This is a genomic window from Demequina zhanjiangensis, assembly GCF_030418315.1.
Lineage (GTDB): Bacteria > Actinomycetota > Actinomycetes > Actinomycetales > Demequinaceae > Demequina > Demequina zhanjiangensis.
Genome location: NZ_JAUHPV010000001.1, coordinates 225,108 through 454,637 on the forward strand (window position 1 = coordinate 225,108; position 229,530 = coordinate 454,637).

The 229,530-nt window shown below is 70.3% G+C and carries 205 protein-coding genes, 2 tRNA genes and 1 riboswitch (2 of these 208 running past the window's edge); of the genes, 134 read left to right on the plus strand and 73 right to left on the minus strand.

Annotation, left to right across the window (positions count from 1 at the left end):
• Window positions 1–407: the final stretch of a glutamine-hydrolyzing GMP synthase gene (guaA, locus tag QQX04_RS01095; protein ID WP_301125351.1), read on the plus strand. Its footprint begins 1,174 nt before the window's first position; only the last 407 of its 1,581 coding nucleotides appear in the window; the start codon falls outside the window, past its left edge; the stop codon is at window positions 405–407.
• Between the two features lie 72 nt (window positions 408–479).
• Here the strand turns inward: guaA and QQX04_RS01100 are convergent, their stop codons facing one another.
• Genes QQX04_RS01100 through QQX04_RS01110 form a run of 3 tightly spaced genes read right to left on the minus strand, consistent with a single transcriptional unit; the run spans window position 480 to window position 3,056 of the window.
• The gene (locus tag QQX04_RS01100; RefSeq protein WP_301125353.1) at window positions 480–1,055 is read right to left on the minus strand and encodes a sugar O-acetyltransferase; all 576 of its coding nucleotides are present in this window, start codon (window positions 1,053–1,055) and stop codon (window positions 480–482) included.
• A gap of 46 nt (window positions 1,056–1,101) precedes the next feature.
• Window positions 1,102–1,383 carry a hypothetical protein gene (locus QQX04_RS01105; protein ID WP_301125355.1) on the minus strand — a complete coding sequence of 94 codons (282 nt, stop codon included), beginning with the start codon at window positions 1,381–1,383 and terminating at the stop codon, window positions 1,102–1,104.
• Complete coding sequence (locus QQX04_RS01110; protein WP_301125357.1) at window positions 1,380–3,056, minus strand: PspC domain-containing protein; 1,677 nt, start codon at window positions 3,054–3,056, stop codon at window positions 1,380–1,382. Before QQX04_RS01110 ends, QQX04_RS01105 begins: the two co-directional genes overlap by 4 nt.
• Before the next feature lie 167 nt (window positions 3,057–3,223).
• On the opposite strand from QQX04_RS01110, the gene QQX04_RS01115 reads away from it, so the two are divergent.
• The 6 genes from QQX04_RS01115 to QQX04_RS01140 all read left to right on the plus strand — a co-directional run bounded on the left by QQX04_RS01115 (window position 3,224) and on the right by QQX04_RS01140 (window position 10,911).
• Window positions 3,224–4,237, plus strand: coding sequence for a sensor histidine kinase (locus QQX04_RS01115; RefSeq protein WP_301125359.1), 1,014 nt, complete (start codon window positions 3,224–3,226; stop codon window positions 4,235–4,237).
• Window positions 4,234–4,887 (plus strand): response regulator, encoded by a 654-nt coding sequence (locus QQX04_RS01120; RefSeq protein WP_301125361.1) that lies wholly within the window; start codon window positions 4,234–4,236, stop codon window positions 4,885–4,887. The genes QQX04_RS01115 and QQX04_RS01120 overlap by 4 nt, the downstream gene beginning before the upstream one ends.
• 133 nt (window positions 4,888–5,020) lie before the next feature.
• Window positions 5,021–6,133, plus strand: coding sequence for a GGDEF domain-containing protein (locus QQX04_RS01125; RefSeq protein ID WP_301125363.1), 1,113 nt, complete (start codon window positions 5,021–5,023; stop codon window positions 6,131–6,133).
• Window positions 6,134–6,229: 96 nt separating this feature from the next.
• Window positions 6,230–7,426, plus strand: coding sequence for a GGDEF domain-containing protein (locus QQX04_RS01130; RefSeq protein WP_301125365.1), 1,197 nt, complete (start codon window positions 6,230–6,232; stop codon window positions 7,424–7,426).
• Between the two features lie 79 nt (window positions 7,427–7,505).
• Window positions 7,506–9,869, plus strand: a complete 2,364-nt coding sequence (gene pcrA / locus QQX04_RS01135; RefSeq protein WP_301125367.1) for a DNA helicase PcrA — start codon at window positions 7,506–7,508, stop codon at window positions 9,867–9,869.
• 88 nt (window positions 9,870–9,957) lie between these two features.
• Window positions 9,958–10,911 (plus strand): L-lactate dehydrogenase, encoded by a 954-nt coding sequence (locus tag QQX04_RS01140; RefSeq protein WP_367312893.1) that lies wholly within the window; start codon window positions 9,958–9,960, stop codon window positions 10,909–10,911.
• Window positions 10,912–10,960: 49 nt separating this feature from the next.
• Here the strand turns inward: QQX04_RS01140 and QQX04_RS01145 are convergent, their stop codons facing one another.
• Entirely contained in the window at window positions 10,961–13,108 is a 2,148-nt protein-coding gene (locus QQX04_RS01145) for an MMPL family transporter (RefSeq protein WP_301125371.1), read from the minus strand.
• Between the two features lie 230 nt (window positions 13,109–13,338).
• Between QQX04_RS01145 and QQX04_RS01150 the strand changes: the two genes are divergently transcribed.
• The 5 genes from QQX04_RS01150 to QQX04_RS01170 all read left to right on the plus strand — a co-directional run bounded on the left by QQX04_RS01150 (window position 13,339) and on the right by QQX04_RS01170 (window position 18,884).
• Entirely contained in the window at window positions 13,339–14,691 is a 1,353-nt protein-coding gene (locus QQX04_RS01150) for a sensor histidine kinase (protein WP_301125373.1), read from the plus strand.
• A complete protein-coding gene (locus QQX04_RS01155; RefSeq protein ID WP_301125375.1) occupies window positions 14,688–15,335 on the plus strand; it encodes a response regulator transcription factor in 648 nt (215 codons plus the stop codon). Before QQX04_RS01150 ends, QQX04_RS01155 begins: the two co-directional genes overlap by 4 nt.
• Window positions 15,336–15,466: 131 nt before the next feature.
• The gene (sucC, locus tag QQX04_RS01160; RefSeq protein ID WP_301125377.1) at window positions 15,467–16,639 is read left to right on the plus strand and encodes an ADP-forming succinate--CoA ligase subunit beta; all 1,173 of its coding nucleotides are present in this window, start codon (window positions 15,467–15,469) and stop codon (window positions 16,637–16,639) included.
• A 13-nt stretch (window positions 16,640–16,652) separates the two neighbouring features.
• Window positions 16,653–17,531, plus strand: coding sequence for a succinate--CoA ligase subunit alpha (gene sucD / locus QQX04_RS01165; RefSeq protein WP_301125379.1), 879 nt, complete (start codon window positions 16,653–16,655; stop codon window positions 17,529–17,531).
• Window positions 17,532–17,669: 138 nt separating this feature from the next.
• Window positions 17,670–18,884 (plus strand): cell division protein PerM, encoded by a 1,215-nt coding sequence (locus QQX04_RS01170; protein ID WP_301125381.1) that lies wholly within the window; start codon window positions 17,670–17,672, stop codon window positions 18,882–18,884.
• Here QQX04_RS01170 and QQX04_RS01175 read toward each other — a convergent pair.
• Window positions 18,854–19,276, minus strand: a complete 423-nt coding sequence (locus QQX04_RS01175; RefSeq protein ID WP_301125383.1) for a hypothetical protein — start codon at window positions 19,274–19,276, stop codon at window positions 18,854–18,856. The genes QQX04_RS01170 and QQX04_RS01175 overlap by 31 nt on opposite strands.
• A gap of 51 nt (window positions 19,277–19,327) precedes the next feature.
• On the opposite strand from QQX04_RS01175, the gene purN reads away from it, so the two are divergent.
• From purN to QQX04_RS01190, 3 genes are read left to right on the plus strand one after another with little or no spacing between them, the layout of a single operon-like run.
• A complete protein-coding gene (purN, locus tag QQX04_RS01180) occupies window positions 19,328–19,978 on the plus strand; it encodes a phosphoribosylglycinamide formyltransferase (protein ID WP_301125384.1) in 651 nt (216 codons plus the stop codon).
• On the plus strand, window positions 19,978–21,537 hold the full coding sequence (gene purH / locus QQX04_RS01185; RefSeq protein WP_301125386.1) for a bifunctional phosphoribosylaminoimidazolecarboxamide formyltransferase/IMP cyclohydrolase: 1,560 nt from the start codon (window positions 19,978–19,980) through the stop codon (window positions 21,535–21,537). Before purN ends, purH begins: the two co-directional genes overlap by 1 nt.
• 11 nt (window positions 21,538–21,548) lie before the next feature.
• A complete protein-coding gene (locus tag QQX04_RS01190; RefSeq protein WP_301125388.1) occupies window positions 21,549–21,815 on the plus strand; it encodes a hypothetical protein in 267 nt (88 codons plus the stop codon).
• Between the two features lie 11 nt (window positions 21,816–21,826).
• Here QQX04_RS01190 and QQX04_RS01195 read toward each other — a convergent pair whose 3' ends face one another.
• Entirely contained in the window at window positions 21,827–22,660 is an 834-nt protein-coding gene (locus QQX04_RS01195) for an aquaporin (RefSeq protein ID WP_301125390.1), read from the minus strand.
• A gap of 201 nt (window positions 22,661–22,861) precedes the next feature.
• Here QQX04_RS01195 and QQX04_RS01200 point away from each other — a divergent pair, with 201 nt between their 5' ends.
• From QQX04_RS01200 to QQX04_RS01245, 10 genes are all read left to right on the plus strand, one after another.
• Window positions 22,862–24,079 carry an NADP-dependent isocitrate dehydrogenase gene (locus tag QQX04_RS01200; protein ID WP_301125392.1) on the plus strand — a complete coding sequence of 406 codons (1,218 nt, stop codon included), beginning with the start codon at window positions 22,862–22,864 and terminating at the stop codon, window positions 24,077–24,079.
• A gap of 51 nt (window positions 24,080–24,130) precedes the next feature.
• The gene (locus tag QQX04_RS01205) at window positions 24,131–25,135 is read left to right on the plus strand and encodes a malate dehydrogenase (RefSeq protein ID WP_301125394.1); all 1,005 of its coding nucleotides are present in this window, start codon (window positions 24,131–24,133) and stop codon (window positions 25,133–25,135) included.
• A 279-nt stretch (window positions 25,136–25,414) separates the two neighbouring features.
• Complete coding sequence (locus QQX04_RS01210) at window positions 25,415–26,605, plus strand: ROK family transcriptional regulator (protein WP_301125396.1); 1,191 nt, start codon at window positions 25,415–25,417, stop codon at window positions 26,603–26,605.
• Window positions 26,606–26,667: 62 nt separating this feature from the next.
• Complete coding sequence (locus QQX04_RS01215) at window positions 26,668–27,981, plus strand: extracellular solute-binding protein (protein WP_301125398.1); 1,314 nt, start codon at window positions 26,668–26,670, stop codon at window positions 27,979–27,981.
• 91 nt (window positions 27,982–28,072) lie between these two features.
• Window positions 28,073–29,047: a carbohydrate ABC transporter permease gene (locus tag QQX04_RS01220; protein WP_301125399.1), complete on the plus strand. Its 975-nt coding sequence runs from the start codon at window positions 28,073–28,075 to the stop codon at window positions 29,045–29,047.
• The gene (locus tag QQX04_RS01225; RefSeq protein ID WP_301125401.1) at window positions 29,044–29,880 is read left to right on the plus strand and encodes a carbohydrate ABC transporter permease; all 837 of its coding nucleotides are present in this window, start codon (window positions 29,044–29,046) and stop codon (window positions 29,878–29,880) included. The genes QQX04_RS01220 and QQX04_RS01225 overlap by 4 nt, the downstream gene beginning before the upstream one ends.
• Window positions 29,877–31,319 (plus strand): glycoside hydrolase family 3 protein, encoded by a 1,443-nt coding sequence (locus QQX04_RS01230; RefSeq protein WP_301125403.1) that lies wholly within the window; start codon window positions 29,877–29,879, stop codon window positions 31,317–31,319. Before QQX04_RS01225 ends, QQX04_RS01230 begins: the two co-directional genes overlap by 4 nt.
• Window positions 31,316–32,209 (plus strand): ROK family protein, encoded by an 894-nt coding sequence (locus tag QQX04_RS01235; protein ID WP_301125405.1) that lies wholly within the window; start codon window positions 31,316–31,318, stop codon window positions 32,207–32,209. Before QQX04_RS01230 ends, QQX04_RS01235 begins: the two co-directional genes overlap by 4 nt.
• On the plus strand, window positions 32,202–32,984 hold the full coding sequence (gene nagB, locus QQX04_RS01240; protein WP_301125407.1) for a glucosamine-6-phosphate deaminase: 783 nt from the start codon (window positions 32,202–32,204) through the stop codon (window positions 32,982–32,984). The genes QQX04_RS01235 and nagB overlap by 8 nt, the downstream gene beginning before the upstream one ends.
• A gap of 2 nt (window positions 32,985–32,986) precedes the next feature.
• Complete coding sequence (locus tag QQX04_RS01245) at window positions 32,987–33,871, plus strand: N-acetylglucosamine-6-phosphate deacetylase (RefSeq protein WP_301125409.1); 885 nt, start codon at window positions 32,987–32,989, stop codon at window positions 33,869–33,871.
• Between the two features lie 189 nt (window positions 33,872–34,060).
• Here the strand turns inward: QQX04_RS01245 and purU are convergent, their stop codons facing one another.
• A complete protein-coding gene (purU, locus tag QQX04_RS01250) occupies window positions 34,061–34,921 on the minus strand; it encodes a formyltetrahydrofolate deformylase (protein WP_301125411.1) in 861 nt (286 codons plus the stop codon).
• A gap of 87 nt (window positions 34,922–35,008) precedes the next feature.
• Between purU and QQX04_RS01255 the strand changes: the two genes are divergently transcribed.
• The 4 genes from QQX04_RS01255 to QQX04_RS01270 all read left to right on the plus strand — a co-directional run bounded on the left by QQX04_RS01255 (window position 35,009) and on the right by QQX04_RS01270 (window position 38,808).
• On the plus strand, window positions 35,009–35,521 hold the full coding sequence (locus QQX04_RS01255) for a GNAT family N-acetyltransferase (RefSeq protein WP_301125412.1): 513 nt from the start codon (window positions 35,009–35,011) through the stop codon (window positions 35,519–35,521).
• Between the two features lie 87 nt (window positions 35,522–35,608).
• Window positions 35,609–36,469, plus strand: a complete 861-nt coding sequence (locus tag QQX04_RS01260; RefSeq protein ID WP_301125413.1) for a hypothetical protein — start codon at window positions 35,609–35,611, stop codon at window positions 36,467–36,469.
• Window positions 36,470–36,494: 25 nt separating this feature from the next.
• Window positions 36,495–36,580: riboswitch (ZMP/ZTP riboswitch) on the plus strand.
• 45 nt (window positions 36,581–36,625) lie between these two features.
• Complete coding sequence (glyA, locus tag QQX04_RS01265) at window positions 36,626–37,921, plus strand: serine hydroxymethyltransferase (protein WP_301125414.1); 1,296 nt, start codon at window positions 36,626–36,628, stop codon at window positions 37,919–37,921.
• Entirely contained in the window at window positions 37,921–38,808 is an 888-nt protein-coding gene (locus QQX04_RS01270) for a bifunctional methylenetetrahydrofolate dehydrogenase/methenyltetrahydrofolate cyclohydrolase (RefSeq protein WP_301125416.1), read from the plus strand. Before glyA ends, QQX04_RS01270 begins: the two co-directional genes overlap by 1 nt.
• Before the next feature lie 49 nt (window positions 38,809–38,857).
• Here the strand turns inward: QQX04_RS01270 and QQX04_RS01275 are convergent, their stop codons facing one another.
• Window positions 38,858–39,622: an IclR family transcriptional regulator gene (locus QQX04_RS01275; protein WP_301125418.1), complete on the minus strand. Its 765-nt coding sequence runs from the start codon at window positions 39,620–39,622 to the stop codon at window positions 38,858–38,860.
• Window positions 39,623–39,792: 170 nt separating this feature from the next.
• Between QQX04_RS01275 and QQX04_RS01280 the strand changes: the two genes are divergently transcribed.
• From QQX04_RS01280 to QQX04_RS01310, 6 genes are all read left to right on the plus strand, one after another.
• The gene (locus QQX04_RS01280) at window positions 39,793–40,527 is read left to right on the plus strand and encodes an MIP/aquaporin family protein (protein WP_301125420.1); all 735 of its coding nucleotides are present in this window, start codon (window positions 39,793–39,795) and stop codon (window positions 40,525–40,527) included.
• Between the two features lie 11 nt (window positions 40,528–40,538).
• Window positions 40,539–41,537 (plus strand): dihydroxyacetone kinase subunit DhaK, encoded by a 999-nt coding sequence (gene dhaK, locus QQX04_RS01285; protein WP_301125422.1) that lies wholly within the window; start codon window positions 40,539–40,541, stop codon window positions 41,535–41,537.
• A 22-nt stretch (window positions 41,538–41,559) separates the two neighbouring features.
• Window positions 41,560–42,195: a dihydroxyacetone kinase subunit DhaL gene (gene dhaL / locus QQX04_RS01290; RefSeq protein ID WP_301125424.1), complete on the plus strand. Its 636-nt coding sequence runs from the start codon at window positions 41,560–41,562 to the stop codon at window positions 42,193–42,195.
• On the plus strand, window positions 42,192–44,630 hold the full coding sequence (gene ptsP / locus QQX04_RS01300) for a phosphoenolpyruvate--protein phosphotransferase (protein ID WP_367312899.1): 2,439 nt from the start codon (window positions 42,192–42,194) through the stop codon (window positions 44,628–44,630). The genes dhaL and ptsP overlap by 4 nt, the downstream gene beginning before the upstream one ends.
• A 31-nt stretch (window positions 44,631–44,661) precedes the next feature.
• Complete coding sequence (locus QQX04_RS01305; RefSeq protein WP_301125426.1) at window positions 44,662–45,462, plus strand: exodeoxyribonuclease III; 801 nt, start codon at window positions 44,662–44,664, stop codon at window positions 45,460–45,462.
• Between the two features lie 109 nt (window positions 45,463–45,571).
• On the plus strand, window positions 45,572–46,525 hold the full coding sequence (locus tag QQX04_RS01310) for a quinone oxidoreductase family protein (RefSeq protein ID WP_301125428.1): 954 nt from the start codon (window positions 45,572–45,574) through the stop codon (window positions 46,523–46,525).
• A gap of 42 nt (window positions 46,526–46,567) precedes the next feature.
• Here the strand turns inward: QQX04_RS01310 and QQX04_RS01315 are convergent, their stop codons facing one another.
• Complete coding sequence (locus QQX04_RS01315; protein ID WP_301125430.1) at window positions 46,568–47,791, minus strand: galactokinase; 1,224 nt, start codon at window positions 47,789–47,791, stop codon at window positions 46,568–46,570.
• A gap of 85 nt (window positions 47,792–47,876) precedes the next feature.
• Here QQX04_RS01315 and QQX04_RS01320 point away from each other — a divergent pair, with 85 nt between their 5' ends.
• Window positions 47,877–48,416: a hypothetical protein gene (locus QQX04_RS01320; protein WP_301125431.1), complete on the plus strand. Its 540-nt coding sequence runs from the start codon at window positions 47,877–47,879 to the stop codon at window positions 48,414–48,416.
• A 68-nt stretch (window positions 48,417–48,484) separates the two neighbouring features.
• Here the strand turns inward: QQX04_RS01320 and QQX04_RS01325 are convergent, their stop codons facing one another.
• Complete coding sequence (locus QQX04_RS01325) at window positions 48,485–49,612, minus strand: Mrp/NBP35 family ATP-binding protein (RefSeq protein WP_301125433.1); 1,128 nt, start codon at window positions 49,610–49,612, stop codon at window positions 48,485–48,487.
• Window positions 49,613–49,795: 183 nt separating this feature from the next.
• Here QQX04_RS01325 and QQX04_RS01330 point away from each other — a divergent pair, with 183 nt between their 5' ends.
• Window positions 49,796–50,347: a hypothetical protein gene (locus tag QQX04_RS01330; protein ID WP_301125439.1), complete on the plus strand. Its 552-nt coding sequence runs from the start codon at window positions 49,796–49,798 to the stop codon at window positions 50,345–50,347.
• A gap of 70 nt (window positions 50,348–50,417) precedes the next feature.
• Here QQX04_RS01330 and QQX04_RS01335 read toward each other — a convergent pair whose 3' ends face one another.
• Together QQX04_RS01335 and QQX04_RS01340 are read right to left on the minus strand one after the other, a co-directional pair.
• Window positions 50,418–50,948, minus strand: coding sequence for a DUF1003 domain-containing protein (locus tag QQX04_RS01335; RefSeq protein ID WP_436968445.1), 531 nt, complete (start codon window positions 50,946–50,948; stop codon window positions 50,418–50,420).
• Window positions 50,941–52,230 carry a magnesium transporter MgtE N-terminal domain-containing protein gene (locus tag QQX04_RS01340; RefSeq protein ID WP_301125452.1) on the minus strand — a complete coding sequence of 430 codons (1,290 nt, stop codon included), beginning with the start codon at window positions 52,228–52,230 and terminating at the stop codon, window positions 50,941–50,943. The genes QQX04_RS01335 and QQX04_RS01340 overlap by 8 nt, the downstream gene beginning before the upstream one ends.
• Window positions 52,231–52,390: 160 nt before the next feature.
• Here QQX04_RS01340 and QQX04_RS01345 point away from each other — a divergent pair, with 160 nt between their 5' ends.
• Together QQX04_RS01345 and QQX04_RS01350 are read left to right on the plus strand one after the other, a co-directional pair.
• Window positions 52,391–53,791, plus strand: coding sequence for an aminotransferase-like domain-containing protein (locus QQX04_RS01345; protein ID WP_301125454.1), 1,401 nt, complete (start codon window positions 52,391–52,393; stop codon window positions 53,789–53,791).
• Between the two features lie 63 nt (window positions 53,792–53,854).
• Complete coding sequence (locus QQX04_RS01350; protein ID WP_301125456.1) at window positions 53,855–54,724, plus strand: DUF3800 domain-containing protein; 870 nt, start codon at window positions 53,855–53,857, stop codon at window positions 54,722–54,724.
• Here the strand turns inward: QQX04_RS01350 and QQX04_RS01355 are convergent.
• The 5 genes from QQX04_RS01355 to QQX04_RS01375 form a co-directional block, all read right to left on the minus strand.
• Window positions 54,721–55,716: an LLM class flavin-dependent oxidoreductase gene (locus tag QQX04_RS01355; RefSeq protein WP_301125458.1), complete on the minus strand. Its 996-nt coding sequence runs from the start codon at window positions 55,714–55,716 to the stop codon at window positions 54,721–54,723. The two genes, QQX04_RS01350 and QQX04_RS01355, sit on opposite strands and share 4 nt — an antisense overlap.
• 65 nt (window positions 55,717–55,781) lie before the next feature.
• On the minus strand, window positions 55,782–57,125 hold the full coding sequence (locus QQX04_RS01360) for a thioredoxin domain-containing protein (RefSeq protein ID WP_301125460.1): 1,344 nt from the start codon (window positions 57,123–57,125) through the stop codon (window positions 55,782–55,784).
• 111 nt (window positions 57,126–57,236) lie between these two features.
• Window positions 57,237–58,607: an aminopeptidase P family protein gene (locus QQX04_RS01365; protein WP_301125462.1), complete on the minus strand. Its 1,371-nt coding sequence runs from the start codon at window positions 58,605–58,607 to the stop codon at window positions 57,237–57,239.
• A gap of 212 nt (window positions 58,608–58,819) precedes the next feature.
• Window positions 58,820–59,803, minus strand: a complete 984-nt coding sequence (locus QQX04_RS01370) for a GlxA family transcriptional regulator (protein ID WP_301125464.1) — start codon at window positions 59,801–59,803, stop codon at window positions 58,820–58,822.
• Window positions 59,804–59,847: 44 nt separating this feature from the next.
• Window positions 59,848–60,543 (minus strand): DUF4386 family protein, encoded by a 696-nt coding sequence (locus tag QQX04_RS01375; RefSeq protein WP_301125466.1) that lies wholly within the window; start codon window positions 60,541–60,543, stop codon window positions 59,848–59,850.
• A gap of 151 nt (window positions 60,544–60,694) precedes the next feature.
• On the opposite strand from QQX04_RS01375, the gene QQX04_RS01380 reads away from it, so the two are divergent.
• Window positions 60,695–61,519 carry a PHP domain-containing protein gene (locus QQX04_RS01380; RefSeq protein WP_301125468.1) on the plus strand — a complete coding sequence of 275 codons (825 nt, stop codon included), beginning with the start codon at window positions 60,695–60,697 and terminating at the stop codon, window positions 61,517–61,519.
• Window positions 61,520–61,628: 109 nt separating this feature from the next.
• Complete coding sequence (locus QQX04_RS01385; RefSeq protein ID WP_301125470.1) at window positions 61,629–63,707, plus strand: acyltransferase family protein; 2,079 nt, start codon at window positions 61,629–61,631, stop codon at window positions 63,705–63,707.
• Window positions 63,708–63,779: 72 nt separating this feature from the next.
• Here the strand turns inward: QQX04_RS01385 and QQX04_RS01390 are convergent, their stop codons facing one another.
• A complete protein-coding gene (locus QQX04_RS01390) occupies window positions 63,780–65,396 on the minus strand; it encodes a DEAD/DEAH box helicase (RefSeq protein ID WP_301125472.1) in 1,617 nt (538 codons plus the stop codon).
• 189 nt (window positions 65,397–65,585) lie between these two features.
• Between QQX04_RS01390 and QQX04_RS01395 the strand changes: the two genes are divergently transcribed.
• Window positions 65,586–66,077 carry a gluconokinase gene (locus QQX04_RS01395; RefSeq protein WP_301125474.1) on the plus strand — a complete coding sequence of 164 codons (492 nt, stop codon included), beginning with the start codon at window positions 65,586–65,588 and terminating at the stop codon, window positions 66,075–66,077.
• A 43-nt stretch (window positions 66,078–66,120) separates the two neighbouring features.
• Here QQX04_RS01395 and QQX04_RS01400 read toward each other — a convergent pair whose 3' ends face one another.
• A complete protein-coding gene (locus tag QQX04_RS01400) occupies window positions 66,121–66,339 on the minus strand; it encodes a DUF3107 domain-containing protein (RefSeq protein ID WP_301125476.1) in 219 nt (72 codons plus the stop codon).
• A gap of 50 nt (window positions 66,340–66,389) precedes the next feature.
• Here QQX04_RS01400 and QQX04_RS01405 point away from each other — a divergent pair, with 50 nt between their 5' ends.
• From QQX04_RS01405 to QQX04_RS01415, 3 genes are read left to right on the plus strand one after another with little or no spacing between them, the layout of a single operon-like run.
• Entirely contained in the window at window positions 66,390–67,313 is a 924-nt protein-coding gene (locus QQX04_RS01405; RefSeq protein WP_301125478.1) for a DUF3152 domain-containing protein, read from the plus strand.
• A gap of 49 nt (window positions 67,314–67,362) precedes the next feature.
• Complete coding sequence (locus tag QQX04_RS01410) at window positions 67,363–70,569, plus strand: ATP-dependent DNA helicase (RefSeq protein ID WP_301125480.1); 3,207 nt, start codon at window positions 67,363–67,365, stop codon at window positions 70,567–70,569.
• The gene (locus QQX04_RS01415; protein ID WP_301125481.1) at window positions 70,566–73,868 is read left to right on the plus strand and encodes an ATP-dependent DNA helicase; all 3,303 of its coding nucleotides are present in this window, start codon (window positions 70,566–70,568) and stop codon (window positions 73,866–73,868) included. The genes QQX04_RS01410 and QQX04_RS01415 overlap by 4 nt, the downstream gene beginning before the upstream one ends.
• A 7-nt stretch (window positions 73,869–73,875) precedes the next feature.
• Here QQX04_RS01415 and QQX04_RS01420 read toward each other — a convergent pair whose 3' ends face one another.
• Window positions 73,876–74,820, minus strand: a complete 945-nt coding sequence (locus tag QQX04_RS01420; protein WP_301125483.1) for a macrolide 2'-phosphotransferase — start codon at window positions 74,818–74,820, stop codon at window positions 73,876–73,878.
• Between the two features lie 117 nt (window positions 74,821–74,937).
• Between QQX04_RS01420 and nudC the strand changes: the two genes are divergently transcribed.
• Entirely contained in the window at window positions 74,938–75,861 is a 924-nt protein-coding gene (nudC, locus tag QQX04_RS01425; RefSeq protein ID WP_301125485.1) for an NAD(+) diphosphatase, read from the plus strand.
• A 95-nt stretch (window positions 75,862–75,956) separates the two neighbouring features.
• Window positions 75,957–77,939 (plus strand): ATP-dependent helicase, encoded by a 1,983-nt coding sequence (locus QQX04_RS01430; protein ID WP_301125487.1) that lies wholly within the window; start codon window positions 75,957–75,959, stop codon window positions 77,937–77,939.
• A 43-nt stretch (window positions 77,940–77,982) separates the two neighbouring features.
• Here the strand turns inward: QQX04_RS01430 and QQX04_RS01435 are convergent, their stop codons facing one another.
• The 3 genes from QQX04_RS01435 to QQX04_RS01445 all read right to left on the minus strand — a co-directional run bounded on the left by QQX04_RS01435 (window position 77,983) and on the right by QQX04_RS01445 (window position 80,861).
• A complete protein-coding gene (locus QQX04_RS01435) occupies window positions 77,983–78,906 on the minus strand; it encodes a hypothetical protein (RefSeq protein ID WP_301125488.1) in 924 nt (307 codons plus the stop codon).
• Between the two features lie 187 nt (window positions 78,907–79,093).
• Window positions 79,094–79,249 (minus strand): DUF5679 domain-containing protein, encoded by a 156-nt coding sequence (locus QQX04_RS01440; RefSeq protein WP_144016067.1) that lies wholly within the window; start codon window positions 79,247–79,249, stop codon window positions 79,094–79,096.
• Between the two features lie 223 nt (window positions 79,250–79,472).
• On the minus strand, window positions 79,473–80,861 hold the full coding sequence (locus QQX04_RS01445; protein ID WP_301125490.1) for a zinc-dependent metalloprotease: 1,389 nt from the start codon (window positions 80,859–80,861) through the stop codon (window positions 79,473–79,475).
• 108 nt (window positions 80,862–80,969) lie between these two features.
• Here QQX04_RS01445 and QQX04_RS01450 point away from each other — a divergent pair, with 108 nt between their 5' ends.
• The 6 genes from QQX04_RS01450 (at window position 80,970) to QQX04_RS01475 (ending at window position 89,651) form a co-directional block, all read left to right on the plus strand.
• Window positions 80,970–82,142, plus strand: a complete 1,173-nt coding sequence (locus QQX04_RS01450; RefSeq protein ID WP_301125491.1) for a YlbL family protein — start codon at window positions 80,970–80,972, stop codon at window positions 82,140–82,142.
• Between the two features lie 60 nt (window positions 82,143–82,202).
• Complete coding sequence (locus tag QQX04_RS01455) at window positions 82,203–85,199, plus strand: UPF0182 family membrane protein (protein ID WP_301125492.1); 2,997 nt, start codon at window positions 82,203–82,205, stop codon at window positions 85,197–85,199.
• 117 nt (window positions 85,200–85,316) lie between these two features.
• Window positions 85,317–85,393: transfer RNA gene (locus tag QQX04_RS01460), tRNA-Met, on the plus strand.
• A 233-nt stretch (window positions 85,394–85,626) separates the two neighbouring features.
• Window positions 85,627–86,514: a fructose bisphosphate aldolase gene (locus QQX04_RS01465; protein ID WP_301125493.1), complete on the plus strand. Its 888-nt coding sequence runs from the start codon at window positions 85,627–85,629 to the stop codon at window positions 86,512–86,514.
• 180 nt (window positions 86,515–86,694) lie between these two features.
• Window positions 86,695–88,209: an amino acid permease gene (locus QQX04_RS01470; RefSeq protein WP_301125494.1), complete on the plus strand. Its 1,515-nt coding sequence runs from the start codon at window positions 86,695–86,697 to the stop codon at window positions 88,207–88,209.
• Between the two features lie 89 nt (window positions 88,210–88,298).
• On the plus strand, window positions 88,299–89,651 hold the full coding sequence (locus tag QQX04_RS01475; protein ID WP_301125495.1) for an APC family permease: 1,353 nt from the start codon (window positions 88,299–88,301) through the stop codon (window positions 89,649–89,651).
• A gap of 121 nt (window positions 89,652–89,772) precedes the next feature.
• On the opposite strand, the gene QQX04_RS01480 is transcribed toward QQX04_RS01475, so the two are convergent.
• Window positions 89,773–90,270: a DUF2505 domain-containing protein gene (locus tag QQX04_RS01480; RefSeq protein WP_301125496.1), complete on the minus strand. Its 498-nt coding sequence runs from the start codon at window positions 90,268–90,270 to the stop codon at window positions 89,773–89,775.
• A gap of 115 nt (window positions 90,271–90,385) precedes the next feature.
• Here QQX04_RS01480 and QQX04_RS01485 point away from each other — a divergent pair, with 115 nt between their 5' ends.
• Window positions 90,386–91,861, plus strand: coding sequence for a sensor histidine kinase (locus tag QQX04_RS01485; protein WP_301125497.1), 1,476 nt, complete (start codon window positions 90,386–90,388; stop codon window positions 91,859–91,861).
• A gap of 99 nt (window positions 91,862–91,960) precedes the next feature.
• Here the strand turns inward: QQX04_RS01485 and QQX04_RS01490 are convergent, their stop codons facing one another.
• On the minus strand, window positions 91,961–92,215 hold the full coding sequence (locus tag QQX04_RS01490) for a WhiB family transcriptional regulator (protein WP_301126013.1): 255 nt from the start codon (window positions 92,213–92,215) through the stop codon (window positions 91,961–91,963).
• A 177-nt stretch (window positions 92,216–92,392) separates the two neighbouring features.
• Here QQX04_RS01490 and QQX04_RS01495 point away from each other — a divergent pair, with 177 nt between their 5' ends.
• Complete coding sequence (locus tag QQX04_RS01495) at window positions 92,393–92,785, plus strand: hypothetical protein (protein ID WP_301125499.1); 393 nt, start codon at window positions 92,393–92,395, stop codon at window positions 92,783–92,785.
• 44 nt (window positions 92,786–92,829) lie between these two features.
• Here QQX04_RS01495 and QQX04_RS01500 read toward each other — a convergent pair whose 3' ends face one another.
• Window positions 92,830–94,998 (minus strand): hypothetical protein, encoded by a 2,169-nt coding sequence (locus QQX04_RS01500; protein ID WP_301125500.1) that lies wholly within the window; start codon window positions 94,996–94,998, stop codon window positions 92,830–92,832.
• Between the two features lie 84 nt (window positions 94,999–95,082).
• Here QQX04_RS01500 and QQX04_RS01505 point away from each other — a divergent pair, with 84 nt between their 5' ends.
• The gene (locus QQX04_RS01505) at window positions 95,083–95,760 is read left to right on the plus strand and encodes a response regulator transcription factor (protein ID WP_301125501.1); all 678 of its coding nucleotides are present in this window, start codon (window positions 95,083–95,085) and stop codon (window positions 95,758–95,760) included.
• A gap of 9 nt (window positions 95,761–95,769) precedes the next feature.
• Entirely contained in the window at window positions 95,770–97,089 is a 1,320-nt protein-coding gene (locus QQX04_RS01510) for an ATP-binding protein (protein ID WP_301125502.1), read from the plus strand.
• On the opposite strand, the gene QQX04_RS01515 is transcribed toward QQX04_RS01510, so the two are convergent.
• Window positions 97,086–97,580 carry a GtrA family protein gene (locus QQX04_RS01515; RefSeq protein ID WP_301125503.1) on the minus strand — a complete coding sequence of 165 codons (495 nt, stop codon included), beginning with the start codon at window positions 97,578–97,580 and terminating at the stop codon, window positions 97,086–97,088. The two genes, QQX04_RS01510 and QQX04_RS01515, sit on opposite strands and share 4 nt — an antisense overlap.
• 32 nt (window positions 97,581–97,612) lie before the next feature.
• Here QQX04_RS01515 and QQX04_RS01520 point away from each other — a divergent pair, with 32 nt between their 5' ends.
• Window positions 97,613–98,758, plus strand: coding sequence for a 5-(carboxyamino)imidazole ribonucleotide synthase (locus tag QQX04_RS01520; RefSeq protein ID WP_301125504.1), 1,146 nt, complete (start codon window positions 97,613–97,615; stop codon window positions 98,756–98,758).
• On the plus strand, window positions 98,755–99,261 hold the full coding sequence (purE, locus tag QQX04_RS01525; RefSeq protein ID WP_301125505.1) for a 5-(carboxyamino)imidazole ribonucleotide mutase: 507 nt from the start codon (window positions 98,755–98,757) through the stop codon (window positions 99,259–99,261). The genes QQX04_RS01520 and purE overlap by 4 nt, the downstream gene beginning before the upstream one ends.
• A gap of 95 nt (window positions 99,262–99,356) precedes the next feature.
• On the opposite strand, the gene QQX04_RS01530 is transcribed toward purE, so the two are convergent.
• On the minus strand, window positions 99,357–100,628 hold the full coding sequence (locus QQX04_RS01530) for an LCP family protein (protein WP_301125507.1): 1,272 nt from the start codon (window positions 100,626–100,628) through the stop codon (window positions 99,357–99,359).
• 13 nt (window positions 100,629–100,641) lie between these two features.
• On the minus strand, window positions 100,642–101,892 hold the full coding sequence (locus QQX04_RS01535; protein WP_301125509.1) for an LCP family protein: 1,251 nt from the start codon (window positions 101,890–101,892) through the stop codon (window positions 100,642–100,644).
• Between the two features lie 80 nt (window positions 101,893–101,972).
• Here QQX04_RS01535 and QQX04_RS01540 point away from each other — a divergent pair, with 80 nt between their 5' ends.
• The 4 genes from QQX04_RS01540 to QQX04_RS01555 all read left to right on the plus strand — a co-directional run bounded on the left by QQX04_RS01540 (window position 101,973) and on the right by QQX04_RS01555 (window position 107,867).
• Window positions 101,973–102,995 (plus strand): glycosyltransferase family 2 protein, encoded by a 1,023-nt coding sequence (locus tag QQX04_RS01540; protein WP_301125511.1) that lies wholly within the window; start codon window positions 101,973–101,975, stop codon window positions 102,993–102,995.
• Between the two features lie 61 nt (window positions 102,996–103,056).
• Entirely contained in the window at window positions 103,057–103,377 is a 321-nt protein-coding gene (locus QQX04_RS01545) for a WhiB family transcriptional regulator (RefSeq protein WP_301125513.1), read from the plus strand.
• A gap of 24 nt (window positions 103,378–103,401) precedes the next feature.
• Complete coding sequence (locus QQX04_RS01550; protein ID WP_301125515.1) at window positions 103,402–106,536, plus strand: glycosyltransferase family 2 protein; 3,135 nt, start codon at window positions 103,402–103,404, stop codon at window positions 106,534–106,536.
• Window positions 106,533–107,867: a DUF5719 family protein gene (locus QQX04_RS01555; RefSeq protein ID WP_301125517.1), complete on the plus strand. Its 1,335-nt coding sequence runs from the start codon at window positions 106,533–106,535 to the stop codon at window positions 107,865–107,867. Before QQX04_RS01550 ends, QQX04_RS01555 begins: the two co-directional genes overlap by 4 nt.
• A 13-nt stretch (window positions 107,868–107,880) precedes the next feature.
• Here QQX04_RS01555 and QQX04_RS01560 read toward each other — a convergent pair whose 3' ends face one another.
• Window positions 107,881–108,279, minus strand: a complete 399-nt coding sequence (locus QQX04_RS01560) for a metallopeptidase family protein (protein WP_301125523.1) — start codon at window positions 108,277–108,279, stop codon at window positions 107,881–107,883.
• A 114-nt stretch (window positions 108,280–108,393) separates the two neighbouring features.
• On the opposite strand from QQX04_RS01560, the gene QQX04_RS01565 reads away from it, so the two are divergent.
• From QQX04_RS01565 to QQX04_RS01575, 3 genes are all read left to right on the plus strand, one after another.
• A complete protein-coding gene (locus QQX04_RS01565) occupies window positions 108,394–108,750 on the plus strand; it encodes a DUF3499 domain-containing protein (RefSeq protein WP_436968452.1) in 357 nt (118 codons plus the stop codon).
• A gap of 75 nt (window positions 108,751–108,825) precedes the next feature.
• Window positions 108,826–110,238, plus strand: coding sequence for a phosphomannomutase/phosphoglucomutase (locus tag QQX04_RS01570; RefSeq protein ID WP_301125527.1), 1,413 nt, complete (start codon window positions 108,826–108,828; stop codon window positions 110,236–110,238).
• On the plus strand, window positions 110,238–111,164 hold the full coding sequence (locus QQX04_RS01575; RefSeq protein ID WP_301125529.1) for a cation diffusion facilitator family transporter: 927 nt from the start codon (window positions 110,238–110,240) through the stop codon (window positions 111,162–111,164). The genes QQX04_RS01570 and QQX04_RS01575 overlap by 1 nt, the downstream gene beginning before the upstream one ends.
• 39 nt (window positions 111,165–111,203) lie before the next feature.
• On the opposite strand, the gene QQX04_RS01580 is transcribed toward QQX04_RS01575, so the two are convergent.
• Window positions 111,204–111,569 carry a response regulator transcription factor gene (locus QQX04_RS01580; RefSeq protein ID WP_301125531.1) on the minus strand — a complete coding sequence of 122 codons (366 nt, stop codon included), beginning with the start codon at window positions 111,567–111,569 and terminating at the stop codon, window positions 111,204–111,206.
• A gap of 100 nt (window positions 111,570–111,669) precedes the next feature.
• Between QQX04_RS01580 and QQX04_RS01585 the strand changes: the two genes are divergently transcribed.
• On the plus strand, window positions 111,670–113,706 hold the full coding sequence (locus QQX04_RS01585; protein WP_301125533.1) for a sensor histidine kinase: 2,037 nt from the start codon (window positions 111,670–111,672) through the stop codon (window positions 113,704–113,706).
• Window positions 113,707–113,713: 7 nt separating this feature from the next.
• Here the strand turns inward: QQX04_RS01585 and QQX04_RS01590 are convergent, their stop codons facing one another.
• Entirely contained in the window at window positions 113,714–114,535 is an 822-nt protein-coding gene (locus tag QQX04_RS01590; protein WP_301125535.1) for an RDD family protein, read from the minus strand.
• Window positions 114,536–114,590: 55 nt separating this feature from the next.
• On the opposite strand from QQX04_RS01590, the gene QQX04_RS01595 reads away from it, so the two are divergent.
• Complete coding sequence (locus tag QQX04_RS01595) at window positions 114,591–115,586, plus strand: stage II sporulation protein M (RefSeq protein ID WP_301125537.1); 996 nt, start codon at window positions 114,591–114,593, stop codon at window positions 115,584–115,586.
• A 42-nt stretch (window positions 115,587–115,628) separates the two neighbouring features.
• Here the strand turns inward: QQX04_RS01595 and QQX04_RS01600 are convergent, their stop codons facing one another.
• From QQX04_RS01600 to QQX04_RS01620, 5 genes are read right to left on the minus strand one after another with little or no spacing between them, the layout of a single operon-like run.
• Window positions 115,629–116,921 carry a DUF58 domain-containing protein gene (locus tag QQX04_RS01600; RefSeq protein WP_301125539.1) on the minus strand — a complete coding sequence of 431 codons (1,293 nt, stop codon included), beginning with the start codon at window positions 116,919–116,921 and terminating at the stop codon, window positions 115,629–115,631.
• A complete protein-coding gene (locus tag QQX04_RS01605) occupies window positions 116,921–117,889 on the minus strand; it encodes an AAA family ATPase (RefSeq protein ID WP_301125541.1) in 969 nt (322 codons plus the stop codon). Before QQX04_RS01605 ends, QQX04_RS01600 begins: the two co-directional genes overlap by 1 nt.
• A complete protein-coding gene (locus QQX04_RS01610; protein WP_301125544.1) occupies window positions 117,886–119,091 on the minus strand; it encodes a DUF4350 domain-containing protein in 1,206 nt (401 codons plus the stop codon). Before QQX04_RS01610 ends, QQX04_RS01605 begins: the two co-directional genes overlap by 4 nt.
• A complete protein-coding gene (locus QQX04_RS01615; RefSeq protein WP_301125546.1) occupies window positions 119,088–119,744 on the minus strand; it encodes a DUF4129 domain-containing protein in 657 nt (218 codons plus the stop codon). The genes QQX04_RS01610 and QQX04_RS01615 overlap by 4 nt, the downstream gene beginning before the upstream one ends.
• Window positions 119,741–120,928, minus strand: coding sequence for a DUF7847 domain-containing protein (locus QQX04_RS01620; RefSeq protein ID WP_301125548.1), 1,188 nt, complete (start codon window positions 120,926–120,928; stop codon window positions 119,741–119,743). The genes QQX04_RS01615 and QQX04_RS01620 overlap by 4 nt, the downstream gene beginning before the upstream one ends.
• A gap of 126 nt (window positions 120,929–121,054) precedes the next feature.
• Here QQX04_RS01620 and mtrA point away from each other — a divergent pair, with 126 nt between their 5' ends.
• The 6 genes from mtrA (at window position 121,055) to secA (ending at window position 129,778) form a co-directional block, all read left to right on the plus strand.
• Complete coding sequence (mtrA, locus tag QQX04_RS01625; RefSeq protein ID WP_301125550.1) at window positions 121,055–121,738, plus strand: MtrAB system response regulator MtrA; 684 nt, start codon at window positions 121,055–121,057, stop codon at window positions 121,736–121,738.
• The gene (gene mtrB / locus QQX04_RS01630) at window positions 121,735–123,393 is read left to right on the plus strand and encodes an MtrAB system histidine kinase MtrB (protein ID WP_301125552.1); all 1,659 of its coding nucleotides are present in this window, start codon (window positions 121,735–121,737) and stop codon (window positions 123,391–123,393) included. The genes mtrA and mtrB overlap by 4 nt, the downstream gene beginning before the upstream one ends.
• A complete protein-coding gene (locus QQX04_RS01635; RefSeq protein ID WP_301125554.1) occupies window positions 123,390–125,120 on the plus strand; it encodes an LpqB family beta-propeller domain-containing protein in 1,731 nt (576 codons plus the stop codon). Before mtrB ends, QQX04_RS01635 begins: the two co-directional genes overlap by 4 nt.
• 100 nt (window positions 125,121–125,220) lie before the next feature.
• A complete protein-coding gene (locus QQX04_RS01640; protein WP_301125558.1) occupies window positions 125,221–125,940 on the plus strand; it encodes a ComF family protein in 720 nt (239 codons plus the stop codon).
• A 125-nt stretch (window positions 125,941–126,065) separates the two neighbouring features.
• Complete coding sequence (hpf, locus tag QQX04_RS01645; RefSeq protein WP_301125560.1) at window positions 126,066–126,728, plus strand: ribosome hibernation-promoting factor, HPF/YfiA family; 663 nt, start codon at window positions 126,066–126,068, stop codon at window positions 126,726–126,728.
• A gap of 188 nt (window positions 126,729–126,916) precedes the next feature.
• Complete coding sequence (gene secA / locus QQX04_RS01650; protein WP_301125562.1) at window positions 126,917–129,778, plus strand: preprotein translocase subunit SecA; 2,862 nt, start codon at window positions 126,917–126,919, stop codon at window positions 129,776–129,778.
• Between the two features lie 112 nt (window positions 129,779–129,890).
• Here secA and QQX04_RS01655 read toward each other — a convergent pair whose 3' ends face one another.
• Window positions 129,891–130,358 carry an Rv3235 family protein gene (locus QQX04_RS01655; RefSeq protein ID WP_301125564.1) on the minus strand — a complete coding sequence of 156 codons (468 nt, stop codon included), beginning with the start codon at window positions 130,356–130,358 and terminating at the stop codon, window positions 129,891–129,893.
• Window positions 130,355–131,038, minus strand: coding sequence for a LysM peptidoglycan-binding domain-containing protein (locus QQX04_RS01660; protein WP_301125566.1), 684 nt, complete (start codon window positions 131,036–131,038; stop codon window positions 130,355–130,357). The genes QQX04_RS01655 and QQX04_RS01660 overlap by 4 nt, the downstream gene beginning before the upstream one ends.
• A 264-nt stretch (window positions 131,039–131,302) precedes the next feature.
• Here QQX04_RS01660 and QQX04_RS01665 point away from each other — a divergent pair, with 264 nt between their 5' ends.
• On the plus strand, window positions 131,303–131,818 hold the full coding sequence (locus QQX04_RS01665; RefSeq protein ID WP_301125568.1) for a hypothetical protein: 516 nt from the start codon (window positions 131,303–131,305) through the stop codon (window positions 131,816–131,818).
• A gap of 20 nt (window positions 131,819–131,838) precedes the next feature.
• On the opposite strand, the gene QQX04_RS01670 is transcribed toward QQX04_RS01665, so the two are convergent.
• The gene (locus QQX04_RS01670; protein WP_301125570.1) at window positions 131,839–132,048 is read right to left on the minus strand and encodes a helix-turn-helix transcriptional regulator; all 210 of its coding nucleotides are present in this window, start codon (window positions 132,046–132,048) and stop codon (window positions 131,839–131,841) included.
• 57 nt (window positions 132,049–132,105) lie between these two features.
• Here QQX04_RS01670 and QQX04_RS01675 point away from each other — a divergent pair, with 57 nt between their 5' ends.
• From QQX04_RS01675 to QQX04_RS01685, 3 genes are read left to right on the plus strand one after another with little or no spacing between them, the layout of a single operon-like run.
• Window positions 132,106–132,777, plus strand: coding sequence for an SAF domain-containing protein (locus QQX04_RS01675; protein WP_301125572.1), 672 nt, complete (start codon window positions 132,106–132,108; stop codon window positions 132,775–132,777).
• On the plus strand, window positions 132,774–134,036 hold the full coding sequence (locus QQX04_RS01680; RefSeq protein WP_301125573.1) for a CpaE/TadZ family protein: 1,263 nt from the start codon (window positions 132,774–132,776) through the stop codon (window positions 134,034–134,036). Before QQX04_RS01675 ends, QQX04_RS01680 begins: the two co-directional genes overlap by 4 nt.
• A gap of 16 nt (window positions 134,037–134,052) precedes the next feature.
• Window positions 134,053–134,499: a DUF6912 family protein gene (locus tag QQX04_RS01685; RefSeq protein WP_301125575.1), complete on the plus strand. Its 447-nt coding sequence runs from the start codon at window positions 134,053–134,055 to the stop codon at window positions 134,497–134,499.
• A 43-nt stretch (window positions 134,500–134,542) separates the two neighbouring features.
• On the opposite strand, the gene QQX04_RS01690 is transcribed toward QQX04_RS01685, so the two are convergent.
• The 4 genes from QQX04_RS01690 to QQX04_RS01705 are packed head-to-tail and all read right to left on the minus strand — an operon-like array spanning window position 134,543 to window position 138,274.
• Window positions 134,543–135,334: an inositol monophosphatase family protein gene (locus QQX04_RS01690; protein ID WP_301125577.1), complete on the minus strand. Its 792-nt coding sequence runs from the start codon at window positions 135,332–135,334 to the stop codon at window positions 134,543–134,545.
• Window positions 135,335–135,380: 46 nt separating this feature from the next.
• A complete protein-coding gene (gene rsgA, locus QQX04_RS01695) occupies window positions 135,381–136,418 on the minus strand; it encodes a ribosome small subunit-dependent GTPase A (protein WP_301125579.1) in 1,038 nt (345 codons plus the stop codon).
• Window positions 136,419–136,424: 6 nt separating this feature from the next.
• The gene (gene aroA, locus QQX04_RS01700) at window positions 136,425–137,750 is read right to left on the minus strand and encodes a 3-phosphoshikimate 1-carboxyvinyltransferase (protein ID WP_301125581.1); all 1,326 of its coding nucleotides are present in this window, start codon (window positions 137,748–137,750) and stop codon (window positions 136,425–136,427) included.
• Window positions 137,747–138,274, minus strand: coding sequence for a DoxX family membrane protein (locus QQX04_RS01705; RefSeq protein ID WP_301125583.1), 528 nt, complete (start codon window positions 138,272–138,274; stop codon window positions 137,747–137,749). Before QQX04_RS01705 ends, aroA begins: the two co-directional genes overlap by 4 nt.
• Before the next feature lie 83 nt (window positions 138,275–138,357).
• Between QQX04_RS01705 and QQX04_RS01710 the strand changes: the two genes are divergently transcribed.
• Both QQX04_RS01710 and rsrA read left to right on the plus strand, forming a co-directional pair.
• On the plus strand, window positions 138,358–139,044 hold the full coding sequence (locus QQX04_RS01710; RefSeq protein WP_436968446.1) for a sigma-70 family RNA polymerase sigma factor: 687 nt from the start codon (window positions 138,358–138,360) through the stop codon (window positions 139,042–139,044).
• On the plus strand, window positions 139,034–139,279 hold the full coding sequence (rsrA, locus tag QQX04_RS01715) for a mycothiol system anti-sigma-R factor (protein ID WP_301125587.1): 246 nt from the start codon (window positions 139,034–139,036) through the stop codon (window positions 139,277–139,279). The genes QQX04_RS01710 and rsrA overlap by 11 nt, the downstream gene beginning before the upstream one ends.
• 72 nt (window positions 139,280–139,351) lie before the next feature.
• Here rsrA and QQX04_RS14660 read toward each other — a convergent pair whose 3' ends face one another.
• The gene (locus QQX04_RS14660) at window positions 139,352–139,426 is read right to left on the minus strand and encodes a 50S ribosomal protein bL37 (protein WP_436968453.1); all 75 of its coding nucleotides are present in this window, start codon (window positions 139,424–139,426) and stop codon (window positions 139,352–139,354) included.
• A 236-nt stretch (window positions 139,427–139,662) separates the two neighbouring features.
• On the opposite strand from QQX04_RS14660, the gene QQX04_RS01720 reads away from it, so the two are divergent.
• Window positions 139,663–140,754, plus strand: a complete 1,092-nt coding sequence (locus tag QQX04_RS01720) for a type IV pilus twitching motility protein PilT (protein WP_301125589.1) — start codon at window positions 139,663–139,665, stop codon at window positions 140,752–140,754.
• 57 nt (window positions 140,755–140,811) lie between these two features.
• On the opposite strand, the gene QQX04_RS01725 is transcribed toward QQX04_RS01720, so the two are convergent.
• From QQX04_RS01725 to QQX04_RS01740, 4 genes are all read right to left on the minus strand, one after another.
• A complete protein-coding gene (locus QQX04_RS01725; protein ID WP_301125591.1) occupies window positions 140,812–141,417 on the minus strand; it encodes a GDSL-type esterase/lipase family protein in 606 nt (201 codons plus the stop codon).
• Entirely contained in the window at window positions 141,414–145,250 is a 3,837-nt protein-coding gene (locus QQX04_RS01730; RefSeq protein ID WP_436968447.1) for a multifunctional oxoglutarate decarboxylase/oxoglutarate dehydrogenase thiamine pyrophosphate-binding subunit/dihydrolipoyllysine-residue succinyltransferase subunit, read from the minus strand. Before QQX04_RS01730 ends, QQX04_RS01725 begins: the two co-directional genes overlap by 4 nt.
• 111 nt (window positions 145,251–145,361) lie before the next feature.
• Window positions 145,362–146,168 carry an ABC transporter permease gene (locus QQX04_RS01735; protein ID WP_301125595.1) on the minus strand — a complete coding sequence of 269 codons (807 nt, stop codon included), beginning with the start codon at window positions 146,166–146,168 and terminating at the stop codon, window positions 145,362–145,364.
• Window positions 146,165–147,055 carry an ABC transporter ATP-binding protein gene (locus QQX04_RS01740; protein WP_301125597.1) on the minus strand — a complete coding sequence of 297 codons (891 nt, stop codon included), beginning with the start codon at window positions 147,053–147,055 and terminating at the stop codon, window positions 146,165–146,167. The genes QQX04_RS01735 and QQX04_RS01740 overlap by 4 nt, the downstream gene beginning before the upstream one ends.
• A 111-nt stretch (window positions 147,056–147,166) precedes the next feature.
• Between QQX04_RS01740 and QQX04_RS01745 the strand changes: the two genes are divergently transcribed.
• The 3 genes from QQX04_RS01745 to QQX04_RS01755 all read left to right on the plus strand — a co-directional run bounded on the left by QQX04_RS01745 (window position 147,167) and on the right by QQX04_RS01755 (window position 150,495).
• Complete coding sequence (locus QQX04_RS01745; RefSeq protein ID WP_301125600.1) at window positions 147,167–148,477, plus strand: hemolysin family protein; 1,311 nt, start codon at window positions 147,167–147,169, stop codon at window positions 148,475–148,477.
• Complete coding sequence (locus QQX04_RS01750) at window positions 148,474–149,508, plus strand: hemolysin family protein (RefSeq protein WP_301125602.1); 1,035 nt, start codon at window positions 148,474–148,476, stop codon at window positions 149,506–149,508. The genes QQX04_RS01745 and QQX04_RS01750 overlap by 4 nt, the downstream gene beginning before the upstream one ends.
• Before the next feature lie 135 nt (window positions 149,509–149,643).
• On the plus strand, window positions 149,644–150,495 hold the full coding sequence (locus QQX04_RS01755; RefSeq protein WP_301125604.1) for a M15 family metallopeptidase: 852 nt from the start codon (window positions 149,644–149,646) through the stop codon (window positions 150,493–150,495).
• A 72-nt stretch (window positions 150,496–150,567) separates the two neighbouring features.
• Here the strand turns inward: QQX04_RS01755 and QQX04_RS01760 are convergent, their stop codons facing one another.
• Complete coding sequence (locus QQX04_RS01760; RefSeq protein ID WP_301125606.1) at window positions 150,568–151,545, minus strand: patatin-like phospholipase family protein; 978 nt, start codon at window positions 151,543–151,545, stop codon at window positions 150,568–150,570.
• Between the two features lie 151 nt (window positions 151,546–151,696).
• Complete coding sequence (locus QQX04_RS01765) at window positions 151,697–152,524, minus strand: class II aldolase/adducin family protein (protein WP_301125608.1); 828 nt, start codon at window positions 152,522–152,524, stop codon at window positions 151,697–151,699.
• Window positions 152,525–152,809: 285 nt separating this feature from the next.
• On the opposite strand from QQX04_RS01765, the gene pgmB reads away from it, so the two are divergent.
• The 8 genes from pgmB (at window position 152,810) to QQX04_RS01805 (ending at window position 162,349) form a co-directional block, all read left to right on the plus strand.
• The gene (gene pgmB / locus QQX04_RS01770) at window positions 152,810–153,478 is read left to right on the plus strand and encodes a beta-phosphoglucomutase (protein ID WP_301125610.1); all 669 of its coding nucleotides are present in this window, start codon (window positions 152,810–152,812) and stop codon (window positions 153,476–153,478) included.
• Window positions 153,479–153,920: 442 nt separating this feature from the next.
• Entirely contained in the window at window positions 153,921–155,264 is a 1,344-nt protein-coding gene (locus QQX04_RS01775) for an ABC transporter substrate-binding protein (RefSeq protein ID WP_301125612.1), read from the plus strand.
• Between the two features lie 93 nt (window positions 155,265–155,357).
• On the plus strand, window positions 155,358–156,239 hold the full coding sequence (locus tag QQX04_RS01780; protein ID WP_301125614.1) for a carbohydrate ABC transporter permease: 882 nt from the start codon (window positions 155,358–155,360) through the stop codon (window positions 156,237–156,239).
• Window positions 156,236–157,117 (plus strand): carbohydrate ABC transporter permease, encoded by an 882-nt coding sequence (locus QQX04_RS01785; protein WP_301125616.1) that lies wholly within the window; start codon window positions 156,236–156,238, stop codon window positions 157,115–157,117. The genes QQX04_RS01780 and QQX04_RS01785 overlap by 4 nt, the downstream gene beginning before the upstream one ends.
• Window positions 157,114–159,696, plus strand: a complete 2,583-nt coding sequence (locus QQX04_RS01790; protein ID WP_301125618.1) for a family 78 glycoside hydrolase catalytic domain — start codon at window positions 157,114–157,116, stop codon at window positions 159,694–159,696. Before QQX04_RS01785 ends, QQX04_RS01790 begins: the two co-directional genes overlap by 4 nt.
• Window positions 159,693–160,745 carry a family 43 glycosylhydrolase gene (locus QQX04_RS01795; protein WP_301125620.1) on the plus strand — a complete coding sequence of 351 codons (1,053 nt, stop codon included), beginning with the start codon at window positions 159,693–159,695 and terminating at the stop codon, window positions 160,743–160,745. Before QQX04_RS01790 ends, QQX04_RS01795 begins: the two co-directional genes overlap by 4 nt.
• 52 nt (window positions 160,746–160,797) lie before the next feature.
• A complete protein-coding gene (locus tag QQX04_RS01800) occupies window positions 160,798–161,835 on the plus strand; it encodes a LacI family DNA-binding transcriptional regulator (protein ID WP_301125622.1) in 1,038 nt (345 codons plus the stop codon).
• 94 nt (window positions 161,836–161,929) lie between these two features.
• On the plus strand, window positions 161,930–162,349 hold the full coding sequence (locus QQX04_RS01805) for a DoxX family protein (RefSeq protein ID WP_301125625.1): 420 nt from the start codon (window positions 161,930–161,932) through the stop codon (window positions 162,347–162,349).
• Between the two features lie 137 nt (window positions 162,350–162,486).
• Here QQX04_RS01805 and QQX04_RS01810 read toward each other — a convergent pair whose 3' ends face one another.
• From QQX04_RS01810 to QQX04_RS01865, 12 genes are all read right to left on the minus strand, one after another.
• On the minus strand, window positions 162,487–163,107 hold the full coding sequence (locus tag QQX04_RS01810; protein ID WP_301125627.1) for a sugar O-acetyltransferase: 621 nt from the start codon (window positions 163,105–163,107) through the stop codon (window positions 162,487–162,489).
• A 209-nt stretch (window positions 163,108–163,316) separates the two neighbouring features.
• Window positions 163,317–163,389 (minus strand) — tRNA-Arg (locus tag QQX04_RS01815).
• A gap of 30 nt (window positions 163,390–163,419) precedes the next feature.
• Window positions 163,420–164,661, minus strand: a complete 1,242-nt coding sequence (locus tag QQX04_RS01820; RefSeq protein WP_301126015.1) for an alpha-hydroxy acid oxidase — start codon at window positions 164,659–164,661, stop codon at window positions 163,420–163,422.
• 11 nt (window positions 164,662–164,672) lie between these two features.
• Window positions 164,673–166,094: a rhamnulokinase gene (locus tag QQX04_RS01825; protein WP_301125629.1), complete on the minus strand. Its 1,422-nt coding sequence runs from the start codon at window positions 166,092–166,094 to the stop codon at window positions 164,673–164,675.
• Window positions 166,091–168,130, minus strand: coding sequence for a bifunctional aldolase/short-chain dehydrogenase (locus QQX04_RS01830; RefSeq protein WP_301125631.1), 2,040 nt, complete (start codon window positions 168,128–168,130; stop codon window positions 166,091–166,093). The genes QQX04_RS01825 and QQX04_RS01830 overlap by 4 nt, the downstream gene beginning before the upstream one ends.
• Window positions 168,131–168,173: 43 nt before the next feature.
• Window positions 168,174–169,016 carry an alpha/beta hydrolase fold domain-containing protein gene (locus QQX04_RS01835; protein ID WP_301125633.1) on the minus strand — a complete coding sequence of 281 codons (843 nt, stop codon included), beginning with the start codon at window positions 169,014–169,016 and terminating at the stop codon, window positions 168,174–168,176.
• Between the two features lie 5 nt (window positions 169,017–169,021).
• A complete protein-coding gene (gene rhaI, locus QQX04_RS01840; protein WP_301125636.1) occupies window positions 169,022–170,188 on the minus strand; it encodes an L-rhamnose isomerase in 1,167 nt (388 codons plus the stop codon).
• A 159-nt stretch (window positions 170,189–170,347) separates the two neighbouring features.
• On the minus strand, window positions 170,348–171,409 hold the full coding sequence (rhaS, locus tag QQX04_RS01845) for a rhamnose ABC transporter substrate-binding protein (protein ID WP_301125637.1): 1,062 nt from the start codon (window positions 171,407–171,409) through the stop codon (window positions 170,348–170,350).
• Between the two features lie 45 nt (window positions 171,410–171,454).
• Window positions 171,455–172,540 carry an ABC transporter permease gene (locus QQX04_RS01850; protein WP_301125638.1) on the minus strand — a complete coding sequence of 362 codons (1,086 nt, stop codon included), beginning with the start codon at window positions 172,538–172,540 and terminating at the stop codon, window positions 171,455–171,457.
• Window positions 172,533–173,567 (minus strand): ABC transporter permease, encoded by a 1,035-nt coding sequence (locus QQX04_RS01855; RefSeq protein WP_301125639.1) that lies wholly within the window; start codon window positions 173,565–173,567, stop codon window positions 172,533–172,535. Before QQX04_RS01855 ends, QQX04_RS01850 begins: the two co-directional genes overlap by 8 nt.
• A complete protein-coding gene (locus QQX04_RS01860; protein WP_301125641.1) occupies window positions 173,564–175,090 on the minus strand; it encodes a sugar ABC transporter ATP-binding protein in 1,527 nt (508 codons plus the stop codon). Before QQX04_RS01860 ends, QQX04_RS01855 begins: the two co-directional genes overlap by 4 nt.
• A 136-nt stretch (window positions 175,091–175,226) precedes the next feature.
• Complete coding sequence (locus tag QQX04_RS01865) at window positions 175,227–175,571, minus strand: L-rhamnose mutarotase (protein ID WP_301125643.1); 345 nt, start codon at window positions 175,569–175,571, stop codon at window positions 175,227–175,229.
• 84 nt (window positions 175,572–175,655) lie between these two features.
• Here QQX04_RS01865 and QQX04_RS01870 point away from each other — a divergent pair, with 84 nt between their 5' ends.
• From QQX04_RS01870 to QQX04_RS01895, 6 genes are all read left to right on the plus strand, one after another.
• On the plus strand, window positions 175,656–176,672 hold the full coding sequence (locus QQX04_RS01870) for a LacI family DNA-binding transcriptional regulator (RefSeq protein WP_301125646.1): 1,017 nt from the start codon (window positions 175,656–175,658) through the stop codon (window positions 176,670–176,672).
• 50 nt (window positions 176,673–176,722) lie between these two features.
• A complete protein-coding gene (locus QQX04_RS01875) occupies window positions 176,723–177,082 on the plus strand; it encodes a hypothetical protein (protein WP_301125648.1) in 360 nt (119 codons plus the stop codon).
• Window positions 177,083–177,176: 94 nt separating this feature from the next.
• Window positions 177,177–177,557, plus strand: coding sequence for an MmcQ/YjbR family DNA-binding protein (locus tag QQX04_RS01880; protein WP_301125650.1), 381 nt, complete (start codon window positions 177,177–177,179; stop codon window positions 177,555–177,557).
• A gap of 43 nt (window positions 177,558–177,600) precedes the next feature.
• A complete protein-coding gene (gene argS / locus QQX04_RS01885; RefSeq protein ID WP_301125652.1) occupies window positions 177,601–179,277 on the plus strand; it encodes an arginine--tRNA ligase in 1,677 nt (558 codons plus the stop codon).
• Between the two features lie 2 nt (window positions 179,278–179,279).
• Entirely contained in the window at window positions 179,280–180,617 is a 1,338-nt protein-coding gene (gene lysA / locus QQX04_RS01890) for a diaminopimelate decarboxylase (RefSeq protein ID WP_301125654.1), read from the plus strand.
• A gap of 39 nt (window positions 180,618–180,656) precedes the next feature.
• Entirely contained in the window at window positions 180,657–181,253 is a 597-nt protein-coding gene (locus QQX04_RS01895; RefSeq protein ID WP_301125656.1) for a TetR family transcriptional regulator, read from the plus strand.
• Window positions 181,254–181,369: 116 nt separating this feature from the next.
• Here the strand turns inward: QQX04_RS01895 and QQX04_RS01900 are convergent, their stop codons facing one another.
• Entirely contained in the window at window positions 181,370–182,221 is an 852-nt protein-coding gene (locus tag QQX04_RS01900; protein WP_301125662.1) for an NmrA family NAD(P)-binding protein, read from the minus strand.
• A 148-nt stretch (window positions 182,222–182,369) separates the two neighbouring features.
• On the opposite strand from QQX04_RS01900, the gene QQX04_RS01905 reads away from it, so the two are divergent.
• A complete protein-coding gene (locus QQX04_RS01905; RefSeq protein ID WP_301125664.1) occupies window positions 182,370–182,765 on the plus strand; it encodes a winged helix-turn-helix transcriptional regulator in 396 nt (131 codons plus the stop codon).
• A gap of 65 nt (window positions 182,766–182,830) precedes the next feature.
• Here the strand turns inward: QQX04_RS01905 and QQX04_RS01910 are convergent, their stop codons facing one another.
• The gene (locus QQX04_RS01910) at window positions 182,831–183,379 is read right to left on the minus strand and encodes an arsenate reductase/protein-tyrosine-phosphatase family protein (protein ID WP_301125666.1); all 549 of its coding nucleotides are present in this window, start codon (window positions 183,377–183,379) and stop codon (window positions 182,831–182,833) included.
• Window positions 183,376–184,320, minus strand: a complete 945-nt coding sequence (locus QQX04_RS01915; protein ID WP_301125668.1) for a DUF817 domain-containing protein — start codon at window positions 184,318–184,320, stop codon at window positions 183,376–183,378. The genes QQX04_RS01910 and QQX04_RS01915 overlap by 4 nt, the downstream gene beginning before the upstream one ends.
• A gap of 60 nt (window positions 184,321–184,380) precedes the next feature.
• Between QQX04_RS01915 and QQX04_RS01920 the strand changes: the two genes are divergently transcribed.
• The 8 genes from QQX04_RS01920 (at window position 184,381) to QQX04_RS01955 (ending at window position 193,325) form a co-directional block, all read left to right on the plus strand.
• Window positions 184,381–185,676, plus strand: coding sequence for a homoserine dehydrogenase (locus tag QQX04_RS01920; RefSeq protein WP_301125670.1), 1,296 nt, complete (start codon window positions 184,381–184,383; stop codon window positions 185,674–185,676).
• On the plus strand, window positions 185,676–186,734 hold the full coding sequence (gene thrC / locus QQX04_RS01925; RefSeq protein WP_301125672.1) for a threonine synthase: 1,059 nt from the start codon (window positions 185,676–185,678) through the stop codon (window positions 186,732–186,734). The genes QQX04_RS01920 and thrC overlap by 1 nt, the downstream gene beginning before the upstream one ends.
• A gap of 2 nt (window positions 186,735–186,736) precedes the next feature.
• Complete coding sequence (gene thrB / locus QQX04_RS01930) at window positions 186,737–187,669, plus strand: homoserine kinase (protein WP_301125674.1); 933 nt, start codon at window positions 186,737–186,739, stop codon at window positions 187,667–187,669.
• Window positions 187,670–187,740: 71 nt separating this feature from the next.
• Window positions 187,741–188,361, plus strand: coding sequence for a GNAT family N-acetyltransferase (locus QQX04_RS01935; RefSeq protein WP_301125675.1), 621 nt, complete (start codon window positions 187,741–187,743; stop codon window positions 188,359–188,361).
• 42 nt (window positions 188,362–188,403) lie between these two features.
• Window positions 188,404–189,000, plus strand: coding sequence for a TetR/AcrR family transcriptional regulator (locus QQX04_RS01940; protein WP_301125677.1), 597 nt, complete (start codon window positions 188,404–188,406; stop codon window positions 188,998–189,000).
• Window positions 189,001–190,731 carry an ABC transporter ATP-binding protein gene (locus QQX04_RS01945; RefSeq protein WP_301125680.1) on the plus strand — a complete coding sequence of 577 codons (1,731 nt, stop codon included), beginning with the start codon at window positions 189,001–189,003 and terminating at the stop codon, window positions 190,729–190,731. It abuts the gene before it with no gap.
• Window positions 190,728–192,716: an ABC transporter ATP-binding protein gene (locus QQX04_RS01950; RefSeq protein WP_436968448.1), complete on the plus strand. Its 1,989-nt coding sequence runs from the start codon at window positions 190,728–190,730 to the stop codon at window positions 192,714–192,716. The genes QQX04_RS01945 and QQX04_RS01950 overlap by 4 nt, the downstream gene beginning before the upstream one ends.
• A gap of 141 nt (window positions 192,717–192,857) precedes the next feature.
• A complete protein-coding gene (locus QQX04_RS01955) occupies window positions 192,858–193,325 on the plus strand; it encodes a GyrI-like domain-containing protein (protein ID WP_301125682.1) in 468 nt (155 codons plus the stop codon).
• Window positions 193,326–193,332: 7 nt separating this feature from the next.
• Here QQX04_RS01955 and QQX04_RS01960 read toward each other — a convergent pair whose 3' ends face one another.
• The 3 genes from QQX04_RS01960 to QQX04_RS01970 form a co-directional block, all read right to left on the minus strand.
• Window positions 193,333–194,379 carry a TIGR00341 family protein gene (locus QQX04_RS01960; protein WP_301125684.1) on the minus strand — a complete coding sequence of 349 codons (1,047 nt, stop codon included), beginning with the start codon at window positions 194,377–194,379 and terminating at the stop codon, window positions 193,333–193,335.
• A 105-nt stretch (window positions 194,380–194,484) separates the two neighbouring features.
• Window positions 194,485–194,808 carry an SHOCT domain-containing protein gene (locus QQX04_RS01965; protein WP_301125687.1) on the minus strand — a complete coding sequence of 108 codons (324 nt, stop codon included), beginning with the start codon at window positions 194,806–194,808 and terminating at the stop codon, window positions 194,485–194,487.
• A 28-nt stretch (window positions 194,809–194,836) separates the two neighbouring features.
• Window positions 194,837–195,271 (minus strand): DUF6325 family protein, encoded by a 435-nt coding sequence (locus QQX04_RS01970; RefSeq protein WP_301125689.1) that lies wholly within the window; start codon window positions 195,269–195,271, stop codon window positions 194,837–194,839.
• Between the two features lie 291 nt (window positions 195,272–195,562).
• Between QQX04_RS01970 and rho the strand changes: the two genes are divergently transcribed.
• The 24 genes from rho to QQX04_RS02090 all read left to right on the plus strand — a co-directional run bounded on the left by rho (window position 195,563) and on the right by QQX04_RS02090 (window position 218,874).
• A complete protein-coding gene (gene rho / locus QQX04_RS01975) occupies window positions 195,563–197,374 on the plus strand; it encodes a transcription termination factor Rho (protein ID WP_301125691.1) in 1,812 nt (603 codons plus the stop codon).
• Window positions 197,375–197,810: 436 nt separating this feature from the next.
• Window positions 197,811–198,020 carry a 50S ribosomal protein L31 gene (gene rpmE, locus QQX04_RS01980; protein WP_301125693.1) on the plus strand — a complete coding sequence of 70 codons (210 nt, stop codon included), beginning with the start codon at window positions 197,811–197,813 and terminating at the stop codon, window positions 198,018–198,020.
• Between the two features lie 21 nt (window positions 198,021–198,041).
• Window positions 198,042–199,127, plus strand: coding sequence for a peptide chain release factor 1 (gene prfA / locus QQX04_RS01985; protein WP_301125695.1), 1,086 nt, complete (start codon window positions 198,042–198,044; stop codon window positions 199,125–199,127).
• 2 nt (window positions 199,128–199,129) lie between these two features.
• The gene (gene prmC, locus QQX04_RS01990) at window positions 199,130–200,026 is read left to right on the plus strand and encodes a peptide chain release factor N(5)-glutamine methyltransferase (protein ID WP_301125697.1); all 897 of its coding nucleotides are present in this window, start codon (window positions 199,130–199,132) and stop codon (window positions 200,024–200,026) included.
• A 29-nt stretch (window positions 200,027–200,055) separates the two neighbouring features.
• Window positions 200,056–200,721 carry an L-threonylcarbamoyladenylate synthase gene (locus QQX04_RS01995; protein ID WP_301125699.1) on the plus strand — a complete coding sequence of 222 codons (666 nt, stop codon included), beginning with the start codon at window positions 200,056–200,058 and terminating at the stop codon, window positions 200,719–200,721.
• Window positions 200,718–201,983: an MraY family glycosyltransferase gene (locus tag QQX04_RS02000; RefSeq protein WP_301125701.1), complete on the plus strand. Its 1,266-nt coding sequence runs from the start codon at window positions 200,718–200,720 to the stop codon at window positions 201,981–201,983. Before QQX04_RS01995 ends, QQX04_RS02000 begins: the two co-directional genes overlap by 4 nt.
• Window positions 201,980–202,426, plus strand: a complete 447-nt coding sequence (locus tag QQX04_RS02005) for a Cg1360 family ATP-synthase-associated protein (RefSeq protein ID WP_301125703.1) — start codon at window positions 201,980–201,982, stop codon at window positions 202,424–202,426. Before QQX04_RS02000 ends, QQX04_RS02005 begins: the two co-directional genes overlap by 4 nt.
• 77 nt (window positions 202,427–202,503) lie before the next feature.
• Window positions 202,504–203,364 (plus strand): F0F1 ATP synthase subunit A, encoded by an 861-nt coding sequence (atpB, locus tag QQX04_RS02010; RefSeq protein WP_301125705.1) that lies wholly within the window; start codon window positions 202,504–202,506, stop codon window positions 203,362–203,364.
• A 51-nt stretch (window positions 203,365–203,415) separates the two neighbouring features.
• Window positions 203,416–203,649: an ATP synthase F0 subunit C gene (locus QQX04_RS02015; protein WP_301125706.1), complete on the plus strand. Its 234-nt coding sequence runs from the start codon at window positions 203,416–203,418 to the stop codon at window positions 203,647–203,649.
• Window positions 203,649–204,218, plus strand: a complete 570-nt coding sequence (locus tag QQX04_RS02020; protein ID WP_301125708.1) for a F0F1 ATP synthase subunit B — start codon at window positions 203,649–203,651, stop codon at window positions 204,216–204,218. The genes QQX04_RS02015 and QQX04_RS02020 overlap by 1 nt, the downstream gene beginning before the upstream one ends.
• 3 nt (window positions 204,219–204,221) lie before the next feature.
• Window positions 204,222–205,034: a F0F1 ATP synthase subunit delta gene (locus QQX04_RS02025; RefSeq protein WP_301125710.1), complete on the plus strand. Its 813-nt coding sequence runs from the start codon at window positions 204,222–204,224 to the stop codon at window positions 205,032–205,034.
• 51 nt (window positions 205,035–205,085) lie between these two features.
• Window positions 205,086–206,720 (plus strand): F0F1 ATP synthase subunit alpha, encoded by a 1,635-nt coding sequence (atpA, locus tag QQX04_RS02030; RefSeq protein WP_301125712.1) that lies wholly within the window; start codon window positions 205,086–205,088, stop codon window positions 206,718–206,720.
• A gap of 5 nt (window positions 206,721–206,725) precedes the next feature.
• Window positions 206,726–207,622 (plus strand): F0F1 ATP synthase subunit gamma, encoded by an 897-nt coding sequence (locus QQX04_RS02035; protein ID WP_301125714.1) that lies wholly within the window; start codon window positions 206,726–206,728, stop codon window positions 207,620–207,622.
• Window positions 207,623–207,639: 17 nt separating this feature from the next.
• Window positions 207,640–209,145 carry a F0F1 ATP synthase subunit beta gene (gene atpD, locus QQX04_RS02040; protein ID WP_301125716.1) on the plus strand — a complete coding sequence of 502 codons (1,506 nt, stop codon included), beginning with the start codon at window positions 207,640–207,642 and terminating at the stop codon, window positions 209,143–209,145.
• Between the two features lie 3 nt (window positions 209,146–209,148).
• Entirely contained in the window at window positions 209,149–209,424 is a 276-nt protein-coding gene (locus tag QQX04_RS02045; RefSeq protein ID WP_301125718.1) for a F0F1 ATP synthase subunit epsilon, read from the plus strand.
• A 6-nt stretch (window positions 209,425–209,430) separates the two neighbouring features.
• Window positions 209,431–210,126 carry an endonuclease NucS gene (gene nucS, locus QQX04_RS02050; RefSeq protein WP_301125722.1) on the plus strand — a complete coding sequence of 232 codons (696 nt, stop codon included), beginning with the start codon at window positions 209,431–209,433 and terminating at the stop codon, window positions 210,124–210,126.
• A gap of 413 nt (window positions 210,127–210,539) precedes the next feature.
• A complete protein-coding gene (locus QQX04_RS02055; protein ID WP_301125726.1) occupies window positions 210,540–211,964 on the plus strand; it encodes a PTS transporter subunit EIIC in 1,425 nt (474 codons plus the stop codon).
• A gap of 76 nt (window positions 211,965–212,040) precedes the next feature.
• Complete coding sequence (locus QQX04_RS02060) at window positions 212,041–213,933, plus strand: oxidoreductase (protein WP_301125732.1); 1,893 nt, start codon at window positions 212,041–212,043, stop codon at window positions 213,931–213,933.
• A gap of 27 nt (window positions 213,934–213,960) precedes the next feature.
• Window positions 213,961–214,440 carry a PTS sugar transporter subunit IIA gene (locus QQX04_RS02065; protein ID WP_301125737.1) on the plus strand — a complete coding sequence of 160 codons (480 nt, stop codon included), beginning with the start codon at window positions 213,961–213,963 and terminating at the stop codon, window positions 214,438–214,440.
• Window positions 214,437–215,288: a PRD domain-containing protein gene (locus QQX04_RS02070; RefSeq protein ID WP_301125740.1), complete on the plus strand. Its 852-nt coding sequence runs from the start codon at window positions 214,437–214,439 to the stop codon at window positions 215,286–215,288. The genes QQX04_RS02065 and QQX04_RS02070 overlap by 4 nt, the downstream gene beginning before the upstream one ends.
• 106 nt (window positions 215,289–215,394) lie before the next feature.
• The gene (locus QQX04_RS02075; protein ID WP_301125743.1) at window positions 215,395–216,843 is read left to right on the plus strand and encodes a glycoside hydrolase family 1 protein; all 1,449 of its coding nucleotides are present in this window, start codon (window positions 215,395–215,397) and stop codon (window positions 216,841–216,843) included.
• A 165-nt stretch (window positions 216,844–217,008) separates the two neighbouring features.
• Window positions 217,009–217,320, plus strand: coding sequence for an Rv1322 family protein (locus QQX04_RS02080; RefSeq protein ID WP_301125749.1), 312 nt, complete (start codon window positions 217,009–217,011; stop codon window positions 217,318–217,320).
• Window positions 217,321–217,330: 10 nt separating this feature from the next.
• Complete coding sequence (locus tag QQX04_RS02085; RefSeq protein ID WP_301126019.1) at window positions 217,331–218,056, plus strand: alpha/beta hydrolase; 726 nt, start codon at window positions 217,331–217,333, stop codon at window positions 218,054–218,056.
• Window positions 218,057–218,112: 56 nt separating this feature from the next.
• On the plus strand, window positions 218,113–218,874 hold the full coding sequence (locus QQX04_RS02090; RefSeq protein ID WP_301125755.1) for an alpha/beta fold hydrolase: 762 nt from the start codon (window positions 218,113–218,115) through the stop codon (window positions 218,872–218,874).
• A gap of 147 nt (window positions 218,875–219,021) precedes the next feature.
• On the opposite strand, the gene QQX04_RS02095 is transcribed toward QQX04_RS02090, so the two are convergent.
• Together QQX04_RS02095 and QQX04_RS02100 are read right to left on the minus strand one after the other, a co-directional pair.
• Window positions 219,022–219,429 (minus strand): hypothetical protein, encoded by a 408-nt coding sequence (locus tag QQX04_RS02095; RefSeq protein WP_301125759.1) that lies wholly within the window; start codon window positions 219,427–219,429, stop codon window positions 219,022–219,024.
• Window position 219,430: 1 nt separating this feature from the next.
• Window positions 219,431–222,169, minus strand: a complete 2,739-nt coding sequence (locus QQX04_RS02100) for an SPFH domain-containing protein (RefSeq protein WP_301125764.1) — start codon at window positions 222,167–222,169, stop codon at window positions 219,431–219,433.
• A gap of 172 nt (window positions 222,170–222,341) precedes the next feature.
• Between QQX04_RS02100 and QQX04_RS02105 the strand changes: the two genes are divergently transcribed.
• From QQX04_RS02105 to QQX04_RS02115, 3 genes are read left to right on the plus strand one after another with little or no spacing between them, the layout of a single operon-like run.
• The gene (locus QQX04_RS02105) at window positions 222,342–223,559 is read left to right on the plus strand and encodes a hypothetical protein (RefSeq protein ID WP_301125766.1); all 1,218 of its coding nucleotides are present in this window, start codon (window positions 222,342–222,344) and stop codon (window positions 223,557–223,559) included.
• Window positions 223,556–224,533, plus strand: a complete 978-nt coding sequence (locus QQX04_RS02110) for a DUF8094 domain-containing protein (RefSeq protein ID WP_301125769.1) — start codon at window positions 223,556–223,558, stop codon at window positions 224,531–224,533. The genes QQX04_RS02105 and QQX04_RS02110 overlap by 4 nt, the downstream gene beginning before the upstream one ends.
• Window positions 224,534–224,553: 20 nt before the next feature.
• Window positions 224,554–225,483, plus strand: a complete 930-nt coding sequence (locus QQX04_RS02115) for a co-chaperone YbbN (protein WP_301125771.1) — start codon at window positions 224,554–224,556, stop codon at window positions 225,481–225,483.
• 60 nt (window positions 225,484–225,543) lie between these two features.
• On the opposite strand, the gene glgB is transcribed toward QQX04_RS02115, so the two are convergent.
• Complete coding sequence (gene glgB / locus QQX04_RS02120) at window positions 225,544–227,709, minus strand: 1,4-alpha-glucan branching protein GlgB (protein WP_301125773.1); 2,166 nt, start codon at window positions 227,707–227,709, stop codon at window positions 225,544–225,546.
• 147 nt (window positions 227,710–227,856) lie between these two features.
• Window positions 227,857–229,530, minus strand: partial view of an alpha-1,4-glucan--maltose-1-phosphate maltosyltransferase gene (locus QQX04_RS02125; protein WP_301125775.1) — the 3' portion only. 327 nt of this gene lie beyond the right edge of the window; 1,674 of the gene's 2,001 nt are visible here — the last part of the coding sequence; its start codon lies beyond the right edge, outside the window; its stop codon occupies window positions 227,857–227,859.

The window sequence follows — 229,530 nt, forward strand, 5'->3', positions numbered from 1 at the left end:
GCATCCCCGAGGAGATCGTCGGCCGTCAGCCGTTCCCCGGCCCCGGGCTGGGCATCCGCATCATCGGCGAGGTGACGTGGGAGCGCCTGGAGATCCTCCGTGCTGCGGACGCGATCGCCCGCGAGGAGCTCACCAAGGCGGACCTGGACGGTGACATCTGGCAGTGCCCGGTGGTCCTGCTCGCCGACGTCCGCTCGGTCGGTGTCCAGGGCGATGGTCGCACCTACGGCCACCCGATCGTCCTGCGTCCCGTGTCCTCCGAGGACGCGATGACCGCCGACTGGAGCCGGGTGCCCTACGAGGTGCTCGCGCACATCTCCAACCGCATCACCAACGAGGTGGCGGAGGTCAACCGTGTGGTGCTCGACGTGACGAGCAAGCCGCCGGGCACCATCGAGTGGGAGTAGACGCTTCGAAGGGGCGCCGTCCGCTGGGGATCCAGCAGGCGGCGCCCCTTCTGCGTCTGCAGTGTGTGCCCGTCAGTCGTCGATGCTGCGGATGACGCGAGCGGGGGATCCGGCGACGATGGTGCGCGCAGGGACGTCCTTCGTGACGACGGAGGCGGCGCCGATGACGGCGTGGTCGCCCACGGTGACGCCGGGCAGGATCGTGGCGTTCGAGCCGACCCAGACGCCCTTGCCGAGAGTCACGGGGGCGGGGTAGAGGTCCCCGCGACGCTCGGGCGCGAGGTCGTGGTTCTGGGTGACGATGGTGACGTGGTGGCCCAGGAAGGAGTCGTCGCCGATGGTGACGCCGCCCTGGTCCTGGAACGTGCAACCGATGTTGAGGAACACTCGCTTGCCGATCCGCGTGTTCGGACCGAACTCGGTGTGGAACGGCGGCAGAAGTGTGACGCTCTCGTCCACGTCGTAGTGGAACAGCTCGCTCAGGATCGCGCGCACGTCGGCCGGCTCGTGATAGCCGGAGTTGAGGCGTCCGGTGAGGCGGAGCGCAGCCTGGCTGGTCTGGCTCATCACGGCCTGGAGGTCGGAGCTGAAGGGGATCATCTCTCCGGCGCGCAAGGCGGCGAGGAGGTCGTCGAGCGTGGCGGTCATCCCGACACCCTATGCCGAGACGACCGCCACCCGGGTCGTGGAGTGGTCAGCCCTGACGAGGTCCCGAGTCCGACGTCTCGACGGGGGTGGTGGCGCTCTCGCCGGCGGGCGTCATGCCGACGGTCCGCTCGCGTCGACCCGCGAGTGCGGCGGTGATGAGGAACCACACGCCGAGCGCCGCGAGGGCGATGATCGCGATCAGCTCGAGGTCGATCTCGTAGCCGGACAGCCGGTACGCGACCAGCACTCCGACGGTGGACGAGGCGGCGCCGACGGTCGCCCATCCCAGTCGCTGGGCGGGGCTGCGGCGTGCAAGCGTGGTGCTCATTCCTGGACCTCCGTGGTGGGCGACGCCACGACGGGCGTCTCTCGGATGAGGATGGTGTTGGCGTAGGCGTCGTCCTCGACGACGAGGGTGACGGTCGGTGCGTCGGGGTCGGCGACGAGGTCCACGTAGGTGGTGTCGCCGGCGAGGAAGTCGCAGGCGAGCCCGCGGTCGAGCCATGCGACGGTGGCCCAGGCGTCCCCGTCGGCCTCGACCGTGAGGTGGGTGCCTGCGGGGACGGTGAGCGAGGTCGTCTCCGCGGTGACGACGATGCGCTGGTCGGAGGGGATCGCGCTGAAGGCGAGCGTCTCGTCGGCCGTGGGCCAGTCCGCCGCCTCGTCCGTGTAGCACGAGCCGCGCAGCTGCACCGTCGCGTAGTCGGCGAAGAAGCTCGCGGGGTCGGTGACCGTGTTGTCGTCGGCCTCCGCGATCCCGTCGGACTCGACCACGTCGCTACCGCTTCCGTCCTCGAAGGTGAACTCGGGGTCGATGTTCTCGCGGATCCAGTCCTCGACGGACTGGGCGACCTCATCGCCATCGGGTCCCGCAGGGAGAGCGGCGCCGGTCTCGTGCCATGCGTCGCGCAGGTCGTCCGCGCCGGCGCCGATGATCAGGGCTGGCAGGATGCTCGCGACTGTGAGGAAGCCGAGGAAGCCGAGGCGTCGGCCGAGCAGGCTGACCACGATGAGGATCGCGCCCCAGCCGATCAGCACGGCGACGGGCCAGGCGACGAGCGGGTGCACGGCCAGCACGTCGTTCCGGGCCGCGACCCACACTCCGACGCCGGACAGGATGAACCAGGCGAGCGCGGTGAGGTAGCCGGCAGCGCCAGGGCCGGGCACGCGGGGCGGACGGTTGGCCGCTGCCGCACGGGCGCGCTGCTCGGCCTCCCATGCGCGCTGCTGCGCCTGCTGCTGGGCCTGCCAGGCCTGCTGCTGCGCGGCGGCCTGCGCCTGGGCCGAGGCCTGGGCGGCCGGGTCGTGGGCGTCCGCCTGGGGCTGCGCCTGCGGCATGGTCTGCGAGGCGGGCGGGGTCGCTGCAGCGGCGTTCCAGCCGGGTGCTCCAGGGCCGGCCTCGCCGGGCAGCGCGGCGTAGACGGGAGGGGCGGCCGGGGTGGTGGTCGTGCTGCCGACGGGAGGGGTCGGTGCGCCGGGGGCGGGCGGGACCGCCTGGCCGGAGCCGTCGGCGCGGTTCTTCTGGATGAGGTGGATCACGAGCCACGCGATCCCACCCGCGACGACGAACCACCACACGAGCGCGATGGTGTTGCGGAATCCCCAACCCTGCTCCCACGGCCACCCTCCGGCCCAGTTCCATGGCGCGAGGGTGCTGACGCCGTCGGAGAACCCGCCGAGGCCGATCAGGGTGAGAAGCGCGATGCCCAGGAGCGCGCCCACATTGGTGACGCCGCGTCCGAAGTTCTGGATGATGATGTTTCCGCGCCTGTCGGGCAGGAGGCCCCACCCGGCGGCGTAGGCGAGGGCGGCGAGGCCGCTCGTGAAGATCGCGATCAGGAGGAACAGGAGTCGAGCGGGCACCCGGGCGAGGCCGATGCGCTCGCCGACGCCTTCGATGACGCCGCCGACGAGGCCGTTGTCACCGCGCATGAGGCCCCAGGACCTGATCGTGGCGAAGAACGCGGCCTCGTGGGCCGGCTGCTCCTGTGGCTGGGTCATGGCTTCTCCTCGGGTCGATGTCCTGCATCCATCGTCCCGCTGCGGTCGTGTGCGCCGCTATTGGGTATCCCCCTGACTCGTCCCCTGATTCATGGGCGCCGTGAGGCGCCGTCGCCTCCGTCTCAGGAGGGACGACGCGTCGGGGTGCCCTCTGCCACGATGGTCGGGTGACCGATCAGCGCCTCGCCACCCCTTTGCGTCGCCGCGCGCCGCAATCGCGCTGGTGGCTCGTGACGCTCGGTGGTCTGCTCCTCGCGATGTCGCTGACGATGCTCGCGCGGCGGTGGGGCATCGTAGGCGCAGCGTCGTGGCTGGTGCCGGCCTTCGCGTTCTCCGCGGCGCTCGTGCTGGTGTGGAGCCCGCTGGAGAGCGCGGTGCAGTCCGACGCGCGCAGGCCCGATGTGGTGGCCCTGTTCTCGCGCGACGCGTGGGCCCGCGTGGTGCTGGGGATCGTGCTGGCGATCCTCACGCTCGTGTGGTTCTCCCAGCAGCACTTCACTGATGATCCGATCCTCCGTGCGGTCGTGGTGCCGGTGGTCGCGGTCGTGGCGCTCGCGCTCGTCCTGGCGCCATGGTGGCTTCGGCTGATCCGGCAGGTGGGGGTGGAGAGGGAGCGACGTGTCCGCGAGTTCGAGCGCGCGGAGATCGCCGCCCACCTTCACGACTCCGTGCTGCAGACGCTCACGCTGATCCGCGCGAAGGCCGACGACCCGGACGCGGTGGCCCGCCTTGCGAGGGCGCAGGAGCGCGACCTTCGCAGCTATCTCTACCAGGATCGACGGAGCGAGGCGGACTCCGTCGCCACGGCTCTGCAGCGGGCGGTCTCCGAGGTGGAGGACGCGTACGGCGTGGCGATCGACGTGGTGAGCGTGGGCGATGCCCCCACCACTGACGCGATGCGTGCGGGCGTGGACGCGGCGAAGGAGGCGGCGCAGAACGCCGCCCGCCATGGAAGCGAGCCGATCAGCGTGTACGCCGAGCTGACGGCGGACCGCTACGAGCTGTTCGTGCGCGACTCCGGACCCGGCTTCGACCCGTCGGCCGTCCCGGAGGACCGTGCCGGAATCCGGAACTCGATCCTCGGCCGCTCGCGTCGGCATGGTGGTGACGCGAGCATCGCGTCCACGCCGGGTGGACGCACCGAGGTCACGATCACCATCCCGCGCCAGGAGGAGAGATGAGCCAGACCACAGTCGTCATCGTGGACGACCATGACGTGATCCGTGTGGGCGTGCGAGAGTCGCTCGACCCCGACATCGAGGTGGTGGGCGAGGGGCGCGACGTCGAGTCCGCCATCGCGGCGATCCGCGAGCACCGCCCGCAGGTGGTGATCCTGGATGTGCATCTTCCGGGAGGGACGGGAGGCGGCGCGCTCGACGTGCTCGCGGAGGTCCTCGCCGATGAGGTGCCGCCACGCGTGCTCGCGCTGTCCGTGTCCGACGCGGCCGAGGACGTCGTGGCGGTGGTCCGGGCGGGCGCTCGCGGCTACGTGACCAAGTCGATCTCGGGTCCGGAACTGTCCGACGCGGTGCGTCGGGTCGCGACAGGTGATGCCGTGTTCTCTCCTCGTCTCGCCGGCTTCGTGCTCGACGCGTTCAACGCCGCGGGAGGCGAGGTCGCGCAGGCCGACGAGGACCTCGACAAGCTCACCGCGCGTGAGCAGGAGGTGATGCGGCTGATCGCGCGCGGCTACACCTACCGCGAGGTGGGGGAGAAGCTGTTCATCTCCATCAAGACGGTCGAGACGCATGTGGGCAAGGTGTTGCACAAGCTTCAGCTCACGAGCAGGCATGAGCTCGCGCATTGGGCGGCGCAGCGGCGCATCGTCTGAGTGATCCCTGTCTCATCGGTTCGCATTTTCCCTCGTGCGGACGATGATGTGACGAGAGGGCGCCCATTGCGGACGCCCCGGCTGAGGGAGTGACGCGATGCGTGGTGGTCTGAGGCGGCGTGTGGCGCCGCCTGTGCCGCTGTCTCCCGAACAGGCGACGCGGCGCCAGGCTGCCGTCGCCGCGGTGCTGGGTCGAGTCATCGTCACGTACATGGTCTCGGTGGTGCTGGCGACGCTCACGATCCTCGTGTTCGTGACGCATCTTCGCGACGGTCCGGGACGTGGAGAGCTCGTCGCGGGGACGATCGCGCTGCTCGCGGCCAACGTCGCGCTCACCGTTGCCGCGGTGCGCGGCCGCTACCTCCTTGCGAGCGTCGGGGTGTTCCTCGTGGGCACGCTGGCGGTCGTCGGGTACGCCCAGGCGGTCTTCCTCGACGCGCAGGTGCACCTGCTGATCATCGGGCTGCTGTTCTCCACGTTCGTGTTCCTGGGCCCGGAGCAGGATGGCGCGAGGCTCGTCACGGGCATGTTCGGGCTTGCGGCGTTCCTGTACGTCGAGTTCGGCATCTCCCCGGACGATGTGCTGTTCCCCCTGGATCCTGACTCGGTGGAGCCGGCGCAGACCTTCGTGCGTCTTGGCATGGCGGTGCATGTCGCCACGGATGTGGCGCTCATGCAGTACCGCTTCGCGGCGAGCCGGCAGACCCTGCTGGGGGTCGCGCGATTCGCGGAACTGCGCGCGACGACCGACGAGATGACGGGGCTCAGCAACCGTCGTCCGGTGATGGATCGGCTCACCGAGTGGTTCGAGGGAGGCGAGGGCGGCTACACGGTCGCGCTCGTGGATGTGGATCAGTTCAAGGCGGTCAACGACGATCTGGGACACGACTGCGGCGATGCGCTGATTCGGGACGTGGCGGAGACCATGCGGCGGGTGTTCCGCGAGTCGGACCTGGTGAGCCGTTGGGGCGGTGACGAGTTCCTGGTGCTCATGCCCGGGCTGCGGCGCGAGGATGCCTCGGAGGTGCTCGAGCGTCTGAGGCGCGAGGTCCGGGGCGCCGAGCGCGCGTGCGAGGGGCGGCAGATGGTCGCGACAGTGTCGATCGGGGCTGCGATCTGCGTGCCTGGTCAGACGCCTGACGAGGTGATCACGGCCGCCGACAAGGCGCTGTATCGGGCGAAGGAGTCGGGCCGCGATCGCGTGGTCGTGCTCGAGGGAGAGGCGTTCGTCGATGCTTCTCACTGACATTCGCAATATTGGTAACGTGCACCGATGGGCAAGCCGGACATCCGGCTCAGAACAGGCCTACCCCCTTGCGTCCACCGGCCATACCTTGGTGTGATGGAGAGTCGCCCCTTCCCCGAGCTGCGCTCGTGGCGTGCGCTGGACCGTCGCCGCGACGGCGCGCACGAGCCCGTCGCGCTCTCTCCCGCGCAGGCGCGCTCGCTCGAGCGGCTCGACAGCCACAGGACCCTCCTGTTCGCGCGCGGCTACATCGTCTACTCGATCCTCACCGCGCTTGCCGCCGTGATCCTGGGGATCGCCACCGGCGCCGACGCCGTCGTCGCCGTGCTCTCCTGCGCAGCGGTGCTGCTGGTCGCCGCCCTCGTGGCCACGTTCAGGCTTCCCCTCCCCTACGGCGGAGTCGCCGTCGTCGTGATCAACGTGATCGGCGTCGTCACCCTCGACCTCGCCTACTCGGGGGCCGCGTCCTTCGATCTGCAGCTGTTCGCCGTCGGCCTGTCGGTCTTCGTGCTCATGTTCGGCGCCACGCGTGGTCTCAGGCTCGCGCTCACGCTGGTCATCTCCGGGATCTTCGTGCTGCTCCAGTTCGTCGGCGTCGACGGCTTCCTGGAGCCGGCGCTCTCGGACGAGCGCCTCAACCGCATCTCGGTCGCGAACAACCTCCTGACCGTGTCCGCCGTGCTCGTGACCGTGCTCGTCCTGCAGCTGCGCTTCGCCGCCGCACGGCACATCCTCGAGGGCTCAGCGCGCTACGGCGAGATGCAGGCGACCACCGACCCTCTCACCGGACTCGTCAACCGTCGCCCGGTGATCGAACGCCTCACCGAGCTCGAGCGCGACGAGAGGTACGACTACGCGATCGCCGTGCTCGACCTCGACAACTTCAAGGACGTCAACGACGCCTTCGGCCACGACTGCGGTGACGCCGCCATCGCCTCCGTCGCCGACGTGCTCGCCGACTCGTTCCGGGACCTCGACGTCGTGAGCCGGTGGGGCGGCGACGAGTTCGTCGTCGTCATCGCGCGCATCCTCCCTTCGGAGCTCGAGGGTCTCCTCGAGCGGGTCCGCCGCCGGATCGAGAACACCTGGTTCGGGTGCGCAGGCAAGGAGACCTCCGTCACCGTGTCCATCGGTGCCGCCCGCGCGCGCCCCGCGCGCACCCCCCACGACTGTCTCGCGGCCGCGGACGACGCGCTCTACCAGGCCAAGGAGAAGGGGCGGAACAGGGTCGTCACGATCCAGCACTACGAGCGTTCCTCCTCGAGCAGGCTGCCCGACGATCCGCTGCTCTGACGGCCCGCGCGTGAGCCCCGCGGCCGGACCGCCGTGGCCGGTCCCGAGCGTCGGTCGCTGCACCTAGACTGGCCCGGTCATGGATGCGCTCTTCGATCTCACAGACCCCGCCGAGCCGACTCCGCCTCCTGCCGAGTCAGCCCCGTCGCCGCTCGTCGAGGGGCTCAACCCGCCCCAGGCGGAAGCCGTCCTTCACGAAGGTCACGCGCTTCTGATCATCGCGGGCGCGGGCTCGGGCAAGACCCGCGTCCTCACGCACCGCATCGCGCACCTGCTCGAGTCGGGTCGTGCGCGTCCGCACCAGATCCTCGCGATCACCTTCACCAACAAGGCCGCAGGCGAGATGCGGGAGCGCGTGGCCGCGCTCGTCGGTCCCGAGGCGCGCCACATGTGGGTGTCCACCTTCCACTCCGCGTGCGTGCGGATCCTCCGCCAGCACCATGAGGCCGCGGGCCTGCGGTCGTCGTTCTCGATCTACGACACCGCCGACTCGGTCAACCTCATGAAGCTCGTCATGAAGGAGCTGGACCTCGACCCCAAGAAGTTCACGCCCAAGGCGATCCTGGGTCGGATCGGCACGTTCAAGGACGAGCTCGTCTCACCGGAGCAGGCGCTCGCGGCCGCCGAGGGCGTGAGCCGCTTCAGCATCGACCACGCCGCGGCGACCGCCTACGGTCCCTATCAGCGCCGCCTCGAGGCGGCCCACGCCGTCGACTTCGACGACATCATCGTGAAGACCGTCCACCTCATGCAGGACCACCCGGAGATCGCCGGCGAGTACAGGGCGCGGTTCCGCCACGTGCTCGTGGACGAGTACCAGGACACCAACCACGCGCAGTACGTGCTGGTCCGAGAGCTCGTCGGGGAGAGCGGCGAGCTCACCGTCGTCGGTGACGCCGACCAGTCCATCTACGCGTTCCGCGGCGCCACGATCCGCAACATCCTGGAGTTCGAGAAGGACTACCCGCAGGCGCACATCGTGCACCTCGAGCAGAACTACCGCTCCACGCAGACCATCCTCTCCGCGGCCAACTCGGTCATCGCCAACAACGAGGGCCGACGCCCCAAGAACCTGTGGACCGATGCAGGCGAGGGCGCGAAGATCATCGGCTTCTCCGCGGACTCCGAGCAGGACGAGGCGCAGTTCGTGGCCGGCGAGATCACGCGTCTCATGCGCGAGGACGAGGTCCAGCCGTCGGACGTGGCGATCATGTACCGCGCGAACGCGCAGTCCCGCGCGCTCGAGGAGCGCTTCATGCGCGCCGACATCCCCTACAAGGTGATCGGTGGCACGCGCTTCTACGAGCGCAAGGAGATCAAGGACATGCTCGCCTACCTGGCGGCGGTGGTGAACGAGGACGACGACATCGCGACGCGTCGGATCATCAACACCCCCAAGCGAGGCATCGGCGACGCGGCGGTCGACTCGATCGCCACCCTCCAGCGCGCCAACGCGGTCGCGCCGACCAGCTTCGGCGCCGCGCTGCGCAAGGCCGACCAGGCAGGCCTCGCGACGCGGTCGCTGAACGCGATCAACGACTTCGTCGCGATGATGGACGACCTGCGCTCGCTTGCGGAGGACAACGGCCCCGCGGGAGCGCTCGATGCGATCGCCGACCGCAGCGGGATGCTGACCACCCTGCGGGCCTCCGACGACCCGCAGGACCAGAGCCGCATCGAGAACATCATGGAGCTCGTGGCCGTCGGCCGAGAGTTCTCCGAGGAGAACCCGGAGGGCACGCTCACCGACTTCCTCGAGAAGGTCGCGCTCGTCGCCGACGCCGACCAGCTTCCTGACGCCGAGGGCACCGGCGGAGTGGTCACGCTCATGACGCTCCACACCGCGAAGGGCCTCGAGTTCCCGGTCGTCTTCCTGACAGGCATGGAGGACGGCACCTTCCCGCACATGCGGTCGATCGAGTCGGGGAACCTGAAGGACATGGAGGAGGAGCGCAGGCTCGCGTATGTGGGCCTGACCCGAGCCCGCCAGCGCCTCTATCTCACGCGCGCCGAGGTGCGCTCGAGCTGGGGCGCTCCGCAGTACTTCGGTGCCTCCCGGTTCGTCGAGGAGATCCCCGCGGAGCTCATGGAGTGGAAGAGGTCTGAGGCGTCCATGGCGTCGCTCCGGGCGCGCTCCGACCGCAAGTCGTCCCGCTCGGGCTCGTGGTCGGGCATGGGCTACGGCGGCAGCCAGGACCGCGAGGACGGCAACTCCTACTCGCGCGCAGGCGCGGTCACCACGCGTCGTGTCCCGCCCAGCCCGCCCGGCTCGGGCTCCGGCGACATCGGCTTCGAGGTCGGCGACCGTGTGATCCACGACAAGTTCGGCATGGGCAAGGTCGTCGGCACCGAGGGTGTCGGCCGCAACGCCGTGGTGAAGGTCGACTTCGGCTCCGAGGTGAAGCGCCTCGTGCTCCGGTTCAACGCGCTCGACAAGCTCTAGCGGCGTGCCCTCGTGCCGGCCGGCGCGCGGGACCTAGGGCCCGGGCGACCGGTAGGCTCGTCGCAGACGCCGAATCTGCGGAGGAATGATGGAATCCAAGACGTCCAAGGTCTCGATCGTCGGAGCGGGAGCGGTGGGCTCAACCCTCGCCTACGCAGGGCTGATGCGAGGTTTCGCCCGCACCGTCGCGCTCTACGACATCAACAAGGCCAAGGTCGAGGCTGAGGCGCTCGACCTCGCCCAGGGCATCCAGTTCATGCCCGAGGCGACGGTGCTCGGCTCGAACGAGGTGGAGGTCGTCGAGGGGTCCGACGTGGTCGTCATCACGGCGGGCGCCAAGCAGCAGCCCGGCCAGTCCCGCATGGAGCTCGCGGGCGCCACGATCTCGCTCATGGACAAGGTGCTGCCGCCGCTGTTGAAGGCCGCGCCCGACGCGATCTACATCCTCGTGACCAACCCGGTGGACGTCGTCACGTTCGCGGCGCTCAAGAAGTCGGGCATGGACCCCGCGCAGATGTTCGGCTCCGGCACGGCGCTCGACACGTCTCGCCTGCGCCACCAGATCGCGCACGAGTGCGACGTGGCGGTGGGCAACGTGCACGCGTACATCGCGGGAGAGCACGGGGACTCCGAGGTCGCGCTGTGGTCCTCCGCCACCATCGGCGGCCAGCTCCTCACGGAGTGGACGGGTCGCGATGGCGAGATCGTGATGACCCCTGAGGCGCGCGAGCGTATCCACCACGACGTGATGCGCTCCGCGTACACGATCATCGAGGGCAAGGGCGCGACGAACTACGCCGTGGGCGCCGCCGGTGCTCGCATCGTCGAGGCGGTGCTCGGCGACCAGCGTCGCATCATGCCCGTGTCCACCCTCATCGACTACCCGGGCGTGGGCGAGGTCTGCATGTCGCTGCCCGCCGTGATCGGCCGCAACGGCATCGAGCACCACGCGTCGGTGCCCATGGACGATGCGGAGCGCGCCGGGCTCGAGGCCTCCGCACGCTCGATCAGGGAGACCGCGGAGAAGTTCGGCGTCGCCTGATCTGACGCGGACGGGGCCCCGGGGAGCGATCCCCGGGGCCCCTCGCGTGTCAGCGGGTTGCAGGCACGAGCGCGGGCTCTCGCTCCTGCGGAGCGGCCGTCGGCTCGGCCTCGATGCGCATCGCGGGCAGCCACTGGAGCGCGCGCGGCAGGTACCAGTTGCGCTTGCCCAGCAGCGTCATGAGCGACGGCACCAGGATCGTGCGGACGACGGTCGCGTCGATGATCACGGCGGCGGCGAGGCCGAAGCCCATCTGCGCGAACTCGGCCAGGTCTCCGAGCGCGAAGCCCGCGAACACGGCGACCATGATGAGCGCCGCTCCAGTGATGAGCGAGCCGGTGCGGCTGAGCCCGTGGATCACCGCGACCTTGGTCGTGTCCCCGGCGTCGTGCCGCTCCTTGATGCGGGTCAGCAGGAACACGTGGTAGTCCATGGACAGCCCGAACAGGACGGCGAAGAGGAACAGCGGGATCCACGGCGCGATCGCGTCGGTCTGCGGCATGCCGAGCAGGTCGTTGCCCACGCCCCACTGGAACACCATCACCATGAGCCCGTAGGCCGCTGCGGCGCTGAGCAGGTTGAGCACGATCGCGGTCGCGGGGATCACGACCGAACGGAAGGCGAGCAGCAGCAGCACGAAGGACGCGCCGAGCACCGCGAGCAGCACCCACGGCGTCGCGTCGGTGATCAGGCTCGCGAAGTCGAGCGACTCCGCCTGGTCCCCGCCGACGTAGGCGTCGAGCCCAGTCGACTCGACGTGCGCGCGCAGGTCGAGCATCGCCTCCTCGGCGCGCTCGTCGGCTCCGCCGTATACGTCCTTCGTGTCGATGAAGACGGTGTCTCCGCGCCAGTCCACCGTCGTCTCGGCGTAGGCCGGGGAGTCCTCCACCCAGGCGGCGAGCTCGTCGACAGTAGCCGCGTCGTCCGCGGCGTCCTCGATCGCGATCACTGTGGACTGCGAGCCGTAGCCGAAGTCCCCGACGAGCACCTCCGAGGCGACCCTGAACTCGTTGTCGGCTGGCAGCGCCTCCAGGCCGGGGAACGCGAGCCGCATCGAGGCGAAGGGGACGGCGAGCGCGAGGAGCACCGCCAGTCCGGACACGAGAGCCACCACCGGCCGTCCGGTCACGGTGTGCGCGATCCCGCGCCAGGCCCGCGGCTCGCGGCCCGCCCGGCTGAGCGGCACGCGGCCCTTGTTGACGCGGTGGCCCAGCAGGCGCAGCACTGCGGGCAGCAGCGTGAGCGCGGTGACGACGGCCATGATCGCGGAGAGCATCGCGCCCGCGCCCAGGCTGCGCATGATGGTGCTCGGCACGAGCAGCATCCCGGCGAGCGAGACCAGCACGGTCAGGCCGGAGAACAGCACTGCACGGTTCGCGGTGGTGCCGGCGATACCGACCGCCTCGAGCGGGGTGCGGCCGTGCGAGAGCTCCTCCCGGAACCGCTGGACGATCACGAGCGTGTAGTCCACGCCGAGCGCCAGGCCCATCATCGTGATCATGTTCACGATGAAGAAGGACAGGTCGAAGGCCGCCCCGACCACGGCGGTCGCGCCGATCGCGGTGGTGATCGACACGAGGCTGACCAGGAGAGGGATGCCTGCTGCGACGAGCGCGCCGAAGACGCCGATGAGGATGAGGATCGCGACGCCTACGCCGATCGCCTCTCCGCGCATCAGCGTGTCCTCCGCGAGGCCGTCGAACATCGCCTCCCCTGTCAGCTGACCGAAGCTGAGGAACTCGACGCCGTCCGTCGTGAGCGCGTCGGTCGCGGCGAGGAGCTCCTCTCCTGCGGCGTCAGGATGGTCGGCCGCGACGGTCACCTGGACGAGCAGGCTCGTGCCGGACGCGGAGACCGCGGGCGAGACCGCCGCGCTCTCGACGCCGTCGACCGTCAGCGCTGCCGCGACCGCCGCGTCGGCCGCTTCCGCGAGCCCTGACGCCGACAACGAAGGCTCGCCGTGGACGACGATGGTCTCCGAGATGGGCGCCTCGGCGTCGCCGCGCTCCCGCGCGTCGATCTCGGCGGCAGCGTCGCTCTCGGTCGCGACGAGGTTGCGGTCATCCTGGACGAGCGCGTCGCCGAGGCTGCCGGAGAGCGCGACGGCTGCCGCGACGAGAAGCGTCCACACGGCGATGGTCAGCCATGGCCGTGCAGCGGAGGTGCGGGCGAGGCGCCCTGTGAGTCCGGTGGTCATGATGAGGTCCCCTTCGAACCATGCGGCGCGCCGGGCGGGCCCCGCTGACACCACGGTCGTCCTCACACGCGCCTCCCCGCAGCCCGCGACAGAGCGATCACACACCCCCGCACGGGGGTTTCGATGCGCCCCGGAGTCAGGGATGTCCCGGGGGGATCCCCCGGACGGGGGAGGGCGGTCCAGCCTCGTGGGCGTGGCGGATGCATGCCCCTGCCGGGCACGATGGACGCATGAGCCTCCTTCGCTACCTCGCCGCGCCCTACTCGGCGCGTACCGCGGGCGAGCTCGCCTTCCTGCTTCTCGGCCTTCCGATGGGGGTCGTGTGGTTCACCTACGCGATCACGATGTATGCGGTGTCGCTGAGCCTGCTGATCGTCTGGGTCGGCTTCGTGACGTTCGCAGCGACCCAGGTGTCGATGCGTGGTGTCAGCGCGATCGAGCGGGCGCAGGTGAACTGGCTGCTGCGCGAGAGGGTCGTCGCGCCTGGCCGTCGTCCCGCTCCCGAGGGCGGTGGCTCCCCGTGGAGGCATCCCGCCCGGTGGACGCTCGCGCTCGCGCACGACGGCGCCGCCTGGCGTGCGCTCGCATGGGTGGCGGTGCGGGTCGTCACCGGGCCCGTGGGTTTCGCGCTCGCGCTCGTCGCGATCGTCGTGCCGCTGTCCCTGGTGACAGCCACCGCGGCGACGGTCGGATACGAGCTCGGGTGGATGGACATCGGTTGGACCGGGGCTCCGCACTACTGGGACGCCGGGGGATGGCGATGGGGCTATGCCGGACTCCCGCTCGCGCTCCTCCTCGCGCCGGCGCTGACCCTGTCCGCCCGCGGGTTCGCGACACTTCACCGCTCGCTCGCGCGCTGGGCGCTCGGCCCCTGCCGCTCCGACCAGGTGGCCGAGGCGACGGAGCGCGCCGAACTGGCCGAGGCGCAGTTGCGGATCGACCAGGAGCTGCACGACAGCATCGGGCACATGATCACCATGAACATCGTCCAGGCGGGTGCCGGCGCGCACGTCTTCGACTCAGACCCGGAGTTCGCGCGGCAGGCACTGCGCAACATCGAGGAGCGCGGACGCGCCGCGATGGGCGAGCTGGATCGGATCATCGCGCACCTGCGAGGGGACGAGGCGGCGGCGCGCGCACCGCTGCCCACGCTCGACGACATCGAGGGACTCGTCGAGACGTCTCGGCGGGGCGGCGCCCGGGTCGCCTTCTCGCTCGAGGCCGACGGCGTGCCGCCCGCCGTCGGCCGGACAGCCTTCGGCATCGTCAGAGAGGCCCTCACCAACGCCGCGAAGCACGCACCTGGCGCGAGCATCGACGTGCAGGTCGCGCTCGATGACGACGCTCTCGGCATCGCGGTGGTCAACGGCAGACCCGCCGCGCCAGCTGCCCCTGCCCACTCGACCGGTCGCGGCGTCGACGGGATGCGGGACCGGATCACCCTCCTGGGCGGGCGCTCGCTGATCGGGCCGAGGGAGGGTGGCTTCCAAGTCCTCGCGCTGCTCCCCCTGGGTGCAGGGCTGGCGAGGACCGGCGACCCCACCCGCCCCTGGGCCTCGCTGCGTGAGAAGGTGTCGGCATGAGGATCGCGATCGTCGATGACGACCCGCTCGTGCGGATGGGCCTGCGGGCGATCCTCGGATCCGAGGCAGGCTGGGACGTCGTGGGCGAGGCGGGCGACGGAGAGGCCGCGGTCGCGCTCGCTGCCCGCGAGCGGCCCGACGTGGTGCTCATGGACATCCGCATGCCCGGCGTCGACGGTCTCGAGGCGACCAGGCGCATCGTGTCCGCCGCGCTGCCCACGGCCGTGCTGGTCCTGACCACGTTCGAGCTGGACGAGTACGTCTTCGACGCGATGCGGGCAGGAGCGTCGGGCTTCGTCCTCAAGCGTGTGCCGCCCGCCGAGCTCATCGAGGCGGTGAGGGTCGTGGCGGCAGGGGAGTCCCTCCTGTTCCCGGCGTCGACGCGCACTGTCATCGAGCGCTTCGTGGCGCGTGAGCCGGGCGTGACCCTGCCTGAGCTGACGGAGCGTGAGCAGGAGGTGCTGCGTCAGCTCGCCCGAGGCAGGTCCAATGGTGAGATCGCTTCGGAGCTGTTCCTCGCGGTGGAGACCGTGAAGTCGCATGTCGCCTCGATTCTCATGAAGCTCGACGTGCGGGACAGGACGCAGGCCGTGATCGCCGCATACGAGAGCGGGTTCGTCGCGCCCGGGTCGCCTTCCGACTAGGCCCGCGGCCGGTCGCCCTGTGGCGTGCGACTCGACCCCGCGCCTTGCGAATCCTCGCGCACGCCGGACTAGGCTGGCCCCGTCGAACCCAATGCCGCCTCAGCGGCGTCCCCGACCGCAAAGGACCAACGATGGACCTGTACGAGTACCAGGCTCGTGATGTCTTCGAGAAGCATGGGGTTCCCGTGCTTCCGGGCATCGTGGCCTCCACCCCCGACGAGGCGAAGGCCGCGGCAGAGCAGCTGGGAGGCGGCGTGGTCGTCGTCAAGGCCCAGGTGAAGACCGGAGGCCGAGGCAAGGCAGGCGGCGTCAAGCTGGCCCGCTCCCCGGAGGAGGCCGAGGCCGCCGCGCAGGCGATCCTGGGCATGGACATCAAGGGGCACACCGTCCACAAGGTGATGGTCGCCGCCGGCGCGGCGATCGCCGAGGAGTTCTACTTCTCCGTCCTGCTCGACCGTGCGGAGCGCCGCTACCTGGCGATGTGCTCGTACGAGGGCGGCATGGAGATCGAGGAGCTCGCCGTCGAGCGTCCCGAGGCGCTGGCGAAGGTCGCGATCGACCCGCTCGAGGGCATCGACAAGGCGAAGGCGATGGAGATCGTCGCCGCCGCGTCCTTCCCGCAGGAGCTCCACTCGAAGGTGGCGGACGTGATCGTCCGCCTGTGGCACGTCTACAAGAACGAGGATGCGACGCTCGTCGAGGTCAACCCGCTGGTGCGGACCGAGGATGACGAGATCATCGCGCTCGACGGCAAGGTCACGCTCGACGAGAACGCGGAGTTCCGCCACGAGGACCATGCCGCGCTCGAGGACAAGGCTGCGGCCGATCCGCTCGAGGCCAAGGCGAAGCACATGAACCTCAACTACGTGAAGCTTGACGGCTCCGTGGGCATCATCGGCAACGGCGCGGGCCTCGTGATGTCGACGCTCGACGTGGTCGCCTACGCGGGCGAGCAGTTCGGCGGGGTCAAGCCTGCGAACTTCCTCGACATCGGCGGCGGCGCGTCGGCCGAGGTGATGGCCAACGGCCTGGACGTGATCCTCCACGACCCGCAGGTGAAGTCGGTGTTCGTCAACGTCTTCGGCGGGATCACGTCGTGCGTCGCCGTGGCCGACGGCATCGTCGGCGCGCTGCAGACGCTCGGGGATGAGGCGAGCAAGCCTCTCGTCGTCCGGCTCGACGGCAACGCCGTGGAGGAGGGCCGCGCGATCCTCGCCGCCGCGAACCACCCGCTCGTGACCATCGAAGAGACCATGGACGGCGCCGCGGCCAAGGCCGCCGAGCTCGCCGCCGCGGCAGCGTAAGGAGACAACGGCTATGGCGATCTTCCTCACCAAGGACTCCAAGGTCATCGTCCAGGGCATGACGGGCTCGGAGGGCATGAAGCACACGCAGCGCATGCTCGCCTCGGGCACGCAGATCGTGGGCGGCGTCAACCCGCGCAAGGCGGGCACCGAGGTCGAGTTCCCCGGCGACGTGACGGTGCCCGTCTTCGGCTCGGTCGCCGAGGCGATGGCAGAGACCGGGGCCGACGTGTCGGTGCTCTTCGTGCCACCGGCCTTCACGAAGAGCGCGGTCATCGAGGCCGTCGACGCGGGCATGCCGCTCGCCGTCATCATCACCGAAGGCGTGCCCGTGGCCGACACGGCCGAGTTCTTCGCGTACGCGCAATCCAAGGGCACCCGCCTCATCGGTCCGAACTGCCCGGGCCTCATCACCCCCGGCCAGTCGAACGTCGGCATCACGCCCGCGACGATCACCGGTCCCGGCAAGATCGGTCTCGTCTCCAAGTCCGGCACGCTCACGTACCAGATGCTGTTCGAGCTGCGCGAGATCGGCTTCTCGACCGCGGTCGGCATCGGCGGCGACCCGATCGTCGGCACCACGCACATCGACTGCCTCGAGGCGTTCGAGAACGACCCCGACACCGCGGCCATCGTGATGATCGGCGAGATCGGCGGAGACGCCGAGGAGCGCGCCGCGGCGTACATCAAGGAGCACGTCACGAAGCCCGTGGTCGGCTACGTCGCGGGCTTCGAGGCGCCTGAGGGCAAGACGATGGGCCACGCCGGAGCGATCGTCTCAGGCTCCGCGGGCACCGCACAGGCCAAGAAGGAGGCGCTCGAGGCCGCAGGCGTCAAGGTCGGCAAGACACCGTCCGAGACCGCGCAGCTCATGAGGGACATCCTCGGCTAGCGCCTCCCCGCGTCGCGACGGCCCGCTCCCGAGATGGGGGCGGGCCGTCGTCGTGCACGGTGACCGGCAGGGCCGCGGACGGAGGCCGACGCGCGTCGGTGCCTCGGAACTGTGCCGGCGCGGGCGACCATGGATGCCATGACCGCGCCGACAGCCACCGCACCCTCCGCTCGCGGGCTCGCGGGTGCGCTGCCCGCATGGGCGAGCGGCATCGTCACCGGTGCTATCGCGGCGGCCGCCTCCCTCATCGTGGTGCTCGCCCCCGCCCTGGCCGCGCTTGCCTCGGCCCCACAGACCGGGGAGTCCGCGGACTGGGGCGCAGGGGTCTCGGTCGCGACGCGCCTGTGGCTGCTCGGCCTCGGCGTCCCCTTCGACACCTCGGCCGGGGCTTTCGATCTCATCCCGCTCGGACTGACGGTGGTGATCCTCGCGATCCTCGTGGCCACCGCGCAGCGCTTCCTGCTCAGCGCATGGTCGGCCTCCGTCCTCGCGATCGTCACGTTCGCGGCCCTCGTCGGCGTCGCCGCCTCGCTCGCCTCGGGCGGCCTCGACGGATCCTCGCTGACCACGCGCGCGGTGCTCGGGGCCACGCTCGTGGGCGTGCCTGGCATCGTGCTCGGTCGCGTCCGCGCGCATGGCCTGACGATCGACGTGATCGACCGGCTCCCACCTGAGGTGCGCACGGGTGTCCGCGCCGGGGTCGCGTCTCTCGCGCTCGTCCTGCTCGTCGCAGCGGCCGCCGGTCTCGTCTCGGCCGTGCGCGGGGCGCTGCCCATGGCGGACACGCTCACCGCGCTCGACGCCGATGCGGTGGGCGCGGCAGTGCTCGCGGTCGCTCAGCTGCTCTACGTGCCCACGCTCGTGGTCTGGATGGTCTCCTGGGTCGCGGGACCCGGCTTCAGCGTCGGCGCGGGGTCCGTCTACTCGCCGACGGAGGTCGTCACGGGCGAGCTACCGGATCTCCCCCTGCTCGGAGCGCTGCCGCACGGGGCAGGCGGCCTGCTCGTGTGGGCGCCGCTCCTGCTCGTGTGCGTGGGTGCGGTGGTCCGCGTGGCGCTGCGCCGGCGTGTGCGTTCGTGGCGCGCCGAGGCGACGGTGACGGTCGTCCTCGCGGCCGTGCTCGCGACGTCGGTGGCCATGCTCATGGTCCTCGGGTCCGGCGCCGCTGGGCCCGGTCGCCTCGCGTCGGTCGGCCCGTCAGCAGGCGAGGCCACCGCCGCCGTCGTCGGACTGGTGCTTGCCGGGGACCTCGCGGTCGCTGCGGTCGCAGGTTTGAGGAGGCGCCAGCGCGCTGCGTCGGCGGCACCTCGTTCCGAGCAGCCTCAGCCGGCCGGGTTCAGCCCGCCCAGGTAGCCGTCGAGGATCTCCTGGTAGGCCTCGTCGAACTCGGCCTGGCAGGCTTCCTCCGCGGAGGTGGTGATCGCGCGCGACTGGCACTCGGCGAGATCGTTCAGCGGGCCCATCAGGAACAGCATCCCCGCCGCGGACATCGTGGAGAAGACGCCCAGGACGATCGCGACGATCGCATTCACACGTGCCCACGAGGTGAGCTCGCTCGACCCGCGGGACGCGAGCACGACGATTCCCGCGATCGCGGTCAGCGGTCCGAGCAGGAGCGCGCCCAGGGTCCATGGGAAGCCCAGCAGCAGGAGCAGGGCGAGCCCGACCACGAGAACCGCGAGCGACCGCGTCCAACGCTGCGCAGGGGTGGGGGGAGTCTCGGTACGAGGCGTGGGCGCGGGCACGGTGCTCCTTGACGATCGGTGGAGACTCCAGCATGCCGATAGGCTCGGCCTGTGACAAACCGTACGTCCCCCCAGCGGCTCGTCGTGCTCGTCTCAGGCACGGGCACCGTCATGCAGGCGCTGCTCGACGCGGCCCAGGACGAGCTGTTCGGCGCGCGCGTGGTGGCCGTGATCTCGGACAGGCCGGGAGTGCGGGCGCTAGAGATCGCCGAGGAGGCCGGCCTCGCGACGGCGACGGTCGCACCGGGTGAGTTCCCGGACCGCGCCACGTGGGACGAGGCGCTCGCTCGCACCATCGGCTCGTTCGACCCCGACCTCATCGTGTGCGCGGGGTTCATGCGTCTGCTGGGCATGCCGACCCTGAGCCGGTGGCCGGGACGGATCGTGAACACGCATCCCGCGCTCCTGCCCGCCTATCCGGGCGCGCACGCGGTGCGCGACGCGCTCGCCGGAGGCGCCAAGGTCACCGGCTGCACTGTGATGCTGGTGGACGAGGGCGTCGATACGGGCCCGATCCTGGCGCAGGCGGCGGTCGACGTGCGGGACAATGACACGCAGGAGTCGCTGCACACCAGGATCAAGGCGATCGAGCGCGGACTGATCGTGAACACGGTCGGCCGGATGGTGCGTGACGGATGGACGGTCGAGGGCCGGGTGGTGACGCTCGGACGCAGGCCAGACGACGACGCCGAGGAGGCATGATGACGGACCGCCAGGACGTGCGCAGGGCGCTGATCTCGGTCTACGACAAGACCGGGCTCGTGGAGCTCGCGCAGGCGCTGGTCACGGCGGGCGTGGAGATCGTGTCGACGGGCTCCACCGCCAAGCGGATCGCCGACGCCGGGCTCGCCGTCACCCCGGTGGATCAGGTCACTGGCTTCCCCGAGTGCCTGGACGGTCGCGTCAAGACCCTGCACCCGCGCATTCACGCGGGCATCCTCGCCGACCGCAGGCTCGAGGATCACCGCGCGCAGCTCGAGGAGCTCGACATCGCGCCGTTCGACCTGGTCGTGGTGAACCTCTACCCGTTCGTGCAGACCGTCGCGTCGGGCGCGTCCCAGGACGACACCATCGAGCAGATCGACATCGGTGGGCCGTCGATGGTGCGTGCCGCGGCGAAGAACCACGCCTCCGTCGCCGTGGTCGTGGACCCGGCCGACTACGCATCGGTCACCGACGCGGTGGCCGACGGCGGCTTCACCCTCGCGCAGCGTCAGCGGCTCGCCGCGAAGGCCTTCCGCCACACCGCCGAGTACGACATCCACGTGGCGTCCTGGATGGGAAACGTGGTCGCCTCGGACGCTGACGAGGCAGGCAACCCCGGATGGCTCGCGGCGTCGTTCGAGCGGATCGGCTCGCTTCGCTACGGCGAGAACCCGCACCAGGCGGCAGCCGTGTATCGCGACCCGCTGTCGCGAGGGGGGCTCGCGCAGGCCGAGCAACTCCACGGCAAGGAGATGAGCTTCAACAACTACGTGGACGCCGACGCCGCCGTGCGCGCCGCCTACGACCACGACGGCATCGCCGTCGCCGTCATCAAGCACGCGAACCCGTGCGGCATCGCCGTCGGGTCGGACATCGCCCAGGCGCACCGTCGTGCCCACGCCACCGACCCCGTGTCCGCCTTCGGCGGCGTGATCGCCGCGAACGACACCATCACTGTCGAGGCGGCACGTCAGATCGCGGAGATCTTCACCGAGGTGGTCGTCGCGCCGGACTTCGAGCCCGAGGCGCTAGAGATCCTGTCGCAGAAGAAGAACATCCGGCTGCTCAAGCTCGCCGCCGCCCCGATGGCGAGCGAGTGGCGCCGCATCACGGGCGGCCTCCTGGTCCAGGCCGCCGACCGCATCGACGCGCCCGGAGACGACGCTGCCTCGTGGCAGCAGGTCGCGGGGGGTCCCCAGTCGGCGCAGCAGCTCGCCGACCTCGAGTTCGCGTGGCGCGCATGCCGTGCGGTGAAGTCCAACGCGATCCTCCTGGCCAAGGACGGTGCCGCCGTCGGCATCGGCATGGGTCAGGTCAACCGCGTCGACTCGTGCCGCCTCGCCGTCGAGCGTGCGGGCGAGGACCGCGTCCGTGGCGCAGTCGCCGCCTCGGACGCCTTCTTCCCGTTCGCGGACGGCCTTCAGGTCCTGATCGACGCGGGCGTCACCGCAGTCGTCTCGCCCGGCGGCTCCGTGCGCGACGCCGAGGTGATCGCCGCCGCCGAGTCGGCAGGCATCGCCCTGTTCCACACCGGCACCCGGCACTTCTTCCACTGAGAGGCACGCGGATGAGCCACGACACCCCGCAGACGTCCGAGCGGATCGCGGTGCTGACGCTGATCGGCATGGCGATCGTGGTGGCGTCGTCGCTGCTCGTCGGGTCGATGGTCGCGGTGCTGCTCATGGCCGCGGCGTGCGCCGGAGGCGCGATCGCGAGGATCGTGCTGCCGGTCGAGTCGGCCTTCGCCGTTCGCCGTCGGGCGGTGGACGTCGCGGTGATGGTGACGTTCGCGGCCGCGCTCGGGTTCCTGGGGCTGACCGCGCCTCTCAGCTGACGCGGCCCCCGTCAGTCCTCGACGATCTCGATCGTCTCGACCACGGTGAAGGACAGCATGTCCTCGCGCGGTCCGAAGGCGCGGAAGAGGACCCCCGCGATGGCGGCACCCAGGAGCGGAGCGAACCAGAACACCCACAGCTGCTCGATCGCCCACGAGTCCGCCCAGACGGCCGTGCCGGTCGCGCGCGCAGGGTTCAGCGCACCGTTGGTGAACGGGATCGCCACGAGCACCAGGAAGCCCACCGTGAGCCCGATCGCGAACGGAGCGGCCGCCGCGCCAGCCTTCGCCGTCACGGACGTCACCGAGAGGACGACGCTCACCAGCAGCGCGGCGATGAGGATCTCGATGAGCGCCCCGGCAGCCAGCCCGAACTGGGTGGGGGAGTGCTCGCCGAAGCCGTTCGACGCGCTTCCCAGGAACTCGCGGGTCGTGCCCAGCTGGTCGTAGAGCGGGTTGGAGGCGACGAGCACGGAGAACATGCCGGCCGCGGCGATCGCGCCGACGATCTGGCCCGCCACGTACGGGCCCACGTCCCGTCCGGGGAAGCGGCCCGCGATCCACAGCCCGAAGGTGACGGCCGGATTGAGGTGGGCGCCCGAGATCCCGCCGAAGATGAGCGCCGCGATCATGACTCCGAGCGCGAACCCGAACGCGACGCCGAGCGCTCCCCAGTCCCCGATGGGGGAGAAGAGCGCCGCTCCCACGCCCATGAACACCAGGATGAACGTTCCGGCGGCCTCGGCGACCGTGCGCGCCACGAGCGACGGTCCACGCGCCTCCTCGACCACCATGGCGTCGTCCCCGCCCTCGTCGTGCATGACACCGTTCTCGGACTCGCTCATGGCGGCTCCCCCTTGTGGTCCCCGGATACCCCGTTAGCGGGCGCGGCGCGCCCGTCGCCTTCGATCTTGGCAGGCGCAGGCGCCTTGTGCGCGTCGACGGGACGCAGGTCCCTGGACAGCGGCGGCTCCCGAGGTGTGCGGTTCGGGAGTCGTGGACTAGCCTGGGGTCACCGTTTTCGAAGAACCCCGTGAGGACTACGCATGGCGAAGATCAAGGTCGAAGGCAAGGTCGTCGAGCTCGACGGCGACGAGATGACGAGGATCATCTGGCAGTTCATCAAGGACCGCCTGATCCACCCGTACCTCGACGTCGATCTGGAGTACTACGACCTGGGCATCGAGTCGCGTGACGCGACCGACGACCAGATCACGATCGACGCGGCGAACGCCATCAAGAAGCACGGCGTCGGCGTGAAGTGCGCGACGATCACGCCAGACGAGGCGCGCGTCGAGGAGTTCGGCCTCAAGCGCATGTACGTGAGCCCCAACGGCACGATCCGCAACATCCTTGGCGGCGTCGTGTTCCGCGAGCCGATCATCATCTCGAACATCCCCCGCCTGGTTCCGGGCTGGACCAAGCCGATCGTGATCGGCCGTCACGCGCACGGCGACCAGTACAAGGCGACCAACTTCAAGGTCCCGGGCGCGGGCAAGCTCACCGTCACCTTCACGCCCGAGGACGGCTCCGAGCCGATCGAGCACGTCGTCGCCAACTACGGCGAGGACGGCGGCGTCGCGATGGGCATGTACAACTTCAACAAGTCCATCGAGGACTTCGCGCGCGCGTCCTTCGCGTACGGACTGCAGCGTGGCTACCCGGTGTACCTGTCCACCAAGAACACGATCCTCAAGGCGTACGACGGCCAGTTCAAGGACATCTTCGCCGACGTGTTCGAGAAGGAGTACAAGGCGCAGTTCGACGCTGCCGGCATCACCTACGAGCACCGCCTGATCGACGACATGGTCGCCGCAGCGATGAAGTGGGAGGGCGGCTACGTCTGGGCCTGCAAGAACTACGACGGCGACGTCCAGTCGGACACGGTCGCGCAGGGCTTCGGTTCGCTCGGCCTCATGACGTCGGTGCTCATGACCCCGGACGGCAAGACCGTCGAGGCGGAGGCCGCGCACGGCACCGTGACCCGTCACTTCCGTCAGCACCAGGAGGGCAAGCCCACGTCGACCAACCCGATCGCGTCGATCTTCGCGTGGACGGGCGGTCTCAAGCACCGTGGCAAGCTCGACGGCACTCCCGAGGTCACCGGCTTCGCCGAGACGCTCGAGGACGTCATCGTCAAGTCCGTCGAGGGTGGTGCGATGACCAAGGACCTCGCGCTGCTCGTCGGTCCGGACCAGGAGTGGCAGACCACCGAGGAGTTCCTCGCCACGCTCGACCAGAATCTCGCAGCGCGCCTGGCGTAGGCTCGCAGCACAGTCCCCACCCAGTCCCCGTCCCCAAGGAGTCACAGAGTCGTGAGCACCCTTCCTGTCAACGTCACCGTCACCGGCGCCGCCGGCCAGATCGGCTACGCGCTGCTGTTCCGCATCGCGTCCGGCCAGATGCTCGGCCCCGACGTTCCGGTCAGGCTGAAGATGCTGGAGATCCCTCAGGGGGTGAAGGCAGCGGAAGGCACGGCCATGGAGCTCGAGGACTGCGCGTTCCCGCTGCTCGCGGGGATCGACATCTACGACGACCCGAAGGTCGCGTTCGACGGCGTCAACGTCGGGCTCCTCGTGGGTGCGCGGCCCCGCGGGGCGGGGATGGAGCGGGGTGACCTGCTTGCGGCGAACGGTGGGATCTTCGGTCCGCAGGGTGCGGCGATCAACGCGGGTGCGGCGGATGACGTGCGCATCCTCGTGGTCGGCAACCCCGCGAATACGAACGCGCTGATCGCCTCGGCGCATGCGCCGGACGTGCCGGCGGATCGCTTCAACGCGATGATGCGGCTCGACCACAACCGCGCCCTGGCGCAGGTGGCGGCCAAGACGTCGACCCCGGTCGGCGACATCACGAAGGTCACCATCTGGGGCAACCACTCCGCGAAGCAGCACCCCGACCTCACGCAGGCGGTCATCGCAGGCCGTCCCGCCACCGAGGTGATCGGTGACGACGCGTGGATCAAGGACGACTTCGTCCCCACGGTGGCCAAGCGCGGTGCGGCGATCATCGATGCTCGCGGTGCGTCCTCGGCGGCATCCGCGGCGAACGCGGCGATCGCGCACGTGCACGACTGGGTGAACGGGACGCCTGAGGGCGACTGGACGTCGGTTGCGATGCCGTCGGACGGCTCGTACGGCGTGCCCGCAGGCCTCGTGTCGTCGTTCCCTGCGGTGTCGAAGGGCGGCGCGTGGGAGATCGTCCAGGGCCTTGAGCTCGACGACTACACCCGCGCGGGCATCGACACCTCGGTCGCCGAGCTCGTGGAGGAGCGTGACGCGGTGCAGGAGCTGGGGCTGCTGTCCGCGGCGAACGCCTGACGCCTTCTCTTCACACCTCTTCACACGAGCGCCTCGGACCGTCAGGCCCGGGGCGCTCGTGCGTGTGCGGGCATGCGCGGGCCCGGCCGCGTGGCGCGCCTGAGGTGCACCCTGGCATCGCAGGAGTGCCGAGACCGGGGTCGAGATCGGCACTGGTGCGATGCCAGCGCGCGTGGGCCGCGTCCGCGGCCTCGTTCTCGGTCACGGAACTGTAACGGTTCCCTCACATCTGCGACTGAGGTCTTGCGCAACATTCGTTAGTAACCTTTACTAACAAACATGACCACGGCGGACATGACCCCCACGGGGACCCAGGCGGGCGGCGACAAGGAGGCGCGTCGCACCGCGCTCGCGTCGATGGTCCGCCCCGGCGCCCGCGTCCGCCCCGAGCACGCTCGCCGTCACAACCGTGCGCTCGTCCTCCAGGCGCTCTACCGCGCCGAGGGCCTCAGCCGCGCCGACCTCGCACGCGAGGTCGGCCTCACCCGCGTCACCATCTCCGACCTGGTCGCCGACCTGATCTCCGAGGACCTCGTCGTCGAGCTCGGGATCCGTGCCGACTCCCGGCCAGGCAAGCCCGCGACGCTTCTCGACATCAACCGCGCCGGCTTCGCGATCCTCGCCATGGACCTGTCCAAGGACGCGGTGTTCCGCGGAGTCATCGCCGACCTCGACGGCACCGTCGTCCACCGCGAGGAGCTCGACGTCACCGGACTGACCGGGGACGCCGCCGTCGAGGCTGCCGCGTCCGTCCTGGATCGGCTCGTCGCCGCAGCCGCGGCGCCCGTGCTCGGCGTCGGCGTCGGATCCCCGGGAATCGTCGACGCGCACGGCACCGTCCTCCGCGCCCCCAACCTCGGCTGGCAGGACCTTCCGCTCCAGAGGATCCTCGCCGAGCGCACCGGCCTTCCCGTGCTCGTGGCCAACGACGCCAACACGGCGGCGCTCGCCGAGCGCACCTTCGGGGGAGCGGACGAGAACATGATGCTCGTCCGTGTCGGCCGAGGCGTCGGCGCCGGCCTCGTCGTCGGCGGCGCCCTCATCCACGGGGCCTCCTCCGCCGCAGGCGAGATCGGCCACGTCGTGGTCGGCACCGACGGCGGCGAGCAGTGCGCGTGCGGCAAGCACGGATGCCTCGAGACCTGGCTCGCCATCCCGAGGCTCACCGAGCGGCTCGACGCCGCCGCGGACCCCACCGCCCACGAGGCGGTGCTCGTCGAGGCGGGCGAACGCCTTGGCATCTCCCTCGCGCCCGTCGTGGGCGCGCTCGACTTGGGGGAGGTCGTGCTGAGCGGCCCCCTCGATGTGCTGGACGGACCGCTGCTGGACAGCGCCGTGCAGACGCTCCGCAACCGGACGATGGCCAGTGTCCACGGCCACCTGTCGGTGCGGATGACCGGGCTGGGGCGCGACATCGTCGTGCTCGGCGCGGCCGTCATGGTCCTCACGGACCAGTTGGGGGTCTCGTGACCCCTCCATCCACGGGTCGTAGCCGCTTCGGCTACGGACGGAACACAGAGAAGGAACAGGCAATGAAGAAGACCACGCTCTCCGCGGCCGCGTTCGTGGCCGTCGGGGCCTTGGCCCTCGCCGGATGCTCGTCGGCTGACGGCGACTCCGAGCCCACGACCTCGGCGTCCGACGCCGCGCCCGTGGCTGAGGACATCACGCTCTGGCTCGCAGGCACCGACACCCCCGACACGCTCATCGACTACCTCAAGACCGAGTACACCGCGGTCAACGGCGGTGCGCTGACCGTCGAGCAGATCGGCTGGGGCGACCTCATCTCGTCGCTCACCACCGCGCTGCCCGACTCAGAGAACACGCCCGACGTGTTCGAGGTGGGCAACACGCAGGCGGCGACCTTCACCACCGTCGGCGCCTTCGCGGACCTCACCGACCACTACGAGGACCTCGGCGGCGACTCGCTGCTTCCCGGCTTCGTCGAGGCCGGCTCGATCGGCGACCAGATCTACGCGCTGCCCTACTACTTCGGCTCGCGCGCCGTGTTCTACCGCCAGGACATCTACGAGGCTGCAGGCGTCGAGGTGCCGACCACGCTCGCCGAGTACACCGAGGTCAACAAGGCGATGTACGACGAGGGCGTCGGCGGTGCCTACCTGGCCGGCCGCGACTGGCGTTCGGGCATCTCCTGGATCTTCGCCAACGGCGGAGACATCGCCACCTTCGACGGCTCCACCTGGACCGCGTCGCTGTCCTCGCCCGAGTCGCTCGCCGGCATGGAGCAGTGGCAGGAGCTCTTCGAGACCGCGAACGTCGCTCAGCCGACCGACGACGACACCACCACCTACTCGGCCATCAACGACGAGTTCCTCGCGGGCACCCCCGCGTCGTCCACCATGGCGCCCTCGTGGGCCACCTGGACGCTCGGTGACTACGACGAGGAGTCGGAGTCGTACGTGTGGAACCCCGAGACCTTCGGCGTCTACGCCCTCCCCGGCGTCGACGGCGGCACCGCCCCGGTCTTCGCCGGCGGCTCGAACATCGGCATCTCGGCGGCATCGACCCACCAGGACGGCGCGATGGACCTCATGGAGATCCTCTTCTCCGACGAGTACCAGACCATGCTCGCCGAGAACGGCATGGGCCCGGCGAACCTGGACTTCGCCGACATCTACGCCGAGAACAGCTACTTCCCGGGCGTCAACGCGATCGCCCTCGAGGCCGCCTCCAACGCGAAGCTCACCCCCGCCGCCGCAGGCTGGGCCAGCATCGAGGAGGCCGGGATCATGGAGGACTACTTCCAGGCCGTGGCCGAGGGAGGCGATGTCGCGACGCTCGCCGCTGAGGCCGACGCCAAGATCAACGAGCTGATCAACGGCTAGCAGCACACCCCTCCGGGTGGCCCGGCGCGCACACCTCCTCCCGCGCGCGTCGGGCCACCCAGGGACCCACTCCCGAGAGGCAGTCGTGACCATGACCACCCCTGCGCCCGTGGCGGATCCTGCAGGCAGCACGCCGCAGTCCGAGCCCCCGGCCGCCACCCGCCGCCCGCGTCGACCGCGGCGCACGAAGCTTCCCTACTGGCTGATCATCCCGGCCGTCAGCACGCTGCTGATCGGCCTCGGATACCCCGTCACCTGGCAGATCATCAACTCCTTCAAGGAGTACGGGCTCGCCCAGCAGTTCGGCCAGCCTGCCGAGTTCATCGGCCTGCAGAACTACGCGAGCCTTCTCACCGACACCGTCTTCTGGACCATCGCCGCGCGCTCCGTCGCGTTCATGGCGCTCACCGCGCTCATCACCATGGCGATCGGCATCGCGTTCGCGCTGCTCATGAAGGCCATCCCCACCTGGTCGCGCATCGTCCTCCAGGTCGCGATGCTGCTGGCCTGGTCCATGCCGATCGTCGCGCAGATGACGGTCGCGAACTGGCTGATCGACGACCGCAACGGCGTCTTCAACTACATGCTCAGCTGGATCCCCGGCCTCGACATGGTGGGGCACAACTGGCTCGTCGAGCCCCTCAGCTTCTTCGGCGTCGCGATGACGATCATCGTGTGGGCCTCGGTGCCCTTCGTCGCCTTCTCCGTCTACGCGGGTCTGACGCAGGTGTCGGACGAGGTCCTCGAGGCCGCGCAGCTCGACGGGGCGGGGCGCTTCCAGACGCTGCGGCTCATCATCATGCCGATCATCCGGCCCGTGCTCGTCATCCTGCTGCTCCTCCAGCTCATCTGGGATCTCCGCGTGTTCGCGCAGATCCAGCTGCTGCAGGACTTCGGCGCCGCAGGCGAGCGCTACGACCTGCTCGGCACCTACATCTACGGTCTCGGCATCGGCCAGGGCCAGTTCGGCATGGCCTCCGCCGCGGCGATGGTCGTGCTCGTGCTCACCCTTGCCGTCAGCTGGGGCTACGTCCGCAGCATGCTCAAGGAGGACAAGGAGTCATGAGCCGTTCCCTGCTCCGAGGCGGAGGGGCCACCCTCGCCGTCGTCCTGGCCGCCGTGTGGGCGTTCCCCGTGTACTGGATGATCAACACGTCGTTCCAGACCCCTGCGTCCATCAACCGGCTGACGCCCACGTTCTTCCCGACCAGCGGCACCCTGTCCAACTACCAGTCGGTGCTCGCGGACAACGGCTTCCTCGCCGGGCTCGGGATGTCGCTCACGGTCACCGCGATCGTGCTCGTGCTCTGTGTCATCTACGCGGTGCTCGCCTCGTTCGCGATCGCCAGGTTCCGCTTCCGCGGCCGAACGTCGTTCGTGCTCGCGGTCATCATCGTGCAGATGCTTCCCGCCGAGGCGATGTTCATCGCGCAGTACAAGATGCTCGCGTCCGTGAACCTGCTGAACTCGATCATCGGCGTGTCGGTGATCTACCTGGCGATGGTCGTCCCCTTCACCACCTGGATGCTGCGCGGCTTCGTCGCGGGCGTGCCCGTGGACCTCGAGGAGGCGGCGATGATCGACGGCTGCACCCGCATGGGCGCCTTCCGCCGCGTCACCTTCCCGCTGCTCGCTCCCGGCATCGTCGCCTCCGGCGTGTTCGCGTTCGTGCAGGTGTGGAACGAGTTCGCGCTCGCGTCGATCATCCTGACCGAGAACGACAAGGCGACCCTGCCGCTGTGGCTGCGCGACTTCGCACAGACCTCCAACCTCGGCGTCACCGAGTGGGGCCAGGTCATGGCCGGCTCCGTGCTCGTCGCGATCCCGGTGATCATCTTCTTCATGATCGTGCAGGGACGCATGGCGCAGGGCCTCGTCGGGGGAGCGGTGAAGGGATGAACGCGCTCACCGTGCTCATGCCGGGCTTCGACGGCACCACTCTGCCGTCGTGGCTCGAGCAGCGCCTCCGCGACGGGCTGGGCGGAGTGTGCCTGTTCGGCACGAACGTGTCCTCGCCCGAGCAGCTGCGCGAGCTCACGCAAGCGATCCACGCCGCCAACCCGCACGCGATCATCGCGATCGACGAGGAGGGCGGCGACGTCTCACGGCTCTACCAGGCCGAGGGCTCGCCCTTCCCGGGCAACGCGGTGCTGGGTCGCCTCGACGACCTCGCGCTGACCGAGCGCGTGGGCGCACAGGTGGGCTGGGAGCTCAGGGCGGCCGGCGTCGACCTGACGATGGCACCCGACGTGGACGTCAACTCCAACCCCCTCAACCCCGTGATCGGGGTCCGAAGCTTCGGCGTGGACGCGGGCAAGGTCGGCGAGCATGGTGCCGCCTGGATCCGTGGAGTGCAGAGCACGGGCGTGGCCGCGTGCGCGAAGCACTTCCCGGGACACGGCGACACCGCGCAGGACAGCCACGTCTCCCTGCCGACGGTCACCGCCGATGCCGACACCGTGCGCACCCGAGAGCTCGCGCCGTTCGCGGCCGCGATCGACGCGGGCTCGGCGACGCTGATGTCCTCGCACATCCTGGTGCCGGCGCTCGACGCGACGGCGCCCACCACCTTCAGCCGTCCTATCCTGCGCGACCTGCTGCGCGACGCGATGGGCTTCGACGGGGTCGTCATCTCCGATGCCCTCGACATGGCCGGGGCGAGCGGTGGGCGTGGGATCGCCGCGGCAGCGGTGCTGGCGATCCATGGCGGCTGCGACTTCCTGTGCTTCGGCACCCGGAACAGCGACGCGCAGGTCGAGGAGATCCTCACCGCATTCGAGGAGGCCATCGCTGACGGCGAGCTCGCCGCGGAGGACCTCGAGAAGGCGGCGGAACGCGTCAGCGCGCTGGGGGCGTCCCTCGCTGCCGTGCGCGCCGGACGCCCCGTGCCGGGCGACATGGTCTCGGGCGAGGTGCCCGGGCTCGACGCCGCGCTCGCCTCCCGCGCGGTGGAGGTCTCCGACGAGGCCGTAGCCGCGTTGCGGTCCTCGCGACAGGTCGTGTGGGTGCAGCTCGAGCCGTCCGCCAACATCGCCGTCGGGGTCAGCCCGTGGGGGCCGTTCGCGGTGGGCGTGTCCCCGGTGGCCGTCCTGGGTCCCGAAGGCGACCCGGCCGACGCGCTCGCGGCCGTCCCGGAGGGCGCACTCGTGCTCGTCGTGGGCAAGGACAACCACCGTCACGCCTTCGCGCGCGCCGCCATCGATGCGTTCAGGGCGTCCGGTCCCACGATCGCGGTCGACATGGGCTGGCCCGACCCGGACGCGGGCTATGCGGACGTCTCGACCGTCGGCGCCTCGCGACTCATGGGCTCAGCGCTCGTCCAGGCGGTGACGCCATGACGCTCCACGTGGGCATGGACATCGGCGGCACCAAGACCGATGCCGTCGTGGTCGACGCCGAGGGACGTGTGCTTCACAGGCACGTGCTGCCCTCCGGTCATGGGGACGACGCGGTGGTCGCGAAGGCCGTCGCTGCGGTCGCGCATGTGTGCGAGGCGGCAGGCATCGCCCCGTCCGAGGCGGCATCCATCGGCGTCGGCATCCCGGGACTCGTGCTCGACGGCGTCGTGAGCCACGCGCAGAACCTCGGCATCACCCGCCTGGACCTGGCGTCCGCGCTCGAGAAGGCGTGGGGCGTGCGTCCCGTCGTCGACAACGACGTGAACGCGGGTGCCGTGGGCGCCTGGGTCGCCGCCGACGGAGGACTTCGCTCGATCGCGTACCTCAACCTGGGCACGGGCCTCGCCGCCGGCCTCGTCCTCGACGGCAAGGTGTGGCGCGGCGCGCGCGGCGCCGCCGGCGAGATCGGACACGTGTCCGTCGACCCGCACGGGCCTCTCGGGCCCGACGATCTGCCCGGCGGTCTCGAGACCTATGCCTCGGGCAGCGGGATCGCGCTGCAGGCGGGAGGCGAGGCGGCAACGGACGTCCTCGCGCGTGCCGATTCAGACCCCGACGCCGCCGCGATCCGCGATGGACTGTTCTACGGCGTCGCCACCGCGGTGCGCCTGCTCGTCCTGACGCTTGACGTGGAGGAGGTGATCCTCGGAGGGGGCCTCACCCGCATGGGCGAGCCGCTGCTCGAGGGCGCCCGTCGCGTCATTCGAGGATGGGAGCGCACCAGCCGCGTCCTCGCCTCCGTCGACCTGACCGCACGCATCCGCGTGCTCGACCCTGAGACCCCGGTCGCAGCCCTGGGCGCGGCCATGAGAGGAGCCGGACGTGGCTGAGATCATCGTCGCCCGGGACAAGGCCGCGGCGGGAGAGATCGTCGCCGACCACATCGCGGAGCTCGTCCGCAGCAACCCTGAGACCGTGCTCGGCGTGGCCACGGGCTCGACGCCGCTGCCCGTCTACGAAGCGCTCGGCGCGCGAGCCGACGCGGGCCTCGACTTCTCGCAGGTGCGCGCCTACGCGCTCGACGAGTACGTCGGCCTCCCCGTGGAGCACCCGGAGAGCTACCGGTCCGTGATCACCAAGGAGTTCGTCGAGCGCGTGGGCGCGGACCCGTCTCGGGTGCATGTGCCCGACGGCTCGCTCGACCGCATCGAGACGGCGGGGGAGCGGTACGAGTCGCTGCTCGCGGAGTCGGGCGGCGTGGACCTGCAGATCCTCGGCATCGGCACCACGGGCCACATCGGCTTCAACGAGCCCGGATCGTCGTTCGGATCGCTCACCCGCGTCAAGACGCTCACCGAGCAGACACGGATCGACAACGCGCGTTTCTTCGACTCGCTCGACCAGGTGCCGATCCACTGCGTCACGCAGGGCCTCGGCACCATCCTGCGTGCCAGGCACCTGGTGCTGCTCGCGTTCGGCGCGGGCAAGGCGGAGGCTCTCGCCGCGTCGGTCGAGGGGCCCGTGTCGTCGTCGATGCCGGGGTCAGCGATCCAGCTCCATCAGCACGTGACGGTCGTCGTCGACGAGGAGGCCGCCGCCCGCCTGGAGAACCTCGACTACTACCGTTGGGCGGCGGCGCACAAGCCGGCGTGGCAGGGTCTGTAGGCATGGAGCTCGTCGACATCCACTGCCACGGAGGTGGTGGGAACGCCTTCGGCGACACGGTCGACGGGACGCTCGCCGCGCTCGCCGCGCATCAGGCCGCCGGCACCTCCCGAGTGGTCGCCTCACTCGTCACCGAGCCGCTCGACGCGATGGTCGCGAAGCTTGCCGTCGTTCGCGAGGCGATGGCCCAGGCGCCCGCGCTGCTCGGCGTGCACCTCGAGGGCCCGTTCCTCGCGCCTTCGCGCAAGGGTGCGCACCCGCCGCACGCGCTCATCGATCCGACGCCGGACGCCGTGTCCAGGCTGCTCGACGCTGGCGAAGGGATCCTGCGCCAGATCACGATGGCGCCCGAGCTGCCCGGCGCGCTCGACGCGATCGCGCGATTCGCCGACGCGGGCGTCGTCGTCGCCGTCGGGCACACCGAGTGCACTGCGGCGCAGGCGACGGAGGCCTTCGACGCGGGAGCGCGTCTGGTCACGCACGCCTTCAACGCGATGCCTCCGATCGCTGGTCGCGCGCCGGGCCCGCTGGGCGCCGCGCTCGCGGACGAGCGGGTCTTCATCGAGGTCATCGCCGACGGCTTCCACGTGGCGCCGGAGCCGCTCGCGCTGCTGTTCGCCGCTGCGCCGGGACGCGCCGTCCTGATGACCGACGCCATGGCCGCGGCTGCGTCGGCCGAGGGAACCTACATGCTGGGCGAGCTGGAGGTCACCGTCGCCGGTGGGAAGGCCGTGCTGACCGGAACCGACACGTTGGCAGGCTCCACGCTCGTGCTGTCCCGTGCCCTGGACGTGTGCGAGGCGGCTGGAGTGCCGCGGGACGTGGCCATCGAGGCCGCCACCGCGACCCCGCTCAGGGCGCTCGAGGCCTGCGGCTGGATGTCCTGAGTCCGACAGGCCTGAGCCGCACCCCGTCGCCGCCGGACGGTGTGAACCACTCCGAAGCCCGACACCCCGCCGGCATGCCGCATCCTCCCGCGACACGCTGGCGCGTCGCGGTGGAGAGTGGTGCGAACTGTCGGGGCGGTCAGGCGCGCAGACGGCGCAACACCAGAGGGACGACGCGCCCGCCGGGGCCTACTTGAAGACGATCGTCCGGTGGCCGTCGAGCAGCACGCGGTGCTCCGCATGCCAACGGACTGCGCGGGCGAGCGCACGACGCTCCACGTCCGCACCCGTCGCGGTGAGGGTCTCCGGCGTGTAGGTGTGGTCCACCCGGTCCACGTCCTGCTCGATGATCGGGCCCTCGTCGAGGTCCGCGGTCACGTAGTGCGCGGTCGCGCCGATCAGCTTCACGCCACGGTCGTGCGCCTGGAAGTAGGGGCGGGCGCCCTTGAAGCTCGGCAGGAACGAGTGGTGGATGTTGATGGCGCGGCCCTTGAGTGCGCCGCACATCTCGGGGGAGAGGATCTGCATGTAGCGGGCCAGCACCACGAGCTCCGCGTCGGTCTCGTCCACGAGCGCGAGCACCTGCTGCTCGGCCTCCGCCTTGGTGTCGGCGGTCACGGGGATGTGGTGGAACGGCTTGCCGTAGAACTCGGCGAGCGGCTTCAGCGTGGGGTGGTTGCCCACCACGGCGACGATGTCGACAGGCAGGGTCCCCGCGCGCTCGCGGAACAGCAGGTCGTTCACGCAGTGCGCTGCCTTGGACACCATGACGACGGTACGCATGCGGCGTCCGGCGACGTCGAGCCGCCACGTCATGTCGAAGCGGTCCGCCAGCGCGGTGAACGCCGCCTCGAGCTCGGCCTGCGGCGCGGGGCTCTCCACCTCGACGCGCATGAAGAACAGACCGGTGTCCGCGTCGCCGAACTGCTGCGACTCGGTGATGTTGCCCTCATGCTCGGCGAGGGTTCCGGAGACCGCGTGCACGATCCCGGGACGGTCGGGGCAGGAGAGGCTGAGCACGAAGCGGCTCGTGGACGGGGCGTCGTTCATGCCTCAAGCGTAGTGATTCGGCGAAGCGCTGACGGACCGGGACCACAGGAGTGGTCCGAGAGGCCTGTGACCTGTCACCATAGGCGTATGAGCGAGGATGCAGAGGTCAGGATCGACGTCGTCGGCGCGGATCACGCCGGCGAGGTGCTCACGCTGCGACGCGCGGCGTTCGTGGTCGAGGCGCAGCTGTACAACGATCCGCACATCCCGGCGCTCACGCAGACGCTCGACGAGCTCATCGAGGACATGGAGTCCGGCGCGACCGTCACGCTCGGCGCATGGATCGGTCCGCGGCTCGTGGGCACCATCCGGGTCGGTATCGAGGGCACGAAGGCCACGATCGGACGGCTCGCAGTCGCGCCTGACGTCCAGGGCGTCGGCATCGGCGCGCAGCTCGTGTTCGCGGTGCTCGGCTACCTGCCGGAGGACACCTCGGAGGTGTGGGCCTTCACCGGCCAGAACTCCAAGCACAACATCGCGCTCTACAACAAGGCCGGCTACGAGCACCAGTTCGACCAGGTGTCAGGCGACCTCACGTACGCCTACCTGCGCAAGATCCTCGAGTCCGGCGCGATCGTCGACGACGCGGCGAAGGGCTGAGCCGAGCCACCGTCGGGCCGTTGACCGCGCGCGGCCGCGTCGCGTGGGCCACGATGGTCGTGGGTCACGCACCGAGGGAGGCCGCCCATGTCCTGGTACGAGCAGGCGTTCGTCGAGACCGGCCGCTCGCCCACGCTGTGGCTGCTCGTCGGCTTCGTCCTCACATTCGCCGCTACCAGGTGGGTGACGCGCCGCATCCGCGCAGCTGAGGCCGAGAGGGAGCGCACCGGGGCGCCCGAGCCGGAGGAGTCGGGCGGTCTGCTCTCCAACATCCACATCGGGGGCGTCCACGTCCACCACCAGGTGTGGGGCATCCTCCTGGTCCTCACGACCGGGGTGCTGAACTTCCGATTCACCCCCGATTCGCCGTGGATCGAGGTGCTCGCCCTGTTCTTCGGGGTCGGTGCCGCGCTCGCGCTCGACGAGTTCGCGCTGTGGCTCCACCTGGAGGACGTCTACTGGTCAGAGGAGGGCCGCAAGTCGATCGACGCGATCCTCGTCGCCACCGTCATCGGCGTGGCGCTGCTCTTCCAGGTCAGCCCGATCGGCCTGAGCCCGGAGGAGGCCGGCAACGGCTGGTTGTTCGCTGCGGCCGTGATCGCGCACTTCGTGTGGGTCGTGATCGCGTTCCTCAAAGGGAAACGCCACCTGGGCCTCGTCGGGATCGTCGTGCCTGCGGTCGCGACGATCTGTGGTCTGCGGCTCGCCAAGCCGACGTCGTTCTGGGCGCACCGGTTCTATTCGCCGGCCAAGAAGGAGAAGGCACGACGCCGCTTCTCGGACCAGTACCAGGCGCGATGGGATCGTCTCAGAGACAGCATCGGCGGTGACCACGGGCAGCGGCTGCCGCGCGCGATCGACAAGCTGGTGAAGGAGGAGATCCAGCACGCGACCGTCGACGAGCCCGTGCCGGAACCCGAGAAGGGCCCCGACGCGAACCGCCCGTGACGCGGGGCACACCCGTTGCTAGACTGGCGCGCGTCGTGACTGGCGCAGTGGGTCACCACGAGGGAGCGACACCTTTCTCGAGACTGTTGGTCGTACGCCTGGGCCAAGGTCACCGGACATACCGGCGACCCCCGGTCGCCTTCAGAGAGGAAAGCCATGAGCACCGACTCCAGCGCCACCGCAGCGGTGATGAACGCCACGCTGCAGGACTTCGACCCCGAGATCGCGCAGGTCCTCGACCGCGAGCTCGCCCGCCAGCAGACCTACCTCGAGATGATCGCGTCGGAGAACTTCGTGCCGCGCTCGGTCCTCCAGGCCCAGGGTTCCGTGCTGACCAACAAGTACGCCGAGGGCTACCCGGGCCGCCGCTACTACGGCGGCTGCGAGGAGGTCGACGTCGCCGAGAACATCGCGATCGACCGCGCCAAGTCGCTCTTCGGCGCCGAGTACGCGAACGTCCAGCCCCACTCGGGCGCGACCGCGAACGCCGCCGTCCTGCACGCGCTCGCCAGGCCCGGCGACCGGATCATGGGCCTCTCGCTCGCCCACGGCGGTCACCTCACGCACGGCATGAAGCTCAACTTCTCCGGCAAGCTGTACGAGGTCTCCGCGTACGGCGTCGACGACACGACCCACCTGGTGGACATGGACAAGGTCCGCGAGCAGGCGCTCGCCGACCGTCCCGACGTCATCATCGCCGGCTGGTCCGCGTACCCCCGCCACCTCGACTTCGCCGCCTTCCGCGCGATCGCCGACGAGGTGGGCGCCAAGCTCTGGACCGACATGGCGCACTTCGCCGGCCTCGTCGCCTCGGGCCTGCACCCGTCGCCCATCCCCCACTCGGACGTGGTCTCCACCACGATCCACAAGACGATCGGCGGACCGCGCTCCGGCATGATCCTGTCGCGCGACGCCGAGGCGTACGGCAAGAAGCTCAACTCCGCGGTGTTCCCCGGCCAGCAGGGCGGCCCGCTCATGCACGTCGTCGCCGCGAAGGCCGTGGCCCTCAAGGCGGCCGCCGGCTCCGAGTTCCGTGAGCGCAACGAGCGCGTCCTCGAGGGTGCGAAGATCCTCGCCGACCGTCTCACCTCGCCCGACGCGATCGAGGCGGGCGTCAACGTCGTCTCCGGCGGCACCGATGTCCACCTGGTGCTCGTGGACCTGCGCAACTCGCCGATGAACGGCCAGGAGGCCGAGGACCTGCTCCACGCCGTCGGCATCACCGTGAACCGCAACGCGGTGCCGAACGACCCGCGCCCGCCGATGGTCACCTCGGGTCTGCGCATCGGCACGCCCGCGCTCGCGAGCCGCGGCTTCGGCTCGGAGGAGTTCTCCGAGGTCGCCGACGTCATCGCGACCGCGCTCAAGGGCGGCGCCGACGTCGACGCGCTGCGCGCACGCATCGCGAAGCTCGCAGGCGACTTCCCGCTCTACGAGGGCCTCCAGCAGTAATGGCGGCGGAGCCTCAGCGCCTCGACGGCAAGGCCACCGCTGCCGCGATCAAGTCGGAGCTGGCCACCCGGGTCGCCGCGCTCGCCGAGCGCGGCATCACCCCGGGGCTCGGCACGCTCCTCGTCGGCGACGACCCGGGCTCCACCTGGTACGTCAACGGCAAGCACGCGGACTGCGCCGAGGTGGGCATCGCGTCGATCCGGGAGGATCTGCCCGGCGACGCGACTCAGGAGCAGATCGAGGCCGCCGTGGACCGCCTCAACGCGGACCCGGCGTGCACGGGCTTCATCGTGCAGCTGCCGCTGCCCGACGGCGTGGACACCAACGCGATCCTCGAGCGGATCGACGCGGACAAGGACGCCGACGGCCTCCATCCCACGAACCTCGGACGCCTGGTCCTCCGGGTGGCCGAGGACGTCACGTCCTCGCTTCCCTGCACGCCCAAGGGCATCATCGAGCTGCTTGAGCGTCACGGCATCTCCCTGCGCGGCAAGGAGGTCGTGGTCATCGGCCGCGGCACCACCGTCGGCCGGTCGATCGGCCTGCTGCTGACCCGCAAGGCCGTCAACGCGACGGTGACCCTGTGCCACACGGGCACGAAGGATCTCGCGGCTCACACGCGCAGGGCCGACGTGATCGTCGCCGCCGCGGGCGTCCCCGGCATCGTCTCGGGAGACATGGTGAAGGACGGCGTGGTGCTCGTGGACGTGGGCGTGAGCCGTGTCACCGACCCCGAGACCGGCAAGAGCCGGGTCGCCGGCGACATCTCGGCCGACGCTGTGGCGAAGTCCTCGTGGTTCTCGCCGAACCCTGGCGGAGTCGGGCCGATGACGCGCGCGATGCTGCTGGCCAACGTCGTCGAGTCCGCGGAGCGGGCCAGCGTGTAACGAGTGCTCTCATGAGGCCCGGTCGCCACGCGGCCGGGCCTCTGTCGTTCTAGTCGATCCTCATGGGGCGGGGTGGCCAGTCGGACCCGCCCACCTCGCGGGAGATCGTGCGCGCGGTCTGGCGCAGGTCGTTGAGCACTTCGTCTGAGGGCGGGTACTCGGTGGTGGGCATGACGATCTCCACGGCGGCGACGACGGCGCCGGAGCGGTCGCAGATGGGTGCGGCGACCGCGGACTCGCCGAGCACGGCCTCGTCGCGCTCGGTGGCGATCGAGGCGGAGACGACGCCTTCGAGCTCCTTGCGCAGGGCTGTGGGCTCGGTGACGGTGTCGCCCGTGAGGGGACGGAGAGCGCCCTCCAGGACCTTGTCGGCGAAGTCGAGGTCGTAGGCGAGCAGCACCTTGCCGAGCGCGGAGGCGTGCGAAGGGAGGGAAAGACCCGTCTCGTACATCTGCTGGCTGCCGTCAGGCCTGCGGTTGTGGTGGATGACGAGCACCTCGTCGAACAGCTGTACGCCGAGCCTGATCGAGCACCCTGTGCGCCGTGCGAGCTCGCGGGTCCACTGCATGGCTCGCGCGCGCACCTCATGGGTGTCGAGGTAGACGTTGGAGAGCTTGAGCAGGGTGGGGCCGAGCATGTAGCGCTGGGAGCCGGGCTCCTTGACGACGAGGCCGTGTGCCTGGAGCGACTTGACGATGCCGTGCACGGTCGAGGGGGCGAGCCCGAGCTCGGAGGCGAGCTCGGTGATGCCGAGGTGTCGGGCGCCTTGGAGGGCGTGGAGCACGCCCGCGGCGCGGTCGATCGCCTGGATCATGCGTGCCTCCCTCCGTCGCGGGGCGTCGTTCCCTCATTGTCGGGCCTGTCGTGGTGACCGTTTGACAGACTCTACATTCGGAATACTATTCGATATTGTCGAATGGCGTTCGAGGAAGAGCGCCGGCGGTGCGAGCCGCATCGACTGATCCGCTGTTCAAAGGAGCGCAGATGGACGTCAACTCACGGTGGCAGCAGCTCGCCGCCGAATTCCTCGGCACCGCCTTCCTCGTCTTCGTGGGCGTAGGTTCGGTGCCCGCCACCCTCATCGTGAACGGCGATGCCCCGTTCACCATGGCCGACCTGGGAATGATCTCCCTCGCCTTCGGCACAATCGTGATGGTCACGGTCTACGTGTTCGGATACATCTCCGGCAACCACATCAACCCTGCCGTCACCGTGGGCCTCGCCCTCTCGGGCGACTTCCCGTGGCGGCGCGTCCCCGAATACATCGCCGCACAGGTGCTCGGCGCCATCGCGGGTGCCTTCGCGATCGTCGGGGTGCTCGGCACCGCGGCGTCCGACGTGGGCCTCGGCATCGCCGCCTACGGCGACATTCCCTGGTACCAGGCGTTCTTCGCCGAGTTCATCGGCACCTTCATCCTCGTGTTCGCCGTCTTCGGCGTCGTCTACCGCCGCGCGGCCGCAGGCTGGGCCGGTCTCGCGATCGGTCTCGTCGTCTTCGCCGCGATCATCCCCGTCGCGCCCACCACGGGCGCCTCCATCAACCCCGCCCGCACCACCGGCCCGATGCTCGTCCAGCAGATCCTCGGAGGCGAGGTGTCCTGGGAGCAGTGGCCCGTGTACGTCGGAGCCGAGCTCCTCGCGGGACTCGCCGCGGCCGCGCTGTTCGCCGTCATCGCGCACACCGCGAAGGATCGCGCGCCCGAGCCCGCGGACGCGTAGAAAGGAACATCATGAAGAAGCTCATCAACTCTCCCGAGACCGTCCTCGCGGACGCACTCACCGGCATCGAGGCCGCCGACCCGTCGGTGCGCGTCGACCACGTCAACCGAGTCATCTATCGGGCAGCTCCCAAGGTCGACGGCAAGGTCGCCCTCGTCTCTGGCGGCGGCTCGGGCCACGAACCGCTCCACGGCGGATTCGTCGGCTACGGCATGCTCGACGCTGCATGTGCCGGAGAGGTGTTCACCTCACCCACGCCGGATCAGATGCAGGCCGCGACCAAGGAGGTCGACCGCGGCGCCGGCGTGCTGCACATCGTGAAGAACTACACCGGCGACGTCATGAACTTCGAGATGGCGGCGGAGCTCGCCGCCGCCGAATCGGGAGTCGAGGTCGCGACAGTCGTGACCGCCGACGACGTCGCGGTCCAGGACTCGCTCTACACCGCGGGCCGCCGCGGAGTGGGTGTCACCGTCCTGCTCGAGAAGATCGTCGGCGCAGCCGCGGAGGAGGGACGTGACCTTGCCGCAGTGAAGGCGATCGCCGACAAGGTCGCTGCGAACGGACGCTCCATGGGCATGGCGCTCACCAGCTGCACGGTGCCGGCCGCAGGGAAGCCGACATTCGATCTGCCCGAGGACCAGATGGAGATCGGCATCGGCATCCACGGAGAGCCAGGCCGTCACCGAGAGCCGCTCGCCTCGGCCAAGGACATCGCTGCACAGCTCGTCGAGCCGATCCTCGCCGACGCCGACTTCACCGGCGACCCGGCGATCGTGATGCTCAACGGGATGGGCGGGAGCCCGCTGATCGAGCTCTACCTCATGTACGGCGAGGTCGCCGCGCTGCTCGAGAAGGCAGGCGTGAGCGTGGCGAGGACGCTCGTGGGCAACTACATCACGTCGCTGGACATGGCCGGATGCTCGGTCACCGTGCTGAAGGCCGACGACGAGATCCTGTCCCTGTGGGACGCACCGGTGGAGACCGCCGGGCTCCGCTGGGGACGCTAGACACATCAAGGAGGAAGAAGTCATGAGCGAGACGTTCACCATCGCCCACGCCCGATCCTGGATCGACGGGTTCGCCAGCCGCTGCGACGAGCAGAAGGCCTACCTCACCGAGCTCGACTCGGCGATCGGGGATGCCGACCATGGCGCGAACATGGCGCGGGGGATGGGGGCGGTGCGCGGTGCGCTCAGCGCCGACGAGCCGCAGGCGCTCGACGCGCTCTTCAAGGCCGTCGGCATGACGCTCGTGTCCTCGGTGGGTGGCGCGTCCGGACCGCTCTATGGCACCTTCTTCCTCCGCGTGGGCATGACGTCCGGCGCCGTCGACTCGCTCGACGGTGCCGGGCTGTCCGCCTCGCTCCATGCGGGCGTCAAGGGCATCGTCGACAGAGGCAAGGCAGAGGCGGAGGACAAGACGATGTTCGACGCCATGGCTCCCGCCCTCGATGCCCTCGACGCGTCGCTCGCCGAGGGAGGCGACCTCGCGGCCGCGGCCAGCGCCGCAGCCGAGGCCGCCGCCGCCGGCCGCGACGCGACCGAGCCTCTCCAGGCGCGCAAGGGGAGAGCCTCCTATCTCGGCGAGCGGTCGATCGGCCACATCGACCCCGGCGCCGCGTCGACGGCCCTGCTGTTCGACGCGCTGGCCGAAGCGCTGTCATGACCGGCGACCCGCGCGTCGGGCTCGTCGTCGTCTCCCACTCTCGTCCGCTCGCGGACGCGGCGGTCGCGCTCGCGATGGAGATGGTCGCAGGCGAGCCTCCCCGTCTCGAGATCGCCGCGGGCACTCCTGACGGCGGCACCGGCACCGACGCGGCCGCGGTGGCCGCGGCGATCGAGGCCGCCGACGAGGGAGCAGGCGTCGCAGTCCTGCTCGACCTCGGCTCGGCGGTGCTCAGCTCTGAGATGGCGCTCGAGTTCATCGACCCGTCGCATGACGTGCGGTTGCTCGCCGCCCCCTTCGTCGAGGGCCTGCTCGCGGCGGTCGTCCGTGCCTCAGGCGGTGCGAGCCTCGACGAGGTCCAGGACGAGGCCTCTGCCGCGTTGGGCGGCAAGACGGAGCATCTGCGAGGCGACGAGGCGCAGTCTGGCGAGCGGGAGCCCGACGCGCCTGCCTTCGACACGGAGCGGAGCGTGCGCGTCGTCAACACGGTGGGGATCCATGCGCGGCCCGCCGCCGCCATCGCTGGAACGGTCGCGGCATTCGACGCCGCGACCACGGTCGTCCTCGACGATCGCCGAGCGGACGCCCGCTCGCCGATCGCGCTCGCCGCGCTCGGAGCGGCCGCGGGCGACACGGTGGTCGTGGGAGCGAGCGGCTCTCAGGCGTCGGACGCGGTCGACGCGGTCGCCGACCTCATCGAGTCAGGATTCGGCGAGGAGCTCGCGTCTGACCTGGCGCGCGAGGACGCCCAGCCTTCGGCCGCAGCCTCTGTGGAGTCCCGCACCGGCACCGAGGCGAAGCCCCGCGGAGTGAGTGCGGGCCGCGTCGTCGGTCGGGTGCTGCAGGTGGGTGCCCCGGTCGTTGAGCCGAAGTCGAGCGTCGTCCCGGAACCCGACCGTGCGGCCCAGGCGAGCCAGGTCAGAGAGGCCGCCGCGGCCGTCGCCGCGCGCCTTCGCGACAGAGCTGCGACAGTGACCGGTGCCCGCGCCGACGTCCTCGCGGCGACGGCCACGATCGCCGAGGACCCCATGCTGGTGGATGACGCGGTCTCACGCTGCGCCTCGGGAACCGCCGCCGACGCAGCCATCTGGGGCGCGGCCGAGACGGTCGCCTCCACCTTCCGCTCCGCCGGAGGTCTGCTCGCGGAGCGGGTGACTGACGTGCTCGATGTGCGCGACAGGATCGTCCGCGAGCTCCGCGGTGAGCAGGAGATCGTCCTGGCCTCGCTCACCGAGCCCACTGTCGTCGTCGCCCGAGACCTCGCGCCGGCCGACACCGTGGAGCTCGATCCGGCGACGTGCGTCGCGATCGTCACCGAGCTCGGCGCGCCGACCTCGCATACCGCGATCATCGCGCGCGAGCTGGGGATCCCTGCGGTGGTGGGCGCAAGCGGTGCGACGGCGATCCCGTCGGGCACCCCCGTGCTGGTCGACGGAACCACGGGTGAGGTCGTGCCCGGCCCCTCCGACGAGCAGCGGGCGACAGTCGTGCCGCGAGCCGAGCGATCCCCTCTGAACGGGCCGGGCGTCACTCGGGACGGGGCGCGTGTCCGACTGCTCGCCAACGTGGCCGGCGCGCACGACGCGCAAGAGGCATCCCGGTGGGGCGCGGAAGGCGTCGGCCTGTTCCGCACCGAGCTCAGCTTCCTCGACCGAGGCATCGAGCCCAGCGTGGAGGAGCAGGCCGAGACCTACCTCGCGGTGCTGCGCGCGTTCCCCGGTCAGCGGGTGGTGATCCGCACGCTCGACGCGGGTTCCGACAAGCCGGTGCCGTACCTCACGCTTCCGGGGGAGCCGAACCCGGCGCTCGGGGTGCGCGGCTTCCGCACCGCACGACGCGACCCCGACGTGCTCGCCCGGCAGCTGGAGGCGATCTCGCACGCCGCGATGCGTGCGGGGGAGGCCCCGTGGGTGATGGCGCCGATGATCGCGACCCGTGACGAGGCCGCCAGCTTCGCGTCGATGGCCCGCGGCGCAGGGATCGAGACGGTCGGAGTGATGATCGAGACCCCGGCCGCAGCCCTCCTTGCCGACGCGATCGCCGCCGAGGTCGACTTCCTCAGCATCGGCACCAACGACCTCGCCCAGTACGTGATGGCAGCAGATCGTCAGGCGACGGAGCTCGCAGACCTGGGAGACCCCTGGCAGCCGGCCGTGCTCGCGATGATCGCGGCCGTCGGCCGCGCGGGACTCGCCCGAGGCATACCCGTCGGAGTCTGCGGCGAGGCCGCGTCGACGCCCGACCTGGCGCCCGTGCTCGTCGGCGCAGGGGCCACCAGCCTGTCGATGGCACCCCGAGCGCTCGCGCCGGTCGCCGCCGCACTCGCGGACGTGACCCTCGCGGAGTGCCGCGCAGCCGCCGACGCCGCGACATCTGCCGACTCCTCGGACGACGCGCGCCGGAGCGCCGCCGCCGCCCTCCGTGTGCGCGTGTGAGGAGTCGGTCCCGGAAGGTAGCCTCGTCCGCATGAGAATCGCGTCCGTCAACGTCAATGGGGTCCGCGCCGCCGCGCGCAAGGGAATGCACGACTGGCTCGACCCGTCGGGGAGCGACGTGGTGTGTCTGCAGGAGGTGCGCGCACCGCTCGAGACGACCGCTGAGCTGGTCGGCGAGGGCTGGCACGTGGTCGAGGATCCGTGCCTGATCAAGGGCCGTGCAGGCGTCGCGATCCTGAGCCGAAAGCCGCTGTCCGACGTCGTGGTCGGCGCCGACGTGCTCGGCGACGGCATGGACGAGCCGGTGCACACCGGCCGGTGGATCGAGGCGACCGTCGAGTCGCCTGCGGGGCCGGTGCGCGTGGTCTCCGTGTACATGCACTCGGGCACCGTCGGCACCCCCAAGATGGACCAGAAGTACGCGATGCTCGATGCGATGACGGCGCGCCTCGCCGCGCTCCGCGCCGCGCATGAGCGCGTGGTCGTCATGGGTGACATCAACATCGCCCACACCGAGAACGACATCAAGAACTGGAAGGGCAACCTCAAGTCCGCGGGATTCCTGCCTGAGGAGCGCGCCTACCTCGACCGCTGGTTCGAGGCCGGCTGGGTGGACGTGCATCGCACGCTCGAGGGTGCCAAGCCGGGTCCCTACACCTGGTGGTCGCAGCGAGGTCAGGCGTTCGACAACGATGCCGGCTGGAGGATCGACTATCAGCTCGCCTCTCCGGCGCTCGCGGACGCGGCGACGTCGGTGCAGGTGGACCGCCAGCCTTCGTGGGACGCCCGCTGGACCGACCACGCCCCGCTGGTCGTCGACTACTCGCTGTAGCCCGTCTCCTCGAGCGATGGCTTGGGAACACCTGGGCCTCCACGCGCCTTGACGTGAAGGTGGGCGCGCACGCGCGCCCGTGACTCATCCAGTCGAGCAGGAGGACATCATGACCGCGCACAGTGACGAGACCATGCACGTGTGGCGCTACGCCGAAGGACGCACGGTCGAGGCCGGGACAGCGCCGGTGCCCACGCCCGGCGCGGACGAGGTCGCAGTCGCGCCGTCCGCGTGGGGCCTCAACAACGGAGACCTGCGTGCCGAGCCGGGAGGAATCGCCGGGTTCGAGTTCGCGGGCACGATCTCTGCGGTCGGCGAGGGGGTCGACCCGGCGCTCGTCGGCACGCGCGTGATGGGGCTCACGGGCGGAGCCTTCGCCGACGTCGTCGTCGCGCACCGGCGCCACGTGGTGGCGATCCCCGAGGGGCTCACCGATGAGGCGGCCGCCAGTCTCACCACTGCGGTCATGACCGAGCAGGGGGCGCTCAACGCCGCCGACGTCAAGGAGGGCGACACCGTGCTGATCACCGGTGCGACCTCCGGGATCGGCCTCATGGGCATCCGGCTCGCGAAGCTGCGCGGTGCGGCGCTCGTGATCGCCACCACGCGTTCCGAGGAACGGAAGGGGATCCTCTTGGACGCGGGCGCGGACCTCGCGGTCGCGGGCGACTATGTCGATCAGGTCCTCGAGGCCACGGGAGGCGAGGGCGTGGACATCGTCCTCGACCATGTGGGCGGCGAGGCTCTCGGTCGCGCAGTGGACGCCGCTCGCTCCGGTGGGCTCGTCCTGAGCGTCGGACGGCTCGCGGGTGACGAAGGCGTCGTGAACCTCATGACGCTCGCACGCAGGCATGTCACGCTGCGTTCCGTGTCCTACGGCTTCTCCGACCCGGAGATCATCGGCGAGATCCTCGACACCCTCTCCGACCGGGTGCTTCCCGCCTTCGCCGACGGCACCCTCACGCCTGCGATCGACAGCGTCCACTCGTTCGCCGATGCCCCTGGGGCATTCGCACGGCTCGCCTCGGGCGACGGCGCCGGCAAGGTGGTCCTCACCCGCTGACGCTCTGACGCGGACGGCGCTGCGCGCCTCAAGTCACGGGGTTCAGACCCAGAGGAAGCGCGGCTCGCGCATGCCGGCATCCACGAAGCCGTGCGCGATGTGCAGGGCAGCCAGGCGTGCCTGAGCCTTGCGCACAAGCGCGACCACGGCGCCGCCGTAGCCGGCGCCGCTCACGCGCGCTCCCAGCGCGCCCGCGCGGAACGCGGCCTCCACGGCCATGTCCAACGTCGGGTCCGAGGCCTCGTAGTCGAGCTCGAGCGACGCGTGCGAGCGGTAGATGGCCTTGCCGATCGCCACGAACCTCTCGTGCGCGGGCCCGGTGCCACCGAGCTCGTTCACGACGAGCCTGACCCGCTCGATCTCGGCGGTGACGTGGCGCGCACGTCTGCGCAGCGTGGGATCCATGATGCCCTCGACCCTGCGAGCCGCGAGTGGCGCGTCGGCGACCTCGCGCAGCGTGGTGGAACCGAGCGCCTCCGCCGCCGCCGCACACTCGGCGCGGCGGGTGCGGAACAGCTGTTGCACATCGCCTCGCGGCTTCTGCGTGTCGATCACCAGGAGGCCGAGTCCGTAGTCCCGGAAGTACATCGGGTAGGGGACCGCCGACGTCGGATGGTCGGCGAAGTCGAGCAGCAGCGCCTCGTCAGGCCCGCACCGCAGGATCGTGTGCGGGTCCAGAGCACCGCAGAGCGTGCCGACGGCGAGGTTCTCGGCGTCGAGGCACGCGTCGGCCAGCTCGGCACGGCCCTCGTCGCCGCCGAGCGCGAGCCGCCAGATGTCGTTGGCCACCAGTGCGGTCGCCGCCAGGATCGAGGCCGAGGATCCCAGGCCGGCGCGCGGAGGCAGGCAGGAGGCGAAGGCGAGGTCCATGCCCGCGCCATCGAAGCCACGCTCCTGAAGCGCCCACAACAGGCCGAGGACGTAGCGGGGCCAGCCGTCGACCTCCTGAGGCGACATGTCGAGGTCGCCCTCCCAGATCGGGCCGGGGCCCTCCACGAGGTCGCCCAGGTCCGTGACGACGCGTACCCGCCTGTCCTCGCGCGGGCGAGCCGCCACGTAGATGGCGTGCGGCGTGATCGTGGGCAGCGCGAGCCCCTCCGAATAGTCGGTGTGCTCACCGATCACGGTCACGCGGCCTGGAGCAGACCAGGTGCAGGTGTGCTCCACGCCCCACTGCTCGCGCAGAAGTGCGGACGCCCGCGCTGCTCCTTCGGCAGGCGTCCACGCCTCGACCCAGGTGGGCCCGGTTTCGGCAACGACGCTCACAGGGCCATTGTGCCAGCCAAGTCCTTGGTCTCTCCAACCGTGAGAACATGTGGTAGCAGGCAATCCAGACCCGAAGGGGGCAGTCATGGCCGAGACGCCCGAGTCTCACGGCGCCGAGAGCGCTCAGACCGCGGAGACTCCGACGATCGTGCCGGGCCAGCCGAGGTCCGTCCTCGACAGGCTCCGCCGCAACCGCATGGGAGCCCTCGCGGCGGGGCTCGTGGTGGCCATCGCCGTCGGGCTCCTGCTCTCAGTGCTGGTGCCTGGTGAGCCGAACCTGCTTGCGTACGCGCTCCTGGGGCTCCTGCTGATCGCAGCGGTCTCGGCGACGGTGCGCTTCCTCAGCCCCGATCGGGGGCTCGCGGCGCAGGGGAGCGCCTTCTTCGCCACGGCCGTGGGCGTGCACCTCATGCTGGTGACCGGCGCCGTCGACTCGGCGGGTTCTGAGCTGTTCGAGCTGATCGGCGGGAGCGGCGTGAGCTTCGACGACGCGCTTCTGGCCGCGCTCGCGGTTCCCATGGTGTCGACCGGGGTGCTGCTGAGCGGAGTCGTGGCAGCGGTCGTCGCGGGCTGGGGTCCGCGAGAGGCCGAGGAGCCGCGTCCGTCGCGTCCTGCCGGGTACTGAGGTGGCAAGACCCTCGTCCGTCTGAGGAGCGGTGGCGCCGTCTGGCTCCGGCGCCACCGGCTACGAAGTCACCGTGAGACCGGCGTGACGCCGAGCGAGCGGCCGGCGAGCCCGCGCTGACGGCTCGACAGGCTCCGGGCCACGTCGCGGATGGCGGTCGCGGCAGGGGAGTCGGGATCGGAGACGACGACGGGCACTCCGGCGTCGCCGGCCTCGCGAGCCGCGATGTCCAGCGGGATCTGGCCGAGCAGCGGCACCGTGGTGCCCAGCGTTGACGAGAGACGCTCCGCGACGCGCGTGCCGCCGCCTTCGCCGAAGACGTGCAGGCGGGTCCCGTCGGGCTGGTCGAGCCACGCCATGTTCTCGATCACTCCCACGACCGACTGCGAGGTCTGGGTCGCGATCGCCCCCGCGCGCTCCGCGACGCCCGACGCGGCGGACTGCGGAGTCGTCACGACCACGAGCTCCGCGTGCGGCAGCAGCTGGGCGACTGAGATGGCGATGTCGCCGGTGCCGGGCGGAAGGTCGAGCAGCAGGACGTCGAGGTCGCCCCAGAACACGTCGGCGAGAAACTGCTCGATCGCGCGGTGCAGCATCGGACCGCGCCACACGACGGGCTGGCCCTCGGGCACGAACATGCCGATGCTGACCGCCTTGATCTCGTGCGAGATCGGCGGCAGCAGCATGTCGTCTAGCCGGGTGGGCTGCCCCTGCACACCCAGCATGCCGGGGATCGAGAAGCCGAAGATGTCGGCGTCGAGCACGCCCACCTTGAGGCCGTCCGCAGCCATCGCCGCGGCGAGGTTGGCCGTGACGGTCGACTTGCCCACACCGCCCTTGCCGGACGCGATCGCGTACACGCGCGTCATGTTGCCGGGCTGGGTGAACGGGATGACGGGCTCGGGCTTGCCTCCGCGCAGCTGGGAGCGCAGGTTCTCGCGCTGCTCATCGCTCATGACGCCCAGCTCGATGCGGACGTCGCTCACACCGCTGACGCTTCGGGCCGCCTTGTCCACGTCGCCGGTGATCCGCTCGCGCATGGGACACCCCTGCGTGGTGAGGTCGATGCCGATGGTCGCGAGACCCTCGTCGTCGACCTCGACCGACCGCACCATGCCGATCTCGGTGATCGGGCGGCGGATCTCGGGGTCGATGACTCCGGTGAGTGCAGATTCGAGCTCGGTGAGGACTGGCATGCCGTCCATCGTAGGCGTTCCACCAAGGCCGCAGGTGCGCTCGTGCGTGACGAATCGGGTGTCATTCCGCACGTTTGTGGGATTCCGAGAAAACGTTTCAATCCCTTGCTCCAGCATTCCCGAATCGATACGGTCGTAACCATTCCGTGACCTTCTTGTGAGTCCCCCTGAGCAGGAGAGTTCATGACTTCCGCAGTGCCGTCGACGATGATCGTGCGAGCCGGGGACCGTGCCGAGAGCGCGCGCGGCCGGACCGCCGAGCTGCCTGTCGAGCACCCCCGCGCGCTCCGGCGCGGGACGCTCCTCGCGATGTCGGTCACGCTCCCGCTCGCCGTCGCAGCGTCTGCGGTCTCCTATCTGATGGCCTCGCAGCAGCGGAGCATCGTGGTCGCGATCGGACTGGCGGCCGGCGCATCCATGGCGACGCAGGTGGTGCACCGCTGCCGCCGCGCGGGCCTGCGCGCGGTCGCCATCGGGCTCGTCGCGTCGGCGCTCGCGGTGATCGGCATGCAGCTGGGAGTTCTCGCGGCGGAGCCCGGCCCGTTCTGGCCCGCGCTCGTCGACCACGCCAGCATCGCGGGCCTCACCGACATCGCGCACACCTATGTGGACGGCGAGCCCGTCCGAGCCGGCCTCTCGATCGGTGCCGCGCTGCTCCTCGCGTACCTCACGGGCCGTGGATTAGGGGCCTGCCGCTTCGAGCGGCGCGCCGCTGAGGCGCTGAACCGCCACTGAACGCGCGCCTTTCTGCGCGGCGGCAGGGGCGTTCGAGAGTTCAGGCGCGCGCTGGTCGGACGCCCGGTGGTCAGCGACTGCGCTTGCGGGGCTCGTCCTGCTCCGGCGCGTCGTCGTCCTCGTCGCGCAGCTCCTCGAGCAGCGCGCGCAGCTCGGACCTCACGAAGTCGCGGGTCGCGGTCTCGTTGATCGCCTGGCGAAGCGCCGCGACCTCACGCGCGAGGTACTCGGTGTCCGCGAGCGACCGCTCGGCGCGCTGGCGGTCCTGCTCGGCGGCCACGCGGTCACGGTCGTCCTGGCGGTTCTGCGCGAGCAGGATGAGGGGAGCGGCGTAGGAGGCCTGCAGCGACAGCATCAGGGTCAGGGCGGTGAACCCGTTCGCCGCCGAGTCGAAGCGGAGGTCGAACGGCGCCCACACGTTCCACGCGAGCCAGACGATGCAGAAGACCGTCAGGTAGAAGATGAAGCGGGGGGTCCCGAGGAAGCGTGCGATCCCCTCGGAGATCTGGCCCGCCCTGTCGGGGCTGGAGGTCGAGCGCGAGCGGCGCCGGAACAGGCCCCGCTCCTCCGCCTTCGGGCGGTCGAGCCGGAAGTCAGCCACGGGCGACCTCCTGACCGGGGTCGGTCTCCTCGTCGATGTGCTCGCGCCAGTCGCTCGGCAGCAGGTGGTCCAGCACGTCGTCGATCGAGACGGCTCCCACGAGCCTGTGGTCGGAGTTCACGACCGGCAGGGCGAGGATGTCGTACGCGGCCATGCGGCGCGCGACCTCTGGCAGGCGCGCCGCCGGGTCGAGCGGTGAGATCGCGGGATCCACGTACCCGCCGATCGCGTCGTGCGGGGGCTCGCGCAGCAGTCGCTGGATGTGCACGAGCCCGATGAACCGACCGGTAGGCGTCTCGAGCGGCGGGCGGACCACGAACACCATGGAGGCGAGCGCGGGCGGAAGCTCCTGCTTGCGGACCATGGCGAGGCAGCTCGCGACGGTGGTCTCAGGGCCGACGATCACGGGCTCGGTGGTCATGAGGCCACCTGCGGTGTCGTCCTCGTAGCCGAGCAGCTGCTCGACGTGCTTCGCGTCCTCCGGCTCCATCAGCTCCAGCAGCGCGGCGGCCTGATTCTCGGGGAGGTCTCCCAGCAGGTCGGCGGCGTCGTCGGGATCCATCGCCTCGAGGACGTCGGCCGCGCGCTCGGATCGCAGCGTGGACAGCAGTGCGATCTGATCCTCCTCGGGGAGCTCCTCGAGCACGTCGGCGAGCCGCTCGTCGTCGAGCGCCGCGGCGATCTCGGCGGAGCGCGACGGCGACATCTCCATGAGCGCGGAGGCGAGGTCAGCCGGCTTGTGGTCCTCGAACGACTCGATGACCAGCGCGGCGCCCTGATTCTTGTCCCGGATCGACAGCCCGGTGACCTGGTCCACGTCGACTACGAGCGCCTCGCCGCGGCGGGAGAAGCCGAGCACTCCCTTGCGGCGCTCGGCTCGCCTCACGAACAGCTTCGAGACATGCCACGTGCGGGTGCGGTCCGGCTCGATCGCCAGGTCCTCGATGTAGGCGGTGCTCTTGTCCGACTTGAGCTTGACGCTGCGCTCGAACATCTCCGCCACCGCGAGCGTCTCGCCGGGCCGCGCCTTGAAGCGACGCAGGTTGATGACGCCCGTGCAGATGACCTGGCCGGGGGAGATGGAGGTGACGCGGGTGAGCGGCATGAAGACGCGTCGGCGTCCTGGCACCTCGACCACCAGTCCGACGGCGGTGGGGGCGCCTCCGCTACGGCGCACGAGCAGGACGACATCGCGGACGCGGCCCACGGCGTCGCCCAGCGGGTCGAAGACTGTGGTGCCGGTCAGCCGCGCCACGTAGACGCGCTCGGGTCCGGTGCTCATGTGTCTACAGTAGCGGCGCGCGGAGGAAGGCCCCTGGAAGGGGACGTGGCCCGCCGGGGCCGCCAAGGTGCGGTTTGCGGGACTGGCACCGCCTCGAAGGTGCCGAAGTCGGGTCCACTGGCACTTGCCGGAAGGTGCCGGTTCGCGACACCATGTGCCCATGCTCACGCCCGCGCAGCAGCTCACCGCCGTCCTCGACCACTGGCAGTCGGGGCGCGGCCCTCTGTACCAGCAGCTCGCCGACGCCATCGTGGCGCTCGCGGAGTCCGGCTCGCTCGAGCACGGCGCCAAGCTCCCCTCAGAGCGGGCGCTCGCCACCGAGCTCCACCTGTCCCGCAACACCGTGACCGCCGCGTACCAGCAGCTGCGCGAGGCCGGCTGGCTCGAGGTCAAGCCGGGCGCCGCGCCCAGGCTCGGATCCCTCTCCCGGGGAGTCATGGCGCTTTCGGCCCAGGACCGTTTCAGCAAGCTGCTCACCGACCGGTACGAGCCGCTCATCCCCTTCAGCACCGCCTCGCCGCCGCCCGCGCCCATCGTGACGCGTGCGCTCGCGGACCTCGGCGACTTCATCGGAGGCAGCCCCGCCGTGGGGAACGGCTACGCGGCGCTCGGCGACCGCGAGCTTGTCCTCGCCGTGACCGACCACCTGCGCGCGCAGGGCGTCCCCGCCCGGCCCGACGAGGTCGTGATCACGTCGGGTGCCCAGCAGGCGATCTGGCTCATCGTCACGACCCTCGGCGGGCCTGCCAAGCCGGTCGCGCTGGAGTCGATCACCTATCCAGGGGTCTTCGATGCCGTCCAGGCGGCCGGTTCGCGTCCCCTCGCGCTCCCCATGCGCGACGACGGTCTCGACGCGCGCGCCGCCGCCAAGCTGCTGCGTGCGAGCCGCCCGGATCTCGCCTACCTCACGACCTTCCACAACCCGACCGGCACCGCTATGACCGAGGAGTCGGCGCTCGAGGTGCTGCGCGCCGCCCAGGCGGTCGACACCACGGTCATCGACGACCGCACGATCGGCGACCTCGCGCTCGACGGCCGCCCGAGACGTCCGCTCGCCTCCTACGGCTCGGGTGCCTCGGTCATCACTGTCGGCGGCATGTCCAAGGTGTTCTGGGGAGGACTGCGCATCGGCTGGCTCCACACCAACGCGACTCTCGCAGCCCAGCTGCGGCACCGCCGCGCGGCCATGGACCTCGGCTCGCCTGCCGTGTTCCAGCGTATCTCGGCGCGCATGCTCCGCGAGCACTACCAGGAGACGCTCGCGTGGCGCATCGAGTCGCTGCGGGAGTCACTCGACGCCACGCGCGGTGCTGTGCGCGAGCACGGCCTCGACTGGACGTGGCACGAGCCCGAGGGAGGTCCCTCGCTGTGGGTGCAGCTGGGGGACGGAAGCGCTGACAGGTTCGCCGAGCGCTCCACCGCCGCGGGGGCACCCGTGGCACCGGGCTCGTCCTTCGAGGTCATCCCCGGCGCCGCAGTCGGCCACTTCCGGCTGCCGTTCTACCTGCCGCCCGAGCAGATGAGGCTCGGGGTGAAGATGCTCGCGGAGCGGGCTGCCTGAACCTACGCCCAGCACCGGCCTCGCCGCGCCCCTAGGCTCGGATCAGGCACAAGGAGGTGCGCGATGCTGCTGTTCTACATCGACGAGTGCGGGGACACGGCGCCGATCGCCCAGCGGCATCGCGCGCACGGATCGCCGAGCGAGCTGTTCATCCTCGCCGCGGTGGGCATCCACGACTCGTCACGCGAGCTGCTGGCCCACGAGATCATCGAGCTCAAGCGCCTCTACTTCCCGGAGACGGTGGGGGACGAGGACTGGGGTGTCTCCGAGATCAAGGGGCGGTTCCTCACGCACTCGTCGCGGCTGCGGGGGCATGAGCGGGCGCGGTTCCTCCCTGCGGGATGGAGGGAGGTCGACGATCCTGCGCTCATGCGGCACCTCCTGAACGACCTGGGCAACCTCTTCGCCAAGTTCAGGCCGCTGATCTTCACCTCGGTGGTCGACAAGCGGGCGATGCGAGACGCGGGAGAGGAGACCGACCCGCTGGCCATCGCGTACACGCGGCTCTACGAGCGCGTCGCGCTCACGCTCCACCAGGTCAACAGGGGTGAAGGAGCGCTGTTCGTCGCGGACCAGCAGGACGAGCACGAGAAGTACTTCAAGTCAGGAGCCATGCATGCCGCCAGAGCCGAGCTGGAGAAGCGTGAACGCAACCGTCCGCGCTTCGAGCCGGTGCTCGACAAGCCGCTCTGGATCGACCCCCACTACAGCACGCTCGATCGAGAGATCATCCAGCTTGCGGACATCGTCGCCTACTCGGTCAACGAGTGGTTCCAGCGTGGGGAGCCGCCGACCGAGCACCAATACCTGTGGAGGGCGATCGCGCCGTGCTTCTCCGCGCACTGGAAGACGCAGAAGTCGCACGGCGCGGGCCTGATGATCCACCCCGAGCGCGACGAGTACCCGCGGATCGAGCCGCTGCCTGAGGGCTAGGCGGCTACCGCCATCGCCCCGCCCGTCAGGCGCACCGAGGCGACCCGCGCGTCGGCGTCGAGCGCCGCGTGCACGGTGATGACCTCGTCCGCCTGCGCCTCCTCGGCGAACGCCTCGATGCCCTCGCGCACCTGGGTCGGTGTTCCGACGGCGACGCGTGACATCATCTGCGCCAGCTGCTCGCCCTGTGGGGTGAGGAGGAACGCATCGATCTCCGAGTCCGAGTACTCGGGGGTGCTCGGACCGCGCTTCGCCATGCGGCGGACGCGCTCGCGGCGGGCGGCCGCGAACATGGTCGTCGCCTCCTCGCCGTCCTCGGCGGCGACGACGTTGAAGCCCGCGATGACGTACGGCTCCGGGTGGGCGTCTGAGGGCCTGTAGAGATCGCGGTAGACGGCGACGGCCTGGTGCAGCGCCTGCGGTGCGAAGTGCGAGGCGAATGCGTACGGCAGGCCGAGCGCTGCTGCGAGCTGAGCGCCGAAGAGTGAGGAGCCGAGCACGTAGAGCGGAACGTCGGTGCCGGCGCCTGGGGTGGCGCGCACGCCGTCGTCCCTGGCGTCACCGGCGAGGAGTCCGCGCAGCTCAGCGACGTCGTCGGGGAACCTGTCGGCGGCAGCGGGATCGGAGCGCAGAGCGGCGTAGACGGCACGGTCGCCGCCCGGCGCTCGACCCAGTCCCAGGTCGATGCGCCCGGGGTGCAGCTCGGCGAGGGTGCCGAACTGCTCGGCCACGGTGAGTGGCGAGTGGTGGGGGAGCATGACGCCGCCGGCGCCCAGGCGGATGGTCGAGGTGTGCGCGGCGACGTGCGCCACGAGCACCGCGGGGGCGGACGAGGCGATGGACTCCATGTTGTGGTGCTCCGCGTACCAGACGCGCTGGTAGCCCGACTCCTCGGCAGCGCGTGCCAGGTCGACGGAGTGGTGCAGGCTCTCTCGTGCGCTCCCGTGGGGAGCGATGGCGGCGAGGTCGAGCAGGGACAGGGGGACGGTCACGGAAGAGGGGCCTCTCGGTCGGGGATCTGAGGGGTCCAACGCGTCGGGAGCGGTGGTTACTCCCGTTATCCGCCCTTGGCGGAGGAGGCGTGTGTCGCTCTGATGCGAGTGGTCACGAGGTGGATCACGCCCGCCAGCAGGAAGGCCCCCGCGAAGAGGGCGAGCGCCAGGAGCGGGCTCTCCATGAGCGTCGGGTCGATCAGCATGACCGCGGCGAGCACGAGCATGGTCACGCCCGCGAACAGCTTGAGCAGCTCGCCGTGCTTGTCCTGGAACTTGGTGGCGCGCATCGTCACGACCGCGAGGCCGAACACGACCAGCTCGTCCAGCAGGAACGGGATCATGTAGGCCACGAACAGGCCGACTGTCGCGGCGGGTCCCACGTCGTTGGCGTGCAGCATCCCCGTCCACAGGACTGGGAAGCCGGCGGTGCACGGGGTCTCGAGCAGGCTCACGCCTACCGCGAGCACGACCGTGGCGCCGAGCGCCGGGAGGAGCGCGTCCTGGCCTGCGATCGCACGCATGCGCTTGTAGATCCCAGGCTTCGCGGAGTCCGAGATGGTGAAGGACAGCCCTTGTTTGAACGCGAAGTAGTCCTTGACGCTGACGATGCCGAAGATGCCTGCGACCGCGGCCACGACCACCTGGATCCAGCCCATCCAGCCGATCACCGTGAGGGCCGAGTAGAAGGCCGCCATGTAGAGCGCGTACATGGCTGCGGTGACCGCGAGGAAGGTGCTGCCGACCACTAGCACGCGGCGCCGGCTGCCCGTGCGCAGCACGATCGCGAGCAGCACGGAGATCACCCACAGCGAGCACGGGTTCACGCCGTCGACGAAGCCGATGATGACGGTGGACACCAGCAGGCTGTGATCGTTGAGCGACACCTCGCCGACGAGGGGCACGTCGACAACGTCTCCCGCTGTCCCGGTGCCGTCGTCGGTTGGCCTGGCCGACGGGTCGAGCCCGGCCTCGAGCGCGGCCTGCACCTGTGCCTGGATGGACTCGGACCACCCGATCCACACGTTGTTGCCGACCATCGTGGTGGGCACGCCGCTCACCTCGAAGCCGTAGACGGCCGCGGTGTCCATGAGGAGCTGCTGGTTCGCCTCGTCGTACCAGACCTCGTAGTACGTGAGCGTGAGCTCGGGGTGCTGCTCGGAGTAGGCGGTGAGCCACTCCTTCTCCGCGGCGCAATGGGGGCACCCGTCTCCCCAGAAGAGCACCAGGTCTGACGCCGGATCGAGGCCCGCCTCTGCAGCGAGGTCCGTGCCTCCGGTGATCCCTGGATCGTCGGCGTGCGCGGTCCAGGGAGTGGCGGCTAGCAGGGTGACCGCGAGGGCGAGCACGAGCAGCAGTCGTGGCATGGCGACGCGTCGGCGGATGGCCGAGGAAGCGGCGGTGCCCATGATCCTCCCGGTGAGGGCAGCACACGGCGATGCTGCTGCCCTCACCGTAGGGAGGCTTCCGTCGATGCGGCTGGGACCGGGGTCCCTTTCGCCTGCCTCGACGGTGATGTCCTACTTCGCGAGGCCTGCCATCCACGCCTCGACTGCGTCGGGGTCGCGGGGGAGGGCGGCCGAGAGGTTCTCCACGCCGTCCTCGGTGATGAGCACGTCGTCCTCGATGCGCACGCCGATGCCGCGCAGCTCGGCGGGCACCGTCAGGTCGTCGGACTTGAAGTACAGGCCGGGCTCGATCGTGAAGACCATGCCGGGTTCGAGGATGCCCTCCATGTAGTGCTCGCGGTTCGCGAGCCCGCAGTCGTGCACGTCGATGCCGAGGTGGTGCGAGGTCGAGTGCACCATCCAGCGGCGGAACAGCTTCGCGTCGGGGTCCTCGTGCTCGGGCACGATGCCCAGCTCCTTCAGTCGCTTCTCGATGACCTCCATCGCGGCCTCGTGCACGTCGAGGAAGCGCGCCCCGGGACGGGCGACCGCGAAGCCGGCGTCGGCCGCCTCGAGCACGATCTCGTAGATCTTGCGCTGCGTGGGCGAGAAGGTGCCGTCGATGGGGAGGGTGCGCGTGATGTCTGCCGTGTAGAGGCTCTCCATCTCGACGCCCGCGTCCAGGAGCAGCAGGTCGCCGGTGCGGACCTGGCCATCGTTGCGGATCCAGTGCAGCGTGGTCGCGTGGGGGCCCGACGCGGCGATGGTCTCGTAGCCGACGGCGTTCCCCTCCTCGCGGGCGTGACCGTCGAAGGTCGCCTCGATGACGCGCTCACCGCGCTTGTGGGCGACGGCGCGGGGCAGCTCGGGGACCACGCGCTCGAAGCCGGCGATCGTCGCGTTCACCGCGTCGCGCAGCTGCTGGATTTCGTACTCGTCCTTGACGAACTTCATCTCGGCGAGCGCGACAGCGACCTTCTTCTTGGGGTGCTTGTCCACGTTGATGTCGCCGGGCAGGTCCGCGAGGTCGGCGGTCGCGATGCCCGTCATCGCCTCGAACTCGGCGAGGCCCGGGCGTCGGCCGATCCAGAACTCACCGGAGCGCGGATCCGCGTAGAAGCCCTCGTCTCCCGCGACTGCGGGCGGGATCAGGTACAGCGTCGCGTCGTGCCCGCCGCCGTCGATCGGCTCCAGGACGAGCACGGCGCCCGGCTCGTGATCGGCGCCCAGCCCGGTCAGATACGAGAAGTCCGAGGTGGGGCGGAAGCGATAGTCGGTGTCGTGCGAGCGCACCTTGAGGTCGCCCGCGGGCACCACGATCCGCTTGCCGGGGAACTGCGCGCTCAGCCTCGCGCGGCGGTCGGCCGCGTACGGGGCGGCTGCGATCAGCGTCGTCGCGTCGGCCTCCGGCTCCGCCCATCCGCTCGCCAGGAAGTCCTTGAACGCCTGGGAGGAGGGGCGGCCGGTGCGCGCCTTGTTGAGTTCTTCCTTGTCATCGCTCATGCGCTCATGTTCTCACTGCGCGCGAGCGGCTCCTCACGGCCGAGGACGCGTCATCGGCTGCCCCTGCCTGAACACTTCTTCACGCACGCGTGACGCGAGGGAGCCACGGTGCGCACGGGGCTGCGCATGCGGCGCACGGTTCACGCCCGTCACAGGCGCGTGAAGGGCTGCGCACGCGCGCCTGCCCGCTGCGCCTCTCGGGTCAGCTCGGGTCAGCGCGACCGCTGGAGCTCGAAGCGTCCGCGGTACTCGCCCGCAGGCACCCCCACCAGGCGTTTGAACGCGCGCTGCAACGTCTCGGGATTGCCGAAGCCGACCAGCTGAGCGATGCGGGACAGCGGGTCGTCGGTCATCTCGAGCATCCGCCGCGCCGCGTCCACGCGCACTCGCTCGACGTGCCGAGCGGGGGTCGTGCCGAGCTCTGCCGTGAACAGCCGGTGCAGGCTCCGCTCACTCATCACGGCGCGCTCGGCGAGCGCGCGGATGGTGAGGTCCGACTGGAGGTTGTCGGCGATGTGCACCAGCAGGTCGTTGAGCGTCACGCTGTCGGTGCGCTGTGCCGCGAGGTGGGTGCTGTACTGCATCTGGCCGCCAGCGCGCTGCAGGTACACGACCAGGTGCCTGGCGGCCGCGGCCGCCATCGACGCGCCGTGATGCGTGCGGAGGAGTTGGAGCGCGAGGTCGATCCCCGCCGTCACCCCTGCGGAGGTCCATACGCCGTCGTGCGCGTACAGGCGGTCGGAGTCCACGGAGATCTCCGGGTGCGTGGTGGTCAGCATCTCGGCCAGGGCCCAGTGGGTGGTGGCGGTGCGTCCCTTGAGCAGGCCGGCCTCCGCGAGGACGAGGGCGCCCGTGCAGACGGACCCGACCTCCTCGCTGCGCCTCGCGAGATCCGCGACGGCGTCGACGAATGAGCGGTCGAAGGCGGCGGGGATGACCTCGAGCCCGCCCGCGACGAGCAGCACATCCGGCCACAGGTCGGGGTCGTCGAGCGCGCGGTCCGCGACGATCGCAGGTCCGCTTGCGGTCCGTACCGGCCCCGCCTGCGCCGCCACGATCTCGACGGTGTAGGGCATCACTTCCTCGCCCGCCTGCTCGGCCAGGTAGTTGGCGAAGTAGAACACGTCTGCGGGTCCGAAGACGTCCAGGCCCTGCACACCGTCGAACACCGCGAGGACGATCCGGCGGTGGCGCATGCAGTCATGATCGAAGGCGCCACCGCCGGTGTCAACGGGCACGGTCAGCGGGCCTGCACCGGCTGAGTGGCCGCTGCTGTGCTCTGGTCCTTGCGGGCGCGGGACGTGAGGACGGTGCCCACGGCGGTGAACCACACGATCATGCCGATCCCGAACACGGCGCCGGCATCCGACGCTCCTGGGATCAGCGTCGCGAGACCCGCGGCGCCGGCGACCGCGCCGATCACGGCGATCCAGCGGGGGAGCGCCCGCGCCTGCCACGCGGCGACCGACGCGAGGATCACCCAGATCGCCCCCACCACCTCGTTGCCCCCTCCCAGGCCGTCGCCGACGGTGTCGACCGTGCGCCAGAGCGCCCCTGCGGCGTCGGCGTCCTGAGCGGCGAGGTCCGACACCGCGTGGTAGCCCACGGTCCACACCATGCCGGCTGCGATGATCACCCCCGCCCAGATGAGTCCGAAGGGCGCGGCGACGCGGGCGAGCTCGCTTCCGTCGTCAGAGCCGGCGCCCTGCCTGAGCGCGAGCGACAGCGGCACGAGCGCCGCGCCGAACACGACTGTCGTGACGAGCACCCACACGGTGATGAGCGACCCGTGGGTCGTCAGCTCCGCGACGGCATCGGCCGGCGTCGCGGGATCGGCGAAGTCGCCGAGCAGCAGCACAAGCATCAGCAGGCCGACGACGAAGGTGCCGCTGGCGATGTGCGCCGCGATGCCGCCGGCGCGTTGAAGTGAACGCATGATCTCTCCTCTGGGTCTTCACAGCGCAGGCCCCCGCGGACCCGCCATCCCAGGGTCGGCCAGCGACAGCGAGGCGAACAGGTCCGGGTCATGACGATCTCTGCCAGCCGTGACGCGAGGCCAGGCGTATGCCGCGGCCTAGGCTGGCGACATGCGCATCGACCTCCACCTCCACTCGACCGTGTCCGACGGCACGGGCTCGCCTTCGCAGGTGATGCACGAGGCCGCGGACGCCGGACTCGACGTCGTCGCGCTCGCGGACCACGATGCGATGGACGGATGGGACGAGGCACAGGTGGCGGCGGATGAGCGCGGCATCCGCCTGATCCCGGCGATCGAGGTCTCGGCCCGTCACCGTTGGGTCTCCGTCCACATGCTCGCCTACTGGCCCGACAGGGACGATGCCGCGCTGCGGGAGATGCTCGCCCGCACCCAGGAGGCGCGCGTGGGCAGGGCGAGGGAGATCGTCGAGAAGATCGCCGTCGACTATCCCCTCACCTGGGAGGACGTCGAGGCGCGTGCGGGTGTGTCCGCCACCGTCGGACGCCCCCACATCGCCGACGCGCTCGTCGCCAGAGGAGCCTTCCAGACCCGGGACGACGTGTTCGCGCACGTCCTCAAGAACGGATCGCCCTACTACGTGCCCCACTACGCACCCGAGGTGGAGGAGGCGATCGGCGTCATCCGCGCGGCGGGCGGCGTGCCGGTGTTCGCGCATCCCGGAGCGCACGCGCGCGGCAGGACCGTGCCGGATTGGGCCATCGCCGAGCTCGCGAAGGCGGGCCTCGCGGGGCTCGAGGTCGACCACCGCGACCACGACGACGCCACGCGGCTCCACCTCGCCGGGCTCGCTGAGCGATACGGGCTGCTGCGCACCGGGTCGTCCGACTATCACGGCACGGGCAAGTTGAACCGGCTCGGGGAGAACCTCACCGAGCCCGCGGTGCTCGCGGCCCTCGAGGCGCAGCGGGGCTGAGGCATCGAGCCCGGACTTGCGCGCCGCATCCGCCGCTAGAGTGACCTCACGCGGAGCGTTCCAGGTCGAGGGGGTCGAGGGGCTGAACGGCGAGGGGAGGGCGCGTCAGATGCGAGCTCGGTTGGCGGATTTCGCGGGCGCGGACCCGATAGTCGAGAACGGCTCGACTCCTGCTCGCGCGTCGAGACGTGACATCCAGGCCTTGAGAGCCTTCGCGGTGTTGGCGGTGATTGGCTACCACTACTGGCCCGAACTGCTTCCGGGCGGTTTCATCGGCGTGGACGTGTTCTTCGTCATCTCGGGCTATCTCGTGGGCGGCGCGCTGATGCGCGAGGCATCGCGAACCGGTCGAGTCGACATGCGCGGCTTCATGCTCCGCCGTGCCCGGAGGATCCTCCCGGCCGCGATGGTCGTCATCGCTGTCACCGTGGTCGGTGCGTCTCTGCTGTCATCTCCGGTGCGCAGCGCGCTCTGGAAAGTCCCGTGGAGCGAGGGGTCGTACTCCCGAGAAGCGCTGGCAGCAGTGGCCCAGGTGTCCAACCTGCTTTTCGCGGGACGGCACGTCGACTACGACTCTGCGGTGCCCTCGCCCTTCCTCCATTTCTGGTCGCTCGGCGTAGAGACGCAGTTCTATCTCCTGATGCCTCTCGTGGCAGTCGGGGTCGCGGCTGCGGTGGCGAGAGCCTCGAACCGCTCCGAGCTCGTTGAGCCGTTGGTGCTCGCCGCATTGTCGATTGGCCTGATCGATCTGATGCTCGTCGTCGGTGGCACGGACGGTGGGTTCTACAACCCGCTCGGCCGACTCGCGGAGTTCGTCGCCGGAGTCGTAGTAGCACGCGTGGCCTGGAGGTATCGAACCCGTGCTTCGACCGCGGTGGTCGCACTGGGATGGAGCCTTCTCTTCGCCACCTCGTTCCTCGTGGCTCTGTCGCAGCACTGGCCGAGCTTCGTGACGTTGCTTCCTGTCGTTGGCGCCATGGCGGTGCTGCTTCCTGGGTCCGCCCTCCGGGTCGCTGGCCTCGGGCGCTCGTCTCTTGTCCAGGGGTGCGGTGATCGCTCGTACTCCCTGTACCTCGTTCATTGGCCGCTGCTCGTGCTCGCAGGAATCCTTCTCGACCGAGAGCCCTCGAACCTGGAGCGCATCGTCATCCTCGCGATCGTCGCGGTCCTAGCTGAGGCGCTCTATCGGTATGTGGAGCAGCCTGCGCGTCGCCTGCCGATCGAATCGGTCAATGACCGCCGCCGTGCGGTCCTTCGGATCGCGTTCCCGACCGTTGTCGCGTTCTCATCCGCGCTCGCGATCGGGATCGCCTCCTCGCTCTCTCCAACAGTGGGTAGTCAGGTGGCCGAGAGATATGCGCCCATCGACCTCGCTGAACTACCCGGTCAGGTGGCAACCTCCGTACCGGTGAACGTGCGCCCCGCCCCCGAGGTGGCCAGTGTGGACCTGCCAGCGTTCTCACCGCCCCACTGCCACGAGACGTCGGGTCAGGACGAGCGTACGGGGCCGTGCATCGTTGGCGACGAGGGTGCACCGCTCGTTGTGCTCTGGGGAGACTCCCACGCGGCGCAGTGGTACCCAGCGCTCGCCCTCATGGCCGATCAAGGAACGATACGCCTCGAGTCCTATACCAAGGGAGGCTGTTCGCCGCTCGCCGGCATCACGGCGGACGACTCCCTGTCGGGGCGGTGTCTCGAGTGGTTGGAGTGGTCGCTTGCGCAGATCGTGTCGAGTGAACCGGCCGCCATCGTCTCCACGAGCAAGCTCTCCTATCACTGGGACGATTCTGAGGTAAGCCCCGAAGCCTACGTCGATGGGTTGGATTGGCTTGGCCGCCGCCTTCCCGCTGGTGTGCCCGTGGTGTGGATCTCCGACAATCCGCGATTCCCGGAGTCGCCCGGTGAGTGCGCCGTCAGACACATCCATGAAGTGGAGCCGTGCAACGTTCCGCGTCTCGAGGCGTTCCCCCACGAGGTCCAGGCGGACGTCAACCACGCGGCACGCGAGCGAGGCTTCGGCGTGCTCGACATGACGGATCTGTTCTGCACTGAGAGTTCTTGCCCGATCATTCTGGGCGACATCCTGGTGTATCGGGACGACGACCACGTCACGGCGACGTTCGCGGAGGCATCGGCGCCGGTAGTGGAGCCCGCGGTGCTCGCGGCCCTCGAGGCGCAGCGGGGCTGAGGCCCCACGCTGGAACGACGAAGGCCGGGCCCCTCCCGAAGGAGGAACCCGGCCTTCCGAGTCTTCTGGGCCCTACTCGGCCGCGGGCTGCGTCTGCTGGCCCTGGCCGCCACCCGAGCCGCCGCGACGGCGACGACGACGGTTGCGCTTGGGGCGCTCGCCGCCCTCGGCCGCGGGAGCGGAGCCCTCGGCGCTGCGGGGCGCCTCGGCGCGCTCGCCACGGCCCTCGCCGCTGCGCTCGCCGGAGCCTCCACCACGGCGACGGTTGCGACCGCCACCGTTGCGGCCGCCCTCTCCGCGCCCACCATCACGGCCGCCACGGCCGCCGTCACGACCACCGCGGCCTCCGCCGCGGTGGTCGCCGTGGCCCGCAGCCTTGCCGGTCTCGCCCAGGTCCTCGAGCTTCTCGCCCTCAAGGCCCTCGAGCACCTGCTTGTCCTTGGGCAGGCGGCCCTTGGTGCCGGCGGGGATGTCCAGGTCCTCGAACAGGTGGGGGGACGACGAGTAGGTCTCGACGGGCTCGGGGTAGCCGAGGTCGAGAGCCTTGTCGATCAGCGACCAGCGCGGGATCTCGTCCCAGTCGACGAACGTGACCGCGGTACCGGTCTTGCCCGCGCGGCCGGTGCGGCCGATGCGGTGCAGGTAGGTCTTCTCGTCCTCGGGGCACTGGTAGTTGATGACGTGCGTCACGTCGTCCACGTCGATGCCTCGGGCCGCGACGTCGGTGGCGACGAGGACGTCGACCTTGCCGTGGCGGAACGCGCGGAGCGCCTGCTCGCGCGCGCCCTGGCCGAGGTCGCCGTGGATGGCGCCGGCCGCGAAGCCGCGCTCGCGGAGATCGTCGGAGACCTTCGCGGCGGTGCGCTTGGTGCGAGCGAACACGATCGTGCGGCCGCGTCCCTCCGACTGGAGGATCCGGGCGACGACCTCGACCTTGTCCAGCGCGTGCGCACGGTAGACGACCTGCTTGATGGCCTTCACGGTGGAGCCCGAGTCCTCGGGGTCGTTGGCGCGGATGTGCGTGGGCTGGATCATGTAGCGGCGCGCGAGGGTGACGACGGCGCCGGGCATGGTGGCCGAGAACAGCATGGTGTGGCGCGAGGCCGGGGTCGCGGCGAGGATCTTCTCGACGTCAGGCAGGAAGCCGAGGTCGAGCATCTCGTCGGCCTCGTCCAGCACGACCGTCTTGACGTAGCGAAGGTCGAGGTGGCCCTGGTTCAGGAGGTCGATGACGCGGCCCGGCGTGCCGACGACCACCTCGACGCCCTTGTTGAGCGTCTCGATCTGCGGCTCGTAGGCGCGGCCGCCGTAGATCTGCGCGATGCGGATCTTCCGCTTCCTCGACGCGGTCTCGAGGTCACCCGCGACCTGCACGGCGAGCTCGCGCGTCGGCGCGATGACGACGGCCTGGGGCTTGCCCTGCGCATCGTCGAGGCCGTCCCAGCCGTCCTCGCCCGGCGCGATCGCACGGTGGAGCAGCGGGACGCCGAAGCCCAGCGTCTTTCCCGTACCGGTCTTGGCCTGGCCGATGATGTCGTGGCCCGAGAGGGCGACGGGCAGCGTCATCGCCTGGATCGGGAACGGGGTCAGGATCCCCTTGTCGGCGAGCGCCTCGACGATCAGGGGATTGACGTCGAAGTCGGCGAATGTCTTGTCTGCGTGCTGCACGGATGCGTGCGTATCTGTCATGTGGTGTCCCAGCATCGGGGCGCCTCAGGGGGCGCGATCGGAGGCAGCCGATCGCGAATCCTCCAGTAGTGCGGGGCCGCCTCACGCGGGGCCCCAGCTCTTCACATGACGACCGGTCAGCCTGGTGTCGAGGACAAGTGTACCGGAGGGTGTGGTTCGCGCCTCTGAGCCGTCGCTAGAGTGGGCCGCGTGCGGATTGTGGTGATGGGCGTGACCGGGTGCGGGAAGTCCACCGTCGGCGCCAGGCTCGCGGAGTCGCTGGGCGCAGAGTTCGGTGACGCTGACGATCTGCACCCGCCGGAGAATGTGGACAAGATGGCGCGCGGCATCCCGTTGTCGGACGATGACCGTCGGCCGTGGCTCGCGCTGGTGGGCGAGTGGCTTGCGTCACGGGACCACGCGGTGATCGCCTGCTCCGCGCTCAAGCGCGCCTACCGAGACCAGCTGCGCGAGGCCGCCGACGGAGTGTTCTTCGTGCACCTCGCGGCGCCGTTCAGCGCGATCTCGGCGAGGATCGAGGAGCGGACGCGCACCACAGACCACTTCGCGGGCGTGGACCTGCTCGTGTCTCAGTTCGCGGCGCTGGAGCCGCTGCAGGGAGACGAGGACGGGCTCACCGTCGACATCGCCAAGTCCACCCCGCAGCAGGCGGTCGACTACACGCGCCAGGTCATCGCCTGACGATCCGGCGTCGGGGTGTCAGCCCCCGACGGGTGGGTCCCGATCAGGCCTCGAAGCCGACCCGGTGTCGCTCCTCCTGGCCGATCTCCACGTAGCCGAGCGCCTCGCCCGGGACGAGGATCCGTCGGCCCTTGTCCGCAGAGAGGTCGAGCATCGCGCCGGCGGAGGCTGCGGCGACTGCCTTGGCGACCTCCTCGGCTGTCATCGTCGTCTCGAACGACAGCTCACGGGAGACGTTGCGCACGCCGATCCTGACTTCCACCTGGCACCTCCGAGTACGGTCACGGGTTCTGCTGGCTCTATCGTAGGGGGATGGATGGCGAGGACCGGGGCCTGTTCGCGGGCAGGGGAATCCCCGCGAACACCGTCCTCAAGGTCATCCTGCTGGTCATCATCGCCTTCACCGTCGGCATCGGAGCCGGGTGGGTGACGACGCAGGTGCCGGGGATCTACAGGGATCTCACCGCGCCTGAGGTGACCCCGTCTCCGCTGCAGTCGGCCAGCCCCATCCCGGCGCTGTCCGTGGAGCCGTCCCCGCCTCCGCAGATCACCCGCGCTCTCGATGAGGACGATGCGACGGCAGGGGTGATCGACCTCGACGTGCCGTTCCGCGCCGACGAGACGTTCTCGCCGGTGATCGGCGCCGACGAGCCCAGCGAGGATGCGGGCACCGTCCGCTGGGTGCGGGTCGAGATGGAGGACGGGCTCGTGGTCAACAGCGTCGCGTTCGCCGACTTCGTCATGGCGACGCTCAACGACAACCGCGGCTGGGCGAACGACGGCAAGGTGACCTTCGCGCGCACCGAAGGCGTGGCCGACGTGAGGCTCGTGATCGCGAGCCCTCGGACCGCGGCCTCGTTGTGCAGCGACCCTGAGGCTGTCGCTGCCTCCGGCGTGCTGGTGGAGAGCTCCACGGAGGCGAGCGCCGAGGACGAGGAGCCGACCCCGGCGGAGCTGATCTCGGAGTCGTGCGCGGCGCAGGGCCTGATCGTGGTGTCGCTCTACGACTGGGCGGCGGGCCTCGAGGTCTACGGAGACGCGCGTCAGGACGCGCGACGCTACCTGCTGACGCACTTCGCGGGCATCGTCCTGGGCAACCCCGATGAGCGATGCAGCGGCGGCGTCGCGGAGGTGATGGTCGACCAGACCGCGATGGGCGAGGGCTGCTCCGTGAACCCGTGGGCGTTCCCCGAGGCCGACCCGTCCCCGTCGCCCGAGCCCACCGCAGGCGGCTGACCCGCGCGCCTCGCCGGACCGTGTCGGACCCGCGTGATGGGATGTGGTCATGACGCCGGCGAACCGCACCTCACCGTCGCTGGTCGCCTCTCCCTCGGCGGTGGAGCCTGAGCTCGACGCCGGGCAGCTGGCCGCGATCGATGAGGTCGGCGGCGCCGAGGGCACGGTCGTCGTCACCGGAGGCGCGGGAACGGGTCGGACCACGCTGGCCGTGGCGCTCGCGGCGGACGCGGTGAGGAACGGCATGCCCGCGGATCGGCTGCTGGTCCTCGCGCCCACCCGCGAGGCGGCGGGTGCGCTCCGCGATCGTGTGGCGCAGGCGATCGGAGGGCCGCTCGGGACCCCCGTCGTGAGGACCGCCGCTGCGGCGGCCTTCGCGATCCTCAAGGCGCAGGCGGAGGCGCTCGAGCTGCCACGCCCCTCGCTGATCTCGGGCGCAGAGCAGGACGTCGTCCTCCGAGAGCTGCTCGAAGGGCATGCGGGTGGTCGCGTCGCTCCTCTCGACTGGGGCGGCACCGTGCCTCAGGAGGCCACGCTCCTGCCCGGTTTCCGCGAGGAGCTCCGCAACCTGCTCATGCGCGCCGCCGAGCGGGACATCTCTCCGGACCAGCTGGCCGAGCTCGGCCGCCTCTGCGGCCGACCGGAGTGGTCGGCCGCCGCGGCGCTGTACGCCGAGTACGAGGACGTCATGGTGCTCCGTGCGACGCCGATGGATCAGGGCGACAGATATGACCCGGCGACCGTGGTCTCGCGCGCCACGGGGGTGCTTGCGCAGTGGTCCGACGTCGTCGGCCCCTCGCCTGCGGCGCCGCGGTGGGACCTCGTGATCGTCGACGACGCGCACGACGCGACGGCGGCGACGTTCGGCTTCCTGCGACAGGTGGCGCGCGACGGTGCACGCCTCGTGCTGCTCGGCAATGCAGACGAGTCGGTGCAGGGATACCGAGGAGCCGTGCCAGACATGCTCGCCGAGATGGCGCGCGAGCCGGGTGCTGCCCGCCTCGAGCTCATCCACGATCACCGGCAGGAGGCCGCGCTCGCGGCGGTGAGCGCGCGCGTCGCGGAACGGATCGGCATGAAGGGGTCGGCAAGCGCGCGAGAGGCGACCAGGGCTGCCGGCATGCACGCGGGCAGCGGCGCACCGGTGACGATCCTCACCGCGCCTCACCGCTATGCGCAGTCCCGAGCGATCGCGGCGGAGCTGCGGCGTTCGCGGCACGGACTCGAGGGGTCCGCAGTGCCATGGGGACGGATGGTCGTGATCGCCCGCTCGGGCGCCCACCTGCGCGCCCTGCGCTCCGACCTGCTGGCGGCCGACATCCCATGCGAACCGCTCGGCGACGGCACCGCGCTCCATCACGAGCCCGCGATCGCGCCGCTGCTGACGCTCCTCCGCGTGGGCCTCGGTCAGGAATGGGACGAGGAGTCGGTGCTGAGCGTGCTCGGGTCCAGGCTCATCGGGCTCGACCCCGTGGCGGTGCGGAGGCTTCGGCGCGCGCTGGTCCGTGAGGAACGTGCGGGAGGCGGCGCGCGCTCGAGCGCCGAGCTGCTGATCGAGGCGATGCAGGATCCGGCGCGCCTCGGCTCGCTCGAGGTGCCCGAGGCGCGCCGCGCGGCGAAGGCCGCGGCCGCGGCTGCCGCGGCACGCGACAGGGCGTCGCAGCCCGCGGCGGCTCCTGGCGCCGTCATCTGGGCGGCCTGGTCCAGCCTCGACGTCGCCGAGGACTGGCGTCAGGCGGCCCTTGCCGGCTCTGCACGGGACGATGCCGATCTCGATGCCGTCATCGCCCTCCTGCGCGCCGCGCAGACCTTCACCGAACGGCTGCCGCAGGCGCCGCTCGACTCGTTCCTGTCGTACCTCGAAGGCCAGGACTTCGCCGCCGACTCCCTCGGCGCGCGCGGACGCACCGCCGACTCCGTGGCGTTCTGCACCCCGGCCTCGGCCGCGGGTCGCGAATGGGACCTCGTCGTGGTCGCGGGTCTCGAGGAGGGCGTATGGCCCAACCTGCGGCTCCGCGACTCCGTCCTCGGCGCGCAGACGCTTGCTGACGTCGCTTCGGCCGGGGGAGCGGGCTCCGTGGAGGCGATCGCCCTCGCCCGTGGCCCGCGCGATCTTCACGCCGCCCGACGCGCGGTGCTCGACGACGAGACGCGTGCACTCCTCGTCGCGGTCTCTCGAGCACGCCACCGCCTCGTGCTCACCGCAGTCGACGACGGCGAGTCGCAGCCCTCACGTTTCGTCGCTCTGATCGAGGAGGCGGCCGGTGTCGAGCGGCAGGACGCGTCCGCCGGAAGGGGAGTGGCGGACCTTCGTGCGGCCGTCGGATGGCTCCGTGCGACCGGGATCAGGGCGGCCGCACGTCTGGAGGACGACCCGCAGGACGCGTCGGCCCTCCGCGATCTCGAGGGCACGGCCGCTCAGCTCGCGGACCTCGCGGCTCGGGGCATCCCCGGCGCCGACCCGCAGCAATGGCATGGAGTTCCCGGACCCTCGACGGAGGCACCGTTCTGGGAGCCGGACGTCCCCGTGAAGGTGTCCCCCTCGCGGCTCGACGCGATCCGTACCTGCCCGCTCAAGTGGGCCCTCGAGACCGCCGGTGGCACCACCGAGAGCTCGGACGCCCAACAGGTCGGACTGCTCGTCCACGCGATCGCCGAGCAGTGCCCCGAAGGTGACGAGGAGCAGATGCTCGCGATGCTTGACGAGCGCTGGGGTGAGGTCGGCGGCCGCGACACCTGGATGGAGCAGGTCGCCTACGACCAGGCCCAGGAGATGGTGCGGCGTCTCGGCCGCTACCTCCGCGGCGTGGACGTGGACCGCGTGCTCCTGGAGCAGTACTTCAAGGTCGAGCTCGGGCGCGCGGTCGTCTCGGGCATCGCGGATCGGGTCGAGGTGCGCGGAGACGAGGCCCGCGTCGTGGACCTGAAGACCGGCCGGCCCATCACCAAGGCGGAGGCACCCGACCATGGGCAGCTGATGATGTACCAGCTCGTCGCGCAGCACGGCGCCTTCGAAGGGGTCGAGCGGGCGAGCGACGCCGCGCTCCTGTTCGTGGGCAAGAGCTCCGCACGGGCTGGCACGGTCGTGGAGCAGCCCCCGATCGAGGAGTCGGTGGCGCGCCAGGTGCTCGACGACGCCGTCGAGACGATGACGGCGCCGAGGTTCACCGCGCGACCGAACCCCATGTGCGACCACTGCCCGATCCGGCGGTCGTGCCCCGCGCACGCCGCAGGGGCCCAGGTGAGCGGATCGTGAGCGACGCAGCACCCCTCGAGCCCGGAGTCGTGCGCCCGCAGGGACGGACGGTGGAACAGCTCGCCGAGATCCTCACCCCCGGGCGGCCGCCCACCGCCGAGCAGCACGCGATCATCGGCGCCGGCGACGAGCCCACGCTCGTGGTGGCAGGCGCAGGGTCCGGCAAGACCGAGACGCTCTCCATGCGGATCGTGTACCTGCTCGATCACGCGCACGAGCTGTTCGGGCGGCCCATCAGTCCCGACGAGATCCTCTGCCTCACCTTCACCAGGAAGGCCGCCGCCGAGATCGCGGAGCGCGCGGACGCGCGCATCTCGGCGGTCTGGGATCCGGAGGTCACGGGTGCTGACGGCAGGGTCCGCCGGATGCGCGACCCCGAGCGTCCGGCGCCCACCGTCGCGACCTACAACGCGTACGCCTCTGCGCTCGCGGCCGAGCATGGGCTGCGCGTCGGCGTGGACCCGGACTCGACCGTGCTCACCGATGCCGCGCTGTGGCAGCTCGCCGCGCGCACGCTCGAGGAGTGGACCGCCGGACTGGACTCCGACTCCGCGCCGAGCACCATCCTCTCCGCGCTTCCACGCCTCTCCGCCCAGATGAGGGAGCACGGTGTGCCCCCGCAGGTCATGCGGGACTGGCTCACCGGCGCGCTCGCGCAGCTCGACGCTCTCCCGAAGAAGGAGGGTGAGAAGGTGCCCGGGCCTATGACCAAGGCGCTCGCGGGCAGGGTCGGCAAGCTGCGCACCTTGCTGTCGATGCTCGACCTCGTCGATGACTTCCGCGCCAGGAAGCATGCGGGTGCGCTGCTCGACTTCTCGGATCAGGTGGCCATCGCTGTCGAGCTCGCCGAGCTGCCCGCGGTCCGCGAGGCCGAGCAGGCGCGATTCCGTGCCGTGCTTCTCGATGAGTTCCAGGACACCTCCCCGGCCCAGCTGCGGCTCTTCTCACGGATGTTCGGCACGGGGCATCCGGTGATGGCCGTCGGAGATCCGAACCAGGCCATCTATGGCTTCCGCGGTGCCTCGGCCGCGGCCCTCGAGGATTTCGTGACCGAGTTCGGAGGGCCGCAACGAGTCGCACAGGCGTCGCTGTCGGTCTCGTGGCGCAACGAGGCGAGCATCCTGCACGTCGCCAACACCGCAGCCGACCCGCTGCGCGACGCCACCGCGGTCCCGGTAGAGCGGCTCATCTCGCGCGGCGAGCACCTCGCGACACCCGAGCCCGTGCGTCAAGCGCCAGGCGTCAGCGCGCACATGGCGGCCACGGCGCAGGACGAGGCGGAGCATGTGGTCGAGTACCTGCTCGATCGCAGGCGGGAGCTCGGCCACGGCCTGGCCGAGCGCGCGGCCGACGGCAGCCTGAAGCGTGACGGCGCAGGCCGTCCCGCGGTGAAGATCGTCGAAGCAGCGATCCTGTGCCGCCGGCGCGCGACCATCCCCGCGATGGTCGATGCGCTCGCCGCCAGGGGAGTCGACTACGAGGTGGTCGGCCTCGGCGGGCTGCTCGACACCCCAGACGTCGCCGACCTGGTCGCGCTTCTCGAGGTCGCACACGATCCCTCGCGCGGAGACTCGCTGATGCGCCTGCTCACCTCGGAGCGCATCGACCTGGGTCCCCGAGACCTGATGGCGCTCCAGGACTGGGCGGAGCACCTGGCTGGACCGCGGAAGCACCGCGAGTCCGGCCCCAGCATCGTCGATGCGCTCGCGCAGGAGCCCCCGCCCGACTTCGCCTCGGACGGCCGTGCCCTCACGGACGAGGCGCGGCGTCGCCTCGCCTCGCTGCGCCGGGCTGTCGACCAGATCCGGCAGCACACCTACCTGCCGCTCACCGAGCTGATCGCGTTCGCTGAGCGCGTGTGGGGGCTCGACATCGAGGCGGACGTGGCAAGTCCCGAGGGTCGCATCCGCCGCAACGTGGACGCGTTCCTCGATGCGGCGCGCACCTTCGCGCAGGGTGCCGAGCACGTCACGCTCGGAGCGTTCCTCCACTGGCTCGACGCCGCGCGATCCGAGGAGCGCGGGCTCGATGCTCCCGTCAAGGAGCCTGAGCCCGGAGCGGTGCAGCTCCTCACCGTCCACTCCGCCAAGGGGCTCGAATGGGACGTCGTCGCCGTGCCGGGCGCCGTCGACGGCGCCTTCCCCTCGGTCAACGGCAAGCGCGACGCCTTCGAGGACGGGGCGTGGCTCGCGGGAGACCCCGCACTGCCGTGGGAGCTCCGCATGGATTCCCGATCGCTTCCCGACTGGCACTGGCGCAGCGCCGTCGACCACGCCACGCTCGCCGAGTCGATCCAGGAGTTCAGGCGGGCGGCCGGCGCCCACGCCGTCGACGAGGAGAGACGTCTCTTCTACGTCGCCCTCACCCGGGCGCGCAGCCACGTGCTCGTCTCGGGCTCATGGTTCACGAGCGGCAAGACGATCCGTCGCCCCTCGCTCTTCATCGACGAGCTTGTCGACGCGGGCCTGGTCTCGCGCGAGGGGTGGGCGCCTGAACCCGATCCGGACGCCCCGCCACCAGATCCGCGGATCGAGGAGGGCGTGTGGCCGCGGCCCGAGACGGCACCGCAGCGTCGGCGCCGGCTGCTCGCGCGCGCCGTGCTCGGATCCGAGCCTGGCGCCCCTGCGCACGAGCAGAGCCTCCCGCTCGCGGACCAGCTCGCAGCGATGCTCGCCGAGGGGCAGGAGCGGCGCGGCGCAGCGCACGAGGTCCAGCTGCCCGCGCACCTGTCGACCTCCGCGCTCGTGTCGATGCGGCGCGACCGCGACGAGTTCGCACGCCAGCTCCGACGCCCCGTGCCACAGGAGCCCACGGCCGCCGCTCATCGCGGATCCGCCCTGCACGCGTGGATCGAGGCCCGCTACGGCCAGACCGCCCTGTGGGACGACGACGACCTCGGCCCGGGGGAGGACGACTCGGCGGACCTGGACGAGCTCAAGCGAACCTTCGAGTCGTCGGAGTGGGCATCGAGGGTGCCCACGCATGTCGAGGTCGACGTCGAGCTCCCTGTCGGCGGACTGTCGGTCCGCTCTCGCATCGACGCGGTGTTCCCGGCAGGCGCTGGGCTCGACCGCATCACCGTCGTCGACTGGAAGTCCGGCCGTCCGCCGCGCGACCCGCAGGAGAAGGCCGCCCGAGAGGTCCAGCTCGCGATGTACAGGCTCGCGTGGTCCGCACGCACGGGGCTGCCGCTCGATCAGATCGACGCCGCGTTCTACTACGTCGCGGCAGACGTGACGGTGAGGCCGGCCTCGCTCATGGACAGGGCCGAGATCGAGCACCTCATCCGCGGCGCTTGAGCTGAGGTCAGTCCTGCGGCTCAGGCTCGCCGGGCTCGTCGAACAGCAGCGCCTCGAGGTCGGCCAGCATGCCCTGTCCGTCGGAGACGATCGCGTCGTCATCGGTGCGGACGCCGTACATCAGCCAGCGCAGCAGCGCCATCTCCGAGGCGAGCCGTGCACGGTCCAGGAGGTGTGGGTCCCGCGTCTCGCGGCGAGCCATCCCGTACGCCTCCACGACCGAGTCGAGCACGTCCTCAGGCGCCGAGGCGACGAGCCACGCGAGATCGTCGGCGGGATCCGCGACGCGCGCGTCCATCCAATCGACCACGCCCGAGACCTGCCCCTCGCGCACGAACAGCTGGTGCTCGCCCATGTCGCCGTGCACCACCGTCGGCTCGAAGCGCCACCAGGCCACGTTCTCGAGCTGGTGCTCCCAGCGGTCGGCGAGCCGCGGAGGGACGAGCCCCGTCTGCACGCCCGCGTCGAGCTCGGACAGCCTGCGCGCGCGGTGCTCGTCGGCCGAGTACGACGGCAGGCCGAGGTCCTCGACAAGCTGTACGGGAAGCTCGTGGATCGACGCGATCGCACGCCCGATCGACGCGGCGAGCCCGGGGCCGCCCACGACCTCGGCGAGCACCAGGGGAGCGCCAGGGGCCTCGCGGTACACGATCGCGCGGCCATCGCCGTCGGCTAGGGTCGCGGCGCCTGCGGGAGCCGGCACAGCGAAGTCGACGAGGCCCGCCTCCTTCGCACGGTTCAGCGCCTGCAGCAGGCCACGCTCCGCCTCCAGCGCGGCGCCCGCGGCGGGCCGCTTCGGGGCGCGCACGAGCCAGCGCCGGCCGGTGGCGTCCTTGACGACGACCACGTCGAAGTCAGAGTCGGAGTGCGGGGAGCGGAGAACGTCGTACACATCCAGTCCCGGCACCGCGACCGACGCCAGCGCCGCGAGGGCGAGTGGTGAACGAGGCACGCCCCCACACTAGGCCGAACCAGGCACCATCACCATGTTCCACGCCGTGCGAAGCGGGGCGAAAGGGATCGTCTGTGCCGCACAGGGGTGGTGTGGGGCGGGAGTACGGTGGAGCCCGTGAGAGACCCGTGGAGCAGGCCTGACCCTCTGATCGTGGAGCGTGCGACCGAGCTGCGCGACTCCGTCGACCTCGATACCGCGACGGCGATCATCGTGTCCGAGGGGAGGCTCCTGGCCTCCGCGGGCCGGCTCGTGGAGCTGCCGCCGGAGGAGCACCCGGCCGCTTCGCTGCGCATCTACCTGGGCAGAGAGGTGGATCGGGACCTGGTGGCGATCGTCCCGTCCGATCCTTCCTTCGCCGAGGGGTACGACGGCATCGGCGGTGAGCGCCTGGTCGGCCTGCGCGATCTGCTCCAGCCCTTCACGGGGCACGGGCCGGAGGGCATGCGCGATCGCGAGCTCGGAGCCACGGCGGTCGCACTCGAGGCGTGGCACGCGTCCCACCGTTACTGCGCGCGTTGCGGCGCGGAGACCGAGCCTGCGAAGGCCGGCTGGGTGCGCCGATGCCCCGCGGACGGCCGGGAGCATTACCCCAGGGTGGATCCGGCGATCATCGTCGCGATCACCGATGCCGAGGACCGGCTGCTGCTCGCCCATGCGGCGCACTGGTCGCCCAAGCGCTTCTCGATCCTCGCGGGCTATGTGGAGCCGGGTGAGACCTTCGAGCAGGCGGTGCATCGGGAGGTGCGCGAGGAGGCGGGAATCTCGCTGACCGAGGTGACCTACGCGGGCTCGCAGCCCTGGCCGTTCCCTGCGTCGGTGATGGTCGGTTTCACCGCCAGGACGACGGCCGACACCCTCCACATCGACGGCGAGGAGATCACCGAGGCCCGCCTCGTCTCGCGTGAGGAGATCGTCGCCCTGGTGGCCGACGGAGAGCTCGTCCTCGCGCCGCACGGATCCATCGCGCGCAGGCTCATCGAGTCGTGGTTCGGTGGCCCGCTCGCCGACCGCGTGCCCGACGAGCGCATCGACGTCTGACGCGTCGTCCCCTGGCTCTCGTGCCGGGTCGACGCATCCCCGAACGCGGCACCGCGCGGTGAGCGCTGTCACCCGCGGCTGACACAATGCTCGTGATGTCAGCCGACCAGATCCTCGAAGCCCTCGACCCCGAGCAGCGTGAGGTCGCCACCGCGCTCCATGGCCCTGTGTGCGTCCTCGCGGGTGCAGGCACGGGCAAGACGCGCGCGATCACCCATCGCATCGCGTACGGCGTGCGCGTGTCCGCCTACAACCCCCAGTCGGTGCTGGCGGTGACGTTCACCGCGCGGGCTGCGGGTGAGATGCGTCAGCGACTCCGTGCCCTCGGCGCGGGTGGCGTGCAGGCGCGCACCTTCCACGCGGCGGCGCTGCGGCAGCTCAGCTACTTCTGGCCGCAGGTGGTGGGCGGGCAGATCCCACAGCTCGTGGAGCACAAGGCCCCGCTCATCGGTCGTGCCGCGCGCAACGTCGGGCTCAGCCTCGATCGACTGGCGGTGAGGGACCTTGCGAGCGAGATCGAGTGGGCCAAGGTGTCGCTCGTCGCGGCCGAGGACTACGTGCGCGTGTCCGCGGATCGCGGTCGGCCGGAGCCTGCGGGTATGAATCGCGCGCAGGTGGCCGACGCGATGCGCGCCTACGAGGAGGCGAAGACGGACGCGGTCGTGCTCGACTTCGAGGACATCCTTCTTCTGCTCGCCGACATCATCGGACGTCACCCCGAGGTGGGCGACACGATCCGCCGGCAGTACCGCCACTTCGTCGTGGACGAGTACCAGGATGTCTCCCCCCTGCAGCAGTTCCTGCTGGACCAGTGGCTCGGCGGTCGCGAGGATCTGTGCGTCGTCGGCGATCCCGCGCAGACCATCTACTCGTTCGCGGGAGCGTCCCCGCGGCATCTGCTCGACTTCTCCCGCCGCTACCCGGCCGCGCAGACCGTCCGGCTCGTGCGCGACTATCGATCGACGCCGCAGGTGGTGAACCTTGCCAACGGGCTGATGGCGCGACGGGGAGCCGCCGACTCGGGCGTGGAGCTGGTCGCGCAGCGGCCTTCGGGACCGGCGGTGGGCTTCAAGGCCTACCCCGACGATGCGGCGGAGGCGGGAGGCGTCGCGGATGCGGCGCAGGCGCTCATCGCGTCGGGAGTCTCGGCCAGTGAGATCGCGATCCTCTACAGGACCAACAGCCAGTCGGAGGCCTTCGAGGAGGCGCTCGCGGAGCGCGGCGTCGGCTATCTGGTGCGCGGCGGGCAGCGCTTCTTCGACCGTGACGAGGTCAAGCGGGCGATGGTCCTGCTCCGTGGCGCCGCCGTCGCCCCGGACGACGCGCCGCTGGGAGAGCAGGTGCGCGTCGCGCTCACCGACATCGGCTGGGCCGAGCAGCCCCCCGCCGAACGTGGCGCGGTGCGGGAGCGCTGGGACAACCTGCAGGCGCTGGTCCAGCTGGCCGACGATCTCGACACCGACGCGGGGGGTGAGGCGACCATGCGCGAGCTGGTCGAGCACCTGGTGGAGCGCGCCCAGGCGCAGCATGCGCCCGCGGTCGAGGGGGTGACGCTCACGACCATCCACGCGGCCAAGGGCCTCGAGTGGGACGCCGTGTTCGTCGTGGGGTTGTCCGAGGGGCTGATGCCCATCTCCATGGCGGAGACCGACGAGGCCGTCGAGGAGGAGCGCCGCCTTCTGTACGTCGCGATCACGCGCGCCCGAGAGCACCTGTCGATGTCGTTCGCGCGGGCGCGTCGTGAGGGCGGCAAGGCGACGAGGAAGCGCACCCGCTTCCTCGAGCGCTGGTGGCCGGATGCGGCCCCGTCGAGGGCGCCGCGACGGTCCGCGAAGGCTGAGCTCGCGGAGCTCGACGTGGATCAGCTGCGCCTGTTCGACGCGCTCAAGCGCTGGCGGCTGGAGACGGCCCAGGCTGTCGGCAAGCCCGCGTTCACGGTGCTGGTGGACAGCTCGCTCGTGCAGATCGCGAAGGATCGCCCCGGGACGCGTGGAGACCTGGCCAGGATCGGCGGCATCGGCGCCTCGAAGCTCGAGAAGTACGGACTGGACATCCTGGAGATCGTCGCCGAGCACTGAGCGCTCGCTTCGCGGGCGCTGCAGGTGGATCGGGCGAGCCGCGTCATGAGCCTGTGCGCATGCCCGGCAGCAGCCGCAGGCTGGGTGGCGCGGAGCGGTGAGCTGCGCGCGTGTCCTCATCGTCCTGCCATGCTCCGCAGCCGCAGTCGGGGTGAGCCGACATGTGGGTCGCCTCCGGTGTGCCGTCCAGGCTGATCCTCCAGGCCGCACCGGTCTCGGGTCCGCCGTCCAGGTGCGCGACGATCATGGGGAGCGCCGCGGCCACCACTCCGGGCACGAGCGCGGCGGGGACGCGCGGCCGGCGCGACGACAGCTGGTCAAGCAGGAGCGGCCACGCGGGGTCCGCCTCCGTGCGCGCAAGCGCCATGCAGCGTCCGCATGCGGTCAGCCCGGGAACCACCATCGGCCCGACGGTGGCGCCGCGTTCGTCGAGGCAGATCACGAGGTGGGGCAGCCCGTCGTGCTCCCAACGCGTGGTGTGGTGTCGCGCCGCGCCGCCCACGGAGATGATGACCGCGAGCGCGGGGTCCGACGGGTCGGTGACCGTCGCGGAGGGGTGGCGCTCGCGTACGGCCCAGGCGGCGCCGCCCGCGCACGTCGCGATGAGGGCTCGCGCCGGGTAGAGCGACGGTTCCTCTGAGGCGGGCCTCGGGTCGACGAACCCGACGGTGATCCCTGCCGCCGCCAGGGCGGCGCCCAGTTCCACGCCGAGCCTGCCACCCGAGTGGATGGCGACGATCCCCGCCTCAGAGGGCATGTCCGGGACCAGCAGACCTGCGCGGATGAGCCGCTCGCCGGACTCGCCGAGCTCAGTGAGCGCCTCGCGTCCGAGGGGAGTCGTCTCGGCGGAGGCGAGGAGGAGTCTCTGCTTGTCCGTCAGGTCGCTGAGGATCAACGGCTCCGCGACGCCGATCTGCGTGGAACCGTCGGGCCTGGCGAGCACCGGGGTGCAGGGGGAGAGGCGCATGGCCCGATGCTCGCATCGCGGCGGCACCTGGATGCCTCTGTCCACAGCATCGCGGAGGATCGAGCGGCGGACGTCCGGCTGTGGACCGCGCCCGCGAGGGTCGCCCGCGTTCTCCGCGCGCAGAGGGATGCACGAAGGCGGGCCGCCCCCGAGGGGACGGCCCGCCTTCGATGAGTCTTCGGGGCGCTTACGCCTTGCCGAGGATGCGGTTCAGCTTGGTGCCGCAGACGGGGCAGATGCCCTTCGCCATGCGACGGTCGTTCGCGACGACGACGTCGCCCTCGGTCTCGCGCTTCTCCTTGCACTTCACGCAGTAGAACTCGCCCTGGTACTTCTCGCCCATGAGCCTTCCTCCTTGATAGGGCGCGGCCCCCTGGCCGCACGTCGATCGGTCTCGTGGACCTTTCGTCCCCCAGCGTAGACGTGAGGTGCGACGAAAGGTCGTCATCCCCGCACGCCGTGTCGCGAAGCCGGGATCGACCGCTAGAGCCTACGACACGCGTGGGCCTTGCTGCGACGTGAGCGTTCTCGGCGCGTCGCAGCGCCCCACGGGGCGCGAGGACGCGTCAGTCCTGCTCCCCTTCACCAGCGTCGCCGGACGCCTCGCCCCCGAGCAGCCGTTCGAGCTCGCGGTCCATGTCGTCCTCGTCGTCGCCGGCGACCCGTCGGTCGACCCAGGCCGACCAGTCCGCAAGGTCCTCGGCGGTCGGGAGGAGGTCGGGGTGCGACCAGACCTGGTCTCTCGCAGCAGGCCCCGCCTTGGAGGCGAGCGCGGCCCACAGCGCCGCGGCGTCGCGCATCCTGCGCGGCCGCAGCTCGAGGCCGAGCAGGGTCGCGAAGGTGTCCTCGGCCGGTCCTCCGGCGGCGCGGCGGCGTCGCATCATCTCGCTCAGCTGGCCGAGCGAGGCGAGGTGAGGTGCCGCGGCGCGCATCGTGACGTCCTGCACCCAGCCCTCGATGAGGGCGAGCAGCGTCTCGATGGACTCGAGGGTGGCGGACTGCTCCTCGGAGTGCTCGGGGGCGAAGATTCCGCGCGTGAGCGCCTTCTGGAGCTTGGCGGGGTCGCCGAAACCGGCCTCGCGCACCGCCTCGTCGAGCGACTCGGCGTCGATCCTGATGCCCTGCGCGTATCGCTCGATGAGCGAGTGGAGGCTCGCCTGGAGCCACGGCGCGGCCTGGAAGAGGCGCACGTGCGCGGCCTCGCGCAGCGCGAGGAACGACTTCACCTCGCGCTCATCGACGCCTTCCAGGCCCTGCGCGAAGTCCTCGATCGCCTGGGGCACCATCGCGACCCGCGGCTCGGGCAGCAGGGGGATCCCCAGGTCTGTGCCGCCGAAGGCCTCGCGCGCCATCTCGCCGGCTGCCTGACCGACGTGCATGCCGCACACGGTGGGGCTCACGGAGCCGAGCATGGCCTTGCCCTGCACGCCGAGGAGGGCGTTGGCGGGGTCGTCCGGGTCCTCGTCGCCGGTGAGCTCGCGTCCCAGGACGCTGCCGAGCGCCTGGGAGACGCTGATCGCCACGGGGCCAGCGAGCGACCGCCACGTGGGCAGGGTCGCCTCGACCCATTCGGCTCGGCTCCACACACGCGGCTCGAGCCGTGACGGGTCGAGCTCGGTGGCCGCGTCGAGCCACAGCTCGGCCTCGGACACGACGGCGCGGTGCTCGGAGGCGATGTGCGCGGTGACGGTCGGGTCCCCGCCCTGGGCGGCCACTCCGCGAGCCACATCGTGCGCGAGCTGCCAGTTGACGTCCTGACCGTCGGATTGAGACAGGAGCGTGCGGATCTGGCGCAGCACGTGGTCCATCATCGCGGGCGACGCGCCCATGCCGGAGGCCTGTGCCAGCGCCTGCGGGTCCATCCCCATGCGCTGCAGCTCCTCGAGCGCCTCCTCAGCGTCGTCTCCGAAGAGCTCGCGCAGCAGGCGCATCCAGGGGGTCTGGTCGTCGGTCACGGCGTCTCCTCGCCACTCGAGGCCGACGCGGGATGCGGGGCCTTTCACCAACGTAACGTTCGAGGGGGCGGATTGGGTCTCACGTTCGCTATGAGCAATGATGGTGCGGTGACCGACGAGACGCGCCCCGCCCGGGAAGGCTCGACCGCCGAGGTCGCCCCGCCGAGGGAACCGGCTGGAGGCGACGTGTTCGCCGACCTCTACCAGGTGGAGCGCCCGGTGATCACGCGCCGGGAACGACTGATGAGCGTGACCGGCCTTGTCACGAGCGCGCTCGTCGCGGTGATGGCGCTTCTGCCGTCGGCGTATGCGATCGGTGGGCCCGGGCCCACCTATGACACGCTGCAGAACGACGAGGCGGGTGCCCTGGTGTCGATCTCCGGCGCTGAGACCTTCGAGCCGTCGGGAGAGCTGCGGCTCACGACCGTGTCGGTCCAGGACGGCGGCTCCCAGATCATGACGATGGGCTCGGTCCTGCGGGGATACCTCTCCGAGGGGCAGTACACGACGCCGCGCGAGCTGGTCTTCGGCACCACCGAGGAGGAGGCCGAGCAGCAGCAGGAGCAGTCGCGTCAGCAGTGGGTGACGTCTCAGGAGGCGGCGACCGTGTCGGCGCTCGAGGCGCTGGGCACCGAGGTGCCCGCGGTGCTCGAGGTCGCGGAGGTCGCGCCGGAGTCCGACGCCTTCGGCGTGCTTGAGAAGGACGACATCCTGCTCGCGGTCGACGGCGAGGGGCTGGACGGTTTCAGCGACCTGACCGCCGCGGTCGAGTCCGGCACGATCGGGCAGGTGCTGACGGTCACGATCGAGCGTGACGGGTCTCAGCAGGACGTCGACTTCTCGCTCGTGGACAACGGCTTCGGAGAGCCCATGATGGGCGTCTACATCGACCCAGAGTTCGACCTGCCGATCGACGTGGAGGTCGCCATCGACTCCGTGGGCGGCCCGAGCGCCGGCCTGATGTTCACGCTCGCGATCATGGATCTCCTCACCGAGGAGGACGAGCTCAACGGTGCGGCCGTCGCGGGCACGGGCACCATGAACTCGACCGGCGATGTGGGCGCGATCGGGGGCATCGACCTCAAGATGATCGGAGCCGAGCGGGACGGGGCCGACTGGTTCCTTGCGCCCGTGGCGAACTGTGCCGAGGTGGTCGGGCACATTCCTGAGGGTCTGTCCGTTGTCGCCGTAGAGGACATCGACGACGCCTACGACGCCATCGTCGCCATCGGAGCAGGTCAGACCGCGAGCCTGCCTACGTGCGAGGCTGTGGCAGGCTAGTTCGCAGCACCTTCGAGCCGTCGTGCGGCGGCTCGACCGACAAGCTCGTGAGGACCGACAGTGACGTTCGCCGCAGACGGCCAGCCCCAGCCACCACGCCAGATCAGGGTTCCGCGCAAGCGAAGTCCGCTCGCGATCACCGCGATCGTTCTCGGTGTGCTCGTCGTGATCGCCGTGATCGCGGCCAACATCTGGACGGAGATCGCCTGGTACCGCCAGGTGGGATTCGTCGATGTGGTGTGGACCCAGTGGCTCGCGCGCGGCGTGCTGTTCGCCGTGTTCGGAGGCATCGCGGCTCTCGCGGTGTGGGGATCGCTGCAGATCGCGAAGCGCGCCCGTCCTGCACGTTCTGACGGCCGCTCGAGCCTCGACCGCTACCGCGAGCAGATCCAGCCGCTCGAGAAGGCGGTCACGATCATGCTGCCGATCCTCGTGGGTCTCGTGGCCGGTGGCGCGATGGCGTCGCAGTGGCAGGACTTCCTGCTCTACCTGAACCGTGCCGACTTCGGCACGTCCGATCCGCAGTTCGGCCTCGACGCGAGCTTCTACGTGTTCGAGCTCCCGGTCTACCGCTCGATCGTGGCGTACGTGCTGTCGATCGCGATCCTGTGCGCGATCGTCGCGGCGTTCATCCACCTGCTGTACGGCTCCATCTCCGGCGGCGGGCGCAAGTTCATCGCGTCCCGCGGTGCGCGCGTGCAGCTCGCCGTGCTCGGTCTGATCGTGATGATCGGCGTCGCGGCCAACTACTGGCTCGACCGGTTCAGCCTCCTGACGGCGCAGGGCGAGCTGATCTACGGCGCGTCCTACACGGACGTCAACGCGGTCCTGCCCTCGCGAGGGATCCTTGCGGGCATCGCGATCATCGTCGGCCTGATGTTCCTGGTCGTGATCTGGCGTCCCGACTGGCGGATCCCGATCATCGGCGTGGGCCTCATGGTGATCGCTGCGGTCACCATCGGTGGGATCTACCCGTCGATCGTGCAGCGCTTCCAGGTGAACCCGAACGAGCAGGAGCTCGAGACGGAGTACATCCAGCGCAACATCGACTCGACGCTCGTGGCCTATGGCCTCGACGACGTGGAGTTCACGCCCTATGACGCGACGACGCAGGCCGAGGCGGATGCGCTTCGCGCGGACGCGGAGACGACGGCGCAGATCCGTCTGCTCGACCCGAACATCGTGGGCCCCGCCTTCCAGCAGCTCCAGCAGAACAAGCAGTACTACACGTTCAACGACCAGCTGGTCGTGGACCGCTACGACGTCGGGGGAGAGAGCCAGGACACGGTGATCGCGGTGCGCGAGCTCAACCTGGACGGCCTGGACCAGAGCAGCCGCAACTGGGTGAACGACACCACCGTGTACACGCACGGCTTCGGCGTCGTCGCCGCGTACGGAAACGTCGTCACCTCGGACGGTCAGCCGTCGTTCTACGAGGGCGGCATCCCGTCGTCCGGTCTGCTCGACGACTACGAGCCTCGCATCTACTTCGGCCAGAACCTTCCCCCGTACTCGATCGTCGGCGCTCCCGAGGGCACGACGCCGTGGGAGCTCGACTACCCCGACGACGGCTCGACCACCGGGCAGCAGAACACGACCTACACCGGTGACGGCGGCCCGTCGATCGGCAACATCTTCCAGTCGGTGATGTACGCGATCTCGTTCGGCGAGGAGCAGATCCTCTTCTCGGACCGCGTCACCTCGGAGTCGCAGATCCTCTACCACCGTGACCCGCTCGAGCGCGTGGCGCGCGTCGCCCCCTACCTCGAGTTCGACTCGACGGCCTACCCGGCCGTGGTCGACGGCCGCGTCGTGTGGGTGGTCGACGGCTACACGACCACCTCGGAGTACCCGTACTCGTCGCAGGTGAACGCCTCCGCGGTGTTCGCCGGCCAGGTCGACGAGCTGCAGCCCCGTCTGCTGAACTACGTGCGCAACTCGGTCAAGGCGACCGTCGACGCGTACGACGGTTCGGTCACGCTCTACGCGTGGGACGAGGAGGACCCGATCCTCCAGGCGTGGCAGTCGGTCTTCCCGACCGAGTACCACTCGATCTCGGAGATCTCCTCGGACCTCATGAGCCACCTGCGCTACCCCGAGGACCTGTTCCAGATCCAGCGCTACCAGCTCGCGCGGTACCACGTGACCGATGCGGCGTCCTTCTTCTCGCAGGGTGACTTCTGGCAGGTGCCGGAGGACCCGAACGACGCGAGCTCGCTGCAGCCCTCGTACTACCTGACGCTGCAGATGCCTGGCCAGGACGACCCGACGTTCTCGCTGACGTCGAACTACATCCCGGCAGGCACGAGCCCGCGCAACATCCTCACCGGCTACCTCGCCGTGAACTCGGAGACGGGCAACGCGGAGGGCGAGGTGGACCCGGACTACGGCACGCTGCGCCTGCTCGAGCTGCCGCGTGACACCACGATCCCCGGACCGGGCCAGGTGCAGAACAACTTCAATGCCGACTCGGACGCGCAGACGGTCCTGAACCTGCTGCGCTCCGGTGAGTCGACGGTGGAGAACGGCAACCTGCTGACCCTCCCGGTCGGCGGGGGCCTGCTCTACGTGCAGCCCGTCTACGTTCAGGCGAGCACCGGTACCCAGGTGCCGCTGCTGCGCAAGGTGTTCGTCTCCTTCGGTGATGAGGTCGGCTTCGCAGACACACTCGGCGAGGCGCTCGACCAGGTGTTCGGCGAGGGCGCGTCCGACGGCGCGACCGACCCCGACGCCGGCGTGGACGGCGACGCCGTCGACGATGGGCTGACGGACGGCGGCACCGACGACGGTTCCTCCGAGACCCCGGACGCGACCCCGGACCCCGAGCCGACCTCAACCCCGGACGCGACCGAGGCCCCTGACGTCGCCGAGGCCCGTGCGGCTCTCAACGAGGCGCTCGACCGGGCCCAGCAGGCCATCGATGACGGCAACGCCGCACTCGCGGACGGCGACTTCGCCGCCTACGGCGAGGCGCAGGCCGCGCTCGACGAGGCGCTTCAGGACGCCGTCACCGCGTCCGACCAGCTCGACGCGGCGCTCGCCGCCGCTGGAGCGTAAGGGCGAGGCGCGGTGCGGCCCCGAGTCGCACCGCGCCCGACCCGGCCCGATCAGCGCGATCGGGAGCGAGTGGTCATCGGGGCTCTGAAACCCTGATAGAGTTGTAACTCGCAACGACGCGGGGTGGAGCAGTTCGGTAGCTCGCCGGGCTCATAACCCGGAGGTCGCAGGTTCAAATCCTGTCCCCGCTACCACTCCAGAAGGCCCGGACCGCAAGGTCCGGGCCTTCTGCATTTCCCGGGCGAGCTCCCGGCGAGCCGCGCGGAACGCGCGCCGTCGCGACGGCGACTCACGTGGGCCCCCGCGCACGCGTCCTCCGAGGTGCCCCCGTCGCACCTGAGGCGTAGCGTGGAAGGCGAGAGCCGTTCTCTTCGGGACGGCGATGTGGCCGCCCCGAGCGCTGTGCGCGTGACAGAGGGGAGTTGCCATGTTCACCTCACCGCAGCTGACCAGATTCGAGACCGAGGCGGGGTTCATCGCCGCGCTCGATCAGAGCGGGGGCAGCACGCCTGGCGCGCTCGCCCGGTATGGGATCGACGAGTCCGCGTATGCGTCAGAGGACGAGATGTTCGACCTCGTCCACGCGATGCGCACCCGTGTGATCACCGACCCGGCGTTCTCGAGCGACCGCATCCTGGGCACGATCCTCTTCCAGGGCACGGTGGACCGCGAGATCGAGGGCAAGGGGGTCGCCGACTACGTGTGGTCGGTGAAGGGCGTCCTGCCGTTCCTCAAGATCGACAAGGGTCTGGAGGAGGAGCGCCGTGGCGTCCGCATGATGAAGGACATCCCGAGCCTGGAGGCGACCCTTGCGGCGGCCAAGGCCAAGGGCGTCTTCGGCACCAAGGAGCGGTCGGTGATCCGGGCCGCTGACGCGGAGGGCATCGGCGAGATCGCCGTGCAGCAGTTCGCCCTCGGCAGGCGCGTGCTGGAGGCGGGGCTCATGCCCATCCTCGAGCCGGAGATCGACATCCGCATCCCCGACAAGGAGGAGGCGGAGTACCTGCTCGAGGCGGAGCTGCGCGCGCACCTGGACGACCTCGGTGACGCCAAGGTCGCGCTGAAGCTCACGCTCCCGACGCGCCCCGGCCTCTATGACGATGTGGTCGCGCATCCGAACGTGGCGAGGGTCGTCGCGCTCTCGGGCGGCTACACGCGGGACGAGGCGAATGCGCTGCTGGCCCGGAATCACGGCATGATCGCGAGCTTCAGCAGGGCGCTGCTGGAGGGTCTGCGGGTGGAGCAGACGGATGACGAGTTCCACTCGATGCTGGATGTCTCGATCGAGTCGATCTTCCAGGCGTCGAAGACCTGATCCGGCATCTCGGACAGGTGAGACGTCGGCGGCGCGCAGGAGCGCTCGTCGATAGGTGTCGCGTCAGAGTCTGTCGCGGGACTCTGGTCCCTGAGGGCGGATCCCGACGAGCGTAGGCTCGCCCTTCGTGTGCATGACGATCCTCCCCCGGAACTGTGCGCCGCGCGTGGGAGCGCTCTCGTGAGCGCGCCGGCCCGCGGCAACGGATGGCTTCACGGCCGTACCGCGCTGCTGATCGCGTTCGCCTTCTCCGTGATGGCGGACCCGGTCTCGTCGGTCGCGTATGCGATCGAGGCGGCGCTCCACGCGCTCGACGGCCACCTGGGCCTCCTGCTCGCGGCCATGTCGCTCGTGGTGATCGTGGTCGCGCTGGTGGTGACCAGCTATCACCAGCTCGTCGACCGCTTCCCTGAGGGCGGAGGCGCTGCCGCTGCCACGGGTCGCGCGTTCGGCGACGGCTGGTCGTTCGTGCCGATGGGCGCGCTGATCGTCGACTTCGTGCTGACCATCGCGATCTCCGTCTCCGCGGGCGCGTCGGCCATCATCTCCTACGTGCCGTCGCTGGCGCCGTATCGTCTGGGGCTCGCGCTCGTGCTGCTGGTGCTGGTCGCGGGGCTCATGTGGTTCGGCCACATGGGCCGGGCGGTGTTCGCGCTCCTCACCGTCGTGTTCCTGTTCGCAGCGGTCGCCGTGCTCGTGTCGGTCGCCACCTCGGCACCCACGGTCGCCGACACCATCTCCGCGGAGGCGGGCGAGACGGCGCTGCTGCACTCGGCACCGCTCTCGGTCCTGCTGGCCTTCCCCGTGGCCATGGCCCTCGCCACGGGCGTGGAGGCGCCGTCGTCGGCCATCGCGCAGCTCGCGCAGCTGGACGACGCCGGGCGCCGCTCATTCGGTCGCATCGCCCTGTGGTTGACGCTCGGCATCGTCGGCACGCTCACGCTGCTGCTCACCGCGTCGGTCGTGTACCTGGAGATCGGGCTGCCAGGCGAGGACTCGACCCTGGTGGCCGACCTCGCGCGTGCCGCATCGACCCCGAGCGTGTTCGCGCTCTTCCAGGGCGCGACCGCGTTGCTGCTGCTGTCCGCCGCCAGCTCGTCGTTCCAGGCTGGACCGGGCCTCCTGAAGGCGCTCGCGCGCCGTGAGGACGCCTCGGGAGGCCACGGGGTGCTCCCCGCGGTCTTCGGTCGCGCGAACTCCCACCACACGCCGTACGTGGGTGTGGGGCTCTTCCTGGTGCTCTCCGCTGTCGTCGTGACGGCTGCAGGCGCGCGCGACCAGCGGCTCGTGCTCTTCTACGCGGTGGCGGTCTTCGTGAGCTTCCTCATGGGCCTCGTCTCGATGGCGATCCTCGCGCACCGTGACGGTCAGCGCCGCTGGATGGCCCTCAACATCGTCGCCGCCGTCGCCGTGGGCTTCACGCTCGTGATGAACCTGATGCGTGTGGCGGCGATCGGCTCGCTCGCCGCGACCGCCGTCGCGTCGGGCATCCTCTACTGGGCGTGGGTCCGCGCGGGCAAGCCCAGCGGCGCTGCGCATGCGGTCGCGGAGGCCGAAGCCGGAGAGGCATCGGAGACGGGCGGTCACGAGGCCCCTGCGGCGTCGAATGCGGTCAGAGGCGCCTCGGATGCCGAGGAGGCCGCGGATGCCGCCTATGCCGTGGATGCGGTGCAGGAGCCGGCACCGCGCCGCTGAGCAGCACTCCGTCCGCCTCGCCACTCTCCCTCCGCTTCCCGACCCGGGGCAGCGGGAGCGCTCGCGCCGCCGCGCGCTAGTCTTCCCCCGTGACTGCGCGCAGGGTGGGTCTGCTGGGGGCGACAGGCATCGGCGTCGGTTCGATGCTCGGAGCCGGCGTCTTCTCCGACATGTGGGTGGACGTGCTCGCCGCGGGGCAGTGGTACCTGCTCGCGCTGGCCATCGCCGCCGTCGTCGCGATCGCGAACGCGCTCTCGACCGCGCAGCTCGCCGCTGCCCACCCTGTCGCGGGTGGCGCGTACGCGTACGGGCGTGCTGAGCTCTCCTCCTGGGCGGGGCACCTGGCGGGCGCCGCCTTCCTCGTGGGCAAGACCGCGTCCGTCGCGGTAGGGGCCGTGGTGCTCGGCGCCTACGTGCTGCCGGGCCATGCGCAGGGGATCGCGACCGCGGCGATCGCGCTCGTCTGGGCGCTCAACGCACGTGGCATCACCAAGACCGCGTGGGGTGCGACGGCGATCGCGATCACCGTCTCGGCCGCGCTCGTGGTCCTGGTGGGATTCTCGGTGGCCACTCCTGTCACGTTCGGCTGGTTCGCGTACGCGCCGCTCTCGGGGTCGACGTTCGACGTGGCGCCGCTCGTGGCTCTCGCCGATGGTTCCGGGGGCCTCGCCGCTGTGCCGGTCGCCGCTGCTGCCGCCTTCTTCGCCTTCGCTGGCTATGCGCGCATCGCGACGCTCGGCGAGGAGGTCCGCGATCCGTCCCGGACCATCCCGCGGGCGATCGTCATCGCTCTTGCCGTGGTGCTTGTGCTCTACGTCGGCGTGGGCGTCGCTCTCGCCACGCACGTGGGCTACGAGGGTCTGCTCGCGGTGATGCCGCCGGGCGTCGACTCGGGAGAGCCCCTGACGGCCGCGCCGCTCGAGCGGCTTGCGGAGGCGGTGGGGCTTCGGGCCGGATTCGTGACCGCCGTCGCCGCGTTGAGCGTGCTGGGCGCGATGCTGGCCGTGCTTGCGGGGGCGGGCAGGACTGCGATGGCCATGGCGCGCGAGGGTGATCTGCCCCGCCGGCTCGCGGCGCAGGGGAGAAGTGGGGCGCCGTGGCTTGCCGAGCTGGTGATCGCGCTGGCGGCCGTCGCTCTCGTCTGGACGCAGGGGACGAGCCTGCTGCTCGTGTCCGTCGCGACGATCCTCACGTACTACGCGGTGGCGAACTCTGCGGCGTTCGTGCAGTCGCGCCGGGGGCGGGCTGCTACCTTGCGCATCCCACCTGCAGTGAGCGTGATCGGGCTCGTGGGATGCCTCGCGCTGGCCGGGGTGGCGCTGCCTGCGGCCGTGGGGGAGGGGCCCGTGTGGGTGCCCTTCGTGCTTGCTCTCGTGGTGCTCGGATGGCCGACCATCACCTGGCTGGTGTCCCGACGTGCACTAGGACCGAAGTCCCGCTAGTATCACTGCCAGTTGACGCATCAACGCCAACTCGGCGCGGCAAGCGCCTCGGCCCGCAAGGGTCGGACCGCACCCCGGTCCCCGGGGGTGCGGTCCGCCGGCGGACGCCCCCCTTACGAACTCAGCGGCTCGCCGCGAGCCATTCATCCGCGGCGGTCAGCTCGCTCTCCAGCGTCTTGGTGACAGAGCCCACGAGCGCTCGTTCGATCATGGGCCCCACCAGTGGCATCGCCACCGAGACGGAGCCCGTCGCGAGCATCTCGGTCCCGTCGCCATCAGGTCGGAGGCCCAGCGCTCCCGCCACGTGACCGGGCGCTCCCATGACCTCCACGGAGAACGTGCCGATGCGCTCGCCCTCCTCGGGCGGCTCCCATACCTCGGTGTAGGTGACGACCAGTCGAGAGCCGACGAGCGACCTCATCTCCGCCGGGATCGAGCTCGTGGGAGCCTCGCGGCGGATCGACACCTGGAAGTCCGCCGACGCGTCGCCGTCCACCAGGAGATCGATCAGCGTGGCCCCCGAGGCCTCGCCTCGCACGCGCGCGAAGGACTCGTCCGCAAGCATCTCGACGACGGCGTCGAGCGGCGCGTCGAAGCGGTGGCGGTGAGTGAAGTCCATGCGGTTCCCCCGGGTGATTCTCTGGGCTTCCCAGAGTACCGCGAGAGCGCGGTGCCCCGAGGGTCCCGGAGGTCCCATGGCGCCGCTAGAGCCCGGGCCACCGTAGGCTTCTCCTGTGGCAAGCCTGAGAGAGATCGCGGAGCGTTACGGCTCCCTCACCGACGCGGAAGCGGAGTGCCTTGCGCTCCTTGCCGAGGACTGGCAGATCATCGCGGACCTCTCGTTCGCCGATCTGGTCATGTGGAGGCCCGTGGACGACGGCTTCGTCGCGATCGCGCAGTGCCGCCCCTCAACCGGCCCCACGGTCCATCAGGACGACGTGGTGGGCACCTTCGCCGCCGACGGCCGTGTCGGTCATCTGCGCCGTGCCTTCGACACGGGCGAGCTCGTCGCCTCTCGCGAGCCGCGCTGGGACGAGACGTACGCCGTGCGCGAGGACGCGCTTCCGGTGGTGCTCGAGGGCAAGCCGATCGCCGTGCTGACCCGCGAGGTCTCTCAGGCGGTCTCGCGCTCCTCGTCGCGGCTCGAGCTGAACTACAAGGGCGCGGCCGACGACGTGCTGCACATGATCACCCGCGGCGAGTTCCCCGTGCCGACCTCGGTGACGGGCCCGCGTCGCGGCGCTCCGCGCGTCGGCGATGGCGTGCTCCGTCTCGATGCCGCGGGCCATGTCACCTACGCGAGCCCCAACGCGCTGTCCTGCTTCCATCGGCTCGGCCTCACCGGACCGCTCATCAACAAGTCGCTCCCGCGCGAGGTCAGCGCGATCCTGCTCGACAAGGGGCAGATGGACGAGACGCTCGCGATGGTCGTCATGGGACGTGCCGCGTGGCGCACCGACATCGAGTCCAACGGGGCGGCGCTGTCCCTCCGCGCGATCCCCGTGACCGAGCACGGCGTGCGGCACGGCGCCGTGCTGCTGTGCCGCGACGTCTCCGAGCTGCGTCGCAGAGAGCGCGAGCTCATCACCAAGGACGCGACGATCCGCGAGATCCACCACCGCGTGAAGAACAACCTCCAGACCGTCGCCGCCCTGCTGCGGCTGCAGTCGCGCCGTGTCGAGGCGCCGGAGGCGAAGGAGGCGCTCGCCGAGGCGATGCGTCGCGTGTCCACGATCGCCCTGGTGCACGAGACCCTGTCTGGCACGCTCGATGAGCTCGTGAACTTCGACGACCTGGCGCGTCGCTCCATGCGCATGTCCGCCGAGGTCGCCTCGCCCGGCGTCCAGGTGAGCATCGTCCGCGAGGGTGACTTCGGGATGATCCCCGCGCAGTGGGCGTCGTCGCTCGCGCTCGTCATCACCGAGCTCGTCACGAACGCCGTGGAGCATGGGTTCGTGGGCAAGGAGCGAGGCGAGATCACGGTTCAGGCGGAGCGGTCCGCCACGGGCGACAGGCTCAAGGTCAGCATCCTGGACGACGGGGTGGGCCTCCAGGGAAGCCCGAGCGGTCTCGGTTCCTCGATCGTGCGCACGCTCGTGGAGAACGAGCTCGACGGCGCGATCGACTGGACGGCCCGTCAGCCGGGGCCAGGATCCGTCGTCACGCTCGACGTGCGCGTGGGCGAGGGGCGCAGCGAGGGGCGCTACTGACCCGTTCGGGCATGCCGCAGAGCCGCTCAGGCCTCGCACGGGCCCGGACATGCAGGAAGGGGCGCGGCCTGACGGCCGCGCCCCTTCCTGTGTGAGCTACTACTTGGCGGCGCGACGCGCGCGAGCCGCGCGACGCTTCAGCGAGCGACGCTCGTCCTCGGAGAGGCCACCCCACACGCCGGAGTCCTGGTTGTGCTCCATGGCCCACTGCAGGCAGGTGTCGCGCACGTTGCAGGTGCCGCAGACGACCTTCGCCTTCTCGATCTGAGCGAGCGCAGGGCCGGTGTTGCCGACGGGGAAGAAGAGCTCGGGGTCGTCGACCTCGAGGCAGGCAGCGTTGTCGCGCCAATCCATCATGTGTGCTCCTTGGGGGTAAATGAGAACGACGGACCATCCACAAGGGGGAGAGTGGAGATCCGTCGCTTCGTCGCTACATCACTGCCGAACATTTTCTCATTGTTACGAACAGATGACAAGGGGTCGGAACTCAAAATTCCCGCAGAGTCCGGTCCCCGTCCTAGGCTGTTCGCCGTGACCGAGAACCGACGCCCCGACCGGATCGACCTCGTCGCCTCCGCGCTGCTCGCGCTCGAGGCCGCCGCGCTCCTGGCGGTGTCCGTGGTCTACGCAATCTACGCCGCGACCGGAGCCGATGTCGAGGTCATCCCCACGCTCGGAATCGCCGCCTTCGCGCTGATGATGGCCGCCGGCGTCGCGGTCACGGCGCGGGGATTCGCCCGGGGCGCGCGTTGGTCGCGCGGCGCCGCACTGACGTGGCAGGTGCTCCAGGCCGCCGCGGCAGCGGCGATGGTCGGTGCCGTGCCGTGGGCCGCGGTGGCGATCCTGCTCGTGTCCGCTGCAGTCGCTGCGGCGGCCATGAGGGCATCGGCGCGCGATCAGGCCGCCTCATCGCCAGAGGCCTGACCCCTCGTCCGCAGGCCTTTCGTCTGTGACTGGGCCCCGGCCGCTCACGGAGCGATCGGCGTGACGGTCCCGTCGTCGTTCACGAGCGCCGCGTTCCAGCGGTAGTCACGCGTGAACATCGAGACCGGCACGCGCTGCAGCGAGTAGCCCGACTGCACCACGGAGGACGTCACCACCGGGTACGGCTCCGAGGTCCACTCGAAGTAGTTGGTGCTCTGGATCAGCACCATGGGCGGCTCCCCGAAGACGTCGATCATCGACGTCAGCGTGTCCTTGGACGGCTCCTCGAGCGCCAGCACGACGGGCACGTCGCACATGACGCGGATGCTCCCGAAGTGCGAGGAAGTGCCGGCGAGCACGACGGGTCTGCCGTCGATGACCTCGCAGAGATCCTCGAGCTGCGAGCGCGCCCCACCCATCTCGGGCGCCATCTCCAGCGAGCCGAGCGCGCTCCACGCGCTGCTCTGATCCTGCGGGGAGAATGAGAGGACGTTCACCGCGAAGCCCACCGCCGGGTCCCGGTCGGGCATGACTGACACCCAGGTGGACAGCGGCAGCAGGACGAACGCGATCGCGGCGACCCGGCGGCCTCTCGCGCGAGCGTCGACCGTCCGCAGCCTGCCCGCGAGCCACCACGCCGCGATCGCGGCCGCGATCACGAAGCCGGGCAGGGTGGCGGGCTCGAACCTGCGGATCGCCCAGATCTGGTCGGGCACGATCGACGGTCGCCACAGATAGAGGAGGGTCGACGGCAGGAAGGCCATCACGAGCAGCCACCACTCCGGACCCTTCCGCAGCGCGCGCACGACGATGAGCCCGAACCCGAGGATCGCGAGGGCCACGACGGGCCACGTGAGGTAGTAGCTCAGCCAGGTGACCGTCGTCTCGGCGTAGGTGCGGGTGCCGTCGACCTCGAGGCCTGCGGACTGCTGGAAGCTCTCGACGACCCCGTTGGTGAACTGCTGGAGCGACGTCTCGGTCCCGCGACGAGCGACCATCCACAGCGGACGCGACGCCATCAGCACGAGCAGTCCTGAGGCGACCGCGCCGAGCGCGAGGGTGCCGCGGCGACCCAGCCGTCGCGAGAGCGAGGGGATCAGCCTGTCCGCGCGCGCTCCCTCGGCCCAGCTGATCGCCCATAGCGTCACGAGGATCGCCAGCACGGCGTAGCCAGCGAAGAGCAGCACGGCCTCCCCGCCGAGCCGCTCGAGATAGGCGCGGCTCCATCGGTAGAGCGCCGCGTACCCGCCCACGAGCGTCACGGCCTGCAGCCCGATGTAGGTGAGGGCCTGCGTACGCCGCCACCGACGTGGCGCGTCGAGCGCCGACAGCGCGAACACCGTTCCCAGCAGCGCGCCGACGGCGAAGGCGGCGCCGTCGATCCGGATCAGGACCGTCGCTCCGGACGTGACCGCACCGGCCGCGAGCGCGATCGCGGACCGCTCCTTGACGCCCTGCCACGTCCACACGACCGACGCGATGACGAGCAGCAGCGTGAGCGGCTCGGTGTAGGGCGCCCTCGACAGCCCGATGTGCGAGACGGTGAGGCCGAGCATCGCGGCCGGCGCGAGAGCGGCGAGCGGGCTGAGGGCGCGTCGCGCCAGCAGGTAGACGGCGGCGAGCCCTGCGGCGCCGATGACGATGTTCATCGCGAGCACCCCGGTGGTGCCCCCGAACCATCCGCCCACGGCGATCGTGGCGGGAAGCATCTTCGCGCCCTGGGGCTGGATCGCGTCGCCCAGCAGGTTCCACGCCTGCGAGGCGTCGGCCAGATGGTTCGCCTGGAGCGCCGCCGCCTCCACGGCTCCTGACGCTGGGATGTCCGTGCTGGGATGGTCCACGAGCCACAGCCCGCTGAGGCTGAGGAAGCCGGGGTCGCGAGAGACGATGAGGTACTCCGCGGCGAACGGCACGTTGGCCACGATCCACGCGAGGATGCCCGAGATGAGGAGCGCTCCTGCGAACGGCGCCCGGGGATGCGGATCGATCCGCACGAGCGGGCGCCAGAGGAGACCGATCAGGACGGCCGCGACCGGCAGGACCGTCCACCAGCGATGCTGGCCGACCGCCACGAGGACGCCCGCGGAGAGCGATACGGCGACCATCACCAGGACGAACGCCGAGGGGGCGGCCGAGAGCGCGTCGTCGAAGCGGGTGCGCGCGCCGGGCGCGGGCGTCGTGGCACGCGGGGCGCCGACCGTCGGGAAGGTCACGGCAACCGAGCCTACCTGCGGCCGAGCGCGGGCTCGGGGAGTGGACAGCCTTGCATTACGGCTCGGCGGCGGTAGTGTGTCCCCATGACCCGCATTGTCTTGGTCGAAGATGACCCGACTATTTCGGAACCCTTGACCCGGGCTTTGACGAGAGAAGGCTACGACGTCGAGTGGCACGGGACCGGGGCCGGAGGAGTCGGGGCCTCCGACGACGCTGACCTGGTGATCCTCGATCTCGGCCTGCCCGACATCGACGGAGTGGACGTCGCGCGACGCATCCGCGACAAGGGACTCCAGGTGCCGATCCTCATGCTCACGGCACGCGCCGACGAGGTCGACCTGGTGGTCGGCCTCGATGCCGGCGCCGACGACTACGTGACCAAGCCTTTCCGTCTGGCCGAGCTCCTCGCACGCGTCCGCGCCCTCCTTCGCCGCCGTTCGGGAGCCGAGATGGCGGGCGAGATCTCCGCACGCGACGTCCGCGTGGACGTCGCCGGCCACCGGGCCTTCCTCGGTGAGGCAGAGCTGCAGCTCAGCTCCAAGGAGTTCGAGCTCCTGCAGGCGCTGGTGTCGAACGCAGGCTCCGTCGTCTCCCGCGACGCGCTTATGCGCGAGGTCTGGGAGGCCGAGTCGGGCGCTCCGTCGAAGACCCTGGACATGCACGTGTCCTGGCTGCGCCGCAAGCTGGGAGACGACGCCGCCAACCCCCGGTACATCACGACGGTGCGGGGCATGGGCTTCCGTTTCGAGAACGGCGACTAGGCAGGGCCCGTGCGGCGCAAGCTGCTCCAGGCCACCGTCTCCGCGCTGCTCGTCGCGGTGGTGCTGCTCGGCATCCCGCTCGGAGTCGCTGCGGCGCAGCTCGTCTACAGCGACGCCGAGCGCGACCTCGACCTGAGGGCGACCAACGCGTCACGCGCGATCGAGATCCGCTACCAGCTCGGCGACACGATCGATGAGCGCACGCTCGAGTCCTTCGTGTCCGACACCCGAGGCTCGCCCCGGTACATCTACGTGACCCTTCCCGACGGCACCGAGATGTCGGCAGGGGAGAGGCCCACCCCCACGCTCACCGAGTCCCATCTTGCCGACTCGGGCATCTACGTGGTCATGAGCGCCGCCTGGTGGGACGTGTTCTTCCAGGCCGGCCAGCTGGTGGGTCTTGTGCTCGCCGTCGCCATCGTCGCCGTCGTCGCCGGAGTCGCGATGGCCTCGTGGCAGGCCGAGCGTCTCAGCCGACCCCTCGTCTACCTCGCCGCGTCCGCCGAGCAGGTGGGCTCGGGCCAGACGCGCCCACGTCTCGAACGCACAGGCGTCGAGGAGATCGACATGGTCGCGGAGGAGCTGTCCCGCTCGGCCGACCGCATGGCCGCGCGGCTCGCGGCCGAGCGCCAGTTCGCCGCCGACGCCTCGCACCAGCTGCGCACGCCCCTCACCGCGCTCACCATGCGCCTCGAGGAGATCGCGATGACCACCAACCGCGACGACGTGCGCGAGGAGGCCGACGCGGCGCTCGAGCAGGTGGAGCGGCTCGTGGGCGTGGTCGACGATCTGCTGGGCCGCTCGCGTCGCGCGCTCGGCGCGGGCACCGAGCTCCTCTCGCTTCACGAGGTCTTCGACCAGCAGCGCGAGGAATGGGTCGCGAGCTTCGCCAAGGCCGGCCGTGAGCTCGTCGTCAAGGAGACCGACTCGTCCGTCTTCGCCACGCCCGGCGGGCTTGCACAGGTGCTTGCCACGCTCATCGAGAACTCGCTGCACCACGGAGGCGGCACCACGACGGTGTCCGCCCGCGAGTCGGGTGCGAGCCACGCGATCGTGATCGAGGTCCGTGACGAGGGCGACGGTGTCCCCGACGACCTCGCGCCGCGGATCTTCGAACGCGAGGTGACCTCAGGGCGCGGGCATGGCCTGGGCCTCGCGCTCGCGCGAGACCTCGTGACGGCCGACGGCGGGCGCCTCGAGCTCTCGCAGCGTCGTCCCGCCGTGTTCTCGCTCTTCCTCCAGGGCGTGCCCAAGATGGTGGACCTGGAGAAGGTGGTCCCGCACGGCCGGACGCTCAAGCAGCGCGGCCGCAGGAGGCGGCGGGACTAGTCCGCGGAGCTGCTCCCCGCGCTCGCCTCGGCGGGCTCGGACTTCGGGTCGTGGAAGAGGAACAGCCGATACCCCGCATACCTGGCGATCGTGCCCAGCCCGATCCCGAACGCCGCGGAGATGTTGTCCGCGAGCGCGGACGTGTATCCCATGACGTGATGCGACAGTGCGACGGTGCCGGACTCGAGCAGCAGCGCAGCACCGTTGACCACCAGGAACAGCAGCGCCTCCATGCCCGGCTTCAGGACGCTCATGCCCTTGAAGGTCCAGCCGCGGTGCGCGAGCCACGCGAAGACGATCGAGACGAGCGTCGCGATCGCCTTGGCCGTCACGACCCTGTCGTCGTCGCCCGCGACCTCAGCGTCTGGGGCGAACGGTCCCAGTCGCAGCAGGTTGAACGTGCCGAGATTGACGACGACGCCAGCGGCCCCCACCGTCGCGAAGCGGGCCAGCTCACCCGCACGCGAACGCACCCAGTCGATCACCGTCATGCTCAGGGAGCCTACCCCGGTAGTTTTGTCCCATGACCCCGCCTATCGTCGCCGTCGTCGGCGGCGGCCAGCTGGCGCGCATGATGGCGCCGGCCGCGACCGAGCTCGGCGTGATCCTGCGCGTGCTCGTCGAGTCGCCCGCCGCCGCGTCCGCGCTGCCCGCCCATGAGACCGTCATCGGCCTGCCCAAGGATCCGCAGGCCATCCAGGAGCTGCTTGCAGAGCCCCGACCGGATGTCCTGACGTGGGAGCACGAGCACATCCCTGCCGAGGTCTTCGCGGCCGCAGAGGCGGCGGGCGTGCCGGCGCTGCCTGGGCTTGGGGCGCTGACGTTCGCGCAGGACAAGATCGAGATGCGTCAGAGGATGGACGCGCTCGGGCTGCCCAATCCCGACTGGGCGCACGTGCAGACGGAGGACGACGTGGCGTCGTTCCTCGCGTCCCACGGAGGCGAGGCGGTGCTCAAGACCTCGCGCGGAGGATACGACGGCAAGGGCGTACGGATCGTGCGCGAGCCCTCCGAGGCGTCCGACTGGCTCGCCGCCGCGGCGGAGGGCGGGCCGCGGATCCTCATCGAGGCGAAGGTGCCGTACACGCGAGAGCTCGCCGCGCTCGCGGCGCGCAGCCCCTCGGGCGAGGTGGTGACGTGGCCCGTCGTCGAGTCCATCCAGCGCGACGGCGTGTGCTCCGAGGTGATCGCCCCCGCTCCTGGCCTGACGGCCGACGAGTCGCGCGAGGCGCGCGAGGTCGCCGCGCGCGTCGCGACCGAGCTCGGAGTGGTCGGCGTGCTCGCCGTCGAGATGTTCGACACCGGCGAGCACGTGCTGATCAACGAGCTCGCGATGCGCCCCCACAACTCCGGCCACTGGACGCAGGACGGCTCCGTGACCAGCCAGTTCGAACAGCACCTCCGTGCCGTGCTGGACCTGCCGCTCGGCGCGACCGACGCTCTCGCGCCGGTCACCGTGATGGCGAACGTCCTGGGCGGCTCCCGGGAGGATCTCCCGAGCGCGCTCTCGGACGTCACCGACCCCGCCGCCAAGATCCACCTCTACGGCAAGGAGGTGCGCGCGGGCCGCAAGGTGGGCCACGTGAACGTGACCGGCGCCGACTCCGACGAGGTCTACCGGCGTGCCGTGGACGCCGCCGCTATCGTGAGGGACGGAGGTGCGGCATGAGCGAGCAGCCGATCGTCGGGATCGTGATGGGGTCGGACTCCGACTGGCCCGTCATGAAGGCGGCAGGGGAGGCCCTTGCCGAGTTCTCGGTGCCGTTCGAGAAGGACGTGGTGTCCGCGCATCGCATGCCTGAGGAGATGATCGCGTACGGGCGGGCCGCCGCCGAGCGTGGGATCCGTGTGATCATCGCCGGGGCGGGAGGCGCCGCGCACCTGCCAGGGATGCTCGCGTCCGTGACGACGCTTCCTGTGATCGGTGTCCCCGTGCCCCTCAAGTACCTGGACGGCATGGACTCCCTGATGAGCATCGTCCAGATGCCTGCCGGGGTGCCTGTCGCCACGGTGTCGATCGGGGGCGCCCGCAATGCGGGGCTGCTCGCCGTCCGCATGCTGGCCTCGGCGCCCGACGCGCTCGGGCAGCGGCTCGCGGGTGAGATGCAGGGCTTCCAGGAGTCGCTGCGCGAGACCGCGCACGCGAAGGGAGAGGCGCTGCGCCGAGCCTGACGGCGTTCCGGGCCTGCGGCCGTCGTGAGACCGAGGAGTCGGCGGGTCCCGCAGAGGCGTCACGACCCGGGTGGGCCGCAGGACCCGCGCACGCGTCAGCAGGCGGCGAGGATCTCCTCTTCCGTCTCCCGCTCGGTGTCCGGGATGTAGGAGGACTCGGGAGGGATGGGCAGGTACATCGTGGCCTCGTTGTCGGAGGTGTCCACCGCGGTGGGGGTCTCCGACGTCGGCTCGGCGGATGGGCTCGCGTCGGTGAGCGCCGACAGCGGGGTGTCGTTCCGGATCGCCTCCCACACCGCCTCGGCCTCGTAGGTGAGCACGACGTCGCCTGAGCCGTCGCCTGCGTAGGCCCACGGTGCGGTGACCATGGTCACGTTGTTGAGGTCGATGTTCCTCAGCGAGTACGCGATGCCGAAGTCGTAGGTGACGTCCGCGAACTCCTCCGACATGGTGAACGAGTTCGTGGCTGCCTTCACGAACTGCGTCATCACGGACATGTCGGTGAACACGTTGGTGCCGAGCGCCTTGCGGAGCATCGACTCGATCAGCTCCTGCTGGCGGCCGATACGCATGAGGTCGGTGCCGTCGCCCAGGTTGGTGCCGGTGCGCGCACGGGCCCACGCGAGAGCGTCGGTGCCGTTGAGCACCTGTGCGCCGGCATCGAGATCGAGCTGGGCCTTTCGGGAGTAGACGTCGTAGGGCACGCACATCGGCACGCCGCCCAGGGCGTCGACCATGTCGCGGAACCCTGCGAAGTCGGCGACCACGAACTGTCCGTCGAAGTCGATGCCCGTGAGGTCGTTGAGCGTCCGCATGACGCATGCTGCGGCCTCGGCGGGGTCGTTGTTGAAGCCGTAGCCGTTCGAGAAAGCGACGTTGAACTTCGCAGTCCATCCGCGCTGGTACTGCCCGTCGAAGGACTCGCAGTCGGAGATCGCGACCCGGGTGTCGCGCGGGATGGAGACGAGCTCGAGGCGCGACCGATCGGCGGAGACGTGGACGATGATCGTCGTGTCGCCGCGCGCGCCGTCGAAGTAGCCGCCGATGGCGGCGTTCTCGCTCGTGCGCACGTCAGAGCCGATCACCAGGATGTTGAGGTCCTCGCCTGCGTGGACGTCGACGGGCTCGCCAGCCTCGTCGGTCGCGACCGGCGCGGAGATGTACTCCGCGCTGTCACCGAGGAGCGAGCTGATGTCGGCCGTGTTCGCATTGGCCGACGCGAAGGCCACGGTCGCGACGCCCTGCATGCCGTAGAAGCCCAGCACGGCGAGCACCACCGACGCCACGGCGGGAATGACGATTCCGTGGCGGAGGGTGGTGGCGTGACGGGGGCGGTGGCGCGCGCGGCGGCTTCTCGTGTCGCTCATGGGTGGCCTCATTCTAGATGCTGCACTCGGCAAGCAGATCATCGACCGTCTCGGCGGAGTCTTGAGCGGATCCTTCGGTGCCCTGCTGGGAGGCATCGTTCGTCGTGGGAGACCCCGAGCTCGTAGGTGAGTCAGCCTCCACCCGCCCGCTGTCCCACTCCGAGGATGCGTCGCCTTCGGCATCGATCGTGAGCGGCTCGTCGTGCCGCAGCTGCTCCCACATCGCCTCCGCGTCCTCCGTGGCGAGGACGTTGAGGAAGTCCTCGGTGTACTCCCAGGGGACCGTGGCGAACGTGATGTCGTCGGTCCGCAGGCCGCGCAGGCTCCACGCGAGGCCCTGGAGGTACTGGAGGTCGCCCAGCTGGGTGTCCATGGTCAGGGACGCCGCCATGGCCTTGACGAACTGGGTGAGCTGATCGATATCCGTGAGCAGGTTCTTGCCCAGCAGGGTGCGGGCGACCTGCTGGAGCAGCTCCTGCTGGCGGGTGATGCGCTGGAGGTCGGAGCCGGAGACGCCGCCCGTCTCCGCGGTGCGCAGACGGGCGTAGGCGAGCGCGGTCGCGCCGTCGAGCACGTGGGGGCCAGCGGTGATCTCGAGCCTCGCCGTGGTGGACGAGATGTCCTGCGGGATGCACATGGGCACTCCACCGATCGAGTCGATCATGTCCTCGAAGCCCACGAAGTCGACCACCGCCCAATGGTCGATGCCGATGCCTGTCATGTCCTGGACCGTGTTGATGGCGCATGCGGCGGCCTCCGCCGCGTCGCCTTGCTTGCCGCCGTTGCCGAACGCGTTGTTGAAGTCGCCGTACCAGCCATTGACCTCGGTGCCGTCGAAGAGGGTGCAGTCGGAGACCTGGACCTGCAGGTCGCGCGGGATGGACACCGCCTCGACGCGTGTGCGGTCTGCCGAGATGTGCAGCAGGACGGTGGTGTCGTTCCGCATGCCGCCGGCCTCGCGGCCGCCGATCGCGCCGTTCTCGCCGTCGCGCACGTCCGAGCCCATGAGCAGGATGTTGACGTCCTGGCCCGCTGAGGTGTCCTCCGGGTCGGCGGACGCGGTGGTCTCGACCTCGCGGATGAGCGATGAGTTGTCGACCGAGTCGAACTCGTGCTCGATCCGGGTCGCATAGGCCTCATAGCCGACGGTCACGAACCCGAGAGCGGCAGCGGTCACGAGCGCGGTGGCGCGGATCAGGGGATGGCCAGGCTGTGCGGCGCCGTGACGGCGCACAGCGCTGCGCGCGCGACGCGCTCGGCTCACGGGTCCTCCTCTGATGCTTCGGCGACCGTACAACGTCCGACGCGCCGTCCGTGTTGCACGCGCTGGGCTACCCTCGTCGCGTGGAGGATCTGGGACCCGTGGAGCCGGCCGCGCCGGTGTCCGTCATCATGCCCGTGAGGGGCGAGGAGGCGACTCTGGCGGCGGCGGTGACGTCGGTGCTGGACAACGGCTACGAGGGCGAGGTCGAGCTCGCGATCGCGGTGGCGCCCGGGCCGGACCGGACCCGCGAGATCGCCGACGCGCTGGCCGCGGCGGATCCCCGGATCACCGTGGTGGGCAACCCGGGGCTGACGGCGCCGCACGGACTGAACGCGGCGATCGCAGCGACGCGTCACGACGTGGTCGTGAGGATGGACGGCCATGCGGTCATGCCTCCCGGCTATCTGGCGCTCGCCGTCGATGCGCTGCGTCGGACGGGGGCCGCGAACGTCGGTGGGCGCATGGTCCCGGAGGCGGAGGCCCCGCTCGCGCGAGCGATCGCCGAGGCGATGCAGTCGAGGTTCGGCATCGGGGGCGCGGGGCACCGTGTCGGAGGCGAGGAGGGACCCGCCGACTCGGTGTTCCTGGGGGCGTTCCGGCGTGCCGCGCTCGAGGAGATGGGCGGGTACGACGTGCACTTCACCCGCGCTCAGGACTGGGAGCTCAACCATCGGCTGCGGGAGGCGGGCTACGTCGTCTGGTTCGTGCCCGACATGCAGGTGCCCTATGCGCCGCGAGGCTCGTGGAGAGCGTTGGCGCGGCAGTTTCATCAGTCAGGGCGCTGGAGGCGCGAGGTCGTCACGAGATATCCGAGCACCGCGTCGGTCCGCTATCTGCTACCGCCTGTGCTGCTGATCGGGCTGGTCGCGTCGACTCTGCTCGGCATCGTCGGCGCGCTCTTGGGCGTGCCGCTGCTGATCGCAGCGTTCCTGGTACCGCTCGCATACGCGCTCGGGCTTGTCGTGGCATCGGTGCTCATGCTTCCCCGCACCGGGGCCGCCTCAGCCGTTCTCATGCCTGGAGTGCTCGGTGTGATGCATCTCACCTGGGGTGCGGGGTTCGTGCGTGGCATACACCACGCTCGACTTGACGGACGTGGATGACACGGGTGTAATTCCACTTAGACGGGGGTGGCTCTCCCGTGGCGAACTCGGAGGGAAGCCTATGTGGAGCATCTACGACGGCGCAGTGCCCTCAGACGCCGGCAGCCCAGCGCCGACGCTTGCGGCCGTGGTCGACATCTTCGACGCGGTCGAGGACGACGGCCCGCTGGGATGGCAGGAGCGCGCGCTGTGCGCCCAGACCGATCCCGAGGCCTTCTTCCCTGAGAAGGGAGGCTCGACCCGTGAGGCAAAGAAGGTGTGCGCGTCATGCGACGTGCGCTCGGAGTGCCTCGACTACGCGCTCGAGCACGATGAGCGTTTCGGGATCTGGGGTGGACTCTCGGAGCGTGAGCGTCGCAAGCTCAAGCGGCGCGCTGTCTAGCCGGTCCGACGAGAGGGACGTGTCGTGAACGCGACGCGCCCTGTCGTGCGCGCGATCCTCGTGACCGACGGGCGATCCGCACATCTCTCAGCCGCGCTCGCGTCCCTGTCCGAGCACGAGTACGACACGCTCGACGTCGTGGTGGTCGGAGGCGACGCCCCTGAGGTGCCGCCCGAGCTGCGCGCCGAGATCGTGGACGCGCCGGGCGCGAGCTATCACGAGGCCGTCGACGCGGCGCTCGCCCTCCACCCCGACCTCGAGCGCGACTACCTCTGGCTCCTTCACGACGACACCGCGCCCATGCCCGGCGCGCTCGCCGCTCTCACCGCCGTGGTGCGCAAGCGCCGTCGCGTCGCGATCGTCGGCGCCGCCCAGGTCCGCTGGGACGACCCGTCGAGGCTCGTCGGCATGGGCACGACCACCTCGCGCGTCGGAGCCCGCCGCGTGGCGCTGGTCGAGGAGGACGACGTCAACCAGGGCCAGCACGACTCTCGCGAGGACGTGCTCGCCGTCAGCCTCGCGGGCGCGCTCGTGCGGCGCGACTGGTGGCACGAGTCGGGCGGCATCGACGACTCGTACCGAGGATTCGGGGACAGCCTCGATCTGTGCCGCCGTGCGTGGCGCTCGGGCTACGACGTGGTGGTGGTGCCGTCGGCCAAGGTGAGGCATGCGCAGGACGGGCTCCACGGACGACGCTCCGATGACGCCCGCGGGCGCGCCTCCACGTACGCGGCCAGGCGCACCTCCGAGTGGTTCCACGCGTGCGCCTACGCGCCGGCGCTCGCGGTGCCGCTGCTGGTCCTGTGGGCGTTCGCCTCCGCACCCGTGCGCGCGCTGCTGCGGATCGCGCAGAACGAGCCACGCGTCGCGCTCACCGACCTGTCGGTGCCGTGGCGGCTTCTCGCGCGCCTGCGCCTTCTCGCACGCAGCCGCAGGCTGGTCCGCCGCGCGAAGGTGGTCCCGGTGAGCGTCGAGCGTCCTCTGCTCGCGACCTTGCGCGAGGTGGTCCATCACGTTCGGGTCTCGGAGCTGGGCGCGTACGACGCGTGGCGCGCAAGCCAGGCGCCGTCCGATGTGGAACGGCAGGAGCTGGCGCTCGCGGCCTCGCGACGTCGCCGCGGCCTCGCTGTCACATCAGCGCTCGCGCTCGCCGTGTCCGTCGCGCTGCACGGGGACTGGCTCGCGAGCGTCGTGCGCGGGCAGATGCTCAGCGGCGACATCCTCGGCGTCTCGGACCTGGGGTTCGCGGACGTGTGGGCCAGGGTGTCCTCGGGATGGGACGTGACAGGCTTCGGCGCCCCCGCTCTCGACTCGTCGTTCGCGGCGCTGCTGCTGCCGCTCGCGGCCCTGCCCGGCGGGCTGCGGCTGGGCCTCGGTCTGCTCCTGGTGCTCGCGCCCGCGCTCGCGGCGCTCGGCGTCTGGGCGGCCGCCGGGACCGTCGTGCGCTCGGCCTGGGTGCGTGGTGCCGTCGCTCTCACCTACGGTCTGTGGCCGCTCTTCCTCGCGTCGGTGAACGACGGCCGGGTCGGCGCCGTGATCGCTCATCTGGTCCTCCCATGGGTGCTGTTCGGCGTCGTCCGCGGAGCGGGTTGGCACCGGGGCGAGCCCGTGGGGGACGGCGAGTTCCCTCGCGTGCGCCAGGCGTCCCCGAGCGCGTCGGCCGGTGCCGCGCTCGCCATGGCGGTCGCCGTCGCCGCAGCCCCGGTGCTCCTGCCAGGGCTGCTGGTCGCAGTGCTGACCGCCGGCGCCTTCGCGCGAGGCGCGAGGCTGCGCACCTGGGCCGTCGCACTGCCCGCCCTCGTCGTGTCAGGCCCGGCGATCGTGGCCGCCTCAGGCGCGGACTCCGTCGCATGGGCCGTGCGGGTCCTCGCGCGCGATGCGGGGCCGATAGGTCCCTTCGATCCGCTGACGCCATGGTCGCTGCTGCTCGGCAGCGCGCCTGCCGAGGTGGATGCGGCACCGCTCGAGACGCTCGTGGGTGCGCCGATCGCTGAGGCGCTCGGCTCCTCCCTGGCCGTCGCGATCGGTGCAGCGGTGCTCGCCGCCGCTGTCGTCGCGCTCGTCTCGCTACGGTCCGCGTGGGCTGTCAGGGCGCTCGTGCTGCTCGCCGCGGCGGGCCTCGGCACCGCGCTGGTGTCCCAGCATGTCTCGACAGGATCGCTCGACGGCGTCGGCGGACAGCTGGTGCCCGGCTGGCCCGGCGCAGGGTCCTCGCTCATGGTGCTCGGCCTGCTCACCGCGGCGGCGGCGGCCGCGTCAGGGGCCTGGCATGCCGGAGAGCGCTCGGCACCGCTCGCCTGGCGCCGCACCGGCTACGCGGTGGGCCTGGGACTTGCGGGAGCCGTCCTCGTCGTGGACGCGATCACCTTGTCGTGGCCGGGCGTCCAGGAGGGCGACGTCAGCGCGTCCTCCACCACGGTGCTGCCCCTCGCGATCGCCCTCGACCAGCGCTCCGAGACGCAGCAGCGCGTGATGGTGCTCGACCGCGAGGATGACGGCACGGTCCGCTACTCGGTGCTCTCCACCGACGGGACCGTGCGAGTCCTCGGTGTCGCGGAGCGGGACGACGCAGGCGTGCCGCTGGCCCGTGCCGGCGCTCAGCCCTTCGCGACGCCGCGCGACCTCGCGCAGGCTGTCGGGCTGCTCGCCGGAGGGGCCGACGGCGCAGGGGAGCAGCTCGCCGCCTGGGGCGTCGGCGTGGTCGTCATCGCGCCGGGCGCGGACTCCCTCCTCGCCTCGCTGACCCAGGTGTCGGACCTGACCGCGATCGGAGCGAGCGACTACGGCACCCCCTACCGCGTGCAGCGTGCTGACGGCTCTCAGGTGTCCCGCGCATGGATCGCCGACGGTGACACCGTCACCGCGGTGCCCATGCAGGGCATGTCCGGCGGCGCTGACGTCACGGCCGCAGGGACGACGCTCGTGCTCGCCGAGGCCGCTGACGACGCGTGGCAGGCCACGCTCGACGGGACGCCGCTCGCGAGGGTCGACGACCCCGCGGGCCGCAACGCCTGGGCGGTGGCCGAGGGAGGCACGATCGAGATCACGTACGAGGACCCTGCCCACGCCTGGTGGCTGTGGGCAGCCGCGATCGTGTGCGGGTGGGTGCTCCTCGCGTCGATCCCCCTGCATCGTGCGCGCGGGAAGGAGGGGTCATGACGGGTCTGTCCGCCGCAGCGAAGGCGGGAACCGCGCTCGTCGCGGGAGGCGTGCTCGTCGGAGTCGCCTTCGCAGGTGGCCTGCTCGACGAGGCCCGCACCGTCGCGCCCACGCCGACCGAGGTCGCGGTCACCCCTGCGGTGCAGCCGGCCGCCTGCACGGGGCCGCTCACCGTGCCGGTCGGGGCCCTCGAGGGCGACGACTTCGCGTCCGAGCCGACCTCCCGCACGCGTGAGCTGTACGGCGCCTCCGCAGCCGACGGGGTCGAGATCGCTGACGGTCTCTTCGGCGCGTCGATCGAGCGTGTCGAGGACGGTGACATCGCCTCGCTCGCGGCTCTGACCTGTGTGCGCCCCGCGACGTCTCAGTGGCTCGTCGGGGGGTCGACGGCACCAGGCTCCTCCGCGCGGCTCGTGCTCGCGAACCCCACGAGGGCCAACGTCGAGGCGACCGTCACCCTCTACGGCGGAGCAGGCGAGGTGGCGGACAGCCGGGTGCTCGCCATCGGTGCAGGAGAGGTGCAGGACCTCTTCCTCGAGGGCATCGCGGACGGCATCGACTCGCTCGTCGCACGCATCGACGCGACCGGCGGCGGAGTCGTGGCGACGATCCAGGACTCGGTCCTCGACGGCCTTCAGCCCGCTGGCACCTCGTGGGTCGCGTCGACGTCCACGCTGGGCACCTCCCTCGTGATCCCGTCCGTCGGCGGAGGCGACCTCGAGGCGTCCTCGTCGGTGCGCTTGCTGGCTCCCGACGGGGCGACCGTCTCGCTCACCCTCGTCGACGAGGACGGCGTCGTGTCCTGGTCCGGAGTCTCGGCGATCCGGCTCGAGCCAGGCGTCGTCACCACCGTCGAGGTGCCGTCCCTCCCGACCGGCGCCGTCGAGATCGACTCTGACGCGCCCCTCGTCGCCGCCGCCGAGCTGACCGTGTCCCGCGACTCCGAGATCGGCGCCGAGGGGTCCCTCGCGTACGACCGCACCTGGATCGGTGCGCAGCCCCTCGACGGCTCGACCGCGGATGCTCCCGACAAGGGCGCCTATGCGCCCTCGGACGGCGGCGCCATCGTCGCCTACACGCCAGTGGCCACCACGCTCACGGTGGTCGGCGACGACGGATCGCAGTACGCACAGGTGGACGCCAACGCGCGGACGGTGACGCGGATCCCGCTCGACGAGGTCCCCGCAGGCGCACGGCTCATCCTCGAGGGCGCTCAGTCGTGGACGCTTCAGATCACCGGGCAGCCAGGGTTCATCGCCTCCATGCAGCCCACCGCGACGCGCGTCATCGACGTGGAGGTGGACGCCGTCGACGCGCCCTACGTGCCCTGAGGCACGACCGCGCTCACCGTCCGAAGTCGGGGTCGATGTCCTCAGGCGCGCAGTTCATCAGATGCGCGAGCTGCTCGGCGACCACGTCCCTCACCAGGAGCGGCAGCTCGGAGCCCTCCGCACGCTCCTCGCACGGGCGCCGGTAGATCACGACACGAGCGGGCTGGCCCATGTCTGCGGGGAACAGCCGACCCAGCGGGACCCCTTGCTCCCACGGGCTCGGGTCCGACGGGGGCACGTCCTCGGTGCCGAACTCGAGCCGTCCCCATCGTCGTCCCCACCGCGGCTCGAGCCGCTCGGCCGCGTCGATCACGAGCAGATCGAACTGCTCGGCGCGGGTGCGGTGACCGGGGAGGGAGGCAGGGACGAGGGGAGCCCTGAGGCCACGCCCATGCCGGTCTCGTCGTGCCATGCGACAGACCCTACGCCCGTCTGGGCGTCCACCAGGCGCTTCGGGGCCGGCCCTGGGCCGCCTCGGCGTGGCTCGACGCCACCCCGCGTCTCGAGGGGTACCGTCCGAGGCGTGATGGCCTCCCGACAGTGCTCGAAGACGGCGTGCACGCGCCCTGCCGCGGCGACGCTGACGTACGTCTACGCGGACTCGACGGTGGTCGTCGGCCAGCTCGCGGAGTCGGCGGAACCGCACAGCTACGACCTGTGCGCGGACCATGCGAGCCGTTTCACCGCCCCCCGCGGGTGGGACGTGGTGCACATCCAGCAGGACTTCGTTGACCCTGGGCCGTCGCCGGACGATCTTGACGCACTGGCCCGCGCCGTGCGCGAGGCGGGGACCCCGGCGCAGCCGCGGACCCACGCCCCCGCACCCCTGACCCCCAGCGAGCCGCGCCGCGGTCACCTGCGGGTCGTGTCGTCCGACATGTGACACCCGGGTGCAGGCCGTGCGTGCGCGGCGATTCCGTCCTGGTCACGGCCCCCCTGTGCCGCTAGCCTGGCCCGCATGACGGACCTCACCGGACTCATCAAGGCCTACGACGTGCGTGGCATCGTCGGCGAGCAGCTGACGGAGGAGATCGCCCGAGCGATCGGCGCGGCCTTCGCGGACACGATCGTGACGCCGGAGGGCGAGACCTCCGTGGTGATCGGGCACGACATGCGCGACTCGGGGCCGGGCCTCGTGAACGCCGTCACGTCGGGCCTCCGCGACCGCGGAGTGGACGTGGTCAGCATCGGCCTGTGCTCCACCGACGGCCTCTATCACGCGACCGGCGCGCTCGACATGCCCGGCGTCATGGTCACCGCGAGCCACAACCCGGCCGCATACAACGGCATGAAGCTGTGCCGGTCGCGCGCCCGTGCCGTGGGCGAGAACACCGGTCTGGGACTCGTCCGCGAGCTCGCCACGCGCTACGTCGACGAGGGCGTGCCCTCCGTCGAGGCGCCAGGCTCGGCATCCGACCGCGAGATGCTCCGCGAGTACGGAGAGTTCCTCCGCTCGCTCGTCCCGCTTGACGCGATCCGCCCCCTCAAGGTCGTGGTCGATGCGGGCAACGCCATGGCGGGCCACACCGTTCCTGCAGTGCTCGGCGAGGCCGCGGGCCTTCCCGGGCTTCCCCTCGAGATCGTGCCGCTGTACTTCGAGCTCGACGGCACCTTCCCGAACCACGAGCCGAACCCGCTCGAGGAGAAGAACCTCGTCGACCTCCAGGCCGCCGTCGTCGAGCACGGCGCCGACCTGGGCCTCGCCTTCGACGGTGATGCGGACCGCTGCTTCGTCGTGGATGAGAAGGGCGCGATCGTGCGCGCCTCCGCGATCACCGCGCTCGTGGGACTGCGTGAGGCCGCCCGCGTGCGCGCCTCGGGCGGCGACGCGACGGTCATCTACAACGTCATCTCCTCCAAGGCCGTCCCCGAGCTCCTCACGGCCGACGGCATCGCGACCGTCCGTTCGCGCGTGGGGCACAGCTTCATCAAGGCGCAGATGGCGGAGCACGACGCGGTGTTCGGCGGCGAGCACAGCGCCCACTTCTACTTCCGAGACTTCTTCTACGCGGACTCCGGGATGCTCGCGGCATTGCACGTGATGGCGGCGCTCGGCGCGCAGGACGGCCCGCTCAGCGCGATGCTCGCCGACTACGACCCGTACACCGCCTCCGGCGAGATCAACTCGACCGTCGCCGATGTGGCGGCCGCGCTCGATCGGATCCGGGAGGCCTTCGGCTCGCGTGACGCCGTCACGCTCGACGAGATGGACGGTCTCACCGTCCAGCACTGGGACGCCGAGCCGCGCTGGTGGTTCAACGTGCGCCCCTCCGGCACCGAGCCGCTGCTGCGCCTCAACGTCGAGGCCGCGGACGCGGCCACGATGGAGGACGTGCGGGACCAGGCGCTCGCCATCATCCGGGAGTCCTGATGTCCGCCGAGGGCGGCACCAAGGCGATCATCGCCGCGCTCAGCGCCAACCTCGGCATCGGCGTCACCAAGTTCGCGGCCTGGGGCCTCACCGGAGCCTCCTCGATGCTCGCCGAGGCGATCCACTCGGTCGCGGACTCCGGCAATCAGCTCCTGCTGCTCCTCGGCGGCCGCAAGGCCCGCAAGGAGGCCACGCCCGAGCACCCCTTCGGGTACTCGCGCTACCGGTACTACTTCGCGTTCCTCGTCGCCGTCGTGCTGTTCACGCTCGGCGGGCTCTTCGCCCTGTACGAGGCGTGGCACAAGTTCCAGCACCCTGAGCCGATCGAGTCATGGCAGTGGGTCCCCATCGTCGTGCTGCTCATCGCGATCGCGCTCGAGGGCATGAGCTTCCGCACGGCCATCAAGGAGTCGAACAAGATCCGCGGCAACGTGGGGTGGGCGAAGTTCATCCAGCGGTCCCGGTCGCCCGAGCTTCCCGTCATCCTGCTCGAGGACTTCGGCGCGCTCGTGGGCCTCACGTTCGCGCTGTTCGGGGTCTCCATGACGTTGATCACCCACAACGGGCTCTGGGATGCCGCGGGCACGGCGATGATCGGTCTGCTGCTCGTCTGCATCGCGCTCGTGCTCGCGCGCGAGACGCGCGAGATGCTGCTGGGCGAGGCCGCCACCCCGGAGGACGTCGCGAGGATCCGCGCAGGTCTTGCCGACGCCGGCTACACGGACATCATCCACCTGCGCACCATGCACCTGGGCCCTGAGGACGTGCTCGTCACCGTCAAGGTGGGCGTCGCACCGGGACGCACGATCGAGCAGATCTCCGCGCAGACGGACGACGCGGAACGCCGCATCCGCGAGGCCGTGCCCGCCGCCCGGCTCATCTTCATCGAGCCCGATCTCCGTCACGCGGTCCAGCAGGACGGCTGACCCTCGCCTCGACCTCGCTCAGGCTGACCTGAGCTCGCGTCAGCCCGCAAGCATCTGGTCCACGCGCGCCGCGAGGTCGCGCGGGGAGAACGGCTTCTGCATGTAGCCGTCCGCGCCGGAGGTGTAGGCGCGCTCCAGGTCCGCCTCCTGCGCCTTGGCCGTCAGCATGAGGATCCGGGTGCGTGCGATGTCCGGCTCCGCGCGCACGTGCGCGCACACGTCGAGCCCGTTCATCCGTGGCATCATCCAGTCCAGGACGACCAGATCCGGATGCGAGCGGCGGATGGCCGCGAGGCCCGCCTCGCCGTCCACCTCGACCGCGACGTCATGCCCGACAGCCTTGAGCTTGTGGCTCACCAGCATCGCGATGTCCGGGTCGTCGTCGACGATGAGGACCGACGCCATGGGGACCTCCTCACGGGTGCGCGGCGGGTTGCCGCACCCCTGGTGCGACTGCCATGCTCCACTGTACGCATCCGTGCACTGAGGGTCGGGAGGTCGAGGTATGGCGTTCCTCACGTTCGATCCGCGGCACGAGGGCCGCGCGCGGCTCGCGGCCTATCTGATCGGCCTCGCGGTCACGTACCTGCTCGGCGTCGGCGCCGTCGAGCTCGCCGCGCGGGGGGACGACACCTCGCCATGGTGGCCGGCCGCGGGCGCCGCGGTCCTCACGATGCTCGCCGTGCCGCGACGGCTCATGCCGGTCGCCGCGATCGGTCCCGTGATCGTCACCGCGGCCTCGAACTACGTCGCAGGCCGTCCCCTCGATCTCTCGCTCGCGTTCGGCGTGGCGAACGCTCTCGAGGCGCTCATCGTCGCGCTCATCCTCACCCGCGGTGACCGTCCGCTGCGGCTCGTCTCGGTGCGCGACGTCACGACGCTGCTGGTCGCAGCCTTCGCGGGCGCGCTGGGCATCGCGGCCGGAGCCGCCGCGGCCGTCACGTTCCTCGGCCAGGACGCGCCCGTCGCGACCTTCGGCGCAGTCTTCGCGAGCCACGTCTCCGCGGTCCTCTCGATCGTGCCCTTGGGCCTGGCCTGGAACGACCGCACCCGAGCCCGGGGACGCCATGCCCGATGGCTCCAGCCGCTCGTCCTGGCGCTCGTGATCGGGCTCGTGTTCTTCCCCGGCACCCAGCTGCCTCTGAGCTTCCTGCCGATGCCCGTACTCCTCTGGGGCGCCTACGTGTTCCCCATGCGCGGCGTCGCCGTCCAGCTGGTCCTCACCGCAACTGCGGTGACCACGCTCACCATGTTCGACGGCGGACCCTTCGCAGGTGCGGGCTGGACCCCGATCCAGACCTCGTGGGTGGTGCAGAGCTTCCTCGTGATCTACGCGGGGACCGTGCTGTACTTCGCGGCCGCGCGCCGCCACATGGTGGGAGTCACGGAGGACCTTCAGGTCCGGGAGCAGCTGCTGCGAGGCGGCTTCGTCGACTCGCAGATCGGGATGCTGATCCTCGAGGAGGACCGCGCGGGGGAGCCGCGGGTGCGCAGCGCCAACCGTCATGCGCTCGATCTCCTCGGCGCGGAGCTGACGCCGCCGCTCGAGGGCGACGACCCGCTCCCGCTGACGGCCGACACGCGCGGCGTGCGCACCCTGCGGGCGGCCATCGCCCGCGCTAAGGACGACGACCACGGCGAGAGCGTCACCGAGGTCGAGCTCGACGGCGACGTACGGGTGGAGATCCTCGTCACGCGCGCCGTCCATGACGGCGGGCGCGCGCTGCTCACCGTCCAGGTCCTCGACGTGTCCGAACGCGTCCATGCTGCCCAGGCGCTCGCGCACGCGCTCTCGGACGAGCGGACGGCGGCGACTCAGCTGCGTGAGGTCGCCCGGCAGAAGGACGAGTTCGTGTCGGCGGTGAGCCACGAGCTCCGCACCCCGATCACGAGCATCATCGGATTCGCGGAGCTGCTCGAGGACGAGTCGTCTCTCGACGAGGACGCGAAGGCGCATCTGACCGTCATCACCCGCAACGCGGCGCGGCTGGGCACGCTCGTCGAGGATCTGCTCGCGCTGGGCGCCGGCACGCGCGAGGAGCCGCAGCCGTGCGACGTGTCCGAGGCGGTCAGGGGAGTGCTCGAGGACCTGGGCCCCAACGCCTCGGCGCGGCTCGTCACGCTTCGGGAGCACGTGCCCTACGGGATCCAGGTGATGATCGCGCCCAGCGACCTGGTGCGGGTGCTCGTCAACCTGATCGGAAACGCCGTGAAGTTCACCCCCGCTGGCGGTGAGGTGGCGGTCGCGGCGCGCTTCGACGACGCGGCGGTGACGATCGAGATCGCGGACAACGGGCCGGGCATCCCTCCGGAGGACCTGGAGCGCGTCTTCGAGCGCTTCTACCGGGGCCGGGGCGCCGCGGAGGGGTCGGTGCCCGGCGTCGGCCTGGGCCTCGCGCTCGTGCGGCAGCTCGTCAACAAGGCGGGCGGCACCGTCGCCCTCGGATCGGACGGCCACAGCGGCACCATCGCGCGCGTGACCCTGCCGCGCGTCGCGCAGCAGGCCCAGTGGCCTGGCGGGATTCCGACGCTCGCGCCCTGAGATCGGGTCAGCGCGACTCTGGCACGCCGTGGGGGAGCCGATGCACCGCGTCGGCGATCTCCGAGTCGAGCCGCTGCTGCTCGACGCCGCGGGTGTACTCCCGGTCTCGCCTCACGACGAGCGCGGCCGCGATCAGCGCCTCAGGCGAGGTGCCGGCGGGCGGCTGCGGGGACACGTAGCTCGCCACCCTCGCGCCGAGCTCGGATCCATGCTGCGCACGTGACGTGGGGTTGAGGCGCGGAGCGCGCGACAGGAACTGACGCGCCGTGAGCGCGAGGCCGTCCGGCATCCGGCGCACGTCGGCGGTGTCAGCCCACCCGACGAGCTCCGGCGGCATGATCAGCGGTGCGTGGGGTGACTTCGCGGCACGCTCCTTGAGCGCGTACGTGCCCGCGAGCAGATCGCCCACGCGCTTGGCCCGGCGGGTCACGAGCGCCGAGATCAGGGCCACGCCGCCGGCGGTCAGCCACAGGTCGAAGACTCCGAGCAGGCCTCGGACGAACGCCTGCCTGAACGCGATCGGCCCGCCGTCGTCCCTCACGATGCGCACCCCGGTCGCATACTTGCCGACGGAGCGTCCGCGGGTCGCGGTCTCGACCGCGATGGGGATGCCGACGAAGACGAGGACGAGGTGCACGAGCACCGCGGCGCTCATGGCCGCGAGGTCGAGCCCGTCGGGCAGGAGCTGTGCCAGCAGCAGGAAGCTCCCCAGGTAGACGGAGCCGATCACGAGCGCGTCGATGAGGGCGCCGGCGGTGCGCAGGCCGATGCTCGCCGGAGCGGTCTCCAGCACGACGCCCTCGCCGATCAGCGTGGTCTCGTCGTCCATCCGTCCTCCTGTGGGTCCGTCGGTCGTCGCCTGCTGTCTGTGGCATGGTAGCCGCATGGATCTTGACGCGTTCCAGGCGCTTCACGAGGAGCGCTGGCTGAGGCTCAAGGCTCTCACACGCCGGTCGCGGCTCACAGGAGCCGAGGCCGACGAGCTCGCGAGGCTCTACCAGATGACCGCCTCGGACCTCGCGCGAGTGCGCTCGTCGGCGCCCGACCCCGCGCTCGTCTCCCGGCTGTCCGTGCTGCTCGCGTCAGCACGGGCCACGCTCGCGGGCGCGAGGCCTCCGATCCATCGTGAGGTGGCGCGGTTCCTGGTGCTGTCCATGCCCGCGGCGCTCTACCGCCTGCGGTGGTGGACCGTCGCGATCATGGTGGGGTTCCTCGTCGTCGGCACCGCGACAGCGGTCTACTACACGACGCACCCCGAGCTGATGAGCGACCTGGGCACCTTCGAGGAGCGACAGCAGTACGCCGAGGAGGCCTTCGCCGCGTACTACTCGGAGAATCCCTCCACGTCCTTCTTCGCGCGCGTGTGGACCAACAATGCGTGGGTGGCGGCCATGTCCGTCGCGGGCGGCTTCACCGGCATCTTCACCTTCTACGTGCAGTACTCGAACGCGGTGAACGTCGGCACCGCCGCGGCGATCATGAACGAGTTCGGCTACCTGCGGCTGTTCTTCCAGCTGATCAGCCCGCACGGGCTGCTCGAGCTCACCGGCGTGTGGGTCGCCGGAGCCGCCGGGCTGAAGATCTTCTGGACGATGCTCGTGCCAGGGCCGCGCACCCGCGGTCGGGCGCTCGCGGAGGAGGGGCGCGCCATGCTCGGCGTGGTGCTCGGCCTGGTCCTCGTGCTCCTGGTCTCCGGGCTCGTCGAGGGCTACGTGACCGGGTCCGCGCTGCCGTGGGCGGCGAAGATCGCGATCGGCCTGACCGTGCTCGCGGGCTTCTGGACCCTCGTGCTCACCTTGGGCAGGCGCGCTGCGCGGATGGGGGAGACGGGCGACGTCAGCGGCGAGCTGCGCGAGGACACCGCGCCCGTCTCCGCCTAGCGTCCGTCGTCACGCTCGGCCGGGTGCGGTGCGAGCGACGGCCTAGAGCTTTCCCGCGGCCTTCAGAGCCAGGTACGCGTCGGCGACCGCGGGTGCGATCCCGTCCGGATCCGAGGAGACCACCTCGACGCCGCGCCGTCGCAGCCGCTCGGCGACCGCATCCCGCTCCAGCTCGAACCGCGTCGCGGCGGCCGCGGTGTACAGCTCGACGGTGTCGCCCCGCTCGGTGACGAGCGCGGCGATCTCCGGGTCATCGACGGCGCCGATCAGCACCTGGTGATCCCTGGCGAGCGGCGCGAGCGCCCGTAGCAGTCCCGAGTCCACCGATCCCGGGCCCACATCCGTCAGGAGCACCACGAGCGCGCGCTGGCCGAGCATCTCGCGGACGACCCCGGCGGCCGCCGTCCAGTCGGGCTCGACGAGCCGCGGCTCGAGCGGCGCGACCCGATCTGCGATCGCCGGCATCAGGGCTGCACCGGACACACCTGAGACGCGGGCGCGTACCGCGCGGTCGAACGCGACCACATGGACCCTGTCGCCCGCCTTCGAGGCGAGCGCCGAGAGCAGCAGGGCCGCCTCGATCGCGGCATCGAGCCGAGGAGTCTCCCCGATGCGGGCCGCAGCCGAACGCGCGGTGTCGATCAGGATGAGCACCTGGCGATCGCGTTCAGGGCGCCACGTGCGGACCACGACCTCGTTCCTGCGCGCAGTGGCCCGCCAGTCGATCGCGCGGACGTCGTCGCCGATCACGTACTCGCGCAGCGAGTCGAACTCGGAGCCCGGACCGCGCTGCTGCACGGCGCTGCGACCGTCGAGCTCACGAAGCCTCGCCATGCGGGACGGGAGATGCTTGCGGGAGGCGAACTCGGGAAGCACCCGCAGGGTCGCGGGCAGCGGCACCGTGAGCTGCCGGCCGGCGAGGGACAGCGGGCCCAGAAGCCGCAGCGTGACCGGACCCGCCTGCCGATCGCCGCGTCGAGTGGGGCGCATCGGCGTGCGCAGCCTGACGCCGTCGCCCGGCGCGAGATCCAGACGGTGACGTGCCGCGTCGGCACCTGCGGACGGCTGCCATGCGTCGCGGGCCCACCCGCGCATCCTGCGCGACCCCATGTTCCGCACGAGCAGCGTCGTCGCCGTCGCCTCCGTGAGGCGCACCGAGGTCGGCGTCTCCCTGCGCGTCGCCACCAGTCGCGGCGAAGGCGCCGCGGCGGCGTCGATCCCCACCGCGATCACGACGAGCGCGAACCACATGACGGCGGGCAGCGCCGAGGACGCCGCGATGGCGATCGGCACACCCACGGCGGTCAGCACGACCGCCCTCCACGTGAGGAACATCAGCGCGGCACGGGCACCGAGGCCAGCACGGACTCGAGCACGCTGGACGGCGTCACGCCCTCGAGCTCCGCCTCGGCGGTCAGCTGGATCCGATGCACGAGAGTGGGGTGTGCGAGCGCCTTGACGTCGTCGGGAGTGACGAACGAGCGTCCCTGCAGCCAGGCCCAGGCGCGGGCAGTCGAGAGCAGAGCGGTCGCGCCACGAGGCGAGACCCCCAGCGAGGTCGCGGCGGCGTCGCGGGTGGCGCGGCACACATCGACCAGATAGCCCACGACCTCTGGGGACACCTCGACCGCGGCGACCTCCTGGCGGGCGGACTCAAGGTCCTCGATCGTGGCGACAGGGCTGACACCCGCGGCAGCGAGGTTGCGCGGGTCGAAGCCCTGCGCGTGCCTGGTCAGCACCTCGGTCTCCACCTCGCGCGGCGGCAGCGGCAGCACGAGCTTGAGGAGGAAGCGGTCCAGCTGCGCCTCGGGCAGCGGGTAGGTGCCCTCGTACTCGACCGGGTTCTGCGTCGCGATCACCAGGAACGGGTCCGGAAGTGCACGCGCGACGCCGTCCACGGTGACCTGCCGCTCCTCCATCGCCTCGAGCAGCGCCGACTGCGTCTTGGGAGGGGTGCGGTTGATCTCGTCGCCCAGCATCAGGTTGGTGAAGACCGGCCCCTCGCGGAACGAGAACCGCGACGTCTGCGCGTCGTACACGAGCGAGCCGGTGATGTCTCCGGGCATCAGGTCCGGCGTGAACTGCACGCGCTTCGTGTCGAGCGACAGCGATGCGGCGAGCGAACGCACCAGGAGCGTCTTCGCCACGCCGGGCACGCCCTCGAGCAGGACGTGGCCGCGGCACAGGAGCGCGATGATCAGGCCGGTCACGGCGGCGTCCTGGCCGACGACGGCCTTGCCCACCTCGGTGCGCACGCCCGCGAGCGTGGTGACGAGAGGAGAGTGCTGGGGGGTGGTGGTCACGATGCGGATACCTCACTTTCAAGAGCGTCGAGCTCGGCGACGAGCCGCATGAACGCGGCGTCGTCGGCCGGCGGTGGGCCGTACAGCAGGGAGTCGATGGAGCCGGGGTCCCGGCGGGTGTGCAGGGCGATCGCAGAGACGACGGCGGCCCGCTGGGAGTGCCGCGACAGCGAGAGCCTGGCGGCGAGTCGCGAGGCCGCGCCCGCCCGAAGCGCCGCAGCCGCGTGGCCACGCGCCTTCCCTCGCCGATACAGGCGTCCACGTCCACGTGTCGCCTCGGAGGCGCGGACGATCACGGGCAACGGCTCGGTGACGAGCGGCCCCATCCGTCGGCCCTGGTGGAACGCCGCGACGAGCGCGACGAGCAGCAGCGCGATCATGCCGGCGGTGAGCCACTCGGGCGCGCGTGGGGTCAGATAGGTCGAGCCCGTCTGATCGGCGGAGAGCAGGGTGTCATCGGCGTCGTCGCCCACGTACCAGACGAGCCGCGAGTCGTGGCCCAGGACGTGCAGCGCCAGCGCGGCGGCCCCGTCGACGGCGAGCGAGCCGTTGGTCACCACTCCTGCGTCCGCGAGCACGTGGACAGGCCTCTCGCCGTCACGCGAGAGCTCGACGTAGGTGGCGGAGCCGTCTGTGACGAAGCAGGCCTCCGCGGGCGCGCCCGCCGACACCTGGAGGGAGGCGCGCACGTCCGTGAGGGAGACCGCGCTCTGCGCCGCGGGCGCCGCGCATCGCGCGGGCACCGGACCCTCGGACACGGTGGGGACCGAGGCCGACAGGGCGGGGTCGATCCCCGAGAGGACGTACGGGGCGGGCTCGATCCACACCACGTCGCCCGGATGGGTGGCGATGGACGCGACCTGGTCGTCGTCGAGGAAGACGTACGACGCAAGCGCGAGCGTGCCTCCACCGTCGAGCGCCCGGTAGGCCTCGGAGAGCGTGGACACCTCCTGGACGTCGACGCCCTGTCCCCGGAGGATCTGCGCCACCGCGCGAGCACCGTCGCTGCCGGTGTTGTCGATCGACAGCGGGACGGAGTTCGACGAGGGCCTCGCGAAGGTCGCGACGAGAACTCCCACGACCACGAGCGTCAGCACGATCGCGAGCCAGCGGACGCGGGACCATCGCGCGCTCGCGACCTTGCCCGCGGTCGAGCCGTCTCCCAGAGTCCAGCCCTCGGGTGCGGTGACGGTCCGGCTCATGAGACGACCTCGGGAGCGATCCGCGCGCTCGCCACGGCATCGAAGGCAGCGCGCGATACGTCGTAGTCCTGCTGCGTCGCGACGGCATCCGAGTAGCAGATCGAGTCGAAGCGGCGGGCCGCGTCCGCAAGCAGGTGTCCGGTGCCGTCGAGCGCCGCGGCGATGTCCACCGCGGCCTCGTGCGCGGTACACCCGTCCCGCGGGTCGATGACGGTGCGCTCCTCGGCGCTTCTCACGATCGCGCGGAAGGTCTCCAGGACCGCCTCGTGCCAGTGGCCCGCCTGGGCCGCGTCGCGTGCTGCGCGATCGATCTCAGAGGAGCTGCGCGCGTCGTCGGCGAGCACCACGGCGGAGTCGCGTCGTCGTGAGACGAGCAGGGGGCGAGCGACGAGCCACGCGACAAGGAGCAGCGCGGCGAGCGCGAGCACGCCCAGCAGGTAGCCGAGCGGGGCGAGGCCGCCTCCGCCCGAGCTGGAGAAGAGACGGGTGATCAGGTCGGAGAGCGCCTGTGCGAACCAGTCGGCGAGCGAGGCGCCCTCGCGGTACTCGGCGCGCGACAGCTCGTCCTCCGCCCAACGGCGGGCCTCTTCGGCGCTCGGGTCGACGGGCACGGAGGCCGTGAGCGAGGCGACGGCCCCGAGGATCGCCGTCACGCGCCCCATCCCTGCGCGGAGGCGCGTTCCTGGACGGTGCGGACGAGCGTGAGGTCGAAGGCCTCCTGGCGCATCCGCTGATCCGTGTAGAGGCCCGCGGTCACGCCGCCCAGGTAGGCGATCGAGATCAGCACTCCGACGAAGGACATGAGCGCCATCACCACGACGTAGAGGACCGTGGCGGTCGACGAGGCGGCGAACATCGCGAAGGGCAGGATGACCATCGCAGGCATGGCTATGACCTGCTGGATCAGCGACGTGATGATGATGGCGACGACGAGCACGCCGAGGATCATCCAGAAACGACCCTGGGTGAGCTCCCACGACCGTCGCAGGGCCGCGATCGGCCCGCGCCTCTCCAGCACGACGGCCGGGACGGCGAGCGAGACCTTGACCGACAGCCAGGCGATGACCACGCCCGCGGCGATGAGCCCGAGGATGAGGAGCGCGACGCCCAGACCCGTGTCCGCGATGAACCCGCCGGCGACCACCAGCGTCACCGCGCCCGCGATGACCGAGTAGCCGATCGTCAGCAGGAGCGACTGCGCGATGAGGGCAGGGGTGGCCCGCAGCCCACGGCGGAAGGCCTCGCCCGGCGCCATGCGCTCGTTGAGCACGGAGCGCGAGAAGGACAGCGACGTGATGGCCGTGGACAGCAGCAGCACCAAGGCTCCCAGGAACGACCCGAGCACCATGAGGGCGAGGTCGGTGTTGCTGACGCCAAGGTAGTTGTCCTCGAGCGCCACGGCGTCGACCTCCGCCATGGAGAACAGCGAGCCGTAGTAGCCGAAGCCGAGGCCGTACATCACGATCATCGAGGCCAGCGCGACGAGCGCGTTGAGGCCGATCATCACCTTGGGGTTGTGGCGGATCGCCTTGAGGGGCCCGTCGAGCAGCTCTCCGAACGTCAGAGGCCGCAGGGGGATGATCCCAGGCCGCAGCATGGCCGCCGCGTCGAGGTGGGCGTGCTGCGCCGGCGGCGCCGGGTTCGGCGAGGCGTAGCCGGGCTGCGTGCCGGCGGTCGGCGGCGCGGGCGGTGCCGGGAAGGCCTGCGCGCCTGGCGCGGCCGAGGCAGGCGTCGCCGACGGCGCTGCGCCCGAAGGCGAGGCGAACACGGGCGCCTCACCGGTCTGCTGTGCCCCCGACGGCTCGGTGCCGGCGGAACCGAATCCACTGTCGCTCACGCGATACCTCCTCGTCCCGGCCCATCCTGCCATGCGGAGCCTGCTCGGTTGCTCGATCCTCACATACACGTGTCAGGGCCGTCGACCCTCGGCTGCCCAGGCACGATGACATGGCAAGATGGGCGCATGACAGGACGCATCCTGGTGGTCGACGACGATCCGGCAGTCGCGGAGATGATCGGAATCGTGCTTCGCGGCGACGGATTCGAACCGCTGTTCTGCGATCACGGCGACCGTGCGGTCGACGTATTCCGCGCCGAGCAGCCCGACGTGATCCTCCTCGATCTCATGCTGCCTGGGCGCAGCGGGATCGACATCTGCAGGGAGATCCGCGCCGAGTCCGGCGTTCCTATCATCATGCTGACCGCGAAGTCCGAGACGGTGGACGTGGTGCTCGGCCTCGAGTCGGGGGCGGACGACTACATCCCGAAGCCCTTCAAGCCGCGCGAGCTGATCGCCCGGGTGCGTGCACGCCTGCGCCGCAACGAGACCGGTGCTCCCGCGACGGTGCGCATCGGGGGGCTCGAGATCGATGTGACGGGGCATCGCGTCACCCGCGACGGCGAGGTCATCCCGCTGACGCCGCTCGAGTTCGACGTGCTCGTCACCTTGGCGCGATCTCCCGGGCAGGTCTTCACCCGCGAGGTGCTGCTCGAGGACGTGTGGGGCTACCGTCACGCCGCCGACACACGGCTGGTCAACGTCCACATCCAGCGCCTGCGCGCGAAGATCGAGAAGGACCCTGAGAACCCCGAGATCGTGCTCACCGTGCGCGGGGTCGGCTACAAGGCAGGTGGCCAGACGCCGTGAGACGCACGCCGCGAGCGATCGCGGTGCGGCTCACCGTGCCGCTGCGTCGGTGGGCCCGACGCTGGCGGCGATCCATGCAGGCGCGCGTCGTCACGACCGTGCTCTTCGTCGGCGTGGCGACCGTGCTGGTGCTGGGCGCCTTCGTGGTCGCGCAGATCCGTGACGGCCTGATCGAGACCCGGGTCGACCGCATCCTGCTCGAGTCGGCGCGGGATGCGACGAGCGCGCAGCAGGGCGTCGACGCCTCCGTGGCGGCGACGCCGGGCGACCTTCAGGCGCTGCTCCGATCCGTGTACACGTCGCTGCTCAACGTGGGAGGAGACTCTCGCGGCCTCGTCGTGCTGCAGGCGCAGGACAACGACTCGGACCTGATCCTCACCACCGGCGCCTCGGACGTCGCACTGCCCACGGTCGTGACGGCGGAGATGCGGCAGGCGATGGCGGACGGCGTCACCCAGCCGTGGCAGTACACGACGTGGCCGGGGCAGGACACCGCGGCGGTGGTCGTCGGCGAACCGCTGCGCCTGCGAGACGCTGGCGACTACGAGCTCTACTTCGTGTACTCGCTCGCGGACGAGCAGCAGACGCTCGCGCTGATCCAGCAGGTGCTGCTGTTCGGCGGCGCGGTGCTGATCTCCCTGGTGCTGCTGCAGGCGTGGTTCGTCACGCTTCAGGCGGTGCGGCCGGTGCGTCAGGCCGCACGGGTCGCGTCGCGGCTCGCGGACGGGCTCCTGTCGGAGCGCATGACGGTGCGCGGCGCCGACGAGATGGCCACCCTCGCCACCACGTTCAACGAGATGGCCGAGTCGCTCCAACGCCAGATCACGCGCATGGAGGATCTCTCCCGCGTGCAGCGACGGTTCGTCTCCGACGTGTCGCACGAGCTGCGCACGCCGCTCACCACCATCCGCATGGCGTCGGACATCCTGTACGACGCGCGTGAGGACTTCCCGGCGCAGGTCGCGCGCTCCGCCGAGCTGCTGAGCACTCAGATCGACAGGTTCGAGCTGCTGCTGTCCGATCTTCTGGAGATGTCCCGGATCGACGCAGGCGCCGCCCAGCTCGAGTTCGAGCTCACCGACCTCGCCGACGTGGTCGCCGACGAGGTCGACGCGATCCGACCCGTCGCGGAGGACCAGGGCGTGAGGATCGAGCTGTGGGTCGGGTCGGGCCGTCATCAGGCATCGATGGACCGGCCCCGGGTCGGACGGATCATCCGCAACCTCCTGTCGAACGCCGTCGAGCACGCCCAAGGGGGCCCGGTCGACGTCGGTGTGGCCTCCACCTCGAGGGGCGTCGCCGTCGTCGTCCGGGACTACGGCCTCGGCCTCACCCACACGCAGGTCGAGCGGGTCTTCGATCGCTTCTGGAGGGCAGATCCCGCGCGCGCACGCACCATGGGAGGCACGGGCCTGGGGCTCTCGATCGCTCGCGAGGACGCCCTGCTGCACGGTGGCCGTCTCGAGGCGTGGGGCTCGCCGGGCGAAGGCGCCGCCTTCCGCCTGTCCCTGCCTCGCACCTCGCGTGGCCTGGGCCAGCAGCCCGTGCTGGCGCTCGCGATGCGGCACGAGGAGTTCGAGGCCCTGGGCGACGGCACGCCGCGCGCGGCCGGACCGACTCCCGGCGACGGCATCGGACGGAGGGAGGACGCATGAGGACGAGGCTGTGGGCGGCGCTCGCCGCCGTGGCGCTGCTCGCGGGCTGCGCGTCGATCCCGACGAGCGGCCCCGTGCGTCCGGGGATCACGACGGATCCCGAGCAGCAGTCGTTCGAGTTCCTCGCCGAAGGGCCCTCGGTCGGGGACACGCCCCAGCAGATCATCACGGGCTTCATCAGCGCGCTCCCTCAAGGCTTCGACACCGACTTCCAGATCGCTCGCGAGTACCTGACGCCGGGGGCGAGCCGCGACTGGGATCCGCTCGAGTCGCTCGTCGTGTTCGGCTCGGGAGACTTCGTCGGCGCCTGGGATGAGGACGGGACCGCCGTCGTGTACTCGGTCCCGCTCGCAGCCACCCTCGACGCGCACGGTCGGCTCGTCGAAGCGGCTGTCGGCGAGGAGACGACCCTCGACTTCTCCGTGGTGCAGGACGCGTCAGGGGAGTGGCGGATCGCCAGCCTCGCGGACGGCGCCCTGATCGCCGAGTCGACGTTCGAGAACCTCTTCCGCGAGGTGAACCTGGTGTTCGCCTCCCAGGACGGGAGCAGCGAGGTCGTCGAGACGCGCTGGGTGGCCGACGCGTTCGCGCCGACCCGAGCCGCCTCGGAGCTCGTCATGGGCCCCTCGCCGTGGCTGTCGGACGCGGTGCTGTCCGGCTTCTCCTCGGCGGCGGCGCTCGAGGTGGGAACCGTGGTGGTCACCGATGGCGAGGCCCTGGTTCCGCTCGTGTCAGAGGCCGCGGAGGAGACCGCGGGAGCGGGCCTGGGACTGGCGCAGATGGAGCGCACGCTCACGGCGCTCCCCACGGTGACGGATGTGCAGATGACGCTCGGCGGCGTGCCCGTCGAGAGCGCCGCCGACGTGATGCTCGAACCCCCGGACGTGCCGTCCGAGGAGGCGGCGGCCATCGTCGGATCGCGGCTCGGACTCTGGAACGGCAGCGAGCTGCGGGTCACGCCCGACTCGGCGGGCGCGATCCCCTCGCGGGCCAACGGCCTCGCGCAGTCCTACTCGGGCCGACAGACCGCCTTCCTGGTCGGAGGGTCGCGTCTGGTGGTGACCGACGCGCTGTCAGGTCGGCTGTCGTCCCTCGTGCCCTCCGCCGGGGTGGGTGACGCGCCGGACGAGCCGATGCCCCTCGACACCCTCCTCACCGGATCCGACCTGGTCTCGCCTTCGTATGACGGCCACGGGTGGCTCTGGACGGCCGAGTCCGAGGGGGGCGGGGTGATCGCGCTTGACGCCGAGTCGGGCGGCGGCGAGCGTGCCGACCTGTCCGCGGAGTGGCTCACGGCGCGCGTGATCGAGGCGCTCGCGGTCTCGCGTGACGGAGCGCGGCTCGTGATCTCGTCGACGGTCGCGGGTCAGCCTGTGCTCGAGGTGACGGGCATCGTCAGGAATGACGCCGGGGTGCCCGTCTCTCTGACGACGCCGCTCCAGATCGGGGTGTCCTCGGGCGTCGCCGTGGATCTCGCGTGGGTCGACTCCACGACGGTCGCGGCGCTCGGCGTGAGCGTCGACGAGGGCATCACCCCCGTCTGGATCGTGGGCGTCGGTGGCTTCACGGAGGCGGTCTCCGCGGCCACCGACACCGTGGCGATGACCGCGCGCAGCGGCCTCACCTCGCTCACCGTGGTGACGGGTGATGCGGAGGCGCTGGCCCGCTCCGGTACCGGCTGGACCCCCGTCGTCGACGGCGTGGTCGAGCTCGCGTACGCCGGCTGACGCGGGGACGGAGCCGTCCCCAGCCCCTCCGGGAGGTACGCGCGTCCCGGTTCGTGAGGGAGTCTCCGATCGGGCGCCGGCGTCCCGCGATCATGCGTGCATGGATCCGCTCGAGCCCGTGCGCGCGCTCGCCAGGCTCGTGGTGCCCGTCGCCTGCCCGGGGTGCGGGCGCGAGGACGTCCCCTGGTGCGACGAGTGCGAGGCGCCCTGGTGGGAGCCCGTATGGAGGGCGGAGGCGGACGCCGCGCGGCTGTCCCTCGAGGGCAGGGCCGCGGTGCCCGTGTGGGCGGTCGCGGTGCTCGCCGGCAACGCCCACCGCATGGTCGCCGCATGGAAGGACGGGGGCAGGCGCGATCTCGATCCGTTCTTCGCCGGCGCCGCCGCGCGCGCCGGAGCCTGCGTCGCACCCCGGCTGTCCGCGCTGCCTGAGCCCCTCTGCGTGGTGCCGGCCCCCGCACGCGCCGCAGGCGTCCGACGCCGCGGAGAGGACCTTCCGCTGCTGCTCGCGCACGCCGTGGCCGACGGACTGCGTGCTCGGGGAGCCCGCGCCTCCGTCCTCCCCTGTCTCGCGATCGGGGCAGGCGAGCAGCGTCGCATCTCCGCCGCGGACAGGTGGCGTCGTATGCGTGGCGCCGTGCGGCTCACACGGCTCCCGCCGGCGGGAGCGCCCGTGCTCCTGGTGGACGACGTGGTCACCACAGGAGCGACCTTGGCGGCCTGCATCTCGGCGCTCGAAGGGGCCGGATCGGCGGTCGTCGGCGCGGTGGCACTCGCTGCCGTCGGGCGTGTGGCGGGCGAGCCTTCACCGGGTCTAAGGTGAGTGCTACGAAGACGATGATCGTCGGATCCCTTCGATGAGGGAGGTGATGCCGCAGGCGCTGAAGGCGCCGCAGCCGCCCTGCCCCGGCCACCGAGGCCGCACTCATCCAAGAGGAGGACAACGTCATGGACATCGCCATCACCGGACGCCACACCAAGGTCGCGGACGATCTGCGCGAGCGGATCATCGAGAAGATGGAGAAGGTCGAGGCCCTTGCGCCGCGCGCCACACGCGTGGATGTCCACGTGGTCCACGAACGCAATCCCAAGCGAGCGGACGACAAGGAACGGGTCGAGATCACCGTGCGAGGCAAGGGAGTGGTGAGGGCCGAGGCCTCCGCCGCCGACCGCCACGCCGCGTTCGACGCCGCATCCGCCCGGCTCCTCGAGCAGCTCCGTCGCCTGCACGACCGTCGCGCGCACCGCCACCAGGGCACCCCCGCGCTGCGATCCGTGGCCGCCGACCCGCTTCCCGCTCCCGCCGCCGAGAGCGCTCCCCACGCCGCCTCCAGCGTCGAGCCGTGGGAGGGCGCGCCGGACGACGCGACGCGCGAGGTGCCGATCGACGGCACCCCCATCGTGATCCGCTCCAAGACCCACGCCGCCACGCCGATCACCGTCTCCGAGGCGATCGATCAGATGGAGCTCGTGGGGCACGACTTCTACCTCTTCCTCGACGCCGAGTCGGGGCTCCCGAGCGCCGTCTACCGCCGACGCGGATGGACCTACGGGGTCATCCACCTGAGCGAGCCGGAAGGCGCGCACGCGCAGGCGGCCGAGACCGCCTGAGCAGGGCCGCAGGGCGAGAGGGCCCTGCACGCTCCACACACCACCGGTGCGACACGGCGCCGCGGACCTCGAGGCTGAGGTGCGCGGCGCCGTTGCCGCGATTGCGCCGAGAGCGAGAGAACACCGGGGTGCCGCGGAGAGCGACTACGCTTGCTCGGGGTACCGCAACGACAGCAGGGAGTTCACCGGTGGGCATCATCGACCGCGTCATCCGCATCGGCGAAGGCCGGCAGATCCGGCGTCTCGAGCGGGTGGTGAGCCTGACCAACGCGCTCGAGGACGTCTACCGCGACATGTCGGACGAGGAGCTCCGCGCTCTCACCGACGACTTCAAGCAGCGTCGCGCTGAGGGCGAGAGCCTCGACTCCCTCATGCCCGAGGCATTCGCCGCGGTCCGCGAGGCCTCGACGCGCACGCTCGGCCTGCGCCACTTCGACGTGCAGATCATGGGTGGCGCCGCGCTCCACGGCGGCAACATCGCGGAGATGAAGACCGGTGAGGGCAAGACGCTCGTCGCCACCCTTCCCGCCTATCTCAACGCGCTCGACGGCGAGGGCGTGCACATCGTCACCGTCAACGACTACCTCGCGAGCTACCAGTCCGAGCTCATGGGCCGAGTGTTCCGGTTCCTCGGGATGGAGACGGGATGCATCCTCGCGGGCCAGACCCCGGAGGAGCGTCGCAAGGAGTACGCGGCGGACATCACCTACGGCACGAACAACGAGTTCGGCTTCGACTACCTGCGCGACAACATGGCGCTCGACGCGAAGCAGCTCGTGCACCGCGCATTCCACTACGTGATCGTCGACGAGGTCGACTCGATCCTCATCGACGAGGCGCGCACGCCGCTCATCATCTCGGGCCCCACCCAGGGAGACAACGGCAAGTGGTACGTCGAGTTCGCCCGCATCGCCCGCGGCCTCAAGGTCGACGAGGACTATGAGGTCGAGGAGAAGAAGCGCACCGTCGGCATGCTCGAGCCCGGCATCGAGAAGGTCGAGGCCGCGCTCGGCATCGAGAACCTGTACGACCCTGCCAACACTCCTCTGATCGGCTTCCTCAACAACGCCGTCAAGGCCAAGGAGCTCTTCCGTCGAGACCGCGACTACGTGGTGACCGGCGGCGAGGTCGACATCGTCGACGAGCACACCGGACGCCTGCTCAAGGGCCGCCGCTACTCCGAGGGCCTTCACCAGGCGATCGAGGCGAAGGAGGGCGTGCAGATCAAGGCGGAGACGCAGACGTACGCCACCGTCACGCTGCAGAACTACTTCCGCCTGTACAAGAAGCTCTCCGGCATGACCGGAACGGCGCAGACCGAGGCGGCGGAGCTGCACGCGACCTACGGCATGGGGGTCATCCCGATCCCCACGAACAAGCCGATGATCCGCATGGACCAGGCCGACCTGCTCTACAAGACCGAGCAGGCGAAGTTCACGGCGTTGATCGACGACATCCTCGAGCGCCACGACCGCGGCCAGCCCGTGCTCGTCGGCACCGTCTCCGTCGAGAAGTCGGAGCAGCTCAGCAAGGAGCTCCGCAAGCGCGGCATCGCGCACAACGTGCTCAACGCGAAGCAGCACGAGAAGGAGGCGAACGTCGTCGCCGAGGCGGGCCGCAAGGGCGCCGTCACCGTCGCCACGAACATGGCGGGCCGAGGCACCGACATCATGCTCGGCGGCAACCCTGAGTTCCGCGCCGTGCAGGTCATGGCCGAGCGTGGCCTGGACCCGCACGAGGACCCCGAGGGCTACGAGGCGGCGTGGGACGCCGTGCTCGAGGAGCAGAAGGCGGCCGTCAGCCAGGAGCACGACGAGGTCCTGGAGGCCGGAGGGCTCTACGTGCTCGGCACCGAGCGCCACGAGTCCCGCCGCATCGACAACCAGCTGCGTGGACGTTCCGGCCGTCAGGGAGACCCGGGCGAGTCCCGCTTCTACCTGTCGCTCGAGGACGACCTCATGCGCATGTTCCAGTCCGGCATGGCGGCGACGATGATGAACTCGTCGGCCATCCCGGACGACATGCCCATCGAGTCGAAGGTGCTGACCCGCGGCGTGCGTTCGGCACAGGCGCAGATCGAGGGTCGCAACGCCGAGATCCGCAAGAACATCCTCAAGTACGACGACGTGCTCAACGCACAGCGCAAGGTCATCTACGAGGAGCGCCGCAAGGTGCTCGACGGCGAGGACCTCCGCGACCAGATCGAGACGTTCGGCTCGGATGTCGTCACCGAGTTCGTGAAGGCGGCCACCCTCACCGGCGCTCCGGACGAATGGGATCTCGAGGCTCTGTGGAAGGAGCTGCGCGCCGTCTACCCGGTCTCGCTCACGATCGACGAGATCGTTGACGAGGCTGGCGGCATCTCGCGGCTGTCGAGCGACTTCCTGGTGCGTGAGCTGACCGCCGACGCGCGCGTGCAGTACGACGTCGTCGAGGAGCGCATCGGCTCCGACGTGATGCGCACCGTCGAGCGTCAGGTGCTGCTGCAGGTGCTCGACGCGAAGTGGCGTGAGCACCTCTACGAGATGGACTATCTCAAGGAGGGCATCGGTCTGCGCGCCATGGGTCAGCGTGATCCGCTCACGGAGTACCAGCGCGAGGGCTACGGCCTCTTCGAGGCGATGACCGACGGCATCAAGCGCCAGGCGATCCAGGTCCTGTACAGGGTGGAGCGTCGGGAGCCGCAGGCGCCTGCTCAGGGCGCGCCGGCCGTCACCGCTGACTCCGCGGCAGCAGCCGCCGCGAACGCCCCTGCGGCTTCTGCCGAGGCTCCCAAGCCTGCGGCGCGACGCGCGGTGGGCAGCGCCTCCTCCACCACGGGCAACGCGGCCGGCATGCAGATGACCATGAGCGCGCTCACGTACTCGGGGCCGTCGGAGGATGGCAGCGCGAAGGTCGTCAAGGGCGCCGGTGCGAAGGGCGGAGCTGCCGGAGGTGCGCAGAAGGTGGAGTCCGACGGGGCGACGTTCCCGGGCACCGCCAAGAACGCGCCGTGCCCGTGCGGCTCGGGCAAGAAGTACAAGATGTGTCACGGCAAGAACGAGGCGTGACTCGACGCGTGGCGACCCGCTGAGGCGGCGCGCCTTGCTGTAGACGGAGGGCCCGGCACCCGAGGGTGTCGGGCCCTCCGTCGTCATCAGCGGCGTGGGAGCAGGATGCGGGTCAGCCCACGTCGACTACTGTCGCCACCCAGCGCCCGCGTCGGTCCTCGACGCGGATGGCCAGCGCGTGCACCCGATCGCCCCACCGGGCGACGACGCTCACCTCGGCTGCCTCTGCCGAGACACGGCAGACGCGGGCACGGAGGATCTGAGCCGAGCCGAGGTCCTTGAGCCCTGCCCGCCGAGCGAGCGAGTGCTGCTTGGCGAGTTGGGCCCTCACGGCGGGATCGACCCAGCGCGTGAGCGGATCGACGCTCGACGCTCCGTGCACCGTCTCGAGGGCGGCCTTCGCCACCGTGCATGCCAGGGGAGCGGGATCCCCCAACGGTCTCCGGCGACGCTCGTACGGCGAGATCGGCGCGGGAAGGATCTGTGCGCGGCCCGGCCCGGCGGGTGGCCTTCGCGACGTCGGCCTGGTGCCGAGCGGCCTGATGCCGACCGAGCGCGGGGACACCGCCTCCGCGCTCACCGGGCGAGCTCCTCGGGGATCTCCAGGATCTGGCCGGGCCGGATGAGGCTCGGATCCGCTCCGATGACGTCGCGGTTGGCTTCATAGAGCAGCGGCCACGCCGCGGCGATGCGCGCGGTCTCCTTCTCGCCGAGGAGGTCGGCGGTGATCGCCCAGAGCGAGTCTCCGGCCTCGACCACCCGCGTGGGACGTGCCGTGCCTGAGCCGGCGTCGTCGTGCGTGTGCGCACCGCGCTGGGGTGCTTCGTCGTGCTCGGCGGCCCGAGGCCCGTCGATCCAGCCAGGGACCGCATCGGTCGCCCCCGCGGGCCTGGCGTACGAGGCGGCGCTCCATCCCGGCGAGGCGTCGACGCCCGCGGTCACGACCGCGACGGACCACCCCGGCGCGATGTCCGCCGCGAGAGCGGGTGCCGCGAGTCCTGCGGACAGGCCGATGCCCGCCGCCGTCGCGACGATCCGGCGCCATGCGCTCGGCGCGGCCGCGGCCGCCCACCCGGGGATGGATCCGCTGAGCGCGGCGGCGACCATGACCATCGCGCTGAGCGCCAGGTAGCCGCATACGAGGGCGCCGGCGCCCACGATGGCCGGCGCGAGGATCGCGTCCACGCCCGCGCCGGGCGCCGCTGCCCATGGCGCGAGGTCCGTCGCGAGCTCTCCGAGCGCCCACGCAGCGATCGGCATCAGCACGACCGCCGCCGAGGCTGCCGCTCTCTCACGGGCGGGCGCCCCTCCTGCGCCTCCTCGCGTCCTCGTGCCTGAAGTGCGCAGGCTCCTGTGCCTGTTCCCGTCCGTCATGCCGCCCCCGGTTCATGTCGTTTGATGACGTTTGAGGTCACTAGATATATCGGTCATCGGGCGAAATGTCCAGTTTGCGAAGATTACGAATCAGTCTCAGTTCAGACTCCCACCACCCGGGGTCGCATCTGGTGTCGCTAGGGTGACGGGATGCGGTGGGGGCAGCTCTTCGAGGACCTCGAGGGTCGCTGGCAGTCCGACCGTGCCCGCATGTTCGATGCCGAGGTCGCGGACCTGACCCGCGCGGAGCGCGCTGGCGTCGACCTCGCCGCCAGGCTCGCGGCGTCCCGCGGCGCCTCCCTCGCGCTCACCCTCCGGGATGGCTCGGCCGTGAGCGGGGTGCTGGCCGATGCCACCGCGCAGTGGGTCCTTCTGCATTCGTCTCCGGGGGAGCGGCTCGTCCCTCGCGGCGCGATCTCGGCTGTCAGGGGGCTCTCGTCTAGGGCAGTGCCTCTGGGCCGCATCGAGCAGCGGCTCACGCTCGGTGCCGCGCTCCGTGCGTTGGCGCAGGACCGGTCGTGGGTCGCCGTGCGCGCACAGGGAGCCGAGATGATCGGTCTGCTCGAGTCGGTGGGGGCAGACTTCGTGGAGGTCGCGCCCGAGGAGGGTGTTCCGGTCACCGTGCCGTTCGATGCGCTCCTCGAGGTGCGCTCCGCACAGGGGTAGCCCGTGCAGGCCGTGGATCGTCAGGCCTGGTCGGCCGCGATCCTGGCGCGCGTCGCCTCGTACTGGCGGGCGATGTAGGACTCGAGCTCCGACGCCTCCACACGCCACTGCCCGCGCCCTCCGATCTGGATCGCAGGCAGCTCGCCTGTGCGCACCAGCGCGTAGGCCTGAGGGGAGGAGATGGAGAGCACCTCCTGGACCTCGGCCAGGGTGAGGAATCGCTGCGGCATATGTCCATTGTGACCCAGGCTGAGACCTTTCTCAGCCTTTTGTCCACAATGCCCCACATGCCCCCTGCGGCGACGGCAGGATGGTTCCCCATGAACCAAGGGGTATCGATGACGTCGGCGGCACGTCCCGTGTCGGGGAGGCTCGCACGCCCGAGCTGGAGGGATCCGCGGCTCCTGGTGGGCCTCGTGCTGATAGCGGCGTCGGTCGCAGGCGTGGTCTCGCTGGTCCGCGCCGGGGACCGCACGGAGCCCTTCTACGCCGCGCGTGCCGACCTGCCGCCGGGCACCGCGCTATCCCCTCAGGACGTGGTCCTCGTCCAGGTTCGCGTGGACCAGTCCGAGTACGTCGGCGCGGCGCAGGAGATCAGCGGCGCGGTGCTGACGCGCCAGGTCGGTCAGGGCGAGCTCCTGCCCGCCTCAGCCCTCGCCTCAGAGGAGGACTACTCCTCGCGCCCCATCGCCGTCACCACCACGCGACCGGTGTCTGAAGGGATCGCGCGCGGAAGCCTCGTCGACGTGTGGCTCACCGTGGTGGACGAGGCGGGACAGCCGTCGTCGACCGCGATCGCGACCGCAGTCGCGGTGGATGAGGTCGTCACCGATGACCGAGCCTTCGCGGGCGCCGGCGCGGAGATCGTGTATGTCAACGTGCCTCAGGAGCAGCTCGCCGCCTTCCTCGACGCGCTTGCGCTCGACGGCGAGGTGTCGGTGGTCGGGGTCGCCGGGTGACGACAGCCTCCGTCGTCCTCATCGTCCGCGGCGCACGCGAGGCCGCCCTCGCCGCCGCGCTGGACGGTCATCCGGACCTCACGGTGGTCCGCCGCTGCGCGGACCTCACGGAGGGGGTGGCCGCGGTGGAGGCAGGGCACGGATCCATCGTGGTCCTGTCCGAGCAGCCTGATCTCGATCGGGAGATCGTCGCGCGGCTGTCAGCGGCCGGAGCCGTCGTCGTGGGCGCGCCTGCGACCGTCGACGCACGGGAGCACCTCGAGGCGCTCGGCACGGACGAGGTGATCCCGCCGGGAGGCGATGCCGTCGACGTGGCGGCCGCCGTGCTCGCCGCCCTCGACCGCGGAAGCCCGCTGCCGCCGGTTCCTCCCGTGCCCCCCGATCGCGGTCGCCGCGGTGCCGTGGTCGCGCTGTGGGGACCCACGGGAGCTCCAGGCCGCACGACCGTCGCAGTGAACCTCGCGGCTGAGCTGGCCGCGGCCGGGACGGACACCCTCTGCGTCGACGTCGACACCTACGGCGGAGCCGTCTCGCATGCCCTGGGGCTTCTCGACGAGGCCCCAGGGATAGCGGCGCTGGCGCGCGCCTCTCGCAACGGCGTGCTCGACGATGACGTCGTGCGACGGTACGCGCTCGAGGCCGCTCCACGTCTCCGTGTGCTGGGCGGCCTCGGGAGGCCCGAGCGATGGCCCGAGCTCTCCCGCGCCGCGCTCGATCCTGTCTGGCCCGTGCTGCGCCGCCACGCCGAGGCGACGGTCGTGGACTGCGGCTTCTCGTGCGAGGAGGACGAGAGGCTGTCCTATGACACGCGCGCTCCTCAGCGGAATGCCGCGACGCTTTCCGCTCTCGCGGAGGCGGACGTCCTCATCGTGGTCGGTCGCGCGGAACCGCTCGGGATCCAGCGGCTCGTCCATGCGTTGTCCTCGCTGGACGACTCGGGAGCGGCCGCAGGCGCGCGTCGCCTGGTCGTCGTCAACCGGGTGCGGGCCTCGGTCGGAGGCCGCAACCCCGCGCAGGCGGTGGCGGACGCGCTGCGCCGCTTCTCCGGGATCCCCGAGGTCTGGCCGGTTCCTGACGACCCACGCGCATGCGATGCGGCCACGATCGCCGGGCGCACGCTGCGCGAGACCCGTCCTCGCTCGCCGGCGGCGCGCGCGCTCGCGGCCCTCGCCCTCGAGGTGAGAGGCACGATCGCCGAGGCCGGGGCCGCGCGAGACGGTCGCGACACGGCCTCACGGGCGCGAGCTGCGGCCACCTGAGTGACAGACTGAGAGCATGCGCGTGTACATCCCCGCCACCGTCGGCCAGCTGCGGGAGATCGCCTCGGGTTCATGGGAGCCCGGACGCGGTTTCGCCGCGACGGAGCGCATGCTCGAGATCGCTCCGCAGCTCGATCCTGACGAGGTCGCGGAGGAGGTGATCCACGCCGCCGCGATGCACTCAGCGCTGGGGCTGGGGTCGCCGCTCAGGGTCGTGGTGGTCGTCGATCATCCTCGCTCGGACGTGGGTGCTGCTGCAGGCGCCGAGGACCATCCGGCGGCTGTCAGCGTCGAGGGGCGGATCCGTCTGGACTCCATCGCATGCCTGTTCGTCGACGAACCTGGCGCGGAGCCGGACGTCGCGGGCGCTGTCGCCGCCGATGAGGCCGCGCTCGACCGCCTGAGCGAGCGAGACCTCCTGTGGTACGACGTCTCTGAGATCGACGGCATCTCCCTCACCTGACGTGGCGCGTGTCCCCCGGGTCGGGGGATGCCATTGAAAGGCGTCAGCCGCGCAGGCGGCGCAGGGTCTCGTCGTGGAGCATCCCGTTCGTCGCGAGGGCGTCTGCGCCGAAAGGCCCGGGCTCGCCCGCAAGCGACGTGAAGCGGCCGCCGGCCTCCTGGACGATCGGCACGAGCGCCGCCATGTCGTGCAGCGCGAGCTCGGGCTCGCATGCGAGGTCCACCTGGCCCTCGGCGACCATCATGTAGCTCCAGAAGTCGCCATAGGCGCGCGTGCGCCACACTGACCGCGTCAGATCGAGGAATGCCGGCAGGAGTCCGCGCTCCTCCCAGCCTGACAGCGACGAGTACGACAGCGACGCCTCGGCGAGCGAGGCCGCGGAGCTCACCGAGAGGCGATGGACGTCCGCGGTGGGGGAGGACCCCCATGCGCCTGCGCCGGCGGCCGCGAACCAGCGTCGTCCGAGCGCGGGAGCGGAGACGACGCCGACCACGGGCTCGCCGCGATCCACGAGCGCGATCAGCGTCGCCCACACGGGCACCGCGCGGATGTAGTTCTTGGTGCCGTCGATCGGGTCGACGATCCACTGACGGGTGCTGTCACCGGTCGCCCCGTACTCCTCGCCCACGAACGCATCGTCGGGACGCGCGGCGGCGATGCGCGCACGCACGAGCCGTTCCGCCTCGCGATCGATCGCGGTCACCGGGGTGTCGTCGGGCTTCAGCTCGACGGTGAGGTCCTCGGAGGCGAAGTTCGCCGCTGTCAGCGAGTCCACCTCGTCGGCGATCTCGAGTGCCAGTCGCAGGTCGTCCGCGTATGCGCCGATGGGCTCCATGGGGTCAGGCTACCGGCCAGGGACCGGGTGTCAGGGCACCTGTGGATCAGTACTGTTCTCCGGCGGCGCGGGACGCGAGGAGGCGCCTGATCGAGTCCACGCGTGCGTGCCTTGTCGGATCGTCTCCTGCCCATGCGTCGAGCTCGCATCCGGCCTCTGCGGACTCGTGGCCGCATCCGCGCGGGCAGAGCTCCGCAGCAGCCTCAGCGACATCAGGGAACGCCGCGACGAAGTGATCAGGGTCCACGTGCGCGAGCCCGAAGGAGCGGACGCCGGGGGTGTCCACGATGTGCCCGCCGTCGGCAAGCGCGTACCTGACCGCGGACGTCGAGGTGTGGCGCCCGCGGCCCGTGACGTCGTTCACGTGGCCGACAGCGCGTCCCGCGTCGGGGACGAGCGCGTTGACGAGCGTGGACTTGCCGACGCCCGAGTAGCCGACGAGCACGGTGTCGTGGCCGACGAGTCGCTCGCGAAGAAGCCCGAAGCCTTCGTCGCCGAGGAGGGATCCCGCGGTCCTCGCGTCGGTCTCGACCACGGTGACGCCGAGCGGCTCGTAGACGGCCCGGAGCGCATCGGCCGACCCGAGGTCGGCCTTGGTGAGGACCAGCAGCGCCTCCATGCCCGCGTCGAATGCGGCGACCAGGCAACGGTCGATCATCCTGGGGTTCGGCTCGGGGTCGGCGAGCGCCGTGACGATCGCGAGCGAGTCGGCGTTGGCGACGATCACGCGCTCGGCCGCGTCGGTGTCGTCAGCGGTACGTCGCAGCTCGGTGGCGCGCTCCTCGCGTCTCACGAGCCGCGAGAGCGTGCCCTCCGCGCCCGACGTGTCCCCGACCACGGAGACTCGGTCGCCGATCACGAGGCCGCGGCGCCCGAGCTCGCGGGCCTTCACGGCCGTGAGCACCGTGCCGGCGGGCGCATCGGCGTCCTCGAGGAGCTCCACGGTGTACCGCCCGCGGTCGACCGCGGTGACGACCGCGAGGGTCGCGTCCGAGTGCGAGGGCCGGATCTTGGAGCGCGGTCGCGAACCCCGTCTGCTGGGCCGCACCCGAGCGTCGGACTCGTCGTACTCGCGTCGCGCCACCGGTGGTCAGCCCTCCTGGCCGAGCATGCCTGCCCACATCGTCGGGAAGTCGGGCATGGTCTTCGCGACGGTGCCGACGTGCCTCACATGGAGGCCCGGCGTCACGAGTCCCAGGATGGCGGCGAAGGTCGCCATGCGGTGGTCGTGATACGTCTCCATCACGGCGGGAGTGAGCCCGGCGGGGGGCAGGCCGCCGAAGCTCAACGAGTCGTCACCGGCCTGGCAGCGCCCGCCGGCGCGCTCGACCTCGGTGGCGATCGCGGCGAGGCGATCCGTCTCGTGTCCGCGCAGGTGTCCGATGCCGGTGAGCTGGGAGCCACCGTCGGCGAGGGCGCACAGCGCGGCGATCGTGGGCGTGATCTCGCCCGCGGGGGAGAGGTCCGCCTCGATGCCGTGCACCGTGCCATCGCCTGTCACGGTCATGACGTCGCCGTCGAGGGCACATGTGGCGCCCATGCGTGTGAGCAGCTCGGGGTAGTAGGCGCCCGGCTGGGTGGTGTGCGCGGGCCAGCCGGGGATGCGGACGGTGCCTCCTGCGACCAGCGCGGCCGCCATGAAAGGCCCGGCGTTGGACAGGTCGGGCTCGACCCGCACCTCGCGCAGCTGGATCTCGCCGGGGTGCACGATCCAGGTCCGCTCGTCGGGCTGGTCCACGCGGATGCCCGCGGACCTGAGCGTCTCGCAGGTCATGTCGATGTGCGGCAGGCTCGGCAGCGTCTCACCGGTGTGGCGGATCGTGAGCCCGTGGGTGAGACGAGGAGCGACGAGCAGCAGGGCCGTCACGAACTGGCTCGAGGCCGACGAGTCGACCTCGACCTCAGCGGGAGTCGTCGCGGGCGGTGTGACGGTGAACGGCAGCGTGCCCCGTCCGTCGTCGTCCACGGTGGCGCCGAGCGCGCGAAGCGCCTCAAGAAGCGGGCCCATGGGCCGCACCCTCGCCCCCTCGTCCCCGTCGAACGTGACCGGTCGGCGATCGCCCCGCGCGCCCGCGAGGAGCACCATGGGGGGCACGAAGCGCATCACGGTGCCGGCCAGCCCGCAGTCGATGTGGGTGCCGCCCGCGAGGGGGCCTGGGGTCACGACCCACTCCGCCTCCGCGTCGTCCACCCAGACCCCGAGCGCCCGCAGCGCGGCGATCATGAGCGAGGAGTCGCGCGAGCGAAGCCCCCCGCGGATGTGCACCGGTCCGTTCGAGAGCGCGGCGAGCACGAGGAAGCGGTTCGTGAGCGACTTGGAGCCGGGCACCTCGACGGTGGCGTCGAGCGGGCCCGAGGGCACAGGAGCAGGCCACACCTCGTCGGGTCCGACCCCGACGGGGAGGGAAGCGGTCACGCGTCGGCCTTGCGCTTCTTCTTGCGGGCGGCCTTCTTGGCAGCCTTCGCCTCGGTCTCCTTGGCCTTGGCCTCCGCAGCCTTCTCCTTGGCCTTCGCCTTGTGCTTCTGCTTGCGTGCGATGTGACGCGCGGAGTGGCCCGCGGTCGCGGCGAGCATCACGCCGCCCAGCAGCGCCAGGTTCTTGAGGAACTGCTCGGTCTCGACCTTGCGCTCCTCCTCGTCGGTCACGTTCCAGAACGGGTGGGCGAGAGCAACGGTGACGGCGGACAGCCCGGTCAGGGTGAGCGCGGCCGTGCGAGGGGTGCGTGACACGGCGAGCATCGTGGCGGCGCCGATGGTGGCGGCGCCATGGGCCTTCACGAGGTCGGTCGTCTTGACCTGGTCGTCGACGCCCATGTCCTTGAGCATCGGATCGAACACCGGGGCGGCGAGCGCCGCACGGCGCTCAGGCTCGAGGACGGACTCGATACCTCCGTAGATGAACCAGGAGGCGAGCAGAGGACGGGCGAGTGCGCGCAACATGGTTCCACCCTACTCGGCGTGGTCGAGGACGTGCAGGGGGAGTTCTCGTGTGCGGGAATGCGACGTGGTGCGGTGCCGTTGATATGTCCATGACCACGACGCTGGAGAGACCGCAGAGGACGGCGCCGGCACCCAGGGACCGGACGTCTGTAGGCTCGGACACGATGACCGCTACAGACTTCGATTTCGAGACCGAGGCGCTGTCCTTCATGGACCAGCTCTACGCGGCCGCATTGCGCATGACGCGCAACGGGGCCGACGCGGAGGACCTGGTGCAGGAGACCTACGCCAAGGCTTTCGCCGCCCAGGCCCGGTTCACGCCGGGCACCAACCTCAAGGCCTGGCTCTACAGGATCCAGACCAACGCCTTCATCAACACGTATCGCAAGAAGCAGCGTGAGCCGAAGCGCTCCGATGCGGAGCAGGTCGAGGACTGGCAGCTGGCCGCCGCGGCCGAGCACACGTCGTCGGGCCTCGCGTCTGCGGAGGATGCCGCGCTCGACTCGCTGGGCGATGACGAGGTGAAGCAGGCGCTCTCCGAGCTCTCCGAGGACTTCCGGATGGCCGTGTACCTCTCGGATGTCGAGGGGTTCGCGTACAAGGAGATCGCGGAGATCATGGACACGCCTGTCGGCACCGTGATGTCCCGCCTGCACCGTGGTCGCAAGCTGCTGCGCGAGAAGTTGAAGGACTATGCGGCCGAGCGCGGGGTCAAGGACCACAAGGCGGCCGCCAAGAAGACGGGGAAGGAGGTGCAGGATGGCGCATAAGGCTGAGTGCGAAGAGGCCCTGGACCGCCTCTTCGAGTACATCGACAACGAGCTTCCGGATGATGAGCTGATCCGCATCGGCGAGCACCTGAAGTCGTGTCCGCCGTGCGAGGCGGAGCACAAGATCAACGAGAAGATCAAGCGCATGGTGCACTCCACAGGAGGCGAGGTCGCGCCCGGCGACCTGCGCAGCCGCGTGCTTGCCACCATCCGGGAGGCACGCACCGTCGAGTGACGGACGACCCCAGGATGCACGAGAGCCCGCCCCGGTCTGACCGGTGGCGGGCTCGTCGTCTTCAGGGGGCGCTCAGGCGTTGGGACGCTTGCCGTGGTTGGCGCCCGAGTTCGCGCGGGACTTGCGCTTGCGGCCTCGCTTGCTCATCACTTCCCCCTTTCCGGGACGCTGGCGGGCAGTTGCTGACGGACGATTGTCCCACAGGCACTGCGATGCGCGCACCTTCCGCTCGCACGAGGCCGACGGCGGGGCGGCCGGGCGGTGGAGCCGCCTCAAGTGCGGGCAGTGGAGTGCGCCACAGACGCCGCGCGCGGCCGGCGCGGAGGCGCTAGCCTGCGGACAGGCCACTCAAGGTTCCGATCCGTCCTGCCGAAGGAGCACTCGTGAGCGATCAGCAGCCTGTCTCCGTCATCCCGTTCCTGCACGCTCTCGCGTCCACGGGCGGTTCCGATCTGCACTGCAAGGTGGGCTCCGCGCCGCGCATCCGCGTCGATGGGCGGCTCCGCAAGCTCCAGGTGCCGCCTCTGACGCCTGAGGACACCCGCAACATGGTGGCGCAGGTGCTCCCGGAGGAGCTCGTCGCGCAGTTCCGTGACATCCATGAGGCCGACTTCGCCTTCTCGCTGTCCGGCGTGGGTCGCTTCCGTGTCAACGCGTACGTGGCGCGCGGCACCGATGCGCTCGTGTTCCGCCGCGTCGCGATCGGCGCCCAGCCGATGGAGGAGCTCGGGCTCCCGCCGGTGCTCGGCGAGCTGGCGCTCGAACCGCGAGGACTGGTGCTCGTCACGGGACCGACCGGGTCGGGAAAGACCACCACCCTCGCCTCGATGGTGGATCTGATCAACGAGCAGCGCGAGGTCAACATCATCACGATCGAGGACCCGATCGAGGTGCTGCACACCGACAAGAAGGCGATCATCTCGCAGCGCGAGGTGCGCTCGGACACGCTCGACTTCACCAACGCGCTGCGAGGCGCCATGCGTCAGGACCCGGACGTGATCCTGGTCGGTGAGATGCGTGACATCGAGACGGTGCGTGCGGCGCTCACGGCAGCCGAGACGGGCCACCTGGTGCTCGCGACCCTCCACACGGTCGACGCGCAGGACACGATCAACCGCATCGTCGACTTCTTCACCCCTCACGAGCAGGGGCAGATCCGTGCGACTCTGTCGCAGACGCTGCGCGGCATCGTGTCTCAGCGCCTCGTGCGCCAGGCGGACGGTCACGGCCGCAAGCTCGTCGCCGAGGTGATGGTGAACAACGGCCGCACCGCAGAGGCGATCGTGGACCCGGGAAGCCAGCCTCCGATCGTCGACCTGATCGCCGAGGGCGAGTACTACAAGATGCAGACCTTCGACCAGCACCTGTTCCAGCTGGTGCGCGACGGCGAGGTCTCGTACGAGGACGCGATCGCGATCGCCTCCCGTCCGCACGACCTGTCCGTGACGCTCCGCAACGAGGGCATCATCGCCTGACAGACGAGAAGCCCCGGCCGTCAGGCCGGGGCTTCCGCATGTCCAGGGGTTCGAGGGTCAGGCCTCGGTGCGCTCGAGGCCGAGCCAGTCGTGCCAGGCGGAGTGCAGCACGAGCCACGCCATGAGCCCGTAGCCGGCCTGCTGCGGCAGTCCATCGCGGCCCGTCGCCATGTCGGTGATCCACTGCTCATGACGCGCGAGCGGGCTGTACATGTCGATGTACGGCACTGCGCGCCGGGACGCGGCCTCCTCGCACAGCGCGGCGAGCTCGGCGATGCGGGGGTTCTGCTCCTCGGGGCCGGGTGGCGGGCCGGCGAGCATCGCAGAGAATCCGAGCGCGTGGGCGCGGTCGAGCGCGTTCGCGATGTTGAGGCGCGTCATGGTGGGCGAGACGCCCTTGACGACGTCGTTGCGCCCCACCGCGAACAGGACGTGACGGGTCGAGCCGCCGGTCGCGTCGGCGGGGCCGACCCTGCGAAGCGCCTCCTCGTCCCACCGGCTCGTCATCTCGCCGGTGGTCTCGCCGGGGACGGCGATCACGTGGAAGGCGAGGTCGGGCGCGAGGGGCAGGGTGCGGGCCGCGACCCTCCCGGTCCATCCGAGTGCCTTCGGGTCGCCGAGCCCGGCGACCAGCTCGTCCCCTACGAAGAACACATCCTTCATCGTGCGAATGCTCGCGACACGAGCTCCTCCTGCTCCTGCTTGTGACGAGACGCCAGCCCGGAGGCCGGCGAAGCCGATGCAGGTCGTGAGATCACCGTCACCGTGGCGTCGATGATCTGGGGGAGGCTGAGCGAGATCTTCGACCACGCTCCCTGGTTCTCCGGCTCCTCCTGGACCCACACGACCTCGGCACCATCGTAGGGGGCGAGCGCCTCCCTGATGGCGTCGTGCTCGAGCGGGTACAGCTGCTCGAGCCGGATGATCGCGGTGGAGTCGTCTCCGGAGCGGTCGCGATGCGCCTCGAGGTCGTAGTAGACCTTGCCGGAGCACAGCAGGACGCGGGTGACGTTCTCCGGGTCCACCGAGTCGGGGATGACTTCACGGAACGTGCCCGAGGTGAAATCCTCGACGTCGCTCGTGGCCGCGCGGAGGCGGAGCATCGACTTGGGCGTGAAGACGATCATGGGGCGACGCGGGCGGTCGTACGCCTGCCTGCGCAGCAGGTGGAAGTAGCTCGCCGGGGTGGACGGCATCGCGGCGATCATGTTGTTCTCCGCACACAGCTGGAGGAAGCGCTCGATGCGGGCCGACGAGTGGTCGGGGCCCTGACCCTCGAAGCCGTGAGGCAGCAGCAGCACGACGGACGACGACTGGCCCCACTTCTGCTCGGCCGACGAGACGAACTCGTCCATGATCGTCTGGGCGCCGTTCACGAAGTCGCCGAACTGCGCCTCCCACAGCGTCAGCGCGTCGGGCCGCTCGACCGAGTAGCCGTACTCGAAGCCGACGCACGCGTACTCGCTCAGGGGCGAGTCGTAGATGTGCAGCCTCGCCTGGTCCGCGCTGAGGTACAGCAACGGCGTCCACTCGGCGCCCGTCGAGCGGTCGTGGAGCACAGCGTGGCGCTGCACGAAGGTGCCTCGCCTCGTGTCCTGACCCGCGATGCGGATCGGCACGCCCTCCTGGAGGAGGCTGCCGAACGCGAGGATCTCGCCGTAGCCCCAGTCGACGCTGCCGTCGCGGCTCATCTGCTCGCGTCGCTCCATGAGCTTGGCGAGCTTCGGGTGGATCGTGAAGCCCTCGGGCGGGCGCGTGTGCGCACGCCCGATGCGCTCGAGCTGGCTGGCGGCGACCGCCGTGCGCCAGCCGACCATGACGCCGGCGTCGAGCGACTGCGAGCTGGGCACCTCGAGCCCCGAGATCGACTCGGTGTCCGTCTGGAAGCCCTCGCGGGTCTCGAGGAACACGCGCTCGAGCTGCGCAAGGTAGTCCCGGGACACCTGGTCCGCCTCGTCGGTGGTGATGTCGCCGCGTCGGATGAGGGATTCGGTGTAGAGGTGGCGGACGGAGCGCTTGGCCTCGATGAGGTCGTACATGCGCGGCTGCGTCATCGACGGGTCGTCGCCCTCGTTGTGGCCGCGGCGGCGGTAGCAGACCATGTCGACGATCACGTCGCGGTGGAAGGCCTCGCGGTACTCGAAGGCGAGCCGTGCGGCGCGCACGCATGCTTCGGGGTCGTCGCCGTTCACGTGGAAGATCGGGATCTGGTAGCCCTTCGCCATGTCGGTGGCGTAGCGCGTGGATCGCGAGTCCTGGGGGCCGGTGGTGAAGCCGACCTGGTTGTTGATGATGACGTGCACCGTGCCGCCGACGCGGTAGCCGCGCAGCTGGGACATGTTAAGCGTCTCCTGGACGATGCCCTGGCCTGCGAAGGCGGCGTCGCCGTGAATGAGCACGGGGAGCACGGGGTAGCCGTCGGTCGCCGGGTCGGCGCCGAGCGCGTCGAGCTTGGCGCGGACGATGCCCTCGAGGACGGGGTTGACGGCCTCCAGGTGAGACGGATTTCCCGCGAGGTACACCTGCGTCGTCTCACCGGACTCGGCGGTGAAGACGCCCTCGGTGCCCAGGTGGTACTTCACGTCGCCGGAGCCCTGGACGGAGCCGGGCAGCGCGGTGCCGTCGAACTCGGAGAAGATCTGCGAGTACGACTTTCCTGCGAGGTTCGCCAGGACGTTGAGGCGGCCGCGGTGCGCCATGCCGATGCACACCTCGGCGATGCCGGAGACGGCGGCCTCGGACAGCACGGCGTCGAGCAGCGGGATGAGCGACTCGCCGCCTTCGAGCGAGAACCGCTTCTGGCCCACGTACTTGGTCTGCAGGAACGCCTCGAAGGCCTCCGCGGCGTTCAGGCGGCGCAGGATGCGCAGGTGCTCCTCGCGGGACGGCCGCGTGAAGCCGTGCTCGAGCCGCTCCTGGAACCACAGGCGCTGGGCGCGGTCGGCGATGTGCATGTACTCGAGGCCGATGGTGCGGCAGTAGGCGTCGCGCAGGCGGTTGAGGACGTCGCGCATGACCCAACGGTCCTCGCCCGCGAAGCCGCCGGTGGGGTAGACGCGGTCGAGGTCCCACAGCGTGAGGCCGTGGGTCTGGACGTCGAGGTCGGGGTGCTTGCGCGGCCGCGAGCTCAGCGGGTCCACATCGGCCATGAGATGGCCGCGCGAGCGGTAGGCGTGGATCAGCTCGGCGAGCTTCGCGGGCTTGGCGGCCTCCGTCGCCTCGTCGGTCGCCGAGTCCTGGATCCAGCGGACCGGCTCGTACGGGACACGCAGCGCGGAGAAGACGCGATCGTAGAAGCCGTCGAGGCCGAGCAGCTTGCGGTGCACGATCGCGAGGAACTCGCCGGACTGGGCGCCCTGGATCACGCGGTGGTCGTACGTGGAGGTGAGGGTCATCACCTTCGACACGCCCAGGCGGGCGACCGTCTCGGGGTTGGCGCCCTGGTACTCGGCCGGGTAGTCCATCGCGCCGACGGCGATGATGGTGCCCTGTCCCTGCATCAGGCGAGGCACGGAGTGGACGGTGCCGAGCGTGCCCGGGTTGGTGAGCGAGATGGTGGTGCCCTGGAAGTCCTCGGCCTGCAGGGTTCCCTGGCGGGCGCGCTTCACCACGGCGTCGTACGCGGTCCAGAACTGGTCGAAGTCCATCTGGTCGGCGTGCTTCACGTTGGGGACGAGCAGCTGACGGGTGCCGTCCTCCTTGGCGAGGTCGATCGCGATGCCCAGGTTGACGTGGTCCGGCCGGCTGATCGCGGGCTTGCCGTCGGCGTCGGAGGTGTAGAACGCGTTCATCGCCGGCAGCGCGTCGAGTGCCTCGACGAGCGCGAAGGCCACCAGGTGCGTGAAGCTCACCTTGCCGCCGCGGGTGCGCGCGAGGTGGTTGTTGATCACGACGCGGTTGTCCTGGAGCAGCTTCGCGGGCACGGGCCTCACCGACGTGGCGGTGGGGACCTCGAGCGACGACTCCATGTTGGTGACGACGCGCACGGCCGGGCCACGCAGGCGTTGCACGCCGTGGTGGTAGTCGCGCGACTCGCGCTGTTCGTGGTCGGGGCTCTGCAGGTACAGCGCCGTCGGCGCCTGGGCGGTGGCGACGGGCTGCGTGTGCGTCGGCTCCTCCACGCGGCGAGGAGTGTCGGGTTCAGGCTCCACCGGCGTGGGCGCCTGCGCCGCGGGCGTGGTCTGCTCGACTGCGGGGGGCGCGGCGGGAGCGGGTGACGCTGCAGGCGTCGGCTCTGTCGCGACGGCCTCGTTGCCGTGCGTGGTGGGGACGGGGACGGTGGGGACTGACGTAGCGCCGGAGGGGGACTCCTTGGCCGGCTCGACCTCCGGTGCCGGCGTCCTTGCCGGCTCGTGCTCCGCTGCCTTGCCGCCGCCTACCACGAGGGAGGCGACGGACGGGGCGTCCGCGGCGTGCACGATGGAGGTGCGGTCGGTGTCAGGCGCGCTGGTGTCGGGGGACACTTGTGGGCCGCTCACTTTCTCGCGATATCGCATCGGTGCGGTGGTGCTTCTCCCTATCATCGTGCCTCATTGTGCGGGCGTGAACATGCCCGGTGTCATTTGGGCAAATCGTTACGCACGCTGGGACGACGCGGCGGGCCTGTGTCAGGTCACGTCGCGGCGCAGCGTCGTGAGCCAGCCGATGCCCGCCGCGACGGCTCCGTAGCCGAGCAGCACGAGCAGCCCGGCCCACGCCGGCAGCAGGTCGGAGAGCCCCGTCGTCGAGTAGAAGCTGCCCCCCGCCAGAGCCTCGCCTGCGGCCCCGGGAAGGAACCGGGCGATCGGTGCGGCGGGCTCCCAGAATCCGAGGGCGAGGCGCAGGATCGGCTCGACGAGCTGGGTCCATCCGAGCACGGTGACGATCGCCGCGACCTGGTTCGTGATGACCGAGCCGAAGCCGACGCCGACGAGCATCCACGCGGCCATCGCGACGATGGACAGCCCGATCGATCGAAGGACGTCGGCGTCATCGAGCATGGTGGGCTCTCCTGCGAGCCCGAGCGCGGCGGCGCCGACCGCGACCGCTGTGGCCGCGGATGCGGCGCCGTAGAGCCCCGCGAAGGGCAGCGCGGCCGCGAGCTTCCCGAGCACGAGCCGACCGCGGCTCGGCTGCGCGAGCAGGGTGGTCGCGAGGGTGCGGTGCCGGAACTCGCCCGTCATGAGGATCGCGCCGAACGCGAGCGGGAACGCGTAGCCGAGCGAGACTCCGAGCGTGTACACGGTGATCGCCATGTCCTTGGGGGCGATCGTGAGCGCCTGTCCGTCGGGACCCGTGCCGGTGTCCCCGAAGGTGAGCGCGAGCGCGAAGGTGCCGGCGAAGAACGCGATGGTACCGATCATGAGGATCAGGAGGATCCACCACAGCCGGGTGGTGGTGGCCTTGCGCAGCTCGGCGCGGATCGAGGCGATCATGCTGCCTCCTCCGTCATCCGCAGGAAGACCCTCTCGAGGCTCTCGCCCCTCTCGGTGAGGCCGTGGACCTCGAGCTGTGCCGCGTGCGCCGCGGCGCCGACCTCGGCGGCGGTGGTGCCCGGGATGACGGCGGTGACGGAGTCCTCCATGAGGGCGTCCGGCCAGCGGGAGACGAGCCTCCGCAGGCCCGCCTCATCGGGGGAGCGCAGGACGGTCTCGGGGGAGGCGAGAGCGTGGAGGTCGGCGAGCGGGGATGCGTGGCGGATCCGTCCTCGGGCGATGACGACGACGTCGTCCACCGTCTGCTCGACCTCGGCGAGCAGGTGGGAGGACAGCAGCACCGTGCCGCCGCGTGCGGCGAAGGAGCGTACGAACGCGCGCATCCACGTGATGCCCGCGGGGTCGAGGCCGTTGGCGGGCTCGTCGAGCACGAGCGCGGCAGGGTCTCCCAGCAGCGCCGTGGCGAGACCCAGCCGTTGGCGCATCCCGAGCGAGTATCCGCCGACCCGGCGGCCTGCGGCGTCGGCCAACCCGACCATGGCGAGCACCTCGTCGCAGCGGGAGTCCGGCACACCGGCGAGCGGCGCGAGCGTGCGGAGGTGGTCGCGCCCCGTGCGGCCGGGGTGGAACGCCGGCTCAAGGTGGGCGCCGACGACTGCGGCGGGCCTGGGGAGCTGGCTGAAGCGTCGGCCGGAGAAGGTGATGGCGCCCGCGGTGGGGGCGATGAGTCCGAGCGCGCTGCGGAGGGTGGTGGTCTTGCCCGCGCCGTTCGGGCCGAGGAAGCCCGTCACGCGGCCTGGCTCTGCGGTGAACGACACCGCGTCGACGGCGAGGACGTCTCCATAGCGCTTGGTGAGTCCCGCGACTTCGATGCGAGGGCCGTCCACGATGCCTCCTTGAGAGTTGTTATAGATAATTTATAACAGATCTCTGCTGTACCGGCGACGTGCGCCGCTGTATCCTTACGACACCATGGACCCTGACAGTACCGGCCCCTCATGACCGAGTGGCTGCTCGTCGGCGCCGGCGTGCTCCTCACGCTGGGAACCGCGGTCTTCGTCGCCGCGGAGTTCTCGCTCGTCGCCCTCGACCCGTCCCAGGTGGACGAGAAGGCCAAGGGTGCACGCCGCATCCGACGCTCCCTCAAGCACCTCTCCACCCAGCTCTCGGGAGCGCAGGTGGGGATCACCCTCACCACGATCCTGCTCGGCTACACCGCCCAGCCGGCGCTCTTCGAGCTCCTGAGCATCCCGCTCGAGTCCACGAGCCTCGTGCGCGGCGCCGCCGCGGGCATCGCGGGCACCCTCTCCCTCGTCCTCGTCAACGCGTTCTCCATGCTGTTCGGCGAGCTCGTGCCCAAGAACGCCGCGCTCGCGGACCCGTGGCGCACCGCGCGCGTCGCAGCGCCCCTCAACGCCGGCTTCACCGTCGCGCTGAGGCCCGTCATCGGTCTGCTCAACGGAGCGGCGAACGGCATCCTGCGACTCGTGGGCATCGAGCCCAAGGAGGAGCTCTCGGGCGCGCGTTCGCGGCAGGAGCTCGCAGCCCTGGTGCGACGGTCCGCCGAGGCGGGCACGCTCGCCCCGTCCACCGCGCTCCTTCTCAAGAACTCGATCGACATGGACGACCTGACTGCGATCGACGTGATGACGGACCGCACGCGCATGCAGTCGCTCTCCGCGAGCGCGAGCGTCGAGGACGCGATGTCGCTCGCGCGCGCCACAGGCCACTCGCGCTTCCCGGTGTGCGGGGACGGGCCCGACGACGTGATCGGCCTCATGCATCTGCGCGCCGCATTCGCGGTGCCCGCGCATGAGCGCGCCGCCACTGCCGTCGCATCGATCATGGTCGACGCGCCTCGGGTCCCTGAGACCATGCCGCTCGCGCCCCTGCTCGTCGAGCTGCGAGGCCTCGGGCACCAGTGCGCGATCGTCGTCGACGAGTACGGCGGCACGGCCGGCATCGTCACCCTAGAGGACGTCGTCGAGGAGCTCGTGGGCGAGGTCGCCGATGAGCATGACAGGCGTCGCGTGGAGGCCTACCGCACCGCAGGCGGCTCATGGATCCTCCAGGGCCTCCTGCGGCCCGACGAGGTCCACGAGGCGACCGGCCTCACGATCCCCGAGTCCCATGCCTACGAGACGGTCGGTGGCTTCGTCATGGCGCGCCTCGGACGCGTCGCAGAGGTCGGCGACGAGGTCGCCTCCGAGGGCGTGCGCGTGCGCGTCGAGCGGATGGACGGGCGTCGCGTGGACAGGGTGCGGCTCGAGAGCGTCACGGCGCCCGACGCTGACGGGGCCGACGCATGACCGCGGGCATGGTCGCGACGATCGTCGCGCTGCTCGCCGCGAACGCCTTCTTCGTCGGCGCCGAGTTCGCGGTCATCTCCGCGCGCAGGTCTTCGATCGAGCCGCGCGCCGAGGCGGGTTCCCGCGCCGCAGGAACCGTCCTGTGGGCCATGGAGAACGTGTCGCTCATGCTCGCGACGGCACAGCTCGGCGTGACCGTCTGCTCGGTGAGCCTGGGCGTCGTCGCCGAACCGGCGCTCGCCCACGCGCTTGAGCCGACGCTCCACTCGTGGGGTCTTCCGGATTCGGCGGTGCACGGTGTGGCGGTGGCGATCGCCCTGCTCGTCATCGTCGGACTGCACGTGGTCGTCGGTGAGATGGTCCCCAAGAACGCGGCCGTCTCGAGCCCGGATCGCGCCGCGCTCCTCCTCGGACCGCCGCTCGTGCTGCTCGGCAGGGTCGTCAGGCCGATCATCACCGCCCTCAACTGGCTCGCGAACGCGGTCCTCCGACTCGTGGGCATCGAACCTCGGGACGAGGTCACCTCGGCGTTCACCGCCGATGAGGTGCATCAGATCGTCGAGCGGTCCAGCGAGGAGGGCACCCTGTCCGACGCGGCGGGCCTGCTCACCGGCGCGATCGAGTTCTCGGACAACGTCGCGTCCGACGTGATGGTCCCGCTCTCCTCCGTGCGCTCCGTCCCCGTGGGGGTGACGGTCGAGGACTTCGAGGTGGCGGTGACCGCCACCGGGTTCTCCCGGCTGCCCGTCATGGACGGCCCGCGATGCGTGGGCTACCTCCACATGAAGGACACGCTGTTCGCGCGCCCCGGAGAGCGCGAGGAGCCGATCCAGTCGTGGCGCGTGCGCGACCTGCCTGCGGTCGACCACCGCGACTCCGTGGAGTCGGTGCTCGCCCGCATGCGCTCCACCGGCGCGCATGTCGCCTCCGTGGAGCGCGACGGCGAGGCGGTCGGGCTGCTGTTCCTCGAGGACATCATCGAGGAGCTCGTGGGCGAGGTGCGCGATTCGATCGCGCGCGGTCGCGTGTGAGAGGGTGGCGTTTCCGAAATGAGAGGTTGGTCACCTGTTATTCGACCTACCGTGATCAATCCGTTACCATTGGTCGGGTGTCCAGCCACCTGCGGCTGAACCCCTCGATGGCTCTAGGGATGTGTGATTTCTGACGTGAACCTGCGCTCGCACGCGCCGGAGACCGGCGAGACCGCTACCCGCGCACGGGGACATCACAAGTCCAGGCGACTCCGCCGGCTGAGGGAGACCCAGGAGCTGAAGATCCGCTCCACTCACCGCCGACGCACCACTCTCACGCGCGGCGGCGTCGTCGGGGCGTTCGCGCTCGCCATGCTCGTGTACCCCATCGCGGGAACGGTGCTTCCGTATGCGGCCGCTGTCGAGGAGCTGCCAGGCGTCGTCGTCGGCGAGTCCCCGTCGACCGCGCACGCGATCCTGGGACGCGGACCCCAGCTCGTGCAGTCGAGCCTCGACGCGCCCACGATCGAGGACGTGGCGAGCGCGATCGCGGTCTCCGATCGGTACACCGTGAGCCAGTACCTCCCGGAGTGCGACACCTCCACGATCGTGGATGCGCCCAACGGGCAGCTTCCCGCGAGCGAGCTCTGTCAGATCCCCGGTGGGGCCGACCTTCGCGCCGACGCGGCCGTCGCCTTCGCGGAGATGAACGCGGCCTTCAAGGGCAAGTTCGGCCGTGACATCTGCGTGGGTGAGGGCTACCGCAGCCTGTCCAAGCAGTACGCCACCAAGGCGAGCCGCGGCTGGTGGGCGGCCACGCCTGGCACCTCGGTGCACGGCTACGGCCTCGCGATCGACCTCTGTCAGGGCGACATGTACGGCGAGACGCGCACCTGGCTCAACCAGAACGCGGAGACGTGGGGCTGGGAGAACCCGTCGTGGGCCAAGACCACCAAGTACGAGCCGTGGCACTGGGAGTACGAGCCCGCCACCACCGACATGGACCTGTACGGCTCGGGCTACTACTCGAACGGCGTCTCCGACTGAGTCGTTGACGCCGACGGCGGGGCGTAGCCGTCCGTCGCCCACGGGCGGCGTGCCCGCACGAGGACGTGCGTATCAGTCGGAGGACGTCGCCGAGTCCCGGCGATCGCGTCGGCGCAGCAACGCCACAGCGCCTGCAGCCTCATTCCCGATCAGCGCTTCCGCGCGCTCTCGCACCTCGTCAGCGCGGGCGCGCAGGTCGTCTCTCACGGTGCTGAGGGGCGAGCTTGAAGCGCTCCGGATCTCGTCCGCGGCTGCACGTGCCGCTGCGGCCCCGGCCTCGTCCACCGGTCGCGGCTCCACGACCGCATAGTGCGCGAGCTCGCGCTCCGCGGCCTCGCGTCCCAGCTGGATCAGGCCAGGCAGGTCGCGGGCTACCCATTGCGAGCGCTGTCCGATCTGCGGCCGCACCATCGTGACGTGGGAGTCGATCTCGAGCTCGTGGACCTGGGTGCCCGTCCTGTATCGCGGGAGCGCATCCCACTCGGCCGCGAGCCGCACTCCGATGACATCGCTCGCGCCGATCTCGAAGGCCGCGGGCAGCGGCAGGTTCTGCACCACGCCGCCGTCGACGAGGAGGTGGCCGGCGAGCCTCTGCGGCCGGAAGAGTCCGGGAACCGCGATGGAGGCGCTCATGGCGTCGGCGAGAGATCCCTCGGAAAGCAGGACCGCAGAACCCGTGGCCAGGTCGGTGGCGACGGCGGCGAAGCGGATCGGCAGGTCCTCGATCAGCAGGTCTCCACCCGCCACCTCATCGATGGTCCGCCGGAGGCCGTCAGTGTCGAGGAGGCCGAGGCCGGGCATGAACGAGAAGGTGCCGAAGTCGCCCCACTGCGCGCGCAGCACCATCTCCTCGAGCTCGTACGGGTCCATGCCTGCCGCATAGGCGGCGCCGATGACGGAGCCTGCGGAGGTCCCGACGACGAGCTCAGGACGGATGCCACGTTCGTGTAGCACCTGGAGCACGCCCACGTGGGCGGCGCCGAGCGCGCCGCCTCCGCCGAGAGCGAGGCCGAGGCGCGGCGCGTAGCGCAGGTCGGTGCGGTCCTCCATGGGGACCATCGTAGGGAAGGAGGTGTCGCTTTTGGGAGGTTTCCTCGAGCAGGTGGAGAACCGAGGTGCCGGATCCGAACCTTTGGCCCCGCCGCACAGGACGAAGGCCCCGGGGGCAGCGCCCCGGGGCCTTCGTGTGAACGTGCGGGTCCTACTGGAGCCAGGGCGAGTCGATGCTGAAGGTCTCGGCGACGCCGCGGATCTCCGAGGCGCTGAGGCCCTCGGCCTTGCCCCCTGCCTGGAGGTCCATGAACTCGTACTTCGCTCCGGTCTCGGCGTACTCGACGCGGTCGACGGCACGGTAGACGGAGATGTCCGAGCGTGACATGGTGCCGTGCTTGGACCACAGCGTGATCTCGAAGTCGCGCAGGCCCGCGACGTTCTCGTTGCTCATCTTCTCGGAGCCGGGGATGCAGAACGGCAGGACCGCGATGCCCTGCGACAGCGACACGATGGTCTCCGGCTCCCAGCGCAGGATCGCGCGGTTCATGGCCTCGGTGGTCTGGTAGGCGGGAACGTGGCTGAGGTAGGTGAGGTGCGGCGGCTGCGCGTGGACGACGGCCTGGAAGTCGACGCCGCGGCGCTCGACCTGGTCCTGGTGGACCGCGAGGTGCGAGTTGAACTCCGACGTGAGCTTGGCGAAGCGGCGGACGTTCGCCGTGTAGAGGGTGCCGGTGACGCCGTCGGCGTGGACCTTCACCGCACCGATGGCCGCGAGGGGCTCCTCGTGGATCTGACGGAGGCGTCGGCCGGAGCCGGTGACGAGCAGGGTGCCGCCGGCGAGTGCCGGGGCCGGGACGGGCAGCGTGATCTCCTCGGCGTTGGGGAAGTGGCGGCGGACCTCGACCTCCCAGCCCATGTAGACGGAGATGTTGCCCGCGCCTGCCTCGGAGGCGTCGATCTCGCAGATGCGCGCGCCGGACTCTCCGATCTGTTCGATGAGCTCGTCGAGAGTGGGCTTCGGCTGGTCGATGGACATGGGGAGTTCCTTCCTGGGTTCGCGACGTCTGTGTCGCTGGGGGATCAAGACCTTGAAACGATTCAATCATACGCGTGACGCACGATCCGCGCCCAAGGTCCCAGAACTTCGGAACGAGTGCCACGGCTGCGCGGGCTGTGGTCGCGTCCTCGCGTCGTCGACGTGCCGGCGCGATCCTCGGCCTTCGGCCGCACCGTCGTCGGCGTGTGCTCTGTCCCCGGGGTGGAGTCCTCGCCCAGACTCACAGATACTGGCCACGCACGCGACTCGAGCTGGAGGATCCGCATGACCGACTACCGCGCAGCACTCTTCGACCTTGACGGGGTGATCGTGGACACCGCGGTGCACCACTTCGCGGCGTGGCGGCAGACGGCGGCGGAGCTGGGCTTCTCGCTTGCCGACGAGGATGAGGAGCTCCTCAAGGGAGTCGGGCGCATGGATGCCCTGAGGATCGTGCTGGGCATCGGAGGCGTCGAGGTCTCCGAGGACGAGCAGCAGCGTCTGGCGGCGGAGAAGAACGCCCGCTACGTGGAGGCGATCAGCACGATCACTCCGGACGAGATGCTTCCTGGCGCCCGCGAGTACCTGGTGTCGTTGCGTGACAGGGGAGTGCTGACCGCGCTCGGCTCTGCGAGCCGCAACGCGCCGATGATCCTCCAGCGGCTCGAGATCACCGACCTGTTCGACGCGATCATCGACGGCTCGGTGGTCTCGGAGGCCAAGCCCAATCCCCGGGTGTTCCTTGCGGGGGCGGAGGCGCTCGGGGCGGCTCCCGCCGACTGCGTCGTCTTCGAGGATGCGATCGCGGGCATCCAGGCGGCGCACGCGGGGGGCATGATCGCGGTGGGCATCGGCGAGCCCGAGGTGCTGACCGAGGCCGACGTCGTCATTCCGGGCCTGCACGCCGCGGGTTCGCTGTCCGCGCAGGGGATCGAGTTCGTCGGTTCACGCTGACGGATGGCGCGAGGCGGCCGCCCCACGGCGGCTCCCGGACCTCTGTCGAGGCGACTCCTGAGCCGCAGTCACGGCGACTGAAGGCCTTTTGAATTCTTCAATGGTATCGGTTCAATAACGGCGCCCTTCCGATCAGCTCCCCTGCGCGCGTGCCGAAGACTCGTGTGAACGCGAACATCGTGGCCCCGGGTTGGGCTCCACGAGCGGTCTCCTAAGCGTTCGGCAGCGCGAAGGCAGTCAAAGCGCCTGGTAAGAACTACTTTGGGGTGCGTCGGCGTGAGCGAGACGAACCGCTCCACTCGCCCATGTGACCCCTCTCGCCGCTGATGGTCAGATGTCGTTTACTCCTCTTGACAAGCCAGTGGGCGGTGCCTACTCTCCGAAATGAAGCGCTTCAAAGACGTCGCGCCTCTCATGGCTGATTCAAGGAGGAATCGTGAACATGACCCGTGCGCCCCGCCGCGCCACCCTCGCGGCCATCGCGCTCACCGGCGTGGGGGCCCTGACCCTCGCCGCGTGCAGCTCCGGTGGAGACACCGACACCTCGAGCAGCGGATCCGAAGGATCTGGCGGCTCCGAGGCCACTACCAGCACCGAGTTCACCTATCTGGGGCAGACCCAGAACAGCACCATCGTCAACACCCTCACCTCGCTCGAGTCCGGCGCGTGCTCGGCAGCAGCAGACGGCACCCCGCTCGTGCCCGACGCGATCGACGGCACCACGTGGGACCAGCAGCTCCAGGTCCTGGCAGGCAGCGACGCGCTGTCGAACATGTCGATGGCGGCCGGTACGCCGTCGCTCATGCAGGACTTCATCGACGCGGGTCTCGTGCTCAACCTGTCCGAGGCGTTCGACGAGCTCGGTGTGGACGGCGCGGTGCTCCCCGCCGCCGAGGCGACGCTCAAGCAGCTGTACCAGACCGACGACCTGTACGCGCTCCCCACCGAGTACAACATCGAGGGCTTCTGGTACAACATGGACCTCTTCGACCAGGCGGGAGTGGAGCCCCCCACCACCTGGAGCGAGCTCGAGGACGCCGCAGCGGCGCTCGACGCCGCGGGCATCCAGCCGTTCATCGCGGCAGGATCCGACGGCTGGCCCGTCACCCGACTCGTCGGCAACTACATCCTCCGCGACCTGGGCGCCGACGCGCTCCAGATGGTGGCCGACGGCGAGGCCAGCCTCACCGATCCCGAGTACGTCGCGGGCGCGGACGCAGTCGCCGCGCTCGGTGACGCCGGCTACTTCGGTCCGGCCGCCGGCTCGATCGACTACAACACCGCGATGAACCAGTTCCTCACCGGTGGCGGCGCCATGTTCTACATGGGCAGCTGGGCGCTCGGAAACTTCAACGACCCCGAGCAGAACCAGATCGGCGCCGAGAACATCGGCTACTTCGCCTTCCCTGAGGTCGAGGGCGGCGCAGGCAGCATCTCCGAGACCCCCGCGAACGCGGGCATCCCGGTCATGTTCACCACCGCCAACTACACCGACGACATCGGCGAGTGGGTCAAGTGCGTGGCCGAGAACTACGGCAACGTGGCCCTCGCCGAGTCCGGCCAGGTCACCGGCTTCACCGTCACGGAGACGCCTGCCGACCAGTCCGCGCTGACCACGATGGTCCAGGACGAGATCGCCAGCGCGACCGGCTCGGTCCTGTGGTTCGAGGCGGCGTTCACCTCCGAGGGCACCACGGTCTCGCAGACCAACGGTGGCGGGCTCGCCACCGGCGCCCTGTCCGGCGCTGAGTTCATGGAGCTCGTGCAGGCGGCCAACCAGGGCTGATCAGGCCCCGCGCACTCCTATCAGCCCGCGGTCCGGCCCTCGACTCACGTCGGGGGCCGGATCCGGGGACCCCCATCGACCGAGGACTTCACCGTGGATTCCGTCTTCCGCAACCGGGGCGCGACGCTGCTCATGCTCACCCCCGCCCTTCTCGTCTACACCGTCGTGATGCTCATCCCGATCGTGTGGTCCGTGACGTACACCTTCCAGTCCGGCAACGCAGTCACCGGCTTCGAGTTCGTCGGCTTCGACAACTGGATCGCCTTCTTCGGTGACGCGACCGCGATGGACGCGCTGTGGTTCACGCTCCGCTACGCGATCGTCATGACGACGCTGCAGGTCGCCGCCGGATACGGCCTGGCCCTGCTGTACATCTTCTTCCTGCGCAACAAGTCCTCGCTCGTGCGCGCCACCATCTTCTTCCCGGTGATCCTGCCGACCGTGGCGGTCGCGCTGATGTTCTCCCGGATGTTCGAGGCGGCGCCGACCGCCGGTCCCGTCAACACGATCCTCATGTGGCTCGGCGGCGATCTCACCGACTTCCTCGGTGACCCTGGCTACTCGTTCTGGGTGATCATCATCATGGACGTCTGGCGGTCCATGGGCTTCTACGCCGTGCTCCTCTATGCCGGGCTCGTCGAGATCCCGCAGGACATCATGGAGTCGGCCAGGATCGATGGCGCCTCCGGCTGGAAGCTGGTGCGCAAGATCGTCTTCCCGCTGTCCCTGCCGATCCTGCTGTCATCGATCATCTTCTCGATCAACGGCACGTTGAAGGTGTTCGACTCGATCGTCGCCCTGACCAACGGCGGCCCGGGCTCCGCGACGACACCGCTGACCCTCTACATGTTCAGGACCTCGTTCGCGTACGGCCAGTACGGCTACGGCAGCACGGTGGCGTTCATGCTCACCCTGCTGTGCCTGATCGCGACGGTCTTCGTCTTCCGCTCGATGCGAAAGGACGTCACGCGATGAGCGCCACCCAGCCGAACCTGTCAGCGCCGCAGCGCTCCCGCAAGCCGCTGAGCGTCATGCTGCGCCGTATCCCGGGCTGGGTGGGCGTCGCGCTCATCCTGCTGACGGTGATCTACCCGATGTTCTGGATCCTCATGGGATCGTTCAAGACCCAGCCCGAGTTCCTCTCGGAGCCGTTCTGGGCGCTCCCTCAGCAGTGGAACCTGGACAACTACGTCTCCGCGTTCGTCGAGGGAGGCCTCGGCACCTACATCAAGAACTCGGTGCTGGCGGTGTTCCCGTCGCTCGGACTCATCCTGCTGTTCGGCACGGCTGCGGCGTACGCGCTCCAGATCCTGGTGTGGAAGGGACGCAGCCTGATCCTCGTGCTGTTCCTGGCGGGCATCATGATCCCCACGCAGATGATCCTGCTCCCGCTGTTCACCGTCTACTTCAACGTCGGCATCACCAGCACGATCTGGCCGCTGATCATCACCTACACCGCGATCGGCATGCCTCTCACGGTCTTCATGATCGCGACCTTCATGAGGGCGATCCCCTCCGAGGTGTTCGAGGCGGCGACCCTCGACGGTGCGAACGTGTACCGGATCTTCTGGAACATCACCGTGCCGCTGGTGAAGAACGCGATCTTCACCGTCGCACTCGTCCAGTTCTTCTTCCTGTGGAACGACCTGCTGATCGCGCTGACGTTCGTGACCAAGGCGGACCTGCGGACCATTCAGGTGGGCCTCCTCAACTTCACCGGTCAGTACGGCGCGGTCGACTACGGTCCGCTCTTCGCGGGCATCAGCGTCACCGTGTTCGGCACGCTCGCGCTGTACATCTTCCTCAACAAGAAGGTCATGGCCGGCATGACGTCCGGGGCGGTGAAGGGATGACCGCCGTCACCGGCCTCAGGGCGGAGCTGCGCGCGGATGCGCTCGGCGTCGGCACCGCCGCCCCGCGCCTGTCGTGGCGCCTTGAGCAGGCGCCGGAGCCCGCCGAGCAGGCGGAGGCCCGCATGGTCTCGGCCGACGGCTCGTCGTCCACGGTCCCTCTCGTGGCCCCCGACGGCGTGCTCGTCGACTGGCCGTTCCCGGAGCTCGTCTCGCGGCAGAGGGTCGAGGTGTCGGTGCGGGCCCTGGTCGCGCGTGAGTGGAGCGACTGGAGCGAGCCCCTCGCCGTCGAGGCCGCCCTTCTCGAGCAGGGCGACTGGAGCGAACCTCTCGTGGTCCCTTCCGCTGCGGCGGTGCACGAGCTGCGGCCCTCGCACCTTCTCCGTGCGGAGTTCACGCTCGACGAGGCGCCGGCCTCGGCGCGCCTCTATGTCACGGCGCAGGGCGTGTTCACCGCGGCGCTCAACGGCGGTCCGCTCTCCGACGAGCACCTCGCTCCCGGCTGGACGAGCTACACGCACCGCCTGCGGTACCGCGTGCACGATGTCACCGCGATGCTTCGCGCCGGCGCGAACGTGATCGGCGCCGAGCTGGCCGATGGATGGTTTCGCGGGCGGATCGGCTTCGACGGCGGCCTGTGGGACGTGTTCGGTGAGCACGTCGGCCTCCTTGCCCAGCTCGAGGTGACCGACGCGCAGGGCGACACGCGCGTCGTCCCGTTGGGCGACGCGTGGAGGCAGATCCCTGGACCGGCGACACGGGTCGGCCTCTACGAGGGCGAGTCCTACGACGCGAGGCTCCTGCCGGACGGATGGCTCGAGCCCGGCTTCGATCCATCCGCGTGGCGGGTCCCGCAGCTGCGACCGGTGGTGGAGATTGGCACCGTGCTCGAGGCCGCGGTGGGTGAGCCTGTGCGGCCGATCGAGTCGCTGCGCCCCGTGTCCGTCGAGAAGCGGCCCTCGGGTCGCCTGCGGCTCGACTTCGGCCAGAACATCTCGGGGGTTCTTCGCGTGAAGGCTGACCTCCCTGCGGGCCGCACCCTCCGCATGCACCATGCGGAGGTCCTGGAGAACGACGAGCTCGGCACCAGGCCCCTGAGGGAGGCGCCATCGATCGACTCGTACACCTCCGACGGCTCAGGGCCCTTCTCGTGGGCGCCCCGCTTCACGATCCACGGGTTCCGCTACGCGGAGCTCGAGGGCTGGCACGGCGACCTTGCCGATGTGGACGTCGAGGCGCTCGTCATCCACACCGACATGGAGCGTCGCGGATGGTTCGCGTGCTCCGACCCCATGCTGGAGAAGCTCCACGAGAACACCGTGTGGAGCATGCGCGACAACTTCGTGGACCTGCCCACCGACTGCCCGCAGCGTGACGAGCGCATGGGGTGGACCGGCGACATCCAGGTGTTCGCGCCCGCGGCGGAGTTCCTCTACGGGGCCGACGGCGTGCTCACCTCATGGCTGCGCGACGTGGCTGCGGAGCAGGGGTCCGACGGCTGGGTCCCCAACTTCGTGCCGTGGGTCGAGTGCGGCTTCCCCCGAGGCGCGTCCGCAGCGTGGGGGGACGCGGCGACGATCGTGCCGTGGACCATGTATCAGCGCCGTGGCGACCTCTCCATCCTCAGGGAGCAGTGGCCCAGCATGAAGGCATGGGTCGACCACCTCGCGCTCAGGGTGGGGCCTGGGGGCGTAGTCGAGGGCTCGATGGAGCTCGGAGACTGGCTGGACCCTGCCGCGCCACCTGAGAACCCCGCAGCGGCGCGCACCGACAAGTACCTGGTGGCCAGCGCCTACGCGGTGCGATCGGCGCGCATCGTCGCGGACACCGCGGTGCTGCTGGGCGACCTCGAGGCGGAGGCGCACTACCGTGCGTTCGCGGAGAGGGTCGCGGAGGCGACTCGTCGGCGCTGGTTCGAGGACCTGGCCTCGATCGCGGACGCACCCACGGCGCTTGCGCTGGGCCTCGAGTTCGGACTCGTGGAGGATCCGGACGCTCGTCGTCGGCTCGGGGACCTGCTCGCCGCCGCGGTGCGCGAGGGTGGGCACCACGTGCAGACCGGCTTCGTCGGCACGCCCATCATCTGCGACGCGCTCGCGAGCTCGGGACACCTGGACGACGCGTACGCGCTGCTGCTCCAGCAGGAGTGCCCGTCGTGGCTCTACCCGGTGTCGATGGGCGCGACGACCATCTGGGAGCGGTGGGACTCCATGCTGCCCGACGGCTCCATCAACCCCGGCGGGATGACGTCGTTCAACCACTATGCGCTCGGCGCGGTGGTGGACTTCCTGCACCGTGTGGTCGCGGGCCTCGCGCCGTCGGCGCCGGGATATCGGGAGATCACGGTCCAGCCTCGCCCGGGTGGTGGGCTCACCTCCGCCTCGGCGAGCCACCTGAGCCCGTTCGGCATGATCGCCGTCTCGTGGGAGCTGGCCGACGGGCTTCTCGCCTTGGACGTCGAGGTGCCGACGGGAGTGTCCGCCCGCGTGATCCTGCCCGACGGCGGAGTCCACACCGTCGGCGCTGGCGCCCACCACTACAGCGCGCCGATGCCTGCCGCGCAGAAGGAGGCCACCCGATGACGGGCCAGAGATACACCAGCTTCCACCCGGGCAAGGAGTGGCTCGACACCTCCGGAAAGCCGATCCAGGCCCATGGCGGGTCGGTCATGGAGGTGGACGGCACCTACTACTGGTACGGCGAGAACAAGGAGTTCACGACTCCGGGCTCCGGGATCTGGCATTGGGGAGTGCGCTGCTACTCGTCGACCGATCTCTACAACTGGACGGACGAGGGTGTCATCATCCCGCCGGACGAGGACGACCCGACGTCGCCCCTCAGCCCTCAGCGCGGAATGGATCGGCCGCACATCCTCTACAACCCCCACACCGAGAAGTTCGTGTGCTGGATCAAGGTGATGTCCGGGTCGATCCAGCTGTCGACCACGCTCGTCGCCGACTCGATCCTGGGTCCGTACGAGATCGCGCGCCGAGACTTCCGGCCTCTGGGGATGTACGCGGGCGACTTCGACCTGGTCGTCGATCCTCACGATGGCAAGGGCTACTACATCTTCGAGCGGGTCCACACCGAGCTCATCGTGGCGGACCTCACCGACGACTACACCGACGTGACCGGCTACTACTCGACGCACTTCCACCACGGGAGGCCTCCGTTCACGCGGGAGGCGCCGTCGCACTTCCACCGGGCGGGTCGCGAGTACCTCGTCACCTCGGGGACGACGGGCTACTACCCGAACGTGTCGGAGGTCGCCTCCGCGGCGACGATCCACGGGCCGTGGGAGGTCGTGGGCGATCCGCACCCGGACGACGACAGCAGGACCTCGTACCGCACCCAGGTGAGCTCGGTGTTCAAGGTGCCTGGCAAGGATCTCTACATCGCGTTGGGAGATCGCTGGCTTCCGGACTACGACGCGCACGGCTCCGAGGCGTACGACCTCTTCGACGAGTACTTCGCGCAGATCGAGGCCGGTGCGCCCGATACGGGCATGCGAGAGCTCACCGTGCCGGACACGTCCCGTGCCCGCTACGTGTGGCTCCCGATCCGTTTCCTCGACGACGGTCAGGTGCGGATCGAATGGCACGACGAGTGGCGGCTTGAGGACTGGGTCTGAGCATGGGCGATGCGGTGGGCACGAGGACGGCGATCCCCCTATGATCGCCCGCATGAGCGAAGGCGACGGTGGTGGCCCCAAGCGAGCCTCCATCGCCGACGTCGCGGCGCTCGCAGGTGTCTCGCAGGGCACGGTGTCGAACGTGCTCAACCACCCCGAGCGTGTGTCGCCGAAGACTCGCGACAAGGTGGAGACGGCGATCGCGCGGCTCGAGTTCACGCCGCACGGTCCGGCGCGTTCGCTGGCCGCGGGGGCGACCCGTGCGCTCGGCCTGGTGCTGTCCGACATCACGAACTCGCTGTTCGTGGACATCAGCAGGGGAGTGGAGCGAGTCGCGGCGCAGCACGACGTGTTCGTGCTCATGGCCAACACGGACACGGACCTGGAGCGAGAGCGCCGCTACCTCGCAGCGTTCGATGCGACGCAGACCCTCGGGACGCTGGTGACCATCAACGACGCGAGCCACTATCGGACCCTGGTCGACGCGCATCGCAACGGCAGGCCTCTGGTGTTCCTGAACTACCGCGGCGCTGGCGACACGCACTGCACCGTCCACACCGACAACCGCGAGGGCGGCCGCATCGCGGCGCGGCATCTCGCAGAGATCGGGTGCACGCGGCTCGCGCTGGTCGGCGGGCCCGAGTGGCTTCAGCCTGTCGCGGACCGCAAGGCGGGGTTCGAGGAAGCCGCGGCCGAGGCGGGCGTCGAGATCGTGGCGTACGAGGATGCCGGCGAGCTGAACAGGGCCTACGGCTGGAGCGTCGGTCGGGCGCTGCTGTCGAGGGTGCAGAAGGGCGAGGTCGACGGCATCTTCGCTGTCGCGGACCTCATGGCGGCCGGGGTGGCCCAGGCCTTGGCGGGCGCCGGGGTCTCGATCCCGGAGGACGTGGCGATCGTCGGCTACGACGACAACCGTGCGGCGTGGGACGGCCCTCTGCCGCTGACCACGATCCGTCAGCCCGGCGAGGGGATGGGTGCCGCCGGCACCCGACTCGTCTTCGAGGAGCTCAGCGATCCGTATCACGAGCATCGCGTGGTGAACCTGAGCCCCAGCCTCGTGGTGCGACGAAGCACCGTCGCTGGGGTCTAGCTCGGGCCTCGAGGGGCCTTCCCTCCAAGTTAGTTGCACCTACAACCAACATGCGCTACATTTACATGCGTTCGCAACTAATTTGGAGAAAATCATGGACATCGTCTTCCTCGTGGCGCGCATCCTCTTCGCGCTCATCTTCCTGCTCTCGGCCATGGGCCACCTCACCCAGTCGCAGGCCATGGCGCAGTACGCCGAGTACAAGGGCGCCCCGGGCGGACGCTTCGGCGTCATCGCCTCCGGCATCACCATGGGACTCGGCGCACTGATGGTGCTGCTCGGCGTCTTCGGCGACCTGGGTGCACTGCTCATCGCGCTCACGCTGATCCCGATCAGCCTGTTCATGCACGCGTACTGGAAGGAGAGCGACGCTCAGGCCAAGCAGACGGAGCAGGTCTCGTTCAACAAGAACATCGGCCTCATCGGCGGCGCGCTCGCGCTCTTCCTGCTCTTCGCGAGCACCGGCGCGGACATGGGCCTGACCCTGACCGACGCCCTCATCCAGCTCGGCTGATCCAGCCGACCCCAAGGCGGGGCGCCTCTCCCACGAAGGGGGGCGCCCCGCCTTCGTCGTGTCCGGGGGCTTGAAGGCAACTGGGGGTTCTCCGACGCCTGGCCGGGACCACCGGTAGCGCGCATCGGCCGGGCGCGTCAGTGGATCGGCACGTAGCCCGAACGGTCGTCGTCGGTCACCTCGCGCAGCACGCGTGCGGGGTTGCCCGCGGCGATGGTCCCCGCGGGCACGTCTCGCGTGACCACGCTTCCGCCGCCGATCACCGCGCCCGTACCGATGGTCACGCCCTGAAGGATGGTCACCCCGCCGCCGATCCACACGTCGTCCTCGATCGTGATCGGCTTCGCGTAGCAGGCGCCCTCCTGCCGCTCGCGCAAGTCGAGCGCATGGTTGGAGGTGTAGAGGCCCACCTTCGGCCCCAGCAGCACGTTGTCGCCGATCGTGATCGGCGCGCCATCCAGCATCACGCAGTCGAAGTTCGCGAAGAAGCGGGAGCCGAGATGGATGTTGCGCCCGAACTCGCACCTGAACGTCGGCTCGAAGTTCACCTCCTCGCCCATCGAGCCCACCACCTGACGGAGCAGTGACTCGCGGGCCTCGGGCGGCTGGCCGTAGGAGGCGTTGTAGAGGTCGGTGGCCCCCACCGCCTCGATCCGCGCGGCGATCAGCTCGGGCGTGAGGTCGTCGTACATGGCGCCGGTCGCGATGTGTGCGAACTGGGCGTCGAGATCTGGCATCGCAGCGTCGTCTGTTCCCATACGCGCGACCCTTCCACAATCGCGCACGGTGTGCGTGAGGGACGGCGGGCGCGGTGCTCGACAAGGGGCGGGCGCGAACTGGGCTGGCCGCTTCCGGCGTGGAGCGGGGCCTGGGAACGGCCGGGGCCGGACAAGCCCCCGGAAACGCCAAGGACCCCGCCTCTCAGCAGGGTCCTCAGTGGCGCGAGCCATCGCGATATCTCGCGAAGTGCCCCCGACAGGAATCGAACCTGCGACCTTCGGTACCGGAAACCGGCGCTCTATCCGCTGAGCTACGGGGGCCCGCCGCGCACGCGCGGCTGATAGAGGATATCAGTCCACAGGCGGCACGATCGGCGACAGACGACGCAGCTGCGTCACGTGGTCGGGGTTGAGCTCGGAGACGTTCGCGACCCCCAGCAGCTTCATGGTGCGGACGATCTCGGTGCGCAGGATCGCGATGGCGCGGTCCACGCCCTCGCGGCCTCCGGCCATGAGTCCGTACAGGTACGCGCGCCCCACGAGGGTGAAGTCCGCGCCGGCTGCGATGGCCGCCACGACGTCGGCTCCGGACATGATGCCCGTGTCCAGGACGATCTCGGTCTTGCCCTTGAGCTCCCTCGCCACCGTCGGCAGCAGGTGGAAGGGAATCGGGGCGCGGTCGAGCTGGCGTCCGCCGTGGTTGGACAGCACGATCCCGTCGACGCCGTGGTCCACCACGCGCTTCGCGTCGTCGAGGGTCTGGATGCCCTTCACGACGACCTTGCCCTTCCACTGGTCGCGGATCCATGCCAGGTCGTCGAACGTCATCGTCGGGTCGAAGAGCGAGTCGAGCAGCTCTCCGATGGTTCCGTCCCACTCGCTGAGCGACGCGAACTGGAGCGGCTCGGTGGTGAGGAAGTTCCACCACCACTCGGGCCGTGGGATGGCGTTGAGGACGGTGCCCGGGGTGAGCTGCGGCGGGATCGAGAAGCCGTTGTAGCTGTCGCGCAGGCGCGCGCCGGCGGCAGGGACGTCGACCGTGATGAGCAGCGTGTCGAAGCCGCTCGCCTCGGCGCGCTCCACGAGCCCCATCGAGGCGTCGCGGTTCTTCTGCATGTACAGCTGGAACCAGTTGCGGCCCGACGGGTTCGCCTCGGCGACGCCTTCGGGCGAGGTGGTGCCGAGCGTCGACAGGGTGAAGGGGATGCCAGCCTCCCCGGCGGCCGAGGCGCCCGCGCGCTCGCCTTCCGCGTGCATCATTCGGGTGAAGCCCGTGGGGGCGATGCCGAAGGGCAGCGCAGAGGTTCCGCCGAAGATCTCCACGGATGTGTCGAGCTGCGACACGTCGCGCAGGATCGCGGGGTGGAACTCGATGTCCTGGAACGCCTGCCGTGCGCGGGCGAGCGACAGCTCGAGCTCGGCCGCCCCGTCGGTGTAGTCGAAGGCGCCCTTCGGAGTGCGGCGCTTCGCGATCTCGCGCAGGTCGGAGATCTTGTGGGCGCGGCTCAGGCGGCGCTTGCGGGAGTCCGGCTCGAATCCGCGGAACTTCATCAGCGGCGCGAGCTCCGCCGGCCGGGGCACTCGGCGGTTCATCTTCATCTCATCTATCCCTTCGGGGTGTAGGTGCGCGGCGCGAATGCGCGGGCGACCAGATCTCTCATGGATTCGAGCGTGCCACCGACGGCGCCGAGCGCGCGCGCCTGGACCAGCACGTTGCCGACCGCGGTGGCCTCGACCGGACCCGCGACGACGGGAAGGCCGGAGAGGTCGGCGGTGCGCTGGCACAGCAGCTCGCCCTGGCTTCCGCCTCCGACCATGTGGATGCGACGGACCTCCTGGCCGCTCAGCGTGGACGCCGTGCGCACCGCGTCGGCGAAGGCATGGGCCAGGCTCTCGACGATCGACCGTGCGATCTCGGCGCGCGTGCCCGGGGCGCGCATGCCGTGCTCCTCGCAGTACGCGGCGATGCGCGGGGACATGTCGCCGGGAGGGGAGAAGCGCGGGTCGTTCGCGTCGAACACCGGGATCTCGCCGGTGACGTCCGCCGCGGCCTTGAGGAGGGCCACCAGGTCGACGGGGGAGCCGTCCTCGCGGCCCCACGCCGCGACCGTCTCGTTGAGCAGCCACAGGCCCATGACGTTGTGAAGGAACCTGGTGCGCCCGTCGACGCCGCCCTCGTTGGTGAAGTTCGCCTCGCGGGCGGCGCTGCTGAGCACGGGAGCCTCGGTCTCGACGCCCACGAGCCCCCACGTGCCGCACGAGATGTAGGCGCCGCCCGGCTCTGTCATCGGGGTGGCGACCACTGCCGACGCCGTGTCGTGCGAGCCGACCGCCACCACCGGCGTCGTCCCGGCGAGGCCCGTGCCGTCCGCCACGTGGGGCAGGATCGTGCCGATCGTCTCGCCTGGCTGCACCAGGCGCGGGAACAGTCCTCGCGGGAGGCGCAGGCGGTCCATGAGCTCGCCGTCCCACTCCTTGGTGGAGACGTCCAGCAGGCCCGTGGTCGACGCGTTGGTCGCCTCGGCGACCGTCGCCCCGGTGAGGTACCAGGCGATCAGGTCGGGCACCAGCAGCATGCGGTCCGCGACGTCGAGCATGCCGACCTCGCGCTCCACCGCGAGCTGGTACAGCGTGTTGAACGGCAGGAACTGCAGCCCGTTCCGGGCGTACAGAAGGCTGAACGGCTCGTCGGCATGCACCAGCTCGACGCCGTGCGCGGTGCGCTCGTCGCGGTAGTGGAACGGCTCGCCGAGCACGCGGTCGCCGCGCAGCAGCGCGTAGTCCACGGCCCACGAGTCGATGCCGATCGAGGCGAGGGTCTCGGTCGCCGCCGCGGCCCGGAGGCCGTCGACGACGTGCGCATAGAGCTGCTGGACGTTCCAATGGAGCCCGTCCGGGGTGCCGAGCGGACCGTTCGGGAAACGGCCCGCCTGCTCAAGCTCCAGCGTGTCGGGTCCCACGCGGCCGACCATGACGCGACCAGAGGTCGCTCCCAGGTCGACGGCGGCGACCGAGACCGCGCTCATCGGAGGAACGCCGCAGCCACACCTGCATCGACGGGGATGTGCAGGCCGGTGGTGTGCGTCATGTCGGGGCCGGTGATCATCGCGGCCGCGTTGGCGACGTGCTCGGGGAGCACCTCGCGCTTCAGGATGGTGCGCTGCGCGTAGAACTCGCCCAACTTCTCCTCCTCGATTCCGTAGGTCTTGGCGCGGTTGGCTCCCCAGCCGCCGGCGAAGATGCCGGAGCCTCGGACCACGCCGTCGGGGTTGATGCCGTTCACCTTGATGCCGAACTCGCCGAGCTCGACGGCGAGCAGTCGCACCTGGTGGGCCTGGTCCGCCTTGGTGGCGGAGTAGGCGATGTTGTTCGGGCCCGCGAACACGGAGTTCTTGGACGCGATGTAGACGATGTCGCCGCCCATCTCCTGGGCGATCATGACGCGGGCGGCGGCCTGGGAGACCAGGAACGAGCCCTTGGCCATGACGTTGTGCTGGAGGTCCCAGTCCTTCTCGGTGGTCTCGAGCAGCGGCTTGGACAGCGACAGGCCGGCGTTGTTGACCACGAGGTCCACGCCGCCGAACGCGAGCACGGCCTCGTCCATCGCGGCCTGCACGGCGGCAGGGTCGGCCACGTTGGCTGCGACGCCCACGGCCACGTCGGGTCCGCCGAGCTCCGCCGCGGCCTCCTGGGCCTTCTCGAGATCCAGGTCGGCGATGACGACGCACGCGCCCTCGGCGGCCAGTCGGGTGGCGATGGCCTTGCCGATGCCCGACGCGGCGCCCGTCACGAGCGCGACGCGGGTGGCGTGGCTCTTCGGCTTGGGCATCCGCTGAAGCTTGGCCTCCTCGAGCGCCCAGTACTCGATGTTGAACTTCTCGGCATCGGAGATGGGCGTGTAGGTGGACAGCGCCTCGGCGCCTCGCATCACGTTGATGGCGTTGATGTAGAACTCGCCGGCCACGCGCGCGGTCTGCTTGTTGCGGCCGAAGGAGAACATGCCGACGCCGGGCACCAGCACGATCGCCGGGTCCGCGCCGCGGATCGCGGGGGAGTCCGCAGTCGCGTGGGCGTCGTAGTACGCCTGGTAGTCCTTGCGGTACTCCTCGTGCAGCTCCTTGAGGCGGGCGATGCTGTCCTCGATCGACGCGTCGGCCGGGAGGTCCAGCACCATCGGCTTGACCTTGGTGCGCAGGAAGTGGTCGGGGCAGGACGTGCCGAGCGAGGCGAGCCTCGGGTGCTCGGAGTGGGCGAGGAAGTCGAGCACCACGTCGGCGTCGGTGAAGTGGCCGATCTGCGGGGCGTCCATGGAGGCGAGACCGCGGATCACGGGCGCGAGCGCGGCGGCCTTGGTGCGGCGCTCGGCCTCAGGCAGGGCGCCGTAGCCGTCGAGCGCGGGACCGAAGGGCTCCGGCTTGCCGTGCTTCTCGATGTAGGCGGCGGCGGTGTCGATGATCTCGAGCGAGCGCGCCTCGCACTCCTCGGAGGTGTCGCCCCACGCGGAGATGCCGTGGCCGCCCAGGACGCAGCCGATCGCCTGCGGGTTGGCCTCCTTGATGGCGGAGATGTCCAGGCCGAGCTGGAAGCCGGGACGACGCCAGGGCACCCACACGACCTTGTCGCCGAAGATCTTGGCGGTGAGCTCCTCGCCGTCGACCGCTGTCGCGATGGCGATGCCCGCGTCGGGGTGGAGGTGGTCGATGTGGGGCGCGTCCACGAGACCGTGCATCGCGGTGTCGATCGATGGGGCGGCGCCGCCGCGGCCGTGCAGGCAGTAGTCGAACGCGGCGACCATCTCGTCCTCGCGCTCGACGCCCGGGTAGGTGTCGACGAGCCCGCGGAGGCGGTCGAGGCGCAGGACCGCGAGGCCGTTCGTGCCGAGCGTGCCGAGGTCACCGCCGGAGCCCTTGACCCACAGGAGCTCGACGTCCTCGCCGGTGACCGGGTCGGGCGCGGTGCCCTTGGCGGACGTGTTGCCGCCTGCGTAGTTGGTGTTCTTGGGGTCCGAGCCGAGTCGGTTCGAGCGGGCGATGAGCTCGTCGGCGACGGTGGGGACTGTCATGGCGATGCCTTTCTGGGGAGGTGGTGGGTCGGTGGTGGAGCCGTCAGCGGGAGGCCGACCACTCCAGGAATCGGGTCAGGGTGAGTGCGAAGGCCGGCTCCTCCGGGCGATTCAGGTGCCCGTGGGTGGTGCCTGGCTCCACATGGTGGGTGGAGCCGACGCCCGCGGCCTCGAGCTGCGCGGCGAAGCGCTCGCCCGACGGCCGGAGGTCGTCCGCCTCGGAGTCGACGATGATCGTGGGCGGCAGTCCCGCCACGTCGCCCTCGCCTGCGAAGGCGCGGGGGTCGCGGAGGATCGCCTCATCGCCGCCGACATAGTTGAGGTTCATGCCGCGGATGACATCGGCGGAGAAGCGCATGTCGGCGGGCAGGGTGGCGAGGGCCTGGGCGACCGCCGGCGAGGGGTCCGGAACTGCGGCGTGGACGATCGGGTAGGCGAGCAGCAGCCCCGCGGGGGTCGCCTCGCCTCGGTCGCGCAGGGCGACTGCGGCGCCCGCCGAGAGGTTCGCGCCGGCGCTCGCGCCGCCCAGCAGGACGGAATCGCCCGTCGTGCCCAGATCGGCGGCGTGGGACACCATCCAGTCGAAGGCGGCCACCACGTCGTGGTGGGCGGCAGGGAAGGGATGGCCCTCGATGCCGGGCACCGCGTCGTCCCCGTACGGGGCGGCGAGACGGTAGTCGACGGACAGCACCGCACACCCGCGCTCGGCGAGCCAGCCGGCGACCGCGTCGGCCTCCGGCATGTCGATGTCGCCGTACGCGAACGCGCCGCCGTGCACCCAGACGAGTGCGCGCTCGCGCGTCGCGGAGGTCCGGTACAGACGCGCCTTCACAGGCGCCTCCGTACCGGGGACCTCCACGTCGAGGCGGGTGAGCGTGCGGGGCATGTGAGTCAGGCGCCCCAGCCGGCCTGGACGCCGCCCACGCGCTCCTCGGCGATCTTCGCGAGGTAGCCGGAGGCGAGGAAGGCGGCCATCGGGTCGGCGGGAAGGCCGCGGGACTCGCGCCACTCGGCGAGGTCGCCGCGGACGTCCGTGTAGAAGGCGTCCATGAGGATGCCGTTCGCCTTGAGCACGTCGCCCTCGATCTGTGCCGCCTCGAGAGCCTCGCGGTCCACGAGCAGCGCGCGCGCCGTCATCTCCTGGACGTTCAGCACCGAGCGGATCTGGCCCGGGATCTTGTCCTCGATGTTGTGGCACTGGTCGAGCATGAACGCGGTGTCGCCGTCCTTGCCGTAGCCTCCCCCGATGATCACCTCGTTGATGATGCGGAACAGCTGGAACGGGTCGGCGGCGCCCACGATCAGGTCGTCGTCGGCGTAGTTGCGCGAGTTGAAGTCGAACGAGCCGAGCTTGCCCAGGCGCAGGAGCTGCATGACGATGAACTCGATGTTGGTGCTGGGGGCGTGGTGGCCGGTGTCGAGGCACACGGTCGCACGGTCGCCGAGCGCAGCGACCTGGGCGTAGCTGGTGCCCCAGTCCGGCACATCCATGTGATAGAACGCCGGCTCGAAGATCTTGTACTCGAGCACCAGGCGCTGGTTCTCGCCGATGCGCGCGTAGATCTCCTGCAGCGACTCGTGCATGCGGTCCTGGCGGCCGCGCATGTCGTCCTGGCCGGCGTAGTTGGTGCCGTCGGCGAGCCAGATCTTCAGGTCGCGGGACCCGGTCTCGTCCATGATGTCGATGCACTCGAGGTGGTGGTCGATCGCCTTGCGACGGATGCGGTCGTCGCGGTGGGCGAGCGAGCCGAGCTTGTAGTCGTCGTCCTGGAACGTGTTCGAGTTGATGGTGCCGAGCGCGACGCCGTGGTCCTCGGCGTGCTTGCGGAGCTCGGCGTAGTCGTCGACCTTGTCCCACGGGATGTGCAGGGCGACGGACGGGGAGAGGGCCGTGTACTTGTTGACCTGGGCCGCGTCGGCGATCTTCTCGAACGGGTCGCGAGGGGTGCCAGGGGTGCCGAACACCTTGAAGCGGGTGCCGGAGTTGCCGAATGCCCAGGAGGGCAGCTCGATGGCCTGCTCCTCAAGTCGGGCGGCGATGTCGGGCGCGAAGGCCATCTGTCTCTCCTTCGAGATCGTGGCGCTCGCGGACGGAACGGTCCAGTCGGCGCCGACCAGTAGTTGAATCGTTTCAAATGTAGCGCCCATACTCGGACGCCGTCAAGTCGCGGGCCGTCGGACCCGGGCGCTCGCCCGGGCCCGACGGGGCGGCTTCGATCAGAAGTCGAAGTCGCCGATGTTGTCCGCGTTGAAGCGGTAGGGGTCGCCGAGCAGCACGACGCCGTCGGCGCCCACCGTGTACGAGCCGAGGGTGCCCGCGTCGAAGGAGTCGCCCTCGGCGCCGGTGATCTCGCCTTCGATGAGAGCCTTCGCCGCGTACGCCGCGAGGTAGCCCAGGTCGGCCGGGTTCCACAGCGCGAACTCGGTGACGGTGCCGTCCTCGACGTACTCCCTCATCTGGTTCGGGGTGCCGAGACCGGTGATCGCCACCTGGCCCTTGTACTCCGACGTCGAGAGGTAGCGCGCGGCGGCCGAGATGCCGACGGTGGTCGGCGACACGATGCCCTTGAGGTCGGGGTACGTCTGGAGCAGCGCCGCCGTCTTGTCGAACGACGTCTGGTCGTCGTCGTCGCCGTAGACGACGTCCACGAGCTCGATGTTCGGGTGGTCGGAGGCGAGGATCTCCTCCATCGTCGCGATCCACGCGTTCTGGTTGGTCGCGTTCGCAGACGCGGACAGGACGGCGATCTGACCCTCGTCGCCGATCTGCTCCGCGATCATGTCCACCTGGACCTGAGCGATGCCGTCCGCCGTGGCCTGGTTGATGAACAGGTCGCGGCAGTCGGCGTTCGTGTCGGAGTCGTAGGTGACGACCTTGACTCCTGCATCACGCGCCTCGTTCAGCGCGTCGCAGATGGCGGCCGGGTCGTTCGCGGACACGACAAGAGCGCCCACTCCCTGCTGCGCTGCCGTGTTGATGAACGGGACCTGCGAGTCGGGCGTCGCCTCGGCGGGGCCGACCTCCTCGTAGGTTCCCCCGAACTCCTCGATCGCGGATTGGCCGCCGACCGAGTTCGAGGTGTCGAAGTAGGCGTTGCCGAGGTTCTTCGGCAGGAACGTGATGCTCAGGTTCGCATCGCCGCCGCCCGAGTCGCCGCCCCCCGCGTCGCTCGAGGAGGTGTCGCTGTCGCCGCCCGACGAGCAGGCGGTCAGCGCGAGTGCGAGGGCCGCGGCCATCGCCAGCCCGCTGCGGCGAGCATTCATGATCGAGGACTTCATTGTTCTCTCTCTTCCTCTTCCTTGGTGTTGACGTTCCGGTCGCCCTCAGGCGCCGGACGTGTTCCCTGGTGCGCCACCCGTAGGAGTGGGTGGTTCCCCCCTGCTTCTGCCCCGGCGGCGGGCCGCACGTGCCTGCCCCCAGGCGAGAAGGCTTGGTGAGACCACGGACAGGATGAGCAGGGTGCCCGTGATCACGTTGATGACGTCCGAGGTGACGGAGGCGAGGCGCAGAGCGCTGGCCATCACCCCGATCAGCAGCGCGCCCGCGATGGGTCCGTGAAGCGCTCCCTTGCCGCCGAAGATGCTCACGCCGCCCAGCAGCACTGCGGCCACGACGGAGAGCTCGAGACCTGTCGCATTGTCGCCGCGAGCGCTCCCGTAGCGAAGCGTGTAGTAGACGCCCGCGAGGGCCGCGACCGTGCCGCTCAGCACGAACAGGAGGAGCTTGGTCCGGTCCACCCTCACTCCTGAGAAGTGCGCGGCCTCCTTCGACTGTCCGATCGCGAAGATGCCTCGACCGAACGGGGTGAAGTGGAGCAGGATCGCGAAGGCGATGGCGAGCACCACGAACAGCACCATGATGTTCGGGATCGGGGTGCCCGGGATCTTCTCGGTCACGAGATCACGCCAGGTGTCGGGGAAGTCGGTGATGGCCGTCGTGCCGAGGAGTCCGACTGCCAGGCCGCGGAAGAGCGCGAGCGTGCCGATGGTGACCGCGAGCGAGGGGAGCCCGACGACCGTGACGAGGAATCCGTTCACGGCTCCCGCCGCTGCACCTGCGACGATCGCCAGGACCACGGCGACGCCGAACGGCAGCCCTGCCTGGTACAGGAGGCCTGTCAGCACGGACGAGAGGCCGACGACGCTCGCGACCGAGAGGTCGATCTCGCCGGTGATGATCACCAGGGTCATCGGAAGCGCGATCAGGAGGATCGCAGCGATGTCCAGGAACAGGTACGTGTACGTGATCGGCGCTGCGAAGTTGTCGACCGCTCCGCTTGCGAAGGCGATCACGCCGACCAGTGCGGCGTACACCGCCATCTCGCGGGTCATGAGGACGCGACGCCACAGCGGCCGCTGGTAATCCTGGTAGGTGCGGGTGGTTCCCGCAGACATGGTCGCGCTAGTCATGGGAACGCTCCCGTTCTCGCGCGAGCGCGCGTTCTTGTCGTGTGGCTGCGAGCCGATCGAGCACGATCGCTCCGACGATCAGCACGCCGACCACCGCCTGCTGCCAGAAGTCCTGCACGCCGAGCACGGGGAGCGCGCGGTTGATCGTCATGAGCAGGAAGGCGCCGATCGCGGCACCGAAGACGGTGCCGCTTCCACCGAAGATCGCGACTCCGCCGATCACGGCCGCCCCGACCGCCTGAAGCTCGTAGCCCGAGCCCACCTGCGAGTTGACGGTGCCGTAGCGCGCCGCGTAGAGCACGCCGGCCAGACCCGCAAGGGCCCCTGAGACGACGAAGGCGGTGATCAGGCGTCGGCGCACGTTGAGGCCGTAGAGGGTCGCCGCGTCAGGGTCAGAGCCCATCGCGTAGAACTCGCGGCCCCCGCGCTGCGTCGTCATGTACCAGCCGGCCGCCCCCAGGACGACGAGGGCGATGAGGGTGATCACCGGGATGCGCCCTATCGACTCGGTGCCGAGGGCGAGGAACTCGCGTGGCATGTCGGAGGCGTTGATGCGTTCCGATCCCGTCCACATCACATTGATGCCGCGATACGCATACAGCGTTCCCAGCGTCACCACGAGGCTTGGCACCTTCGCGTACGCGACGACGAGCCCGTTGATGAGGCCGAGCCCGCCGCCGAAGGCGAGGCCGATGAGGAACACCGTGGGCCATGGCAGCCAGGCGAAGTCCACGAACACCCTGCCGACGAGGTAGGCGGAGAGCCCCATCACGGAGCCGACCGACAGGTCGACGTTGCGGGTGATGATCACCATCGCCTGACCCACCGCGATCAGCATCAGGAGCGAGGGCGTCACGAGGAGGTCGCGGAAGCCGTCGTTGGAGAACAGGAAGTTGGGGTTCTTCGCCGTGGTGATGACGATGACCAGGATGAGCGCGGCGAGCACTCCTACCTCGCGTTGCTTGACGAGCGCCAGCGCGCGCTGGCCGAGGCTGGCGGTCCTCTCTCGGGTCTCGGTGAGGGTCATCGCGTCTCCTCCAGGCTGTGCGTCGCGGCGTGCATCACCGTCTCGGGGGTGGCCTCGTCGCGCGTGAGATCCGCGGTGATGCGGCCCTCATGCACCACCAGGACCCTGTCCGCCATCCCCAGCACCTCGGGGAGCTCGGACGAGATCATGAGGATCGCGAGGCCCTGGCCGGCGAGGTCCGAGAGGAGTCGGTGCACCTCGGCCTTGGTTCCCACGTCGATTCCGCGAGTCGGTTCGTCGACGATGAGGACGTCTGGGTGCGAGGCGAGCCACTTGGCGATCACCACCTTCTGCTGGTTTCCGCCAGAGAGCGTCCCGGCGAGGGTGTCGAGCGACGAGGCCTTGACCTCGAGGCGCGACGCCCACTCGCGGGCGCTCGTGTTCTCCGCGGCGCTGGTGATCAGGCCGCGGGTGGTGAGGCGGTCGCGAATGGCGAGCGTGATGTTGCGGGCGATCCCCGAATCGAGCACCGCGCCTTGCTTGCGGCGGTCCTCGGGGATGAGCGCGAGGCCCGCGTGCATGGCCGCGGCGGGGTTGCCGGGCTTGAGCCGACGACCCTTCACCTCCACGGTGCCGGAGTCGTACGGGTCCACTCCGAAGGCGGCTCGCACGATCTCCGAGCGACCCGCGCCTACGAGGCCCGCGAGGGCCACGATCTCGCCGGAGCGCACCTCGAGGCTCACGTCGTGGAACACCCCGGTCCGGGTGAGACCGTCGATCTTGAGGATCACGTCGCCGATCGGGGCCTCGGTCTTGGGGAAGAGCGTGGTGACGTCCCGGCCGACCATCTGCCGCACAAGCGCGTCCACTGAGGTCTCCGCGATCGGCTCGGTGGCGATGTACTCGCCGTCGCGCATCACCGTGACGGTGTCGCACAGCTCGAACACCTCGTCGAACCTGTGCGAGATGAACATCAGTGCGCGTCCTTCGTCGCGTAGCGACCGGGCCACGGCGAACAGGCGCTCGACCTCGACGCCGCTCAGGGCGGCAGTCGGCTCGTCCATCACGAGCACCTGCGCGTCGAGGGAGATCGCTTTGGCGATCTCGACGAGCTGCTGGTCGGCGATCGACAGGCCGCGGGTGGGGCGGTCGGGGTCCACGTAGACGCCGAGCTGCTCGAACAGCTGGATGGTCTCGGCGCGCATCGCGCGCTTGTCGATGCGCCCGAGCGAGCGCGTCGGCTGGCGGCCCATAAAGATGTTCTCGGTGACGCTGAGGTCGGGGAAGAGGGTCGGCTCCTGGTAGATGACAGCGATGCCGGCCTCCTTCGACTGCGCTGTGGTCACGAAGTCGACGGGCTGCCCGAGGTACTCGAAGCGGCCCGAGTCGCGTTGGTAGAGCCCTGCGATGATCTTGACGAGCGTCGACTTGCCGGCGCCGTTCTCGCCGATGAGCGCGTGGATGGACCCTTGTTCGAGGCTGATGCTCCCGGATCGGAGAGCTACCACCGGACCGAAGGATTTCGATACGCCCTCCATGAGGAGTGCGGTGCGCGCCTGGGCGTCGCGTGGAACTGTCGTCATTGACACTTCTCCTGCCTGGATGTCTCACGCCAGTGTGAAACGTTTCAGTACGCCGTGACTTTAGTCCTAGATCCGAGCATGCGTCAACGCGAGTTGCCGAATCGTGACAATCCGCCTGAAGGACGCGCCTCGGGCGCTACAGGCCTGATTCCTTGAGCTGATCCTCCAGGTGGAAGACCTCGGTGAGCTGAGGTGCGGCCTGATCCGCACGCGCCCCGTCCAGGGCGACGAAGAAGCGCGCAGACTCGGCCTCCCACGCCCGCGTCCGCTCGTCAGCGGCCAGCCTGCGTGCAGACTCCTCGTCGTCGTCGGTCTCGTAGTAGCCGATCAGCCGACCATCGGGCGCGAGGAAGATCGAGTAGTTGCGCCGCCCGGAATCGCGGATGGCCTCGAGCATCTCGGGCCACACCGCCCGATGACGCGCGACATACTCGTCGATGAGCTCGGGCCGCACCTGAAGTGCGAAGCAGACACGTGGCATCGTTGCGCTCCTCCCGCCGTGGCTAGGCTAACGTCAGTCGGAGCCCGGCGTCCTGTGCTGGCGTCCGGCGCTGAGGAGGCGCGCATGGGAGTGAGCATCAAGGAGGTCGCCGCACGCGCAGGCGTCTCCGTGGGCACCGTCTCCAACGTGCTCAACCGACCCGACATGGTCAAGGCCGAGACCGTCGAGAAGGTCCACGCGGCCATCGACGAGCTCGGCTACGTCCCCAACTCCGCCGCCCAGCAGCTGCGCGAAGGTCAGAGCCGCAGCATCGGTCTCGTCGCGTTGGACATCAACAACCCGTTCTTCACAGACGTGGCGCGTGGCGCCGAGCGCGCCGCCGCCCTCGGCAGGCACACCGTGCTCCTCGCGAACTCCGGCGAGAGCATCGAGCGCGAGATCTCCAACATCGAGATGTTCGAGCGACAGCGCGTCCGCGGCGTCCTGGTGTCGCCGCTCTCCGAGGACCTGTCCAGGCTGCGAGACGTGCGCAAGCGAGGCATCCCCGTGGTGCTCGTGGACCGCGGCACCGAGGACACGAGCTTCCCCTCCGTCGCCGTCGACGACGTTGCCGGTGGCGAGCTCGCGGCGCGACACCTGCTCGAAGGGGGTCGACGCCGGCTCGCCTTCGTGGGCGGTCCCATGCGGATCCGCCAGATCATCGACCGATACCGGGGCGCCGCCGCCGCCGTCGCCGCGGTGGACGAGGCGACGATCACCTCGATCGAGACCGAGGCCCTGTCGCTCGACGAGGGCATGCGCGTGGGCGGCGAGCTCCGCGCGCTCGTCGCCCGAGGCGAGATCGACGCGGTCTTCGCGGCCAACGACCTCCTCGCCATCGGAGTGCAGCAAGGTCTGCTCGGCGGCGACGACCCCGTCGCCATCCCGGGTGACGTCGCCCTCGTCGGCTACGACGACATCTCGTTCGCCGCTGCCGCCGTCGTGCCGATCACCTCGGTCAGGCAGCCGCGTGAGCTGATCGGCGAGACCGCCGTCGCTCTGCTCGAGGAGGTGCGCGAGTCCGAGTCGGAGCCTCGGCACGTGGTGTTCGAGCCCGAGCTCGTCGTACGCAGCTCGAGCGCACCCGCGCCCACCGCCTGATCCACCGCGTTCGGACTGCAGCGCGCGGCGCGTCCGCGTAGCGTGTGGTCATGACGACGACGCGCCGGACCGCCGCCCTCGCCTCGCTTCTGCTCGCCCTCGTCGTCCTCGCCGGCTGCAAGCCTGTGGGTCTCGGCGACCCGTCCGCCATCGGAACCGTCGCCGCCGTGGACGTGAGCGTCGACACGGTCGGCCTCTCCTTCGTGCCCGACCCCGGCTACGAGTACTTCTCCGGCACCATCTTCTTCCTCGAACCAGGCACCGACGTGCGCGACTCCGGGTGGGACCCGCTCGACCCCACGGAGATCGCCGCGGGCGCGACGATCGAGGTGTGGACCGCCGAGTGCGCGGAGTCGTTCCCCGTGCAGTGCACCGTCACCAACGTCCGCGTCGTCGATCCCGGGCCCTGACCCGCCCTGTCGGTTGCACCGATTCCCGCGCGTCGTCTCCTTCGCGCTGGCTCGCGCCCGGCGCCTGTCGCACCCCGCGGGTAGCGTCGGCCCCATGGATGACATGCCCGTGGTCGACTCGTGGATCGCCGACGCGATCGCCGCGCTGCCCGGAGCGGTCACCGTGCCGTACCCGGACTGGGGCTCCCAGACCTTCCAGGTGGGAGGCAAGCACTTCGGACGGCTCGGCGGCGACCCTGAGGGTCGGCGCATCGTCACGGTGAAGGGCGATCCCGAGGTCAACGCCGCCCTCGTCGCCGCGCATGACGCCATCACGCCCGGCTACTACGCCAACAAGCGCCTGTGGATCTCGCTCGCGATCGACGACCCTGACCTTGAGCGTGACCTCGTGATCGAGGCGCTTGAGAACGGCTACGCGATCGTGCGCGACTCGCTGCCGCGGCGCGTGCGCGAGTCGCTCGACCCGAGCGCCTGACCCCGCGTCGGCGGGCCCCTGCATGCGCCGATAGAATCGCGAGGTGACTCCCGAGCAGCTCAGCGAGACCATCCGCGCCGCACTCCTGGCCGGAATCGACGACAGCGACTTCCAGCTGTCCCCGTTCGATGTCCCGGAGGACATCCGGGTGGAGCGACCCCGCCAGCGCGAGCATGGCGACTGGTCCACCAACGTCGCCATGCAGCTCGCCAAGAAGGCAGGAAGCAACCCCCGCGAGTTCGCGACCACCCTTGCTGAGCGCCTGGCCGAGATCGAGGGCATCGACACCGCGGAGGTCGCCGGACCGGGCTTCCTCAACATCCGCCTCGCGGCCGGCGCTGCGGGCGAGCTCGCCCGCACGATCGTCCTCGCCAACGGCGCCTTCGGCCGCGGCGAGACCTTCAAGGGCACCACCGTCAACATCGAGTTCGTCTCCGCGAACCCCACCGGGCCCATCCACCTGGGCGGCACCCGCTGGGCCGCCGTGGGCGACTCGCTCGCGCGCCTGCTCGAGTTCCATGAGGCCAACGTGGTCCGCGAGTACTACTTCAACGACCATGGCTCGCAGATCGACAACTTCGCGAAGTCGCTCGTGGCCGCAATCAAGGGCGAGGACACCCCCGAGAACGGCTACGGCGGCGAGTACATCCAGGAGATCGCCAACAAGGTCCTCATCCAGGCCATGGAGGTGGGCGAGCGCGACCCGCTCGAGCTGCCGGCCGACGAGCTCCAGGAGTTCTTCCGTGCCCGCGGCGTGCACCTGATGTTCGACGAGATCAAGCAGGAGCTCGCCGACTTCGGCGTCGAGTTCGACGTCTACTTTCATGAGGAGTCGCTGCACTCCGAGGGCAAGGTCGACAAGGCGCTCGAGGAGCTCAAGAGCAGCGGCGCGCTGTACGAGGCGGACAACGCCTGGTGGCTGCGCTCGACCGACCACGGGGACGACAAGGACCGCGTGGTCATCAAGTCGGACGGCAACGCCGCGTACATCGCCGGCGACATCGCATACATCCGCGACAAGCACGAGCGCGGCGCGGACCTCTGCATCTACCTGCTCGGCGCTGACCACCACGGCTACATCGCACGCCTCAAGGCGGCGGCCGCAGCACTTGGCTACGACCCGGCGTCGGTCGAGGTCATCATCGGGCAGATGGTGAACCTGGTGAAGGACGGCCAGCCCGTCAGGATGTCGAAGCGCGCGGGCACCGTCGTGACCATGCAGGACCTCGTGGAGGCCGTCGGCGTCGACGCCGCGCGCTACGCGCTCGCCCGCTCCAGCGCCGACCAGTCGATCGACATCGACCTGGACCTGCTCGCCTCCGCGACCAACGCCAACCCCGTCTTCTACGTGCAGTACGCGCACGCCCGCACCGCAGGCGTCGCCCGGAACGCCGCCGAGTACGGCATCACCCGCGACGACGGCTTCGACGCCTCGCTGCTGTCCCACGAGTCGGAGGCCGCGCTGCTCGGCGCGCTCGGCGAGTTCCCGCGAGTGGTCGCTCAGGCCGTCGAGTACCGCGAGCAGCACAGGGTGGCCCGCTACCTCGAGGACCTGGCCACCGCCTTCAACCGCTGGTACGACCGCACCCGCGTCACACCGCTCGGCGAGGAGGAGATCACCGACCTCCACCGCACGCGCCTGTGGCTCAACGACGCGACCGGAATGGTCCTGCGCACCGGCCTCCACTTGCTGGGCGTCTCCGCTCCCGAGAGGATGTGAGCGTGAGCGCAGTCTGGTCCCGGACGGTCGAGCGTGGCGACGACGGGGCGCTGCGCGTCGGCGGCTGCGACGTGCGCGAGCTCGCGGGCGAGTTCGGCACTCCTCTCTACATCGTCGACGAGGAGGACATGCGCGCTCGCGCCGCCGCCTTCCGCGACCACTTCACGGCCGCCTTCGGGCGCCACGGCGCCAAGTGCGACGTCTTCTATGCGAGCAAGTCCTTCCTCAGCTCCCGCGTGGCCCGCTGGATGCTCGACGAGGACCTGAACATGGACGTCGCGTCGGGCGGGGAGCTCGAGATCGCGCTGCGCGGCGGCATGCCCCCCGAGCGGATCGCGCTGCACGGCAACAACAAGTCCGACGCGGAGATCGAGCGCGCGCTCAAGGTCGGCGTCGGGCGTCTGGTCGTCGACTCGCTCGGCGAGATCGGGATCATCGACGCGATCGCCTTCGAGCTCGGCGTGAAGGCGCCCGTGATGGTGCGCGTCACGACCGGCGTGCACGCGGGTGGCCACGAGTACATCGCGACCAGCCACGAGGACCAGAAGTTCGGCCTGTCGCTGGCCACCGGCGCGGCCATGGACGCCGTGCGCCTGGTGCATGCCGCGGAGAACCTCGAGCTGCTCGGCATCCACACCCACATCGGCTCGCAGATCCTGTCGATCGACGCGTTCCGCGAGTCCGCGACGCGCATGCTGAAGCTGCGTGCCGACTTCGCCGCCGAGTCGGGCGTCGAGATGCCTGAGGTGGACCTGGGCGGCGGCTACGCGATCGCCTATGTGCCCGGCGCCGAGTCGATCGACCCGCAGGTCGCCGCCTTCGAGATGGCCGACGCCGTCGCTGAGGCCCTGGAGGCTGCGGGCGGAAGCTGGCCGCGGCTCTCGATCGAGCCCGGCCGTGCGATCTCCGGACCCGCAGGCATGACGCTCTACCGCGTCGGCGTGGTGAAGACGGTGCAGCTCGAGGAGGGCGGCGAGCGCGCCTATGTCGCCGTCGACGGCGGCATGAGCGACAACATGCGCACCATCACCTATGGCGCGGAATACTCCGCGACCCTCGCAGCCCGCCTGTCCGACGAGCACCCGAAGCTCAGCCGCGTGGTCGGCAAGCACTGCGAGAGCGGCGACATCGTGGTCCGCAACGTCGAGCTCCCCGGAGACGTGGACCGTGGCGACCTGCTCGCCGTGCCCGCGACCGGCGCGTACGGCCGCGTCATGGCGAACAACTACAACGGGCTCCTGCGGCCCGCGGTGGTGTCCGTCAGGGACGGTGAGGCCACGCTGCTGATCCGCCGCGACACCATGGAGGACCTGCTGCGCTGGGACGTCGCCCCCGACTGACGCGGCGGGGTACGTCACGTCGATTCCTATGATGGGCACATGAGCGAGCAGCCCCGTCGGACCAAGTTCGACGTCAAGCGTGAGGCCACACGTGCCGACCTGCTCGAGCTCGGCGCCGCCCGCTTCCCGATCGCCGGCTATGTCGCGACCAGCGTGGACGACGTGGTGCGCGGCACGGGTCACACGAAGGGCGCCGTCTACTTCCACTTCGGCTCCAAGGAGGGCTACTTCCTTGAGGTGATGCGCTTCCGCGGATCGCTCATGGAGAGCTGGTGGGGGAACTTCGCAGGGCGCAGCTTCGCGTCCATCAACGAGGGGCTCGAGGCTGCGACAGGCTGGCTAGGAGTGGGAGAGGGCCTCCCCGACACCGCGATGCTCTCCGAGTTCAGGTTCGCCATGCGCGACAAGCCTGAGATGCTCGAGGCGCTCACCGAGCTGTACGGGCAGTGGATCGACAACCTCGCCGTGTTCGTCACGATCCTCACCGAGCAGGGACTCGTCCGCACTGACCGGTCCGTACGCGAGCTCGCCGAGTCGATGTACCACGTCACCGACGGCTACGTCCTGCACGGTGCAGTGTTCGGGTCGTCCCTCGCGCTGCTGCGGAACGACCTGATTCGGGTGCTCCAGCCCTGAGCCGGGTGCTCCCGCGCTAAGCAGGGCCCGGACGCGACGAGGGCCGCGCCCCCGGAGCGGGAGAGCGGCCCTCGTGACGGTGCAGTCGCCTCGCGGCGAGTGCGGAGGTGCGGTGCTTAGAGCGCGGCCTTGACGGCGTCCTCGAGCGTGGTCGGCGTGCGGCCGATCAGGTCGGCGAGGTCGGTCGAGTCGGTGTAGAGGTCGCCCGCGGCGATGCCTGCGTCGATCGAGGCCCAGAAGCCCGCGGTGCCCTCGTCCATGCCTGCGGCCACCATGCCGGCGGCGAGCTCCTCGACGGTGACGTTCGTGTAGACGACGTCCTTGCCGGTCGCTGCCGAGATCGCGGCGGCCAGCTCGGCGAACGTGTAGGTCGCGCCGGCGAGCTCGTAGACGGGCTTCACGGTGTCGGCGGTGATCGCAGCCGCGGCGGCGTCGGCGAAGTCGCCACGGGTCGCGGTCGAGAGCTGGGCGTCGCCGGCGGCGCCGACGATCGCGCCGCGCTCCACGTAGCCCGGGATCTGCGCGGTGTAGTTCTCGGTGTACCAGGAGTTGCGCAGGAAGGTGGTCTCGATCGAGGACGCGGTGAGCATCTCCTCGGTCGCGACGTGCTCGGGAGCGAGGCCGAGCGACGAGGAATCGGCCTTGAGCAGCGAGGTGTAGGCGATGCGCTGCACGCCTGCCTTCTCCGCGGCCTCGAGGACGGCCTTGTGCTGGGCGGCGCGCTGGCCGACCTCGGAGCTGGACACGAGCACGAGGCGGTCGACGCCCTCGAGCGCGGCGTCGAGCGAGGCGGGCTCGTTGTAGTCCGCGCGGCGGGTGCGCACGCCGAGCTCGGCGAGGTCCTCGACCTTGGCGGTGTCGCGAGCGAGCGCGATCACGTCGAAGGGGGAGATGTGGAGGTCCAGGAGCGACTGGACGATCTTGCGGCCGAGCTGGCCGGAGGCTCCGGTGACTGCGTAGGTGGTCATGAGGTCCCTTTCGTGACTGCGGGCATCCCGCGATGTGCTCCGGGATGGTCCCGGTCGTTCAGCTGGGCGGCGTGAACCGCCGTCGCTCCATACTAACTATTCGATAGTGCTTTCTATTCCATAGCGAAACAGGAGTACCCTGGAGGGCATGACAGCCGAGGCTCACGAGACCGACGCGCCGAGCCAGGAGCTCGTCGCGAACGTCTTCGCGAGCGCCTGCAGCTCACGCGCGGCGTTCGAGGCGGTCACCGGCAAGTGGGCCTCGCTCGTGCTGCTCGCGCTCGTCGACGGGCCCCAGCGCTTCGGCGAGCTCCGCCGTCAGGTCGAAGGGGTCAGCGAGAAGATGCTGTCCCAGGCGCTCCACGCGCTGGAGCGCGAGGGCCTCCTCACGCGCACCGATCACGGCAGCAGGCCGCCGCGCGTCGACTATGCGCTCACCCCGCTCGGCCGCGACATCGCAACGCGTCTGCGCGAGCTCGCCGACCTGCTCCAAGGCGCGGTCCCCGACCTTGAGCGCTCACGCGCGGAGTACGACGCGCACTAGCGGTCGAGGTGCGGCCGGCGTGCAGTAGGACGACCGGTGACGCGGTCGTCAGCCTCGGACCAGTCCTAGACCCGTGCCCAGGCCCCCAGCGCGTCGATCGCCTCCACGATCTCGTCCATGACGCGGTCGAACACCGCCTGCGGGTGGGACCACGGGTCGTCGAGGCTTCTGAGCGGCGCCTCCTCGCGCAGGCGTTCGGCGTGCAGTGCGGCGGCGGCGTTCACGAGCCGTTCCTCCGGAGTCTCGCCCTCGGGGGCCGGGGCGCGCTCCGCGAGCTCCACCGCCTCCTTGATCGCGAACACGTGGTCCGGCAGCAGCCCCTCGTTCTGGGAGATCCACCGCGTGTGCTGGCTCGTGGCAACCAGCACCAGGTCGGCCCACCCGAGCAGGTCCGAGTCGAGCTGCGTGGGTCGGTGGCGAGGCATCTCAAGGCCGGCGCGCTCGCGGGCAGACTTCCGGATCTCCCTCGTCGCGTCCATCCCGGTCTCGGCCCACGTGCCCGCCGAGCGGACCTCCGCAGCATCGCCCCAGTCGCGCTGCGCCAGGTAGTGCATGGCGGGGGAGCGGCAGATGTTGCCGGAGCAGATCATGAGGACGCGAGCGGGACGGGTCATGTCTCCAGGCTACGGTCCTGAGACCCCTGCTCTTGACCCGACTCCGGGCCCTGGTCCTCACGTTCCCGGCGCGCCTCGGCGCGCCGCTGCGCTCTCTCTCGGCGGCGGGTCACGACGACGCTCGGCTTGTCGTCCTCACGGCCGTCGAGCACCCCCTCCAGATGCTTGAGCGCGGCGACGATCACGAAGCTCAGCGAGACGAGCAGCGACCACGAGCCCACCTTGCCCACGTGCACCATGGTCCACGCGACGAGCTGGTCCGGGTACGCCCACGCGCCCAGCAGGGTGGCCGCATTCTCGGCGAACCACAGCGCGAGCCCGATCGCGAGGAAGGACAGCACGAGCGGCATCCGGTAGCGAGGCTCGCGCACGGTGAAGTGGACGAGCGTGCCCCGCAGCTCGATCAGGAAGCCCGCCGCGATCAGCCATCGCAGGTCCGGGATCCAGTGGTGAGTGAAGAAGTTCGCGTACGCCGCGACCGCGAGTAAAGTCATGGGCCACAGTCGGAAGCCCGTCACCCTCAGGTCGAAGCGTCGCCACGCCTGCACGATGTACGACCCGACGGCCGCATACATGAAGCCCGAGTACAGCGGCACCCCGCCCACCTTCGACCACGCCTCGTCCGGGTACACCCACGAGCCCACGCTCACCTTGAACAGCTCGAGTCCCAGCCCGATGAGGTGGAAGGCGAGGATCACCCCCACCTCGCGCGTCGTCTCCCACCCGGTCGCCCACAGGACGACGGTGAGGAGGAGGGCGAACAGCAGGAGCGCGTCGTACCGGGGGATCGGCAGCTCGACGACCGACGTGATCGCCAGCGCCGCGAAGATCGCGATCGCGAACACGAGCGACTGGAGCTCGAGCCACACGAAGCCGACGCCGAAGCGCCACAGCCGTCGCCAGCGCCACCGCTCAGGGTCCAGCACGTCCCGTTCCGTCACCTGTTCATCCTGCACGAACCAGGGGACAGGGCGCGGTAGCGCTCGGCTAGGCTGGGGGCCGTGTCTGGAGCGCTGAAGGATCCCGTGAAGATCGCCGTCCTCGGATGCGGCACCGTCGGAACCCAGGTGGTGCGGCTGCTCACCGAGCAGGCCGACGACCTCGCCTGGCGCGTCGGCGCGCCCGTCGTGCTCGAAGGCGTCTACGTGCGCGACACGTCCGTGCCGCGCGATGCCGTCGTCCCGGTGGACGCGCTCACGTCGGACGTGGAGGCGCTGATCGACGCGGCCGACGTCGTGGTCGAGGTCATGGGGGGCATCGAGCCTGCCCGCACGCACATCCTCCAGGCGATCGCCGCCGGCGCCTCCGTCGTCACCGCGAACAAGGCGCTGCTCGCCGCCCACGGCCCCGAGCTGTACGAGGCCGCCGACGCCGCAGGAGTGGACCTCTACTTCGAGGCCGCCGTGGCGGGTGCCATCCCGATCGTCCGCCCGGTGCGCGAGTCGCTCGCAGGCGACCACGTCACGCGCATCCTCGGCATTGTCAACGGCACCACGAACTACGTGCTCGACGAGATGACCACCAAGGGACTCGCATACGAGGACGTCGTCGCCGAGGCGCAGCGCCTGGGCTACGCCGAGGCCGACCCGACCGCCGACGTCGAGGGCTACGACGCAGCCGCCAAGGCCGCGATCCTCGCGTCGCTCGCCTTCCACCAGCGCGTCTCGCTCGACGTGGTGCACCGCGAGGGCATCTCCTCCGTCACCGCCGCCGACGTCGCCGCCGCAGCCGAGTCCGGCCACGCCATCAAGCTGCTCGCCATCGCCGAACGGGCCGACGAGGGCGTCGCCGTCCGCGTCCACCCCGCGCTCGTGCCGCTCTCGCACCCGCTCGCAGGGGTCCACGGCGCATTCAACGCCGTGTTCGTCGAGGCCGAGGCCGCAGGCGAGCTCATGTTCTACGGCCAGGGAGCCGGAGGGGCGCCCACCGCGTCGGCCGTGCTCGGTGACATCGTGTCCGTCGCACGCCACATCGCGCAGGGCGGACGAGGCCCCCTTGAGTCCAACTACGCCGACAGCCCCGTGCTGGACATCGACCAGGTGACCTCGCGCTTCCAGCTGCGCATGTTCGTCGTCGACGAGCCCGGCATGCTCGCCGAGATCGCCGGCACCCTGGGACGACGTGGCGTCTCCATCGAGACCGTGCGGCAGAAGCCCGCCAACCACGAGGGCCACGCGGAGCTCGTCATCGCGACGCACCGCGCGCCCGAGTCCGACATGGCACAGGTGCTCAAGGACCTCAAGGTCCTCGACGCCGTGCTCGACATCAGCTCCGTGCTGCGAATCGAGGGGGAGTGATGGCGCACGTCTGGAACGGCATCATCCGCGAGTACCTGGACCGGATGCCCTTCGACGAGGGCGACACCATCGTCACGCTCGGCGAAGGCGGCACGCCGCTCGTGCCCGCGCCGTCCATCTCCAAGGAGGTCGGCGCGAACGTCTTCGTGAAGGTCGAGGGGATGAACCCCACGGGCTCCTTCAAGGACCGCGGCATGACGTCGGCCATCACGCAGGTCGTGAAGGACGGCGACCACACCGTCGTCTGCGCCTCCACGGGCAACACCTCCGCCTCCGCCGCGGCCTACGCCGCGCACGCCGGACTGCGCTGCGTCGTCATGATCCCCCAGGGCAAGATCGCCGCAGGCAAGATGGCGCAGGCGATCGTGCACGGCGCCGAGCTCGTCCAGGTGGACGGCAACTTCGACGAGTGCCTCGACATCGTCCGCGACCTGTCAGAGAACTACCCCATCGCGCTCGTCAACTCCGTCAACCCCTACCGCCTCCAGGGGCAGAAGACCGGCGCCTTCGAGATCGTCGACCAGCTGGGCGACGCCCCCGACATCCACATGCTGCCCGTCGGCAACGCCGGCAACATCTCCGCGTACTGGATGGGCTTCAAGGAAGCGCTCGAGCACGGCGACGCCACCCACCTGCCGAAGATCTGGGGAGTGCAGGCCGCCGGCGCCGCGCCCTTCGTCGCGGGCCATCCCATCAAGGACCCCGAGACCGTCGCGACCGCGATCCGCATCGGCAAGCCCGCCTCGTGGGACCTCGCGACCGCCGCGCGTGACGAGTCAGGCGGCTGGATCCGCGCCGTCTCCGACGCCCAGATCCTCAACGCCCAGGCACGTCTCGCAGCCGACGTCGGCGTGTTCGTCGAGCCCGCCTCCGCCGCACCGATCGCAGGCCTGCTCGCCGCGGCTGCACTCGGCGAGGTGCCGAAGGGCGCGACCATCACGTGCACCGTCACCGGCAACGGCCTCAAGGACACCGCGACCGCGCTCGCGGGTCACGAGGTCGAGCCCACGGTGATCCCCGTCGACACCGAGGCGGCCGCCAAGGTCCTGGGGCTCTAGCCATGAGGATCGCTTCCGACCACGTGCGGGTGTCCGTGCCCGCCACCTCGGGCAACCTAGGCCCCGGCTTCGACTCGCTCGGCATGGCGCTCGGTCTGCGCGACGAGCTCGAGGTGCGCGCCATCGCCTCCACGTCCATCGAGATGGAGATCGAGGGCGAGGGCGCCGAGACGCTTCCGCGCGACGAGTCCCACCTGGTGGTCCAAGCGATCCGCGCCGCGCTCGACCACGTCGGCGCCTCTCAGACCGGACTCGCGATCCGTGCGATCAACCGCATCCCACACGGTCGCGGCCTCGGCTCATCGGCCGCCGCCGTCGTCGCAGGCATCACCGCCGCGCGCGCCATGATCGCCGAGCCGGAGGCGCTCGACCGTGCCGAGGCGCTCAGGCTCGCCACGGTGTTCGAGGGCCATCCCGACAACGCCGCGCCGGCGATCTACGGAGGCGCGACCGTCGCGTGGACCGAAGGCCGCAGGCCGCACGCCGCCGCGCTCGAGGTCGGCGAGTCGATCGAGACCGCAGTGCTCGTTCCCGCCGTGACGCTCCCCACCAAGGAGGCGCGCGCCGTTCTGCCTCCCGACGTGCCGCACAGCCACGCCGCGTTCAACGCCGGGCGCGCGGCACTGCTCGTGCACGCGCTCGCCGGACGTCCCGAGCTTCTGCTCGACGCGACCGAGGACAAGCTCCACCAGAACTACCGGGCCGACGTGCTCGGACCCGCCATGGTGCTCATGCGCCACCTGCGCGAGCAGGGGCTCGCGGCGGTCATCTCCGGCGCGGGGCCGTCTGTGCTCGTCATGGGCGACTCCCTTGAGGCTGCGGGTCTCGGCTCCGGGATGCCTGAGTCGATTCAGGGCATCGGTGACCAGCAGTGGCGCGCGTTCCACACAGTCGGCCGCGTGGCAGGCGCGACGGGGGAGCCCGTCGGCGTCTGACACTCCTGGTCGCGGTCCAATAGCGCTGATCTGGACCGGCGCATGTCCGTCCTCAGGGGTAGCGTCGAACCGTGACAATTCGCCCCGCTGGCCCGGCTGATCGCGAGCAGATCGCGCGCATCTGCCTGCTCACCGGGCGCCAGGGCGGCGATGCGACGGGGCTCTTCTGCGACGACACGGCGCTCGCGGACGTCTATGCCACCCCGTACCTCGATGGTCCCGGAGGCTTCTGCCTGGTGTGGGACGTCGACGGGGAGGCTCGGGGCTACGTGCTCGGCACCTCCGACACCGAGGCGTTCCAGCGGTGGTTCGTGGAGGAGTGGTGGCCGTCGAGGGTGCCGCTTCACACTCCGTCGACGGTGGACGATGCGTGGCTGCTTCCTTCGGCAGCGGATCCCGAGCGGATGCTCGGCGAGGCGGTCGGGGACTATCCGGCGCACCTGCACATCGACCTGCTGCCGGATCAGCAGGGCAGGGGCGCGGGGCGTGCGCTGATCGAGGCGGCGTGCGCTCTCCTCGCGGCGCGTGGGGTGCGTGGAGTGCATCTTGTCGCCGAGCTGGCGAACGAGGGAGCGCAGGCGTTCTATCCGAAGGCGGGGTTCGAGGCGGTCGACCACACCGAGTCGACCGTCACGTGGGCAAGGGGGATCGATGCTCGTCGAAACTTGCGAAGTGAGCACTCACTCACTTAGTGTGACGCCGTGACAGGCGTGATGCGTGGGCAGGGTGTAGGCGTGGCCGCGCCACCGTCCGGCCGCGCGCCCAGGATGTCGCCCGACGACAGGCGAGCCCACATCCTCGATGCCGCGATCCCGCTCATCCTCGAGCACGGCGCCGAGGTCACCACCCGCCAGATCTCGGATGCAGCCGGAGTCGCCGAGGGCACGGTCTTCCGCGTCTTCGAGGACAAGAACGCGCTCATCGATGCCGCGGTACTTCGAGTCATGGACTCCTCAGCCACGCTCGCGCAGCTCGAACGCATCGACAGCGCCGGCCCGCTCGAGGCCAAGGTCGCGCAGATCGTCACGCTGCTCCATGACCAGGTGCGACGCGTGATCGCCTTCATGTCCGCGCTCGGACCGAGGGATCACGCGCGCCACCACGGTCACCGCGACGACGCAGGCCCCCTCGGCGAGGCCACCGGCGTCGTCGAACGGCTCCTTGAGCCGCACCGCGCCGAGCTCCGCGTCGAACCGGCCATCGCCGTCGACTACCTCCGCGTCCTGGTCTTCGGCACCTCGATGCCCTTCATCCGCTCCGGCCGCGAGATCACGGCCGACGAGCTCACCGACTTCATCCTCCGCGGAATCTCCCGGGAAGGGGACAGCTAGATGCTCTGGAAGCTCCTCACCTCATCGATACGGCCGTACATGGGCCTGCTGGGCGGCATCATCGCCTTCCAGCTCGCGCAGTCGATCGCGAACCTCTACCTGCCCAGCCTCAACGCCGACATCATCGACAACGGTGTGGCCGTCGGGGACCTGGGTCATATCTGGAGCGTGGGTGGCATCATGCTCGCGCTCACCCTGGTCCAGGTGGCCTGTGCGATCAGCGCCGTGTACTTCGGAGCCAAGCTCGCGATGCGCGTCGGCCGCGATCTCCGCAGCCGCATCTTCGCCCGCGCCGGTTCCTTCTCCGAGGCGGAGGTGCAGCGCTTCGGGGCGCCGTCGCTCATCACCCGGACCACGAACGACGTCCAGCAGGTGCAGATGCTCGTGCTCATGGGCGCGACGATGCTCGTGAGCGCCCCGTTCATGGCGATCGGCGGAGTGATCATGGCCGTCCACCAGGACGCGGGCCTGTCCTGGATCATGGTGGTCGCGATCCCGGTCCTGCTGATCGCCGTGATGGCGATCGTCACCCGCATGGTTCCCCACTTCCAGCGCATGCAGAAGCGGATCGACCGCGTCAACCAGGTGCTGCGCGAGCAGCTCACCGGTATCCGCGTGGTCCGCGCGTTCGTGCGCGAGCCGGTCGAGACACGACGCTTCGCGAAGGCCAACGAGGACGTCACCGAGTCGGCCCTCAAGGCGGGTCGGCTGATGGCCGCCATGTTCCCCATCGTGTTCGTAGTGCTGAACCTCAGCTCCGTCGCGGTCATCTGGTTCGGTGCGGACCGCGTGAACAACGGCCAGATGCAGGTGGGAGCGCTCACCGCGTTCCTCACCTACCTGATCCAGATCCTGATGTCTGTGATGATGGCGACCTTCCTGTTCGTCATGCTGCCGCGCGCGACCGTCTCCGCCGACCGCATCGGCGAGGTCCTCGAGACCGAGACCACGGTGCTGGAGGCCGACGCCCCGGTCACCGAGTTCCCCGCTCCGGGCGAGCTCGTCTTCGACCGCGTCGACTTCGCCTACCCGGGCGCGGAGCAGCCGGTGCTCGGCGACATCACCTTCACCGCCGACCCCGGCACGACGACGGCCGTCATCGGCTCGACGGGCGCGGGCAAGTCCACCCTCGTCGGCCTGGTGCCCCGTCTGTACGACGCGACCTCCGGCGCCATCCGTGTCTCCGGCGTCGACGTGCGCGAGGCCGGGCTCGAAGCGCTGTGGTCGCGGCTCGGGATCGTCCCCCAGCGCCCCTACCTGTTCTCGGGCACCGTCGCGTCGAACCTCCGATACGGCGCCCCCGACGCGACCGACGAGGAGCTCTGGCACGCGCTCGAGGTCGCGCAGGGCGCCGACTTCGTCCGCGCGATGCCCGACGGGCTCGATACGGAGGTCGCCCAGGGTGGCACCTCGGTCTCGGGAGGCCAGCGGCAACGCCTCGCGATCGCGAGAGCGCTCGTGAGGCGGCCCGACATCCTGGTATTCGACGACTCGTTCTCCGCGCTCGACACCGCGACGGACGCCAGGCTGAGAGCCGCGCTCGCGCGGGAGTTCGCCGAGACGACAGTGCTCGTCGTCGCGCAGCGTGTGTCGTCGATCGTCGACGCCGACCAGATCCTGGTGCTCGAGGATGGCCGGATCATCGCTCGTGGCACGCACGCCGAGCTGCTGGAGACGTCCGAGACCTACCAGGAGATCGTCAGCACGCAGCTGCGAGTGGAGGCGGCATGAGCACCGAGACGCAGAACCGGCCGCAGCAGCGCCGGGGCGGCCCCGGCCCGATGGGGCACGGCATGGGTGGCGCGCCCGCCGAGAAGGCCTCCGACTTCAAGGGGTCCCTCAGGCGTCTGGCCGGCCACCTGCGCCCCGAGAAGGGCCTCGTCTGGTTCGTGATCTTCCTGGGGGCCGCGTCCGTCGCGCTCAACGTGACAGGCCCCAAGATCCTCGGCAACGCGACCACGATCGTGTTCGAGGGCCTCATCAGCGGGACCGGGATCGACTTCGGGCGGGTCCACACGATCCTCGCCTGGCTGATCGTCATCTACCTGTGCGCGGCCCTGCTGCAGTTCATCCAGGGGTACATCCTCAACGGCATCACGCAGCGCACCGTCTACCGCCTGCGCGAGCAGGTCGAGGCGAAGATCCACCGCCTGCCCCTCAGTTACGTGGACCGCCACCAGCGCGGCGAGCTCCTGTCGCGCGTCACCAACGACATCGACAACGTGTCGCAGACGCTCCAGCAGACGCTCAGCCAGCTCTTCACGTCGCTGCTCACCGTCGTCGGCGTGCTCGCCATGATGATCTACATCTCGCCGTGGCTCGCTCTCGTCGCGATCGTCTCGATCCCCCTCACGCTCGGCATCGTGATGCAGGTCGCCAAGCGCTCGCAGCCCAAGTTCGTCGAGCAGTGGAAGTACACGGGCGACCTCAACGGCCAGATCGAGGAGGGCTACACGGGTCACGCGCTCGTCAAGGTGTTCGGCCGCCAGAAGGAGACGCAGCAGGAGTTCGCGCGCAAGAACGAGGAGCTCTACGAGGCGAGCTTCGGCGCCCAGTTCATCTCCGGCATCATCATGCCGTCCACGATGTTCGTCGGGAACCTCGTGTACGTCGCCGTCGCCGTCGTCGGCGGGGTGATGGTCACCAACGGCAGCCTCCCGCTCGGTGACGTGCAGGCGTTCATCCAGTACTCGCGACAGTTCCAGCAGCCGCTCACCCAGCTCGGCTCCATGGCCAACCTCATGCAGTCCGGCGTGGCAAGCGCGGAGCGGGTGTTCGAGCTGCTCGACGCCGAGGAGCAGAGCCCCGATGAGGACCCGGCGCAGTCGCCCGAGGACAACCACGGGCGTCTTGTGTTCGAGGACGTCACGTTCCGGTACGTCGAGGACAAGCCGCTGATCGACAACCTGGACCTGGTCGTGGAGCCGGGCCGCACCGTCGCGATCGTGGGTCCGACCGGCGCCGGCAAGACGACGCTCGTCAACCTCGTGATGCGCTTCTACGAGCTGAACGGCGGCCGGATCACGCTCGACGGCGCGGACATCGCCAAGATGACCAGGGATGATCTCCGCTCCCGCACCGGCATGGTCCTTCAGGACGCGTGGCTCTTCGGAGGCACGATCCGGGACAACATCGCCTACGGGCGCGAGGGTGCGACGGAGGACGAGATCCTCGACGCCGCCAAGGCCGCCTACGTGGACCGCTTCGTCCACTCGCTTCCCGACGGCTACGACACCGTGCTGGACGACGACGCCACGAACGTCTCGGTCGGCGAGCGCCAGCTCATCACGATCGCGCGTGCGTTCGTCTCCCAGCCGCAGGTGCTGATCCTGGACGAGGCGACGAGCTCCGTCGACACCCGCACCGAGCTGCTCGTGCAGCACGCCATGGAGAAGCTCCGCCGTGACCGCACGGCGTTCGTGATCGCACACCGGCTGTCCACGATCCGCGACGCCGACCTGATCCTCGTGATGGAGCACGGCTCGATCGTCGAGAAGGGCACGCACGACGAGCTCCTCGCGGCGAAGGGTGCGTACGCGCGCCTGTACGAGGCGCAGTTCTCGGCGCCGATCGACGAGGTCGAGCCGCCGATCGACCCGGTCAACCCGCCTTCTGGCGCGGTGCCGGTGGCCTTCGACGATCCGTCGGTGCCCCGCCCGGACGCCCCGCCGCATCGGGGAGAGGAGATCGACGACGCGGACGTCGACCGAGCCTGACAAAGGGCCGCAGCGCGGGACCGACCAGGCGCGCAGGGCCGCCACCTGGCTCCGCTGGGCCGTCCCTGATGCGGCCCGCGTTCCAGCGACGTACCGTAAGGAGGGCTGACGCGGGCAAGTCGTCGCCAGGGGAGGTGCCTCATGTCGATGACCGTCGAGACCGTCGAGGCGAGGACGATCGCCAGCATTCGCGACAGCTGCGCGATGGAGGAGATGGCCGACGCCATGGGTCGGGGATTCGGCCGCATCATGAGCCTCCTCTCCGCACAGGGTGCGGCCCCCGTCGGCCCTCCGATGACGATCTACCCCGAGCCGATGGCTGACGGCGCCCCCGTCGTGTTCGAGACGGCGGTGCCCGTGCCGCGCGGAACTCGGGGCGACGACGTCGTCCAGGTCTCCGAGATGCCCACCGCGCACGTCGCCGTGTTCATGCATGAAGGTCCGTACAGCGAGCTCGGTCGCACGTATATAACGGCCGCGGGTCAGATGCGCGAGGCGGGGCTGCTTCCCGGAGGCGGGCCCCGGGAGATCTACCTGAACGACCCGGGCGAGACCCCTCCCGAGCAGCTGCTCACCCGCATCGAGTTCCCCGTCTTCGAACCCGACTGAACCGACCTCAGAACGAGTCCCGCTCACCCTCCGAGTCGAACGTGTACGACGGCACGAACTCCAGGATGATCGTGTCCACGTCCAGGCCCGACTCGGCCATGTCCTCGTAGACGGCCTCCACGTCCGGAAGCGGGGGAGTGCCCTTGATGAGGACATGCACCATGCTGTTCTCGCGCGCCGTGACGGACACGATCGTCCACTTGGATCCGGCGGCCGCCTCGTTGACATAGGTGCGGATCTGCGCGATCCGCGAGTTGTTCTGGATCGCGTGCGCCGTCGACCAGGTGAGAGGTCCGCTCACCGCGAGCACCAGCGCCGCCATCGTGAGATAGGTGCGGGAACGACGCCGACGCTCCGCCTCCTTGTCATCTGAGGCCTCAAGTCTCAGGCGCGAGTACCCGAACACCCCCATGATCAGCGCGCCGGTCGCCAGGATGGCCGCGACGTTGGTCGCGAACAGCAGCACGGCGCCGAAGGCCTGCCCCGGCTCGCCCGACTCGAGCGCCAGGCCGGCAGCGCACAGCGGCGGCACGAGCGAGATCGCGATCGCCACGCCTGGGAGGGTGTCGGAGATGTCGGACCGGATCAGCGCGATCGATCCGACGACGCCCACGGCCAGCGCCGCGAAAAGATCGACCAGTCCGGGGGACACCCGGCCCGCGATCTGCGAGTTCGTCTCCGCAGTCATCGGCGACACGACGAGCAGTCCAAGCAGGAACCCGACTCCCACCGCGGCCGCGGCGCCCGACAGCATCAGCGCGACCGATCGGACCAGGTTCCGATGGTCTCCGAGCACGGTGGAGAGCATCGTCCCCTGGATGGGGCGCATCAGCGGCGCGACGATCATCGCGCCGATCACGGTCGCCGTGGAGTTCGCCACGATCCCCGCAGTAGCGATCGCGCTCGCGAGCAGCAGGAGCAGCCAGAAGCGCGTGTGCATGGAGCGCACCTTCGCCGCCGCGCCGTCGAAGAACACCGCATCCCGCATGTAGTCGACGGTGTTCAGCCGACCCGACCAGCGGGTCTCCCTCACCTGAGCAGCCCAGGACGTCATGGCGCAGCCTCTCGTCGCGGCGCCCCCGTCAGCGCCGTTGCTCGCAGAGTAGGGCCGACGGGTTGCACGCCTCGATCGCCACGCCGCGTGCGCGACCGCGCTCCGTCAGGCGAGGAGCTTGGCCTTGGCGGCGGCGAACTCCGCGTCGTCCAGCAGGCCGGCGGCTCGCATCTCCCCGAGCTTCGCAAGCTGCGCCATGAGGTCGTCGCCCGCAGACGGCGCCGCGGCCACCTGTGGCGGCGCCTGGGCCGGCACCGCCTCCACGTAGCCCTGCTGCACCGGGGCCTGCTGCATCGGTGCCGACCGCTGCTGCGCTCGCGCCGCCTGCCTGCGCGCCACGTTCCCCGACACCGCGGTCGCGGTGCCCGAGATGACCGCCGTCCGCGCCATCGTTCCGAGCAGGCCCGGCCTGCCGACTCTCCTGGGCATGATCGCTCCTTGCTACTCGGTTGCTCGGCTACTCGTCCCCGAGGGCCGCGACGGCCTCGAGCACCTCGTCGGCCACGGGGCCAGGGATGCGCACGGTGTCGAGCAGCTCGCCGCCCGCCGTCGCGATCGCGTCCCGCAGCGGGACGACCCACGTGTGCTCGAAGCACAGGATCGCCGCCGCCGCGCCGACGGGCAGGTCCTCGACCAGCTCGTCCACGTCCTCCTCGGAGATCAGGCCATCGATCTCGGACACGATCGCCGCCAGGGCGCCCAGCGCGTCGTCCGCCCCGTCCTGGATCTCCAGCACCGTCGCCGCGCCGTCGGCGTCCTTGCTCACCATCACGGCGTCGACGATCCTGATCACGCCGGAGCCCACGAGCCGTTCCAGCTCCGGCATGATCGACCCGTCGAACCTCCCGTGCGCGAAGCCGATGGTCACCACTTCGATTGGCCCGAGTCCCATAGCCTGGTCCTTACCCCCGCGGGCCCTCGGCAAGGGCCCTCCTTCGGCGAGGCTATGCCCGCCCGCGGAGGCCAGCAACAGATGCGCGCGACGCGCCGCGAACGCCGATTGTGCAGGGGTGAGCGCGGTGCTACGCTGGGCGTGCTTCCCCCGGAACGGCGCGTATCGCCCCGGCGGACAGCAATCCACGTGTGAGGCGTCCGTCCTTCGATGGCGCATACGCGTACGTACCCGCGTGGATCGGACTCGCACTCAGAAGCCAAGCGTGCTCGTGCGAGGGAAGGAAAGTACGTGACCGACACGACGACGGCCGCCGACAACACCGCGGCCCTCTCAGCGATGAAGCTTCCCCAGCTCCAGGCACTTGCGGCCGAGCTCGGTGTCTCCGGCACCGCGCGCATGCGCAAGTCCGACCTGGTCGAGGCCATCCGCAACGGCGGCGTGGTGCCGTCCAAGGCTGCGGAGCCCAAGAACGCGGAGCCCAAGAACGCTGAGCAGAAGAAGGCAGAGCCCAAGAAGGCGGCCTCCAAGAAGTCTGCGCCCAAGAAGCAGGCCGAGCCTGAGGCGAAGGCGGGCTCCGACGCTCAGCCTGAGCTCACGATCGAGCTGCCCTCGGCCGACTCCCGCAACGCCGGCAACGACCAGGCCGCGAACGCCGACCAGGGCGACGAGACCCCCGACGAGCGCGCGCGTCGCGCCAAGGAGGCCGTCTCGCTCGCCGCGTCCGGCGACTCCGACGGTGGCGAGCGCCGTCAGGGCAACAACAACGGCGGCAACCGCAACAACAACCAGAACAACCAGGACGACGGCGAGGGGGACCGCGGCAGCCGACGCCGCCGTGGCCGCGGCCGTGGCCGAGGCCGCAACCGTGACCGCGAGGGCAACGAGGGCGGCGGCAGCAACGACGGCGGCTCGCAGCGCCAGGCGCAGGACGAGGACGCACCGCGCGAGGGTGAGGAGATCACCCCCATCGGCGGCATCGTCGACGTGCTCGACAACTACGCCTTCATCCGCACCGCCGGCTACCTGCCCGGCAAGGCCGACGTGTACGTCTCGCAGAACCAGGTCCGCAAGTACGGTCTGCGCCGCGGAGACGCCGTGGCCGGCACCGCGCGCCCGCCCCGCCCGGGCGAGCGCGGTCAGCGTCAGAAGTTCTCGGCGCTCGCCTCGATCAGCCAGGTCAACGGCCAGGCCCCCGAGGACGCCAAGGGCCGTCCGGTCTTCGGCGACCTGACGCCGCTGTACCCGCAGCAGCGCCTGCACCTCGAGACCGAGTCGCGCAACATGACGAACCGCGTGATCGACCTGGTCGCGCCGATCGGTAAGGGCCAGCGAGGCCTCATCGTCTCCCCGCCCAAGGCCGGTAAGACCCTCGTCCTGCAGTCGATCGCGAACGCGATCTCGCAGAACAACCCCGAGGTCCACCTCATGGTCGTGCTCGTCGACGAGCGCCCCGAGGAGGTCACGGACATGCAGCGCACGGTCCGCGGCGAGGTCATCGCCTCGACGTTCGACCGTCCCGCGTCCGACCACACGGCGGTCGCCGAGCTCGCGATCGAGCGCGCGAAGCGTCTGACCGAGATGGGTCAGGACGTGGTCGTGCTGCTCGACTCGATCACCCGCCTGGGCCGCGCGTACAACATCGCCGCCCCCGCCTCGGGCCGCATCCTCTCCGGTGGTGTCGACTCGTCGGCCCTCTACCCGCCCAAGCGCTTCTTCGGCGCGGCTCGCAACATCGAGCACGGCGGCTCCCTCACGATCCTCGCGACCGCGCTCGTCGAGACCGGCTCCAAGGCCGACGAGGTCATCTTCGAGGAGTTCAAGGGCACCGGAAACATGGAGCTCAAGCTCTCCCGCACGCTCGCCGACCGCCGCATCTTCCCGGCTGTCGACGTGAACGCGTCGGGCACGCGCCGCGAGGAGATCCTCATGAGCGCCGAGGAGCTGAAGATCATGTGGAAGCTGCGTCGCGTGCTCACCGCGCTCGAGCAGCAGCAGGCCATCGAGCTCCTCCTGGGCAAGCTCAAGGAGAACAAGACCAACACCGAGTTCCTCATGCAGGTCGCGAAGACCACGCCGGGAGCCGACGACGCGGAGAAGTAGCGCGCGTACGGACGACGCTGCAGCGTCGTCCGGGTGAGGCGAGGGCCCCGGGAGCAGCAGCTCCCGGGGCCCTTCGCTGTTCCGGCTGGCGCGTCGTCGCCCTCAGCCTGCCGTCGCGTCGTCCTGGCCGCCGCGCCCGCCGCTTCGGTGCGCTCGCCCGGGGCACGACGACGGCTGGGTGCCACCCGCGCACGCCACCCCTGCGCGCTGGCATCGCATGAGTGCTGAGAGGCTGATGATTCCCGGCACTCATGCGATGCCGGGGAGCTGCGCGAGGGAGTGAAGCGGCCGAGGCAGCCGGGCGAGCGCGGGATTCGCTCACCCCTTGACAGGCGTGGCAGAATAGTCCGTTGGCTCGGTCTGCGGATCGGGTCCATGGCATCCGGTTCACCGAAGCGAGGTACGCGAGGACCCGGACGCACATCTAAGGGAGATCATGAAGAAGGACATCCACCCCGAGTACGTGACCACCACTGTCACGTGCACCTGCGGTAGCACGTTCGAGACCAAGTCCACCGTGAAGTCCGGCGCGATCAGCGTCGAGGTCTGCTCGGCCTGCCACCCGTTCTACACGGGCAAGCAGAAGATCATGGACACCGGTGGCCGCGTGGCCCGCTTCGAGAAGCGCTACGGCGCCAAGAAGTAACGCCGGAAGCACCGCGACGACGTGGCAGAAGCCTTCGCTGCCGTCCAGCCGCTGCTGGACGAGTACGCCGACATCGAGAACCAGCTCGCCGACCCCTCCGTTCACGCGGATGCGGGGCGCGCTCGGACCCTCGGGAGGCGTTTTGCGGAGCTCGGCCGCGTCGTCGCGGCGCATCGCGCCTGGAAGGCGGCCACTGACGACCTCGAGGCCGCCCAGGAGATGGCCGAGCTCGATCCCGAGCTCGCCGCAGAGGTCCCCGCGCTGGAGCAGGCCGCCGAGGAGGCGACCGAGAAGCTCCGCCGCATCCTGATCCCGCGCGACCCTGACGATGCGCGCGACGTGATCATGGAGATCAAGTCCGGCGAGGGCGGCGAGGAGTCCGCGCTCTTCGCTGGCGACCTGCTGAAGATGTACCTCAAGTTCGCCGAGCACCAGGGCTGGAAGACGCAGATCCTCGAGTCGAACGAGACCGACATGGGCGGCTACAAGGACCTGTCCGTCGCGATCAAGGCTCCCGGCAGCGTCGACCCTGAGAACGGCGTGTGGGCGCACCTCAAGTACGAGGGCGGCGTCCACCGGGTCCAGCGTGTGCCCGCGACGGAGTCGCAGGGCCGCATCCACACCTCCGCAGCCGGCGTGCTCGTGTACCCGGAGGCCGAGGAGGTCGAGGACGTCGAGCTCGACATGAACGAGGTCCGCGTCGACGTGTACCGCTCGTCCGGCCCCGGCGGCCAGTCGGTCAACACGACCGACTCCGCGGTCCGCCTCACCCACATCCCCACGGGGATCGTGGTGAGCTGCCAGAACGAGAAGAGCCAGCTCCAGAACAAGGAGTCGGCCATGCGCATCCTTCGCGCCCGCCTGCTCGCCGCCCAGAAGGAGGCGGCGGAGGCCGAGGCGCAGGACATGCGCAAGTCGCAGGTGCGCACCGTGGACCGTTCGGAGCGCATCCGCACGTACAACTTCCCTGAGAACCGGATCGCGGATCACCGCACCGGCTACAAGGCCTACAACCTGGATCACGTCCTCGGCGGCGATCTCGGTCCCGTCATCCAGTCCGCGATCGACGCCGACGAGGCCGCCCGCCTCGCCGCGCACGAGGACTGACGTTGCCGACGGTAGGCGCGCGCCTTCGCGAGATCTCGCGTCGGCTGGCCGACGCCGGGGTGCCCTCGCCGCAGCACGACGCTGTCGTGCTGATGGCCTACACGTTCGGCTGGTCGCCGTCCGACGTGCGCACCGCCGCTGCGCGCGACGACCACTGGGCTGAGGACGTGCTCGATCACGACCTCCTCGAGGCGCGTGTCACGCGCCGGGCGAATCGCGAGCCGCTGCAGCACATCACCGGTACCGCGCCCTTCCGCGGGCTCGACCTGCATGTCGGCTCGGGTGTCTTCATCCCGCGTCCTGAGACCGAGGTCGTGACCCAGGTCGCTCTCGATCTGGCGCGCGAGGCGAAGCCTGGCAAGGATGGCCTTGTCCGGGTCACCGATCTGTGCGCGGGATCGGGCGCGATCGGGCTGTCCATCGCGTCGGAGATGGAGAACGTTCAGGTATCGCTCGTCGAGGCGAGCGAGGAGGCGAACGTCTTCCTGCGCCTCAATCACCGCATGCTGCCGCCGTCGGTGCGGGAGCGGGTCCGTCCGATGCTGGGCGACGCGCGCGGCTGCCTCCACCTGTTCGACCGCTGCGCGCAGGTCGTGGTCACGAACCCGCCGTACATCCCGCCGAACGCCGTCCCGCGCGACCAGGAGGTCCGCGAGTACGACCCGCCGCAGGCGCTCTACGGGCTGGGCGAGGATGGCCTCGAGATCCCGCGCGGGATCATCGACGAGGCCGTGCGGCTGCTCGACCTGGGCGGCTGGCTCGTCATGGAGCATGGCGAGGAGCAGGGAGCCGCGCTCCGGGAGTACGCCGAGTCGTCGCCCTTCTGGGGCGAGGTGCACACCCGCCAGGACCTCACTGGACGGGATCGCATGCTCGTCGCCCGCCGCGTCGACGTCTGAGCATCCCCACTTCTGAGACACTGGGCTCCATGATCCTGCCGTGCTCGGACCCCAATGCGTGGGGCCCGTCGATCGATGCCGCCGTCCATGCCGTCGAACGGGGCGACGTGGTCGTCCTGCCCACCGACACCGTCTATGGGGTGGGGGCCGATGCGTTCCAGCCCGAGGCCGTGGCCGCGGTGCTCGCCGCCAAGGGCCGGGGCAGGCAGATGCCGCCCCCGGTGCTGATCCCCGACGCCCGCACCGTCGACGGACTCGCGTTCGATGTGCCCGAGTCGGCGCGCGCGCTCATGGAGGCCTGCTGGCCGGGTGCGCTGACCGTGATCGTGATGGCGCAGCCGTCGCTCGCATGGGATTTGGGGGACACTCACGGGACCGTGGCGCTGCGCATGCCCGACCACCCGGCGGCGCTCGCCCTGCTGCGTCGCACCGGTCCGCTGGCCGTGACGAGCGCCAACCGGACGGGCGCACCCGCGGCGACGACAGCGCAGGACGCTGAGGAGCAGCTGGGGGAGTCCGTCGCGGTCTACCTCGACGGGGGCGACAGCCCGCTGGGCGAGGCGTCCACGATCGTCGACGCGACCAACCCTGCCGGCCTGCGCATCGTGCGCGCCGGGGGAGTCTCCGAGGAGCGGATCGTCGAGATCGTCGGCGAGGACGCGCTCCTGGGCGCCCAGGAGGCCGACTCCGAGTGAAGGTCTATCTCACGCTGCTGCTCGTCGCCGCCCTGGTGACCTACGCGGCGACGCCTGCGATGCGCCATCTGGCGATGCGCGTCGGCGCGGTGACCGCGGTGCGCGCGCGTGACGTGCACGCGAAGCCGACGGCGCGCCTGGGCGGTGTGGCGATCTTCCTAGGGATCGCAGGCGGGCTGGTGCTCGCGAGCACGGTGCCGTTCCTCTCTCCGGTCTTCGACAACTCGCATGCCGCGTGGGGTGTGCTCGCCGGCGCTGCGCTCGTATGCGCGCTGGGGTTCGCCGACGACATCTGGGATCTGGACTGGATGGCGAAGCTCGCGGGTCAGATCCTTGCGGGACTGATCATGGCGTGGGGCGGCGTCCAGCTGGTGACGGTGCCGATCGCAGGGCTCACGATCGCGAGCTCGTACCTGTCGCTCTCGGCGTCGGTCGTCGTGGTCGTGGTCGCGATCAACGCGGTCAACTTCGTCGACGGGCTCGACGGCCTCGCCGCCGGCATGATCGCGATCGGCGGTCTCGCATTCCTCACCTACACGTACCTTCTCGCCCGGTCGGCCTCGCCGGGGGACTACTCGTCGCTCGCGAGCGTGATCCTCGCGGTGCTGGTCGGTGCGTGCCTCGGCTTCCTGCCGCACAACCTGCATCCCGCGCGCATCTTCATGGGCGACTCGGGCTCGATGGTGCTCGGCCTCACGATCGCGGCCGCCGCGATCGTCGTCACCGGTCAGATCGACCCGACGGTCGTCTCCGAGCGTGAGCGCATCCCCGCGTTCATCCCCATCGTCCTGCCGCTGATGGTCGTGGCGGTCCCGCTGATCGACATGGGGGCCGCCGTCATCCGGCGAACCCTGCGCGGGCAGTCGCCATTCGCGCCCGACGCGCACCACCTCCACCACCTGCTGCTCCGTGCGGGTCACAGCCACAGGTGGGCGGTGGGGATCCTCTACACGTGGACCGCTGTGCTGTCGTTCGGCACCGTCTCCACGGTGTTCCTCTCGACGACCGCCGCGATCGCCGTGGTCGCGTCGGGAATCCTGCTGGCGGGTCTCGTGACCTTCTCGCCTGGCCTGCGCCGCGGCGTCTCGCGTGCGTGGCGCGCGGGCGGCAGGAAGATGGCGCCCCTGCGGCGCCGGACGACGCCGGAGGGCCGTGAGAGGGAGATGCCCGGACATCGCGTCGAGTCTCGTGGAGACGACGCCGCAGACGCCGACGACGAGCCTGCGTCTCCCGCAGGTGACGCCATCAAGGAGGACGCATGACGGACGACGCTCCCACCCCGAGCGAGGCCGAGAGCGCGGTCTATCGCCGAGCCTTCCGTCTCGGGGGACTCGTGCTCGCTGGGGGTGCCGTGCTCGCGGCGCTGATCGGCTTCCTCGTCGCCGATGTCATGGGACTGTGGGCAGGTGTCGCAGGCATCGCCGTGGCGGCGCTCGCAGGCCTCATGACGCCGGCCGCGATGCAGCTCGCGCACCGGCAGCCGCCTCACGTCATGGCGGCCATCATCCTGGGCACCTGGCTCGCCAAGATGGTCGTGATCGTGATCGCCGTGCTGCTGCTCGGACAGATCGACGGATTCCCGCGGCCCGTGTTCGGGGTGGCCGTGATCGGGGGCATACTGGTGACCCTCGGCATCGACGCTGTGGTGCTGACTCGGGGACGCGTCCCATACACCACAAGTGGTTCGAAGGACCGGGACGAATAGGCTAGGGTTTATCCCGGTTCACCGACAGTCCCCCCTCAGTGCGTACGCAGCGCACGAGGTCAACCTGCTGGAGTCTGATGCGACACATTGTGGTAGCCGCAACCGCCGCCGAGGCGGCCGGTGACGAGCACGGCTCGTCCCAGAACTTCTTCCAGTGGCTCTTCAGCTCTGACGGATTCCACGCGCCCTCGCTGGCCGAGTTCGACCCCACGGCTCTGCTGTGGGAGGGGACGATCTTCGAGTTCAACAGGATCATGCTCGCGCGCGTCATCGCCGCGGTGTTCCTCATCGTGATCTTCGCCCTCGTCGTGGGACGCGCCAAGGTGGTCCCTGGACGTCTGCAGGCCTCGCTCGAGTTCATGCTCGACTTCGTGAAGACGCAGATCGTCGAGCAGGTGATGAGCAAGGCGGACGCCAAGCGCTTCCTGCCGTTCCTCTCGACGCTCTTCCTCGCGATCACGGTCTTCAACATCACCGGCGTGATCCCAGGCATCAACATCGCGGGCACCTCGCTCATCGGTCTCCCGATCGTGATGGCGCTCTGGGTGTGGATCATGTACCTGGGCGTCGGAATCAAGAAGCACGGGCTCGGGGGCTACCTGAAGAACAGCCTCTTCCCGCCCGGCGTCCCCAAGGGGATCTACCTGCTGCTGACTCCCATCGAGTTCCTGCAGGTCTTCTTCCTCCGTCCCGCGACGCTGGCGCTCCGACTCGCCGCGAACATGATCGCCGGACACATGCTGCTCGTCCTGTTCTTCGCGGCCACGCACTTCTTCTTCTTCGAGGCCGCAGGCTTCATGAAGGCGACAGGCGCGGTCACGTTCGTCGCAGGATTCGCCTTCACGCTCTTCGAGATCTTCGTCGCGCTGCTGCAGGCCTACGTCTTCACCATGCTCTCTGCCGTGTACCTGAACATGGCGCTCGAGGAAGAGCACTAGAAACCAGACCTGCCCGGTCGAGCGGCCGGGCACCAACGAAGGGAAAAGAAAGTGGACGTCACCACTCTCGCCGAGCTGACCGGTAACATCTCGACGGTCGGTTATGGCCTCGCCGCCATCGGCCCCGGCATCGGCCTGGGCATCCTGATCGGCAAGACCATCGAGGGCATGGCCCGCCAGCCTGAGGTCGCCGGCCAGCTCCGCGCCACCATGTTCATCGGTGTCGCGTTCGTCGAGGTGCTCGCACTGCTCGGCCTGGTCACCGGCTTCATCTTCACCTCCTGATGTTCGCGCTGTCCACGCTGGTGGTCGCCGCCGAGGAAGGCGGGGAGCACTCGAGCTCGTTCAACCCGATCATCCCGTCGAACTACGACCTGCTCTGGTCGACGATCATCTTCGTGATCATCGTCGTCGTCTTCCAGCGCTTCCTTCTGCCCACGCTGCAGAAGACGCTGGACGAGCGTGCGGCTCTCATCGAGGGCGGCATCTCGAAGGCGGAGAAGGCACAGGCGGAGGCGGCAGCGGCGCTCGAGGAGTACACGGCTCAGCTGACCGAGGCGCGCGCCGAGGCGGCACGCATCCGTGAGGACGCTCGCGCAGAGGCGCAGCAGATCCTCGCGGATACGCGCACCAAGGCGTCGGGCGAGGCCGAGCGCATCGTCGAGACGGCGAACAAGCAGATCGAGGCGGAGCGCCAGCAGGCGATCGTCTCGCTGCGCAGCGACGTCGGCGCGCTCGCCACCGAGCTCGCCTCGAAGATCGTCGGCGAATCGCTCGCGGACGATGCGCGTCAGCAGCGGGTCATCGACTCGTTCCTGAACGAGCTCGAGGCGAACGTGAAGGCGGAGGGCTAGTCGATGCGAGGAACGAGCCAGGCTTCCCGGGACGCGGTGCTGCGGGAGTTCGAGCCCGTCGCGAACGCGGCCGGTGCCGACGCCATGACGCTGGGAAGCCAGCTGTTCGTCGTGGTCGACGCGCTTGACGGCTCGGGCTCGCTGCGACGCGCCCTCACCGACCCTGCCCGCGACGCCGACGCCAAGTCGGTGCTCGTGAAGCAGCTGTTCGGCGGGTTCGACCCGCGGGTGGTCGACGCGGTCACCTCCTTCGCCGGCCGTCGCTGGTCCGAGGAGGCCGACCTCGCAGTCGCGGTGGAGGACGCAGGCGTCGAAGCGCTGCTGGCCGCCGCGCAGGCGAACGGCACGCTCGACACGGTCGAGGAGGAGCTCTTCGCGATGCAGCGCATCCTGGAGGGCGACCGCGACCTGCTCGTGGCGCTGTCCAACCGCTCCGCCTCGCGAGAGGTGCGGCTCGAGCTCCTTGAGGGCATCCTCAAGGGCCGCCTCGACGCCGTGACCCGCGCGCTTCTGCACCGCGCGGTGGAGAAGGTGCGCGGCCAGCGGCTGATCACCACGCTCAAGGCCTACGTCCAGGCAGCGGCCGCCCGTCGCGGGCGTCTGCTCGCCTCGGTCGTCTCGGCCGTGGAGCTCAGCGCCGCACAGCGCACCCGCCTCCACTCGATCCTCTCGTCCGCGTACGGACGCGAGGTCCAGCTCAACGTCGCCGTCGACCCCGAGGTGCTCGGCGGCATCAAGGTTCAGGTCGGGACGGAGGTCGTGGACGGCACCGTCCTCGCCCGCCTCGACGAAGCACGACGACGACTCGTCAGCTAGCGCTGACACGATCAACACCGCTACTGACGCGGAATCGACAGGAGACAGGTCATGACTGACGTGACGATCAGCCCCGAGGAGATCCGGGCTGCTCTCGACAGCTATGTGAAGTCGTACGAGCCGAAGGGCGCGGTTGCCGACGAGGTCGGCACCGTCACCCTCGCCGCCGACGGCATCGCCCAGGTCGAGGGCCTTCCGGGCTGCATGGCGAACGAGCTGCTGCGCTTCGAGGACGGCACGCTCGGCCTTGCGCTGAACCTCGACGTCCGCGAGATCGGTGTCGTCATCCTCGGCGAGTTCACCGGCGTCGAGGAGGGCCAGTCGGTGCAGCGCACCGGCGAGGTGCTCTCGGTCGCCGTCGGCGACGGCTACATGGGCCGCGTCGTGGACCCGCTGGGCAACCCGATCGACGGCCTCGGCGACATCGAGACGGAGGGTCGCCGCGCGCTCGAGCTGCAGGCCCCCGGCGTGATGGCCCGCAAGTCGGTGCACGAGCCGCTGCAGACCGGCCTCAAGGCGATCGACGCGATGATCCCGATCGGCCGCGGCCAGCGTCAGCTGATCATCGGTGACCGCCAGACCGGCAAGACCGCGATCGCGATCGACACGATCATCAACCAGAAGGCGAACTGGGAGACCGGTGACCCCTCGAAGCAGGTGCGCTGCATCTACGTCGCGATCGGTCAGAAGGGCTCGACCATCGCCTCGGTGCGCGGCGCCCTCGAGGAGGCAGGCGCGCTCGAGTACACGACGATCGTCGCCGCTCCCGCGTCGGACCCCGCAGGCTTCAAGTACCTGGCGCCCTACACCGGCTCGGCCATCGGCCAGCACTGGATGTACGACGGCAAGCACGTCCTGATCATCTTCGACGACCTGTCGAAGCAGGCCGAGGCCTACCGCGCCGTGTCGCTTCTGCTGCGCCGCCCGCCGGGCCGCGAGGCGTACCCCGGCGACGTGTTCTACCTGCACTCCCGCCTGCTGGAGCGTTGCGCGAAGCTGTCGGACGAGATGGGTGCCGGCTCGATGACGGGTCTGCCGGTCATCGAGACCAAGGCCAACGACGTCTCGGCGTACATCCCGACCAACGTGATCTCGATCACCGACGGCCAGATCTTCCTCCAGTCGGACCTGTTCAACGCGAACCAGCGCCCCGCGATCGACGTCGGTATCTCCGTGTCCCGCGTCGGTGGCTCCGCGCAGGTCAAGGCGATGAAGTCGGTCTCCGGAACGCTGAAGATCGACCTGGCGCAGTACCGCTCGCTCGAGGCGTTCGCGATGTTCGCCTCCGACCTCGACGCGGCGTCCCGCCAGCAGCTGACGCGTGGCGCGCGCCTCATGGAGCTGCTCAAGCAGCCCCAGTACTCGCCGTACCCCGTCGAGGAGCAGGTCGTCTCGATCTGGGCAGGCACCAAGGGCAAGCTCGACAAGATCGCGCTCGCCGACGTGCTCCGCTTCGAGCGCGAGCTTCTCGACCACCTGCGCCGCAACACGTCGGTCCTCGACGACATCGCCTCGAGCGGCAAGCTCGAGAAGGAGACCGAGGAGGCGCTCGCCACCGCCGTGGACGACTACCTCTCGACTTTCCTCGCGACTGAGGGCACCGAGCTGAGCACGACCGCCTCCATCGAGGGCGGCGGCGAGGCCGGTTCCGAGCAGGAGCAAATCGTCGCGAACAAGAAGAAGTAGGGACGATGAGCGGCAAGCAGCGCGAGTACCGGGGGCGGATCCGGTCCACGCAATCGCTGAAGAAGATCTTCCGCGCGATGGAGCTGATCGCTGCCTCGCGTATCGGGAAGGCTCGTCAGCGACTGGGTGAGTCCGCGCCGTACACCCGCGCCATCCAGCGTGCGATCAGCTCGGTGGCCTACCACTCCCACACGGACCACCCCCTGACGTCCGATCGTGACGACACGAACCGCGTCGCGGTGCTCGTCATCACCGCGGACCGAGGGATGGCCGGCGCGTACTCGGCGAACGTCATCCGCGAGGCCGAGCGCCTGCGGGAGCGCCTCGAGGCCAATGGCAAGGAGGTCGTCCAGTACGCCTCCGGTCGTCGCGCGGTCTCGTACTACCGCTTCCGCAACCGCGAGCTCGCGGCCGAGTGGGACGACGGCTCGGACTCCCCGAAGTTCGAGCGTGCGATCGAGATCGCCGACACCCTCTACGACGCGTTCAGCGCGGCTCCCGAGGATGGCGGGGTCTCCGAGATCCACGTCGTCTACACGCGGTTCAACTCGATGGTCAACCAGGAGCCGTGGGTCATCCGCATGCTCCCGATCGAGATCGTCGAGGGCGTCTCGGAGCCCAGCGCCGAGGTCACCCCGCTGTACGACTTCGAGCCGAGCGCCGAGGAGGTGCTCGACTCGCTGCTGCCGCGTTACATCCGTGCCCGCATCTTCACGTGCCTCCTGCAGGCCGCGGCCTCGGAGCTCGCGAACCGCCAGCGCGCGATGAACACCGCGGTCACGAACGCGGAGGACATCATCCGTCAGTACACCCGACTCGCCAACTCGGCGCGTCAGGCAGAGATCACCCAGGAAATCAGCGAGATCGTCTCGGGCGCGGATGCGCTCGCGGCAGGCTCGTGATCGGAAGCGAGAGAGCAATGACTCCCACTGCGAAGACCGCCAAGACCGTCGGCGACGAGGTCGACGAGGCCACACCCGCCGCACGCGGCCCGGTCACCGGTCGCGTCGCCCGCGTGATCGGCCCCGTGGTCGACATCGAGTTCCCCGCGGACGCGATCCCGGACATCTACCACGCGCTCACCACTGAGATCGACCTGTCCAGCCAGGGCGAGGACGAGGGCGTGCTCCACATGACGCTCGAGGTCGCGCAGCACCTCGGCGACAACATGGTGCGTGCGGTCGCCCTGAAGCCGACCGACGGCCTGGTGCGTGGCGCGACCGTCACGGACACCGGCAAGCCGATCTCGGTGCCCGTCGGCGACGTCACCAAGGGCCACGTGTTCAACGTGACCGGTGAGGTCCTCAACGCCGAGGAGGGCGAGAAGATCGAGATCACGGAGACGTGGCCGATCCACCGCAAGCCCCCGGCCTTCGACCAGCTCGAGTCGAAGACCTCGATGTTCGAGACCGGCATCAAGGTCATCGACCTCCTGACCCCCTACGTGCAGGGTGGAAAGATCGGTCTGTTCGGTGGTGCGGGCGTCGGCAAGACGGTCCTCATCCAGGAGATGATCTACCGCGTCGCCAACAACCACAACGGTGTGTCGGTGTTCGCGGGCGTCGGCGAGCGTACCCGTGAGGGCAACGACCTCATCGAGGAGATGACCGACTCGGGCGTCATCAAGCAGACCGCCCTGGTGTTCGGCCAGATGGACGAGCCGCCGGGCACGCGTCTCCGCGTCGCCCTGTCCGCCCTCACGATGGCGGAGTACTTCCGCGACGTGCAGAAGCAGGACGTGCTGCTGTTCATCGACAACATCTTCCGCTTCACGCAGGCGGGCTCCGAGGTGTCGACCCTGCTGGGCCGCATGCCGTCGGCCGTGGGCTACCAGCCCAACCTGGCCGACGAGATGGGTCAGCTGCAGGAGCGCATCACCTCGACCCGCGGTCACTCGATCACCTCGCTGCAGGCGATCTACGTGCCTGCGGACGACTACACCGACCCGGCTCCGGCCACCACCTTCGCGCACCTCGACGCGACGACCGAGCTCTCGCGTGAGATCGCGTCGAAGGGTCTGTACCCCGCGGTGGACCCGCTGACCTCGACGTCGCGCATCCTCGACCCGCGCTACGTGGGCAAGGACCACTACGAGGTGGCGAACCAGGTGAAGTCGATCCTCCAGCGCAACAAGGAGCTGCAGGACATCATCGCCATCCTCGGTGTCGACGAGCTGTCCGAGGAGGACAAGATCATCGTCGCCCGTGCGCGCAAGATCCAGCAGTTCCTGTCGCAGAACACCTACATGGCGACGCAGTTCACCAGCGTTCCCGGCTCGACCGTCCCGCTGAGCGAGACCATCGAGGCGTTCAAGGGCCTCGTGAACGGCGAATACGACCACATCGCCGAGCAGGCGTTCTTCAACATCGGTGGTCTCGAGGACCTCGACAAGGCGTGGAACCGCATTCAGAAGGAGATCGGCTAGCCCATGGCCGCCACCATCTCCGTCTTCATCGTCGCCCCGGACCAGACTCTCTGGTCCGGGACGGCGCGGTCGGTGTCCGCTCCCACGGTCGAGGGTTCGATCGGTCTGCTCGCGCAGCACGAGCCGGTGCTGTCGGTGCTGCGCGCCGGCACCGTGGCAGTGGTCGCGGATGACGGTGCGCGGACGGAGCTGCCCATCACCGGCGGCTTCCTGTCGTTCGACGAGGACACGGTGACGATCGTCACCGATCCTGGGTCGGGCGTCGCCGCAGCCGAGTAGCGCTCGATGCGGGTAGTCATCGCCCGTTGCGCCGCCCGGTACACCGGGCGGCTCAGCGCCCACCTTCCCCTCGCGACCCGCGCCATCATGGTCAAGGCCGACGGCTCGGTGCTGCTGCACTCCGACGGTGGCTCGTACAAGCCCCTGAACTGGATGAGCCCTCCCTGCACCATGAGGGAGCTCGCTCCCGAGCCCGAGGCCGTCGAGCGCGGCGTCACGCACGTGTGGGTGGTGCAGCACCAGAAGTCGGATGACCGGCTCGAGATCGATCTGCACGAGATCCTGTCCGACACGGAGCACGAGCTTGGCGTCGACCCTGGACTGGTCAAGGACGGCGTCGAGGCGCACCTCCAGGAGCTGCTCGCCGAGCAGGTGCACCTGCTCGGCGACGGCCACACCCTCGTGCGCCGCGAGTACATGACAGCCATCGGCCCGGTCGATATCCTCGCTCGGGACGCGACCGGCGCCGCGGTCGCGGTCGAGATCAAGCGTCGCGGTGAGATCGACGGCGTGGAGCAGCTCACGCGGTACCTGGAGCTCATGAACCGCGACCCGCTGCTCGCGCCCGTCACGGGAGTCTTCGCCGCGCAGGAGATCAAGCCGCAGGCGCGCGTGCTCGCCGAGGACAGGGGCATCCGCTGCCTCCTGCTCGACTACGAGGGCATGCGCGGTGCAGAGGACCTCTCGACGCGGCTCTTCTAGCCCCACTCCGGCCGCTCGCGACGCGTGACAGCGGGGGTAGGCGCCTCGCGTCACACATGGCGCTCCGCGCGTCACGCGTGGCGCTGGCGCGGTCCCGTCGGCGCCAGCGAGGGACGTCACCGTCAACGGGTCGTAGCGGGGAGCCGGAAGGACCGTGAGTGTCGAGTTGCGCGGATTCGGCGAAGCGCGCCATACTGGCGGCGCAGTGCCCGTCACTGCATGGTTTTGGGATTGTGACTCCTTGAGGCGATACCCGGACCTGGTACATGGCTCAGTTGCCGTATGCCGGTCCGGTGTCTGCGCTCCGGACCAGCGTCGGTCCGTTCAATGGAGAACATCGTGTTCCACATCCGATTCACCCCTCGTCGCGCGACAACGCGCGACCTCTCGCTCCGTGCAGGAAGCGAGGCGCGATGATGTACGAGAAGTTCGCGCACGAAGCGGTCGCCGCAGTCGGCGGCCCTGACAACATCCGCGGCGTGACCCACTGCGCGACTCGCCTGCGATTCCAGCTCCACGACACCTCGATCGTCGACAAGGCGCGCATCGAGGCGCTCGACGAGGCGATCGGCATCCGCCAGTCCGGTAGCCAGATCCAGATTGTCGTCGGCACCGATGTGCCGCAGGCGCATGCCGCCGTCGAGGCCCTCTACGACCTCGAGGGCGGTGGCGGCGCCGCTTCCGCGGCTCCGGGCGAGGACGGCGCGACAGGAACGAATCCAGCGTCGGCGGCCAAGGGATCGATCTTCGACCGGATCCTCGGCACGATCTCCGCGATCTTCACGCCGTACATCCCGCTGCTCGCCACCGTCGGAATCCTGAAGGGCGCGATCGACCTCGCGGTGAACTTCGAATGGATGTCCGCGGAGTCCAACACGTACATGATCCTGCAGGCGCCGTGGTCGGCGATGCTGTACTTCTTCCCGATCCTCCTCGCGTTCACCGGTGCCAAGCAGTTCGGCGCGAACCCGTACATCGGCGCGCTGATCGGAGCCTCGCTCGTGGAGCCAGGCCTCGTGGGCGTGGCGCAGTCGGGGGCCAACCTCGACTTCTTCGGGATCCCGTTCGTCGCGCAGTCGTTCGGCGGCACGGTCATCCCGATCATCCTGGGCATGTGGGCGTTCGGCTACCTGGAGCGGTGGCTCAAGAGCGTGATGCCGAAGATCACGCATCTGTTGCTGGTGCCGCTCGTGTCGGTGCTCGTGATGGTGCCGCTCATGCTCCTCGTGTTCGGACCGCTCGGCTTCGGCATCGCGAACCTGATCGCCGAAGGCTATGAGTGGCTCGTGGGCTACCCGATCCTGCTCAGCGCCGTGTTCGGCGCGTTGTTCATCTACGTCATCATGATCGGCGCGCACTGGGTCGTGATCCCGATCCAGCTTGGCATCCTCGCCGAGCAGGGGTACGAGTACTCGCTGGCTGCGGGTGGCATGGGCAACTACGCGCTGCTGGGCGTGGTGCTCGCGGTGATGATGCTCAGCCGGGACAAGCAGATGCGCCAGGTCGCGGGTTCCGCCGCCTTCGTGAACGCGCTGTCGGGCATCACTGAGCCCGGCCTCTATGGCGTCGTCCTGAAGAACAAGCGCTACTTCGCGGCGCTGACGCTGGGTGGCCTCGCAGGCGGACTCGTGTGCGGGTTCACGGGCACCTACATCACGTCGTTCGCCTTCACAGGCCTGTTCGGTCTGCCTGCGTTCGCCTCGTCGCCGACGGCCGCGAGCTACTTCGTCGCAGTCGCCGTGGCGATCGCGGTCGGATTCGCGGTCACGGCGCTGATCGAGCGGGGCCGTCGTCGTCCTGCAGCCGATCCCACTGAGAAGGAGACGGTCAGCGCCTGAGGCGCCCACCTCTCGCCCTATCGACGCGGTGCGCGTCGGCACGACGCCGGCGCGCACCGCGCAAGGAGAACCACTGATGGACTACCCCATGCTGTTCAGCCCTCTGCTGATCAACGGGATGATGACGAAGAATCGCATCGTCGCGACGCCGACGAGCGATCACTTCGAGGACAAGGCGCTCGGGGGCGCGGGTATCGTGATCGCCGGCCACGCGATCGTCGAGCCGGGTCGGTCGAGCTACTCGTCAGGCGACGAGCCCGACGCGTTCGCGAAGTACGAGGTCGAGGCGACCCGCAGGCGCATCCTCAAGGTGCACCAGGGCGGCGCGCGGGCGTCGATCGAGATCTTCCACGGCGGCGAGCATGCGCGCGTGAAGGACTTCGCGCGCGGACCGGACGCGAAGGTGCGTGCCGACGGCGTCGAGGTGCGCGCGATGACCGAGGCCGACATGGAGGAGGTGCTCGAGCATTTCGCGAGGACGGTCCGCAACGCGCGTGACGTCGGCTTCGACATGGTGTTCATGCACTTCGGTCATGGGTGGCTGCCCGCGCAGTTCCTGTCGCCCCGCACCAACCACCGGACCGATGAGTACGGTGGCTCGCTCGAGAACCGTGCACGCTTCCCGCTGCGCATCCTCGAGACGGTGCGCGAGGCTGTCGGGGCCGACTTCCCGGTCGACATGAGGATCAGCGCGGTCGAGTTCATGGAGGGCTCGATCGAGTTCGACGACGTGAGGCAGTTCATCCAGTGGGCGGAGCCGTACATCGACGCGGTGCAGATCTCTGCGGGAGTCGACATCGGTATCGAGGGCAACGTCCACATGGCGACCACGAACTTCGAACCGCATCACCCGAACGCGCACTGGGCGGCGCAGGTGCGCGAGGTGGTCCAGATCCCCGTCGGCGTCGTGGGAGCGGTCATGTCCCCGGACGAGGGGGAGCGGCTTCTCCAGGAGGGGGCGGTGGACCTGATCGCTCTCGGTAGGCCCCTGATCGCGGATCCGGAGTGGCCCCGCAAGGCGCAGGAGGGGCGCGCCTCGGACATCACGCCGTGCCTGCGGTGCCTGCAGTGCTATCACATCTCCACCGAGCGCAGGCATGTCGGCTGTTCGGTCAACCCCCGCTTCTGGAACGAGGAGTTCATCCCCCGCACTCTGACTCCGGCGGTCTCTCCGAAGCGGCTGGTCGTGGTGGGCGGCGGACCGGCGGGCATCACGGGAGCGCTGACGGCATCTCGGCGAGGTCACGAGGTCATCCTGCTCGAACGTGAGGGCGAGCTCGGGGGCCAGCTCCGCTGGATCGCTCAGGAGCGGTTCAAGGAGGACATCGCCGCCTACCTCGCGCACCTCGTGCGGCAGGTCGAGTCGAGCAGCGTCGACGTGCGTCTGGGCGTCGAGGCGACGCGCGACTCGGTGGCCGAGCTCAGGCCTGACGCACTGATCATCGCGGTCGGCGCGCGCGAGATCGCCCTTCCGGTCCCAGGCGTGGACCTTCCTCATGTGCTCACGGGAAATGAGGCGGTGGAGCGGGAGCACGAGATCGGGGAGGCGGTCGTCATCCTCGGGGCGGGTCAGATCGGCACCGAGATCGGCCTGGAGCTCGCGACCTTCTCCGACCGCCACGTGACGTTGCTGGACACCGGAGACACCTATGCGAGGCGCGGGAACACCCTCTACCGGGAGGGTTTGAGGCAGAAGCTCGAGGCGGTCGCTGGGCGTCTCGAGTTCGCGTGGGGGACCGCGTGCGAGCGGATCGAGGAGGACCGTGTCCTGGCCCGCGACGCCGACGGGGCGCGTCGGGAGCTCCGAGCGGACACGGTGATCGTCGCCGTCGGCATGACCCCCCGGGACGTGGAGGCGCAGCGCTTCTACGGAATCGTGCCGGAGGTCGTGACGGTCGGCGACTGCGTCCGACCCCGAATCATCCAGGACGCCGTGTTCGAGGCGCATTCCTACGCCATGAACCTGTAAGCAAGACCTGAAGGAGACTAGACGAAAGTGTCGACCATCATCACAGCTCTCTCACCCGTCGCGGGCGCGATAGTGCCGCTGGCGGAGACCAGCGACCCCATCTTCGCCGGAGGTGCGCTCGGCCCCGGCATCGCGGTGCAGCCCGCCGACGGCACGATCGTCGCGCCCGTGCCTGGCACCTTGAGGACGGTGCTGCCGCACGCCTATGGCATCGCGACCGACGACGGCGTCGAGATCCTGGTGCACGTGGGGATCGACACTGTCGAGCTCGAAGGCCGTCACTTCGAGCCCGCCGTCGCTGTCGGCGACCGGGTGACCGCCGGACAGCTGCTGGCGCGCGCAGACTTCGAGGCGATCGCAGGCGAGGGCTTCGACACGGTGACGATCCTCGTGGTCACCAACGCGGATCCGGGCGGAACCGTCGCACCGTGCGCCGACGGCAGTGTCGCGCGTGGAGCTGCAGTCCTCCGCCTCGAGGGCGCGTCCGGCGGGGCGGTGCCCCGATGAGGATCCTCAAGATCTTCAACAACAGCGTGCTCCTGGCGGAGAGGGAGGACGGCAGCGAGGTCGTGATCCGCGGCCCGGGCGTCGGCTTCTCCCGTTCTGCAGGCGAGCTCGTGGACGACGCGCTCGTCGACAAGGTGTACGTGCCGTCGGGCGCGACGCCCGTGGAGCGGGTGGTGCAGCTGCTTCTGGAGATCCGGCCGGAGATCCTCGCGGTCGCCGACGAGATCCTCGAGGAGGCGCGAGGAGGGCTTCGCGCACACGTGAGCGAGCACGCCGTGCTCCCGCTTGCGGACCACCTGAACTTCGCCGTGGAGCGAGCGGAGAGCGGCGATGCCTCGGAGTACCCGCTCAGGTGGGAGGTGGGGACGCTCTACCCGCAGGAGACGGCGCTCGCCCATCGCGCGATCGCGCTCGTCGAGACGGCGGTCGGCGTGCGTCTCCCTGACTCGGAGGCGGGACCGCTCGCGCTGCACCTGGTGAACGGTCAGATCGTCGAGGGTTCGATGGCTCTCGCGGCTCACATGACGGACGTCCTCGCGCGCTGTCTCACGCTCGTCTCGGAGCGGTGGGCCGGCGCCGTCGAGCCTGAGGGGATTGATGCCTCGCGGTTCGTGACCCACGTGCGCTATCTGATCGCACGGTCCCTCGAGGGCAAGGCTGCTCCGGCGCTGGACGTGCGGGTGGCCGAGGCGCTGAGGACGGCGAACTCGACCGAGTACGCGGTCGCGAGCGAGGTTGCGGGAGTCCTGGAGGAGGAGTTCGAGTTCGCGGTGGGGGAGGACGAGCGGCTGTACCTCACCGTGCATGTCGCGAGGCTTGCCGCGCGATCGGAGTCGGTGAGCGGCTGATCTGCGGTCGCTTGCGGCGTCGGCTCCCGTGCGCCTGGACCGGTTTCCCTGTCAGAGTCGCGCCTCTGCGCGCGCATCGTCGAAACGTTTCGGTAGACTGGTGCGCATGACTTCACGCTTCCCTGACGACTTCCTGCTCGGCGCTGCCACGGCGTCCTACCAGATCGAGGGCGGCGCGACCGAAGGCGGCCGCGGCGTCTCCATCTGGGACACCTTCACCCACACCCCCGGCAAGGTCGTCGGGGGAGACACCGGCGACGTCGCGTGCGACCACTTCCACCGCTGGGAGTCCGACATCGACATGATGGAGGACCTCGGGCTGCAGGCGTACCGCTTCTCCATCGCGTGGCCGCGCGTGCAGCCGCTCGGCACCGGCGCCTTCAACGACGAGGGCATCGCGTTCTACCGCGGCATCGTCGACCGGCTCAAGGCCAAGGGCATCACCCCGCTCGTCACCCTGTACCACTGGGACCTTCCCCAGCCGCTCGAGGACGAGGGCGGCTGGCTCAGCCGCGACACCGTCGACGCGTTCGTGGTCTACGCGGAGCGCATGGTGCAGGAGCTCGGCGCCGACGTCGACTTCTGGACCACGTTCAACGAGCCGTGGGTCAGCTCCTTCGTCGGCTACGGGGCGGGCGCGCACGCTCCCGGTCACTCTGACGACGTGGAGGCGCTGATCGCCGCGCACCACCTGAACCTCGCGCACGGCCGCGCGTATCGCGCCATGAAGGCGGTCAGGTCGGAGCTGCAGATCGGGCTCGTCAACAACTGCCACACGCCCCGCCCGTGGGACCCGTCCAACCCCAAGGACCGCTGGGCTGCGGCGCACATCGACGCGCTCGCGAACACCATGTTCCACGAGCCGTTCACCCACGGCACCTACCCCGAGGTGCTGAAGCCGAACACCGCGCACCTCACCGACTGGTCGTTCGTGCATGACGGCGACCTCGAGGAGATGCACGGCGCGATCGACTGGTTCGGCGTCAACTACTACGCCTCCCACATCGTCCGCCACAACCCGCACAAGGGTGCGGCGACGTCGGACGTGGCGACGCTCGCGGACGGCCACAAGGCCGGCGCCAACTCGCCGTGGCCAGGCGACGAGGAGATCGAGTTCATGCCGCCGCTGGGCGACCTCACCGCCATGGGCTGGAACATCGATCCCGACGCGCTGCACGCCCACCTGCTGAAGATCCACCGGGAGACCGGCAAGCCGATCTATGTCACCGAGAACGGCTCCGCGTGGGACGACGTGATCGCCGAGGACGGCCGCGTGCACGACGACGCGCGCATCGCCTACTTCCGCTCGCACCTGGGCGCCGTGCTCAAGGCGGTCGACGAGGGCGCGGACGTGCGCGGGTACATGGCGTGGTCGCTCATGGACAACTTCGAGTGGGCGCAGGGCTACGCCAAGCGCTTCGGCATGGTCCACGTGGACTACGACACCCTCGTGCGCACGTGGAAGGACTCGGCGTACTGGTACCGCGAGACCCTGCGGACGCGCGAGATCGCGCCCGCGGAGGTCGAGATCGAGACGCCCGCGCGCACCTATTGAGCGACGCCCGAGCGGGCCTGAGCCTCCTCGGGGAGACAGGAGCGCGTCGGGAGCGGACGCGAGTCTCCTGGCGGACGCACGACGCCGACAGGGGAGGCCGTGACGGTACGTGGCGGAGCACCCTGGCCGCACAGGACACGCTCGAGGCTTTCGTAGACTGTCGGCATGCCCTCGAAGCGCCGATCCTCGAAGCGCCCGTACGGTCAGCCCCATCAGGAGCTGGACGTCGAGCGCCTCGCGGGCTCCGTCGGCGCGAGGCGTGAGCGCGGCCCGCGCGGCGAGGAGTACCTGGTCGCCGTGCCGCGACCCAACGATCGCACCTACACGTGCCCCGCGTGCGGCCAGGAGATCGACGGTGCGACGCCGCATCTCGTCGCCTGGGCTGCGGACGGCCTCTTCGGGTCCGACGCCGCCGCCTCCGCTCGCCGCCACTGGCACACGCACTGCTGGAACACCTTCGGGAGGACCCGTGGCTGACGCCGCCGACATGACCGAGATCCGTTCGACCTCGGTGCTGCCCGCGATCCGCGAGGAGATCGAGCTGCACACCGCCGACGGCCTGACCCTCGTGGGTGAGCTCGCGCTGCCCGCCTCCGGTCAGGTGGCCGCGACGCTGGTCACGATGCACCCCCTGCCCACGCACGGCGGCTTCATGGACTCTCACGTGTTCCGGAAGGCGGCGTGGAGGCTGCCGCACCTCGCAGATGTCGCCGTGCTGCGTTTCAACACGCGGGGCACCTCGTCCCCGCGGGGGCGCTCGGAGGGCGAGTTCGACGGCGGCGCAGGGGAGGCGCACGACCTGAGGGCCGCCGTGGCATACGTCCACGAGCGCGGCCTGCCGAACGTCTGGCTGGTCGGCTGGAGCTTCGGCACCGAGGTGACTCTGATGCATGGCGCCGATCAGGACGTGGTCGGAGCGATCCTGCTCTCTCCGCCCCTGCATCGTGCCCAGCCCGCCGACTTGGAGCGCTGGGCCGCGACGGGCAGGCCCGTGACGGCGCTGGTGCCTGAGCACGATGACTTCCTCAAGCCGGACGAGGCGCGCGAGCGGTTCGCGCCCCTCACCCAGCTCGAGCTGGTGCCCGTGGCCGAGGCGAAGCACCTGTGGGTCGGCGAGAAGTACGTGCGGATCGTGCTCGACGAGATCGTGGCACGGGTTGCGCCCGCTCGCGCGCCGCTTCCCACCGAGGTGCCCGCGTCCGTGTTGCAATAGGAGAGCGGCGGCCGACGGGCCGCCGCACCACTGTCCCGCCCAGCCTGGAGGAGACCGTGAGCGTCATCCCTGATGGCACCCCTGTGGTGCTGCTGAACGCCTTCCCCGTCGACCGTTCGCAGTGGGACCCGCTGATCGACGCGCTGTCCGATCTCGACGCGCTTCCTGGCGATGTCATCTCGTTCGACATGCCTGGCATCGGGGAGATGCCGCTGCCGGACGAGGAGCCGTCGCTCGAGCTGATCGCCGACGCCGCGGTGGCCGCGATGAGGGAGACCACCGGTCACGAGTCCGCAGTCTGGATCGGTTGCTCCATGGGCGGCTATGTCGCCATGGCGGTGGCGGAGCGCCACCCCGACGCGGTCGCGGGGCTCGGCCTCATCGCGACGCGCAGCACCGCCGACACGGAGCAGGCGCACGCCAAGCGGCTCGCCACGGCAGAGCAGATGGACGGCGCTTCGGGCGCTGCGGACCCTCGTGCGATGGCGGAGGATCTGATCGGCACGCAGGGGCCGGAGAGGGAGGCTCTCGTGAGCGCCATCGCCTCGAACATCGCGCAGCACTCGGGCGATGGCATCGCGTGGGGGCAGCGGGCCATGGCGGCACGCCCTGATCGCACCGAGGTGCTCAAGGAGATCGACGGTCCTGCGGTCGTGATCGGGGGAGAGCACGACGGGCTCGTGTCCCGCGAGGATCTCACCGTGATGGCGGAGTCGCTGTTCCTCGAGCCGGTGCTGGTGCACGGCGTCGGCCATCTCGCGGCCTACGAGGCTCCGCAGGAGGTCGCGAGGCTGCTGGCGCCCCTCACAGCGCGCTAAGCGCCGCTCACAGGCTGCTGGCGCCGCTCACAGGCTGCTGGCGCCCCTCACAGGCCTGGCGCCCCTCACAGGCTGCTGGCGCCCCTCACATCGGGCGAGGAGCGGCTCCCGGTCCGAGCGGGGCCCACGTGTGGCCCGGTGCTCGGTTCAGCGGGGCGCGTCGGCGAGCAGCCGCGACAGGGCGACGGACAGCGGGATCGACTCCCCGTCCCGGCCTCCGCGACCCAGCTCGAGAGGCGGGTCCGAGGGTTCGAGGTGCGCGCCGCGCAGCCGTGCCACGAGGCCGCCCTGGACGGACATCACGTAGAACTCCCCGTCGGTGCCGACGGCGACGGACCGATCCTTCTTGAGGTACCACCCGTCGACATCCGTGCGGTAGCCGCCGCGGCCGTCGTAGCCCCGCGCGACCAGCTGCTCAGGGGAGAGTCCCACCTCGCGCGCGCTCTGGACGAAGTCGGCCAGGAGCGCGCGTGCCTGAGACGCCTCCGCGGCGCGGGCCTGTGCGAAGGCCCGCGCCCGCAGCATGGCGTCGTGCGGTTCGCCCTCCGTGGGCATGTCAGGCCTCCGCGGGGGACTTCGAGCCCTCGGCCTCCGCCGCGGCCGCGGCGCTGAGCTTCTGCGCGGCGGCGAGGTTCGAGACGGGGTCGGAGCCCAGCAGCGACCTCAGGTCGTCGAGGTAGCTCGTGATGGACTCGCGCTGGCGGTTGAGCTCCTCGACCTCCTTGGAGGCCATGGTGCGCTCGCGCTCGGCATCCGTCACTGCCTCGGAGATGATCGTCTCCGCGTGCTCCCTGGCGTCGCTGACGATCTCGTCGGCGTTGTTGCGCGCGTTGGTGAGCAGCGTCTGCGCGTGCGCCTCGGCCTCACGGCGGACGACGTCGGCGCGCTCGATCGCGACCGACAGCCGCTCCTCGGCCTCGTTGGCGCGGACGCGGGCGTCCTCGACCATCGCGGCGTTCTCGGCCGTCGCCTCCTCGTGCAGGCGGTTGAGCGCCTGCTCCGCGGACTCGCGACGCTGCACGATCTCGAGCTGCAGGTCCTCGCGGGTCCTGCGCGCCTCCTCACGTGCCGACTCTGCGTCGGCGTGCGCCACGGTCCGCAGCTGCTGCGCCTCCGCCTTCGCCTGCTCGACGAGCAGACGCGCCTCGGCGCGAGCGCTCGAGAGCGACTGCTCGGCCTCCTCGTCGGCGCGGGCACGCAGGGTGTTCGCCTCGTGCGTCGCAGCGTTGACGATGTCGCGGGCCTGCGACTGGCCGGCGGTGAGGGCCTGCTCTGCCTGCTGCTCCGCCTCGTCGAGCGCCGACTGGGCGCTTGCGCGGGTCGCGGCGGCGTACTTGTCGGCGTCGCTGCGGGTCTCGCGGTCGTAGGTCTCCGCGTCGTCGCGCGACTGCTGCGCCTCGGCGGCGACCGCAGCACGCAGCTCGTCGGCGTACTGGTCGGCAGCGGTGCGCTGCGCCTGCGAGTACTTGTCTGCGCCGGCGCGGGTGTCCCGGCTGTACGCGTCCGCCTCGTTCGCGGTGGCCTCGGCCTGCGCGTCGGCCTCCGCGCGTGCCGCCTTCACGTAGGCGTCGGCGTCGGCACGGGCCCCATCGACCTCGGCGGCGAGTGCGACACGCGTGTCGCGGACGTATGCGTCGGTCTCGGCGCGGGTGTCGCGGCTGTAGGCGTTCGCCTCGGCGCGTGCCGCCTCTGCGAGGGACTCGGCCTCGCTCCGGGTGTCGCGGCTGTAGGTGTCCGCCTGGGCCTTGGTGGCCTCGGCGTAGCGGTCCGCCTCGGCGTGGGTGTCGCGGTTGTAGGCGTCGGCCTGGGCCTTGGTGGCCTCGGCGTAGCTGTCGGCCTCGCCACGGGTGTCGCGGCTGTACGCCTCGGCCTGCGAGCGCACGTTCTCGGCATAGCCGTCCGCGTCGGCGCGGGTCTCGCGGCTGTAGGCGTCCGCCTGGGACTTCGCGGACTCGAGCAGGGTGTCCGCCTCGGTCCGCTTGTCCCGCATGTAGGCGTCGGCCTGCGCGCGCATGGTGGAGGAGTAGGAGTCGGCCTCGGTGCGGGTGTCGCGGCTGTAGGCGTCGGCCTTGGCGCGGGTCGAGTCGGCGTAGGTGTCCGCGTCGGCGACCACACGCTCGGCGTGCTGGTCCGCCTCGGTGCGGGTGGACTTGGCGTACGCGTCGGCGTCGCTCGAGACCTGGGCGGCGTGCTGGTCCGCCTCGGTGCGGGTGGTCTTGGCGTATGCGTCCGCGGCGGCGCGCACGGCGTCGGTCTCGGAGGCGAGCGCGGCGCGCGTCTCCTTGGCGTAGGTGTCGGCCTCGGCACGCGTCTCCTTGCCGTAGGCCTCCGCCTCTGCGCGAATCGCGGCGATCTCCCGGCTGCCCGCCTCGTGCATCGCGGCGACGTCGGCCTCGGCCTGCGAGCGGATGCCCGCAGCCTCCTCGTTCGCCGCACGGACCAGCGCTTGACCCTCGGCGCGCAGCGCGGCGGCCTCGTTGTCGGCGGAGTTGCGGATGTCAGCGATCTCCGCGTCGGCGCTCGCGCGCAGCTGGGCGACCTCGGTCTCGTGACGCGACCGCTCGGCTCGGGCGGCGGACAGGATCTCGTCGGCCTCGCTGCGCATGCGCTCGGCCTCGGCGGTCGCCTCGGAGACGGTGCTCTCCGCCTTCGCCTCGGCGCTCTCGACCAGCTCGGTGGCCTGGCGCTCGCTCGTCACGCGGAGCTCGGTGACCTCGCGCTCGACCGTCGCACGGAGCGTGTGGAGCTCGCGGTCGACCCCCGCCTTGCGCTCCGCTGCGTCGCTGTCCGCGGTGGAGACGATGCGCTCCGCCTCACGCTTGGCACGCTCGGTGATCTCGCCCGCGTGGCGCTCTGCGGCCTCACGCGCGGAGATGGCGTCGTTCTCGGCGCCGGTGCGGACCTCCTCGGCCTCGCGGCGGCTCTGCGCGAGGATCTCCGCCACCTCGTTGTCCGCGCGGGCACGGATCTGCTGGGCGGCCACGTTCGCGCGCGCCACCGTGTCCTGGGCGTGGGTGTTCGCACGCGCGACCACGTCCGACGACTGCTCCTCGGCCGAGCGCAGCAGCTGCTCGACGCGCGCACCAAGACCCTTGTAGGTGGGCTGATCGGCCTCACGGAGCGACTTGTTGGCCTCCTCTGCGGCCTTGGCCGCCTTCGCGGCCTCCGACCGGGCCGACTCGGCCTCCTTCCGCGCGGAGGACGCCTCGTCCTCGAGTCGCGCGATGTGAGCGGCGACCGCCTCGCGGTCGAAACCGCGCATGGTGATCGGGAAGGGGAGGTTGTCCTCGGCCATGCTTGGGGGTCTCCTTGTGCACGGTGGCGTCGTCATGGCGCTCCGCGGGGGCGCGGGGCAGCACCCCCAGGGTAGTCGGGCGTACTCAATACTGACAAAGCGGTCAGCGCCGATGTGCCACCGTCAGTCGTTGTCTCCTACAGTGTTCTGTGGAATGTAGGAGGAAATCCACGTGAGACTGCGTACAACGGCGCTGATCGCCGGCCTTTTCGGCGTCATCGCTCTCATCGTCGGCCTGGTCGCTCAGCAGCAGCGGCCGGAGACGACGGTGACGGTCGGCGCGCCAGTCGGCACCGCCGCGGTGATCGTGCCGGCGGACATGCTCGCGTTCGCGGGCACGGACGGCCGCTATGCGGTCGACGGCGCGGGCACTCTGCTCGCCTTCTCGGCGCTGCCTGGCGACCTCGAGGCGTGGGCCTCCTCGCGTGAGGTGACCTATGTGACGGGGATGCCCACGTGGGAGTCGCTCACGACGACGGTCCAGGAGCCTGAGCCGGACCCGTCGGCCTCTCCTTCGGCGTCTCCCGAGGAGGAGTCGAGCCCGTCGCCGTCGCCTTCGGTGTCGGCCGACGCGGGACCGCAGTTCGAGTCGCTCCTCGCCGGGTCGGCGGATCTCTGGCGTCAGAGCTGGACCGGCACGGATCGGCTCTCCGTCGGTGGTGCGAATGTCGAGCCTGGTCTTGAGCTCATGCTCACCTCTGAGGACGGATCGCCGCTCACCGGCGTGGACCTGACCCTCTCGCGTGACGTGAATGACGCCTGGGTCGCACCGTTGATCGTGTGGGGAGGGATCCTCACCGCGATCGGCGTCATCGCGCTCGTGCTCCTGCTCATCGACGTCCGCCCTGTGCAGGCGAGGGCCGAGGAGTGGATGGCTCACCGCCAGCGGATCGGTACCGGCGATGCCGGGCCCAAGCCTGGGTCGCGACGCGCGCGCCGGCTCGAAGGCGCCGCAGTGCCTGAGGCGGAGCTCGCGGCGGAGCCGGACGAGCAGGCGGGCGCGCTGTCATCGGATTCGTCCTCCGCATCGGATGAGGCAGCGGACGGCTCGCGCGGCGTGACGGACGAGGGTGGATTCGAGCCGCCGTCCTCGACCTCCGCGGCCGAGGCGGGCCCCACGTCGCCGGCGGGGACGCCCTTCGCGGTCGGAGGCTCGGCTCCCGGTGCCGTGACCTCCGCGGGAACCCCGTTCGCAGTCGGCGGCTCCGCCGCCTCCCCGAGCGACCCCCGTTCGGCGTCGACTCCGTCCTCGCCGTCGGCCGAGTCCGCACCGACGCCATCCGGATCCTCACCCGAGGAGGCGACGCCCGGCACGCCGCCGTCGGCCGGCACGCCGTCGCACGACGACTTCCTGCCGCCTGCGCAGGCCGACGAGGAGGATGACCGATGAGGCGCGCACTGATCGCTGCCGCAGCCGCAGCCGCCGTGGTCATCGTGGCGGGCTGCACGCCCGAGGTGCCCGCACCGTCGACCGCCGCCTCCGTGGAGGCAGGCGCGGCCCTGCAGGATGCTCAGGCGCAGGCCGTGATCGAGGCGACGTTCGACGAGCTCGCCGCCGCTGACGCGGCGCTCGACGGGTCGATGCTGGGCGAGCGCGTGGACGGCCAGGTGAAGCGGGCCCGCAACGCGCAGTACAAGCTCAAGAGCGCGGACAGCTCCGTGCCGCTCACCGACATCCCCGACGAGATGCAGGCGGTCTACCTGCCCGCTGAGGGCTCCTGGCCCCGGGTGATGGCCGCCGTGACCGTGGAGCCTGACGACGATCTGACGCCGGTCGTGCTCGTGTGGGTCCAGGAGGACATCGAGGACGACTACACCCTGGTCGGGTGGGCGCACATGGTGCCCGGCGCGACCCTGCCATCGATGCCTGGCGGCTCGACGGGCACGTCCACGCTCCCTCTCGACACCGACACGATCGACCCGACTCCGCAGGCCTCCTACGAGAGCTACCTCGAGCTGCTCCGCGGCGGCTCCGGCTCGGACCTCGACGACCAGTTCGCGCCGGACACCTACCGCGAGGGCGTGTTCGCGGCGCGGAAGTCGTTCTCCGACTCGGCCGAGCAGTCCGACGGCAAGGCCGTGGACACGATCGTGCCCAAGATGAGCGACACGTTCGCGATCGGCACCGCCGACGGCGGGGCCCTCGTGCTCGCGCCGCTCGAGGTGCGCTCGGCCATCACGGTCGAGGACGCGCAGATCATCCCGCCGGAGTCGGTCGAGCCGCTTGTGAGGGGCGAGATCGACGATCAGGCGACCTACACCTATGCCGACTTCCTGGTGCTCTACGTGCCCGGCCCCGGCGCTGACACGCTCCCGGGCGTCGTGGCAGCCGACCACACTCTCATCCTGCTCAGCGCGAGCTGACCATCCTTGGAGGAAACCGCGTGACCGACACCCCCCTGCCCGACTCCGCACTGCGTGGCGCCGTGGACCTCGCGGCGCTCGCACGAGCCCGTGAGGCCGAGAAGGCCCGCACCGAGCGCGCCGCCTCGGGCGCGCCGATGGCGACGGTCGTGACTGAGGAGAACCTGCAGTCGCTCGCAGAGCAGTCGATGTCCGTGCCGATCGTCATCGTCTTCACCTCGGCAGCCGCGCCCGCGAGCGAGACGCTCGCCGCGGATGTGGAACGCCTCGCGAGTGAGATGGGCGGCTTCATGCCCGCCCGCTGCGATGTCGACGCCGAGCGCGGCATCGCCCAGGCCTTCCAGATCCAGGCGGTGCCTGCGGCGATGGCTCTCATCGGCGCGCGTCCGGCGCCGCTCTTCCAGGGGTCCGCCTCGGAGGAGCAGCTCCGTGAGGTGCTCGGGCAGGTCATGGAGGTCGCGGCGCAGGCTGGACTCGGGGGACAGGCCGCACCCGCGCCCGCGGCGGAGGGGCAGGCGCCCACTCCCGAGGAGCCGCTCCCGCCGCTGCACCAGGAGGCCTACGACGCGATCGAGCGCGGTGACATGGCGACCGCGGTCGCCGCATACGAGAAGGCTCTCCAGGAGAACCCGAAGGACGCCGACGCCCGCGCGGGCAGGGCGCAGGTCCTGCTGATCCAGCGCACCCAGGGATCCGACCCTCAGCAGGTGAGGGCAGTGGCCGCGTCCGCTCCGGATGACGTCGCCGCGCAGATCGCGGTGGCCGACATCGACGTGCTCGGTGGCCAGATCGAGGACGCGTTCGCGCGCCTGCTCGACGTGGGCAGCCGCGTCTACGGCAAGGAGCGGGACGCGGTGCGTGCCAGGCTGGTCGAGCTCTTCGACGTGGTGGGCCCGCAGGATCCCCGCGTCGCGCAGGCGCGACGGTCGCTCGCCGCGCTCCTCAACTGACCGACCGGTTGGGAGCAGGCCGGCCGGTACGAGGCTGACCGACCGGTTCGGGCCGCCGCCCTACTGGCCGGGCCGCAGGATCAGCGCGCCGAGCGGCGGCACCCTGAGGTCGACAGACTGCTGCCAGCCGCGGTGCGCGGGCCCGTCAGCGTGGACCCTGCCCAGGTTGCCCACGCCCGAGCCGGCGTACGCCTCGGAGTCGGTGTTGAAGACCTCATCCCATGCGCCGGCGCGGGGAAGGCCGAGCCTGAAGCCCTCGTGCGGCACTCCCGCGAAGTTGATGACGACCGCCACGGGGGAGCCTGCATCGTCGAAGCGCAGGAACGCGATGACGTTGTGCTCGGAGTCGTCTGCGTCGATCCACTGGAAGCCCGCGGACTCGCTGTCCCGCTGCCAGAGGGCAGGGGTGGAGCGGTAGAGCGCGTTGAGGTCGCGCAGCATGCTCTGGACGCCGCGGTGGAGCGGGTCGTCAAGATGCCACCAGTCGAGCGAGCGGCCCTCGGACCACTCGGCTGCCTGGGCGAACTCGGTTCCCATGAAGATGAGCTGCTTGCCGGGATGCGTCCACTGGTAGGCCAGGAGCGCGCGCACGCCGGCGGCCTTCTGCCAGGAGTCGCCGGGCATGCGTCCGTGGATGGAGCCCTTGCCGTGCACGACCTCGTCGTGGCTGAGAGGCAGCGTGAAGTGCTCCGAGAACGCGTACATGAGCGAGAACGTGAGCGTGTGGTGGTGGTATGAGCGGTGGACGGGCTGCTCGGACACGTAGCGGAGCGTGTCGTTCATCCATCCCATGTTCCACTTGAGGCCGAACCCGAGCCCGCCCGCGTTCGTGGGCGCGGTGACGCCGGGCCACGCGGTGGACTCCTCCGCGATCATGACGACGCCGGGGGCGGTGCGGTAGCAGGTCGCGTTGGCCTCCTGCAGGAAGGCGATCGCGTCGAGGTTCTCGCGTCCGCCGTGGATGTTGGGCCGCCATTGGCCGGGCTGACGGGAGTAGTCGAGGTAGAGCATCGAGGCGACGGCGTCGACCCGCAGGCCGTCGGCGTGGAACTCGGTGAGCCAGTAGACGGCGTTGGCGACGAGGAAGTTGCGGACCTCGGCGCGGCCGAAGTCGAAGATGAAGGTGCCCCAGTCGGGCTGCTCGCCGCGCAGCGGGTCGGGGTGCTCGTACAGCGGGGTGCCGTCGAAGCGTCCGAGGGCCCACTCGTCCTTGGGGAAGTGCCCGGGGACCCAGTCGAGGATGACGCCGATGCCTGCCGCGTGCATCCGATCGATGAGATAGCGGAGGTCGTCGGGCGTGCCGAAGCGCGAGCTGGGGGCGTAGTAGCCGGTGACCTGGTAGCCCCACGAGCCGCCGAACGGGTGCTCCATGACGGGCATCATCTCGATGTGGGTGAAGCCGAGGTCGGTCACGTACGCGACCAGCTCGTCGGCCATGTCGCGATAGGTGAGGCCCTGCTTCCACGAGCCCAGGTGGACCTCGTAGACGCTCATGGCCGAGCGGTGGGGCTCTGCGGCCGCACGCGCGGCCATCCACGTGGAGTCGGTCCACGTGAACTCGGCCTCGGTGACGACCGAGGCGGTCTGCGGCGGCACCTCGGTGCGGCGGGCCATGGGATCGGCCTTCTGCCGCCACTGGCCGTCCTTGCCGAGGATCTCGAACTTGTACACGGTGCCGGCGCCCAGGTCGGGCACGAACAGCTCCCACACGCCGGTGGAGCCGAGCGAGCGCATCGCGTGGCCGCGGCCCTGCCAATGGTTGAAGTCGCCCACCACGCGGACGGCGCGGGCGTTCGGGGCCCACACGGTGAACGACGTGCCGGCGACGTCGCCGAGGACGGACGGGAAGCGTCGGATGTTCGCGCCGAGCACCGACCACAGCCGCTCGTGGCGGCCCTCGCGGATGAGGTGGAGGTCGAGCTCGCCGATGGTCGGCAGGAAGCGGTACGGGTCGTCCTGACGGACGGGATCGCCGTCGTAGGCGACATGCAGGCGATAGTCCGGGGCCTCGGTGCCGGGGATCGTCGCGACCCACACGCCGTCGGACTCGTGGGAGGCCTCCCACCTGCCGTCGAGCGTCTCGATCTCGACTGAGGACGCGAAGGGCCTCAGCGTGCGGATGGTGACACCTGACTCGGACACGTGCGGTCCGAGGAGCGCGTGGGGATCGTGATGACGTCCCTGCGCGATGTCTGCCAGCAGTGCGGGGTCATGACCCTGAGGCATCCCGCGCCTCCCTTCCGTTGGCGAGGCGCAGAGGCCGCGCCTGATGGCGAGCGCCGCCGCCGTTGGTGGTCCCGTGGTCCTGAGCGTAGGGCATGTCGCCGTCCGCCGGACCGGGTCGGTGCGGCGCGTCGACGGTGGCGCGGAGTGTCATCTGCGCACCGCCGCGACGTGCGCCATGGAGCTCGCCGGGTCGAGTCTGACGTAGAAGTCGCGACCCCACGTGTAGGTCGCCCCGGTGAGGGCGTCGTCGACCATGAGCCGCGCGTCGGCGTCCATTCCGAGCGACTCCATGTCGAGCGACACGACGCCGTCCTGGACGTGATGAGGGTCGAACGAGACGACGACGATCACGGTGTCGGCCTCGCCGGTCGGCGACTCGGCGGCGCTGAGGTGCCTGGTGAAGCACAGGATCTTGTCGTTCGAGGTCTTGTGGACCGTCAGGCCGCGGAGCCTGCGCAGGGCAGGATGGGCGGCTCGCGTGCGGTTGAGGGTGGTGAGCAGCGACGCGATGCCGAGGTCGTCGGCCCGGCTCCAGTCGCGCGGCTTGTACTCGTACTTCTCGTTGTCGATCTGCTCCTCGACGCCGGGCCGGGGCACGTTCTCCACGAACTCGTATCCCGTGTAGATGCCGTACGACGGCGATCCGGTGGCGGCGAGCACGGCGCGGGCGCGGTACTGCGGGGCGCCCCCGTGCTGCATGTCGGGCGTGAGGATGTCGTGCGTGGTGGGCCAGAAGTTGGGTCGCATGTAGTACGAGGCGTCGCCCGAGACCTCCTCGAGGTACTCGCCCATCTCCTCGGCGGTGGGCCGCCACGTGAAGTACGTGTAGCTCTGGTGGAAGCCGACCTTGGCGAGCGTGTGCATCATGGGCGGCCGGGTGAACGCCTCGGAGAGGAACACGACCTCGGGGTGGCGCTCGGCGAAGTCCGCCATGAGCCATTCCCAGAACTCGAGCGGCTTCGTGTGAGGGTTGTCGACGCGGAACAGGGTCACGCCCGCGTCGACCCACACGTCGAGCACGTCGCGGATGGCCTCGCGGAGCCCGATCGGGTCGTTGTCGAAGAAGAGCGGGTGGATGTCCTCGTACTTCTTGGGCGGGTTCTCCGCGTAGGCGATCGTGCCGTCGGCGCGCACCTTGAACCACTCGGGGTGCTCCTTCACCCATGGGTGGTCGGGGGAGCACTGGAGCGCGATGTCGAGCGCGACCTCGACGCCCAGCTCGTGCGCGCGCTTCACGAAGTTCCTGAACTGGCGCATGGTGCCCAGGTCGGGGTGGATGGCGTCATGCCCGCCCGCCTCGGAGCCGATCGCGTAGGGGCTGCCGGGATCGCCGGGCTCCGCCGTCAGCGAGTTGTTGCGGCCCTTGCGATGCGTCGCCCCGATGGGGTGGATGGGCGTGAGGTACACGACGTCGAAACCCATGTCAGCGATCGCGGGGAGGCGCTTGGAGGCGGTGAGGAAGGTGCCCGACGTCCACTCGCCCGTGCGCTTGTTCTGCTTGGCGCCCTCGGAGCGCGGGAAGATCTCGTACCAGGCGCTCACGAGCGCGCGCTCACGCTGGACGACGAGCGGGTACTCCGGCGAGCTGGTGACTCCCTCGCGCACGGGGTGCGCGCGCATGACCGCCACGACGTCGTCGGTGAGGGCCGCGTCGAGCGCCTCGGCGGGGGACAGGTCTCCTCCTGGCTTCAGCGACTCGCGCGCGGCGACGAGCACGGCGCGCTGTCGGCTCGTGAGCGCCTTGTCCTCGAGGGCGCGCTCGAGGATCGAGACGCCGTCGCCGAGCGTGATCTCCACGTCCACACCGGCAGGGATCTTCTT

Coding starts and splice junctions, on each gene's coding strand:
- QQX04_RS01100 (WP_301125353.1), bottom strand. CDS start 1,055: ATGACCGCCACGCTCGACGACCTCCTCGCCGCCTTGCGCGCCGGAGAG.
- QQX04_RS01105 (WP_301125355.1), bottom strand. CDS start 1,383: ATGAGCACCACGCTTGCACGCCGCAGCCCCGCCCAGCGACTGGGATGG.
- QQX04_RS01110 (WP_301125357.1), bottom strand. CDS start 3,056: ATGACCCAGCCACAGGAGCAGCCGGCCCACGAGGCCGCGTTCTTCGCC.
- QQX04_RS01120 (WP_301125361.1), top strand. CDS start 4,234: ATGAGCCAGACCACAGTCGTCATCGTGGACGACCATGACGTGATCCGT.
- QQX04_RS01130 (WP_301125365.1), top strand. CDS start 6,230: ATGGAGAGTCGCCCCTTCCCCGAGCTGCGCTCGTGGCGTGCGCTGGAC.
- pcrA (WP_301125367.1), top strand. CDS start 7,506: ATGGATGCGCTCTTCGATCTCACAGACCCCGCCGAGCCGACTCCGCCT.
- QQX04_RS01140 (WP_367312893.1), top strand. CDS start 9,958: ATGGAATCCAAGACGTCCAAGGTCTCGATCGTCGGAGCGGGAGCGGTG.
- QQX04_RS01145 (WP_301125371.1), bottom strand. CDS start 13,108: ATGACCACCGGACTCACAGGGCGCCTCGCCCGCACCTCCGCTGCACGG.
- QQX04_RS01150 (WP_301125373.1), top strand. CDS start 13,339: ATGAGCCTCCTTCGCTACCTCGCCGCGCCCTACTCGGCGCGTACCGCG.
- QQX04_RS01155 (WP_301125375.1), top strand. CDS start 14,688: ATGAGGATCGCGATCGTCGATGACGACCCGCTCGTGCGGATGGGCCTG.
- sucC (WP_301125377.1), top strand. CDS start 15,467: ATGGACCTGTACGAGTACCAGGCTCGTGATGTCTTCGAGAAGCATGGG.
- sucD (WP_301125379.1), top strand. CDS start 16,653: ATGGCGATCTTCCTCACCAAGGACTCCAAGGTCATCGTCCAGGGCATG.
- QQX04_RS01170 (WP_301125381.1), top strand. CDS start 17,670: ATGACCGCGCCGACAGCCACCGCACCCTCCGCTCGCGGGCTCGCGGGT.
- purH (WP_301125386.1), top strand. CDS start 19,978: ATGACGGACCGCCAGGACGTGCGCAGGGCGCTGATCTCGGTCTACGAC.
- QQX04_RS01190 (WP_301125388.1), top strand. CDS start 21,549: ATGAGCCACGACACCCCGCAGACGTCCGAGCGGATCGCGGTGCTGACG.
- QQX04_RS01195 (WP_301125390.1), bottom strand. CDS start 22,660: ATGAGCGAGTCCGAGAACGGTGTCATGCACGACGAGGGCGGGGACGAC.
- QQX04_RS01200 (WP_301125392.1), top strand. CDS start 22,862: ATGGCGAAGATCAAGGTCGAAGGCAAGGTCGTCGAGCTCGACGGCGAC.
- QQX04_RS01210 (WP_301125396.1), top strand. CDS start 25,415: ATGACCACGGCGGACATGACCCCCACGGGGACCCAGGCGGGCGGCGAC.
- QQX04_RS01215 (WP_301125398.1), top strand. CDS start 26,668: ATGAAGAAGACCACGCTCTCCGCGGCCGCGTTCGTGGCCGTCGGGGCC.
- QQX04_RS01220 (WP_301125399.1), top strand. CDS start 28,073: ATGACCACCCCTGCGCCCGTGGCGGATCCTGCAGGCAGCACGCCGCAG.
- QQX04_RS01225 (WP_301125401.1), top strand. CDS start 29,044: ATGAGCCGTTCCCTGCTCCGAGGCGGAGGGGCCACCCTCGCCGTCGTC.
- QQX04_RS01230 (WP_301125403.1), top strand. CDS start 29,877: ATGAACGCGCTCACCGTGCTCATGCCGGGCTTCGACGGCACCACTCTG.
- QQX04_RS01235 (WP_301125405.1), top strand. CDS start 31,316: ATGACGCTCCACGTGGGCATGGACATCGGCGGCACCAAGACCGATGCC.
- QQX04_RS01245 (WP_301125409.1), top strand. CDS start 32,987: ATGGAGCTCGTCGACATCCACTGCCACGGAGGTGGTGGGAACGCCTTC.
- purU (WP_301125411.1), bottom strand. CDS start 34,921: ATGAACGACGCCCCGTCCACGAGCCGCTTCGTGCTCAGCCTCTCCTGC.
- QQX04_RS01255 (WP_301125412.1), top strand. CDS start 35,009: ATGAGCGAGGATGCAGAGGTCAGGATCGACGTCGTCGGCGCGGATCAC.
- QQX04_RS01260 (WP_301125413.1), top strand. CDS start 35,609: ATGTCCTGGTACGAGCAGGCGTTCGTCGAGACCGGCCGCTCGCCCACG.
- glyA (WP_301125414.1), top strand. CDS start 36,626: ATGAGCACCGACTCCAGCGCCACCGCAGCGGTGATGAACGCCACGCTG.
- QQX04_RS01270 (WP_301125416.1), top strand. CDS start 37,921: ATGGCGGCGGAGCCTCAGCGCCTCGACGGCAAGGCCACCGCTGCCGCG.
- QQX04_RS01275 (WP_301125418.1), bottom strand. CDS start 39,622: ATGATCCAGGCGATCGACCGCGCCGCGGGCGTGCTCCACGCCCTCCAA.
- QQX04_RS01280 (WP_301125420.1), top strand. CDS start 39,793: ATGGACGTCAACTCACGGTGGCAGCAGCTCGCCGCCGAATTCCTCGGC.
- dhaK (WP_301125422.1), top strand. CDS start 40,539: ATGAAGAAGCTCATCAACTCTCCCGAGACCGTCCTCGCGGACGCACTC.
- dhaL (WP_301125424.1), top strand. CDS start 41,560: ATGAGCGAGACGTTCACCATCGCCCACGCCCGATCCTGGATCGACGGG.
- ptsP (WP_367312899.1), top strand. CDS start 42,192: ATGACCGGCGACCCGCGCGTCGGGCTCGTCGTCGTCTCCCACTCTCGT.
- QQX04_RS01305 (WP_301125426.1), top strand. CDS start 44,662: ATGAGAATCGCGTCCGTCAACGTCAATGGGGTCCGCGCCGCCGCGCGC.
- QQX04_RS01310 (WP_301125428.1), top strand. CDS start 45,572: ATGACCGCGCACAGTGACGAGACCATGCACGTGTGGCGCTACGCCGAA.
- QQX04_RS01320 (WP_301125431.1), top strand. CDS start 47,877: ATGGCCGAGACGCCCGAGTCTCACGGCGCCGAGAGCGCTCAGACCGCG.
- QQX04_RS01325 (WP_301125433.1), bottom strand. CDS start 49,612: ATGCCAGTCCTCACCGAGCTCGAATCTGCACTCACCGGAGTCATCGAC.
- QQX04_RS01330 (WP_301125439.1), top strand. CDS start 49,796: ATGACTTCCGCAGTGCCGTCGACGATGATCGTGCGAGCCGGGGACCGT.
- QQX04_RS01340 (WP_301125452.1), bottom strand. CDS start 52,230: ATGAGCACCGGACCCGAGCGCGTCTACGTGGCGCGGCTGACCGGCACC.
- QQX04_RS01345 (WP_301125454.1), top strand. CDS start 52,391: ATGCTCACGCCCGCGCAGCAGCTCACCGCCGTCCTCGACCACTGGCAG.
- QQX04_RS01350 (WP_301125456.1), top strand. CDS start 53,855: ATGCTGCTGTTCTACATCGACGAGTGCGGGGACACGGCGCCGATCGCC.
- QQX04_RS01360 (WP_301125460.1), bottom strand. CDS start 57,125: ATGGGCACCGCCGCTTCCTCGGCCATCCGCCGACGCGTCGCCATGCCA.
- QQX04_RS01365 (WP_301125462.1), bottom strand. CDS start 58,607: ATGAGCGATGACAAGGAAGAACTCAACAAGGCGCGCACCGGCCGCCCC.
- QQX04_RS01370 (WP_301125464.1), bottom strand. CDS start 59,803: ATGCGCCACCGCCGGATCGTCCTCGCGGTGTTCGACGGTGTGCAGGGC.
- QQX04_RS01375 (WP_301125466.1), bottom strand. CDS start 60,543: ATGCGTTCACTTCAACGCGCCGGCGGCATCGCGGCGCACATCGCCAGC.
- QQX04_RS01380 (WP_301125468.1), top strand. CDS start 60,695: ATGCGCATCGACCTCCACCTCCACTCGACCGTGTCCGACGGCACGGGC.
- QQX04_RS01385 (WP_301125470.1), top strand. CDS start 61,629: ATGCGAGCTCGGTTGGCGGATTTCGCGGGCGCGGACCCGATAGTCGAG.
- QQX04_RS01390 (WP_301125472.1), bottom strand. CDS start 65,396: ATGACAGATACGCACGCATCCGTGCAGCACGCAGACAAGACATTCGCC.
- QQX04_RS01405 (WP_301125478.1), top strand. CDS start 66,390: ATGGATGGCGAGGACCGGGGCCTGTTCGCGGGCAGGGGAATCCCCGCG.
- QQX04_RS01410 (WP_301125480.1), top strand. CDS start 67,363: ATGACGCCGGCGAACCGCACCTCACCGTCGCTGGTCGCCTCTCCCTCG.
- QQX04_RS01430 (WP_301125487.1), top strand. CDS start 75,957: ATGTCAGCCGACCAGATCCTCGAAGCCCTCGACCCCGAGCAGCGTGAG.
- QQX04_RS01435 (WP_301125488.1), bottom strand. CDS start 78,906: ATGCGCCTCTCCCCCTGCACCCCGGTGCTCGCCAGGCCCGACGGTTCC.
- QQX04_RS01440 (WP_144016067.1), bottom strand. CDS start 79,249: ATGGGCGAGAAGTACCAGGGCGAGTTCTACTGCGTGAAGTGCAAGGAG.
- QQX04_RS01465 (WP_301125493.1), top strand. CDS start 85,627: ATGTTCACCTCACCGCAGCTGACCAGATTCGAGACCGAGGCGGGGTTC.
- QQX04_RS01480 (WP_301125496.1), bottom strand. CDS start 90,270: ATGGACTTCACTCACCGCCACCGCTTCGACGCGCCGCTCGACGCCGTC.
- QQX04_RS01490 (WP_301126013.1), bottom strand. CDS start 92,215: ATGGATTGGCGCGACAACGCTGCCTGCCTCGAGGTCGACGACCCCGAG.
- QQX04_RS01505 (WP_301125501.1), top strand. CDS start 95,083: ATGACCCGCATTGTCTTGGTCGAAGATGACCCGACTATTTCGGAACCC.
- QQX04_RS01515 (WP_301125503.1), bottom strand. CDS start 97,580: ATGACGGTGATCGACTGGGTGCGTTCGCGTGCGGGTGAGCTGGCCCGC.
- QQX04_RS01520 (WP_301125504.1), top strand. CDS start 97,613: ATGACCCCGCCTATCGTCGCCGTCGTCGGCGGCGGCCAGCTGGCGCGC.
- purE (WP_301125505.1), top strand. CDS start 98,755: ATGAGCGAGCAGCCGATCGTCGGGATCGTGATGGGGTCGGACTCCGAC.
- QQX04_RS01530 (WP_301125507.1), bottom strand. CDS start 100,628: ATGAGCGACACGAGAAGCCGCCGCGCGCGCCACCGCCCCCGTCACGCC.
- QQX04_RS01545 (WP_301125513.1), top strand. CDS start 103,057: ATGTGGAGCATCTACGACGGCGCAGTGCCCTCAGACGCCGGCAGCCCA.
- QQX04_RS01555 (WP_301125517.1), top strand. CDS start 106,533: ATGACGGGTCTGTCCGCCGCAGCGAAGGCGGGAACCGCGCTCGTCGCG.
- QQX04_RS01560 (WP_301125523.1), bottom strand. CDS start 108,279: ATGGCACGACGAGACCGGCATGGGCGTGGCCTCAGGGCTCCCCTCGTC.
- QQX04_RS01565 (WP_436968452.1), top strand. CDS start 108,394: ATGGCCTCCCGACAGTGCTCGAAGACGGCGTGCACGCGCCCTGCCGCG.
- QQX04_RS01570 (WP_301125527.1), top strand. CDS start 108,826: ATGACGGACCTCACCGGACTCATCAAGGCCTACGACGTGCGTGGCATC.
- QQX04_RS01575 (WP_301125529.1), top strand. CDS start 110,238: ATGTCCGCCGAGGGCGGCACCAAGGCGATCATCGCCGCGCTCAGCGCC.
- QQX04_RS01580 (WP_301125531.1), bottom strand. CDS start 111,569: ATGGCGTCGGTCCTCATCGTCGACGACGACCCGGACATCGCGATGCTG.
- QQX04_RS01585 (WP_301125533.1), top strand. CDS start 111,670: ATGGCGTTCCTCACGTTCGATCCGCGGCACGAGGGCCGCGCGCGGCTC.
- QQX04_RS01590 (WP_301125535.1), bottom strand. CDS start 114,535: ATGGACGACGAGACCACGCTGATCGGCGAGGGCGTCGTGCTGGAGACC.
- QQX04_RS01595 (WP_301125537.1), top strand. CDS start 114,591: ATGGATCTTGACGCGTTCCAGGCGCTTCACGAGGAGCGCTGGCTGAGG.
- QQX04_RS01600 (WP_301125539.1), bottom strand. CDS start 116,921: ATGTTCCTCACGTGGAGGGCGGTCGTGCTGACCGCCGTGGGTGTGCCG.
- QQX04_RS01610 (WP_301125544.1), bottom strand. CDS start 119,091: ATGAGCCGGACCGTCACCGCACCCGAGGGCTGGACTCTGGGAGACGGC.
- mtrA (WP_301125550.1), top strand. CDS start 121,055: ATGACAGGACGCATCCTGGTGGTCGACGACGATCCGGCAGTCGCGGAG.
- QQX04_RS01635 (WP_301125554.1), top strand. CDS start 123,390: ATGAGGACGAGGCTGTGGGCGGCGCTCGCCGCCGTGGCGCTGCTCGCG.
- QQX04_RS01640 (WP_301125558.1), top strand. CDS start 125,221: ATGGATCCGCTCGAGCCCGTGCGCGCGCTCGCCAGGCTCGTGGTGCCC.
- hpf (WP_301125560.1), top strand. CDS start 126,066: ATGGACATCGCCATCACCGGACGCCACACCAAGGTCGCGGACGATCTG.
- QQX04_RS01660 (WP_301125566.1), bottom strand. CDS start 131,038: ATGCCGATCGCTGCGTGGGCGCTCGGAGAGCTCGCGACGGACCTCGCG.
- QQX04_RS01665 (WP_301125568.1), top strand. CDS start 131,303: ATGCGGTGGGGGCAGCTCTTCGAGGACCTCGAGGGTCGCTGGCAGTCC.
- QQX04_RS01670 (WP_301125570.1), bottom strand. CDS start 132,048: ATGCCGCAGCGATTCCTCACCCTGGCCGAGGTCCAGGAGGTGCTCTCC.
- QQX04_RS01675 (WP_301125572.1), top strand. CDS start 132,106: ATGCCCCCTGCGGCGACGGCAGGATGGTTCCCCATGAACCAAGGGGTA.
- QQX04_RS01685 (WP_301125575.1), top strand. CDS start 134,053: ATGCGCGTGTACATCCCCGCCACCGTCGGCCAGCTGCGGGAGATCGCC.
- QQX04_RS01690 (WP_301125577.1), bottom strand. CDS start 135,334: ATGGAGCCCATCGGCGCATACGCGGACGACCTGCGACTGGCACTCGAG.
- QQX04_RS01705 (WP_301125583.1), bottom strand. CDS start 138,274: ATGTTGCGCGCACTCGCCCGTCCTCTGCTCGCCTCCTGGTTCATCTAC.
- QQX04_RS01710 (WP_436968446.1), top strand. CDS start 138,358: ATGTCCATGACCACGACGCTGGAGAGACCGCAGAGGACGGCGCCGGCA.
- rsrA (WP_301125587.1), top strand. CDS start 139,034: ATGGCGCATAAGGCTGAGTGCGAAGAGGCCCTGGACCGCCTCTTCGAG.
- QQX04_RS01725 (WP_301125591.1), bottom strand. CDS start 141,417: ATGAAGGATGTGTTCTTCGTAGGGGACGAGCTGGTCGCCGGGCTCGGC.
- QQX04_RS01730 (WP_436968447.1), bottom strand. CDS start 145,250: ATGCGATATCGCGAGAAAGTGAGCGGCCCACAAGTGTCCCCCGACACC.
- QQX04_RS01735 (WP_301125595.1), bottom strand. CDS start 146,168: ATGATCGCCTCGATCCGCGCCGAGCTGCGCAAGGCCACCACCACCCGG.
- QQX04_RS01745 (WP_301125600.1), top strand. CDS start 147,167: ATGACCGAGTGGCTGCTCGTCGGCGCCGGCGTGCTCCTCACGCTGGGA.
- QQX04_RS01750 (WP_301125602.1), top strand. CDS start 148,474: ATGACCGCGGGCATGGTCGCGACGATCGTCGCGCTGCTCGCCGCGAAC.
- QQX04_RS01760 (WP_301125606.1), bottom strand. CDS start 151,545: ATGGAGGACCGCACCGACCTGCGCTACGCGCCGCGCCTCGGCCTCGCT.
- QQX04_RS01765 (WP_301125608.1), bottom strand. CDS start 152,524: ATGTCCATCGACCAGCCGAAGCCCACTCTCGACGAGCTCATCGAACAG.
- pgmB (WP_301125610.1), top strand. CDS start 152,810: ATGACCGACTACCGCGCAGCACTCTTCGACCTTGACGGGGTGATCGTG.
- QQX04_RS01775 (WP_301125612.1), top strand. CDS start 153,921: ATGACCCGTGCGCCCCGCCGCGCCACCCTCGCGGCCATCGCGCTCACC.
- QQX04_RS01785 (WP_301125616.1), top strand. CDS start 156,236: ATGAGCGCCACCCAGCCGAACCTGTCAGCGCCGCAGCGCTCCCGCAAG.
- QQX04_RS01790 (WP_301125618.1), top strand. CDS start 157,114: ATGACCGCCGTCACCGGCCTCAGGGCGGAGCTGCGCGCGGATGCGCTC.
- QQX04_RS01795 (WP_301125620.1), top strand. CDS start 159,693: ATGACGGGCCAGAGATACACCAGCTTCCACCCGGGCAAGGAGTGGCTC.
- QQX04_RS01800 (WP_301125622.1), top strand. CDS start 160,798: ATGAGCGAAGGCGACGGTGGTGGCCCCAAGCGAGCCTCCATCGCCGAC.
- QQX04_RS01805 (WP_301125625.1), top strand. CDS start 161,930: ATGGACATCGTCTTCCTCGTGGCGCGCATCCTCTTCGCGCTCATCTTC.
- QQX04_RS01810 (WP_301125627.1), bottom strand. CDS start 163,107: ATGGGAACAGACGACGCTGCGATGCCAGATCTCGACGCCCAGTTCGCA.
- QQX04_RS01820 (WP_301126015.1), bottom strand. CDS start 164,661: ATGAACCGCCGAGTGCCCCGGCCGGCGGAGCTCGCGCCGCTGATGAAG.
- QQX04_RS01825 (WP_301125629.1), bottom strand. CDS start 166,094: ATGAGCGCGGTCTCGGTCGCCGCCGTCGACCTGGGAGCGACCTCTGGT.
- QQX04_RS01830 (WP_301125631.1), bottom strand. CDS start 168,130: ATGACAGTCCCCACCGTCGCCGACGAGCTCATCGCCCGCTCGAACCGA.
- QQX04_RS01835 (WP_301125633.1), bottom strand. CDS start 169,016: ATGCCCCGCACGCTCACCCGCCTCGACGTGGAGGTCCCCGGTACGGAG.
- rhaI (WP_301125636.1), bottom strand. CDS start 170,188: ATGGCCTTCGCGCCCGACATCGCCGCCCGACTTGAGGAGCAGGCCATC.
- rhaS (WP_301125637.1), bottom strand. CDS start 171,409: ATGAAGTCCTCGATCATGAATGCTCGCCGCAGCGGGCTGGCGATGGCC.
- QQX04_RS01850 (WP_301125638.1), bottom strand. CDS start 172,540: ATGACTAGCGCGACCATGTCTGCGGGAACCACCCGCACCTACCAGGAT.
- QQX04_RS01855 (WP_301125639.1), bottom strand. CDS start 173,567: ATGACCCTCACCGAGACCCGAGAGAGGACCGCCAGCCTCGGCCAGCGC.
- QQX04_RS01860 (WP_301125641.1), bottom strand. CDS start 175,090: ATGACGACAGTTCCACGCGACGCCCAGGCGCGCACCGCACTCCTCATG.
- QQX04_RS01865 (WP_301125643.1), bottom strand. CDS start 175,571: ATGCCACGTGTCTGCTTCGCACTTCAGGTGCGGCCCGAGCTCATCGAC.
- QQX04_RS01870 (WP_301125646.1), top strand. CDS start 175,656: ATGGGAGTGAGCATCAAGGAGGTCGCCGCACGCGCAGGCGTCTCCGTG.
- QQX04_RS01875 (WP_301125648.1), top strand. CDS start 176,723: ATGACGACGACGCGCCGGACCGCCGCCCTCGCCTCGCTTCTGCTCGCC.
- QQX04_RS01880 (WP_301125650.1), top strand. CDS start 177,177: ATGGATGACATGCCCGTGGTCGACTCGTGGATCGCCGACGCGATCGCC.
- QQX04_RS01895 (WP_301125656.1), top strand. CDS start 180,657: ATGAGCGAGCAGCCCCGTCGGACCAAGTTCGACGTCAAGCGTGAGGCC.
- QQX04_RS01900 (WP_301125662.1), bottom strand. CDS start 182,221: ATGACCACCTACGCAGTCACCGGAGCCTCCGGCCAGCTCGGCCGCAAG.
- QQX04_RS01905 (WP_301125664.1), top strand. CDS start 182,370: ATGACAGCCGAGGCTCACGAGACCGACGCGCCGAGCCAGGAGCTCGTC.
- QQX04_RS01910 (WP_301125666.1), bottom strand. CDS start 183,379: ATGACCCGTCCCGCTCGCGTCCTCATGATCTGCTCCGGCAACATCTGC.
- thrC (WP_301125672.1), top strand. CDS start 185,676: ATGGCGCACGTCTGGAACGGCATCATCCGCGAGTACCTGGACCGGATG.
- thrB (WP_301125674.1), top strand. CDS start 186,737: ATGAGGATCGCTTCCGACCACGTGCGGGTGTCCGTGCCCGCCACCTCG.
- QQX04_RS01945 (WP_301125680.1), top strand. CDS start 189,001: ATGCTCTGGAAGCTCCTCACCTCATCGATACGGCCGTACATGGGCCTG.
- QQX04_RS01950 (WP_436968448.1), top strand. CDS start 190,728: ATGAGCACCGAGACGCAGAACCGGCCGCAGCAGCGCCGGGGCGGCCCC.
- QQX04_RS01955 (WP_301125682.1), top strand. CDS start 192,858: ATGTCGATGACCGTCGAGACCGTCGAGGCGAGGACGATCGCCAGCATT.
- QQX04_RS01960 (WP_301125684.1), bottom strand. CDS start 194,379: ATGACGTCCTGGGCTGCTCAGGTGAGGGAGACCCGCTGGTCGGGTCGG.
- QQX04_RS01965 (WP_301125687.1), bottom strand. CDS start 194,808: ATGCCCAGGAGAGTCGGCAGGCCGGGCCTGCTCGGAACGATGGCGCGG.
- QQX04_RS01970 (WP_301125689.1), bottom strand. CDS start 195,271: ATGGGACTCGGGCCAATCGAAGTGGTGACCATCGGCTTCGCGCACGGG.
- rpmE (WP_301125693.1), top strand. CDS start 197,811: ATGAAGAAGGACATCCACCCCGAGTACGTGACCACCACTGTCACGTGC.
- QQX04_RS01995 (WP_301125699.1), top strand. CDS start 200,056: ATGATCCTGCCGTGCTCGGACCCCAATGCGTGGGGCCCGTCGATCGAT.
- QQX04_RS02005 (WP_301125703.1), top strand. CDS start 201,980: ATGACGGACGACGCTCCCACCCCGAGCGAGGCCGAGAGCGCGGTCTAT.
- atpB (WP_301125705.1), top strand. CDS start 202,504: ATGCGACACATTGTGGTAGCCGCAACCGCCGCCGAGGCGGCCGGTGAC.
- QQX04_RS02020 (WP_301125708.1), top strand. CDS start 203,649: ATGTTCGCGCTGTCCACGCTGGTGGTCGCCGCCGAGGAAGGCGGGGAG.
- QQX04_RS02025 (WP_301125710.1), top strand. CDS start 204,222: ATGCGAGGAACGAGCCAGGCTTCCCGGGACGCGGTGCTGCGGGAGTTC.
- atpA (WP_301125712.1), top strand. CDS start 205,086: ATGACTGACGTGACGATCAGCCCCGAGGAGATCCGGGCTGCTCTCGAC.
- QQX04_RS02035 (WP_301125714.1), top strand. CDS start 206,726: ATGAGCGGCAAGCAGCGCGAGTACCGGGGGCGGATCCGGTCCACGCAA.
- atpD (WP_301125716.1), top strand. CDS start 207,640: ATGACTCCCACTGCGAAGACCGCCAAGACCGTCGGCGACGAGGTCGAC.
- QQX04_RS02045 (WP_301125718.1), top strand. CDS start 209,149: ATGGCCGCCACCATCTCCGTCTTCATCGTCGCCCCGGACCAGACTCTC.
- nucS (WP_301125722.1), top strand. CDS start 209,431: ATGCGGGTAGTCATCGCCCGTTGCGCCGCCCGGTACACCGGGCGGCTC.
- QQX04_RS02055 (WP_301125726.1), top strand. CDS start 210,540: ATGATGTACGAGAAGTTCGCGCACGAAGCGGTCGCCGCAGTCGGCGGC.
- QQX04_RS02060 (WP_301125732.1), top strand. CDS start 212,041: ATGGACTACCCCATGCTGTTCAGCCCTCTGCTGATCAACGGGATGATG.
- QQX04_RS02070 (WP_301125740.1), top strand. CDS start 214,437: ATGAGGATCCTCAAGATCTTCAACAACAGCGTGCTCCTGGCGGAGAGG.
- QQX04_RS02075 (WP_301125743.1), top strand. CDS start 215,395: ATGACTTCACGCTTCCCTGACGACTTCCTGCTCGGCGCTGCCACGGCG.
- QQX04_RS02080 (WP_301125749.1), top strand. CDS start 217,009: ATGCCCTCGAAGCGCCGATCCTCGAAGCGCCCGTACGGTCAGCCCCAT.
- QQX04_RS02085 (WP_301126019.1), top strand. CDS start 217,331: ATGACCGAGATCCGTTCGACCTCGGTGCTGCCCGCGATCCGCGAGGAG.
- QQX04_RS02095 (WP_301125759.1), bottom strand. CDS start 219,429: ATGCCCACGGAGGGCGAACCGCACGACGCCATGCTGCGGGCGCGGGCC.
- QQX04_RS02100 (WP_301125764.1), bottom strand. CDS start 222,169: ATGGCCGAGGACAACCTCCCCTTCCCGATCACCATGCGCGGTTTCGAC.
- QQX04_RS02110 (WP_301125769.1), top strand. CDS start 223,556: ATGAGGCGCGCACTGATCGCTGCCGCAGCCGCAGCCGCCGTGGTCATC.
- glgB (WP_301125773.1), bottom strand. CDS start 227,709: ATGCCTCAGGGTCATGACCCCGCACTGCTGGCAGACATCGCGCAGGGA.